Below are 230,686 nucleotides of genomic sequence, written 5' to 3' on the forward strand. Positions count from 1 at the left end.
AAGGATTACACCCTCATGATCAAGCCAGTGATTGCCCTGTCCGCCAGTTTTCTGTTTGCTTTTGCCGCTCAGGCAGCGCCGGTGACCTATCAGGTTGAACCCAGCCACACCTTCGTGCACTTCAGCTACAAGCACTTGGGCCTGAGCACGCAAAGCCAGCGCTTTGACAAGGCACAAGGCACCGTTACCCTGGACCAGGAAGCCAAGACCGGCAGCATCGACATGAAAGTCGACACCCGTTCGGTCAGCACCGGCTTTCCCCTGTTCAACGAACACATCCAGGGCAAGGATCACTTCGACACCGAGCAGTTCCCCGAAGCAACTTTTGTGTCCAAGGACATTCAGTTCGACGGTGACAAGCCTGTGTCCGCCAAGGGCGATCTGACCATCAAGGGCATTACCAAGCCCGTGACCATGACCATTGAGTCCTTCCTGACCATGCCCAAGCACCCCATGATGAACAAACCCGCCCTGGGCGCGGACGGCAAGATCGAGATCAAGCGTAGCGAGTTTGGCATGGCCGCCAACGTGCCTTACGTCGGTGATGAAGTCACTATCCGTATTGCGCTGGAAGCCATTGCCCAGTAATAGCGAAGCACTCGCTACTCAGGAAGTCTGTTTAAAGGATTTCCTGAACCACTTCCAGGGGACGCGCCAGACGCGTCCCTTTTTCTGTCACCACGATAGGACGGTTCAACAAAACAGGATTAGCTTCAATCGCTGCCAGCAAGTCCTCATCGCTCAGATCGGGATTACCCAGGTTCAGCTCGCTGTAAACAGCCTCTTTGCTGCGCATGGCCTCGCGTACCGTCAAGCCCGTTGCCGCAATCAGAGTTTTGAGTTCGCTGCGCGACAAGGGTGTTTTCAGGTACTCGATGATCTCGGGTTCCAGACCTTTTTCACGCATCATGGCCAGGGCATTACGCGAAGTGCTGCAGCGCGGATTATGATAGATTTTGCTCATGACAGTCTTTGACTTCCTATAAACCGTATTCAGGCGAACAATAGTAGCCCAGCGCCGCCGGATACGTCATCTGGGTAGCTTGCTGCAGACAGGCCAGCGTCTTCACTTAGCCAGGAGAACACATGATCGACCTGTATTACTGGACCACTCCCAACGGACATAAAGTCACGATGTTTCTGGAAGAGTCCGGTCTGCCTTACACCATCCACCCCATCAATATTGGCCAAGGCGATCAATTCAAACCTGAATTCCTGCGTATCGCCCCCAATAATCGCATTCCCGCCATTGTGGACCAGGCTCCGCAAGACGGTGGCGAACCTATCTCCCTGTTCGAGTCCGGCGCCATTCTGCAATATCTGGCAGAAAAAACCGGCCAGTTCCTGTCGACCGATTTGCGAGTGCGTACCGAAACCTTGCAGTGGCTGTACTGGCAAATGGGTGGCCTGGGCCCCATGGCAGGCCAGAACCACCATTTCAATGTCTATGCCCCCGTCAAAATCGAGTACGCCATCGACCGCTATGTGCGTGAGACTGGCCGTCTCTACGGCGTGCTGAACAAACATCTGGAGCAGCGCGACTTTATTGCTGGGGACTACTCCATTGCCGATATGGCCAGCTACCCCTGGATTGTCTCCCACCAGCGCCAAAGCCAGAACCTGGACGACTTCCCGCATCTGAAGCGTTGGTTTGAGCGTATTAGTGCGCGTCCCGCAACTGAGCGTGCCTATGCCTTGGTCGAACAGATCAACCCCGGCTCGCCCGTCCATGACGACAAGGCCCGTCAAATCCTCTTTGGCCAAGATTCCAAAACCATCCGATAGGACTACGATCCCATGACCTTACAGCGCCCCTATCAGCTGCTGCTTATTGGCCTGACAGCCATGGCTCTGTCTGCGTGTTCCAGCACGCCCAGCAATATTTCCCTGATTCCAACGCAAACCCAGGATCAGACTGAAAAAGATGGCGTTTTTACCCAGCCCTTGGACTACAAGCACGTCAAGCCAGGCTGTACCGGTGAATGCCCGCGCCTGGAAGTGAAATCTCTGATTTTCCCCGGCAATGCCGAGCTGACCAAGCTGGTCGATGAAAGCCTGGCTCATATGACGGTTATCTCTGACCGCCATCCTGGCTATCGCGGTTTGAAGGAATTCGAGAACTACTACTGGGCTACCGCCAATAATCGTGACGAAGTGCATTTATCCGCCCGTACGCGCTACCGAAACCGGGACCTGACGGTCGTCGAGCTAAGCTCGGGCATCTACATGACGGGTGCGGCTCACGGCATTACAGCAACCCAGTTCATCAACTGGGACAATCGCCTGAAGACCGCTTTGCCTCTGGACCGCATTATTGCCCCCGGCAAGATCAAGCCTTTCCAGGAACTGGTACGCCAAGCGCACAACAACTGGGTTTCCAGCCTGAGTGAGGCACGTGAAGACCGAGCCGGTTGGGACAGAATGTGGCCCTTCCAGCCCGCCCAGAACATTGCTCTGACCGATCAGGGCTTGCTGGTGAAGTACAACCCGTACGAGGTCGCCCCGTATTCCTTCGGTCAGCCAGAGCTATTGCTGCCCTATTCGGAACTGCGTGGCATTCTGCGTCCTGACTACCTGCCCGCCAATTAGGCGTTTGGGTCACCGTAAATAGACAGGCAGCCTATATCAGGCTGCCTGTTAATAAAAACAGTATTTTTTTGTGCGCTACTCAAAGCCCGGCACCTTTAGCCATACATGCTGGAGCCGCGCCCGCCCTTAGCGTCCGATCATCCCCTCTTCCAAGCTCCCCTACCACCATGTCTGATAACTTGTTCCGCTTTCACGACCTGTTTGCTCAACTGGGTCTGCCCAACACCCCCGAGGCGATTGCCAGCTTTCTGGAAAAACACCGCCCTTTGCCTAATGACGTACTGCTGGCTGACGCTCCCTTCTGGAACGAGTCTCAAGCCGAGTTCATTCGGGAAAAACGACTCCAGGATTCCCCGGAATGGATCCAGATCATTGACCAGTTAAGCGAGGCCCTGCGTCAAACGACTGGCGTGGTGAATCTGTCCGGCCCTTGCCGCGTTCTGGCTTTATCAGGCAGCCTGCGCCAAAGCTCCTTCAACACCGCTTTGGCACACGCCGCTCAAGCCCTGGCTCCCCAAGGCATGGCGATTGAAGTCGCCACCCTACACGGCATCCCCCTGTATGACGGCGATCTCGAAAGCAAGGACGGCATTCCAGAAGCCGTACTGGCCTTGAAAGAAAAGATCCTGAACGCCGATGCTCTCTTGCTGGTTACCCCGGAATACAACAATGGCGTACCCGGCGTATTCAAGAACGGAATCGACTGGCTGTCTCGCACAGACATGAAAGCCATCTTCTCGGGCCGTATCACCGGGCTGATTGGCGCTTCCATGGGGGGCTTTGGCACGATCTCCTCCCAGGCAGCCTGGTTACCTACGCTGAAAATGCTGGGTGTGTCCCTGTACAGCGGCGGCTCGTTGCTGGTATCTCGTGCGCAGAATTCCTTTGATGCGGAAGGCAAACTGCAAGATGAGAATATCCAGAAAATGCTCAGCAACTACCTGCAAGGTTTCCAGACCTTTGTGCATGCCTCCCATATGGCCAAGGCGCAAGAAAAGGGCAATTAAGCGGCAATAGATAACAAGGGTTTTGGTTTCCTGCCTGTAGAAATACTGAGTCACCACAGCTGCGAACGCAGTGCAGGACGTCAGTATCACTACAACCATTCCCGATTATTGCCGTAACAAAAAAGGAGCCCTCAAGGCTCCTTTTTACATCCTGCCCCCAGACTTAAGGCTGTACAGGCTTGTCGAAACGATCCAGGTCAAAATAGCGACTGGTACTGCTGGACGAAGCAGGTTTCGAACTGGAGCTGTCTGCTGCAGGAGCTGGCTCGGGCTCTACCGTCACCGTGTGCACCCGATTCAGATCAGGCTGCTCTACCCGCTCTGGCACTCCATAAGTCTGTACCGCTCCACCGGAGTAAGTCCCCGCTGCGGCTGGTGCAGCGGCCGCTTTACGAGCGACAGCTTGATCCAGATAACTGGCCAATTGTTCATGATTGGCTGAACGCGCCCAGTCTGCCGGACTCAAACCTTGGGCATTTTGCATACTCGGATCCGCTCCGGCAGCCAATAGCACATCCACCACCGCCCGTTTACCCGACAAAGCCGCCATCATCAAGGGGCTGGTTCCGTCTGGTGCAGGTGCATTCACAATCGCTTTCTGAGACAGCAGATAGCGCACCGTCTCTTCATGTCCTTTGGAAGCGGCATAGTGCAAAGGTGACCAGCCCACCCGATTCACCTGCCCCCCTCGTGCTTGCAGATCACGCAAACGAGCGGTCTCCCCCATCAGGGCCAGATACATCATGGGAGTTTCGCGGGCCTCGTTCTCGATGTTCACATTGGTTTGACGGTTAGCCAGCAAAGTGTCCACCACTTTCCAGGACTTGTTGCGGATCGCCAGCATCAAGGAAGGATTGCCCTTGGAATCGACTGCGTTGGGGCTCGCCCCCTTGATGAACTCCTGCTCGATGATGTTGGGTCGGTCATTTTCCAGCGCCAAATACCAATTTCGGCTTTCAAGCTCCGGTTCCTGCGCCGACACAGGGGCTGACAGCAGAAAAGCCAAAGGAAGCACCACGGAAAGGATGGTTTTATTGGGTATTTTTCTTTTAAAAATCATGCTATTAAATCCTTTTCATAAAGTGCTTTATCAGGTTATGAAAGTACAGGTAGATGCCGCTTCAGAAATTGCTTCTCTCTATCCAAGCAGGAAGCATTTAACTATAAACAGGTTTAAGAATAATCAATAAATCTTTGATTACTAACAAAAATTGAATATTTTAAGTGAATCCCAACCATGCCCGAAAGACGGAGAAAATACCATAAAATTCTATTTTTATGCTTAAAATCAAATAGTTAAATCATCTTCTTAAAGTTTTAAATCACCTTTAAGCCGCCCTTGCGCAAGATCCTGAGTCTTGGCCCAAACAGTCACAAAAGCCTCATCAAAACCTCTAAACCAGATTAACTTAAATCTGTACCTTGCTGAATAATTTGAAAAAATTCTCTGCACTAGCCTCTTCCACTTCCTTCACCGAGATCCCACGAAGCTCCGCAATCTTCTCAGCCACATGAATGACCAGGGAAGGATTATTGGTTTTGCCTCGATACGGCACAGGAGCCAAAAACGGCGAGTCCGTTTCGATCAACAAACGATCCAGCGGCACGCGTTGCGCCACATCCTGCAGCTGGGTAGCGTTCTTGAAGGTCACAATCCCGGAGAAGGAAATGTAGAAATTCAGATCCAAGGCCGCTTGTGCCACTTCCCAGGTTTCAGTGAAACAGTGCATCACGCCCCCGGCAATCTGCGCCTGCTCTTCACGCATGATGGCAATGGTGTCCTCACTGGCCGAGCGAGTATGGATGATCAAAGGCAGGCCCGACTCGCGACTGGCGCGGATGTGGGTGCGGAAACGCTCACGCTGCCAATCCAGGGGCTCTTGCAAACGGTAATAGTCCAGACCCGTTTCGCCAATAGCCACCACTTTGGGATCTTGAGCATGTTTGATCAGCTCCTGGACGGTAGGCTCGGTGACTTTCTCATAATCCGGATGCACGCCAACCGAGGCAAACAAATGGCCGTGGGGACGCACCAGCTCCATCAAACCGGGCCAGTCGTCCATATCCACGCTGACCACCAGCGCACAGCCCACCTGGTTCTGGCGCATCTTGTCCAGGATGTCGTCCAGATTTTCAGCAAGTTCAGGGAAATTAAGATGGCAATGCGAATCAACAAACATGATTAGACGGTACTTTTTTAAACACGACGACATGCCTGGTGCAAACGGTCCAGGGCATGATGAATAAACAATTTAGCATTGAGCGGATGATTCCCCAGCCGCTTTTGCTGCACCAGCCACTTCAGAGCTTCCGTCACCGCTGTGGTGTTGGATTGGGCTGCCAAGGCATCAATGCGCTTTTGCAGGGAAGGATAGTAACGCGCCGGTTGGGCAAAACCACCCAGCTGAATATCGACAAACAAGCGTTGCCAATGGTCAATCCACTCTTGAGCAGGCAGTTTTTCCAGCGTATCGGCCAAGGACAAATCCGCCTCACGGCCTGCTTTCAATACCCCATCCATCCAGACGCTTAACCAATCGGGGCACGGCGCATTCATATCCTGGCTGGCGCTTAACGCTTTTAGTGGGGCACCACCCCAGGCAGCCAACCAGTCCGAGGCTTGATCCACCCCTTGTTGCTCCAGCCATTGCACCGATTGCTGAGCATCAGGTGCGGGCAAAGGCAAACGGCGGCAACGCGATACCAGTGTAGGCAACAGCCGATCTGGCGCATCGGCTACCAGCAGAAAAACCGTGCGGTCCGCAGGTTCTTCCAGCACCTTCAGCAAGGCATTGGCCGATACCAGATTCAGAGCCTGAGCCGGATAGAGCACCGCCACTCGCCACCCGCCTCTATGAGTGGCCGTATTGAACCAGTGCTGCAACTGCCGTAATTGCTCCACCCGGATTTCCCGGGAAGGATTTTTGCGGGCAGCCGACTCTTTGGCCAAGTCCCCTTCCTGGGTGTCTGGCCCCTGCTCTTCCAGCGCAACCGCATCCGGGCGCAGCAGGCGCAAGTCCGGGTGATTTCCCCCCCGCACCCACTGACAGGCCTGACAGTGGCCACAAGCCAGACCCTGCACCGGCTGGTCGCACAATAAACTGGCGGCGGCCGCGCGGGCGAATTGCGTCTTGCCGATGCCCGGCAGACCGTGGATCAGCCAGGCATGGGCAAAACGCTCCTGATTGCCCAGCCAATTTTTGGCGGTCGCGATTTGCCAAGGTAGAAAAGTCAAACTATCAGACACCGTATTGCCTCAAGGTTGCACATCAAAAGGCCTGATTCACGCAGGAAAGACCAGGCAATCGCCCCCGCTTGAACAGCTCAGCGCACATTGTAATATGAACCGGTAAAATGCCTGCTCCACTACCAAGGATGATGAAGTGAGCTTATTGATCGGGCTGGCCGCCAAAGCGCGTTCAGGCAAAGATACCGTCGCCAATCTACTACTGGCACAAAACCCTTTATTGGCCGCCTATGCCTTGGCCGACCCCGTGAAAATGGGCTGTGAAGTGCTGTTTGGTCTAAGTCCGGCTCAAGCTTGGACAGACGACAGCCTGAAAGAAGTGCCTATTGCCCTGTGGCAGCGCTCCCCCAGACAGTGTTTCCAGCTACTGGGAACAGACTGGATGCGCCAGCGCGATCCCGATCATTGGCTACGCCGCGCCCAACATGTGCTGGAGTTTGGACCGGGCTCCCCCCTTGCCAGGAGCATTCAGGACTACTCGGTCTGGGCGCTGGCTCTGGCCGCGATTTACGGCATGGTGCCTGAGCACCTGGATGATGAGCGGGCGGATCATGTGGATGCCTTTTGGGGTTTGAGTCCGCGTCAGGCGGCCGAACATCTACGCAATCAGGTTCTGGCCGAATACCCGGATTACGAGCAGCGTCGCCAAACCTTGCCCCTGTTCCTGCCCAGCCACCAGCTTCCTGATATGAGTCAGGCCCGTTGTCTGCTGATTAAAGACATTCGTTACGAAAACGAGGCCAATTTCATCCGTGAACATGGTGGAGAGATCTGGCATATCGAACGCCCTGGCAATCCAGTGATCAGCCAGCACTCTTCCGAATGGGGTGTAGAACGCGCCCCCCAGGACTATCTGATTCGCAATGACGCAGGCTTGGAAGAACTGGCCAGCAAGGTCCATGATTTGTGGACGGGCTTCACGCAACGGCACGGCTTGAAGCTTTGACTCCCTGGCCTTGGATAGCGCTCAGCCATACAAGTGTCACCAAACCGCCCCCAAAAAACATTCAGGCCCCTGATAGGGCCTGAATGGTTTAGCGTTTCAGAATATATTTGGCGACGGCTCGGTTATGTGCAGCCAGATTCGTCGAGAACTCGCTGGTTCCATCGCCACGCGATACAAAATAATAGAAATTATGCTTTTCGGGATGCAAAGTCGCCATCAAGGAAGCCTTGCCAGGACTGGCTATCGGCGTGGGAGGCAATCCATTGCGCGTGTAAGTGTTCCAAGGGGTATCCGTCGTCAAATCGCGCTTGCGAATACGGCCGTCATAGGCTGAACCCATGCCATAAATAACCGTTGGGTCTGTCTGCAATGGCATGCCTACGCGCAAACGGTTCATGAACACCCCGGCTACACGCGCTCGATCCTGACTGTGGCCCGTCTCACGCTCCACGATGGAAGCCATGATCAAGGCCTCATATGGCGTCTTCAAGGGCAAATCCGCATCCCGGTCCGCCCATAGCTGTTCCAGCAGTTCCTGCTGAGCCTGAAACCCGCGCCGCAGGATATCCACATCTGCCGTACCCGGTACAAAAACGTAGGTATCGGGATAGAACAGACCTTCAGGATGTACAGCGTCCAAGCCAAAACGCTGCAGCAAGTCTGCATCACTGATATCACTCAAGGTTTGGCGAACCTGGGGATTGCTCGCCAACGTCTCGCGAATGCGTTGATAGGTCCAGCCTTCAGGAATGGTCAGGCGGGTTTGCAGCATATTGCCGCTGGACATGCGCTCCATCACCATCCATGGCGTATCACCACGCACGGCCTCGTAAGCCCCCGCTTGCAAGGAGGTATCCAGGCCAGAGAGACGCGCCATCCAGACAAAAGCATCTTCCTGGATATCGATCCCGGCCTGCTGCATGCTGCGTGCAATCGCACGGGGGCCTGAGCCTGCAGGCACCACATAGTCGATGCGTTCGGCACTCATCGTCACGGGCTGTTTCTTGGCCCAATACCAGGCGCCACCCGCTATCACACAGGCAACGACCACCAGAAGGCCCAACAGGGCAGAGAAGATCTTGACAGTTTTTTTCATGCGAGCGCTATTGTAATCAGAATAAGGCGGCATATTCCTGAATATGTGTCACAGTCAAACACAGAAACCGGGACAGGCCCGCGCTACCGGATTGCGCTATCCAGCTCATGCCCTGATCCCAGCGGGGATATGCCCCTGAAACCGGCCTCACACACGGTATCATTGATGTTTAAATTTATTTTTTCGCTCAGCCATGACCGGAATGCCAGCCCCCTCCTCTTTCGCCCTGCCTGATTTGTGCGTCCTCCAGTTTCAGGGAGCCGATGCCGTGTCCTTTCTCCATGCTCAAGTCAGCAATGATTTGGAGCATCTGGCAGCCGACCGCGCCTGCATCGCGGCCTATTGCACCGCCAAAGGTCGCAGTTTGGCGACCATGGTCTTGTGGCGCGAACAGGACGAGACCGTCTATGCCCTGGTGCGCCGTGACCTGAGCGAGGCCCTGATCAAGCGCCTGCGCATGTTCGTGCTGCGCAGCAAAGTGACGATCAGTCTGGCCGAGTTGCAGGTTTACGGTGTGGCAGATCAATCCGCTGCCCAAGCGGTCTGGAATTTGCAGCGCGATGGTGACGACACCTTAATCCAAGCCCCCGGCGAGCTGGATGGCTTGAATCGCTACTGGCGGATTTCTCCCCAGCAGGACACGAACGCTCAGGCTTCTGAGGGCCGTTGGGAAACGGCGGATATTTTGGCGGGCTTGCCCTGGATCAGCGCCGACACGCAGGATCTGTTCATTCCCCAGACTCTGAACCTGGACCTGATCGACGGCATCAACTTCAAGAAAGGCTGCTATCCCGGCCAGGAAGTGGTGGCGCGCAGCCACTATCGAGGCACGATCAAGCGCCGCATGATGGCCGCCCGCAGCGCCATTCTGGACACGGCACCACAGGTGCAAGAAGCCGCCGATGTGCTCCTGGTCTCGCAAGGCGCAGAGCCGGTTGCGGCTGCGCGCATTATCAACCGCGCCTGGCAAGCCGAGCAGCAGCGTCTGTATGTCTTGATGGAAGTGGTACTGGCGGACCTGGAACAAGGCCAGTTTCAACTGGAGCAAGGACAGGCGCTGGAATTGCAGCCCCTGCCCTATGCTCTGCCAGAACTTAGCTCTTCTGACGGTACAAATTAAGAATGCTGGAGAAATCCAGCCCGGCATTCTGACCCTGTGCGGCATGCAAGGCGAACAGGTTACGGGCCAGTTCGCCTAACGGTGTCGCACTGTTTTGGCTCACGGCCGCATCGGCCGCCAAACCCAGATCTTTCAGCATCAGACCTGTTGCAAACCCACCCTGATAATCACGCGAAGCCGGTACATCCGGCATCACGCCAGGCCAGGGGTTGTACAGCTCGGTCGCCCAGTTACGGCCGGAGCTGCGCGCCATGATGGACGATAGCACTGCCGGGTCCAGACCGTGAGCAACGCCCAGAGCCAGGGCCTCGGCGGTACCCGCCATCAAAATCCCCAAGAGCATATTGTTGCAAATCTTGGCAACCTGGCCCGCACCGGCTTTACCAGCATGAAAAATGTTCTTGCCCATGGCTTCCAGGTAAGGACGCGCCTTTTCCAGCGCCGGATCCTCGCCCCCCACCATAAAGGTCAAGGTGCCGGCCATTGCGCCACCAGTACCACCGGAAACAGGCGCATCCAGCATCAACAGACCCAGCTTGGCCGCCTTGGCCGCCAGATCCTGGCTGGTTTGAGCATCAATCGTGCTGCAATCGACCAGCACTGTGCCGGGGGCCACGGCCTGCAACAAGCCGTTCTCGCCCTCGTAAACCTGACGAACGTGGCGGCCAGCAGGCAGCATGGTAAAGACCATCTGCGCGTCTTTGGCGATCTGCACCGCCGACTCGCCCACTTGCGCCCCCGCTGCCTGCAGCTCCTTCATGGCATCTGCATTCAGGTCAAAGACCTTCAGGCTATGGCCGGCTTTGAGCAGATTCAGCGCCATGGGTTTGCCCATATGGCCCAGCCCGATAAATGCAATCGTGTTACTCATTTTGTCTCCTCGTCATTATGAAAACGGCGCCGTCAGGCGCCGCAGCGGTCTGCCTGGATCACAGGTCAGCCAAGGGATGAGTCGTTTCTGCGGGCCAGGCGGGAACAAAAAAGCGTTCCACCCAGCGGGCATCAGCCTGTTCCAGCGAGGCCGGATTCCAGCGTGGCTGTTTGTCTTTATCAATCAGCAGTGCGCGTATGCCTTCCTGGAAGTCACCCTGTACGCCACATTGCAGCGACACAATGTATTCCAGGCGGAAGACATCAGCCAAAGACAGGTGGTGGACACGCTCCAGCAGTTCAAAGGACAAACGAGCCGAACCTGGAGCACCTTTGGCGAAGGTCTGTGCGGCACGGGACAGCCAGGGGTCGGCACTGTCCTGCCACTGCTGCAAAGCCTGTGTAATGCGTTCAAACTCGCGACTGGCGCAGACATCACGCAGCATGGCGTAGTTTTGCTCCAACGGGCCGGTATCGGGGCGAGCGCCCTCTGCCAGACCACGCAGGACCTGATGCACGCTGCTATCACGAGCGTCACGTTCATCAGACCAGTTCGTGGCTTGCAAGGCCTTGAGCAAGGCATCGAAATGCACCCGTGGCAAGTAGGCATCGGCCAAGCCCAGGAACAAGCAATCCGAGGCGTTGATTTGCGCGCCGCTCAGTGCCAGGAAATGGCCGATACCCGCAGGCAGATGTGACAGCATCCAGGTGCCACCCACATCGGGGAACAGGCCAATGGAGATCTCGGGCATGGCAAAACGCGTGGTATCAGTCACCACACGATGGCTGGCGCCGTTGAACAAGCCCACGCCCCCACCCATTACAATCCCGTCACCCCAGCACAGGATAGGTTTTGGGAAGGTGTGGATCAGATAATCCAGGCGGTATTCCACATCGAAGAATTCGCGGGCGTACTCGTTATCCCAGGCCGAACCACCCTGGTTCTTTTGCATGGAGGCATACAGCGAATGCAGATCGCCCCCGGCACACAGGGCCTTTTCGCCGGCACCATGCAACACGATCATGGCAATACTGGAATCCTGCGCCCATTCCTGAAACTGCTTGAACAGCAGCTGGCACATCTCCAAATTAAGCCCATTCAGGGCTTGCGGGCGGTTCAGCGTAGCAACACCAATCGCCTTTCCGTTCTGGCCGGGCAGGCGATCAAACAAAACAGAATCCGTCATCGAATATCAGCTCCAAGATCTATGATTTGTCGTGCAATGATGACACGCATGATCTCGTTTGTGCCTTCCAGAATCTGGTGCACCCGAGTATCGCGCACCAGTCGCTCAACAGGATAATCCTTCAGGTAACCATAACCGCCAAAGAGCTGTTGTGCATCCACGCAGGCCTGAAAACCCAGATCCGTGGCCATACGCTTTGCCATGGCGCAGTAGGTGCTGGCCTGACTGCTACCGGCGTCCAGGTGCGAAGCGGCCAGGCGCACCATTTGGCGGGCGGCAACCACGCTGGTCAGAATGTCGGACAACTTGAATTGCAGAGCCTGGAACTGGTCCAGATGCTTGCCGAACTGGCGGCGCTCCTGCATATATTGACGGGCAGCATCATAAGCACCCTGGGCGGCTCCTACCGAGCAGCAGGCAATATTGATGCGCCCACCGTCCAGGCCCTTCATGGCCAGTTTGAAGCCCTCGCCCTCCTGGCCCAGCATGGCCGAGGCAGGAACGCGTACGCGCTCAAAGGTAATGCCCCGTGTGGACTGACTATTCCAGCCCATCTTCAATTCTTTACGACCGTAAGTGATACCAGCGGCATCGGCAGGTACGGCAAAAGCGGAAATCCCCTTTGCGCCATCCCCTCCGGTACGAGCCATAACCACCAACAAGTCCGTGTCCCCGGCACCGGAAATAAAGGCTTTGCTGCCGCTGATCAGGTAGTCGTCACCATCACGCTCGGCACGTGTCCGCAGCGAGGCGGCATCCGAGCCCGCGCCCGGTTCGGTCAAACAGTAAGAGCCTAGTTTCTGGCCGCTGCTCAGCAGCTCGCCCCATTGGGATTTGACTTCGTCCGTACCCCAGGTGCCGACCATCCAGGTAACCATATTGTGGATAGTCAGAAATGCGGTGGTCGAGGGATCAACTGCCGCCATTTCTTCGAACACCAGGCTGGACTCCAGACGCCCCAGGCCCAGGCCGCCGATGGATTCCGGGGCATACAAGCCGCAAAAACCCAACTCGCCGGCTTTACGGAACGCCTCGATCGGGAAAATCTGTTCCTCATCCCAACGTGCCGCATGCGGTGCCAGTTCCCCTTGTGCAAACTCGCGAGCCGCTTGCGCAAAAGCGTTCTGATCGTCTGTCAGTATCATGTCTGTCTCCTTATTTTTACCCACCATAATGCGTGCCGCCCCCTTTAGTTGTCGTGCTGATGACAATCAGCCGTTTCATAGGGGGCAGTGCAAGGCAGGAGGCGACAGTCTAGCTGAAAGTAGCGGCCTGATGATCAGGCGCAGACGAACTAGGCGCGGACGGGTTTGCGCCGGGGTCTGGCGGCAGCGCGGGCGGCCAGCTTGTGTGCATAACGGCGACGGCGGGAATCCATGGGGTCAAAGACCAGCTCGCGATAGACTTCTACCCGATCCTGATCCTGCAAGAGTTGGTCCAGCTGGCAGCGCTGGCCATAGACACCAACGTGCAGCCCGTCCAGGCCCTGTGCATCGTCCAGCGGCGGCAAGCCGCATTCACGCAGGCCTTCGGCAATGCCAGCTTTTAACAGGGCATCACGTACACAACTGCCCGCAGGCAAACGCAGGGCGGCTTTCCAGACCTGCGCTTGGGTAGCGACAATCACGCTGACGGATAATTCAGTCACCGTAGACCTCTTGGGCACGGCGGGTGAAGGAGTCGATAAAGCTGTTGGCAACGCGGTTAAAGATGGGACCGACCACCATTTCCAGCGCGCGGCTGGAGAACTCGTACTCCATGGTGAACACGATCTTGCAACCGTCTTCGCCCAAAGGAGTAAACTGCCAATCCCCCGTCAAGGCCGAGAATGGCCCTTTGACCAGGCGCAAGACAATACGATTGGGATAATCGTGTTCGTTACGTGTGGTGAAGGTTTGACGAATACCCGCAATGCTGATGGTAACCGAGGCTTCCATCCCCTTTTCGTCGCGCTGGTTGACACTGGCGCCACCACACCACGGCATGAATTCAGGGTATTTTTCCACCTCTGCAACCAGGTCAAACATCTGTTCGCAGCTATAAGGAAGGAGGACGGAGCGTTTTACTGTATGCATCAGGTCTGGTTAATAGATAGAATGTTCTGATTTTACAATCTATGGTTGGCAATTAATTCATGAGTATTGTTGATAATCGCAAGGCTACCCACGAATATTTTATCGAAGAGCGCTTTGAGGCCGGTCTGGTCTTGGAGGGTTGGGAGGTCAAGGCGATCCGAGCTGGGCATGTTCAGCTCAAAGAAAGCTATGTCATCGTACGCGAGGGCGAGCTGTTTATTTTAGGGATGCACGTCAGCGCTTTGCCGACAGCGTCCACTCATATCCGGCCCGATGCCACTCGTACACGTAAACTGCTGCTCAAAGCCGAAGAAATCAGTAAGCTGATCGGCAAGGTTGAACAACGTGGTTACGCCCTGGTTCCCCTGAACCTCCACTACAAGAAAGGTCGTATCAAGCTGGACTTCGGTCTGGGACGCGGTAAAAAACTGCACGATAAACGTGATGTTTCCCGCGACAAAGACTGGAAGCGCGAACAAGAACGCTTGATGAAACACGACACCCGCCGTAAGACGAATGAATAAAACGGGCTAAAAAGCCCGTTTTGTTCCAAATCTCAATGTAATTTAACACGAGGGGCGGCCCGTTTGCTGAGCAAGCGGCCCAAAGCCAAGGTTGCCGTTCGCGCAACCCCTAAAATCGCCATGTGGTGCATCAGGTGCAGACTCATGTACATGATGCGAGCCAGCAAACCTTCCACAAACCAGCTCTTGCCGGACAAGACCCCCATCAGGCTCCCTACCCCACGGCTGTGGCCCACGGAAACCAGCGAGCCGTAATCCTTATAGACAAAGGGTGCTTCATCCACAGGCTTGCCCTGGATGCGAGCGGCCAGACGTTTGCGCAAGTAACTGGCTTGCTGGTGCGCGACCTGGGCACGTGCAGGCAGGAACTGACCTTCCTTGTCCCAGGGCACTTGTGCGCAGTCGCCCAAGGCCCAGATATAAGGGTCGGGCGTGGACAGACAGGAATCCAGCACCAGCTGATTGATGCGGTTGACGGGCAAACCCAACTGCCCCAAAAAGGCAGGGGCTTCAATCCCCGCCGCCCAAACGCACAAATCGTTGGGATATTGGCCGCCGTTCGCGTCCTCGATATGATCCGCCGCCAGACGGCTGACCCGCACCGAGGTCCGTACCGCTACGCCACGCTGCTCCAGCAGACTTTGAGCGGTAGCGGACAGCTTGGGCGGCAGAGCAGACAGAATGCGATCGGCGCCTTCCAGCAAGGTAATGCGCACTTCGCGGTCCGAACTGCTGCCCGGAATGCTGTAAATGCTTAAATCGGCACGGGCTTCCAGCAACTCGGCAGCCAGTTCCACCCCCGTTGCCCCGCCCCCGACAATATTGATGTACAGCGGTGCCCCCGGTTCACGCTGCGCGCGGCGTGTCACACTGATCAGTTCATTGAGCAATTTCAAACGGAAACGCTCTGCCTGATGGGTCGAGTCCAAGGCCAGTGCGTGTTCATGGGTACCAGGCGTATTGAAAAAATTGGATTTGCTGCCCACGGCCATCACCAGGGTGCCATAGGACAGGCTGCGTTCCGGAAAGACTTCTTCATGATCGGGCCCCAGGACAGGAGCCAGCGTAATGCTGCGCTGCTCGCGATCTATACCGGTCATTTCACCTTGAATAAAAGTGAAACCACAGTCTCGTGCCAGCATGAAATACGACAGCCCTTCGCGGTGAATATCCAAGGTGCCGGCGGCAACCTCGTGCAAGGACGGTTTCCAGATATGGTCACTGTCTTTGTCGACCAGAAAGATATGCTGACGCCCGAACTGACGTCCTAACTTGGCAGCCAGCTCCAGGCCACCTGCCCCGCCCCCCACGATCACCACTTGATACGACTGCGTAGTAGACATCCAGAACTCCTTGGGACTTGTCTTGAGCAAAGAGAGTATCAGAACCGCCACCTTATACTTTAAATCAAAACAGATAAGGACTATAGCGATCTGTAGACGCCGCCAGGCGCGCCCAGAAGCGCCGGCCTGTGCTACCACCCGAATATGTGGCTCTTTTGCGCTTTAATAGGCCTTAGATCAAAGACCGGCGCAAACAAATAGGTCCAGCAGCAGTGCATGTCGTAAAATCAAGGGGTTTGGTCTTGCTTCCCCTTAACGATCGAAATAGAGCAGCAGCACAGCAGCTATTGATACGGTATGATGCTGACTTTGTCCTATTCACTTATTTTTTGCCTGCCATTATGCACGACGATGTTCCCCGAAAATCCCAACGCGCGACTCGAAAAGGGCGCGAACGCCGCGACAAAATCCTGGAAGTGGCTTCCGAGGTTTTTCGCGAGAATGGTTTTGAGGCCACATCCATGTCCCAAATCGCTGCATTGGCAGGCGGCTCCAAGGGCACACTCTACAACTACTTCCCCTCCAAAGAAGACCTCTTGCTGGCTGTCCTGCTGACAGGCGCCCAGGAATTTACCGAACAGGTCTTGACCAAGCTGGACTGCGAAGGCGATATTCGCGAAGAACTGAAGCGCTTCTTGCTGCCCATGCTGCGCAATCTTTACTCCAAGCAAACCGCCCAATTGTTGCGTATCGTCGTCTCTGTAGGTGGCCACAGCGATATCGGCAAGCGTTTCATGGAGATGCTGGATGACCAGATCTGGGACGGCGTAAAGTGCTTTTTTGCCCGCCACATCGAACGCGGGACCTTGCGCAAGCTGGACCCGGCATTGATGGTGGAACACTTCCGCTGCCTGAGCGAAGGCGAAATTATTCTCCTGCTGATGGGTGCCATGGAACCCTGGAGCGAAGAACACATTCAAAGCGAAACCGAACATATTCTGGATATGTTCTTGCACGTTTATCAAAACGACACAGCAAACTAAGGCTGTATCAATCGGCGGCAAGCGCTGATTGCCATCTCCCTACGGTTCCCGGCTTTTATGCTCTACAGCTGACAGCGAACCCTTCAAGACAATCTGAATCCATGCCGCCCGATCCAGGGCGGTGACGACGATTCCCTTTTCCCCATCACTACCTTTCACCAGCGCCCTGCCCCTGATCGGCGCCGGTCGTCAGGATCAAACCTGTACGTCTCCCTGCCCTACACCACAAGCACTCGGCGATACCTGTACAAGCTCGCACACCGACTCCAGCCTGCCAATACGGCAACATAGACGCACTATCAGGCTAAAAGAACCACAAAACGAAATCGCCTGAGCACGGGCAAGAACAAGAACAGAAGCGCAGGCAAAAGATGCGCCCGAAAACGACAACACCCCGACATGGAAGCTCCATGTCGGGGTGTTGAGTTTTGACTGGCTTGACCAGCGTACTGCCAGAGACGTTTCCCTGACAGTGGCTTAGGTCTTGGTCTTAGGCCTTGGCCAGACGCTGCCAGGTGTCCACAACCGTGTCAGGGTTCAGCGACAGCGAAATAATGCCTTCTTCGCTCAGCCACTTGGCCAGATCGGGGTGGTCGCTAGGGCCTTGGCCACAAATACCGACGTATTTGTTTTGTGCCAGACATGCCTTGATGGCACGGCTCAACATGAACTTCACGGCTTCGTCGCGCTCGTCGAAGTCAGCAGCCAACAGTTCCATACCGGAGTCACGATCCAGACCCAGGGTCAGCTGAGTCATGTCGTTGGAACCGATGGAGAAGCCGTCAAAGTACTGCAGGAACTTCTCGGCCAAAATAGCGTTGGAAGGCACTTCGCACATCATGATCAGGCGCAGGCCGTTTTCGCCACGAGCCAGACCGTGGGAAGCCAGCAGCTCAACCACACGCTCTGCCTGACCCAGGGTACGCACGAATGGCACCATGATTTCGACGTTGGTCAGACCCATTTCGTCGCGCACTTTCTTCAGGGCTTCGCATTCCATCTTGAAGCATTCTGCGAAGTCTTCGGACAGGTAGCGAGCCACACCGCGGAAGCCCAGCATTGGGTTCTCTTCCTCGGGCTCGTAACGCGAACCACCCACCAGTTTGCGGTATTCGTTGGACTTGAAGTCCGACAGACGCACAATGACGGGCTTGGGGTAGAAGGAAGCGGCCAGAGTCGCAATACCTTCAGCCAATTTTTCCACGAAGAAAGCACGTGGGCTGGCGTAGCCACGAGCAGCCGATTCCACCGCCTTTTTCAGGTCGCTATCCACATTGGGGTAGTCCAGAACGGCTTTGGGGTGAATCGCGATGTTGTTGTTGATGATGAATTCCAGACGAGCCAGACCCACACCATCGTTCGGGATTTGCGAGAAGTCGAAAGCCAGTTGTGGGTTACCCACGTTCATCATGACTTTCAGGCCGATCTCGGGCATTTGGCCCCAGCTGACTTCTTCGATCTCGGTTTCCAGCAGACCGTCGTAAATACGGCCTTCGTCGCCCTCAGCACACGATACCGTCACTTCCTGGCCTTCTTTCAGCACGTCTGTGGCGTTGTTGCAACCGACCACGGCAGGGATGCCCAGTTCGCGAGCAATAATCGCCGCGTGGCAAGTACGGCCGCCACGGTTGGTGACAATAGCCGAAGCCAGCTTCATGATGGGTTCCCAGTTAGGGTCCGTCATGTCGGTCACCAGCACGTCGCCGGGCTTGACCAGATCCATCTCGGAGGCATCCGCCACAATACGGACTTTGCCCGAACCGATCTTCTGGCCAATGGCACGGCCTGTGACCAGCACGTCGCCGGTGGCTTTCAGGCGGTAACGCTCTTGCACATCGTTGCTGCCTTGCTGGGACTTAACCGTCTCAGGACGGGCTTGCAGAATGTAGATCTTGCCGTCGATACCATCACGACCCCACTCAATGTCCATGGGACGCTGGTAGTGTTTTTCAATAATGGTGGCGTAGCGAGCCAGTTCGATCACTTCTTCGTCGCTCAGGGAGTAACGATTGCGCTCGGACACAGGCACGTCCACGGTACGTACAGCGTGATCGGTGGTACGACCTTCGTCAAATTCCATCTTGATCAGCTTGGAGCCGATACGGCGGCTGATGATGGGGTAGTGACCGGAAGCCAGCGTTGGCTTGTAAACGTAGAACTCGTCCGGATTGACCGAACCTTGCACCACGGTTTCGCCCAGGCCGTAGGAGGAGGTCAGAAAAACCACGTCCTTGAAGCCCGATTCGGTGTCCAGGGTGAACATCACGCCGGCGCTGCCCTTGTCGGAGCGCACCATACGCTGGATACCAGCGGACAGAGCCACTTCAGCGTGGGCGTAGCCCTTGTGCACGCGGTAGGAAATAGCGCGGTCGTTGTACAGGGAAGCAAATACGTGGTGAATCTTGCTCAGCACCTCGTCAATGCCCACCACGTTCAGGTAGGTTTCTTGCTGACCGGCAAAGGAAGCGTCAGGCAAGTCTTCCGCGGTTGCGGAAGAACGCACGGCAAAGGAACCTTTGCCATCGGCGTCCAGCTCAGCAAACGCGTCACGTACGGCTTGTTCAAACTCGGCTGGGAACGGAGTGTCGATGATCCACTGACGGATTTCGGCACCGGCAGCAGCCAGTTCACGCACGTCGTCGGCGTCCAGCGCGTCCAGACGCTGCTGAATGCGCTTGTCCAGATCCTTGTTTTTCAGGAAAACGCGGAATGCTTCGGCTGTTGTGGCAAAACCACCTGGCACGCGCACACCGGCATCAGCCAGCTGGCTGATCATTTCACCCAGCGAAGCGTTTTTACCGCCCACTGTGTCGACGTCCGTCATGCGGAGCTTGTCGAAACCAATTACGTAAGACATAAGTCACCTTGAATAGAAAAAAAAGCGTGTTTGCTTAAGGCAGTGATCCCAGCAGCGCTGTCTGTGTGATCTGTCCTAAGCAAACCTGCCTTTCCATCCCCCGATTCGAGCGGTAAATGGTAATCTTGCAAATTGTACCGTTTCCCGAGCATTGTGCACGACTTATTCCATGTCTTCTTCTCCTATTGAGCGTACCGTCTTTGTCGTTTCCGACAGCACGGGCATTACCGCCGAAACTTTCAGCAACTCCGTCCTGTCGCAATTCGCTCAATTCGAATTTCAGGCCATCCGGATCCCCTTCATCGATACCATCGAGAAAGCCCAGTCTGTCGCTGATCGCATCAACCAATGCGCGCAGGAACAGGGCCAGCAGCCTCTGGTCTTCAGCACCCTGGTTGACCCCAAGATGGCGCACATCATTGGCGCAGCCAATTGCACCTTCCTGGACTTGTTTGGTGCCTTTGTACGACACATTGAACGCGCCCTGGGGGTGAAATCCAGCCGTTCCGTGGGCCGTTCGCACTCCGGTGGCATGTCCAAGCGCTACAACAGCCGCATCGAGGCCATCAACTTCAGTCTGGCGCACGACGATGGTCAGTACGTGAATGGTCTGGAACAAGCCGACGTGATTCTGGTGGGTGTGTCCCGCTGCGGAAAAACGCCTACCAGCTTGTACTTGGCAATGCAGTATGCCGTCAAGGCCGCCAACTACCCCATCATTCCCGAAGACTTCCAGCGCGGTACCCTGCCCGCCACGCTGGCTCCTTACCGGAAAAAGATTTTTGGCCTGTCCATTCATCCAGACCGTCTGTCCGAAGTGCGTAATGAACGCCGTCCGGGTAGCAAATACGCCACCATCGAACAGTGCCGCATGGAAGTGGCCGAAGCCGAGCGTCTGATGCGTATGGAAGGGATTCCTTGGCTGTCCACCACCACCAAATCCATCGAGGAAATCTCCACCAAGATTCTGGATGATGTCGGTTTGGACCGCCGCTCCTACTAAGGATTGAACCCCTACCCCTTCGGGCGTATTCGGACAGCCTCAACATCAAGGCCTGAACCCGGTGTGATACCTGGCGCAGGCCTTCTTGTTTGCTGCGGGTACGGTATCAGGTCTGCTACGCATCCGCTTGCGCCTCTACGGGTGTCGGTTTGCCTATACCGGCTTGCATCCACTATTGTTGCCCCCTCTTAGTCCAGCTTGCCCACCCAAACCTGCGGGTGCTGATCGGCCCAAGGCAAGGCTTGCTCCAATTGCCCAGCCAGCCCGAACAATAGGCATTCCTGGCCATAGCCGGCTGTAAACATCATCCCTATGGGTAAAGAGGTGGCCACATCCTGCCCAGCAGGCACGGACATGGAGGGCGAACCGCTGATATTGGCCAAAGCAGCAAAAGGCGCTTGCCGGAAGACGTGGGCAATCCAGCCCAGGCCATCCACCTGATCCTGTACCTTGTTGTACTCGCCCACCTTCATGGGCAGCGTAGGCACGGTGGGTGTCATCAGCACATCGTACTTCTGGAAATACACCCCTAAATTCCGTGAGACTGTATTGCGCACGGCAATCGCCCCCAGAATATCAATCCCGCTAATCTTCTTGCCGTAGACGTAGGCCGCCAGCGTGGCCTGTTCCAGATACTCCTCGTTCACCGGGCGTCCTGTCGCCGCGGCAATGCTGTCTATCCATGCAGCCGTATTCACGTTCCAGAACTGAGCATTGGCGTGCACAAAAGCCTCCCAACTGACGCCGGAGTCAAACACCAGGGGCTCCACCTGATGGCCCAAGGACTCCAACACCGAGGCCATATCAATCGCCTTGGCCGCTATGGCAGATTGGGTTTTATCGCCGCTGGGCGGGTCCATCATCAAGCCGATACGCAAGGAACCCGGATTCTTCTTGACGGCCGATAAAAAGCTCTGCGGGGGCGCCGCGGTGTAATAGGGCTCGCCGATACCGGGACGACTAATCGCATCCAGCAAGGCCGCACTGTCTCGCACACTGCGGCTGACACCCAGGTGGGCCAGCAGACCACTCCACACTTCATCTTGCTGAGGACCGCTGGAGACGCGCCCCCGAGTGGGCTTCAAACCAAACAGGCCGTTCACTGCTGCAGGAACACGAATAGAACCGCCGCCGTCGGTTGCATGCGCCACCGGCACCATCCCTGCCGCCACTGCAGCGGCCGAACCGCCTGTAGAGCCGCCAGCATTAAAAGCCGGGTTCCAGGGATTCAGCGTAGGGCCTACGCAGCGCGCCTCCGTCGTGGTACTGATAGCGAACTCCGAGGTGGTCGTTCGCCCCAGCGTAACCAGTCCCGCCTCCTTGTAGAGGCTCATCAAGGTGCTGTCTGCATCCATCACCATATCTTGCGCCAGCTTGCTGCCCAGCTCGTAGCGCTTGCCCTTCATGGTGATCGCCAAATCTTTAATCAAAAACGGGACGCCGTAGAGTACGGAGTCCCGGTCGGCATGGGGATCAACTTCCCCGTCCCAGCTCTCTACAACCGCATTAATTTTACTGTTCAGGGTGTCGACAGCTTTTTTGCCAACTTGGCTTAATTCTTGAACACTGATTTGTTTCTTGGCGACCAGCTCAGCCAGAGCCAGGGCATCATAGGTCGCGTATTCGCTAAGTTTCATTGTTGACCTCATCTGAAAAAGATTAGGAATCCAGCCGGATACAACGATGCAGCGATAAAGGGAGGGAAAGACGACTCTGCACGAGCCGCTAGCAGACAAGCGCCTACTGCGCCAGGCACTCCGTACTAGCGTACCGATAAGCAGGCGCCTTACTAGATGATTTACTTGATTTTACAAGTGGAGACAAGTGCTAGATCAAGACAAAATTAGCGCATACAGGCTAACTCTGCGTGATGCTGTGCAATAAAGCCGCTGGAACTAGCGGCTATGCTGACGACGTTGCTCGTACAGGCACAGTGCGGTGGCAATGGCCACGTTCAAGGACTCAACACCGGGCGCCTGGGGAATGAACAAGCGTTGATTCGCCTTGGCCAGCAAGGCCGGGCTGACACCTTGGCCCTCATTACCAAAAACCCAAATCCCTTGGTCTGGCAGGCTGGACTCGTACAGATCCTGGGTATTCGGGCCCAGAGAGGTCACCAGCACCGGCAAGGCCGCTTGTTCAAGCAATGCTACTCCATCGACCTGCTCATGGATTTGAATGGAGAAATGAGCGCCCTGCGCACTACGCAGCACTTTCTGCGACCAGACGCTGGCACAGCCCGGTGTCAGATACACCGCTTCCAGGCCCACCGCTACGGCAGTGCGCAGTACCGTGCCTACATTGCCCGGATCTTGCACCTGATCCAGCAAGATGGCGCGTTTCGTGGGAGCCGTCCAAGTCTGTCCACGAGGCACGCGGACAATAAAGCCTATGCCCTGCCCCTGACCTACTTGGGACACCGCATTCATCAAGGTGGCATTGAACGTCACGCTGCTATGGCCTGGCAAGAAACGCGCCAGTTCCAGCAACTCGTCGGAGTGACGGTCCATCTCGAAAACAGCCAGTTCCGGCAAACCACGGCGTTCCAGCCACATTTGGCACAGATGAATGCCTTCCAACCAAATCAGCTGATCACCCCCGTCCAGCTCGCGTTTATCGTGAGCCAAGCGCTGTACTCGTTTGAACAGCGCATTATCTTTGGATTCAATCAGCCTCATTGTCTTCAACTTACCTAACTAAAGATGCGCGTACCGGCGCGAAACTTCGACGATGTTCGGGACAAGGCCCGTGCTGGGACAAACGATCCAAATGCAAGGCCGTCCCGTAGCCTTTATGCTGGTCGAAACCGTATTCGGGATAGTCTCGGTGCAATTCCAGGCAGACCGCATCCCGCGCTGTTTTGGCCAAAATCGATGCGGCCGCAATGGCGGCATGGCTGGCGTCACCCTTGATGATGGCTTCTGCGGGGCAACACAGGCCGCCTGGAATGCGATTGCCATCCACCAAGGCTTGTTCGGGTTTGACGCTCAGGCCATTACAGGCTCGTTGCATCGCCAACATGGCCGCGTGCAAGATATTGATGTCATCAATTTCTGCCACACTAGCGCTGGCAATTTCCCAGGCTAAGGCTCTTTCCTTGATCAACACAGCCAGGGCTTCACGTCGCTTGGCGGTCAGCTTCTTGGAGTCGTTCAGGCCTTCAATGGGATTGTTCGGGTCCAGAATAACGGCAGCGGCAAAAACGGGACCGGCCAAGGGACCACGCCCTGCTTCATCCAGCCCCGCCACCAAACCTGCCGAGACATCACTGATTAATAAATCCAGCTGCTTCATGCACGCGCCATATTCAAAATGACCTCGGCCGCCAAGGCGGGGGTATCCCGACGCAAGGTTAAATGCATCTCGGTAAAGACCTGCTCGATATGAGCCACATACTCCTGATCGCTCAAGGCTTTCCAGCACTCCTGCGCCAGCTTCTGAGGTTCGGCATCTTCTTGCAGCAGCTCGGGCACGACAAAATCGCGAGCCAGCACATTAGGCAAGCCCACCCAAGGCACATACGGCCTGTCCTGGCCGGACTTCCAACGTATGATGCGCTCCATCATGGGGCTAAGCACATACGAAATAACCATAGGGCGCTTGTACAAGGCCGTTTCCAGGCTGGCGGTACCGCTGGCCACCAGCACCGCGTCGCTGGCCTCCATCACCGTCCAGGCGGGTGGACGGACCACTCCTTCCGAATCCGGCTGACGAATACCCGCTGTGTTGGCATCAATAATGTGCAAGTTACGGATAGGATGCTGAACCAGAGCCTCTTCAAATTCCTGACGGCGCTTGGGATTGACCATGGGCACCAGAATCATCAGATCCGGGTCCTGGTCCTGCAAAATCTGTACGGCCTGCAAGAAGCGCGGCGACAGCATCTTGACCTCGGAGGAGCGGCTGCCAGGCAACACGCCCAGAATACGACCCGTCTCGGGCAAACCCAGGCGACGACGAGCGTCGGCCTTGTCCGGCTGCAATGGGATATTCGCTGCCAAAGGATGGCCCACATAGGTCACCGGAATGCCTTCCTTTTCATAGATCTCCGTCTCGAAAGGAAACAGCACCAGCATATGGGAAACCGCTTCGCGGATTTTGTGGATACGCTCGTAGCGCCAGGCCCAGATCGAGGGCCCCACAAAGTGCACCGTAGGCACACCAGCCTGACGCAAACGATGCTCCAGGCGCAGATTGAAGTCCGGGGCGTCAATGCCCACAAACACATCGGGACGTTGCCGCAACCATTGATTGCGCATGCCCAAATAGGTGGAGACCAGACCCGGAATACGTTTGAGCGCCTCGACGTAACCAAATACCGTCAAGGCGTCCATGGGATAGTATTGGTGGAATTGCTGGGCGGCCATCTCGGGGCCACCTATGCCTTCTACCTGCACGCCAGGATTGCCCTGGCGCAGCCCTTGAATGATGCGAGCCGCCAGTAAATCGCCAGACGGCTCCCCGGCCACCATTCCTATACGCAGATCCCGCTTGGCCCCTGTTTGCCCCGACCCGTCTGAACGTGCCGCTAATGGGCTGGAGGCGCTGCTCATGGTCGGCAAATACCCCGGCTGGAGTCATTCAAGAAGTCGATCATGACCTGAACCGCGGCACGGCAGTCAGGCTGCGTTTCCTGCAAGGCTTGCATTTGCTCTACCGCCTGCTCCACCGTCAGCTTGCGACGATACAGCAGCTTGTAGCTTTCCTTCACCGCCGAAATCGCTTCAGCCGAAAAGTTACGACGGCCCAAGCCTTCACTGTTGACACCGACAGGACGGAAAGGATCGCCTGCACCGATGACATAAGGAGGAATATCCTGACGCACCGAACTGGTACCACCAATCATGCTGTGCGCACCGATACGACCGAACTGGTGCACGGCAGTCAAACCGCCCAGAATGGCCCAATCGCCAATATGTACGTGGCCGCCCAACTGGACGCTATTGGCAATAATGGTGTGATTGCCAATCTGGCAATCGTGAGCAATGTGGGTGTAAGCCATGATCCAGTTGTCATTGCCAACACGGGTCACGCCCACATCCTGCACCGTGCCGGTGTTGATGGTGACGTATTCACGAACCATATTGCCATCGCCGATTTCCAGGCGAGTCGGTTCTCCAGCGTACTTCTTGTCCTGCGGCATGCCCCCGATGGAGCAGAAACGGTAGAAATGGTTGTTGCGACCAATCGTGGTCACGCCATCTATCACGCAGTGAGGGCCCACTTTGGTGCCCGCCCCTATCGTGACATTGGGCCCGATAATGCTGTAAGGCCCGACCTCGACATCATCTGCAAGCTGAGCGCCTGCTTCGATGATGGCCGTTTCATGAATACGCATAAACTATTCTTCCAATTGACGGATAGCACACATAATTTTGGCTTCGGCAACCACTTGGCCATCGACCAGGGCGCGGCCTGTGTACTTGCACAAAGCGCGGCTGATGCGGTCAGCCGTCACTTCCAGACGCAACTGATCGCCCGGCATCACGGGCTTGCGGAAACGCGCGCCATCCACACCGACCAGGTAATAGGCCAGTTTGTTGTCCACTTTGGCGTACGGATCCTCGGGATCGGTAAAAGAGAACAGTGCGGCTGCCTGAGCCATGGCTTCAATGATCAAGACCCCAGGCATCACCGGCATATGCGGAAAGTGACCTGTAAAAAAGGGTTCATTCATCGACACGTTTTTAATGGCGACGATGCTCTTGCCGGGCACCAGTTCCAAGACGCGATCGACCAGCAGCATCGGGTAACGATGAGGGAGGCGATCCATAATTTGTCGAATGTCGAGTTCCATGTCCTGTCCTGCTTATTTTTGTTTATTGATATGTTCAGATGATTCATTCGCTCCATCCGCCTGCTGACGTTCCAAAGAACGCAGGCGACGGCGCAAACCGCTCAATTGTCCCAACACGGCAGCATTTTTCTGCCAGTCCTGGTGTCCTGCAAAGGGATAAACCCCGGTATAACGTCCGGGCTGGCTGATGTTGGAGGTAACAGCCGTACCGCCAGAGACGTGCACGTCATCCCCCAGAACCAGGTGTCCCGAGAGCATCGCTGCCCCGGCTATCGTACAACGTGCCCCGATCTGGGTAGAGCCGGCCACCCCCACACACGCCGCCATGGCGGTATGTTCACCGACCTGCACGTTATGACCGATCATGATCTGGTTATCCAGCTTGACGCCGTTGGCCAGCACCGTGTCGTCCAGTGCGCCACGGTCCACCGTCGTATTGGCACCGATTTCAACATCGTCACCAATACGTACATGACCGATCTGCGCGATCTTGGCCCACGCCCCCTTCCCTTTCACGGGATCCGGTGCGAAACCAAAACCGTCCGCACCCAGCACCACACCCGAATGCAGAATGGCGCGTGCGCCAATATGCACCTGATGGTAAAGAGTGACGCGTGCGTGCAGCAAGCAGTCCTGACCCAAGGTGGAGCCTGCGCCAATTACGCAATGCGCGCCCAAACGGGTGCCCCGTCCGATCTTGACACCGGCCTCGATCACACAGAATGGCCCGACCGACACACCTTCGCCCAACTCAGCGCTGGCATCAATCACCGCACTGGGATGAATGCCCTGGGGCAAATCCGCCATGCGTACCTGATCAAAACGTTGTGCCAGCAGCGCGTACATCAGATAAGGTTGCGAGCACAAAACCGGGATAAAAGACGGTGCAAAGCCCAGACCTTCATAGACTTGTGGCGTCAGAATCACCACCGCAGCAGAGGTCTGCTCCAGCAGATCCTGCATCTTGGGATTGGACAGAAAGCTGATTTCCTCCGGGCCCGCAGAAAGCAAAGAGCCTAGGCCCCGAATCCGGGGCATAGGCTCTTTAATGCCTTCTGGCAGCTTGCAATCCAGTCCGGTCTTGTTGATGGCGTCTATGAGTTCAGACAGCTGTACAGCCTGATCAACGTTCAGCAATACCGGCATAGTGCATCAACCGCCCAGTGCTTTCAGAACTTCCTCGGTGATGTCCACACGTGGGCTAACCGTAACGGCGTCCTGAATGATCAGGTCGTAGCCTTGGGAGTCAGCAATACGCTTGATGGCGGCATCAGCCTGCTCAACAATGGCCGAGAACTCTTCGTTGCGGCGACGGTTGAAGTCTTCCTGGAATTCGCGACGCTTGCGCTGCAAATCGGAATCCAGATCAGCCAGCTGACGCTGACGCTTCACACGGTCGGACTCGGACAGCACAGGAGCGTCCTTGTCGAACTTCTGAGCTTGCGAACGCAGGTTGTTGGCCATGCGCTCCAGCTCTTCGTCGCGACGCTTGAATTCTGCTTCGATTTTGGTCTGGGCAGCTTTGGCGGGCTTGGAATCACGCAAGATACGCTCTGTGCTGACAAAACCGATTTTGGTCTGTGCCTGAACAACAGGTGCAGCGGTCATGGCGCCGACACCCAGCGCGGCAGCCAGAACGAGCGCTTTATTGCCACGCGACAAGCTGCGGGCGATGTTTGTAAGTTTTAATGCGATGTTTGACTTCATGAAAAATCTACCTTGCTAATTAGGCTGCAGAATAGTGCAATTGTGCCACTAAACACGAACATCAGAAAGCGGTACCAATCTGGAACTGGAAGGCTTGTTTGTCGTCACCTTCCTTGGCGCGCAAGGCGCGACCGTAGGACAACTGCAGAGGACCGAGTGGGGATTCCCACGACAAGCCCAGACCAGCAGCGTACTTCCAACCGCATGGGTCTTCCGACTGACGATCAGGGCGACCCATTGCACAACCACCGCTAGTGTTGTCGACCTTACCGGCATCGGCAAAGACGAACCAACGTAACGTGCGGTCACGTGACGCGCCCGGGAAAGGCAGGTACAACTGAGCGTTGGCGATCATTCGACGCGAACCACCCAGGTAGTCACCCGTCAAGGTATCGCGACCACCCAAGGATGCGCCTTCATAGCCACGTACCGAACCGATACCACCGGCGTATACGTTCTTGATGACCGGAAAGGTCTTGCCACCAATGCTGCGACCATAGTCAATGGCACCATTCAAAGCCAGCGTGTAAGCACGGCCCAAGGGAATGTAATGCTGGTGGCTGGCGCGCAGCATGTAGTAGCGCAGGTCCATCGTACCCATATCCGCCGACAGGCTGGTCAAGCTGCCCTTGTTGGGAGCAATTGCGCTGTCACGGGTATCCTTAGACCAACCCAGGTTGAAAATAAAGGTGTTTGTGTTTTCACCGTACTCATTCACGTAATCCTGGTAGGCACGCGGCGTGTACTGGGGGCTGAGGCGAGAGAGCTTGTTGTGCTCGAAGTTCAGGCCCATGAACACACGGTCGTACTCGGAGATTGGCACACCGAAGTTCAAGCCGGCACCGATGGCGGTGTTCTGGTAATCACCCCAACCATCATTGGACTGGTAAGGCGTGGTACGACGGTAGTAAATCGAGGTGGTTTTGCTGATACCGTCGCCAGTCCAGAAAGGATTGGTGTGGCTGATCACCGCCGCACGATTCACTTTACTGGTATTGACCTGCAAGGACAGACTATTTCCGCTACCGAAGATGTTGTCCTGGCTGATACCTGCAGACAACATCAACTTGTCAGTGGAGCCATAACCAATACCCAGGTTAACCAAGCCGGTGGGCTTTTCTTTCACGTCCACGTTTACGTCGACCTGGTCAGGCGAACCGGGCACAGGCTTGGTGTTCACGTCCACTTCATTGAAGTAGCCCAGACGGTCAATACGGTCACGCGAGAACTTGATGGCGTCCGAGTCATACCAGGCCGCTTCTTGCTGACGCATTTCACGGCGTACCACTTCATCACGAGTACGGACGTTTCCGCCTACCTCGATACGACGCACATACACGCGACGACCGGGATCGACGTAGAAGGTCAAGTCAGCTGTGTGATTTTCGCGATCCAGAACCGGATTCGGATTGGCATTGGCAAACGCATAACCCAGGCCGCCCAAGTACTCGGTAATCGATTTCACAGTGGCGCTGGTTTTGTCCGAGGAGAAGACCTCGCCTTCTTTCTGCTGGACCAGAGGCTGGATCTTGTCCTCCAGACCCAGCAGATCACCCGCCAGCTTGACACTGCTCAGCTTGTAAGGCTGGCCTTCGTGGATGGTCAAGGTGATGAAAATATCTTTGCGGTCCGGGGAAATCGAAACCTGAGGTGCCTCGGCGGAGTACTCCAGAAAGCCGCGGTTCAGGTAGTAGGAGCGGATGCGCTCCATATCGCCTTCCAGCTTCTCGCGGGAGTATTTATCGGTACCGGTGTACCAGGTCATCATGCCCGAAGTCGTCAACTCCATCTGATCGAGCAAGTCACCTTGCGAGACGGCTTCCGTACCGACGATGCGGATTTCCTTGATCTTGGCCAGACCGCCTTCAAAAATGTCAAAGCTGACACCGACGCGGTTACGTGGCAAAGGCGTGATGATAGGTGTGATTTCCACACCGTACTTGCCCTTGGACAAGTATTGTTGTTTCAGCTCGAATTCGGCCCGTTCCAGCATGGAACGGTCAAAAACCCGGCCTTCTCCAAAGCCTACCTGAGCCAGGGAGTTGGTAATATTCTTCGCATCGAACTCGCGCATGCCATTAAAGGACACCGACGCGATGGTTGGACGCTCTTTGACGTTGACGATCAGCACGTTGGTGCTGGTGTCAATTTGCACGTCGCTGAAAAAGCCCGTGGCGTACAAACGCTGAATCGCGTCTGCGGCCTGCTCTTCCGAGAAGGACTCACCGACCTTGACAGGCAGGGACGAGAACACGGCGCCGGGGTCGACCCGCTGGATGCCGTTGACTTGAATATCGCGCACGACAAACGGTGCAAATGCATTCGCCAAGGCGGGAGCAAGCAGACTTGCCACCAATACGGGCAGAACACGCAACGCAAAAGTAGGTTTCCGGCTAAACGACATCCTGGACAATCCTTGGTCGGTCAAATGGTTGGAAATTGTATGCCACCCGCCCTCAACTGAAAAGGCGGGTGATGTCATTAAAAAAAGCAATACTCATCAGCAGGGCCAACAAGGCCAGGCCCAGGCGCTGACCGATAAGCATCATACGCTCCGAAGCGGGCTTGCCGCGCACAGCTTCGATGGCATAGTACAGTAGATGCCCCCCGTCCAACATAGGTACGGGTAACAAATTCAGTAAACCGATGCTAATACTGATCAGGGCCAGGAAATTCAGGTAGGCGATCAAGCCAATACGTGCTGTCTGGCCCGCATAATCCGCAATAGTAACCGGCCCGCTGACATTACGTACAGAGACTTCCCCCGTAATCATGCGCCCGATCATCTTCAAAGAGAACCAGAAGGTCTGCCCGGTACGGGTAAATCCGCGTTCCACGCTCTCGATCGGCCCATAACGCACCAGTGTCATGGGCATATCCATAGCCACTTTTGCACCGATACGCCCCTGCGCATTGGCATCACCTTCAGGAGTGAGGAGCAGGCGTTGAATTTCGCCGTCCCGCAGCACGTCAAGCTCCAGTGTCTTGCCTGCGGATTGTTGCACCTTTTGAACGAAAGCCGTGATATCGGGCTCGATCAAATCATCCAGCCGGACAATAAGGTCATCCTCCCGCAGGCCTGCCTGTTCGGCTGCCGTATCTTTAAACACCTCTTGGACGATGGATCGCGCCGGACGCAGTACCAATCCTGCCTGGGCCATCAAGTCCTGCCCGTCTGGCAAAATCTCGCCCGCCGGTAATCTCAAGTAACGATTTTGTTCCTGTCCAAGCGTGTCCTTGACGCCCACTTCCAGCTCACCGCCCGAGGACAAGGCGTCCATAAAGGCCCAACGCGCCTGCAACCAGGAGTCCACCGGCTTGCCATCGACAGAGATCAGGCGATCTCCAGCCTCGAAACCAGCTTGTGCGGCGGGTGTCCCTTCTGGAACGGGGCCAATTTGCGCAATAGGTTCTTGAGTACCCAACAAACCCACAAAGGCATAGATCACCACGGCCAGAATCAGGTTGGCCATCGGGCCGGCCAGCACAATCGCGGCGCGTTGTCGCAGGGGTTTGTGGTTGAAAGATTCGTCGATCTGGGCCTGCGTGGCATGAGCAGGCGGATCATTCTGCATGGCGACATAGCCGCCCAAGGGCAAGGCCGAGACGGCCCATTCGGTACCATTCTTGTCAAAACGGCGGTACAGCACCTTGCCAAAACCAATCGAAAACCGCTCTACCCGCACCCCGCAACGACGGGCCACCCAGTAGTGGCCCAGCTCGTGAAAGGTCACCAGCACGCCCAACGCTACCAAGAAAGCCAGCACGGTAAAGAGCATGTTAAGTCCTGTTAAATACGCGCAGAGCTTCGGCAGTAATCCAGCGCCAGCGAACGGGTTTCGCTATCAAGCTCCAAGACCCCGTCCAGAGCATCCAAGGCCTGGCTGGCACGGCCATTGAGCTTGTCCAGGCAATGCTCGATCACAGCCGGAATCTGAGTATAGCCAATCTGCCGTTCCAGGAAGCGGTCTACGGCGATTTCATTGGCGGCGTTCAAGGTCACGCAGGCGGCCTGACTGCTGCGCAAGGCATCATAGGCCAGTCGCAGACAGGGGAAACGCAGAAAATCAGGCTGCTCAAAATCCAGACGTCCCATTGTGGCCAGATCCAGCAAGCCTACGCCGCTATACAAACGCTCCGGAAAGCCCAGACCGTAGGCAATCGCCGTACGCATGTCAGGCTGACCCAATTGCGCCATGACGGAACCGTCTATGTACTCGACCATGGAGTGAATCACGCTTTGCGGATGCACCACCACATCAATCTGGTCAACAGGCACTGAAAACAGCCAATGCGCCTCGATGACTTCCAGACCTTTATTCAGCATGGTGGCCGAGTCCACCGAAATTTTGCGGCCCATGCTCCAGTTAGGATGCGCGCAGGCCTGCTCGGGGGTGACTCCCTCCAGCTCGGACAGGTGGCGCGAGCGGAAAGGTCCGCCGGAAGCGGTTACCAAAAGACGGCGCAGAGCCGCAACTGGCTGACCAGGTTCCGGCGGCAGCTCACCCGCCAGGCATTGGTAGATGGCGCTGTGCTCAGAGTCAATGGGCATCAACTGCGCCCCGCCCTCTTGCACGGCTTGCATGAAGATACGACCCGCAGCAACCAGCGCTTCTTTATTAGCCAGCAGCACACGCTTGCCGGCACGTGCAGCGGCCAGGGCCGAGGGCAAACCTGCGGCGCCGATAATCGCGGCCATGACGGTAGTGACTTGCGGATCGGCAGCCGTGTCGGCCAGCGCCTGAGCACCTACCCGAATCTCCGGCAAGGCACCGCCCTGCCACGCGGCCAGAAAGCGGCTACGCGCGGCTTCATCCGGCACGAGGACAACACGGGCTGCGCTGTCACGAGCTTGCTCGGCCAACAGCTCCATACGAGTGTGGCCGCTCACGGCATAAACCGCCATCCGATCGGGATGACGAGCAATCACATCCAGTGTGCTGATACCAATAGAGCCAGTGGCTCCTAACACACAAACATGCTGGAAACTCATGAGTTCTTCCTTGACGCAAACACTTTGAATCCACGCAGGACTAAAAGAGCCACGCCCCACTTAGCAACAAGGCCACGGGAGCAACCGGCAGCAAGGCGTCGATACGGTCGTACACCCCACCATGGCCGGGCAATAATTGACTGGAATCTTTAACAGCGGCACGGCGCTTGAGCAGGGACTCAAACAAATCACCCACGATAGAGAGGGCCGCCAGAGCAACACCCAAAGCAGCCGTGGCCACCCAGCCCCAGCGCTGCAGCACGTCGGCGCCGAAACTGCCGGCCCAATTTGCGCTGATCAACATCCATGCAGCAGCGGCAACCATACCACCGAGCGCTCCAGCCCAGGTCTTGCCCGGACTGACACGCGGGGCCAGCTTGGCTTTACCGAAGGCACGTCCAGCGAAGTAAGCTGCGATGTCTGCCACCCAGATCAGGACCAGCAAGGAGAGCACGTAAACAATGCCCTGTGTATGCAGAAACAGATACAGGCTGGCCCAGGCGACCAAAGGGGCGAGCACACCCATCACGCTGAGCAAGACGCCTTGTGCACGCTGTGTGGCCTGACCTTGCAGTACCAGCCCGGTAGCGCCTACGACCCACAAGGCCGCCATCAGGGGCACCAGACCACGGTAGACCAAATCAGCCGCCTGCCCTTGCGGGCCGGTGTGATACCAGTGCACGCTTAGCCACAGCATCAAGGCACCGTTGAGCAAGGCCAGGGGCCAGGCCCAACGCTGCTGCTCCTGGGACAGGCTCAGGCGCTCCCATTCCCAGCAAGCCAGCGTACTCATCAGAACAAAAATAGCCAGCAATGGCCAGCGCACGGGGGCAAGCATGGCCGCGCCCAGAATGACCAGCAGGATCAGGGCGGTGATGACTCGTTGTTTCAACATAGATAAGGCTCCGTCAAGGCGCGGGGCTACCCTGCACCTGGGCACTGGTGCGCCCAAAGCGCCGCTCGCGCCCACGATACCACTCGAAGGCCTGCTCCAGCTGCGCCCGGTCAAAATCCGGCCAGTACGCGTCTGTAAAGTACAGTTCGGTATAGGCCATCTGCCAGATCAGAAAATTGGAAATGCGGCGCTCTCCGCCCGTGCGGATGAACAGATCCGGTTCGGGGGCGTAAGACATCGCCAAATAGGGACTGAACATGGCCTCATCCAGTTGTTCGGGATGATCGACCAAATGGGGATTGGCAGCCAAGGCCTTTCGGGTTGCCTGCAAAATATCCCAACGACCACCGTAATTGGCGGCAATCGTCAAATGCAAGGTGTCGTTATCACGCGTTTGTTCTTCTGCGTCGGCAATCAGCCCGCGCAATTCTTCGCTAAATGCGGATAGCTCACCAATAATATGAAGTCGGACGCCGTTTTTTTTCAGTGTTGCCACTTCTTTTTGCAGCATCTTGACGAACAGCCCCATCAACAGAGACACCTCTTCAGGAGGGCGTCGCCAGTTCTCGGAGCTGAACGCAAACAGGGTCAAATAACGCACGCCGAGCTCGCCACAGGCCTCGACAATACGCCGGACGGTTTGCACACCACGCAAGTGCCCTGCCGTGCGTGGCAAAAGACGACGGGTTGCCCATCGTCCATTGCCGTCCATGACAATCGCCAGGTGGCCAGGAACCTGACCGTGTTCCGGAATAGTTTGGGTAGAACTGAAAGAAATCACCTAGCCACCTGTGCAAAAGCCGTTAGACCGTCATGATCTCGGCTTCTTTCTGGGCGATCAGCTTGTCGACTTCAGCCACATACTTGTCGGTCAGCTTCTGGATTTCGTCCTGGGCGCGACGCTCGTCGTCCTCGGAGATTTCCTTGTCCTTGACTTGCTTTTTGAGCGTGTCATTGGCGTCACGACGCAGGTTGCGAATGGCGACCTTGGCATCTTCGCCTTCGCCACGCACCACTTTGGCCAGATCGCGACGGCGCTCTTCGGTCAGCGCAGGCATGGGCACACGAATGCTCTCGCCCATCGAGATGGGGTTCAGACCCAGCTCGTTATCACGAATGGCTTTTTCAATCGGGCCAGCCATATGCTTTTCCCACACTTGCACGTTCAGCGTGCGAGCATCCACCACCGTGATGTTGCCCACCTGGCTGACCGGCACCATGGAGCCGTAGTACTCAACCTGAATGTGATCGAGCAAGCCTGCAGTAGCACGGCCAGTGCGAATTTTGGCCAGGCCTGTCTTGAGAGACTCGAGGGACTTACCCATCCGGCTGTCGGTCGATGCTTTAATCTCGGAAAGACTCATGGACTAAATTCCTATAACTTTAAACGTGAACCAGGGTGCCTTCATCTTCACCAGAGACCGCGCGCGTCAAGGCGCCGGGCTTGTTGATGGAGAACACTTTGATCGGCAGTTTCTGATCGCGACACAAGGCAAAGGCGGTCGCGTCCATCACTTCCAGACGGCGTACGATAGCCTCATCAAAGCTGATACGCGAGTAACGCGTCGCACCTGGATCTTTATTGGGATCGGCACTGTAGATGCCGTCGACTTTGGTCGCTTTCAGTACGATTTCCGCACCCACTTCGGCGCCGCGCAAGGCTGCTGCCGTATCGGTAGTAAAGAACGGGTTGCCCGTACCGGCTGCAAAAATAACAACTTTGTTTTCTTCCAGGTAACGCAGTGCCTTGGGACGAATGTAAGGCTCTACGACCTGCTCAATATTCAGGGCAGATTGCACACGGGCATCCAGGCCGCGGTGCTTCAAGGCATCTTGCAAGGCCAGCGCATTCATGACGGTAGCCATCATGCCCATGTAGTCGGCTGTCGCACGATCCATGCCCTGGGCACCTGGAGCGATGCCGCGAAAGATATTGCCCCCGCCAATCACGATAGCCAGCTGTACCCCCAACTGGGCAACCTGGGCGATCTCCTCCGTCATGCGAATGATTGTGCTGCGATTAATACCGAACGAGTCCTCGCCCATCAGCGCTTCGCCGGAGAGCTTCAACAGAACACGTTTGTAATGAGGGGTAGTCATGGGTGGGATTCCAAGTGACGAAGACAGAAGAGAGTGTAAAGCAGCAGGGCAGGCACCGCCACTACGGTGCCTGCCCTGAAAAAACAAGCTAGATTAGGCTTGGCCGGCAGCAGCAGCTACCTCAGCGGCGAAATCTTCAACACGCTTCTCAATGCCTTCACCCACAACGTACAGGGTAAAGCCAGCGATCGATGCTTTTTTCTCGTCCAGCATTTGCTGCACGCTTTGCTTGTCGTTCTTGACGAAAGGCTGGCTCAGCAGAGTCACTTCTTTCAGGAACTTGGCAACAGCGCCGTCAACCATTTTGGTGACGATGTCAGCAGGTTTGCCGGATTCAGCGGCTTTCTGAGCAGCCACGGAGCGCTCGGCTTCGATCTCGGCAGCGTCAACACCCGAAGCGTCCATTGCTTTAGGACGAGTCGCGGCGATGTGCATGGCCAGGTCTTTACCCACTTCTTCGTCGCCACCGGCGAAATCAACCAATACGCCGATCTTGCCACCGTGAACGTAGCTGGCCAGTTGGCCGGCTGTTTCGTAGCGCTGGAAGCGACGGATCGAGATATTTTCACCAATTTTGCCAACCAGAGCAGCGCGCACGGTCTCGACATTGCTGTCGGCCAGTGGCAGTTCAGCCAAAGCGGCCAGATCTGCCGGGTTGTTCTTGGCGACCAGTTGGGCGACGTCGTTGATAAAGCCGATGAAGTCATCGTTCTTGGCAACAAAGTCGGTTTCGCAGTTAACTTCAACTACGGAGCCGGTCTTGGCATCGTCAGCGATGTAAACAGAAACCAGGCCTTCAGCGGTAACGCGGGTAGCTGCTTTGCTAGCCTTGCTGCCCAGCTTCACGCGCAAGATTTCTTCAGCACGTGCCATATCGCCGTCGGCTTCGGTCAGTGCTTTTTTGCATTCCATCATGGGCGCGTCGGTTTTCTCGCGCAATTCTTTAACCATCGATGCGGTGATTTGAGCCACGGTTTTCTCCAATTCTGTAGAACATGCCCCGGCAAGCCGGGGCGATACGAAGGGTCACTGTAGCTGTCTGCCATGACAACTGATGGTGTCTGGCAGACAGCGGTGAGCCTGTTACTCCTGGGTGTCAGCCTGAACTTCGACGAACTCTTCGTCAGCGGCGATTTCTTCAACCAGACCATTCAGGTTCTGTTCGCGGCCAGCCAGCACGGCGTCAGCCATGCCACGGGCGTACAGAGCGATAGCCTTGGCCGAGTCATCGTTACCAGGGATCACGTAATCCAGACCTTCTGGCGAGTGGTTGGTATCAACCACGGCCACCACGGGGATACCCAGAGTGCGGGCTTCAGCCACGGCAATCTTGTGGTAGCCAACGTCGATCACGAACAGGGCGTCAGGCAGGTTGTTCATGTCCTTGATACCGCCGATGGCCTTGTTCAGCTTTTCCAGTTCGCGTTCGAACATCAAGGCTTCTTTCTTGCTCATGGTTTCCAGACGGCCTTCAGCCATCTGAGCTTCCATTTCCTTCAGACGCTTGATGGAAGTCTTGACCGTTTTGAAGTTGGTCATCATGCCACCCAACCAGCGGCTGTCGACGTAAGGCATGCCGCAACGTTCGGCCTCAGCAGCCACCAGTTCGCGAGCAGCGCGCTTGGTGCCTACAAACAGCACGTTGCCACCACGGGCAGCCAGTTGACGCACGAATTTGGTTGCTTCTTCGTACTGAACAACCGTTTTTTCCAGGTTGATGATGTGGATGTTGTTACGCTGGCCGAAGATGAACGGAGCCATCTTGGGGTTCCAGTAACGGGTTTGGTGGCCAAAGTGCACACCAGCTTCCAGCATTTCACGCATTAAAGACATAAAGTTCTCCAAGGGTTTGGTCTTGTAACTGCCCGGTATCCGGTAAGGGCCGCAGCCTGTGCTGCATTCCAGACACCCCGAGACGGACAGTCACGCGATTTACAACTTAAAACATAAAAACGTTGCCCAACATGAGCGAACGCCTGCACTGCAACGGACTCACGCCTGCAGGCAGACAAGATATCTGCCATCCGGGCCCGAGCCTGAAACTTTTCTGGCTACCGCCTGCATACAGGGTACTGTTCGCAGGTGTATCCTAGAGGATTGCTTGGTCAGCATCACCTGAACAAGAACCGGGCTGCTGCCCTGTTGCTTTCGCAACGCTTGTCATCGTGCTGACCCTGTATGTGTTGTGAATTCTGCTTGTTTTTGCTGGCTGGCCATGGCCCGAGGCTTCTTCCAATCTTGGGACACGATTTCCTGATACCTGGCTTGGCTCGTCCAGCCTGAAAATTCAAGCGGCCCAAGAAAAGCCGGTCAAATCAGGAAAGCCCAGATTTGGCGCGGTGTTCCGCGACACGTGATCGCCCCAAACGGGACGGCACGTAACTGCAAAATTCACAAAAGCCTATAATTCTACTATTTTTCAATAGACCTGTTCAAGTTGCTATGAGTATTCTCGTCACAGACCCCACTGATCTCGAAAAAATGCGCGCTGCTTGCCAGACCGCGGCATCCATCCTTGATTACCTGACTCCCTTTGTCAAAGCAGGTGTCACGACCGGCGAACTGGATCGCCTGTGCATGGAGCGCATCAATGAACTGGGGGTCAAATCTGCCACCGTAGGCTACGCGCCTCCTGGCTACCCACCCTTTCCAGGCTCTATTTGTACCTCCGTCAACCACGTTATCTGTCACGGCATCCCCGGCGATAAAGTGTTGAAAAATGGCGACATTCTGAATATGGACGTCACCATTATTCAAGACGGCTGGTTTGGCGACACCAGCCGTATGTACTACGTGGGCGAGCCCAGCATCCTGGCCCGCCGCCTGACTGAAACCACCTACGAATGCATGTGGCTGGGTATTGATCAAGTCAAACCCGGCGCCACCCTGGGTGATGTCGGCCACGCCATTCAGCAACACGCTGAAAAACAAGGTTTTTCCGTTGTGCGCGAATACTGCGGCCATGGTGTGGGCCAGAAGTTTCACCAGGATCCGCAAGTGCTGCACTACGGCAAACCCGGCACCGGCGTAAAACTGGAACCCGGCATGATTTTCACCATCGAGCCCATGATCAACGCCGGTCGTCGCGAACTGCGCACGCTGGCTGACCAATGGACCGTGGTGACCCGCGACCACAGCCTGTCGGCCCAATGGGAGCACGCGGTGCTGGTAACCGATACCGGCTACGAAGTGCTGACCGTCTCGCCCGGCATGCCTGCCCCTCCAGCCATCATCAACAAGGCCTGAACCATGTCTTTCCTGGCCCAGCTTCGCGACAGAATTGCTTGCCGCCGGGCTAGGGCCTACGAGCGCTTCAGGCAAGACCTGCATTGCGATCGCCTGCTCAAAAGCCTGTGCCAGATTTGCGACCAAGGTCTGCGTGAACTTCTGGTCCGTTACCCCCTGCCCCGCCAAGCCAGCCTGGCGGCCTTGGGGGGGTATGGTCGCGGGGAGCTGTATCCGCATTCGGATGTGGACTTGCTGATCCTGTTGCAGCGCGAGCCCAATGCAGAGGATATAGACCGGATTCAGGCACTGGTCGCCGCCTTGTGGGATATAGGTCTGGCTCCCAGCCATAATGTGGCCACGCCCGCCCAATGCCTGGAACAAGCCAGCCAGGACATCACCACCGAAACCGCCTTGCTGGAAAGCCGCTGGCTGGCGGGTTCCCGATTGCTGCTACGCCACGCCCAACAGCAACTGCAAAGCCAGATGGACCCGCAGGCTTTCTTCCTGGCCAAACAGGCCGAACAGCAGCAGCGTCATGCGCATCTGCAAGACACCCCCTACTCCCTGGAACCCAATTGCAAAGAGTCTCCTGGCGCCTTGCGCGACCTGCAGGTGCTGCTCTGGATGGCACGGGCAGCCGGTTTGGGACGCAGCTGGGTGGATGTCGCGCAATCCGAACTACTGACGGAATCCGAGCTGAAAGCTCTGCAACGCGTGGAAGAAGCCTTCAAGCGTCTGCGTATTGAGCTTCATCTACTGACCGGCCGCGCCGAAGACAGACTGCTGTTTGACCTGCAACCACGTCTGGCTGACATTTACGGTTTTCAACCCACGGCCACCCGACGCGCCAGTGAACTGCTGATGCAGCGTTACTACTGGGCCGCCAAGATTGTCAGCCAGCTCAATCTGATCCTGATGCGCAGCATCGAGGAGCACCTGTTCCCGCAAACCGATCAGGAACCGCTGATTCTGGACAGCCACTTCCAGATTCATCATGGACAGCTGGAACTGCGTCAGCCTGATGGCTTCGAGCAAGACCCCTCTTTGATTTTTGTGGCCATGCTGCATTTGCAGCAACAGCCCAATCTGCGTGGTCTGAAAGCCGATACCTTGCGAGCCCTCTGGCACGCCCGCCGCCTGATCGATGCCAAGTTCCGGGCCGAGCCCCGGAATCGACGTCTGTTTCTGGAAATCCTGCAGCAGAACAAAGGCATCGTGCATACCTTGCGGCTGATGAATCTGCTGAACCTGCTGCCGCGCTATTTGCCGGTATTTCGACGCGTCGTCGGACAAATGCAGCACGACCTGTTCCACGCCTACACCGTGGACGAGCACACGCTAAAGGTTATACGCAACCTACGCCGCTTCACCATGGCCGAACACAGCGAAGAGCTGTCCATGGCCAATCAGCTGATGAGCGGTTTTGATCGCCACTGGCTGCTGTATATCGCCGCCCTCTTTCACGACATTGCCAAAGGACGTGGCGGCAATCACTCCGAGCTGGGTGCGCAGGACGCCTTGGCATTTTGCCAGGATCACGGCTTGATGCCGGTGGACGCAGAGCTGGTGGTGTTTTTGGTGCGCGAGCACCTGACCATGTCGCAAGTGGCTCAGAAACGCGATTTGAGCGACCCGAATGTCATTTTCCAGTTCCTGCAAACCGTAGGTACGGAACGCCGCCTGACTGCCCTGTACCTGCTGACTGTCGCCGACATTCGGGCCACCAGCCCAACGGTATGGAACTCCTGGAAAGGCAAGCTGCTGGAAGACCTGTACAAGCTGTCACTGGCAGCTTTAGGACGGCAGGCCAAGGATGGCGTGTCCGTACTGGATCAACGCAAGCGTGACGCCGCTGGCGAAATTCGTCTGGCTGGTCTACTGGATGAAGCCCGCGAGGACTTCTGGCAATGGCTGGACAAGCCCTATTTCCTGCGCCACGACGCTAGCGAAATCGCCTGGCATACCATCCAGCTCTACCACCAGTCCCACAGCCTGACACCCATCGTACGCATACGCCCTGCCGGCCAAACCGACGCCCTGCAGGTGCTGGTCTACACCCAGGACGCCAGCGGCCTGTTCTTACGTATCTGCCGCTACTTTGATAGCCAGGCCGTCAGCATTCAGGACGCTCGCATTTACACGACTCGCCACGGCTGGGCGCTGGACAGTTTCATCGTCATGCTGCCCGCCTACGACCACGCCCTGCGGCGCGACCCTTTGCTGATCGAAACCGAGTTATGCCAGGCACTCCAGCAAGACCTGCTCCCTAGCGAGCCTCCGCACGACCACTACCGCGACATCCGCTCCCGCCGGGCTCGAGTCTTTCCCATTCAGCCCACCGTGGATCTGCGTCAGGAAGAGCAAGGGCAGGACTGGATTTTGACACTAAGTGCTACAGACCGGCGCGGTTTGTTGTACAGTCTCGCCCAAGTATTCGAGCACCACGACGTGCGACTGCGCTCGGCCAAAGTCATGACCCTGGGCGATCGCGTGGAAGACGTCTTCATCCTGAGCGGTGCCGCACTGGAACAGAACCGTAATCAATTGCGCCTGGAGCGCGATGTACGTTTAGCCCTCTCTCAACAAGCCACCCCGTCTTAATGGAACTCTCCTCTGTCTTTGCTGATGTCAGCCGCAGCTTCCTGTTTGCGTTGGCAACACTCTTGCCCATGCTGAACCCGCCTGCGGCCGCTCCCATCTTTCTGACCCTCACCGAAGGCGCCAGCGTGCCTGATCGCGCTCGGCTGGCCAAGAAAGTTGCCATCAATATTTTCATCATGCTGGCCATTGCCATGGTCGCGGGCAATATCGTGCTGAATTTCTTTGGCATTTCCCTGCCCATCATCCGAATTGGCGGGGGCCTGCTGGTGATTGCCACAGCCTGGCGCCTGATCAACGCCTCGGACTTTGACGCTGCCCATGCGCAGAACATGGCCGAGTCCTACTCCTGGGAACAGATCCGCTCCAAAGCCTTCTACCCCCTGACCTTTCCCATGCTCTGCGGCCCCGGCTCCTTGTCTGCGGCACTGACGGTAGGGGCGACCTTGCATGACAACTCGGTCACCGGCACCATGAGCAAGCTGGCTGGCGCGCTGCCTGCTATTGCTGCGGCCAGTTTTATCGTGTTTCTGGCCTTACGTTTTGCATCGCAATTCCTGTACAAACTGGGTAAAAATGGCACGGCTGTCGTGATGCGCCTGTCCGCCTTTATTCTCTTATGCCTGGGCGTGCAGATTACCTGGGCCGGTTTCCATGAACTTTTCCTGGGTTTGCTGCACGAAGCATCTACCTTTCATTCTTTAAGTTCCTCTTGATACCATGGCCGCATCCTCCCGCCAGTCCGCTGCACCCTACTATCTGATCGCCCTGCTCGCCTTTTCCGGCGTAGGCATTGCACTGCTTTCCCAGCATGTATTCAGCATCCCGCCTTGCGCCTGGTGCGTCCTGCAACGCCTGATTTTCATTGTGTTGGGCGTGTTCAGCCTGGTTGCTGGTGTCTTGCGCCAACTGGGGCATCAGCGCAGTTCTACTGTCGCCAGCTTGCTGGGTCTGGCTACCTCTGTAGGTGGCATTCTGGCTGCCTGGTACCAGGTATCGGTCGCGCAGCACCTGTTCAGCTGCGACCAGACCTTCGCTGATCGCTTCATTACCCAGTCCGGCCTGGAAAGCGGCTTGCCTTGGCTATTTGGTATTTATGCCTCCTGCATGGATGCACGCCAACCTTTGCTGGGGATTGAATACGCTTACTGGAGCCTGGCGCTATTTGTGATCCTGGGCCTGGGTTTGTTGCTGACGCTGTTCAAGCGACGAGGGGCCTAAGCGCCTGGACAGCCACTACAGCCATAAAGCCCTGCCTTCCAGCAGGGCTTTTTTGTTCCACCCTGCTCAATCAGGCATCAAACCCAAATCGGTATAAACAGCGTCACGAACGTGATCCGGAAATGCACCAAACAGGCCCTCTGGAGCGGTATTGGTCATGCTGACAATGATGAGGTCCTGCTGTCGATCAAACATCCACTTCTGCCCGAATGCACCGACCCATTGCAAGCTTCCAGCAGACATCGGCATGGTCCGCTCAGGCAGCTGTCGTGAAATGGCGGCCCCGTAGGTATAGCCCCAATTTGGCCACATGCATTTGGCAGAATATGGCACATGATCGGTAAACAGCGCTTCGCAATACGGCTTGGAAAGCAAACTTCCATTTCGCAAAGCCAGAAGTATGCGCATCAAATCTGCCCCGGACCCAAGCATGGATGCCCCCGCATAGATCGGCCTGGAGCGCTGTGACAGGCTCTGCTCATCAAACCGCAGCACGCCGATACCCAGATCCAACGCACCATCCACCCGCGTCAAGCAAGCCTCATGATTTCGATATGGCACAGCCATCTGAAAATCATCGCGCTTGTAAAAGGAACAATGTCTCAAGCCCAAGGGACGACTAATGCTGTCCTCCAGTAACTCCGACAAGCCCCGTCCCGAAGCAATTTGCAAAGCCTGCCCCACTACATCCACTCCCAAGGAGTAACGCCAGCCTGTACCCGGTGCAAAACGTAGTGGTACGGAGCAAATACGTCGAAAATTCTCTTGCCAGCTCAGTTCTGGATCATCCAGCCCATCACTGACCTGAGCCTGAGCGTAGGCACTCTCCTCACCATCAATAAAACGATAACTAAGCCCCGATGTGTGAGTCAGCAATTGATGAATGGAAATAGGCGGGCAAATAGAATTAAAACTGGGGCCGAAATGGGGAAGATAGCGCGTGATTCTATCTTTCAAAGAAAGCAGTCCCCGCTCAATCAAACGCAAGGCCAGCCAGGAACTGATTGTCTTGCTCAAGGACCCCAAACTGAAGACCGTATCTTCATGCATGGCTTGGGCCCGCTCCTTATTCGCCCAGCCACCACTAAAACGAAATATCAGTTCACCTTGGTAAGCGACCAGTACTACGGCACCCATCACCCGGTTTTGCTCCAGGGCCTGCTCCAGCAAATGATGCAAGGCAGGAAAGTCGATACCAGATTGAATACTGACAGGAATCTGCTCTGTGGGATCAGGATCAGTTAATACCTGATCAGATTCCATATCTTTGCTTGGGTTTTTCATCTTTGATTCCAGATAGAATGCGCACCAAGGCGCATGATTTATCGAAAGAAACAAAGAAAAATATAAGCTGATTATTAAATAATATGAAATTAATCCGTAGATTATAAAATCATCAAAAATTAAAAAATAATAGGTTTAATTTATATAAGAGACTAATAATTAAAGCCTGAAAATAAAATATCCAAAACCACCCTGCAATCATAAATTCAAAAAAAACCCGCTATAAAAGCGGGTTTTTCCAATCGGGCACAAGATCAAGCTATCAGTCCGTTACGTCAGGCACTTCACGACCATTCTTGCGGCCTTCTGCCAACAGATTCAGATAAGCCTCGTCCACATCCCCCGTAACGTACTCGCCGCTAAAGCAGGAGGACTCAAAGCCGGCAAAGCGTGGGTTCAAGTCACGCAGGGATTGTTCCAGATCGTGCAGGTCCTGATAAACCAGACCGTCCACACCAATTTCCTTGGCAACCTGATCCACATCACGACCTGTGGCGATCAGCTCGGAAACCGTAGGCATGTCGATGCCGTACACGTTCGGAAAGCGGACCGGTGGTGCTGCCGAAGCAAAGAACACCTTGTTTGCACCCGCGGCACGGGCCATATCCACAATCTGGCGGCTCGTTGTGCCACGCACGATAGAGTCATCCACCAGCAGCACGTTCTTGCCACGGAATTCCATGGGAATAGCACTCAGTTTCTGACGCACCGACTTCTTGCGCACTTCCTGACCGGGCATGATAAAGGTGCGGCCCACGTAGCGGTTCTTGATGAAGCCTTCGCGGTAGTTCAGGTTCAAGTGTGCTGCCAACTGCATGGCCGAAGGACGGGCCGAGTCAGGGATAGGCATGACCACATCGATATCGGCCAGACGCAGGTTCTTGGCGACGTTCTCGGCCAAGTACTCACCCATTAGCAAACGGGCGTCGTAAACCGACACACCATCAACGGTGGAATCGGGGCGGGCGAAGTACACGTACTCAAAGACACAGGGATTCAGGCGCGGGTTCTCGGCGCACTGGCGGCTGCTGAGATTACCGTCCAGATCCACAATGATGGCCTCGCCGGGCTCAACGTCGCGGACCAGCTCGAAGCCGCAACCGGTCAAGGCAACGGACTCGGAAGCAATCATCCATTCTTCACCCTTGGGCGTCACATTACGACCCAGGCACAAAGGACGAATCCCGTTCGGATCACGGAAAGCTACCAGACCAAAATTGGCGATTTGCGAGACTACCGCATAAGCCCCACGCGCACGGCGGTGCACAGCAGCGACGGCTTCAAACACTTCGTCCTGAGTCAACTCAGGACCCGTGGCAGCGCGTTGCAGCTCGTGGGCATACACATTCAGCAGAACCTCGGAATCCGAGTTGGTGTTGATGTGGCGACGATCAATGGTGAACAGTTCTTCACGCAGCTCACGCCAATTGGTCAGATTGCCGTTGTGCACAAAGCTCAGACCAAAGGGGGCGTTGACGTAAAACGGCTGCGCCTCCTCCACGCTCTGGCTGGAGCCTGCCGTGGGGTAACGCACGTGGCCAATACCGCTATTGCCCGGCAAGGAGCGCATGTTACGGGTACGGAATACGTCCCGCACCAGGCCAAATGCCTTGTGCATGCTGAAGAACTGGTCGTGCCAGGTCGCCAGCCCCGCAGCATCCTGCCCGCGGTGCTGCAGCAAGAGCAAACTGTCATAGATCAACTGATTTACAGGGCTGCGCGCAACAACCCCTACAACTCCACACATGATTGGTTCCCGTTAGTGTGTTCTCAATAAGGCAGCCATTCTGCCAGAGACGGCGGCAGCATGGCCTTAATCGACTGCACCGCGCGGATCGCAGGCTCGGCCAGCTTGGCCTGCTCCCACCACGGTTCCTTAGGTAAATCGGTATGCCCGGCCAGGATGACCAGAATCAGCACCAGCAGCACCCCGCGAGCCAGCCCGAACAGGCCGCCCAAGCCATGATCGGCGGGCGTCAAACCCGTTTGCTCGATCAAGCTGGCCAACAGCATGTTCAACAGGCCCACCAGTAGCAAGACCATAAAAAAAACGGCTCCGTAGGCCAAAGCCGTACGTAATAAGCCGTTTTCTACCCAGACTTGTATCCAGCCTGATGTGCGTGGCCCCCACCAGATTGCGGCCATGAAGGCCAGCAAATAGGCGCTGAGCGAAAGAACTTCCTTGATCAATCCGCGTATCAGGCCCAGAAGGCCTGACACACCCACAATTCCAAGGACGATATAGTCGAAGCTGCTCACTTAGCCGAGATAAAACTGTTCTCGTAACCGAGCGAGCGCAAGCGGGCCTGGGCTGCCTGTGCCGCTTCACGAGTGGGGAATGGGCCCACACGCAAACGATAGGTTGGCTTGCCACCGCTTTGTGCCGTCTCTACATAGGCATTGGTCACACCGGCCGATACCAGCTGATCACGACGCGACTGGGCATCGTTCTGGTTGGAATAGGCGACAATCTGCAAAATGAAGTTGCCTTGTTGCGTAGCCGGTTTAGCGGCAGCAGCAGGGGCTGGTTTACTCGGGACACGGCCTTCCAGCAGGGCCAGCGCGTAGGAGCCGTCATCGGTACGGCCATTTTGTGCAGGCGCTGGGCTTGGCTTGGGTTTTTCGACTGGCTTGGGCTTCTCAACCGGCTTGGGCGTCTCTGGACGTGTGGTCACAGGCGGCGGCGCAGCGGGAGTGCTAGGTGTCGTGACAGGAGCAGGATCGGTTTCCAGACCGGGATTGACCACGGCCAGACCACCGTCAGTACTGGTGGAAGGATCAGTGACCAGCGGCTCGTCAGGTTGTTCGATGACAGGAGCAGGCGTGCCTTCTTGCACCACCAGCTCGCCGGGACGAGTCTGCACTGTGCCCTGCCCCGTTGTCTGACCGATGGGACCCAGGGCCAAAGACTGCTCGGGCTCAGGTGGGGTCTTGTCGGCGGTCAGCATGGGCACCAGCACGACGACGGCCAGAACCAGAGCCAGCGCACCGATCAGACGGCGGCGAGCCCGTCCACGCAGTTCCGATAATTGTGAATCGCTGGAAGCACTGCCGCGGCGACCCGACGATGAGGAAGTATCGTTACGTGAAAATAAACCCATGAGCCCTAGACCTATGAAATAAGCAGTCTTACTGATATTCAGGAAGATGAACGGTCGTTTGCGGCTTCAAGTATTGGTCCTACTGTCGCAAACGAGCCAAACACGACAATTCTATCATTGTCACTGGCCTCTTTTAACGCCGCCTCGTAAGCGAGCTGAGGACTGTTGTAACTGGATACGACCGCTGACGCTTTACTGACCGAAGCGCGGGCAACCGGCCGAACACCTGGGCGATGCGAGCCGGATTCGGCCTCGGGCGCCAACACATCATCAGGCGTCTGACCACTGGCCAGAACCGCGCGTACATGATTGGCCAATTCTTCACCCGACATGCTGCGTGGACCTTCCAGACTGGCACACATCCAGTGGTCGATACGGGTAGCCATACGGGCGATCACGCCGTCCACATCCTTGTCCTTGTACATACCCACGACGGCAATCGTCTTGGGGTAAGGCGGCATATTGTCCAGGTTCTGCGCCAAGGCAGCCGCCGCATGGGGATTGTGGGCCACGTCAAAAATCACACAAGGCTGGCCAGGTTGAATCTGGAAGCGGCCCGGCATGTGAGCACGCAGCAAGCCGGCACGTACAGCTTGCGCAGGCACAGCCAAACGTGGGTGCAGCGACTCCAGCGCAGCTAATGCCGCAGAAGCATTCAGCAGCTGATTCGCTCCACGCAAGGCCGGGTAAGCCAGGGCAGCGCGGCGCTGATTGCGGCCACCGTAAGCCCATTGCTGACGGTCGCCGGAATAGTTGAAATCTTTGCCAAACAGCCACAATTGGGCACCAATTTCCTGGGCGTAATCCAGCATGGTCTGTGGCGGCACGGGATCGGCACAGATCGCAGGACGATCGGCACGGAAAATATGGGCTTTCTCCCAGGCCACCTGTTCACGGGTATTGCCCAGGTACTCAGCATGGTCGATATCAATGCTGGTAATGATGGAACAGTCCGCATCAATGATGTTGACGGCATCGAGGCGACCACCCAGGCCCACTTCCAGCACCGCGACATCAACACGCTGCTCCTGGAACAGCAACAAGGCAGCCAGCGTGGAAAATTCAAAATAAGTCAGCGTCAGATCGCCACGAGCTTCGTTGATACGGGCAAATTGCGCCGTGATCTGCGCATCTTCGGCCATCTCGCCATTCAAGCGAATGCGTTCGTTATAGCGCACCAGATGCGGAGAGGCGTACACGCCTACCTTGTACGCGGCGGCCAGCAAAATCGCTTCCAGCATGGCGCAGGTCGAGCCTTTGCCGTTGGTGCCCCCCACCGTAATGACGACAGAATCCAGTTTGATGTTCAGACGTTGGGCAACCTCGCGAATCCGGCCCAGGCCCAGATCAATGGCCGAAGGATGCAAAGTTTCCAGATAGGACAGCCAGTCACTCAGCGAGGAGTCGGCTTTCAGAACAGGATGAGTCATGGACAACACCAATTACAAAATAAAAACGGCAGGCGCTGATGATAGCACCTGCCGTGATCCAATACGCCTTAACTATCAAGCGAATACTGGTATTACTTGCGACGCGTTGGAGGCAAGTCCGTGCACGTCCCTTCTGCGACGGCAGCAGCCTTGCTGACCGACTCGCACAAGGTGGGGTGTGGGTGGATGGATTTAGCCAGATCGACCGGGTCCACACCCATTTCGATAGCCAGAACCAGTTCACCAATCAGCTCGCCCGCATTGGTACCGACGATACCGCCACCCACGATACGGTGGGTTTCAGCATCGAACAGAACCTTGGTAAAGCCTTCATCACGGTTGTTCGCAATCGCGCGACCAGATGCAGCCCAGGGGAACACGCCCTTCTCGACCTTGATACCGTCTTTCTTGGCCTGATCTTCTGTCAGACCCACCCAGGCGATTTCCGGATCGGTGTAAGCCACCGAAGGAATCACGCGGGCATCAAAGAAAGACTTCTCGCCAGCGATGACTTCAGCAGCCACGTGCGCTTCGTGCTCGGCCTTATGTGCCAGCATGGGCTGACCCACGATGTCGCCAATCGCATAGATGTGCGGCACGTTGGTACGCTGCTGCTTGTCAACCGGGATGAAGCCACGATCTGTCACCTGCACACCGGCCTTCTCGGCACCGATCTTCTTGCCATTGGGCGAACGGCCCACGGCTTGCAGAACCAGGTCGTAACGCTGCGGCTCGGCCGGAGCATTCTTGCCTTCGAAAGTCACCCAGATGCCATCTTCGCGCGCTTCGGCGGCCACAGTGCTGGTTTCCAGCATCATGTAATCAAAGCGGTGCTTGTTCATCTTCTCCCACACCTTGACCACGTCGCGATCTGCGCCCGGCATCAGGCCGGTCTGCATTTCCACCACGTCCAGGCGTGCACCCAGAGCCGAGTACACCGTACCCATTTCCAGACCGATGATGCCACCACCCACGATCAGCATGCGCTTGGGCACAGACTTCAGTTCCAGCGCGCCGGTGGAGTCCACCACGCGTGGATCGTCAGGCAGGAATGGCAGTTTTACCGACTGGCTACCGGCCGCAATAATGGCCGAGCCGAACTTGATCACTTTCTTGGTGCCGTCGTTGGCGGTCACTTCGATGTGGTTGGGGTCCAGGAATTGGCCGTTACCGACCACAACCTGCACCTTGCGGCCCTTGGCCATACCAGCCAGGCCACCGGTCAACTTGCCGATCACCTTGTTCTTGTAATCGCGCAGCGCGTCGATATCGATTTGCGCTTCACCGAACTTGATGCCGTGTGTTGCCAGGGACTTGGCTTCCTCGTAGACCGCTACGGTATGCAGCAAGGCCTTGGACGGAATACAACCCACGTTCAAACACACGCCACCCAAGGTGCTGTAGCGCTCGACCAGAGCCACTTTCAGGCCCAGGTCAGCCGCACGGAAGGCCGCGTTGTAACCGCCTGGGCCCGCGCCCAGAACGACCACATCCACGGAATCATCCGCGCCGCCCTGATGGCTGGCCGCCTGCGGAGCAGGTGCCGCAGCCGGAGCGGCAGCGGCCGGAGCCGCCGCTGCTTTAGGCGCTTCTTCTTGTTTAGCGGGTGCTGCAGCGGGAGCGGCTTGGCTCTCCGACGCTTCAATCTTGGCAATGGCCGAACCCTGGGAGACTTTGTCACCCACTTTGACCAGCAACTCCTTGATCACCCCTGCCTGAGCGGCAGGGATTTCCATGGAGGCCTTGTCGGACTCCACGGTGATCAGGCTTTGCTCGACCTCGACCGTATCGCCGACTTGCACCAGCACTTCGATGACATCTACTTCACCGGAGTCGCCGATATCCGGGACCGTCAGATCAATCAGACTCATGACAACTCCTTACAGTGCGATGCGACGGAAGTCGGCCAGCATCGTTGCCAGGAAGGCATTGAAACGGGCGGCGGCGGCACCATCGATAACGCGGTGGTCGTAGGACAGGGACAGAGGCAGCATCAGACGTGGCTCGAATTCCTTGCCATTCCAGACTGGCTGCATGGAGGAACGCGACAGACCCAGAATGGCCACTTCTGGCGCATTGATAATGGGTGTGAAGTCCGTACCGCCAATACCGCCCAGCGAGGAAATGGTGAAGCAACCGCCTTGCATCTGAGCGGCACTCAGCTTGCCATCACGGGCAGCGGCAGCCAGTTCGCCCGTTTCGCGAGCGATGTCCAGAATGCCTTTCTTGTCGGCATCACGGATAACCGGCACAACCAGACCGTTAGGCGTGTCAGCTGCAAAACCAATGTGGTAGTACTGCTTGAGCACCAGATTGTCGCCGTCCAGCGAAGCGTTGAACTCGGGGAATTTCTTCAGGGCAGCCACGGCAGCCTTGATGACGAAAGCCAGCATGGTGACGCGAGCGCCGGACTTCTTGTATTCCTCGTTCAGCTCTTTACGCAGGGCTTCCAGAGAGGTGATGTCAGCCACATCGTTATTGGTGACATGAGGAATCATGACCCAGTTGCGATGCAGGTTGGCACCCGAAATCTTCTTGATGCGCGACAGAGCCTGAGTTTCGACTGGGCCAAACTTGGCAAAATCGACCTTGGGCCAGGCCAACACATCCAGACCACCCACTTGAGCAGCGGTACCGGCAGCAATAACCGGAGCAGCGCCGCCCGCCATGACCTGCTTCACAAAGCCACGCACGTCGTCAGCCGTAATACGGCCTTTATCGCCCGAGCCATGAACCTTGGTCAGATCCACACCCAGCTCGCGAGCGAACTTGCGTACGCTAGGCGAGGCATGCGGCAGATTGCGCAAGGAGCCTTCGGTTTCCGCAAAAGCGGCAGTGGGCGAAACACGCTCTGGAGCCGGCGCACCAGCACCGACCACCACCGAGGAGCTGGCAGCAGGAGCGGCCGCTGCTGCAGGAGCAGGTTCGGCTTTAGGGGCGGGAGCGGCCTCGGCCTTGGCGGGTGCAGGGGCTGCAGCAGCTCCTTGCACTGTCAGTTCCAGAATGTCACTACCCTGGCTGACCTTGTCACCCAGTTTCACTTTGATGGCCGTCACCACACCGGCGTGGGAAGACGGCACTTCCATGGAAGCCTTGTCCGATTCCACGGTGATCAGGCTTTGGTCCACTTCGATGGTGTCACCCACTTGCACCATGATTTCGATAACGTCCACATCGCGGGCGTCGCCAATGTCAGGCACTTGGACGGTAACTTGCTGTTCACCACCGGCCGGGGCTGCCGCGGCGGCGGCAGGAGCCGCTGCGGGCGCAGCTTCAGCTTTAGGAGCGGGAGCAGCTTCGGCCTTGGCAGGCTCAGCGGCAGGCGCGGCCTGCGCGCCTTCGGCGGCTTCCAGTTCCAGAACCAGACTGCCTTCCTTAACCTTGTCGCCCAGCTTGACCTTGATCGACTTGACCACGCCAGCATCGGACGAGGGGATTTCCATGGAGGCCTTGTCGGACTCCACAGTAATCAGACTTTGCTCGACCTCAATGGTCTCGCCTTCCTTGACCAGGATTTCGATCACTTCGACAGCGTCGTCAGCACCGATATCCGGGATTTTGACTTGAATGATATTGCTCATGGTTCAGTCCCTTATGCGTGCTGCGGGTTGGCCTTGGAAGGATTGATGCCGTATTTGGCAATCGCCTCGGACGCTTTGCTGAACGGAATCTTGCCGTCTTCAGCCAGCGCGCGCAGAGCAGCCAGCACCACGAAGTGACGATCAACCTCAAAGTGCTCGCGCAGCTTGAAGCGGTAGTCGGAGCGGCCAAAACCATCGGTGCCCAGCACTTTGAAGGTGCGGCCCTTAGGCACGAACGGACGAATCTGGTCGCCAAAGGCCTTGACGTAGTCGGTGGAGACCACGATAGGACCGTCCGTTTTAGCCAGTTGAGTCGTCACGTAAGGCACGGGCAGATCCTTGCCTTCAGGATTCAACAGCGCAGCGCGTTCGCAATCCAGACCATCACGACGCAGTTCGGTAAAGCTGGTCACGCTCCAAACGTCGGAGCCAATGCCCCAGTCTTTTTCCAGCAATTCTTGTGCTGCGATCACTTCGCGCAAAATCGTGCCCGAACCCATCAACTGAACGCGCAGCTTGCTGTCCTTGGCCACGGATTTGAACTTGTACATACCGCGCAGGATGCCGTCTTCGTCGCCTTCGACCAGACCGGGCTGAGCGTAGTTCTCGTTCATCAGGGTGACGTAGTAGTACACGTCTTCCTGGTCCTGAACCATGCGCTTCAAACCATGCTGCATGATGACAGCCACTTCGTGAGCGAAGGTGGGGTCGTAGGATACGCAGTTAGGAATCAGCGAGGACTGAATATGGCTGTGGCCATCTTCGTGCTGCAAACCCTCACCGTTCAAGGTGGTGCGACCGGCTGTGCCGCCCAGCACGAAACCGCGTGCTTTCATGTCACCCGCTGCCCAGGCCAGATCGCCAAAGCGCTGGAAGCCGAACATGGAGTAGTAAATGAAGAACGGAATCATGATGCGGTTGCTGTTGGAGTACGACGTGGCCGCCGCAATCCAGGAGCTGAAAGCACCCTGTTCGTTAATACCTTCCTGCAACAACTGACCATTGGCCGTTTCGCGGTAGTACATGACCTGGTCTTTATCAACCGGGGTGTACTTCTGGCCTTCCGGTGCGTAAATACCGATCTGACGGAACAGACCTTCCATACCAAAGGTACGGGATTCGTCTGCCAGGATAGGTACGGCACGAGGACCGACTTGTTTGTCACGCAGCAAGGTGTTGAAAAAGCGCACAAACGCTTGCGTCGTGGAAATCTCACGGCCTTCGGCAGTGGCTTCCAGCATGGGCTTGAATGCGTCCAGAGTCGGCACGGTCAGCTGTTCATCGGCCTTGGTGCGACGCTTGGGCAAGTAGCCGCCCAATGCCTGACGGCGGGCGTGCAGGTATTGCATTTCTGGAGAGTCATCAGCTGGCTTGAAGTAAGGCAGCTCTTCCAGTTTGTCATCAGGAACCGGGATGTTGAAACGGTCGCGGAATTCGCGCACGGCGTCCAGATCCAGGCTCTTTTGTTGGTGCGATGGGTTCTTGGCCTGGCCCACGTGGCCCATGCCGTAGCCCTTGATGGTCTTGGCCAGAATAACGGTAGGCTGACCTTCGTGCTTGGTGGCAGCGTCAAACGCAGCGTACACCTTGTGAGGATCGTGACCGCCACGGTTCAGACGCCAGATGTCCTCGTCGCTCATGCGGCTGACCATTTCCAGCAGCTTGGGGTGCTTGCCAAAGAAGTGCTCGCGAACGTAGGCACCGTCGTTGGCCTTGTAGGCCTGGTATTCGCCGTCCACGGTTTCTTCCATGACCTTGCGCAGGATGCCTTCCTTGTCACGGGCCAACAATGGATCCCAGTAACCGCCCCAGATCAGTTTCAGCACGTTCCAGCCTGCACCACGGAAGGTACCTTCCAGTTCCTGGATGATTTTGCCGTTACCGCGCACAGGACCGTCCAGACGCTGCAAGTTACAGTTCACGATGAAAATCAGGTTGTCCAGTTTTTCACGTGCAGCCAGACCGATGGCGCCCAGGGATTCGGGTTCGTCCATCTCGCCGTCGCCCAGGAATACCCAGACTTTACGGCCGCTGGTATCAGCAATGCCACGGGCATGCAGGTACTTCAGGAAACGAGCCTGGTAGATCGCCATCAATGGGCCCAGACCCATGGATACGGTGGGGAACTGCCAGAATTCGGGCATCAACTTGGGATGCGGGTAGGATGGCAGGCCTTTGCCATCAACTTCCTGACGGAAGTTATTCAGTTGATCTTCGGAGATACGGCCTTCCATAAAGGCGCGGGCGTAAATACCGGGCGAGGAGTGACCTTGGAAAAACACCATGTCGCCGCCGTGATCTTCGGTTTCAGCGTGCCAGAAGTGGTTCTGACCGCAGCCAATCATGGTGGCCAGCGAAGCAAAGGAGGCAATGTGACCGCCCAGACCACCGCCATCAGGAGGGGTTTCGCGGTTGGCGCGCACCACCATGGCCATGGCGTTCCAGCGAATGTAGGAACGGATACGCTCTTCGAGCATCAGATTGCCAGGGTGGGCAGGTTCCAGACCGGGAGGAATCGTGTTCTCGTAAGCCGTGTTGGGCGAGAACGGGATGTGAGCACCGGAGCGACGGGCCAGATCGATCAGCTTTTCGATCAGATCATGAGCACGGGCCGGGCCTTCACGGTCCACCACCGCTTCCAGGGCGTCAAGCCACTCTTTTGTTTCTAGGGCTTGGTCTTGACTGACCTGAGCCGAACTATTGTCTTGGGTTGAGGACATATAGTGTCTCCATATATGTGGTAGTAGTCCGGTCTTGCTCGACGCTGAGCCGCCCATCTAATAAGAAGTAAAGCGATCCTGACCGAAGCGGGTTTTGCGGACTGTGAGCGTTCAAGGCGGGGTACGCCTGCACCAAACCATTCTAGGAAAGAACACAGAAACGCTCAAGCAAAATTTCATTTTATGGTATGTGTTTTCATAATACGAAATATCACTAAAAAAAATAGCCCTACATTACAATCCAGCCATACTTCTTTTCTTGCTGTTATGGCTACTCATCCCAAAAAGTCTCTGATCCCTTCAACCTTCTATGATCAGGCCAAGCAGAATCGGCGTGGATTCTATTGGCTGACACCGGTTGTCGTGCTGTTTCTCTACCTGTGTGTCATGGGGGTATTCCTGTGGCTGCAGCGTTTGCAAAACGATAGCGTCATGTTTGTGACCATCGACCAGGAAACGCGCCAGCAACGCCTGATGATGGTAATTCTGGCCCTGTCCCTGGTGATTGTGGTCAGTTTGCTGGCCCTGTGGCGCTATACCCGCTTCCGCACCCATGCCGAGGCAGCACAAACCGCCGAGACGGGTTTCCGGCGTGCCATGGAAAACTCCATGTCCACGGGGATGCGCGTTTTTGACATGCAGGGCCGCATCGCTTATGTGAATCCGGCTTTTTGCAGAATGATTGGCTGGAATGAGGCCGATCTGGTCGGTCGCACCGCCCCCTTCCCTTACTGGTTACCCGGTCGTCATCAACAGCATCAGGAAACCCTGGATCTTTTGCTGTCCGGCCGCACGCCCAGCAGTGGTCTGGAAGTGGAGGCTCAGCGCCGCGATGGCTCGCGCTTTACGGCCCGTATGTATGTCTCGCCCTTGCGTGCCCCCAATGGAGAGCAGATCGGCTGGATGACTTCCATGACGGACATTACCGAACCCAAGCGTATTCGCGAAGCCCTGACCGCCGCGCATGAACGCTTCATGACGGTGCTGGAAGGTCTGGATGATGCCATTTCCGTGGTGGCCGATACATCGGACGGTCTAGAACTGCTGTTTGCCAACCGCACCTATCGTCGCTTCTTTGGCGCCCAATCCAATGGCCACGCTGAACTGCTGGGTGGCCGTCTGGGTCGCTTTACGGATGAAACCGTAGAGATTTACTCCGAATCGGCGGCCCGCTGGTTTGAAGTCCATCACCGCATGCTGGCCTGGACGGATGGCCGTCGTGTGCGTCTGCAAGTGGCGCGCGATATTACCGACCGCCGCAAGCACGAAGAAGCCTCGCGCATTCAGCAGGAAAAGGTGCAGTTGACCAGCCGCCTGACCACCATGGGCGAAATGGCTTCCTCGCTGGCGCACGAATTGAACCAGCCGCTGACGGCCATCAATAACTACAGCATGGGCGCAGTTGCCATGCTGAAATCTGGTCGCTACCAGCCTGAAACCCTGCTGGCCGCGCTGGAAAAAGCGGCCCAGCAAGCCGAGCGCGCGGGCAAGATCATCAGCCGTATTCGTGAATTCGTGAAACGTAGCGAACCGCGCCGCGTCCGCGTCAAGGTCATGCGTATTGTGGAAAATGCCGTCGGCTTTGCCGAAATCGACGCCCGCAAGCGCCAGATCGAGATTGAATTGAGCATTCCGGACCCCGTTCCTGACGTCATTGCCGACCCCATTCTCATAGAACAGGTATTATTGAATCTGCTCAAAAATGGGATCGAAGCCATGGAACACAGCGAGCATCATGTGCTTCAATTGGTGATTACCCAACAAGAATCGCTTTTGGAGATGGCCGTCATCGATCGCGGTCATGGCTTGAAAGACCCCGAGCGCCTCTTTGAACCGTTTTACAGCACCAAGTCCGAAGGCCTTGGGATGGGCCTGAATATCTGTCGCACAATTATTGAATCGCATCACGGCCGCCTGTGGGCTGTCGGCAATCCAGAGGGTGGAACGATTTTCCGTTTCAGTCTACCTTGTGCGGCACCGGATGTAACGGACACCCTTGATAACAAACTGGAGATACCCGAATGACCAGCCCGCAAATGCCATGCACCATTTACGTAGTCGATGACGACGAAGCCGTACGGGACTCCTTGCGCTGGCTCCTGGAAGCTAACGGCTATCGGGTCCGCTGCTTTGCATCGGGCGAAGAGTTTCTGGGCGCCTATGACCCGGCCCAGGTGGCCGTCCTGATTGTGGACGTGCGCATGCCCGGCATGAGCGGCCTGGAGCTGCAAGAAGCCCTGATCGCTCGCAAGTCGAACATCCCGATTGTGTTCATTACCGGCCACGGTGACGTGCCCATGGCCGTGAGCACCATGAAGAAAGGCGCTATCGACTTTCTGGAAAAACCCTTTAACGAAGCCGATCTGCGCACTATTGTCAGCCGCATGATCGAACAGGCTACGGCTCGTGCCTCGCAAGCGCAGGCGCAAAAAGATCAACAAGAAGTCCTGGGCCGCCTGACAGCGCGCGAACAGCAAGTGCTGGAACGCATTGTTGCCGGTCGCCTGAACAAGCAGATTGCTGGGGACTTGAACATCAGCATTAAAACTGTCGAAGCGCATCGCGCCAATATCATGGAAAAACTGGAAGTCACTACGGTTGCCGACCTCATGAAAATCGCCCTCACCAAGTCCGAGGATGCGTAAATGAGTGCTCGCATTATTGATGGAAAAAAGCTGTCCACCGCCATCAAGGCGGACGTTGCAGAACGCGTTGCCAAGCTGAAACAAACCCACGGCATTCAAGCCGGTTTGACCGTGGTACTGGTCGGTGAAGATCCGGCCTCCCAGGTTTATGTACGCAACAAGGGCCTGGCATGCGAAGCCGCCGGCCTGAAATCCGAAATCATCCGTCTGCCTGCCGACACCACCGAAACCAAGCTGCTAGCCCTGATCACTCGCTTGAATCAGGACAGCTCGGTGCACGGCATTCTGGTTCAGTTGCCCCTGCCCGCCCATCTGGACGAGCACAAGGTGATTGAAACCATTGCACCGCACAAGGACGTGGATGGTTTCCACGTCAGCAATGCCGGCATGCTCATGACGGGCAAGCCACTATTTGCCCCCTGCACGCCCTACGGCGTCATGAAAATGCTGGAATCCGAAAACGTGGCACTGCGCGGCGCAGAAGCCGTAGTCGTGGGCGCCAGCAATATCGTGGGCAAACCCATGGCCATGCTCTTGCTGGCTGCGGGCGCCACCGTCACCCTCTGTAACTCCAAAACGCGCGATCTGGCCGCCCAGACACGCCGTGCCGATGTGCTGGTCGCTGCCGTAGGCCGACCTGGCATCATTACCGGCGATATGGTCAAGCCCGGTGCCGTCGTGATCGACGTGGGTATCAACCGCGGTGCAGACGGCAAGCTGTGCGGCGACGTGGACTTTGCCAGCGCCAGCGAAGTGGCCTCGGCCATTACGCCCGTACCCGGCGGCGTCGGCCCCATGACCATTGCCATGCTGCTGGTCAACACCTTGGAAGCGGCCGAACGTTCGGCCAACATCAGTCTTTAATTTAATCAACGGTTTATGACGACAAATCCCTTACTGGTTCCTATCGACAGCCTTATTGACTATCCCGCCATCCAGCCCGAGCACATCGAGCAGGCGGTGGACCAACTGCTGGCCTTGGCCCGCCAAGCCGTAGACACAGTCTCCAACGACGATAGCGAACCCAGTTGGGACAACATCGTCGAGCCCATCACCGACGCCACCGAAACCTTGTATCGCGCCTGGTCGGTGGCCGGTCACCTGAACTCGGTCATCAATACGCCCGAACTGCGCACGGTGTACAACCAATGCCTGCCGCGCATGAGCGAGTTCTCGACCTGGGTGGGCTTGAACCGTCCTTTGTTCCTGCGTTATCAGGCGCTGGCCGACAGCCCGGCCTTTGCCACCCTGACGCCCCAGCGCCAACGCATCATTACCCTGGCCCTGCGCGATTTCCGCCTGAGCGGCGTGCAACTGGAAGGTCAGGCGCGTGAAGACTACGCCCGTATTTCCGAAGAGTTGGCGCAAACCTCGCAGCAGTTCTCCGAGCATGTACTGGATGCGATTGATCAGTGGCATTACCTGGTCACCGACCAGGCCGAACTGGACGGCATCCCGGACGACGTGTTGGCCGCCGCCCAACGCGCTGCTCAGGAAAACGATCAGCAAGGCTGGCGTCTGACATTGAAAATGCCTTGCTACCTGCCTGTCATGCAATACGCACGCAACCAGACCTTGCGTGAGTTGATGTACCGGGCCTACACCACCATTGCCTCCGATCAAGGCGATGCCCAGTTTGATAATTCCCAGGCGATTGAAACGCTGCTGGATCTGCGTGCCCAGGAAGCCAGCCTGCTCGGTTTTGCCAGCTACGCCCATATGCGTCTGGAAACCCGCATGGCCGACACCCCGGAACAGGTGATGAGCTTCTTGCGCGATCTGGCTGCCAAGGCTCGCCCTTACGCCCGCCAGGACCTGGACGAGCTGCAAGCCTTCGCCAAAAAGGAGCTGGGCCTGGACACCCTGCAAGCCTGGGATGTGCCGTTCAGCGCTGAACGCCTGCGTGAACAGCGCTACGCCTACTCGGAAGACGAGGTCAAACAGTACTTCACGGAACCCGCCGTTCTGAACGGCCTGTTCAAAGTCATTCAGCGCCTGTTTGACGTGACACTGCGCGCCGCTGACGTGCCTGCCTGGCATCCTGCCGTACGCCCCTTTGAAGTCATGGCTTCCGACGGCAAAGTTCTGGGTTATCTGTACATGGACCTGCACGCCCGCCAAGGCAAGCAAGGCGGTGCCTGGGTCGATAGCGAACGCAGCCGTCGCCGTCTGGGTGAAGAACTGTGCCTGCCTATTGCCTACCTGGTATGCAACTTTGCCGAACCCCAGCCCGGTCGCCCCGCCCTGCTCACGCATGACGATGTGATCACCCTGTTCCACGAGTCCGGCCACGCCCTGCACACTCTGCTCTCGCGTGTGGATGATCCAGCCGCCTCGGCCTTCTCCGCCGTGGAATGGGACGCCATCGAATTGCCTTCGCAGTTCATGGAAAATTTCTGCTGGGAATGGCCTGTGGTGCAAATGCTGACGGCCCACGTGGAAACCGGCGAGCATCTGCCCCGTGCGCTCTACAACAAGCTCAATCTGGCCCGCAACTTCCAGAGCGGCATGCAAATGGTGCGCCAGCTGGAGTTCTCCCTGTTTGACATGCTGATCCACTCGCGTGATAGCGGCCTGAGCATTGAAGCCGTCATGGAGATTCTGGATCAGGTTCGCCAGGAAGTCGCCGTGCTGTTCCCGCCTGAGTGGCACCGTTTCCCGCATCAGTTCTCGCACTTGTTTGCGGGTGGCTACGGCGCGGGTTACTACAGCTACAAATGGGCTGAAGTCCTGTCCGCCGACGCCTACTCGGCCTTTGAGGAAAAAGCCTATACCCACTCGGATGGGGCACGTGATACCCTCGACAGCAATACGGGCCATCGCTTCTGGCGCGAGATTCTGTCCGTAGGGGGCGAACGCCCGGCTGCCGACTCCTTCCGTGCATTCCGTGGCCGCGATCCTTCCATTACCGCCCTGCTCCGTCACAGCGGGCTCACTCCAGAGCCTGCTTAAACCCAGAGGACGTCCATGACACCCAGCCCAGTAAAGTCCATTCTTGTCTTGTTTAAACAGTTTGGCCTGACACTGGCGCTGGGCTTGTTCCTGCTAGGCAACGCTGCCGCTGCCAATCTGCATCCCGTACGTGGCTTCCTGCCCGATCTGCGCTTTTCCCTTCAAGCCGCTGGCCCCAAAACCGTCACCCAGGATGACTTCAAGGATAAAGTCGTCATCATGTTTTTTGGCTATGCCAGTTGCCCGGATATTTGCCCTACCACCTTGGCCCAGCTGGGCGTGGTCATGGAAGATCTGGGGAACGATGCCGAGCAGGTGCGCATCCTCTTTGTCAGTGTGGACCCCCACCGCGATACGCCCGACTCCCTGGCCCGTTATGTGGCCGCCTTTGATGGCAAGCACACCACCGGCCTGACAGGCTCTGAAAAGCAGATTGCCGATCTGGCCCGTCGTTACCGAGTGGCCTTCCAGATTGAAAAACCCGATCCCAAAGCACCCGAAAACTACGAGGTCTCGCACAGCCGTGGCGTGTATATCTTCGATCAGCAAGGCAGAGCGCGATATCTGGCACCGGACACCGAGTCAGTGCAGGTTCTGGCGGATGGAGTACGCAGTCTGCTGAACTAAACGAGCTTGGCCCTGAATCAAACCTCAGATCAGACTGGCCAACAGCGCCCTCAGCACAACAACAACAACAACAACAACAACAACAACAACAACAACAACAACAACAACAACAACAACAACAACAACAACAACAACAACAACAACAGGCAAAGCATCGGGGCGGGCGTTCCCGTGCCTGGTTAGACACAGGAATACCCGCCCCCTTTAGTATCAGCCTCCGTGTCGTGCGCTCTGACGTTCAGCCACCAGATCCTGCACCATGGACTTGGGCACTTCCGCGTAGCGTTTGAACTCCATGGAGTACGTTGCACGGCCCTGGGACATGGAACGCAGCGTAGTGGCATAGCCAAACATCTCGGACAAAGGCACTTCCGCCTTGATCAGCTTGCCCGCCCCCACCATGTCATCCATACCTTGCACCATGCCCCGACGGCTGGACAGATCGCCCATCACATTGCCGGCATAGTCTTCAGGCGTTTCCACTTCCACCGCCATCATGGGCTCCAGGATCACGGGTGATGCCTGTTTGGCCGCTTCCTTGAAACCAAAGATCGCCGCCATCTTGAAGGCTTGCTCGGACGAGTCCACGTCATGATAGGAACCGAAGGTCAAGGTGACTTTCACATCCACCACGGGATAGCCCGCCAGCACACCACTGTTCAGGGCCTCCAGCACGCCTTTTTCCACCGCCGGGATGTATTCACGCGGAACCACCCCGCCCTTGATGGCGTCGACAAACTCAAAGCCCTTGCCCGCCTCTTGCGGCTCCAGAGTGAAGACCACATGGCCGTACTGTCCTTTACCGCCAGATTGACGCACAAACTTGCCTTCGACATCGCGCACGGTCTTGCTGATGGTTTCGCGGTAGGCCACTTGCGGTTTGCCCACATTCGCTTCCACACCGAACTCGCGCTTCATGCGATCCACAATGATCTCCAGATGCAGCTCGCCCATACCGCCAATAATCGTCTGGCCCGATTCCTCGTCCGTGCTGACACGGAAGGACGGATCTTCAGAAGCCAGACGCGAGAGCGCAATCCCCATCTTTTCCTGATCAGACTTGGTCTTGGGCTCTACAGCCTGACGAATCACCGGCTCAGGAAACTCCATGCGCTCCAGGGTGAGGATGGCCGATGGATCACACAGGGTTTCACCTGTACTGACCTCTTTCAGGCCAACGCAGGCCGCAATATCACCCGCATGCAGTTCATCCACCTCATGCCTGTCATTGGCATGCATCTGCACAATCCGGCCAATGCGCTCTTTCTTGCCACGGCCGGGAATATAGACGCTATCGCCCTTGGCCAGCACACCGGAATACACACGCACAAAGGTTAACTGGCCGACATACGGGTCCGTCATCAGCTTGAAGGCCAATGCCGAGAACTTCTCATTGTCGTCAGACTGGCGAGTGACGATTTCGCCAGCCTCGTCCACGCCTTGCACTGCAGGCACATCTACGGGAGAAGGTAGCAGCTCCACCACCGCATCCAGCATGCGTTGCACACCCTTGTTCTTGAAGGCCGAGCCACACAGCATGGGCTGAATCTCTCCGGCAATGGTGCGCAAGCGCAGGCCCAGCGTGATCTGGGCCACGCTCAGCTCACCCGTTTCCAGGTACTGATTCATCAGCTCTTCATTGGCTTCTGCCGCTGCTTCCAGCATGCGCTCACGCCATTGCTTGGCCGGGGCGACCAAATCCGCAGGGATGTCCTCAAAACTGAACTTCATGCCCTGAGAGGCCTCGTCCCACACAATCGCTTTCATCAAACGCAGGTCGATCACACCCTTGAAACCCTCTTCAGCCCCCATGGGAATCACAACAGGCACAGGATTGGCCTTGAGGCGGTCCACCATCATCTGACGTACACGAAAGAAATCCGCCCCGACACGGTCCATCTTGTTGACGAAAGCCAGGCGCGGAACCTTGTACTTGTTGGCCTGACGCCAAACCGTTTCAGATTGGGGCTGTACCCCACCGACCGCGTCATACACCATGACCGCGCCGTCCAGCACGCGCATGGAGCGTTCAACCTCGATGGTGAAATCCACGTGGCCGGGGGTGTCGATGATATTGATGCGGTGCTCGGGCAGCGAGCCATCCATGCCTCGCCAAAAGCAGGTGGTGGCCGCCGAGGTAATGGTGATGCCACGCTCCTGCTCCTGGCTCATCCAGTCCATAGTGGCCGCCCCGTCATGCACTTCCCCCAGCTTGTGACTGACGCCGGTGTAGAAAAGAATGCGCTCGGTCGTGGTGGTTTTGCCAGCGTCAATATGCGCCGAGATACCAATGTTCCGATAGCGAGTGATGGGTGTATGGCGAGCCATGATGATTGTCCTTGGAGTCGTCCTGCCTTGCGGTGCAAGGCACCTGGGCTCCTGTTGTTTCAGTGGTTGATAACAATCAGATAGTACGCCTACAATCGTACTATTAACAAGATTTTTTCCACGCGCCGTGCATCCACACCACAGCGCGAAAACGGTACGTGGACACGGGTACAATCACCGCGACGAATAATGACAGGACCCGATATGCTTCCCAATCATCCCGAGCGCGCACAGATTCGCTTGGAAAATGTACTGACTGCCCTGGGCAATCCCTTGCGTCTGGCCGTTGTGCGTGCTTTGGCCTCTGAAGGCGAACGCGCCTGTGGCTCGCTACTGCAAGGCCAAACCAAATCCACCATGACGCATCACTGGCGTGTCTTGCGCGATAGCGGCGTAATCTGGCAACGCCCCTCTGGACGAGAGAACCTGCTGTCGCTGCGCAAGGACGATCTGGAGGACCGCTTTCCCGGCCTGCTGCATTCCTTGCTGGGCGCATTGGAAAATGACCCGGTAACCGAGGCGACCACCGCGCAGCATCTACAAAACGCCGCCAAATAATAAAAGCACCCTGAAAATCAAACTGCCCGCCAAAGGTCGGATCAATGTCCAACTTTTGGCGGGCAACTCACATACAGGGTCAAGACTCTCGGGGCCAGAGCCCGAAAACGGGATCAAACCCGTGCAGGCTGACTTATTTGCCTCGCAAAGCAGATTGCGCACCGCGCAAGGCCGTACGCAAGCCCTCTTCCAATACGGGATGGTAGAACGGCATGGCCAGCATCTGATCCAGCGTCAGTCCCATCTGCAAGGACCAGGCCAGCAAGTGAGCAATATGTTCAGCTTGAGGCCCCACCATCTCGGCCCCCAGAAACTTGCCCGCCTTGTCCGCATAAACGTGCAACAAGCCACGGTTGACCAGCATCACGCGAGCACGGCCCTGATTGCCGAAGTTCACACTCCCTGTCACCGCGCCTTCTGGCAGGGATTTAAAGGGCGTGCCAACCACGGCCACCTGTGGATCCGTGAACATCACTGCCATGCGCGCACGACGCGCCATGGGCTCGTCCTGTCCATTGCTGACGGCCTGCAAAGCGGCCAGACGACCATCATCCGCTGCCTCGTGCAAGATAGGCGCACGCTGGTTCACATCACCGGCCAGATAAATAGAAGTGCCTTTCAGCTGCAGGCTGGCAGGGTCATACACTACTCGTCCTTTGCTATCCCACTGTGCAGGGGTATTGTCCAGCCCCAAATTATCCAACTGTGGTCTGCGGCCTGCGGCGCCGAGAACGTAGTCGTAATCCTCGATCAGTTCCTTGCCATCCACCTGCAAGCGCACGCGCGCCTTGCCATTGACGACTTCGCTGCCCAACACGGTTACGTCAGCGCGAATGTTCAGTTCCTGATTGAAAATCGCCCGTCCGGCTTCACGCACTTCGGGATCCGAAAGCCCAGCCAGGCTCTGGCTGCGGTTGATAATGGACACCTTCACGCCCACACGCGCCAGCGCCTGACCCAACTCCAGACCAATCACGCCCGTACCGACAACCAGCACGCTTTCCGGCAAATCCGTCCAGTCAAAAACATCCTCGTTATTGATCAGCAAAGCCCCCAGCGGCTCCAGCTCCTTGGGGCGCACGGGTGTAGAGCCAGTGGCGATAATCACGTGCCCTGCGGTGATACGGGTATGGTCATCCACTTCCAGCACATGCTCGGACACAAAGCGGGCATGACCACGCACTTTGTCTTCGGCATCAAAGCCTTCCACATCGTCCACCACAAATTGCACAAAGCGATCCCGCTCGCGACGCACGCGATCCATGACCTCTTTGCCTTCAATGCGGATATTGCCGTCTACGTGAACACCGAAAGGAGCGGTATGGCGGGCATGATGGGCAGCGTCCGCTGCTGCGATCAACAATTTGGATGGCATGCAGCCAACACGTGCGCACATGGTGCCATAGGGGCCTGATTCAATCATCAGCGTTCGTTTACCGGCACGTTTGGCCGTACGATACGCTGTCATGCCTGCTGTCCCCGCTCCAATCACGGCAACATCACACTGAATTTCTTTCATAACCGCTCCTTGAGTCCATACTAAGGCAATCAGGGGCCTGATGACCTGCCCGACCACCCGTTCTACAATGTGCAGAATTGACTCTTTCAATCATAACGCAGTCCCCTTGCACTGCCCGAGGAAAGCCCATGCTGATTAGTGAAGCGGCCCGCGTAACCGGCCTGACACCCAAAATGATCCGGCACTATGAAGATCTGGGACTCTTGAATAGTGACCGTGCCCCCAATGGCTACCGCGTCTACCAGGATCAGGACCTGGATACCTTGCACTTTATTGTTCGCGCCAAGGACCTGGGTTTCAATCTGGCGGACATTCAGCAACTGACCAGCCTGTGGCGCGACCAGCAACGTCCCAGCAGCGAGGTCAAGCAACTGGCTCAGGCACATATCAAAGCACTGGAAAGCCGCGCTGCCCTCTTACTGGACATGGCGGCCAAGCTGCGGGTGCTGGCTGAACAATGCCAGGGGGACCAGCATCCTGATTGCCCCATCCTGGATGGTTTGGAAGGCGGCCATTGCTCCGGGTCGGTAAAAACCACAGCCTGAGCGCGGGCTCCTCCAGACACGTGCCCCGCTCGTCGGCATACTCCCCCGAATCTCTTAAACAAAGCGGTTAAAAAAAATGCCTCTCAAACCTTCCACAAGGCTTGAGAGGCAGCGGCATCGTGCCAAATCTCCAAATAGGCTAGGAACCAGCCACCACATTAGGCAGCCACACCGACACTTGCGGGAACAGGGTCAAGATAATGAGTACCAGCAAGGCCGTGAACAGGAAGGGAGCAATCCCCACCACACCCCGCTCCAACGAGATGCGAGCCAGCAAGGACGAAATATTCAGGCACAAACCGGCTGGTGGTGTAATCAGACCAATACACAGGTTCACGACGGCAACCACGGTAAAGTGAGTCGGATCAATCCCCAGCTTCATCGCAATGGGATAGAGCACAGGAATCAACATCACCAGGGCGGCGTTGGTTTCCAGGAACATACCCACGATCAGCAACAGCACATTGACGAACAGCAGGAACACAAGCGGGTTGCTGATGTTTTCCAAAACGAAAGCTGAAATGGCTTCGGGAATACTGACGTACGCCAACAGCCAGCTAAAGACACGCGCTGCTGCAACGATGATCATGATCACAGCGGTGGTATGAGCGGCGCCAACCAGGCTATCTACAAAGATTTTCCAGGTGATCTGACGGTATACCAGCGTCCCGACGACCAAGGCATAAATCACCGCCATGATGGCCGCTTCGGTAATGTTGAAAATACCGCTGCGAATGCCGCCCAGAATAAAGACTGGCAGCAACAAGGCAAAGGCCGAGTTCTTAAAGGTAATCCAGATTTCCCGGCCTGAGGCTTTGCCTTGCGTTGGGAAATTATTACGCTTGCTGATCCACCAGCTCATCACCAGCATGGACAGCATATACAGAATGCCTGGTACCACACCGGCCAAGAACAAGGTCGTGATGGACTGGCCTGTCAGTACGGCCACCACAATAAATGGGATGGAAGGCGGGATGATGGGAGCCACCACGTTCGCGGCTGCAATAACGCCGCCCGCAAAACCGGGTGGATAGCCAGAGCGGATCATGGCAGGAATCATGATACGGCCCAGAGCACTGGTATCTGCCACGGCCGAGCCGGAGATCCCGGCAAACATGCCCGAGGCCAGCACGCCGCTCATGGCCAGGCCACCTTTGAAACGGCCCAACAAGGCATTGGCAAAATCCAGCAGTCGACTGGTCAGGCCACCGGAGGTCATCAGGCTACCGGCCAGAACAAAGAACGGAATGGCCAGCAAGGAAAAACTGTCCAGTCCGCTGAACAATTGCTGAGGAACCGCCATCAAGCTGATATCACCCAGTGCCACCAAAGCAGCCAGAACGCCCGCCGTGATGGCAAAGCCGATCGGCATGCCAATCAGCATGAGAATGAGCGTCAGAAGGGTAATTAAGGTTACGGTGATCATAAAAAGTGTTTTCCGTACTTAGGGGTGCTCGTCGATGCTGCCAGATGTCCAATCAGGCTGACTGCCCAAGCGGATTAACAGCAAAATCACCACGCACAAGCCCATTCCCAGCCACAGGGACGCATAGACCCAGGACATGGGGATATCCATCGCTGCCGAGAGCTGAACCGCGTTGATTTGCGCAAACTCCCAACCGTAGTAGGTGATGCTGAGCAAGGTCGCCAGCATCAGCAGGTCGCGAATAATCAAGACGCGTCGTTTGAGCTTGCTTGAGATGTGGTCCAGAAAGATCGTGACTGTCACGTGACCACTGCGGCGCAATACCGCTGCACTGCCCAGCAAGGAAATCCAGACCATCAAGAAGCGAGCAACTTCCTCACTCCAGGAGGACATATCTTTCAGGACGTAGCGAGAGAAGATCTGCCATGCAATAACCGCACACATCACAAACATCATGCTGCCGATAATCCAATCCAGCGCCTTTTCAATAACAGACGCGCTTTTATCGGCCCAATTTTCTGTTTTGGTCGGTACGTTGTTAGTTGTCATAACTTTTACCTGTGGGGTCGGGACATGAGGGTGACGCATGTCCCGATCTTTTCATTATTGAACGGCGCGGATTTTATCCAGCCAAACCTGCAGCTCGGGGAACTCTGCATCCATGGCTTTAATCTTGGTCGCAAAGGCTTCGCGGTCGACCGCGTTAAATGCCATGCCTTTTCCGATCAGAAACTGCTTCATGTTTTCTTCTTCCACGATCATGCGATCCGTGGCTTCCTTCATGACACGCTCGCCCTCTTCCTGCAGAATCTGACGTGTTTCCTCGGGCAATTTCTTGAAGTAGGCGTCCGAGTAGATCAAGGTCATGGCGCCGATGGTGTGCTGGGTTTCAGCCACGTTCTTTTGAACCTCGAACAGATTGACGTTCTTGATCACTTCCAGGGGGTTTTCCTGACCATCAATCATGCCGTGCTGCAGGGAAGTGAACAGCTCAGCCATGCCCATAGGCACCGGGCTGGCACCCAGCGTGGTCCAGGTGCTGCGATACATGCGCAGTGGTGGGACACGCATTTTCAGGCCATGCAAATCGTCCGGGTTTTGAATCACCCGGTTCGAGGTCAGGTAGCGAGCGCCACGATAGGCCGCCCCCACCAGCTTGAACCCGCTTTCCTTGGCGATCTGGTCATACAGTTCCTGGCCGACTGGGCCGGTATAAACCGCACGGTAGTGATCCATATCGCGAATCAGGTAGGGGTAAGCTTCGACACCAGCCGATTTTGCATAGCGGTCCAGTGCTCCTACACTTTGCAGCACAATGTGGTTGGTACCCATGCGCAAACCTTCGATGGACTGGGGCCAGTCACCGGTCAAGCCATTGGCGTCGATATTGATCTTGATTTTCCCGCCCGAACGCTCTTCAACAGCAGCCTTGAAGCGCTCTGCTGTTTGCCCCCAGTGGTCCTGGGCAGCATAAATATGCGCAAACTTCAGCGTAACGGGTTTAATTTCTGCCTGAGCGGCAACACTGCTGAACAAGCCAACAGCGGCAAAAACGGTAGCGAGTAGAGAAAACTTTTTCATGTCTTCCTCCGTATTAATCGTTATATGAAAAGAGGTGGACTACTGACCTGAAGGACGGCCCAGGAAGCTCTGATCATCCAGAGCCAGGGTCATGGCGGTCAGGGCAGCCAGATAGCTGTAATGACGCATGCCCATGCAAATGCCAGTAGCGGTATGGGTGAAGCTGGACTGAATGCTGCCACCGCCCAAACCACGGGCCGCGCCTGCACTTGCAGCGATATTCGAGAAGTGAACTTCCATCACGGGCAACTCAGTGTCTTCCAGGGCATGACGCACACCTTCCCCAATCGTGGTCAGGCCAGCGGGATTGATCAGGTAGCCATCTACCCGATGAGCGGACTCGTGGATGTATTCCAAAATATCGCCCATATGGTTGGATGAAAAACTTTCTACCTCTACACCCAACTGCTCACCAAAGTTGCGCACACACTCCTTGAGCTCGTCCAGGGACTGAATGTTTCCATAGACTTTTTTGCTGCGCTTACCCAGGCTCGACATGTTCGGGCCATCAATCACAGCGATAAGGTGTTTGCGGTTGGAAGAACGGGTGATGGTGAAGTTATGTGCACTCATGTTTGGAAGCCTCTTGCCAAGTGGGATTAGTTAAAACGCAGACCAGCATCCACATTCAGTGTCTGACCAGTGATGTATTTGCTTTCATCGGAAGCCAGGAACATGGTGGCGCCGATCATGTCGCTGACATCCCCTTTGCGCTTCAGGGTTTGGGCAGCGATGATGGCGTCCCATTGCTCTGGACGAATGGTGTCGCGTGGCACTTCGGTCACAATGCCGTGCGGGCTGATGGCATTGACGTTGATGCAGTATTCACCCAGCTCGGTAGCCAGGGCGCGGGTCAAGGCGACAACCGCCCCTTTGGAGGCCACGTAGTGCGCGTAATTCGCACGGCCCGTAACCACAACGCTGGAAGAAATATTGATGATCTTGCCGCTTTGCTGTTGCTTCATGAAGGGCGATACCGCCTTGATGCAGTTAAAGACACCACGGGCATTGACGCCCATCACAAAGTCCCACTCGTCTGCGTCGATTTCTTCAAATGGCTTCATTTTCAGAGTCGAGAAAACGGCCGCATTGTTAATCAGCACGTCTACTGTGCCGAAGGCTTTGACTGCCTGCGCAACCATCTCGGCCGTACTCTTGTCGTCCGACACATCAACTTTGACAGCCAGGGCCTGACCATTTTCTGCCTGAATTTCTGCTGCAACAGCCTGTGCTTTTTCGATGTTCAAATCAGCAACCACCACCGCAGCACCTGCCTTGGCAAATTCTTGCGCGTAGGCACGACCAATCCCTTGGCCTGCTCCGGTGATAATCACTGTTTTATTTTCAAATCTCACGATAGTTCCTTATTGGTATGGGTATGAATGTGTTCAGGCAGGCATACGCAAGGTAGCCATACCACCATCAATATTGATGATGGTGCCGGTGTAAGACAGCGCGCCCGGATGGGCAACGTGGGCAACCAGGCGAGCCACCTCCTCGGGCTGAACCATTTGCCCGGTGGGTTGGCGACGGTGAAACTCATTGCGCTTGGCCACCGGATCGCTAGTGCGATTGGCCAGCTCGGTCATGAAGGGGGTGTCTACGGTGGCGGGGGCAATGCCCACTACGCGAATCTGCTCGGCAATCAAATCGGCGGACATGGCCAGCGTCATGGACTGGATCGCCCCTTTGCTGGCTGAATACAGCGCACGCTCGGGCAAACCATTGATCGCGGTGCAAGAAGACATATTGACGATCACGGCATTTTTCGACTGACGCAAATACGGCAAACACGCACGCGTACTACGCATATAGCCCAGCACGTTGATGTTAAAAATCCGCAGCCAGTCTTCGTCACTGCCATCTTCTATCGTGCCCACAAAGCTCACACCGGCGTTGTTGACCAAGACATCAATACGACCCTGTTCCTGGGCGAATCCGGCCAGCGCTCGATTCAAGGACTCCTGATCGGTCACATCGGCAGTCAAAGCCGTAACCCCTTCCGGAATGCCCTCAGGCTGACGGTCAATACCGCCAACAATGGCACCCAGCTCCAGCAGGTGCTGGCATACAGCCTGGCCTATGCCTGCTGCGGCACCTGTGACAACAACAATTCGGCCTGTAAAGTCTGACATAAGCGTTCCTAGCGAAAATGTGTGGTGCCAGATGCCTTGAAATGCGCCAATAACAAGGCCATCAAGGTATCGGGCGGGGTCAGTGGCAACATGTGCCCTCCCCCATCAAGAATGTGCAAGGCTGTCTGTGTCCTGCCCGCCTTGTGCAAGGCATTCAGGATGATCTGCATGGCACTGGCGGGCGTAGACAGATCGTGACTGCCCGTCAGCAGCAAAGTGGCCGGCAAGTGCGCCGCCAGCTCACCGTACCCGGAAAACTGGGCAAAACTTTGCCAACTGCTCAGCAATGTCTGCACCGGAACCAGGCTGAGCTGTTGCTCTGCGTACTGCATGGCCTGGGCTAGCTCAGGGCTGGTCTCCAGGCCACCAAACCAGCGCTGCATGGTGGTCTCTACAATGGTTTGACGACTTTCATGCTGCATGGCCTGGGCCCGCTCACCAAAGACCGCCAAGCCCATTGGCGGGCTGGCGACAATGCTCAGGCTTTGCACCTTTTTAGAGGGAAGATCGGCCAGCCTGGCCGCTGCCAACGCCGCAATCACCCCACCAATCGAATGCCCCAGCAAATGAACCTTGTCAAAACGGCAGGACTCCACCACCTTGACGGCATCATCCACCAAGGTATCCAGGTCGAACTGCGACAACGCAGCGGCCGAGCCATGGCCTCGCAGGTCGTAACTCAGACACGGATAATCGGCAGCCAAGTGGCTGAACAGTGCGTCAAAGGAATGCGCATCGACCCCGATGGAGTGCAAGGCAATGACACATTCATCGCCGCTCGTGCCCTTCTGCGCAACGAGCAAGGACCCGGGGTAAGGAAGCCTGGCCAATGGGGTCGTCATGCTTGGCTACACGTGCTGTTCAACAACACGCCTTTACTTTGTAAAGACGACACGGCCTCAGCAGACAGGCTTAACCACTCACCCAACACGCGTGCATCATCCTCGCCCTTCCTGGGAGGGAAACGAGATGGAGTGGCTTCGGCGCCCACAAATTTGATGGGGTTTCCAACGACCTCAATACTGTGATCTTCATTTTGAAGGGCCAGAATCATGCTGCGTTCTGAATCGCGTGCATGTGCCAATGCCTCTGGCACGGACTGGATCAGCGCAACCGGGACACTGTGCTCTTCCAATAATGGAATCCAATAAGCAGCCGCCTGTGTCGCGAAAGCGCTTTCAAGCTGCTCCCACAAGGCATGTTTGTTTTTCAGGCGACTGGCACCAGTCTGGAAGCGTTCATCATCAAGGAGCGACTCCAGGCCCAGTACACGACACAAGCCTTGCCACATTCTCTCGGTATTGGCCGTCACCACAAACTCGCGGCCATCACCACCCCGGAAAGAGCGGTAGGTAGGAATAGAGTCATGCTTGGCCCCCTGGGGAGCGGGCGTCACTCCCGCAATCAAGGCATAGGCACTTTGATAAGACAGCATGGCCAACTGGCAATCCAGCATCGCCACATCCACAATCCGGCCTTTACCGGTACGTTCCCTGTCGGCCAGGGCGGCATTGATGGCGATAGTCGCGTACAAGCCAGCGACCGTATCACCGGCTGGAATGCCCAAACGTACGGCTGGTCTGCCTTCTTCGCCGGTCAGGCTCATGACGCCTGACAAGGCTTGCACAATCATGTCGTAAGCAGGTTTGTCACGGTCCGGGCCGGTTTGCCCAAAACCACTAATGGACGCCCAGACCAGACCGGGGTGTTCTTCACACAAGGCTTGTGGGTCCAGGCCCAGACGGGCCGCCACGCCCGGGCGGTAATTTTCCACAACCACATCCGCTTTCAGGATCAGTTGTCGAACCAGGTCCAGCCCTTCAGCGGTTTTCAGATTCACCGCCAAACTGCTTTTATTGCGATTAATACTCAGATAGTAAGCACTATCCTCACCCACAAAATGGGGGGGAATACTGCGACTGGAGTCACCTTCCGGTGCCTCGATCTTGACCACTTCAGCCCCCAGGTCCCCCAGCACTTGTGTGCAGAAGGGGCCGGACAAAAAGGTAGTGAGGTCGATGACCTTATAGCCTGCCAGGGGCTGAGCGGTAGCGGTATGACTCATAATTTGGTTTTTCTATGTCGGTATCCGAACATCTCGGACAGTTTTTCGGCATGATGAATAACGGCAGCGGTAATGGCACTCAAACCTGCACTGGGCACACGGGTGGTGGGCATGGTCAAACAAATACAGCCCACAATGCCGTGGTTATCAAAAACAGGTGCAGCAACCCCGCGTGCATCAGGCAACTTCTCGCTCATGCTGTGGGCATAGCCGTTCTGGCGCACTTCGCTCAGCTCTGCCAGGAGCGACTCCAAAGCAGGCAAAGGTGCATCTTGCGCCGGAGAGGTCTCGGCCTTGGCATACACACGCTCTATCGTGTCCTGATCCAGATACGCCAAAATAGCCTTGCCGGAAGCCCCCCAGACCAGGGACATGGGCTTGTGCAAATCAATCTGATATTGCAGCTTGTGCTCGCCTCGTGCGATGGCGGCAAAACTCATGGCAGACTCGCTGACGGCATACGTGCCAAACAGGACCGTCTCGTTGAACTCGGAAGCAATCTCGTCCAGCGATTTTTGTGCCAATGCAGGCTTGGATTCAGCGCTCATCACTTGCGCCGCTACTCGATAAAATTCAGGCCCGATGCTGTACAAACCACTTCCACCACTGACCACCGCAACAAAATCATCTTTACGCAGCAGATTCAGCAAGCGGTGAGCTGTTGAAGGGGCCAGGCCCATTTGCTCGGACACTTGCTTGACGGTTACCGGGCCGTTGGACTCTGCCAAGACAGCCAATAGCTGAAGCGCACGGCTTACGGTTCCGGTTGAACTAGTAGAGGTGGACGTGTTTTGTGTGGTCATATCTGGGCTTCAAAAATATGGATTGCACAAGCACCATGATCAAGGCCCGCAATACCGCCACCCGTGACGTGAGTCATGGCGTAGCGAGCATCAGGAACCTGACGTTCTCCGGCTTGGTGTGTCAGTTGCCAGTACATTTCCACGGCTTGGGCCACACCGCTTGCTCCCACTGGGTGACCCTTGGCCAGCAAACCGCCACTGGGGTTCACCACCACATCACCGCCGTAGGTACTACGGCCATCCAGCAGAAACTGAGCAGACTGCCCGACCTCACACAAACCTAGTGCTTCGTAATAAATAAGTTCGGCGATTGTAAACGCGTCATGCAGCTCAACCGCATCCAGATCCTTGGCTGTAATCCCCGCCATCTTGTAGGCGTCGCGGGCGGATTCCGCCGAAATCTCGGGACGAGTCATGTCGCGAAAACCGCTGGTCGCCTGACCGGAATGCAGCACCGACGCAGCGACCCGCATGGCAGGTTTCTGCAAACGTTTCAGGGCGCGCTCGGACACCATGATCAAGGCCGCCGCGCCGTCACCCGTAGGGCAACATTGCAGCAAGGTCAGCGGGTCACAAATAGGACGAGATGCCAGCACCTGTTCCACCGTCAGCGGATCACGATACTGTGCATAGGGATTATGTTGACTGTGTGTGCGAGCCTTGATGGAGACTTGCGCCAGAACTTCTGGCCCCAGATTGCGTTCATGCAGGTAACGACGAGCACGCATGCCATACACTGCAGGCATCACCAAGCCCTGCTGGACCTCGGGATCCTCCTGCACCAAAGGCAAGGTGCCTCCGCCAAACTGCGTCAGCTTGTCCACACCGATCACCAGCACGATATCGTGTCGACCAGCCTGGATATCTTTCCAGGCCAAGTGAATGGCCGTGGCCCCACCCGAGCAGGCGTTATCGCAATTGACGACAGGCACTGTACCAATACCGATTTCCTTGACCAGACGCTGTCCCGTCAACATGCCACCAAAGGCGTGGCCGCAAACAACAGCATCAATATCCTGAGCCTGTACACCGGCACTGGCCATCGCGTTAAGGATTGCGGGCAAGGCCAAACCGGTATAGCTGGATTCTTTATGACGAGCCATGGGAATCATGGCCGCGCCGACTACATATGCTTCACTCACCTTACTTCTCCGCCGACATAGGAGTTACAAACCAGTCATTGCCATCGGTGGCAGTACTGACAGGCATATCGCAATACAAGGCGCTCAGGTCTTCACAACGTACGTGTGCCAAAACACGAACTCCGTTAGGAAAATCTACATATCCCAAGGTGTAAGGCGTGGGACGCGACGCGGAAACATAAATGGTGGAAAAACTGTAGAGCTTTCCAAATGGGCCAAAAAACATGTCTTGCATGTCTCGAGCACCCGTTTCCATACACACTTCACGGACAGGAAAAGCCTTGCTGCCGCTGGAACGGCTCTGGCTGCCACGCAACAAGACCGCTCCATCTTCAATAACAAACTGGCTAGCCTGGTCTGACGCAATATCTCGTATCGGCTGTGCATTTGCACCGAAAGCCATCGCCGTCGGCAGCTCAGTAGATTCAGTAACTGGCATGAATTAATCCTTGCAGCATTAATTAACTTGATTCCAAAAATTCTCAATTTGCAGTGCGAAGGCTTCGGGCACTTCAACCGGCGCCGTGTGACCGGACTGCTCAAATACCGTATGTGTGCTGTGTGGAAGCAAGCTGTGCATATGCTCCATATCAGCGGGCTTTTTAGCTCTGTCCAAAGCACCGCTGATCAACAAATGAGGGGTGCTATTGCCTGCCAAAAGAGACTGATAGTCAGGACGGGCAAACACGCCATTGACTGAGTTGGCAATGCTGGGAGGCAAATGTGTGAAGTAGTCGCGCCACTGCTCCTGCTGAGCCTGAGCAGCAAGGTCTGTGCTTGCCAGAAAGGCGTCTCCAAACATGGTTTGCAGCAAGGCCGAGACATAGGGTGCACCGCCATCCCGACGCAGTTGCGCTTCCAGTTGGTCAAAGCGCTCTTTCTGCTGTTCTGCCATCGAGGTGCAGCAAGACAGGACAGCAGAACGGACCAACTGAGGTGCACGCTGCATCAGCTCCTGAGCCACGTAACCTCCCATCGAGCTACCCACTACATGCAAGGAAGAAATCCGCAGTGCTTGGGCCAGGAACGCGTAGTCCTGTGCCAACTGATGCATGGTGGCGGGCTTCTGGCCTGCGGTGCTCAAGCCCTGATTACGATGATCCGGGCAAATAATGTGCCATTCGTTTTGCAACGCCTGAATCACGGGCAGGAACATGCCTCCATTGAAAAACAGGGAGTGCAGCATGAGCACGGATGGACGAGATGCGCTGGGCTGCCCAATTTCTGCGTAATGCAGTTCGGCCCCATCGGGAAGCATCAAGTGCTGTGTGCTGACTTGTTTCATCATTTTCCTGTTTATATTCCGTTTAACGGAATGTCATTCTAATGTATGGAATAATGATAAAAGCGTGGTTAGCTTCATGCCTATCAGTACAAACCCTAGGGCACAAAAAAAGCCCGAATCCAGAAAGGATTCAGGCTATTTAAAACGTTCCAAAGCAATCACCACTCCGGGTGATGCCATGGAAACAGCGCTATTTTAGAACCGGTTCATCATCAGCTGGACTCAAGCAGCTTGCCACTCCGTCACAAACTTTTGTGGCTCGGGACGCTGGGCAGGACCCAGATTGTGAATAGGCGTACCCACCGACACAAAGCCCAGGAACTGGTAATCCAGGGAATCAAAACCCAAGGCTTCAGGAACTTCTTCACCATAGGTGCCCAGGCCGGTGCTCCAGAAAGCGCCAAAGCCCAGTTGATGAGCCGCATGCAGCATATTGCTGACAGCTGCGCCCGTTGCCAGAACACGCTCCAGTTCAGGGATTTTTTCTTCACCATGATCGATGTGGCTGGCTACAGCAATCAGCATGGGCACTTTGGCCAGCCAGGCGCGGACGCTGGCAGCTTTCTGCTCGGTCAATGGATTACCGGCGCGCTCATTGGCGGCAATGGCCAGTTCGCCCAGAGCCTGCACGTTTTCACCGCGGATCAGGCAAAAGCGCCAAGGCTGCAAACGACCATGGTCAGGAGCGACCATGGCAGCGCGCAAAATCAGGTCCAGCTCTTGCTCGTTCGGCCCGGGGCCTTGCACCAGCTTGATGGAGCGGCGGGACAATAGGGAATCAATGGTACTCATAGTGCTTCCAGAATCAGTTAAGAGTGCCCTGCCCAGATGGCAGGGCTCAGTCAGGCTTGAGCAGGAGCGCCCGCTTGCACCAGCAGGGCTTTCATGTCGCGCACGGCTTTTTCCCAACCGTCAAAGACAGCCTGGGCAACAATGGCGTGACCAATATTAAGCTCCGTCAGCCCCGGCAAGGCGGCAATCGCTTGTACGTTGCCGTAGTGCAGGCCATGACCCGCATTCACACGCAGACCTTGCGACACACCTTGAGCAATACCGGCACGGATACGTTCCAGTTCGCTGGCGGCCTGCTCGGGCGTTTGAGCATCCGCATAGGTGCCGGTGTGCAGTTCGATCACGGTGGCACCCACGTCGCTGGCGGCTCGGATTTGCGCCGGGTCGGCATCAATGAACAGCGAAACGCGAATACCGGCAGCCTGCAATTGCTGCACAGCAGCCTTGACCTGGTCCAGATGACCGACCACATCCAGACCACCTTCGGTCGTCAGTTCAGCACGGTGTTCGGGAACCAGGCAGACATCGTCCGGTTTGATACGGCAGGCAATGTCCAGCATTTCGGTGGTGATGGCGCATTCCAGATTCATCCGGGTACGCAGTACGGGGCGCAGGGCCTCGACGTCGGCATCCTGAATATGACGCCGGTCTTCACGCAGATGTAAGGTGATCAGGTCCGCTCCGGCTTCTTCTGCTCGCAAAGCGGCCTGAATTGGATCAGGGTATGTGGTCAGACGCTGCTGGCGCAGCGTCGCCACATGATCGATATTGACGCCCAGTTCTAACATTCCCCAAGGACCTCCGTAGTTTCAGGGATGAATGACCAGACGTATTATCGCCTGTTTACTCCGGTGCTGTCCCAGTGGCCTGGGTCTTTGTTTCAGGCTTGACGGTTTCAGCTGTCCAGCCGCCACCCAAAGCCTTGTACAACTCGACCCGGTTCATCAGGGATGCCAAGCCAGTCTGAATATAGGCTTGACGCGTACCGTACAGGCTGACTTCCGCCGTTTGCACCTGCAGGAAGCTGTCTATACCCACTTCGTAACGCAGCTTGGCCAGACGCAAGCTTTCGCTGGCAGCCTGATCAACCTCTTGCAAGGCGTCGATCTGCTGACCGTAGGTGGCTTCGCCCGCCAAAGCATCAGCCACTTCGCGGAAGGCTTCCTGAATGGTTTTTTCATACTGGCTGATCGCAATGTCACGACGAGCCTCGGCCAGATCCAAATTGGCCCAGGTACTGCCCGAGAGCAGCGGCATGGTAATTTGCGGCTGGAACTGCCAGTAACGGTTACCCGAACTGAACAGACCACCCAGCTCGGGGCTCATGAAGCCCAGCAGACCGGTCAGGCTCAGACGCGGGAAAAAAGCAGCGCGTGCTGCACCGATGCTGTAGTTGGAACCACGCAAGACGTGCTCGGCGGCCAGGATGTCAGGACGACGCTCCAGCAACTCGGCCGACAACCCTACAGGCAAGCTAGGCATCAGCTGAGCACGGGTAAAGGGCAAGCCTGCTGGCAAGTCAGCCGGTATTTCACCGCCCAACAAGACCTGCAAGGCATTGAGTGCACGCTGACGATCACGCTCGACAGCCTGCATATCGGAACGCACGGTGTTGTATTGCACCTTGGCCTGGTTCAGGTCCAGCGCCGACACCGTACCGGCATCGTAAGAAGACTGCACCAGGCGCAATGTCTCTTGACGGCTGCGCAAGGTATTGCTCATCAAAGCATGCAGTTCTTCGGCAGTACGTACCTTGAAGTAGGCTTCGGCGGTGCCCGCCACCAGGGCGATATGGGCGGTACGTTGAGCCTGCTCGGTGGCAAAGTACTGTTCTTGAGCAGCACGGGCCAGATCACGCACTCGACCAAAGAAGTCCAGCTCGAAAGCAGTGATACCGACACCGGCCTGGAACGTACGGGTTACGGGGGCCGAATTTGGGCCACCAGGACGCAGTTCAGCCGGTGTGTGGGTGGCCTGCTCGGCCGCCTGCACACCAATGCTGGGCAACTGGTCACTGCGTGCCACGCCGTATTGCGCGCGAGCTTCCTCGATGCGCTGGGTGGCAATACGCAGATCGCGGTTATTCTCCAGAGCCTGCTCGATCAGGGCATGCAGACGCGGATCCGTAAAGAATTCACGCCAGCCCAGATCAGCAGCCTGTGCCGCATCCGCCTGGCCCTGCTGGGCCAGAGGGAATTGTGCGGGCACGGGAGAATCAGGACGCTCGTACTTCGGTGCCAAGGAGCAAGCCGACAAGGCAAACGCCACGGCCAGCACCAAGGGGCTACGTAAAAACATGCTAGACATCAGTGCTGTCCTCCTTGCGAACCGGCCGGCTGTGCAGCTTGTTTGGCCTGTTCTTCCTCGTGCAATTTAGCGGCTTCGCCAAACAGACGGGGTTTAGTTTTAAAGAGCTTGAGGATCACGACAAAGAAGGTCGGCACCATCAAGACAGCCAAAGGCGTTGCGGCCAACATACCACCCAGCACACCCAGACCCACGGCGTTCTGGCTGGCAGCACCCGCACCAGTGGAGGTAGCCAGAGGCACCACACCCAGCACAAAGGCGAAAGAGGTCATCAAGATAGGACGGAAACGCAAGCGAGCGGCTTCCAGAGTGGCGTCGATCAAGGTAGCACCACGTGCGTAGGCATCCTTGGCAAACTCCACAATCAGAATCGCGTTCTTCGCTGACAGACCGATCACCGTCACGATACCCACCTGGAAGTACACGTCGTTAGGCATACCCAGACCGGAGACCAGCAAGACCGAACCCAGCATACCCAGCGGTACGGCCAGCATCACCGACAGCGGAATCGCCCAGCTTTCGTACAAGGCAGCCAGCAGCATGAACACCACCAGAACCGCCAAGCCCATCAAGATAGCGGACTGGCCTGCGGCCTGACGCTCTTGATAAGACAGACCTGTCCAGTCCACACCAAAGCCGCTAGGCAACTGCTTCATCAGGTTTTCCATCTCGATCATGGCTTCACCCGAGGTATAGCCTGGAGCGGGGCCACCACCGATACGGACAGACTCGTAGCTGTTGTAGCGCACGATCTGTACCGGACCCTGTTCGGTCGTCTGGCTGACAAAGGCCGACAGCGGAACCATCTTGCCTTCGCTGTTGCGAGCGTTGAGCTTGAGCACATCGTCGATGGTCATGCGATATGGCGCATCAGCTTGCACCCAGACACTTTGCACACGTCCCTGGTTGGTGAATTTACCCACAAAAGACGAGCCCAGGGCGCCACTGATCAAGGCAGAGGCTTCGCTGAAGTTCACACCCAAGGCAGCCGCCTTGTCACGGTCAATTTCCAGACGGATCTGTTTGCCAGGTCCCAAGCCCGTGATACGTACACTCTGTGGATCGAACACAGGGCTTGCCTTGGCCAGGGCCAGCAACTGATCCGCTGCTGCCATCAGGGCATCGTGCCCCATGCCACCGCGGTCTTCCAGACGCATATCAATACCCGAGGAGTTACCCAGAGCAGAAATAGCGGGGGGCACAATCGCGATCACCATGGAGTCGGGCAAACCGAACAGCAATTGGCCCATGGCCTTGCCGGAAATGGCTTGAGCCGAGTTTTCCTTGCCTTTACGTTCGTTGAAGTCTTTCAAGGGCACAAAGGCAATCGCCGAGTTCAAACCACTACCGTTAAAGCTGAAGCCTTGCACAGCAATGATGTTTTCAACCTGAGGCTGCTCTTTGAAGTAGTCCTCTACCTTGGAGATGGTTTCAATCGTACGGTTGGCCGTCGAACCGGCAGGCAGTTCGATGTTGGCAATCACGTAGCCCTGATCTTCCTCGGGCAAGAACGCGGTTGGCATACGCATGTACAGGAAGCCCAGCACCAGCACCATGATCAGGTAGATGAACATCATCCGACCGCCACGACGCAAGGTCTTGCCAATAAAGCTTTCGTAACCATTGGTGGTACGCGTAAAGACACGGTTGAACCAGCCAAAGAAGCCACGCTTGGTTTCGTGATGGCCCTTGGGGATAGGTTTCAACAAAGTCGCGCACAAGGCAGGTGTAAAGGTCAGTGCCAAAAAGCCGGAGAAGGCAATCGACACGGCCATGGCCACCGAGAACTGACGGTAAATCACCCCCACCGAACCGGCCATGAATGCCAGGGGCAAGAACACGGCCGACAGCACCAGCGTAATACCCACAATAGCGCCACTAATTTGCGGCATGGCTTTCTTGGTCGCTTCCTTAGGCGAGAGCCCGTCTTCCACCATGATACGTTCGACGTTCTCCACCACCACGATCGCGTCGTCCACCAAAATACCAATGGCCAGCACCATCGCGAACATGGTCAGCACGTTCACTGACATACCCAGCACCTGCATCACCGCGAAAGCCCCCAAGATAGCCACCGGCACCACCAGTGCGGGGATCAGGGTGTAGCGCACGTTTTGCAGGAACACGTACATCACGATGAACACCAAGACCATGGCTTCCAGCAAGGTGTAAACCACCTGGGTGATGGACTTGTCCACGTAGGGCGAGGTGTCGTAAGGAATGTCGTAGCGGATGTTTTCCGGGAAGAACTCGGCCAACTTCTCCATTTCGACTTTAATTGCCGCGGCAGTATCCAGCGCGTTCGCCTCAGGCAACAAGGAGATAGCAAAAGCCGCTGTCGGCTTGCTGTTCAGACGGGCACCAAACTGGTAGTTGTCCGCCCCCACTTCCACACGAGCGACGTCTTTAATACGCACGGTCGAGCCATCAGGCTGCGAGCGCAGAATGATGTTTTCAAACTCTTCCACGGTTGCCAACTGACCGTTCACCGTAATGGGTGCGGCCACACGCTGACTGTCCTGATTGGGTGGGCCACCCAGAATACCGGCAGACACCAGCATGTTTTGCTGACGAATGGCGTTGGTCACGTCCGCTGGGCTCATCTGGTAACCGACCAGCTTGGCAGGGTCCAGCCACACACGCATGGCGCGACCGGCTGCAAACAGCTGGAAGCGAGCCACACCAGGAACACGAGAAATCGTGTTCTTGATATTGCGTTCGATGTAGTCAGCCAGAGCTGTCTGATCCAGACTGCCGTCCGTGGAGGACAAGGTCACCACTTGCAGAAAGCCGGTACTGGACTGCTCCACGTGCAGGCCCTGCTCCATCACCGCTGTCGGCAAGGACGCGGTAATGTTGCTGACCCGGTTCTGGACGTCCACCTGAGCCATGTCAGGATTGGTACCAGGACGGAACGTGGCGGTGATTTCGGTCGAGCCGTAGGAGTCACTGACGGACTCGTAGTACAGCAGGCCTTTGGCACCGTTCAGCTGATCTTCGATCACACTGGCTACCGTACTGGCAACGTCTTCCGCCGTTGCACCTGGGTAGGTCGCCCGGATGGTGACCGAAGGTGGTGCCACATCGGGATACTGCGCTACAGGCATATTGGGCAAAGCCAATAAGCCAAATAGCGTGATCGCCAAGGCAACGACCCATGCAAAAATGGGCCTTTCAATAAAAAACTGAGGCATGTCGCTTACTCGCTAGACTTGGCTTCGTTTGGCTCAGCAGCGGCGGCCGGTTCCTGTGCGGGGGCCGCATCAGGAGCAGGTGCAGCGGCTGACTTGTTGCCCTTCCAAGGCATCGTCTGGACAGGGGCACCGGGACGAATCTTCTGGAAGCCTTCGACAATGATCTGGTCGCCGGCTTGCAGGCCTTTGTCCACTACATACTGACCATCGCTTTCGGGTCCCAACACGACAGGTACGGACTGGGCTTTCTCTTCACGAACCACGTAAATATTAGAAGCGCCATCCGAGGTGTACTGAACAGCCTGCGCGGGCACCAGCAAGGCATCCGGAATCACACCTTGTTCCAGACGAACGCGTACGTACATACCGGGCAAGAGAATTTCATCAGGGTTCGGGAACACGGCACGCAAGGTTACTTGCGAAGTGGAAGGATCCACGCTGACACCGCTAAACAGCAAAACGCCATCTTGATCGTAAAGGGAGCCATCTTCCAGCACGGCCTTGGCTTTGGCCTGGCCTTCACCAGCCGACTTCAACGTACCAGCAGCCATGGCACGACGCAGTTGCGTCAGCTCAGCGGTGGAACGCGTCACATCAATATAGACACGGTCCAGTTGCTGCACGGTGGCCATATGGGTGGCGTTGGCGGCAGAAACCAGAGCACCTTCGGTAACCAGGGACTTGCCGATACGGCCCGACACGGGCGACACAATCTTGGTGTAGCCCAGATCAATATTGGCGCTGTCCAGGGTCGCCTGTGCAGCGGCAATGGCGGCATCGGCCTGCATGGCGCGGGCCTTGGCGTTGTCGTAATCCTGGCGGGAAACCGCATTTTCCTTGATCAGACGCTCGTAACGCTGCGCCAATTGCTTGGCACTTTGTGCGTCAGCCTGGGCGTTTTTCAGCTGGGCTGCAGCCTGATTACGAACTGCACGGTACGGAGCCGGGTCAATGGTAAACAAGAGCTGGTCTTGTTTGACATCAGCGCCCTGCTCAAAGTTGATCTCTTCCACAATCCCGGAAACACGGGCGCGGATTTGTGCATCTTTAATTGCTTCGACTCGTCCAGGCAGCTCGGAGAACAACTCGGTAGAAGTCGGTTGGACGGTAATCACACTGACCGGGACCTTCATCCCGCCGGCCGGAGCTTGAGGCTCTTTGTTGCCGCAAGCGGCGAGCAGAACCAAGGAAGAGAAGGCAGCAATACGAAAAGTCTGCCGACCCAACAAGCTTTGAAATGACATGAAGAACTCCTGAGCTAAGCGTTGCATGGGAGTTTAACGCTTAAACTGACTGGATTGTATGGTTTGGACAAGCAGCAAGTATATGTCGAAAAAGCGCAAATCAAACAGGAAAATTTGCGATGAGACTCATTTCGATCCTGCCATTATTTGGCGACTACGATTAGCCAGCTACCCCCTTGCACCCGCTCCGTTGTCTGCCTATGCCAAAAGAACACGTATTATCATATACCTAGGGTTTTTTGAATATAAAAAAACCGCGTTTAACCCCTAGAGTTCACGCGGTTTTCCAAATCCGGGATAGTGCTTTCTAACCTAGCAATAAACTATCGTCGGCTAAAGTCTCACCCCGAACCCGCTCGAACATCTCCAGCAGATCTCGCACATCCAGGCCTTGACGCTGTTCACCACTGACATCCAGCACCACCTTGCCCTGGTGCAACATGACCGTGCGATCACCCACATCCAGAGCCTGACGCATACTGTGCGTGACCATCATGGTGGTCAGGCCACCTTCACGCACAATACGATTGGTCAGTTGCAAAACAAAGTCAGCCGTACGCGGGTCCAGCGCAGCCGTATGCTCGTCCAGCAGCAAGATCTTGGAAGGACGCAAGGCCGCCATCAACAGGCTGACGGCCTGACGTTGGCCACCGGACAACAAACCGATGCGGTCTGTCAGACGGTTTTCCAGACCCAGACCCAAGGTTTCCAGACGCTCTGCAAATTCAGCGCGCATGGAGTGACGCACGGCACGGCTCAGCCCACGGCGGCTGCCACGGCAGGTGGCCAGCGCCATATTTTCTTCAATGGTCAGATCTTCACAGGTACCGGCCATCGGATCCTGAAACACACGTGCTACCCAATTGGCTCGCTCCCAGACCGGGCGGCGAGTCACGTCTACCTTGTCGATCATGATTTGGCCATCATCAACAGACTGGTCGCCCGAGATCGCATTCAGAAAAGTAGACTTGCCCGCACCGTTGGAACCGATCACGGTCACGAACTGCCCTTCCGGAATGGTCAGGGACAAACCGCGCAAGGCACGGGTTTCAATGGGCGTACCCGGATTAAATGTCAGGGACAGATCTTTTGCTTCTAACATTACTGGGCCCCCTTCTGTTTACGAGCACGCTTTTTCTTGAGCAATGGAATCACCAGTGCCACGGTAACCAGCAAAGCGGTGACCAGGTTCAAGTCCTGCGCTTTCAGGCCGATCACATCGGCATTCAGAGCCAAAGCAATAAAGAAGCGGTACAGAATCGCACCCAGCACCACGGCCAAGGTGGCGTAGAACAGTTTGCGTGCGGGCAAGATGCTTTCACCCACAATCACGGCAGCCAGACCAATCACGATGGTCCCGATGCCCATGGAGATATCCGCCCCACCCTGCGATTGTGCAAACAAGGCACCGGCCAAGGCGACCAGGGCATTGGAAATAGCCATTCCCAGCAAAAGCATATTGCCAGTTGCCACGCCTTGAGCACGGGCCATACGGGCATTGGCGCCGGTAGCGCGCATGGCCAGGCCAGTTTGCGTACCGAAAAACCAATCCAGCGCCAGTTTGGCAATGATTACCAACCCAATCAGCATCAAGGGACGAGCAATATAGTCAGCGATGGATTCGGGCTGCAGAATCGTGAAGACCGTCGGCTCCATGATCAGGGGCACATTGGGACGACCCATGATGCGCAGGTTGATGGAATACAAGGCGATCATCATCAGGATACTGGCCAGCAGATCCATGATTTTCAGGCGTACGTTCAACCAGCCAGTAATCGTGCCGGCAATGGCACCAGCAAAAGTGGCCACTACAGTCGCCAGGAAAGGATCATTGCCCTGGCTGATCAGGATGGCGGCAACCGCCCCACCCAAAGGAAAACTACCATCGACCGTCAGGTCAGGAAATCGCAGGATGCGAAAAGAAATCAGAACACCCAGAGCAACCAGTCCGAAAATCAGACCAATCTCCAGGGCCCCCCACATTGAATAAATAGACATATTGTTGGACGTCTAGGATACAAAAGAAACAGGCGGGCAGCTTGTGGCAACCCACCTGCAAGAAGCAGTCAAATCAGGCTTATTCGACGATTTTTGTTGCGGACTTCACGAAGTCCTCGTTAAGCGAAACGCCTTGGCGCTTGGCAGCGCCCGGATTGACATACAGTTCCAGATTGCTGCTGGTTTCAGAAGCCATATCACCGGGTTTTTCACCCTTCAGAATACGGATGACCTGTTGACCGGTCTGCAGACCCAGGTTGTAGTAGTTCACGCCCAGAGCTGCGATAGCACCACGGGCCACACTGTCGGTGTCCGAAGCGATCAAAGGCACTTTGGCGTCCACGCCTACTTTTACCAGGGACTCGTAGGCCGACACCACGTTATTGTCGGTATTGGTGTAGATCACATCGACCTTGCCCACCAGGCTACGAGCAGCCGCCCCCACGTCCACGGTACGAGGCGCGGTGGCTTCCACCAGCGTCATGCCGTGCTTGGGCAGCAATTCTTTCATTTCTTTAACGACCACGGCGGAGTTGGCTTCGCCAGGGTTGTAAACCATACCCACGCGCTTGGCATCAGGCACGACTTTCTTGATCAGATCAACCTGGGCTTCCAGTGCCAGCGCATCGGACACGCCTGTCACGTTGGTGCCCGACGGTGCCATGCTGGGCACCAGGTGTGCCACCACAGGATCGGTCACGGCCGAATACACCACAGGGATAGTCTTGGTTGCCGACACCACGGCCTGCGCCGAAGGAGTGGAAATGGCCACAATCACGTCAGCCTTGTCACCGACGAACTTACGAGCGATCTGAGCGGCAATCGCCGGATTGCCCTGGGCGGTCTGAAACTGCCATTTGAAGCCGGAGGCTTCGTTATAACCAGCATCGGTCAGCGCTTTGTGTACTCCATCCTTAATGGCGTCCAGAGCCGGATGTTCCACAATCGACGATACCGATACAGATTGCGCATGAACTGCAGCGCCCGACATCAATCCTACACAAGCCAAAGCGGCCGCCACCTGATGCACCGATCTGATCAGTTTCATCCAATACTCCTTAGATGCAAAAAAACGAAAATTTTAGATGTTTAGTCTAACGCGAACGACAGGACTTTGACCCTTCAGGTAATCCCTGCCCCGCTCTCCTACTGGTCCTGCATCTGGCGACGGAACGAGAGCAGTTCCCTGGCCCAACGTGTAGCCGGCAAACCATAATCGGCCTGCACTTGTTCGGCCCGACTCAGCAGCTCTCCGGCTGTCATCTCCAGCGTGCTGCCTTTGAAGGCCAGAACCACCTGATTGCCCTCGTCCATTTCAGGCAAGAGCAATACTTTGCCATTAAAGGCTTCACGAATGTTGTCAATATTATGTTTGAAGCTGGGGTGGGCACCAAAAAGATTGACGGTCATGATGCCCTCATCATCCAGCACCGCACGACAATCCTGATAGAACTCCAGACTGTCACGTACCGGGCCTTCGGCGTGAGCGTCGTACAAATCCACCATCAAGGCACGATACTGACTGTGCTGATCGCTGTCTTGTACCCAGACACCGGCATCGGCCTGATCAATCAGGGACCGCGGGCTGCGCGGCAGCCGGAAAAAGGCATTGCACATGCCGATCACCGACGGATTCCATTCCACCGTCTGCACCTGACTGCTGGTCTGCTTCAGGCAGAAACGCAGCAGGGAACCCGCCCCCAGCCCCAGAATAGCCAGCTTGTGCTCGGGTTTGGGGTCTTCCATAAATAGCAGCCAGGCCATCATTTGTTGTGTGTAGGCCAAGACCAATTCAGCGGGCTTGCGAATACGCATTGCACCTTGAATCCACTCCGTTCCAAAGTGCAGATAACGGATCCCTTCGCTTTCCGACAACGTAGGACTATCGTCCCCCTGCTCACCAGCCATGAAACTCTTCCTTGCAAAGCAGTCAGGCGGCCCGGCTCACACGGGAGCAACGTGGCACCCCACATAATCCTGAACCTGGATATGGCCTGACGACAGAGAAAACAGCGCCGGAAGGCGGCATTGCGCCACTTCCGGCGTTTTTAGCAAGGCGCCATCATAACAGCGATCACTTGATGGGGAACGGCTCACTGACGTTCGATAATCATGGCTACTCCCTCGCTACCGCCATGACACATGGTGACCAGAGCATACCGCCCCTGGATGCGCTGCAACTCATGCAAGGCCTTGACTACCAGTGCCGCTCCTGTCGCCCCCAAAGGATGCCCCATGCTAATGCTGCCGCCATTTGGATTGACTCGCTCCGGATCAAAATCCAATTCTTTGGCAACGGCGCACACCTGTGCTGCAAACGCCTCATTGGACTCGATCACATCAATATCGGCTACCGTCAGTCCCGCCCGCTTGAGCGCCAAGCGAGTCGATGGCACCGGCCCCATTCCCGCAAATTGAGGGTCCACGCCCGCATGCGCCCATGAGCGCAGCTTGCCCAAAGGCTTCAAGCCTTGACGGCGTGCCTGCCCCTCTTCCATCATCAGCACCACCGCCGCCGCATCCGCCAGACCCAAGATATTACCGGCCGTCACCGTCCCCCCGTCGCTCTGGAAAACAGGCTTCAAGGCGGCAAGCTGCTCCAGACTGCCATCATGCCGAACATGCTCATCCTGCTCGAAGATGCTCCCATCGTGGGCCGCCAGCGGGACGATCTGCTCCTTAAAGTACCCATTTTCAATGGCACGAGCCGCTCTACGGTGCGACTCCAGGGCCAACTGATCTTGCTCACAGCGGGACACACCGTATTTTCTGGCGACATTCTCCCCCGTCACCCCCACATGCTCCCGAGTCAAAGGACTGATGAAAATCTCCGACAAGACATCTACCAAGGCCACACTGCCCATGCGACTCCCCCAGCGCTGGCTTGGCGCCAGATAAGGCATTCGACTGGTACTTTCAACACCGCCGGCCAAGGCCACCCGAGCCTCACCCAATACAATCGCTTGCGCTGCCGAAATAATGGCCTGCAAACCGGATGCACATAAGCGGTTCACATTCATGGCAACCGCCTCATGAGCCACTCCTGCTTTCATGGAGGCTGCACGCGCCACATAGACATCCTGGGGCTCGGTCAGCACCACCTGCCCCATCACTACCTGCTCCACCTCCGAGGCAGATACTCCACTTCTGCCCAACACTTCCTGCATGACCGCCGCCCCCATCTCAATGGGGGGCACATTCCGTAACGAGCCACCAAAATTACCAAAAGCGGTTCGACAAGCCTGAACCAGAACGACTTCTTGCATATGAATCTCCTTTTATTCCGTTTTATTCCGATGAGAAAAAACAAGGGCTTCATGCTCAGTCACCCAAGCCATGCATTACTTTTAAAACAATTCAATGCAATTGGCTGGATACGAGGCTCCACTACAAAAACAAATAATCAAGTCGGCGTTTTTATAAGATTTACTTGTATATGCCGAAAAAAAGCCGGAAAGTGACTCGTAGCACTTCCGGCTTTTCTGCGCTTTAAACGAAGCTTAAAGAGAAATAATCAGCAAGGTTCAAGGACGCTCGAAAATCGCCGCAATCCCCTGCCCACCGCCAATACACATGGTGACCAGCGCGTAACGACCTTGGACACGCTGCAGTTCATGCAAGGCCTTGACTGTAATAGCGGCGCCGGTCGCGCCAATAGGGTGGCCCAGGCTGATACCACTACCATTGGGGTTCACCCGTGCCGGATCCAGACCCAGTTCACGCACAACTGCGCACGCTTGGGCGGCAAAAGCTTCGTTGGACTCGATCACATCCAGATCCGACACGCTCAAACCGGCGCGCTCCAGTGCCAGACGGCTGGCTGGCACAGGCCCAATACCCATAATGCTGGGATCCACCCCGGCATGCCCCCAGGACACCAGCTTGGCCAAAGGCTTCAGCCCACGCTGGCGAGCTTCTTCCGCGCACATCAGCAAGACAGCGGCTGCACCGTCATTCAGGCCCGAGGCATTACCTGCCGTAACACTGCCGCCTTCAGGCATGAACACAGGTTTCAGGCCGGTAAAGTTTTCCATCGTGGCGTCCAGACGTACGTGCTCGTCCTGATCAAACACGATCTCGCCCTTACGGCTTTTCTGGATAATGGGCACGATCTGCTCTTTAAAATAGCCCTGCTCGATCGCGCGACGGGCACGCTGGTGCGATTCCAATGCCAGCTCGTCCTGATCGGCTCGGGTCACGCCGTATTGGCGGGCCACATTTTCGGCCGTAATGCCCATATGAACGCGATCAAAAGGATCCGTCAGTGCACCAGTCATCATATCCATCATGACCGAGTCCCCCATGCGAGCGCCCCAGCGATGAGCACTGGACATATAGGGCGCACGGCTCATGCTTTCTGCTCCGCCTGCCAAAGCCACCTTGGCATCACCGACCAGAATGCCCTGCGCGGCCGACACAATGGCTTGCAGACCCGAACCGCACAAACGGTTGACGTTCATGGCCGGTGTTCCGTGGCCCACGCCCGCCTGCACCGAAGCCACACGCGACAAGTACATATCGCGCGGCTCGGTTTGAATAACCTGCCCCATCACTACATGCTGAACGTCTGCCGCCGATACGCCACTTCTGTCCAGTACCGCGCGCAATACCGTGGCTCCCATTTCGATTGGCGACACATTCTTCAGTCCACCACCAAAATCACCAATCGCGGTACGGCATGCCTGGACTACAACCACTTCTTTCATATGAATCTCCCTCAATCCCATTGGGATATGATGACCAGCATAAAAAAGCCAAGCTGACAAAAACGTCCACTCGAATATACACGGCTGCCATGGAAAACCATAAAGCAGACACAAAGACCGTAATTCGCAGTATGGTTTGATACCTTACCCACAAGACACGTTCTTGATAACCCTTTTTATAGGATTCCCCCTCATGTACGAGCGTATCCTGGTATGTACCGACGGCTCAGAACTGTCCGCCCACGCTGTCACCCATGCCCTGAATCTGGCCAAGACCAGCGGCGCCAAATTGCTGGCCCTGCGCGTCATTCCGCGCTATCGCCAAAGCTACCTGGAGGGCGGCCCCATTATCGACCAGAAGCTCGATAGCCGTATCGAAGCCTCCTGGGTAGAGCACGCCCAATCCGAGCTGGCCGCCGTCAAGCAGGCCGGTAAAGACATTGGTGTCTCGGTCAAGGGCCTGGTGGTGAAGTCCGAACTGGTGGCCGATGCCATTATTTCTACCGCTGAAAAGCAGAAAGCTGACCTGATCGTCATGTCCTCGCATGGCCGCAAGGGCTACAAGCGCCTGCTCTTGGGCAGCGAAACCCAGCACGTTCTGACCTACTCGGAAATCCCCGTTCTGGTGATCCGCAAGAAAGCCAAGAAAAAATAAAACGCGGCCAGGCATCAAAACGCAAACTCCGGTTTGCGTTTTTTATTCTCAGGAGTCCCGCATGAACGTCAGCACACAGGAAAAACGACGCCGTTTTCGAGCCTTGCATGAAAGTGGCTTACTGATTTTGCCCAACCCCTGGGACATAGGTGGAGCCAAGCGTCTGGAACGACTGGGTGCACAGGCAATTGCCAGCAGCAGCGCTGCGTTTGCCTGGTCAAAGGGATTGGAAGATTTTGAGGTGGGCCGGGATGCCCTGCTGGCGCATTTGCGAGAACTGGCGGCCAGCACGAATCTGCCACTGAACGCCGACTTTGAAAATGGCTTTGCCGATGAGCCCGAACAGGTCGCCGAAAACGTCCGCCTGGCCATTGAAACCGGCATTGCAGGCTTGTCCATTGAAGATCGCCATGGCGACGAACTGTATGACCTTGAGTTGGCTGTGGCCCGCATACGGGCTGCCAAGCAAGCGATTCTCAACAGTGGCGAGGACGTTCTGTTAATAGGACGCAGCGAAGGCCTGCTGATTGACGCGCTGGATCTGGGACAAACCATAACCCGGCTAAAAGCCTTTGCCCAGGCAGGCGCCGATGTGGTCTACGCCCCCGGATTACGCGATCTGGACGATATTGCCCAAGTGGTCCAGGCACTGGCACCTACGCCCCTCAATGTGCTGCTGATTCATCCGGGACTGAACGTGCCCGATTTGGCCGCCATCGGTGTACGCCGTGTCAGCACAGGGTCACAACTGGCTCTGGCCACCTGGAACCGCTTTGAAGAGGCCAGCCTGCAACTGCTGGAGCAAGGGCATCTGCCGGCCACCCAAGCCCATCGCCGCTGGTCCTGATACAAGACAGGCAGGCATAAAAAAAGCGCAAGCTGCAAGGCTTGCGCTTTTTAACCCTTCAGTCAGAACTTAGCTGTCCTGAGCCTGGTCGCTGGACGCGTCCACTTTGGCTTCCTGATCGGTTTCTACGACTGCTTTCTTGGGAGCCACCCAATTCAGGGGCTCAACCTCAAAGGCCTGTTTACGACGTACTGGTTTCGATTTGCTCACGAATAACTCCTGCTCAATATCGACAGGGGGCGCTGCCCTTAGCGCCCCGATTTCTTTATTATATCAATGATTAGACCACAAATCAATTTTGGCCATAATATGGGCGCATTATGGATGCAAATTAGGCGACGTTAGGACAAAATAAAGGCAATTCAAAACAAGACTTTTTCATAGACAATTCAAGCCAAAATAACTGCCCTGAATATCTTACGGCTCGCCTAGACCCCAGGCACCCTTGAAAACTCATTTTTCACCCATTTGAGTACAACAATAAAGAGACAATGGCATGCACGATTCCCGCCCCACCGATCATCTGGATCGCTCCTTGCGCTGTTTTTTACGCATTGCACAATTAGGCTCGGTCAGCAAAGCGGCTGATGATTTGGGACAAAGCCAATCCAGCCTGAGCAAACAATTAAGCTCGCTGGAACAAAGCCTGGGCCAAACCCTGTTTACCCGTACCGGGCGCGGAGTCAGCCTGAATGATGCGGGCGAGCTGCTGCGCCAAGCAATCGAACCGGCCTATAGCCGTATTGACAGCGCTATCCATGCCGTGCGTCAGGAGCACGGCGTCAATTCAGGTACTGTGCGGCTGGCCACCGTCCATACCCTGAGTTACTACTTCATGTCCGATGTCGCTGCCGCGTTCATGAGTGCCCACCCTGGCGTGAATTTGTCCTTATTGGGACGCAGCTCGCCCGAGGTAGTGGCTTTGGTGGAAAGCGGCAAAGCCGATGTGGGTTTTGTATACGACTCGGCGGTGGACTGTGGCGGCTTGATCTCGCACACCCTGTTTGACGACCAAATGTGCCGCATCTCTGCCAAGCTGGAGCCTTTTCCGAGTGCAGATTTAAGCCACCAGGCCTTGCGCCTGATCGGTTTTCCGCCCCATTACGCCCTGCGCCGCATGATTCACAGCAGCGGCCTGCACCCCGAATTTGTGGCGGAGGTCGAAACCATAGATGCCATGTTGCGACTGGTGGCGTCAGGATTGGGAGACTGTATCTTGCCGAGCCGCATTCCCGACAACCTGCTGCACGAGCACAATCTGCATAAATACCCGATTGAGCAACCTGCCCTGCAACGCCGGGTTGTGGCGATCTTGCGGGCAGACCGTGATCCCCAAGCACTGACTTCACGGCTGCTGGAATGTGCCTTGCGCACAGCGCAAAGTCTGTAACAAGCCTCTGCAACACGAACCTGTCGCAAGGATTCGTGGCAGATAGACAGCCCATAAAAAACGGGCCTGATGACAGACACTTCAAGTCTGGAATTCCTCCAGAACCCTGAACATCCCTCATCAGGCCCGCTTGCTTCACTGCTCTACCCAAAGGCCGATGCTCTGCCCCGGCCCTGGATAGCAAACTGCTTTACTGTGCCACGCAGTCCACGTAGTAACGCTTCTGACCGGAGGCATCCACCTCTTCCACAAAACCGTGGATATCCGTACCAAAGCCCGGACACTGGCGATGCAGTTCACGCGAGAACTTCAGGAAATCCACAATCGTCTTGTTAAAGGCTTCACCAGGAATCAGGAGCGGGATACCGGGGGGATAAGGTGTGATCAAGTTGGTAGTCACGCGACCTTCCAGCTGATCAATCTCGACCCGTTCCGTACGACGCTGCGCAATGCAGGCAAAAGCATCAGCCGGACGCATGACAGGCACCACATCCGACAGGTACATATCGGTCATCAAACGGGCAATGTCGTGCTTGGCGTACAACTGGTGCACATGCTGGCACAAATCGCGCAAGCCCATTTCCTCGTAACAAGGATACTGGCGCGCAAACTGCGGCAGAACACGCCAGACAGGCAAGTTGCGGTCGTAATCGTCCTTGAACTGCTGTAGCGCTGTGACCAGAGAGTTCCAGCGGCCTTTGGTAATGCCGATGGTGAACATGATGAAGAAGCTGTACAGGCCAATCTTCTCCACAATCACGCCACGTTGCGCCAGAAACTTGGTCACGATAGAAGCCGGAATGCCGGTTTCACCAAATGTGCCTGTCAGATCCAGGCCGGGGGTAACAATCGTGGCCTTGATCGGATCCAGCATATTGAAGCCATCAGCCAGCGGGCCGAAACCGTGCCACTCGCTATGCTCCGCATCGTCCGTAATGATCCAGTCCTCAGGCTTGCCCACACCGTCTTCTGCCAGTGTTGGCGGGCCCCAGACCTTGAACCACCAATCGTCTTCGTCAAACTGCGATTCGACCTTGCGCATGGCACGGCGGAAATCCAGAGCTTCAATAATGCTTTCCTCAACCAGCACACGACCACCGGGTGGCTCCATCATGGCAGCGGCCACGTCGCAAGACGCAATAATCGCGTACTGCGGGCTGGTGCTGGTGTGCATCAGATAGGCTTCATTGAACAAATGACGATCCAGGCTACGAGTGACCGAGTCCTGTGCCAGCACGTGGCTGGCCTGGCTCAAACCGGCTAGCAGCTTGTGCGTGGACTGGGTGGAGAACACCATGGTTTCCTGCGGGCGCGGACGGTTCTTGCCCATGGCGTGAAACTGACCATAGAAGGGATGGAAAGCCGCGTGCGGAATCCAGGCTTCATCAAAATGCAGCACTTCCACGTAACCATCCACGGCATTCTTGATCACCTGGGTGTCGTAAATAATGCCGTCGTAGGTGGACTGGGTCAGCGTCAGCACACGGGGTTTGACCGTATCGGCATCCAGATGCGAGAGCAAGGGGTGCTTGCGGATCTTCTCGCGAATGGTCTCGATATCAAATTCGCTGCGCGCAATCGGGCCAATAATCCCGAAGTGGTTACGCGTAGGACGCAGAAACACGGGGATAGCCCCCGTCATCACAATGCTGTGCAGGATGGATTTGTGGCAGTTGCGGTCCACGACCACCACATCACCCGGAGCCACGGCATGGTGCCAGACAATCTTGTTGCTGGTGCTGGTGCCGTTGGTCACGAAAAAGCAGTGATCAGCGTTGAAAATACGCGCAGCATTGCGTTCGCTGGCGCCAATGGCCCCGTTGTGATCCAGCAGTTGGCCCAGTTCTTCAACGGCATTGCAGACGTCGGCACGCAGCATGTTCTCGCCAAAAAACTGGTGAAAAATCTGCCCGACCGGGCTTTTCAGAAAGGCTACGCCGCCGGAATGACCGGGGCAATGCCATGAATACGAGCCATCCTCGGCGTAATCGAGCAAGGCTTTCAGAAATGGAGGCTTGACGCCTTCCACATAACTGCGCGCTTCACGCACGATGTGGCGCGCCACGAACTCGGGCGTATCCTCGAACATGTGAATGACGCCTTGCAGCTCGCGCAAGATATCGTTTGGCATATGACGAGCCGTTTTAGTCTCGCCATACACATAAATAGGCACATCGGTATTGCGACGACGCACAGCCCGAATAAAGGCACGCAGATTCACCAGCGCCGGGGCGCTGTCTCCATCTTGCGTGAACTCCTCATCATCGATGGACAAAATAAACGCGCTGGCACGACTTTGCTGCTGGGCAAATTGACTCAGATCGCCATAACTGGTGGTTCCCAACACCTCGAAGCCTTCGGCCTCGATCGCATCTGCTAATACACGAATGCTCAGACCAGACGCATTTTCAGAACGAAAATCCTCATCGATGATCACAATGGGGAATTGATATTGCATGCCATGTCCTTAATACAAGGGAGTGCCGCAGGGGCGGCAAAAAAAGGGAGGGACGTCAGTCGCTTTTGCGCAGCAGATCGTACCGTGTTTCACGTCCCGTCATGTGACACTTGCTTTTCCCTACGTCCTTGGGCATAATTCTACATGTCCCAGGACAAAACAAAAGGCGTGGTGACAGATTGGCTATGTGACGGACTGCAAATCCGTTCAGGTTGGTTCGATTCCAGCACACGCCTCCATCTTGCTTGCATTCAAGACAGACAAAACTGGCCTTCTTTCCGGTTTTGAGCACACAGAAAAAGTCGCCATTACGGCGATTTTTTTATTCCCTTTTCCTGCATATCAAATCCTTGTACTACGCGCTGCGGCCAAGCCCTTCCATCGGTTTTGGCCCACCGTTCCAACTTGGCCTGCAATTTAACACAAGCAGGCGCGTGATCTGCGCAAAAAACCCTCTTTTTCGTACCCTAAAAACATCAATCTGCCCCAAGCGCGCTTTGGGTCTTGCCGCCTGACTTTATGGCTGTTACATGCAGATAGTTTGAGGGCAAATTTATTGTCTGAAAATGTCTGTTTTTTACTACGACCTAGAACAAAGCCCAGGCTCATCGGCCATTTTCATCCTGTCGGTGGCGCTGGCTTTAAAACCAGTCCCTGGCTAGCGCTGATATGATGGCGGCATTCGCGCACGCTAAACGCCATCCTGCCCGTTTCCAACACGCTGACGGCCGCCTCTGCACTACCTTTATCGACAAAGCCCTGTACAAGCGGCTTTCTCTGATTTACCGAGATTGTCTGACACCATGAAACTCACCACCTGGAACGTGAACTCCCTGAACGTCCGTCTTCCCCAAGTTCTGGACTGGCTCAAGGCCAACCCCGTAGACGTGCTGTGTCTGCAAGAGCTCAAACTGCCCGACGAGCGTTTTCCCTTGGAGGCTTTTCAGGAAATGGGTTATCACGCTCACTGGGCGGGTCAGAAAACCTACAACGGCGTGGCCCTGATTTCGCGTGAGCCTGGCACGGATGTGCAACGCAATCTACCCAACTACGAAGACCCCCAGCAGCGTTTGCTGGCCGCCACGTACCCCTCGCCTGACGGCCCGGTGCGTGTGATCTGTGCCTACTGCCCCAACGGGCAATCGCTGGAAAGCGAAAAGTACACCTACAAGCTGGAATGGTTTGCCGCCTTGCACGACTGGCTGGAAAAAGAATTGCAGCAGTATCCCCGTCTAGCCATTCTGGGCGACTATAATATTGCCCCAGCCGACCAGGACGTTTACGACCCGGTCAAATGGGGAGTCGATGTTCTGGTATCCCCGCCCGAGCGCGCCGCGTTCGAGCGTTTGCTGGCACTGGGCCTGCACGATGCCTACCGTCTGTTTGAGCAAAGCGGCAGCCCCTTTACCTGGTGGGACTATCGTCGTTTTGCCTTCCGCCGCGATGCCGGGCTGCGTATTGATCACGCCCTGCTGTCCGACGCGCTCAAGGCCCGTTGCACGGCCTGCGATATTGACCGCGAGCCGCGCGCCAATGAGCAGCCCTCGGATCACGCTCCCGTTACCGCTACCTTGTCTTTTAGCTGACACACTCTTTTCATTATGCAAATTCAAAGCCAAATCATCGAGCAGACTGACTCGGCCTATGTGCTTGAGATCACCTTGGAAGAGGAGCACAAGGTCTGGGCCTATCTGGCCATCAGCGAGCCTGATCTGGATGCGGTCGCCCATATTGTCCCGCCCGAGCAATTCGAAGCCGGTGGCGATGTGCACGTGATGGCCATTGCCCAGCCCGAAGATGCCCCACAGGAAGTGGAAGACGTTTTGTTCTCCATGAATCCCAATGACACGGTGGTCTTTCTGTGCGCGGACCAGGCCAGCATCCTGGCCGTTTTGAATGAGTTTGGGCAAACCGACCCAAGCAGCAATTAATTCTTTTATAAAAATCTACTTCTAGAGTCTGCTCTCCATGTCCACGAGCTATCCTGGCACCGTCTTTATGGTTGTCGCCCCCAGCGGGGCGGGTAAATCCAGTCTGGTCAACGCCCTTCTGGCCAACGATTCCAACATCATGCTGTCCATCTCGGCCACTACACGTGCCCCCCGTCCCGGCGAGAGCGACGGCCAGCACTACTTCTTTGTGGACAAAGCGCGTTTTGAAAACATGGTCGCAGAAAACGCCATGCTGGAATGGGCCAAGGTGCATGACAACTACTACGGCACGCCCCGCGAACCCATTCAGAAAGCCCTGAATGCAGGCCGCGATGTGTTGCTGGAAATTGACTGGCAAGGCGCCCGCCTGGCGCGTGAACATTTCCCCGAAGCCGTCGGCATTTTCATTCTGCCGCCCTCCTTGCCCACCTTGCAGGCCCGTTTGCGCAAACGTGGACAAGATAGCGAAGAGATCATCGCCCGCCGCCTCGAGGCTGCCGAGCACGAAATCGCCCATGTTCATGACTGTCAATATGCTATTATCAATGAGGATTTTGATACGGCATTACAGCAGCTATTGAGTATTGTGCAGGCCAGTCGTTTGCGCACTGCCACTCAGTCAGTACGGCATCGCCAACTCTTTCAACAATTAGGCGCAGATGCCCTGCTGAATCAGGGCTGATCTCCTTCTTATTACTTTTTGATAACAGGTCTACTATGGCTCGCATCACTATCGAGGACTGCCTGGAGCAAGTCCCCAATCGCTTTAAGCTCACCTTGGCAGCCGCCTACCGTGCGCGCGAACTGGCTCAAGGCCACGAACCACGCCTGGAAAGCAAGAACAAGCCTACGGTTACCGCCCTGCGAGAAATCGCCTCCGGCGCGACCGGTCTGGAAATGCTGCGCAAAGTTCCTACCTGATAAGCACAGGCGGAGCACGGTATGGCATTTTCTGGTTTACGGGGCGCATCGTCTGGGCTGTTGGCCGTCCTTAAAAAAGGTTCACGGCTAGGTCGTCGCAAGCCTAAAGACAAGAACACCCCGGCACTGGCACAAGCTGCCCAGGAAAGTGCCAGTCCTCCTATTGCCTCACTGGCTCCGCTACACAAGATCATCTCGCAGTACCTGGACCCGAAAGATGTAGAACGGGTACGGGAGGCCTATCGTTTCTCCGATCAGGCCCATCTGGGGCAGTTCCGCGCCAGTGGCGAACCCTATATCTCGCACCCCATTGCCGTCACGGAAATCTGTGCGGGCTGGAAGCTGGATACCGATGCCTTGATGTCGGCCCTGCTTCATGACGTGATCGAAGATCAGGACGTCACCAAGCAGGAACTGGCTGAAAAGTTCGGGACCGATGTGGCCGAGATTGTGGACGGCCTGTCCAAGCTGGAACGCCTGGAATTTGCCACCAAGACGCAGCAACAGGCCGACAGCTTCCGCAAGATGCTGCTGGCCATGTCGCGTGACGTGCGCGTGATTCTGATCAAGCTGGCCGACCGCTTGCACAATATGCGCACCCTGGATGCGGTCAAGCCGGAAAAACGCCGCCGCGTCGCCCAGGAAACGCTGGATATTTACGCTCCGATCGCGCATCGCCTGGGCCTGAACGCCCTGTTCCGCGAGCTGCAGGATCGCTGCTTCAAGGCGATCTACCCCAATCGCTACAAGGTGCTGCACAAGGCCTTGCTGGCAGCGCGTGGCAATCGCCGTGAAATGCTGGGCAAGATCACCGAAGCCGTCAAGATCGCCCTGCCTGCTGCCGGGATTGATGCCGAAATTTCCGGCCGTGAGAAGTCGCTCTACAGTATTTTCTGCAAGATGGTCGAGCAGAAGAAGTCCTTTTCGGACGTGCTGGATATTTACGGCTTTCGCGTCATTGTGCATACCCTGCCCGAGTGCTATTTGTCCTTGGGTACGCTACACCAGCTGTATCGCCCCGTACCGGGCAAATTCAAGGACTACATTGCCATCCCCAAAGTGAATGGCTACCAGTCCCTGCACACTACCTTGATTGGCCCCTACGGCACCCCTGTCGAGTTCCAGTTCCGCACCCGCGAAATGGACCACGTGGCAGAAGAAGGCGTGGCCTCTCATTGGCTGTACAAAGAAGACGACGTCACCCTGAACGATCTGCAAAAGCGCACACACCGCTGGCTGCAATCCTTGCTGGATATCCAAAGCCAGACAGGCGACTCCACAGAATTCCTGGAACACGTCAAAGTTGACCTGTTCCCCGATGCCGTTTACGTCCATACGCCCAAAGGCAAGATTATTTCCCTGCCTCGTGGTGCGACTCCGGTGGACTTTGCCTACAGCATCCATACCGATATCGGCAATCACGCTGTTGCTTCCAAAATCAATGGCGAGTTTGCCCCACTGCGCACCGAGCTGAAAAGCGGTGACTCGGTAGAGATCATTACCTCCCCCGCCGCTCGCCCAAGCGCTCAGTGGCTGAACTACGTCCGTTCGGGCCGCGCCCGTTCGGAAATCCGCCATTACCTGCGCACGGTTAAATACGAAGAATCCGTGGCTTTTGGCCGCCGTCTGCTGGATCAAGCCTTTGACCAGCTAAGCCTGCCACATGCCACCGACGACGATCCCAACTGGGACAAACTGGCCAAGGGTTCGGGCGCCGCATCCCGTGAAGAAATTCTGGCCGATATTGGCTTGGGCAAACGTTTGGCCGCCGTCGTGGCGCGCCGCTTTGCTCCAGAAAACCCCTTGCTGGAAACCACTGCGGCCGAGTTTGACGAAATTAACGCCAACACTTCTGCACCGATTCTGATTCACGGTAACGAAGGTCAGGCTGTACAGCTGGCACCGTGCTGTGGCCCCCTGCCTGGTGACGCCATTATTGGCGGCATCCGTCTGGGTCACGGTTTGGTTGTTCATATGGCTGAGTGTGCGGTGGCACAACGCGCCCAGGCCAAAGAGCCCGAACGTTGGGTTCCTGTCATGTGGGACAGCAATACCGCCCGCCACCTGTCCACCCGTCTGGATGTCACTGCAATCAACGAGCGTGGTGTTCTTGGCCGTCTGGCTGCTGAAATTACCGATGCTGACTCCAATATCCTGCATATTTCCATGCCGGACGAATCGGCTGCGACCTCGGTACTGCACCTGACCGTTCAGGTTGATAGCCGTACTCACCTGGCGCGCGTGATTCGCGCCATCCGTCACGTACCGCAGGTTCAGAAGATTGTGCGTGTGAAGGGCTAAACCCGCTTGCAAACCAGCTTTCAGCCGTACAAAAAACGCCTGCTCAATAGCAGGCGTTTTTTATGGTTCAAATACGATCAAAGTCCGCTACTAGGCCAAGGTCTCGCGCACATGTTGTTCCAAGGCCCGAATAAAAATATCCACTGGCTCATGCGCATAGTCGTCCTGCGGCAAGAATAGAGAGACGGACGGCAATGCAATTCCGTCGAAAGGCAAAGGGACTACTCGCACGACGCCCTGTTCGCTGAATTGTCGGGCTGAAATAGAACCCAGCAAAACCAATGCCTGGTTCTCGCGTAGCACCGCCAGGTTCGCCAAGGTCAAGGTCGACTCCAGCAGACAGCGAGGCTCCTGAAAGCCCTGACGGGCCAACCAGAAAGCCAAAGTACGACGCAAAGGAGCACCTTGAGGGGGCAGGACCCATTCATAGCTCAGGGCATCTTCCCAATCCACCGTTGATTTGGAAAAAATAGGGTGCTGCGGCTCGGCCACCATCACAATAGATTCGTTATACAAATGCAGGGTGTCAAAGTCTTCCAGGTCCTGGCTATCCAGCACCCGACCCAAGACACAATCCAGGCGCCCATCCCGCAAACGCTCCAATAAACTGGCGCTGCTACCCTCCTCGATACGCAAAACCACATCCTGAGCAGCCGCCCGCATGGCGGCCAAGGCTCCCGGAATCACCGCCCCGCAGGCCGGCGACACCCCCACTCGAACCCGACCCTTTGCACCTTGCTGGGCGACCTGAACCTCTTCGCCCAAACCATCAACTAGCCCCAGAAAGCGCTGAGCACGCTGCACCAAGGCCGCACCGGCTGCAGTGGGTAGTACCCCACGATTACTGCGTTCATACAAAGTGGCACCAACCAAGGACTCGGCCTCCAGCAAAAGCTTGCTGGCCGCCGGCTGGCTCATGCCCATCATTTCTGCCGCATGCTTCAGGCTGCCATGCTCACCCAATGCTGCCAGCAACTCCAGATGTCGCAAACGAATACGACGCGACAAGGGAGGAAGTTGGGGGGAAATACCTGTATCCACCATATCTTTACTCTCCGTAAGCAGCTTCTCTGCTCCCCAGAAACCGAGCAAATTGAACTAAGGTTTGGTGCAGCGCCGGGTCACCCCGAACATGGGGGCCCGGGAGCAAGAATGCAGGGACATCAATGCCTGAGTCACCTGCTAGTTCAATCGGCCTCACCACTCCAGCCTGCTGCATAAAAGACGCCTGAGCCGCTGGCAAGCAGGCCACGGCATCTGATTGGGCCACTACTGTACTCAGACCGTGCCCGGCGGGGATCTTCCAAATGCGCGCAGGCGCTTCCATGCCGACCTTGGCCGTCCAGTCCTGGAACGCCCGGTGCCAAGAAACCGCTAACGTTGGCAAAATCCAATCCAAAGCCTGTACATCCTTGGGACTCAAAGACTTACCCGCCTTCAACAAGGGATGATGCGTTCTTAAAACAGGCACCACGCGACTGCTGATCCGTAACTGTCCAGTCCATTCATCATTCATAGGCTCGTCCAGCAAAACAGCATCGAGGTCCGCCTGAAGCAAAAGCGGCAACACCTGTTCAAACTCCAGATCCAGCAAACGCAGCTTCAAGGATTGGGACTGACGCCAGCGCACAAAGGCATTGCCAAGCGCCATGCCGTGTAAATCCGATATATAGCCAATCTTGAGAACAGGGGCTTGTTTCTCGTGATGCCCAGCACCCCGATCAAGTACATCCAGCAAATGCCCCACACGTCGTAAAACCAATTTCCCTAGTGCTGTTGGCTCGATGCCTTGCCGACTGCGTGTAAACAGAGCCGCAGCCATCTGCGCCTCGATCTCGGCCAAGGCCTTACTGACTGCAGATTGGGTCAAGGACAAATCGCGCGCAGCACTATGGATACTGTAATTCCGCCCTAAGGCGGCCAAAACCAAGAGCTGACGCGGTTCAAGCCGCTTCATCAGGCACGGAAAAACACAAAGAAAAATTCGTTTCTGGTATTCATCATAGTTATAACAAGACGTGAATTTTTCATTAACTGGGAATGGATGGCCGAGCATACCATGAACTTCATGTTCAACAGTTACCCGGATTTATCTATGTTTTCCCTTAAAACCCTGCTGATCGACCAAGCCCCTGTGGCCTGTTTATCGATAGACGGAAAGGACTACTCCATTACCGCCTTGTGCCAGCGTGTGAACTCCCCGGCCTTGCCTGACAGCGTGCTTGATCTGCTGGCACAGTGGGAGACGAATCTGCCCAAACTAAAGAGCTTGGCTGAGCAAGCGACAGCTCATACGGACCTGATTCTGAGCGAAGCAAACGCCACCCTGCCGCCCGTGCTGTATCCCGGCAAGATTCTGTGTGCCGGTGCCAACTACTACGACCATCTGCAAGAAATGGGTGTGCCCGCAGAGAAAAAAGACCAGCGCCTGTTCTTCTTTTCCAAGCCCGCACGCCAGGCTGCCATTGGCGACGGCCAGTGCGCCGCCATCCCCAAGAACTGCCAAAAATACGATTGGGAAATTGAACTGGCCATGGTGATCGGCAAAACCGCCAAGGACCTGACACTGGAAAATGCGATGGAGCACGTGGCGGGCTACACCATTGCCATTGACCTCTCGGCCCGGGACTTTGCCCGCGCCCCCGAGCAGTTCTACAAATTTGACTGGGTCGCCGCCAAAGCCAATGACGCCAGTTGCCCCATCGGCCCTGCCCTGATACCCGCCTGCTTTGTCAGCGACCCGCAAGATCTGGATCTGAAGCTGGAACTGAACGGCCAGATCAAACAGGAGGCCAACACCTCCGGCATGATTTTTGACCTGCGCGAGCAACTGGTGCGCCTGACAGAAATCATGACGCTGGAACCTGGCGACATCGTCCTGACAGGAACCCCAGCGGGTGTCGGTGCAGCACGAGGCGAGTTCCTGGCCCCCGGCGACCAACTGCACGCTCACATCAGCGGTCTGGGCACCCTGAACACCACGATTGCCTAATCCTTTCTTTTAATCATCAGGAGATCAACATGAGCATTGAACGCTTTCACCAAAACAAGAACATGAGCAAGTACGTCATTCACGACAAAATTGTGTATATGTCGGGGCAAGTCGCCATGGACCCATCCGGCTCGTTCGAAGAACAGCTGCACCAGATTCTGAGTCAGATTGACGAGCAATTTCAGGAAATCGGCATAGACCGCAGTCACATTCTGCGTGCCATGATCTGGATCGACGACTACAAGAAATGGCCCTTATTGAACGAGATCTGGAATGCCTGGATTCCCGCTGACAAAAAACCAGCCCGTTCCTGCGTTGAATCCAAACTCGCCTTTCCACAATACCAAGTCGAAGTTGAAATAACCGCCGCACTCTGATTTCAAGGCAAAGCGCGACATCGGGAGACATTATGAAAAAAATCAAAATAAATGTGGGCGCAGCAATCATTACTTCCTTTCTCTGCGCAGGGGGCATGGGGACGGCTCAGGCTGACTCGGCGGCAAGCGCCAGGATTCTGGTTGGCTTTCCAGCCGGGGGAAATGTGGATCTGGTCGCAAGACTGATTGCCCCTGATCTGTCCAAAGCATTGGGACGACCGGTGATCGTGGACAACCGACCGGGAGCCTCCGGGCGACTGGCAATCAATTTGGCCACCACCTCGGCACCTGATGGCTCAACCTTTATTTTGACTCCCGGAGTGGCGCTCACCCTCTATCCGCATACCTTCACCGAGCTACGCTACGAGCCCTTCAAGGATCTGGCTCCTGTCAGCAATGCGGTGAACTGGAACCTGGGGCTGGCTGTGCCCAGCAGTTCGGGCATCAAGAACTTTGCGGACTATGTGCAAAGCATCAAAGCCGACCCGAATCAAACCTTTTTTGCCAGTTCCTCTACCGGCAGCGGTCAGCATCTGGCCGGACTGTACTTGGGACAGACTCTGGGCGTAGCACTGGAACATGTAGGCTACAAAGGAGCCAGCGAAGCCATCGTGGCTCTGGTTGGCGCACAAGTCCCGGCAGCGGTACTGAATATTGGAGAGCTGATCCATCAATCCGAAGCAGGCAAGATCAAGGTACTGGCGCTATTTGACAGCAAGCGGGACCCCTTGTTGCCGGACACCCCTTCCATTGCCGAGCTGGGTTATCCGCAATTGGAGATCAATGGCTGGCTGGCCTTCTATGCGCCTGCAGGCACCCAGCCTGAGCTTGTACAAGCAGCACAAGCGTCCATTGCCACGACCTTGAACAATGCCGCGGTAAAAGAAAAGTTGCGTTTGGCGGGCATGCAAAGTGCCAGTAGCACCCCCGAGGAGCTGGACGCCAAAGGCAAGAAAGAGTTCGAGCATTGGCAGACAGTCATCCAAAGCCTGCCAAACTTCAGCAAGTTTTAAACAGGAATCAAACCGCCCTCGAAAAGGCCCAGGCAGGCAGCGGCAAGCTCAGCAATCCACTTCCGACCTGCCTTCAGCCTGCAACCTGCTTCAAGGGCAAAATAAGGCCTAGCTAAACGCCAACGTAAGCCACGCACAGGCCGTAGGCCAGCACGCCAGTCAGTGTTGAACCCGCAATGCCACCTGGCCAGCGCCGGCCCAGCAGCACCCCAGCCAGACCTGCCAGCAAAGGCGGCAAGTCCAGGGACATATGTTCAGGGCGCAGCAAGGAGATCAGGGACACAACCAGCAAGGACACCACACCTGCCGGGCCAATGGCCCCAAACAGGCGTGGCCAGATCGAAACGCGGCTGGGGTCCACCTTGCCTTGTCGTCCACCCAGACGCAAGGGCAAGTAACGAATCAAAAATGTGCCCAGACCCGCCAGCACAATCATGAGCAGAAAACTCCAATCCATCTCCACTCCTTAAGCGCGGCGCAGGGCCATCAAACCACCGGCCAGCATGCCGACAATAATCGCCAGATATGATGGCAAGAAAGCCATGGCCAGAACAGCCCCTACAGCGGCAGCCACCAACACCGGCAAAGGTGCAGATCGGCGGATTTCCAGCAACAGGGCAAAGAACAAGGCGGGCAAGACAAAACCCAGCGTCTTTTCCAGCACGGGAGATTGACCCAGCAAATCGCTGGCGAAGAAGGCCCCCACGGCGGTGCCCAGCACCCAGGACAGGTAAGAGCCCAGTTGCAAGCCGCAGTACCAGGACTCCTGCTCCTGGGCCGGTTGGCGGGCTACTCCGGCTGCAGAAGCGGCAAAGACCTCATCGGTCAGGCCAGGCGCCATGAACAGACTGGAGACAGTTCTTGGGCCGGTAAAAAAGCCCATCAAGGTTGGGCCATAGAACACATGGCGCAGGTTCATGAGCAGCACAATACCCAAAATGCTGGGATAGGCGGCGCCTGCCACCAGCAGACTGATCAAAATGAACTGACTGGCCCCCGCGTACACGATCAGGGACACCATCACTGCCAGCCAGGGTGACAAGCCCGCGTGCACAGCGGTCAAACCAAAAGAAATCGCGACGGGGACATAGCCCAGGGCGATAGAGGCGCTGTCTCGCAAGCCCCGTCGATATGCCGAACCGATAATCATGAAAAACCTTGCAGGGCCTGCCTAGGCCTGGAATGCACCAATAAAGATGGCGGGGTCCACCCGTGCGTTATTCAGACTGACATTCCAGTGCAAATGAGGGCCAGTCGCACGGCCCGTTGCGCCGGAACGCGCCACCACATCGCCCCTGCTGACACGATCACCCACGCGCACATCAAAAGCCGACAAGTGACAGAACATGGTGATCAGGCCCTGACCATGATCCACAAATACGGTTTTACCGTTAAAGAAGTAATCCGCCACGATGGTGACAATCCCGTCAGCAGGCACTTTGACCGCCGTGCCGGTAGGTGCGGCGAAATCCAGACCCGAATGCGGGTTACGCTCTTCACCATTGAAAAAACGGCGCAAACCAAACGGACTGGTCAGGCGACCCGGTACCGGCTTTTCAAAGACCACATTGCTGGGGCCTTCTGTGCGGAAGCTGGCATATGCCTGCATCTGCTCCTCGTATTCGCGCTCAAAACGGGCTTGCTGTTGCGGATCCGGATTCACATGCGACTTGTTTTTCAGGGTGATGCGCTGCTCGCGGTAACGCTTGCTGCCAACCTGAAACGCCACGCCCGACTGTCCTTGCACGGATATGCTGTGCTGGCCTGCTTGGGTTTTCAAGTCCAGTCCGACAATCGCTTTCCAACGCTGATCAGCATCCTGAATCACCAGCACACGGTTGCCATTGAAGTGCACCACCGGCGCTGAGCCACCCGCTCCCAGGTCCAGCACAGCCACCCCGCCCGGCACAGGGCGATGCAAGGTGCGTTCGATAAAAGTGCCCTGACCAGGCGCAGCATAGGCCAGGTACGGTGCCGTCAGGCCCCAAACAGTTGCGGCGCCTAAAAGGCGCCGCCGTACCAGGGAAATATCAGTGTGATTCATCAGAATGCTCTTTGAAAAACACCCCTGGAGCCTGCTGGCTCCAGGGTTACAGGCTCTGATTCAAGCCGCTTTATTCATTTTCACCTGTGGAGGTCAACCCTTTTTCTGCTTCTGGCAGAATCTGAACCTTCTCTTCCACACGCATGGCTTGCAGAACGGCCTGGGTCTCCGTGCGGGCCATGGCTTGGGTCAACTGTGCTGTCAGCATGTCCAGCCCAGGGTTGCCGGACTTGCCGGGCTCATGGCTCAGAATCTGCACCACGGTGTAGCCCTGGGGCTGGCGATCACCCACATAGGTAGGCAGCTTGTCCACGGGGTTGGCCAGAACCTTGTTCAGCAAGGCTTCGTCCATCTCGGGGAATTCCGCACGGCTCACGGCAAACTGGGCCGAGAAGTTCTCAGGTTCGGTACCCGCTTGCAACTGCTTCAGGTAGTCCTCACCGGCCTGAACCGCCAAGGCAGCCGCTTTTTCACGGCGCAGGTTTTCCTCAGCAATAGTGCGTACTTTATCCAGTGCAGGCACATGAGCCTCGGTAACGTCGGTTACGCGCAGGGCAATCAAGGTGTCAGGCGATACTTCTACAACGCCTGCATTCTTGCGCGAAGCCAGAGTTTCGGCATTGAACAAGGCTTGGCGAACACGGCTGTCATCCAGCACGGCTGCATCAGGGCTCTTGGCGGCAGCCAGATCACCTTCAACTTGCGAAGCAGGAATCAAACCTTGGCGGCTGATGCCTTCAGCCTGCTTCAGAGTCAGGCCCAAGGCATTGGCGGCGGCTTCCAGATTGTCTTCGTTGTCGTAAACCAGATTAGTCAGCTTGCTGGCCATATCGGCAAAGCGCTCGGAAGCCAGTTGCTTGCGCACTTCGTCCTGCACCTTGCTGCGAGCTTGCTCGAAGGACTCGCCTTGTTCGGGCTGAACTTCGTTACTCTTGAAAATATGGAAACCGTTGGGGCCTTCAATCACGCCCGACACATCACCTTTTTTCAAGGCAAATACAGCGCTTTCCAGCACGGACGGCCAGGAGCCTTTGCTGATCCAGCCCAGTTCGCCACCTTCACGGGCGCTACCCTCGTCCTGGGAGTTGGCACGGGCCAGGTCGGCAAAGCCTTCTTTATTGGCCTGGGCTTTTTCAGCCAGTTCGCGAGCCTTGGTCTGGGCCGCTTCACGTTCGGTATCGGAGGCACCGGCAGGCAATGTCACCAGAATGTGACTGATGTTCACACGGCCAGCCTGCACGTAACGAGCCTTGTTTTGCTCGTAGTATTGCTTGAGCTGATCGTCGGTAGGTGTCGCCAGATCTTTGGAGGCCGCTGCTTCATTCAGCAGCAGGTATTCCACTTTGACTTGCTGGGGCAGTTCCAGCGATTGCTTGTTGGCGTCATACCAGGCTTGCAGATCAGCATCGCTGATCTGAACCTTGGATTCGAAATCACGGGTCAGGAAGCTGCGTGTGCGTACACCACGCTCTTCGGTCAGGGCGATTTCCAGCTTGTTCATCACGCTGGGCAGCATGGAGGAGCTGGCAGCCACGGGACCGAGCACGCGTTGCAGGGCCATCTGACCGCGCTGGCTTTGCTCGAAATCACGGGTATTGATACCTGCCGAAGCCAGAACCTGGCTGTAAAGGGCGGGCGAGAAAGAACCGTTTTCCTGAAATTCCGGCATAGTGGCGATGTAGTCGCGCAGGGCAATGTCGGAGACGTTGAAGCGAGCGGCAGTAGCCACTTCAATTTGCACACGCTGATCAATCAAGGATTCCAGCAATGCACGACGGCTTTCCAGGCTGTCAGCCTGGGCCAGATCAAAACCGGAAGGATTGTTACGCTGCATATCGTCCAGCTGCATGCGGCGCGCACGATCAAATTCCTGGGACGTAATGGCGCTATCGCCAACTTTGACAATATCGCTATCGCCCGAAACGTAGCTGGAGTAGCCGCTGACACCGATCAGTACAAAAGACGGCAAAATCAGCACTAACAGGACCAGCTGCATGACGCGTTGGTTCTTACGGATAATCTCGAACATTAATCATCACCTACTTTCGCTTGCAGCAGGGCGCTGCGGGTGGCGCATCAGGCCGGTAAGCCGGCTCGGCCTGAAAATATACCGTATATGAAAACCGTACAGTGTACAGCCCCGGTTAAAATAGTACATTGGCTTTTTATCACGCCTCTTGCGAGTCCGCCATGTCTTCAATGAATCATCACTGGCCCTACCCCGCTTTGATCGCCCACCGTGGCGCCGGCAAGATTGCCCCGGAGAACACCTTGGCCGCCATTCGGGTCGGTGCCCAGAACGGTTTTCGCATGATGGAGTACGACGTCAAACTAAGCCGTGATGCGGTTCCCGTGCTGCTGCACGATGACGAGCTGGACCGTACTTCCAATGGTCAGGGTATTGCTTCCAGGCTAACCTTGGCCGAGCTGTCCGCCCTGGACTTCGGTGCCTGGCATTCCTCGGCCTACGCCGGGGAGCCCATGCCCACATTAAGTTCGATAGCCGCCTTCACCCTGGCCAATCAGGTTCACAGCAATATCGAAATCAAGCCGACCACCGGGGACGAAGCCGAAACAGGCCGACTGGTCGCCCTGGCCGCCCAAGCCTTGTGGGCGCAGGCCAGCTTGCCGCCGCTGCTGTCGTCCTTTTCTGAAGAGGCTCTGGAAGCAGCCCAACAAGCCGCCCCCACCCTGCCCCGTGCCCTGCTGATTGAAGAGGAGGTTCCGGCCGACTGGCCCGATCGTCTGGAGCGTCTGGGCTGCATGGGTCTGAATTTGAATGACCGCTTTGTCACTCAGGCTTTGGTTCAGGCAATTCGACAAAAAGGCTATACCGTGGCTGTCTGGACCGTGAACGATGCTGAGCGGGTGCGCGAACTGCTCGATTGGGGGTGCAATGGCATTTTCACTGATAAAGTCACCACCATTCGCCCCGACACTCTTTAATTAAACCGCAACACCAGGATTTCTCTTGTTCAGTTACCGTCACGCCTTTCATGCTGGCAATCATGCAGACGTGCTCAAGCACGCCACCTTGCTGCATATCTTTAATTACTACGCTCAAAAAGACAGCGCCTTCAGCATCATCGATACCCACTGTGGTGCCGGTATCTATGATCTGGAGCACGACTGGGCGCAAACCAAGGGCGAGTTCTACGACGGCCTGGACCGGGTCTTGCAGCAGGACGACTACCCGGAGCTGGTGGAACACTATATTGATGCCATTGCCGACCTGAACCCGGACGGTACCGCGCGCTACTATCCCGGTTCGCCTTGGCTGGCGCTGGAGCGTTTGCGCACGCAAGACAGCTTTCACGGCTTTGAACTGCACCCGTCCGAATTTGAAGTTCTGAGCGATAACGTGGCGCAGTTGTTCCCCCAGGGCAACCGTCGGGTGCGTCTGTATCCGGAAAATGGGTTTGAACAGTTGGGCCGCTTGCTACCGCCGCCGTCACGACGTGCCATCGTGGTGATGGACCCCTCTTACGAGGCCAAATCCGACTACCAGCAGGTCTTGAACAGCGTGAAAAACGCCCTCAAGCGCTTTGCTCAAGCCTGTATCGTCGTGTGGTATCCCATTGTGCAGCGGCCCGAAGTGCAGGCCTTGCAACGCAAGCTGGAGCAACTGGATACGCCCTGGCTGCATGTCAGCCTGTCGGTTCGTGCTCCGGCCAAAAATGGGTTGGGTTTGCATGGCAGTGGCCTGTTCATCAGCAATCCTCCCTGGACGCTGCTCAAGGCTCTGGAACAAAGCATGCCGTGGTTAACAAAAACGCTGGCCCAAGATGACAAGGCCAGCTTTCAACTTCGTCATTCGGGGCTGTAAGCCACCCGTTTGCCTTTAGGCCAGGCTCTCGGATTCTTTCATGTAGCGCCACTGGCCCATAGGCAGGTCGCCCAGCACCAGATCGCCAATACGCACGCGCTTCAGACCCACAACCTTCAGGCCGACCAGTTCACACATGCGGCGAATCTGGCGTTTCTTGCCTTCGCGCAGGATAAAACGCAGTTGGTCATCGTTCTGCCAGGACACTTGGGCTGGCAGCAAGGGCTTACCGTCCAGGCTCAAACCAAAGTTCAGCAGTTCCAGACCGCGCTCGCTCAGCTTGCCGGTTACACGCACCAGATATTCCTTGTCGATGACCGAGTCTTCGCCAATAATCTGCCGCGCAATACGACCATCCTGAGTCAGGATCAGCAGGCCGGTGGAATCAATATCCAGACGACCAGCCGGAGCCAGACCGCGCAAATGCGCCGGGTCAAAGCGTTGACCACCGCGGCCACCCTTGTACTGCGTGGCGGCACCGATCAGGGAAACCGCATTGCGATAACCGGCTTCGGCTTGCCCCGACACATAGCCTACGGGCTTGTGCAGCAAGATAGTGGCACGTTGGGTCTGACGCTGACGCGCTTGTTTTTCCAGTGTGATTTTCTGATTGGGGTAGGCTTTGCTCCCCAGTTCAGAGACGATTTGACCGTCCACACGAACCCAGCCGCGCTCGATGAAAGCATCCGCCTCACGGCGTGAACACATGCCGCGCTGGGCCATTAATTTTGAGATACGTTCTTTTTCCATGAGCGCTATTTTATGGCTTTGGCGATAATACAGGACATGAAATTTCCCTCCAGCACAAAAAAACCCTGGCATGAGCACGTTCACCCCTCTGCTACCCCCGCTCAAAAGTACTGGCTACACCGTCCCGGCGCCCTGACTGGCGGTCTGCGCCGCTTGGGCAAGGTCGATCTGGAAGTGGTCAGCGAATACGCTTGCCGCTTGAACCCGCAAGAAGCCGCTTTGATTCAAAAGCCGCCAGGCACGCTGGCCTGGATACGCGAGGTGTCCATGGCGGTGGACGGAATCCGCTGCGTGATTGCCCGCAGTTTCACTCCCCTGCCCGCCTCACACAGCGTCTGGCAAGGCATACGGCGGCTGCGTAGCCGTCCGCTGGCCGACATGCTTTATAACGATGCCCAGATACAACGTTCCGCCTTTTTAAGCTGCCGTTTGAATCGCGGCATGAGCTTTTTTCGCACGATTGAGCGCGCCCTGAATCCCAGTGGCGAGCCGGTTCCGCAGGCTCAGCAGATTCTGTCGCGCTGCTCCGTCTTCTGGCGGCACGGTCAACCCCTCCTGGTGGCCGAATCCTTTATGCCAGCCTTCTGGGCACGCGGTGCTACACTGGTTTAGCTCAAATTCAGCATTAGCTAATAAAACAAAGTTATATACAGAACCAGACCATGTCTACGCAAGCCGATCCAAGCCGACGCAACGCCTTTATTCTTTCCGGGATGCAAGCATTAGGCGGGGCAAACCCGGCCTTGGTGGTCGCACTCAGCAGTCTGGTGGGCCAAAAAATGGCCAGCAGCCCGGACCTGGCGACCTTGCCGGTAGGTATTTTCAACCTGGGTCTGGCTGTGGGCATTTTGCCAGCGGCCTACCTGATGCGCCGCTTGGGGCGCCAGGGTGGCTATATCATCGGTGCCTTGCTGGGCATAGGGGCGGGCCTGCTGGCCGCCGCCGGGATCTACAGCCTGTCCTTTGTCATGTTCTGTGTGGGCACTCTGCTGGCCGGGCTGTATGCCTCTTACGTACAAAGCTATCGTTTTGCCGCGGCCGATGACGCCAGTGATGCCTTCCGCCCCAAGGCCATTTCCTGGGTCATGGCCGGGGGGCTGCTGGGCGCGATTATCGCCACCCAGACCATTATCCATACCCAGGACATTTGGCCGGAGCACCCTTTTGCCGCCGCCTTCCTGGCACAAGCTGCCCTGGCGGCCTTGGTCCTGCCCTTCGCCTTTGGCCTGCGCCTGGCACCGGGCACACGGAATCAGCAAGAGAAAATCCCCTACACCGGACGCCCGTTACGCGAGATTGCCTCCAATAGCTACTTCATCATTGCGCTCCTGGCCGGAGTCGCTTCCTATGTGCTGATGAACTTTCTGATGACGGCTTCGCCCTTGGCCATGGTCATGCACGGCCATAGCCTGAAAGAGTCCACCTTGGGGATTCAGTGGCATATTCTGGCCATGTTCGGCCCCAGCTTCTTTACCGGCAATCTGATCAAGCGCTTTGGCAAGATCCCCGTCACCTTTGCGGGCGTGCTCTTGCTGGGACTGGCCAGCATTGTGGCGCTGCTGGGCATGACGGTGCCGCATTTCTGGGTGAGCCTGATTTTGCTGGGTCTGGGCTGGAACTTCGGGTTTATTGGTGCCACCAATATGGTGGTGGACTGCTACCGCCCGGAAGAGCGTGGCCGTGTGCAAGCTTTGAATGACTTCATCATCTTTACCTGTGTGGCCTTGTCTTCCTTCACCTCGGGCCGCGTGCTGGCCGTGTATGGCTGGTATGGGGTCAATACCTGGACGCTGCCGATCTCGGCCGTAGTCATGCTGGCTTTGGCCTGGTTGTACTTCAAGAATAAGCGTCAGCCCTACTTCGCCAGTTAAGCAAAGCGACAGCTCATGAAAAACGGCCCCCAAGCCTTGGATTTCATCCAGGCTTGGGGGCCGTTCCTCTTGCGTTCAAATCATCGGTAAATAAGCAGGCTTGGGGCCGCGAGGAAACTGAGCGTCCAATGCCTGAATATGCTCGGGCTGCAGCACCAGATCCCCGGCAGCGGCATTTTGCTGGGCATGAACCGCGCGCGAGGCCTTGGGAATCACAAACACATTGGGGTCACGCAGCAAAAAAGCCAAAGCCACTTGCCGCGCAGTAGCCTGATAATGGCTGGCAATCTCGGCCAAAAAGGCCCCGCCTTCTGAATTCGGCTCGGGGAAATCGTCGTGACCAAAGGGACTGTACGCCACCACGCTGACTTGATGCTCCCGACACCAGGGCATAACCGCGTGTTCAATGGCACGCTCGTTCAGGTGATACAAGACCTGATTGCAGGCAATTTCACCCGGCCCCACGATGTCGTACAGCTCTTCCAGATCCGGCACGTCAAAATTGCTGACGCCCCATTGCTTGATCTTGCCTTGCTGAACTAGCCTGTCAAAGGCTGCGCAGGTTTCTTCCAAAGGAACCTGACCGGGCCAGTGCAATAAATACAGATCCAGGTAGTCCGTACCCAGACGCTTCAGGCTGGCCTCGCAAGCGCGGATTACACCCTGACGGCTCGCATTGAAGGGCAAGACCTTGGACACCAGAAACGCCTCGTGCCGACGACCTTGCAGGGCCTGACCGATCAAGGTTTCTGCTTGCCCGTCACCATACATCTCGGCGGTGTCGATATGGTTCATGCCAGCGTCCAGCCCGGCCTGAAACGCGGCCACGCTCTGCGCCCAATCGGCCTGCTCCACATACCAACTGCCTTGGCCTACACGCGAAACACGTGGTGCCGACCCTAGTTTTTCATATCGCATCAGCTTGTCCTTCCATAACTACTGTCCAAACCAGCCCAACTGCGACCCCCTCACAAGGCGTCGCGACCGCTCTCCGAAGTACGGATACGGATAGCCTGCTCGACCGGCGTCACAAAAATCTTGCCATCGCCAATTTTGCCCGTATGGGCGGCTTTGATAATGGCTTCGATGATTGCATCACAGCGATCGGCCGCCACCACGATGTCCACACGAATCTTGGGCAGAAAATCCACCACATATTCGGCACCGCGATACAGCTCGGTGTGGCCCTTTTGACGACCAAAGCCTTTCACTTCAGTCACGGTCAAGCCGTTAACATCCAGCTCTGCCAGGGCTTCGCGAACTTCATCGAGCTTGAAGGGTTTGATGATGGCCGTAATTTGTTTCATGGTTACTCGCACGTCAAATTTAAAGAGGATCTTTGGCAGCGCCCGGCAAGGACGGGCGATGACTTTCTGCTGCCAGACTCAAGCCCAGGCTCAAGTCGCGACCGGTAGGCGACTGGAACAGACGCAAGCCAAGCTCAGGCAGCACCGCCAGAATGTGGTCAAAAATATCGCCCTGGATGCGCTCGTGGTCCACCCAGGCGGTTTTATTGGTAAAGCAATACACCTCGATAGGAATACCGTCCGCCGTGGGCTCCATCATGCGCACCATCTGAATCATGTCCTGATGGATTTCAGGGTGACGCTTGATATAAGCCATGCAGTAAGCACGGAAGGTGCCCAGATTGGTCAGACGACGGTAATTGACCGCATCCAGACCGGCACGGCTCAATTCCTGATTGGAACGCTCCAGATCTTCTTTTTTCTCGTTCAGGTAATCGCGCAGCAAGGCAAAGCGCGACAGGCTATCGACTTCAGTCGGCGTCAAAAAACGAACGCTGGAGGCATCAACGCTCAACGTGCGCTTGATACGGCGGCCGCCTGACTCAAACATCTGACGCCAGTTGCGATAGCTCTCGGAGAACAGCTTGTAGGTGGGAATGGTGGTGACGGTCTTGTCCCAGTTCTGGACCTTGACCGTGTGCAGCGCCATATCAATAACAAAACCATCCGCCCCGGCCTGCTTCATTTCGATCCAGTCGCCGATGCGCAACATGTCATTGGTGCTCATCTGCGTGCTGGCCACCAGCGACAGCAAAGTGTCTTTAAAGACCAGCAAGAGCACCGCCGACAGTGCACCCAAACCGGAGAGCAACAGAACGGGCGATTGATCCAGAATGATGGAGATCATGACAATAATGCCAATCGCCCACACCGCTATCTTGGCCACTTCCACATAGCCCTTGATGGACTTGGTGCGCCCTTTGCTGGAATTGGCGTAGACCTCTTGCCAGGCCCCCAACAGGCTGACAATCGCCATGATGAGAAAGACCAGAAAGCCCAGCAAGGCCACCCGCTCTATGATTTCCAGCAAGGTCTTGGCCAGGGGCAGCAAGGTCAGATTGGAGCTGACCACCAGCAAGGGCACGGCATAGCCCACATTGCGCACAAAGCGCTTCTTGACCAGGGCACGCGCCCAATCGTCCTTGCCCGCCACTTTCAGCAAACGCCGCACCAGGCGCGACAGCACGGAACTGGTCAACCAGCTGACAATCCAGACCAGCACCGTCAGCATGGCCAAACCGGCCAAAATCTGTACCCAGCGATCCTGCGGTAAATACGCTTCGATCCATTGCCATCCCAACAAATCGGCAAAGGTGCGTTCTTGCTCCATGTATTCTTCCTTGTCCAGCCAGCCCCAAAAAGGGCCGGCATGGTTTCCTAGAGTCTGAAAACTATCTAATATACTGCACAGCGTCTGTTTCCTGCGGGACTGGATGACCTGCGTCAGCCCGTCCGATCCACTATAATTGCCCTCTATGTCATCAAACACCCCCTCCTCTTCCCAAGACCAGTTCGCCAATAAGGCCATGGCCTGGTCGGCTCGTTTTTCCGAGCCCGTCTCTGACCTCGTCAAACGCTACACAGCGTCAGTGGACTTTGACAAGCGCATGGCCCGCTTTGATATTCAGGGTTCCCTGGCCCACGCCAGCATGCTGGCCGCCGTCGGTGTGATCACCGAGCAGGACAAGGCCGACATCGAGCGCGGCATGAGCCAGATTCTGGACGAAATCGCCCAAGGCCAGTTCCAGTGGTTGCTGGATCTGGAAGACGTGCACCTGAACATTGAAAAACGTCTGGTCGAGCTGATTGGCGATGCGGGCAAGCGCCTGCACACCGGCCGTTCGCGCAATGACCAGGTCGCCACCGATATCCGCCTGTGGCTGCGCAATGAAATCGACATTGCCCTGGACCTGCTGGCCCAGATGCAGCGCAAGCTGGCTGAGTTGGCACTGGCTCAGGCAGACACTATTTTGCCCGGTTTCACCCACCTGCAAGTGGCACAGCCCGTTACTTTTGGCCACCATTTGCTGGCCTACGCCGAAATGTTCCAGCGCGACGCCGAGCGTCTGCAAGACTGCCGCAAGCGCGTGAACCGCCTGCCATTGGGCGCAGCCGCTCTGGCCGGCACCAGCTACCCGATCGACCGCGAAATGGTTGCCAAGCTGCTGGATTTTGACGATGTGTGCCGCAACTCGCTGGACGCTGTGTCGGATCGCGACTTCGCCATCGAATTCTGCGCCGCTGCGGCCCTGATCATGACGCACATCTCCCGCTTCTCCGAGGAGCTGGTGCTGTGGATGAGCCCACGCGTTGGCTTTATTGATCTGGCTGACCGCTTTTGCACCGGCAGCTCCATCATGCCGCAAAAGAAAAACCCTGACGTTCCCGAGCTGGCCCGTGGCAAGACCGGTCGCGTCAATGGCCACCTGATTGCCCTGCTGACTTTGATGAAAGGCCAACCGCTGGCCTACAACAAGGACAACCAGGAAGACAAGGAAGGTCTGTTCGATTCGGCTGATACCATTCGCGACACCCTGACCATTTTTGTAGACCTGATCTCCGGCATCAAGGTCAAGCCAGAAGCCATGCGAGCTGCTGCGCTGCAAGGTTTTGCGACTGCTACTGATCTGGCCGACTACCTGGTCAAGAAAGGCCTGCCTTTCCGTGATGCCCACGAAACTGTGGCCTTGGCCGTGCGTGAGTGCGAGCAACTGGGTTGCGATCTGGCCGATCTGAAGCTGGAACAGCTGCAGAAGTTCGACAGCCGTATCGAGTCGGATATTTTTGGCGTGCTGACTCTGGAAGGCTCGGTGGCTTCACGCAAACACATCGGTGGCACCGCCCCCGAGCGTGTTCGTATCGAAGCACAACGCATTCTGGATCGTATTCCAGGCTGATAAGAGCTTCGGGTGAAAGCAGAAAAAGCCGCTCCTGTTCTAGGAGCGGCTTTTTTACAGGAATCGACTCAAATTTGATCTGACATGTTTTGTCAGTTGCGTTAGGGTTAAGACTGGAACTGCTGTTTTCGGCCAGGAGCGGCCGGTAGCTGAGAGTAAATGCGGACGCTCAACGTTAGACATAACTGGAGCGCAGCGGAGGAAATTTAATAGCTTTGCTTTTGGCGTCCGATTGATGGAATTGTTAGGATTGCTTGATTGCGTCGTCATCAAGCATATCAACAAGGTCTTGGATTTTTGCGAAAAGTTCGTCATAGGTGATGACTGTAACGCCCACATTTGCTCGGAATAGGTCAAACGATGCCCGTTGTGGCGCCGACAACCTCTCATGCTCCAGGTTTCCAGCGACAACCATACATATAGGGTCAAAGGCTTCAAAGCTCAGAGATTGTTCTGCTCCTCGCAAAGAATGAAAATGCTTGATAAGGTGATTCCTATAAGTGAGCGCCTGAATGATCGCCCCACTTAGTTCGTCGCTGATTGAGAAAATATCTGATCTGTACTCTCTTCCAATTAGCTTCGTTGCAGGAGTTTTGATTTCAACAACCACTGTATTTTTTGTGCTCTTGGTTGCATAGACAAAATCAACAATCTTCCCGCCGGAGTTCGAGATACCTTTTCCGCCGACATAACTCTTATCTGCGATTTGGATTGTGCAATTGGGAATGGATTGAGCAATTATTTTTGGATTGGTCTTGAATAGCTCATGCCAAAACTCTTCACTGCCGTTAGTTGTGTTGATTTGCCAAGTGGCTAAGCAATCGTGGAAATTAGTTAGTTTTCTCCCCAGGGAGGCTAAATCAGGCCTATTGCTCTGTGAACTACTTATGGCGTTTTCGTGCTGTTCTCGGACCGCTTTAAGCCATTCGACGCTGTAATCTTCCGGACGAGCATCAACGAGCCGATGATGCGCAGGGCATAAGACGATAAGATTATCAAGCTCTGCCATCTCCCTCCCGTTTGCCGTGGCAGAGTCCAGACTCACGTGACTGGGGCTATATCTCGGGCCGCCCGGTGAAATCGCCTCGATATGACAAACTTCGGCTATAGGCACTCCAGTCGAATCAATTAACTCTATGTTGCACCCAGGAAACGAGCATTTATTTCCTGCCTTGGTTAGCAGAAGGCGTTTGGCGGCGGCGCTATTTCTACGGTAGTTCGACATATGATGGAAAGAAGTCCTAACGGAATGTAGACCGCATCAATCCGCAGGCCATATCTGGAGCTTACGGTCTAAATTGGCACAAAAAGAGCTTGGAAAGGAGCTTGCAACCTAGCTTTTTGGGGAGGTTACTGTATGAAAACTCAATCCCAAACTCAACCATGCCTCCTTCTGGGTGTTGCGCGCCACACGGTTGCCAGATCAGGTCCACGTGTGAGTTTATTCCAAGCACTATAACCTGCCCACCGAACAGGTTCGTGTACAACTAGAGCGCATATTGGTGAAATGGCATGGTTTGCAGCATCTGCGAGACATGGGGCGGAAGGAGATCGAGCGTTTTCTGAGCATGTTGACTAACGAGAGGCCGGTGAGCTTGCAGCTTGGGTGAAGGACGGCTTTGGGGCTTGTATCTGGATGGCGGCTCAGGGGCGTTTTCTGCCCGATAGATCTGCCAGCCCCTGTCAGATCAACCTGAGTCAATACATTTGCCGCTTCGACCTACTTCCACTCCTGCCTGCCCGGATTTGCAGCTTAGACTTCGTACTCAGCTTAGCTGCTGATACTGGCAAGCTATCTTTACTAACGACATCTCCTGACCTGCTAACCCCCCTAGCAACGATCGAAAAAGCGGCACCGCCCCCAAAGTGCAGGTGCCGCACTCGACGTTAAGGCTGAGGCTGAATCAACAGCATCGTGCTGCTTTGCGCATTACGACGAATGTCCGTATGCGTCACATCCATAGTCTTGCACTCGAAGTTCTCGTACAACTTCAGCTGATCCTCATAATGCGGGCTGCGCACGCCATTGCGATCCGTGAATCCGCTCTGACCGGGTGGCATGGCATCACAAAACTCCACACCTTGAGCATTGAACACCACACGATTATTTTCCGTTCCACGGTTCTGATAGCCTGTGAATGCAAAGGTATTGCCCGACGTTGTTTGCGGGGTTCCCGTGAAGTTCTTGTCACTGAAGCGATGCACTGACGTAGGCAAGGTCCAACGTGCCATCTCAGCGCCCTGCTCCTGGCTCAAGCGCACCTGAGCGTCTATCAGAGCCTGATGCATGATCTCTTGAGAAGATCGATCTCCAAAGACATTCACACGCTTGGGATCAGGATTGGCTTCCAGCGCCAAAGCACGCAACAGGACCTTGGTCCCCATGCTCAAGTTGATCGAACCTGGATTGGGGCCTTTCTGTGTAGCAAACCCTGTCTGGCTGTACATGGCACGATGCGATTCAGGCACCACCGGCATCAAGACCTGCTTGTACAGCTCCTCCAGCCAGGTCTTGAACAACACGCGTGCTGGCCCGGCATTGTGCCCATCCTGATCTCGTTCCATACCATCCCAGGCCAACAGGACGTCCAGTGCCGCCTTGCCGGAATCCTCGGCCGACAACTGCTGCGCCAGCTTTTCCAGATGTGGACGGAAATAGCGCCAGTTCACATCGCTATAGGACGCTTTTTTATTGAACTCCCAAATCTCCTGCACGCTATGGACGTCCTTGTCCTGATACTGGCTGGTCAACTCGTTCATGCGGTCGCCATAGGTCCAGTAGTAAGTATCCGTATTAGTTTTATCCGGCGCGGGCTTGTTATTCCAGTTGACCAGATAGCCTTGTGGCGGATTGTAGGCTTTAGGAATCGCGTCAAAACTCTTGATGCCCTGCCACTCCATGCTGCCGTCCCCTTTGGCTGGCACGCGGATATCCTGATCGGCAGGACGCTGAGGCAAGAAAGCAGGAGAGACATAGCCGATATTGCCATGCTTGTCGGCGTAGTACCAGTTAATGGAAATCGCCATCTTGCTGGCCTGATCCAGAAACTCCGTCCAGTTGCGCGCCTTGGCTACATTCAGCCAAGCCAGCAAGGACTGCACCTCATAACCATCCCAGCTGCGTTTCTTGCTGTAAGCCGTGCCCTGTTCGTAATCAAACTGCATCACGGGGCCGTGTACGGTGCGCCAGATCGTCATTTCACGATCAGCCTGACCGCGTACCTGGATACGCTCCTTGCGTTGCTCCATCGTGCGCCAGGCATTGTTGAACCAGTACTGATCAGCACGCGCCGGATTCAGTTTCTCCTGGTACATATCCACCACGTCCTGAGGGCCAGCAGTTGCCCCCCAGGCAATCTCGCTATTGGTACCGAACAGAACAATCGGATAAGCAAAAGGCGTATTGCCCACCACATCAAAGCCCGCGCCGTGCAGGCCAATACCGTAGGTATAAGCCGGGTTGTACCAGCCAAACTGCGGGCCGTTGATCAGAACCGTAGAACCATCCTGAACGCGCTCGGGGCGGGTGCTCCACAGATTACTGGCTTTAGGTGCAAAGTCCGGGCCACGGCCACCCCAATGCTTGTCCTGACGCTCCAGCTCGGCAGCCAGCACTTGTGAAGAAACATGAGCCAGACTCTGCGTCCCTGCTTGCGCCTGTGGCTTGCGCTCGGCAGCGGGTGCCGGAACGGTGGTGGGGGCTGTTGTGTCATTGATCCACAGCAGTTCATCAAACAAGGCGCGGCCACGTTCCGGGCCGTGCTGTTTTTCCAGAGACTGACGCATGGCCAGCGCGGTGACCTCCAGGTTTGTGTCCGAGAAGCGATTAGCCATGGAGCCGACCCAGATCATGACCACATCAAAGTCGGTCAACGGCTCGGGCTGGAAATCAAAGTCTATGTATTCTTTAGGCAGCAGTTCTGGACGACGGCGCACCTGCTCCAGATAGGCGTTATAGCCATCGGCATAGCCACGGAAAATATCGCGCTCATCCTTGGACAAGGCTGCTATCTGCCGCTGAATGGAAGCCGGGGTGAAGTTCTGACGCACCTGCATGTCGTACTTGACGTAGACATCCTGCTCGCCAGGACCCAGAACGGCGGCTGTTGTGCCTACAAAGGAGCGGCGCGCCATATCCATCTGGAACAGACGGTCTTGGGCGACCGCATAACCATAGCCGTAATACAAGCCATAGTGGCTGTCAGCAAAGACGTGCGGCACACCATAGCTGTCACGCATCACCTCTACCGACTGCACCTGCGCATGGGCCGGTGCCCCCGCAAAACCCAAGATCAAACCAGCGGCCGTAACCCCTGTACGAACAAGCCCTTTCTGCATATCTGTCCCTTGTTTTTATGATACTGAAAATTATTATGAACCTAAAATATTGAAGCCAATACGAATAGGAAATCACAATGTAAAACAATCAGGATCGAAAACAAGTAAGGGCTTGCCCTAGTCAGCGCTGCTAAGCAAAGGCTTGAAAACGTATTTAGAAAGACACCAGACGACCGGGATTCACCGCACTCATCATGCCAATGGCTGCCTTGACCACAGGGATCGCCAGGCCGGACAACTGATGGCCCAGAGGAATGCTGCGATGGGTAATATCCGTCAGCATGGCAAAGTCCTCGTTGCGACCCATGACGTCGTCACTAATGGCTTTACCAATACGCACGGTTTGCGCTACGCCGTGACCACTCCAGCCATGCACCATGTACACGGGTACCGCATCCTCGGTTTTACGCGAGTCAGTTGCCCCGTTCAGAGTAAAGTCACTGATCCCGCTCCAGGAAAAGTCCAGCTGTACCTGTTCCAGCTGCGGGAAAACGGTCTGAATACGATCCAGCAGGTAGTCATTGATACGTTCGGGGGACCAACTGGTGCCTGTACCCTGCCCGCCAAACAACAGGCGGTTTTGACGCACGGCGCGGTAATAGTCGATCTGGAATTGCGTGTCATACACCGCACGGTCTGTTGGCAGCAACTCGCTGACTGGACACTCCAAAGGTTCAGTCACACCCACATAGGTATAGAACGGGACAGTGGTATTGGATTGCGTCGGCAAGAACTGCGAAGTCGTATCATGCACGGCCAGCACCAAGGCCTGACGGGCCAGAATCGTGCCACCGGGGGTGATAGCCAAAGCGCCCTTTTCCGTCTGCTCGATTTCCTCGACCGGACTGCCTTCATAAACTCGACCGCCATGTTGAACCAGGCCGTAAACCAGTCCGCGCAGTAGCGCCAGGGGATGCAGTTGACCACCCAAGGTATCCACCACCGCACCATGATATAAGGGCGAGCGGATTTCCTGCTCCAATTCGTAGCTACCCACAACTTCCACGCTGGTATCACCCAGATAGCGGCGGGCATCCGCCCCCTCTACCAATGCACCCATATGACCTGCGTGCACAGCAGCCGTCAAATGGCCACGACGACGATCAAAATCCAGCTCGTAATCCTGAGCAATCTGATCGAGCAGATCCATAGCTTCATGCGAGGCAAAACGCCACAAGCGGCGAGCTTCATCCAAAGGCAGATGCGCAATCATATCTGCGGCTTCCCAACGGGCCAGACCGGGAGTCAGCTGACCACCGTTTCGACCTGAAGCGGCAGAGCCAATACTGTCTTTTTCTACCAGCACCACGTCCAGGCCGGAGCGGGCCAGGTGCAAGGCGGTAGAGGCCCCCAGCAAGCCACCACCCACTACCAGCACATCACATTGCGTGTCGGCTTGCAGAGGATCAAAGCGGGTCCAGGGGGCTAGCGATGCTTCGTAATACGTCGCGGGCGCGACGGCTTCGTTCAGATGGCCTTGTCGCCAATTCCACAATCGGGGATTACTGACCAACAAGCTCTCTGCGCTGGAAACATCGTTTAAAAGAGTCGGTTTGGAAATAAGCATAAATGTCCTGTGTCTGTTACGGCCTTTTGGCCGCCTGGATCACAGAGCGGAATGCTCCGGTGACGCCCCGTCAACGCGGCGTTCCGTTCTGTCTCGTTATCAACACCCCGTTGTAAAAACGGGGTGGAACGATCTTCTTCTACGCTGTAGAATTAATTTATTCTACTCTGTAGAGTTAAACTTGGCAAATCTGCCCTTTCCCTATCAAAGGAACTCTATTGGTCCAAGCACCCGCCACGCGCACACGCAAACTGAATAAGGACGAGCTGGTCATCGCCGCCGTCACCTTGATGGAGGAAGCCGGAGACAGCGGCTTTTCTTTACGCAAACTGGGGGAACGAGTCGGTTGCGATCCCATGGCCGTGCTCTATCACTTCAAGTCCAAGGACGGCTTGCTGCGCGCAATGGCGGATTATTTGACAGGCCGCATTCAGGCTGTGGATACGGGTCTGTCGTGGACAGAGCGGTTGTATGAATTGGCCCGACAGTACCGTGAGCTGGCCTTGGGCCACCCACAGACTTTTCAGCAAATGCAGCGTTTTCTGAATACCGGCAAGGCCGACTATCTGGTTCTTGAGCAGGTATACAGGGCCTTGCGCGATGGCGGTTTGAGCGATGCCGAAATCCCCGCCGCCTGTGTGGGCTGGTATGCCGCTTTATATGGATTGATTCAGGGCGAGTTGGGTGGACTTATCCGCCAGGTCACTGAGGAAGAGCTAAACGAACTGGAACAATGGCCCGCCGAGGATGTGCCTATACTGCGCCAGATTCTGCCGCGCTTTGTGCATCTGCAATCCGAGCAGGTATTCAAGATGATGATGGAGCTGATACACGATGGCTTGATTGCCCATGCTGGTAAAGCGGCGACACCTGCCACCAAGCAGTAAAACCAGCAACGGACCGAATCAAACACACAAAACCGATCAGCCAGCCTAGCCTTCAAACGTGGTGATAAAAAATATATAGCTGCCGGCCACCTTGGCAAGGACACGGGCTGGTTCATGCCCACATCTCGAGAAAAGCACCTGAACGCGACTGATCTTTCCGCCAGCCTTCAAAACGCGATACCACCCAACTGGTCGGGATTGACGGCAACAGCACCTTGGGCGAACGAGCTGACAAAGCCCCCAAGAAAAAACAAATGCCCCGCAAACTGGAACTCTGTCCAATTTGCAGGGCGTTTTAGTTCAAGCCTGCTTAGGTGTACTTAGCGTGTAAAGACGGCAATTGATTCCACGTGTGCCGTATGCGGGAACATATTCACCACACCGGCCGATTCCAGCGTGTAACCACCCTGGTGAACCAATACACCGGCGTCCCGAGCCAGAGTACCTGGGCTACAAGACACATAAACCAGACGCTCGGGGCGCTCGTGCTTTTCCAGCTGCGCCAAAGCAGTGGCGACCGCAAAGGCACCATCACGCGGCGGGTCAATCAACATGCGATCAAAATGACCCAGGTCACGCAGCCACTGCACGTCCACCTCAAACAGATTCAGCGTTGTGAATTTTGCCTTGTCCTGCAGGTCGTGGGCCAAGGCTGCTTCACCGGCACGCTCGGTCAAGGTGCTGCTGCCTTCAATGCCAACCACCTCGGCGGCACGGCGTGCCAGCGGCAGGCTGAAGTTACCCAGACCACAGAACAAGTCCGCCACACGATGCTCGGGCTTGACGTCCAGCAGGGTCAAGGCACGCGAGATCAGGCTGCGGTTAATGTCGTGGTTCACCTGCGTAAAGTCCGTCGGGCGATACGGCATACGCAAATCAAATTCGGGCAGTGCGTAGGCCAGCTTGTCCGCATCTTTGCGCAGCAAAGGATGGGCCGTTTCCGGACCCTTGGGCTGCAGCCACCAGCTGATGTCGTGCTCCTGACCGAAGCTCTGCAAACGCTGGATATCTTCGCTAGTCAGCGGCTCCATGTGACGCAGGGTCAAGGTGGTAATCTTGTCGCCCATGGCCAGCTCGATCTGAGGCAAACGATCCGGGCGAGACAAACCAGCCAAACAGGAACGCAAGGGCTCCAGCAAGGCAGAAACTTTGGCGGGCAGGACACGACATTCCGTCATGTCCACCACGTAGCGACCATTCTTTTCACGAAAGCCGACCAGCACCCCACCCTTTTTAGGCACGTAGCGCATGGAGAAACGGGCGCGGTAACGGTACCCCCAATAAGGGCCGTGCAAGGGTGCCAGCACGCGACCTGGCTTTACCTTGCCAATATGACCCAGGGAATCTTCCAGCACACGTTGCTTGACGGCAACCTGGGCCGAAGGCTCCAGGTGCTGCATGGCACAGCCGCCACAGACACCAAAGTTGGGACAGGGAGGTTCAGCACGCTGCGACGAGGCTTTCAACAAGGCCGTCATGCGGGCTTTATCGTAGGAGTCCTTGGAGCGCACCGTCTCGGCCAGCACTTCCTCGCCGGGCAAGGCACCTTCCACAAACACCACTTTGCCCTCTTTGTGGGCGACGCCGCGTCCTTCCAGATCCAGCGATTCAATTAACAATACGTCAGACATTCGATAAAAACCTAAATAAGCGTCCTGCCAAGCAGAATGGCGCAGTTGCATTGCTGCAAACGATGGCGAATCGCTGATTTTACAATGAGCATTCGGCACAACGGGTAAAAACAAGCAGAACGCGGCACTAGCGGTTCCGCAACGCTACTAAATTCTGAATGCCCCGCCCGTCCGACAGGCATAGCCTTCAAGTTGGAAGAGCAATCTGCACTCAAAAAGTCATTCAATTGAGCCCCCTCGAACAGGGCGCACAAAAAAAGCGGCCAGAAGCCGCTTTTTTCAGTCCAGATACCGAGCTTATCGCGTAGGCAGGTACGAGATCGGGTTGACCGGCGTACCGGAGCGACGAATCTCGAAGTGCAGTCGTGGCGAGGTGGTGTCAGACTGACCCAGATCGGCAATACGCTGCCCCTTCTTCACCTGTTGACCCGTTTTAACGTGCAAGACACTGTTATGTGCGTAAGCAGTGATAAAGCCATTGCTGTGACCGACCAGCACCATGGAGCCTAAACCGCGCACACCGTTACCGGCGTACATGATCTTGCCATCCGCTGCGGCAACCACGGGGTCGCCCACCTTGCCTTCGATATCAATACCCTTGGTCGAGGCATTGAAACCCTGGATGATCTTGCCACTGGCAGGCCAGCCCCAGGCGATCAGAGCCGCGTCGCTGGCGCGAGGCGCAGACACGGGCGTTTCAGTCTTGACCGGGGTGGCCGGGCTGACTGGCGAGGTCTGTGTGCTACCGCTACCGGCTGGGCGAGTCGTCACTGCCGCCATCGAGGTATTGCCGTCCAGACGCAAGGTTTGACCCACGCGCAACATGGAAGGATCCGTAATCTGGTTCAACTGGATCAGCGAATTCACGTCCATGCCGTGCGCTTGTGCAATCTTGTAGAGCGTATCGCCGGGGCGTACCACATAGGTACCCGAGGCACTGCTGACGCTGCCTGCCGCCGAAGAGGAACTCAGGTCAGTGACTGGAGCGCGCTCATTACGGCTTGCACAACCAGCCAGCAGGGTACTGGTGACCACAGCCGCCACCAGGCACTGACGGGGCGTCAAGAACCACTGTGTACCGGTGGAAGCAGCGGTTAACGGTAACCTGACTGCATGCTGCATATAAATCTCCTGAGAATATCTGACTAAATCTGGGTTCCGGCTCGCATCGGCACGAAGCGAACCGCATCAAGTTCTTCACGACGCCAAGTAGCCTGTCCGGTGCGTTCCACCAAAACCAGGCGCTGTTGTGTCGTACCTTCAGGGGCGATCAGTCTCCCCCCCAATGTTAATTGTTCCAATAAGGTTCTGGGAATGACCGGACCGGCTGCCGCCACAACAATAGCATCATATGGTGCCGCGGCAGGGTAACCTTGCATTCCGTCACCAAACATTATTCGAGCCCGTTGCGACAGCCCTAATTGGCGCATGTGATCGCGAGCCATATCACACAAGCCTTTGATACGTTCTACCGCATACACTTCTTTGACCAATTGTGCCAAAACAGCAGCCTGATAACCACATCCGGCCCCCACTTCCAGCACCTTGGTCGGTATTTTCTGGTCACACACCAGGCTGATCATATGGGCTACAACCCAAGGCTGGGAGATGGTCTGCGCAAAGCCGATAGGCAAGGCATCATCTTCATAGGCCCGACTGGCCAGACCCTGATCAACAAACTGATGGCGCGGTACTGCCTGCATGGCCGCCAGCACTCGTTCGTCGGTAATTCCTTGACGGCGCAAGCGCTCGATCATCATGCCACGCGAGCGTTCCGAGTTCAAACCCAGGTTGACACTTGTTGACACTTGCGGTGACAAAATGGCCGAGGGTGTCGGTTGTAACTGGCCCCGTTGCACAATACGGGTATTGCTGTTGCTGGCAGACAGGCCACTGCCCAGGCTGGACTTGCCGAACCGGTTCCGAGTGCCGTCTGCAAAAGGATAGCGCTTGCCTGGTTTACTTGTCATTGCATCCAGTCCCGCAATCCGGCCAGTTGCTCGTGGTGAGTCAGGTCCGCGCGCAAGGGCGTAATGGATACTGCACCTTGTTCCACGGCACCGAAATCTGTGCCCTTCTCGCTATCGGACACACCACCGACACGGCCAATCCAGTACACGGGTTCGCCATAAGGCGTCTGGCTTTTTACGACCGGCTCCGAGGGATGACGCTTGCCCAGGCGGGTGACTTGCGTGCCCTTCAAGGCTTCGTAGGGCAAACACGGAATATTCACGTTCAGCAAGGTATTGGCCGCCAACGGCTTCTTCTGACAGCGCTGCACCAGATCCCGTGCCACGCGCGCTGCGCTGTCCAGGTTCTTCCAGCCGCGTTCAATCAGGGAAAACGCAATTGCGGGAATACCAAACAAATGGCCTTCCATCGCGGCCGCTACCGTGCCCGAATACAAGGTGTCGTCGCCCATATTGGCGCCATTATTAATACCGGACACAATCAGATCGGGACGAAAATCCAGCAGGCCTGTCAGGGCCACGTGCACACAATCGGACGGTGTACCATTAACAAAATAAAAACCATTGCTGGCCTGGCGCAGCGACAGGGGACGATTCAAGGTCAGGGAATTGCTGGCACCGCTGCAATTGGTCTCGGGTGCAATGACAGTCAGCTCACCCAGTCCTTGCAAGGCTTCATACAAAGCCTCGATACCGGCTGCTGTATAGCCATCATCGTTGGAGACCAGAATACGCATGCTTTACTTTTCCGTTAAAAATCTAACAGGGGCAGCAAATTGTACCCGCTGCCTTTGGTATTTTGCTGCAAGGCCGGTAGAATCCGCGCAACAATAATTGTGGAGCTCAATCCTCATGAACGCCGTTTCTTTTGCTGTGGCCGCCCCGCTTGTCGCCCTCTTGTCCTATTTGCTGGGATCCTTGCCGTTTGCCGTAATCGTCAGCAAGATCATGGGCTTGCAAGACCCTCGCACCTTTGGTTCGAAAAATCCGGGAGCCACTAATGTACTACGTAGCGGCAATAAAAAAGCAGCTGTCCTGACCTTGTTGGGCGATGCCTTCAAAGGCTGGCTGGCTGTCTTTCTGACCCAACAGGCCATCAGCAACTGGGGCTGGGCACCGACTTTACTGGGTGTCAGCGCCTTTTTTGCCTTTTTGGGTCACTTGTACCCGGTCTTTCTGGGCTTTAAAGGCGGTAAAGGCGTGGCAACCGCGCTGGGTGTCATCCTGGCCCTGCTGCCCTGGCTGGCTCTGGCTACCGCGGCCACCTGGCTGATTATCGCTTATGTCAGCCGTTACTCCTCGCTGGCAGCCATCATCAGTGCCGTGTTTGCCCCCTTGTTTTACCTGCTCGGTGCCAAGGTGGTCTGGCCCATGAATGCCTCTATTGCCACGGCCCTGGTCCTGATCAGTGCCTTCTTGCTCTGGCGTCACCAGGAAAACATTCGTCGTCTGATGACGGGCAAAGAAAGCAAGATCGGTTCCAAGAAAAAATAAGCACTAACGCTCTTGCTGGGAGACAGGCTGGTTCACACAAGCCAGATCCCAGCGAGGCCGGATGGCAAAGCCATGCTGGCTATCATCCAAAGTCACCAAACCATGCTTGACCCGCATGGCCGCCGCAAAAGCAATCATGGCACCGTTATCGGTACAGAATTCCAGCGGCGGAAAGAACACCTCGCCCTTCAAACGCGCCACGGCTTTCTGTAAATAAGCCCGCAAGTGGCGGTTGGCGCCCACACCACCGGCAACCACCAGACGTTTCAAGCCCGTTTGCTTCAAGGCCTTGATCGCCTTGGCGGCCAGCACGTCCACAATGGCGGCCTCGGTCGCAGCAGCCAGATCAGCGCGTTGCTGTTCGGTAATCCCGCCCTCTTCCGCTTCCAGCTTGCGCAAGCGCGTCAGCACGGCAGTTTTCAAACCACTAAAGCTGAAATCCAGATCCTTGCTGTGCATCATGGGACGCGGCAGCTCGTAGACGCTGGGGTCACCCTGTTCAGCCAGACGCGACAAGGCCGGGCCGCCGGGATAACCCAGGCCCATCAGCTTGGCGCTTTTATCAAAGGCTTCGCCTGCTGCATCGTCCAGCGTTTCACCCAGCAATTCATACTGACCCACACCATCTACACGCATCAGCTGAGTGTGGCCACCCGAGACCAGCAAGGCCACAAAGGGAAAGTCGGGACGCGGCTCGGCCAATAAGGGCGAGAGCAAATGACCTTCCAGGTGATGGATAGCAATCGTCGGTTTTTTCAGCGACCAGGCAATCGACTGCGCCACACTGGCTCCCACCAGCAAGGCACCGGCCAGACCGGGGCCGGCGGTATAGGCAATGGCATCGACCTGATCGAGCTGCATATGGCAAGAAGCCAACACCTGCCGTGTCAAAGGCAGGACGCGACGGATATGATCGCGAGAGGCCAGTTCAGGCACCACCCCACCATATTCACGGTGCATGGCGATCTGGCTGTGCAAGGCATGGGCCAGCAGGCCCTGTTCCGTGCTGACCAGCGCCACGCCAGTTTCATCGCAGGAACTTTCAAATCCAAGAATATTCATGGCGCCTATTTTAGCCTGCTGTATTGGGGAAAATAGGAATTTATCCCCTCAAGACAATCAGCGGATAGTGTCTGGGTTGTGCCGATACATCGCGACAAAGGGGGGCGACGCAGTGGCACACTCGTGGTTAAAATCCCGCATCGATAATTTCACGCTCCAATCGCCTAATAATCACAAGGAGGCTGCCCATGTTTGAACGTCTCTTCAAACTCACTGAGCATGGCACCAACGTCCGTACCGAGGTCCTGGCAGGTATCACTACCTTCCTGACCATGTCCTACATTATTTTTGTGAATCCAGACATCCTGTCGTCCACAGGGATGGATCGCAATGCCATTTTTGTAGCCACCTGCCTGGCTGCTGCTCTGGGCACGTTCATCATGGCCTTTGTGGCCAACTGGCCTATCGGCATGGCACCGGGCATGGGCCTGAACGCCTTTTTTGCCTTCACCGTGGTCGCCACCCTGGGCTATACCTGGCAACAGGCACTGGGCGCGGTCTTTATTTCCGGCGTCATCTTCCTGATTCTGACGGTGACTGGCATCCGGTCCTGGCTGATTCGGGGCATTCCCAAATCCCTGCAAAGCGCCATTGCCGCCGGTATCGGCATGTTCCTGGGCCTGATCGCCCTGATGAACTCGGGTATTGTGGTGGCCCACCCTGCCACCAAGATTGGTCTGGGTGACCTGACCCAGCCCGCAGCCCTGTACGCAATTCTGGGTTTCTTTATTATTGCCGCCCTGGACGCGCTGAAGGTGCGCGGTGCAATCCTGATCGGCATTCTGGCCGTGACCATTCTGTCCATGCTGACCGGTCACAGCGAATTTGGTGGTGTGGTCTCCACTCCCCCCTCACTGATGCCTACCTTCATGCAACTGGACATCATGGGTGCCCTGCACACCGGCTTTGTGCACGTGATTCTGGTTCTGGTACTGGTTGAGGTGTTTGATGCCACGGGCACCATGATCGGGGTTGCCAAGCGCGCTCGCCTGATTGAAGAAGGCAAGCCCAATCGCCTGGGCCGCGCCCTTCTGGCTGACAGCACCGCCATTGTGGCCGGTTCCATGTTGGGTACCAGCAGCACCACTGCCTATGTGGAAAGCGCCTCGGGTGTGCAAGCCGGTGGCCGTACCGGTCTGACAGCGCTGACCATTGGTGTCCTGTTCCTGCTAGCCCTGTTTTTCTCGCCACTGGCCGCGACCGTTCCCGGTTACGCCACCGCCCCCGCCTTGCTGTATGTGGCGTGCTTGATGATGCGCGAAATCACTGAAGTGAAATGGGACGACATGACCGAGGCTGTGCCTGCTGCCCTGGCTGCCTTCACCATGCCCTTCACCTACTCGATTGCCAACGGTCTGGCCTTTGGTTTTATCAGCTACGTGATCCTGAAGCTGACAACCGGCCGCTGGCGCAGTATCCACCTGGCCACACTGATTGTCGCCATCTTGTTTGTGATCAAGTACGCAATCGCTACGGAATGAAAAACCCTTTAGCAAACTCGTTTGGCGCTTTAGGGCTGCCTGGAAAACGAGTACACTGATTGCATGTTTAACGAAGCGGCTGAACACCATCAGCCGCTTTTTTATTGCGGAGGCTCCCCCATGAGCATCGTCGAACTGAACGAAGAAACATTCCAGGCTGCAGTAGAAGACGGCAAACCCCTGATCATCGACTTCTGGGCTCCTTGGTGCGGTCCATGTCGCCAATTCGCCCCTGTCTTTGACGCAGCAGCGGCCAAGCACCCCGGCGTGACGTTTGGCAAGGTGAACACGGAAGAAGAGCAGGAACTGGCCGCTGGCCTGCGTATTCGCTCCATCCCTACCCTGATGGTTTTCCGTGAAAACGTCTTGCTGTTCTCGCAAGCCGGTGCCCTTTCCGCTGCCCAGCTGGACGATCTGATCGAACAGGTCCAGGCTGTGGACATGGAAAAAGTCCATGCTGAAATTGCTGCCCAGCAAAACCAGCAGCCTGACCAGGCCTGATTTGCCCGGCCCCAGAAAAAACGCCAGACGATTTGTCTGGCGTTTTTTTTGCATGAATGCGATTTAGTCGCAGTTTTCCAACTCGATAATCGCGAAGCCACTGCGTTTGATTTCATTTTCGACCGGCGCAGAAGCCATTTCCGTATGGCAGAAGCGGCACTCGCGCGAGGTGAAGTTTTCCACATTCACCCCTTTGGCCGCCAGATAGCGCTGACCATAACTCAAGACCTTGTCCATATCCTTGGCATCGTCGCTGACCAAGATATCAAAGTGCATACGACGCCCGTCAGGACGCACAACGTAGGTATCAAACACCGCAATCTTCATGACAAACCCTTTTCAGCAAAAAACCTAGTAGGTACAGATCGGCCCGCAAGAGGAAGAATCCTGCTTGTCCGCCACCCCCTCTTTCTTGTCTGCTTGCGCCGGGCGGCGAGCAATCAGCTGGCCGACAAACGCACCCAGACGCAGATCGTCCAGATGGCCCAATTCCTTCAGAGCCAGATTGCCATCACGGTCAAAAATAATGGTAGATGGTGTCCCGCCCAGGCCCCACTCCTTCATGGTGCGCGGCAAGGGGCCGCTGTCTGAAGGCTGATCAATGGCGATGGGGAAATTCAAGCGGTACTCATGGGCAAACGCCTGCAAAGCTGCAGGGCCCATCACGTCGTGATGCTCGAACACGCTATGCAGGCCTATGATGCGCAGATCATCGCGCGAGAACAGCGTATCCAGTTTCTTGGCTTGCGGCAGGCTGTTGATGACACAACCAGGGCAAAGCATCTGAAAGGCCGTGACCACCACCACGCGGCCACGCAAGGACGCCAAGCTTAATGGAGCGGTCGTATTGAGCCACTGGCTGGCATGGATCTCGTAGGACATGGCTTACACTCACAATGCTGACTAAACCCGATCATACCCGCAGGCTGGATACAGACTTAGAAGGAATCAGAGGTATTTAGTATGGCCACTGCCTGGACGGTGCAGAGGGATAATCGTCTGGAAAAGATACCTTTTCGTCCAGAAAACTCCATCAAGGAAGATGGCGACCAGAGGTCCATTGCAGACCTTGGGCAGAACCGAGGGTGACTTAGGCTTGCTCCAGGGGTTCACATTCCCCCTGGCCACGCGTCATATTGATAAAGGACTGTTGAAAATCAGCTTTATGCTCGAGCGGCAGATTCAACAGCCACTGCACACCTTCAGCATCGAATTGCTCGTCCTGAACCTGAACGCCAAAGCTGTCGAAACGGGATTGAACCAAAGCCAGATCGGCAAAGGAGCAACGGCAGCGCAAAGCTGCCATGGGAATCAGCTCCTGCTTGTCAGCAAGACGCAAACATTGAGCGGCCACGCCGCCATAGGCGCGCACCAGGCCACCCGTACCCAGCTTGACGCCCCCAAACCAACGTATCACCAGTACCGCAACACGGTCGCAATCCTGGCCTTCTATGGCTTGCAAAATGGGACGCCCGGCCGTGCCGCCGGGTTCGCCATCATCGTTAAAGCGGTATTCCGACCCGATCTTGTAGGCCCAGCAATTATGCGTGGCATCGGGCACACCCTTGGTCTGGAAAAAAGCCAAAGCCTGGCTGGCACTGTCTACAGGCGCAGCCAGTGCCAGAAAGCGGCTTTTTTTGATGTCCTGCTCGAAGCTGGTGGGCTCACGCAGGGTAAAGACCGCCACCCCTAGCCTCAGTCCTGCTCGCGGCTGGCCAGGTAATCTTCGTAGCCACCGCGGTAATCCACCAGACGGCCTTCTGGCATCACTTCGATAATGCGGGTTGCCACGCCGGAGACGAACTCGCGGTCATGGGACACGAAGATCAGAGTGCCTTCAAACTTTTCCATGGCCATCTGCAAGGACTCGATCGATTCCATATCCAGGTGGTTGGTCGGTTCGTCCAGGAGCATGACGTTGTGACGACCCAGCATCAGACGCGAGAAAGTCATGCGGTTTTTCTCGCCACCCGACAGCACTTTCACGGGCTTGATGATGTCATCGGCCGAGAACAACATGCGGCCCAGCACCGAGCGCAAAGACTGATCGTCGTCGCCGGCCTGACGGAACTGGCTGATCCAGTCAAACACATTGTCTTCGGTATCGAACTCGTCCGAGACGTCCTGAGCCATATAGCCGATATCAGCGTTCTCGGACCAGACCACCGAGCCGCTGTCAGGAGTCAGATCACCGGCCAGCAAACGCAGCAAAGTCGTCTTACCCACACCGTTCGCACCCACAATCGCAATTTTCTCGCCCGCTTCAATCATGGCCGAGAAGTTCTTGATGATGGGATGATCGTAGGACTTGCTCAAGCCCTCGACCGTCACGGCCAGGCGGTGCAGAACTTTTTTCTGTTCAAAACGAATAAACGGGTTCTGACGCGAAGAAGGCTTCACTTCGATGGTCTCTGCCTTCAAGCGACCAATCTGTTTCAGTCGCGAGGTAGCCTGGCGGGACTTGGACTTGTTGGCGGCAAAACGGCGCACAAAGTCCTGCAGCTCGCCAATACGCTCTTTGGCCTTGGAGTTGGCCGCCAGCACACGTTCGCGCGACTGCACCGACGCCAGCATGTAATCGTCGTAGTTGCCGGGGTAGACACGCAGCTCGCCGTAATCCAGGTCAGCCATGTGAGTGCAGACCTGATTCAGGAAGTGACGATCGTGACTGATGATGATCATGGTGCTCTGGTAGCTGTTGAGCACATCTTCCAGCCAGCGAATCGTGTTGATATCCAGGTTGTTGGTCGGCTCGTCCAGCAGCAGAACATCGGGGTTGGAGAACAGGGCCTGTGCCAGCAGCACACGCAGTTTCCAGCCCGGAGCAATTTCGCTCATGGGCAACTGATGCTGTTCGACCGGAATTTCCAGACCCATCAGCAATTCACCGGCACGGCTCTCGGCGGTATAACCGTCGTACTCGGCAAAACGGGCCTCCAGTTCGGCGGCCTTCATATAGTCTTCTTCGGTGGCCTCTGGATTGTCGTAGATGGCATCACGCTCTTGCATGGTGCTCCACATCTCTGTGTGGCCCATCAGCACCACGTCCAGCACACGTTTGTCTTCGTAGGCAAACTGGTCCTGACGCAGCTTGCCCAGGCGCACGCCCGGATCCAGCGATACATTACCCCCGCTTGGCTCCAGGTCGCCGCCAATGATTTTCATGAAGGTAGACTTGCCCGACCCGTTGGCACCAATCAGGCCATAGCGGTTGCCTCCGCCCAGTTTGACACTGACGTTTTCAAATAAAGGCTTGGCACCAAACTGGATCGTTAAATTAGCGGTGGAGATCACGTAAACGTACTTTGAAAAAGGTTGAGTTCAACCCAGTAGTGTATCAAGCAGGCGCGAAATCCGTTAGTGTTCGTGCTCATCCAGAACCAGATAAGCCATGCCGTCCTCGGTAGCCAGGCCCACTTCCTTGCCAATAGGCAGGCTGACCTTGACGTCCACATGGCCATAAGGCAGGCCCGTTACGACCGGGACTTTGACGGTTTCACGCAACCAGCGCACCACCGAATCCATATCAAAGCCGTTATCCGAAGCGCCTGTCTTGTAAGCCGTAAAACGGCCCAATACCACCGCCATCTGACGATTGAGCACGCCGGCATGCCAGAGCTGCGTCAACATGCGCTCGACTCGGTACGGTGCTTCACCCACGTCTTCCAGGAACAGGATACCGCCGTTGATATTGGGGAAGTACGGCGTGCCCAGCAAGGAGCAAACCAGGGCCAGATTGCCGCCCCACAGAACACCGTGACCATCGACGGCATCCGAACCCTCGGACTCAAAGCTGAACAGCTCCAGCTCGCCACGCATCAATTCGCCAAACAGTTCGGTCGTCAATTCATCGGTTTCATCGCCACCAAAGTCCGCAATGGCGGTGGGGCCGGTGTAGCTGATGGCACCAGTTTGCGCCAGCAAGGCCAGATTGAAGGCCGTGAAATCCGACATGCCGACAAAACGCTTGCCACTGTCGGCTACCGCGCGCCAGTCGATCTGGCCCAGAATGCGGCTTAAACCGTAGCCACCGCGTGTCGCCATCACAATGGGCTGAGGCTGTTGCAAGGAACGCTGTACCGCAGCCAGACGCTGAGCGTCCGTGCCGGCAAAGCGTTCATCCACCGCCAGGGCATCCGCGTCTATGTCCACGGCAAAGCCCAGTTGGTTCAGGCGCTGGCTTGCCAGCTCCAGGCGTTTGGGTTCAAGGATCTGGCCAGAGGGCGAAAACAGGTAAATGCCCGAACTGTCCTGCTGCCCACAATGGCACTGGCCATGTTCGTGGTGATGGTGATGATGGTCGTGCTCGGGGCTGCTCATGATTAACCTTGAAAATAAAGTGCTGACATTTTAGCGAGACTACTGGGCGCCATCCAGCGGCGATTGGACTGTTTGAGCCTGCTTTTGCAACTTCTTCTGTTCGCGTCGTTCGCGGAAAAAATCCCGCAAGGCCTGGGCCGCCTCTTCGGACATCAAACCACCCGAGACACGGGTGTGGTGATTCAGAGTGGGATGCAAATGCAAGGACTCCACACTGCCACACACTCCGGTCTTCGGATCGGCTGCGGCCCACACCACCCGCGACAGACGCGCATGCAACAAGGCCCCCAAGCACATCATGCAAGGCTCAAGAGTCACAAACAGACTGGCTCCGGGCAAACGGTAATTGCCAACTTTACGCGTCGCGGCGCGCAAGGCCACGATCTCGGCATGCTGGGTGGGATCGTGATCACAAACCGTGCGATTGGAGCCCACAGACAGCAGCCTGCCGTCCGCATCCAATAGTACGGCACCTACGGGCACCTCACCGATGCTGGCCGCCTGTTGAGCCTGCTCCAAGGCTAAAGCCATAGCCTGAGCATCACTCAAAACGTCACTCTCTGTTGGCGGTGGTAAGCTAGTTGGCATCGTCAAATCCATTGCGTTATTCAAACCCTGTCGGCACAGCAAAAGGGTCATTTTACTGTCTATGCAGAACACTCCTGATTCTCACGCTATTTTGCGTGTTCGAGGCCTGAGCAAACAATACGCAAACGGGCATCAAGCCCTGCACGCTTTGGACCTGGATATTTGGCGGGGCGAGATTTTTGCCCTGCTCGGCTCCAACGGCGCAGGCAAAACCACCTTGATCAGTATTATCTGCGGGCTGGTCAATCGCAGCAGCGGCACCGTTCTGGTAGATGGCGCAGACAATGTCGCCGACTACAAGCGCGCCCGCCAGAAAATTGGCCTGGTGCCGCAAGAGCTAAGCGCCGATTCCTTCGAGACAGTCTGGAATACTGTCAGCTTCAGCCGTGGCCTGTTTGGCAAAGCCCCCAATCCGGCCCTGATCGAGCAGATTCTGAAGGACTTGTCGCTATGGGACAAGAAAGACAGTCCCTTGATTACGCTCTCGGGCGGCATGAAACGCCGCGTCCTGATCGCCAAGGCGCTTTCCCATGAACCGGAAATCCTGTTTCTGGATGAACCCACCGCCGGTGTGGACGTGGCCTTGCGCCAAGGCATGTGGGCCTTGGTGAAACGGCTGCGCAGCCAGGGGGTCACCATTATTCTGACCACCCACTACATCGAAGAAGCCCAGGAGATGGCCGACCGCATCGGCTTCATCAATAAAGGTTCACTGCAGCTGGTGGAAACCAAAGACAATCTGATGCGCCGCCTGGGCGGTAAAACCCTGAGCCTGAATCTGGCCGAGCCGATCAGCGCCCTGCCCGCTGCGCTGGAAACGCTGGGACTGCAAAGCACTGCCGACGGCATGAGCCTGCTCTACCCCTTGACCAACCGCGAACAAGGTCATGACCTGAGCAATTTGCTGGCGGCAGTTGGGCAAGCGGGGCTGACCATTACCGACATCCATACCCGCGAGCGCAGTCTGGAAGATATTTACGTTGAGTTTGTAGGGGCACAGTCATGAACTGGTACGCCATCCTGGCCATTTATCGCTACGAAATGTCACGCACCCGACGCACCCTGCTGCAAAGCATCGTAGCCCCCGTGATTTCCACCGCCTTGTATTTTGTGGTGTTTGGCGCTGCCATTGGCCATCGCATCAATGAAATCGGCGGCGTGCCCTATGGCGCGTTTATCGTGCCTGGGCTGACCATGTTGTCGGTGTTGACCCATAGCGTCTCCAACGCCGCCTTCGGAATTTACTTTCCGCGCTTTACGCGCAATATCTACGAGATTCTTTCTGCCCCCATTTCACACTTCGAGGTGACCTTGGCTTTTGTGGGCGCAGCAGCCACCAAGTCACTGTTTCTGGCGGCTATCATCCTGATCACGGCGCGGCTATTTGTGCCTTACGAAATTGCCCACCCTATCTGGATGCTGTGCTTTCTGGCCTTAACCGCCCTGACCTTCAGTCTATTGGGTTTCATTATCGGTATCTGGGCCGACAACTTTGAAAAGCTGCAATTCGTGCCCATGCTGATTCTGACGCCACTGACCTTTTTGGGCGGCACCTTCTATTCCATCGACATGCTGCCCGAGTTCTGGCAAAAACTGACCTTGCTGAACCCGGTGCTGTACCTGATCAGCGGCTTTCGCTGGAGTTTCTTTGATCTGGCCGATGTGAATGTGTGGCTGAGCCTGGGCATGACACTGCTGTTTTTAAGTGTGTTTCTTGCCGTGGCGGGCTGGATTTTCAAAACGGGCTATCGATTGCGCCCGTAAATAAAAAAGGCCGGGAATATTTCCCGGCCTTTTTTTGAGAACTCGAACAGGGCACGCAGCCGCTAGATACTGAACGTCTCCTCAGAACAGTTCAATCGGGATGCACAGCGCAATCCATAAAACTGGCTTGCTCTCCATACTGACGCAGCTTTGCTTCCAGCACGGGTGCAGGCACCCCTTCAATCGGCTTGTAGCCCAGACGCTGCCAATAGCCCACGGCCGGTCCCAAAGACACCAGACTGCAACGACGCAAGCCACGCTGCCAGGCATAGCGGCGACCGGCTTGCAACAAAGCTCCGGCCACCCCACGGCCTTGCGCGCGACGCATCACGGCGCAGTCGTGAATAAACCATTGGTCTGCGGGCGAAGGCAGGCTATTCAACGCATCGCCCAGGGACGGCGGCAAAAGGCCCGCCCAAGGGTAGGACACCAAATAACCCTGCAGTTGATTGTCGGTATCACGTGCCACCCAGCAGCTATCCGGAGCCAGATCCAGACGGTTCTGATAGAAGCTGCGGTCTTCCAGAATATCCGCGTCGTACACATCCGCCTGGACTTCCAGCACCTGGCTCAGATCGTGCACACGCATTAATTCAATTCGTACATTCATAGCTGATACACGGCGGCATCACGTCACCACCGTGCCGTTTCACTCGGTTTAGTCGCGGAAATTATCGTACTGCAAAGGCAATTCCACATCGGTCTGTTTCAACAGAGCGATGGCAGCCTGCAAGTCGTCCCGTTTCTTGCCGGTTACACGCAGTTTTTCACCTTGAATCTGCGTCTCCACTTTCAGCTTGGCGTTCTTGATGGCAGCGATCAGTTTCTTGGACGTAGGCTGGTCCAGACCCTGACGCACTTTCACTTTCTGACGCGCGCCGGCCACGTTTTCCAGAACCTTCTCGGTCTCCAGGCAGCGCACATCAATACCGCGGGCAGCAATACGGCCACGCAGAATCTGCATCATTTGCTCGAGCTGAAACACGCTGGGAGCCGATTGCAAAATGGTGTTCTCGTCTTCGAGTTCAAATTTGGCATCCGTACCTTTGAAGTCAAAACGGGTAGCCAGTTCGCGGCTGGCTTGTTCCACTGCATTACGCAGTTCGTGGGTGTTGACCTCGGATACAACGTCAAAAGATGGCATTCCTAACCGTCCTGTTCCTTAAGTGCAGACAGGCCGCATGAAGCGACCTGTGTGCTTTTTAGAAAACGCTGGTCTTAGTCCGAAGCGGCTTGCTTGGCCTGCTGACGCAGCGCGAATTTCTGTATTTTACCTGTTGCCGTTTTGGGCAACTCCATAAAACTGAAATGTCGCGGTATTTTAAAGCCAGCCAAGTACTGACGGCAATGCGCGCGCAGTTCTTCCACCGTCACTTCCGCACCGGGGCGCAGCTCCACATAAACGTGAGGCGCTTCACCCCAACGCTCGTCCGGCTGGGCTACAACGGCCGCCGCCTGCACGGCTGGATGGCGATACATGACGTCTTCAATCTCAATGGAAGAAATGTTCTCGCCCCCGGAAATGATGATGTCCTTGCTGCGATCCTTGATACGTACGTAGCCGTCCGGCTCGCACACGGCCAGGTCGCCGGTATGGAACCAGCCACCGCCCAGGGATTCCTGGGTGGCCTGCGCGTTCTTCAAATACCCCTTCATGGTGATATTGCCGCGGAACATGATCTCGCCCATAGTCTCGCCATCGGCAGGAACGGGCTCCATGGTTTGCGGATTCAAAACCTGTACGCCCCCTTGCAGGTGATAACGCACACCTTGACGGGCATTGCGCTGCGCACGTTCCTGGATATCCAGCTCGCTCCAGGGAGCATGCTGCGCACAGACCGAAGCGGGACCATAGGTTTCGGTCAGGCCATAAACGTGGGTCAGCGCAAAGCCCATGCGCTCCATCCCTTCAATCATGGTGGCCGGAGGTGCAGCGCCTGCCACCATGGCCGACACGCCCTTGGGCAGGCGGGACTTCAGCGCTTCGTCGGAGTTGACCAGCAGGGAGTGCACAATCGGTGCACCACAGTAGTGGGTGACGCCGTAATCGACCATATTGTCGACCATGGCCTGGGCTTCCACCTTGCGCAAACAGACGTTCACACCAGCACGGGCTGCAATCACCCAGGGGAAAGTCCAACCATTGCAATGGAACATGGGCAGGGTCCACAGATAGACCGCATGCTTGGGCATGTCCCATTCCAAGACGTTGGACAAGGCCCCCAGATACGCGCCACGGTGATGGTAGACCACGCCTTTGGGCTTGCCGGTGGTACCGCTGGTGTAGTTCAGGGCAATCGCATCCCACTCGTTGGCGGGCAATTGCCAGTCGTAATCCGGGTCGCCTTCGTCCACGAACTCTTCGTAGGTTTGCGAGCCGATACGTTCTGCGCCAGTGTCAAAATAATTGTCCACGACGTCGATGACCAGAATGGGCTCTTTGCTTTCGCGCAGGCTCAAGGCTTCTTTCATGACGGCGGCAAATTCGCTGTCCACCAGCACCGCACGCGCTTCGCCGTGATCCAGCATATAAGCGATGGTGCTGGCATCCAGACGGGTATTCAAGGTATTCAGTACGGCACCACACATGGGCACACCAAAGTGTGCCTGAACCATGGGCGGAGTATTGGGCAACATCACGGCCACGGTATCGCCTTTGCCAACCCCAGCCTTGGACAGCGCACTGCCCAGCTGACGAGTACGGGCATACAGCTGAGACCAGCTCATCTTGATGCCGTTTTGGGCGGGCCCGTAAACCAGAGCCGGGTAGTCAGGGTAGACAAAAGCACTGCGCTCGATGAAATCCAGCGGCGACAAAACACGATAATTGGCGTCTGTCTGGGGCAAATCCTGATCGTAAATACTCACCACAAAGTCTCCAAAAAAGGGCGGGCTAACCGAAATTCACGGCGGTCCGTCTGATAATTGCGCTCTTACATTAGCTGGCTACGCGCCTTTGGGCAAGGTCGCCTTTTCAGTCATAGAGGCGCATAATGACACGCTATTCTAGGTATATATCGCGACCGGCTGACTGCTCGCTGACAGTTTGCCCCCTACCTGAAGGCCCTTCATGCCCGTAGCCATGCTGTATATTGCCGCCGGTGGTGCCCTGGGCGCATTGGCGCGTTGGTTCTTGAGTCAGGCTTTGAATGCCCTGTTCCCCACCCTGCCCCCCGGTACTTTGCTGGCTAACTTGATTGGCGGCTATTTGATGGGTATCGCAATGGCCTATTTCAGCGGCTTGGGCCTGGGTCACGAAGGCTGGCGCATGTTCGTCATGACGGGCTTTCTGGGTGGCCTGACCACTTTTTCCACCTTTTCCGCCGAGATCATGACCTTGATGATGCAGCAGCGTTATCTGTGGGCCATGGGCGGCATTGCCATCCACGTTGCCGGTTCCCTGCTCATGCTGGGTCTGGGCATGGCCACGTGGAGCTTGTTTCGGGGGCAAGCATGATAGACGTCCATTTTCTTCAGGCCGGCTCCCCTCCTCCTGATGTCGAGCAACGTTTTGGCAACCAGAATGCCTGGTTCAAACGCGCTTTGCAGCCCCTGGATGTCAATGTCCACACCTGGCGAGTCCATCAGGATGATGCCCTGCCTGCGCCGGACTGCCCCGACCCGGTGGTGATCAGCGGTTCCTGGAGCATGGTCACCGACAAGCTGGACTGGAGCGAAAACCTGGCCGCCTGGATTCGGGAACGCTATCAGACACACATGCCTTTGCTGGGTATTTGCTATGGCCATCAATTAATGGCCCACGCCTTGGGCGGGCGCGTGGATTACCACCCCAAGGGGGCCGAGGTCGGCTACCTGCCCATTCACTTGTCCGAGCAGGCCCACGAGCATGAACTGCTGGCCAATCTGCCCATGCAATTTCCTGCCCTGCTGACGCACCAACAAAGCGTATTGAGCTTGCCCGAGCATGTGGAAATACTGGGCAGCTCTGCGCATGATCCGCATCAAATACTGCGTTATGGCCCCGCGCAGTGGTCGATTCAGTTTCACCCTGAATTTTTTGCCGGCCTGCTACGTTACTGCGTGCTGCGCAAGGCCGAATCCTGGCGAGCCCAAGGCATAGATCCCCAAACACTGGCAGACCCTATTCAGGACACGCCCGACGCCCATCGTCTGCTGTGCAATTTTGTACAGGCTTACTCGTCCAGCGGCCCTAATGGCCGACGGAAAAACTCGCCGGGCGTTTGACCCATCAAATCCCGAAAAGCTGCCACAAAGGCCGACATGCTTTCATAGCCACAAGCTAACGCGACATCAGTGACACGCTCGTGCCGCTCCAGCAAAGGCAAGGCACTCATGACGCGCAGTCGCTGACGCCAGACCCGGAACGTCAGCCCGGTCTGCTGACGAAACAGACGGCTCAGGGTTTTTTCTGACAAACCCTGTTGCTCTGCCAAGTCCTGCAAACTCCAATCGCCCGAAGGCTGGGCCTGCAATTGCTCGCAGACCTGCAAAAGACGCGGGTCCGAAGGCCAAGGCAGAATCAGGCCACTTTCAGGCGCCGCCAGCAAACGATCCAGCAGGACCTGCACCAGACGCCCCTGCGCCCCCTCGCGCTCGTACAGCACAGGCAAAAGGCTGAACTCGCGTATCAGCTCGCGCAGCAAGCGGTCTACCACGACCACTCGACACACCGTAGGGGCCTCTGGCAAGGCGCTGACATCAATATAAAGACTACGAATCTGCGCATCAGGCGAGCTACGCACCCCATGTTCCACACCCGCAGGCACCCATACCGCCTGCTGAGGCGGCGCCATGAAGCGCCCGCTGGCAGTACGCACTTCGATCACCCCCGTCAGCGCATAGGAAAACTGCACCCAGGGATGCCGATGTGGGCGGGCAATGGCCTGATTGGGCAAGGTACGCTCCTGACCATATAAAGGCCTGGGTAGATAGCGCAACTGCTGCAAACTCTCCGGAATTCGCTCCGCAGGCATCAGAATGTCCGTTTGTCGATAATCCATATCCGTTTAGCGATAAACCCCCAAAAAGGTCTACGGTAAAGTGAGGCCTTTCATAACGCAAGCCTTTCAAGCCTCTAACAAACCCATGTTCTCTCAACTGCGACTGCTTTTTGACAACTTCACCCTGATCCTGATCGGCGTAGTGGCACTGGCAAGTTTCTTTCCCGCCTACGGCCAAGGTGCGGTGTTCTTTGACGTGATCACTGGTCTGGCGATTGCCCTGCTGTTTTTCATGCACGGGGCCAAGCTATCCCGCGAAGCCATCATTGCTGGGGCCACCCACTGGCGTTTGCACCTGCTGGTCTTTGGCTGCACCTTTGTCATGTTCCCCCTGCTAGGCCTGCTGTCCAAGCCCATCTTGCTGCCATTGCTGGGCATGCCCTTGTTTGTGGGCATTCTGTACATGTGCGCCCTGCCCGGCACCGTGCAATCGGCCATTGCCTTTACCTCGATTGCTCGCGGTAACGTGCCTGCCGCGATTTGCAGCGCCTCGGCCTCCAGCCTGATCGGTATTGTGCTCACCCCCGTCTTGTTGAAGTTGCTGCTTGATGCCGACGGTGGTTCGGCCACTTCGACCCTGGACGCCATCAAGAAGATCAGTCTGCAATTGTTGTTGCCTTTTGTGGTCGGCCACTTGATGCGCCCCCTGATTGGCAAATGGATGGATCGCAACCGTAAATGGCTGCGCAGCGTGGACCAGTCCTCCATCTTGCTGGTGGTCTACACCGCTTTCAGCGCCTCGGTGATTGGTGGCCTGTGGCAAGCCGTACCGCCCAAGTCCCTGGCTATCCTGGCCGTAGTCTGCCTGGTCTTGCTGGCCATCATCCTGTTCCTGACCACCTGGCTGGCCCGCAAGCTGGGCTTCAATAAAGAAGACGAAATCACGATTGTCTTCGGTGGCTCCAAGAAAAGTCTGGCCACTGGCGTACCTATGGCCCAAGTGCTGTTTACTGGCGCCGCCATTGGCCCGGCCCTGCTGCCCATCATGATCTTCCACCAGATCCAGTTGATGGCTTGTGCATTCATTGCGAATAAGTATGCGCAACGGCCTGAGACTCCTGAGGAAGCGATCAGCTTGCAAAAGGCCTGATAGCACTCCATCGTCAGCAGCCCCCCGACACGTGGAGCTTGCTTTGGAGACAGCGGCACAAAAAGAAACCGGCTTGATGCCGGTTTCTTTATTTATAGATTCGAAATGTAGACAAAGATATCGGTGCCGTCGTACTTGAAGGAACCATCGGGATTCTTTTGAGTGAGCACCTTGCACAAATCGACCGGATGTAGCCAGCCTGCTCCCAGCAAACCGCCATTGATCGCCCGAATTTCGGTCCCTCCAACCGCGACGGCAGCATGGAAGAACTCCATGCCCTTGACTCGACAAAAGCCAATGGCCTTGCCGCCAGGCAAGGAATTCCGACCATCCCACATTCTGCCTTCAGCAAACTTGAATACCGGCAGCCAGTTCTGCGCCGAAATGGAAGTCAGCTGATCAAAACTGATTTTCGCATTATATAAATAACGCATATAAGCAGCGGCGTCATAACACACCCCTTTCATATAAGCCGTAATATCATCTGGCCCATGGATCAGGTGATTATCTGCATAGATAATTCTATCGGACGCCGAAAGCTTCGCCGTCTTCGTTCCTTTCTCTGTCAAATTCATGGCTAAACCCTTGTAAACAGATAAAAAACAAGGGCCTATAGTAGCAGTCGGATTCTGTTAAAAACCTGAAACCAGGCTTGATTATCGATTGAATTAACCAATCGAAAATAAGGCGACAGCCTAATTAGTATCTTTATATTATTTGAATAAAACTTGTTTATTAAAATAAATAAACCAGTTAAAAAACAAAAATAAAAACCGGAATCAATCTCAGAAAAATATTTCTATTTCAGCTTATTGATCTTGTCGTTCAAGGTTGCAGCAGACAACTCCCCGGCTCGGACATCCACCAAACGTCCCTGCTCGTCCAAAAACAAGGTTGTAGGCAAGCCACGGCTGCGCACGGCCTGGCCCAGCTGCATTTGCGGGTCGCGCCACATATTATCCAGCTCCAGATTCTCGTCCATCAGGTACTTCTGGATCTCGGCCAGTTCCTCGCCCTGGTTCGCAAACACGATATTCACATCGGAACGGGTGGATTGCACTTGCTTGAAGGCAGGCATTTCGCGGCGGCATGGAGGACACCAACTGGCCCACAAGTTAACGACCGTGACCTTGCCTTTATACAAATCCAGATTTTCCGAAGCACTGACATCAAGCTGCATAGGGATCAAGTCTATCTCGGGCAATGGCATGGCGGTTTCCACTCCCCCTCGCCCTGTCGCGACCATGATTAGCGAAAATGCCGCCACACCAACGGCCAACCCTCCCGATACAGCAGGCAAAACGGCCTTGTCACGCAGCACGCGCCACAGCACATAGAACCAGCCTGCCGTCACGGCTGCCGGGATCATCAGACCGCCGTCGCGCAAATTCAGCCAGCTCAAGGGTTCGCTTTGATAAAACGGCCATTGCTGGATCAGAAAACCCAAACGACCGACCAGCACACCCAGAATCATCGCGCGCCACAGCACCGATTCAGCTCGGGTCTGCTTGCGTCTATCCAGCCAGGCGGCCAGAAACAGCCCCAGCAATGCCGCGACCATAAAAGCAAATAGAGACGTGGCAAAGGTAAAGGGACCGAGCTGTATGCTTTGCATAAACATAAATCCTGACAAGACCAAATAAAAATCGACCCGCCATAAGCGGGTCGGGGCAATAAGTACAGACAGCGTCGCTGCTAAAAGATTCCCTCAATCAGGAGGCGCTACTCAAAACCTGCATGAATTGGCCCATTTTCGTTTTGCATTTGATGCCGGGTTCCAGCTCGACTCCACTGCTGACATCAATCGCATAGGGACGATGCAAGGCGACTCGTTCGGCCACATTGTCAATACGCATGCCTCCGGCAAGAACCAGCGGCGGCAGTCCGTCCTGGCCGTCCAGACGCGCCTGCAGCCCCTGAATCAGCTCCGGATCAAAAGCCGTACCGGTGCCGCCATAGGCATCGTGATAACCATCCATCAGCCAGGCTCGGGCATCCTGATACTTCAAGCACTGTTCCAGCAGGCCATCCACCGTATCCAGACCAGGCGCACCGACTCGGAAAGCCTTGATATACGGATGCGCGTAGCGACGGCATTCTTCCGGGCTTTCTTCACCGTGAAATTGCAGCAAGTCCGGTTGCACCTGTTCCAGAATTTCCCGAACAAAGCTCTCGGACGCATTCACAAACAGGCTGACTGCCTGCACAAACGCCGGCACACGGGCGCGCAGAGCAGCAGCCTGCTCCGTACTCAGCATACGGGCACTTTTCGGGTAAAAGACAAACCCCACCGCATCCGCGCCCAACTGCACGGCAGCATCAATATCCTGCGCTCGGGTAAAGCCACAAATCTTGACTCGGGTACGGCTGAACATCACACATCCTTGAATAAAAAACGGGGGCCAGATGCCCCCGTGTGAATCATGAAATAAGCTTATTGGAAACTGCTGGCCGCGTCATCCGTTCCAAATCCGTAGCTGTCAGAACCGTAAGTCGATTCCGTACCAAACTGGATTTGCGAATCCTCCAGCAGAACTTCGCCGTGCTTATAGTGCGTAACCAGTCCGGGGAAGACCAGTACCGTTGCCACCATCAACAACTGAATGATAATAAACGGTACCGATCCCCAGTAAATATCCGTTGTGGCCACACGCTTGATGCGCTCGCCCGTGACCTTGTCGGTGTAGTCCTCTTTGGGGGCGACGGAACGCAGGAAGAACAGCGCAAAACCAAAGGGCGGGTGCATGAAGGAGGTCTGCATATTGACCGCCAGCAAGACACCGAACCAGATCAGGTCAATGCCCATCTTGTCGGCAATCGGCCCGAGCAGCGGCACAATAATAAAGGCCAGCTCAAAAAAGTCCAGGAAGAAAGCCAGCAGGAAGGTCAGGATACTGACGATAATCAGGAAGCCCCACTCACCGCCAGGCATGTCGATCAAGAGGTGTTCCACCCACAAATCGCCATTGATGCCACGGAAGCTCAGGCTAAAGACGGTAGAGCCCACCAGAATGAAGACCACGAAGCAGGACAGACGAGTCGTCGATTCCATGGCCTGACGCAGCAGCTTCCAGGACAGACGGCCACGAGATACCGCCATGATGATGGCGCCGACCGCCCCCATCGCCCCACCCTCTGTGGGCGTTGCCACCCCAATAAAGATCGTACCCAGCACCAGGAAGATCAGGAACAGCGGGGGCACCATCACAAAGACCACACGCTCGGCGATCTTGGACAGCATTTTCAGCTTGAGCAGCTTGTTGATCAGCGCGATCACCCAGGCCGTAATACCCCACAACAGCAGCACCACAACCACGTGCTCGTCCATCGGGATATTAGGGTGCGTGGCAAAGTAGTGCTGCGAACCGAAGTACGCCACCGCGGTTGCAACCAGCGTCAGCACAATCAGGGATGTCAGGCCGCGGCTACCATTATCTTCAACATAGATACGCGCTTCGGGCGGCAAGGCCGGGGCCGATTTAGGCTTGATGTAGGACATCACCACGATGTAGAGGATGTAGACTGCCGTCAGCAGCAAACCGGGGAGCATGGCGCCACGGTACATATCACCAATAGAGCGGCCCAGTTGGTCAGCCAGAATGATCAGTACGATGGAGGGCGGAATGATCTGCGACAAGGTCCCGGAGGCGGCAATCACCCCCGTTGCCAGCCTGCGGTCATATCCGTAACGCAGCATGATGGGCAAGGAGATCAGGCCCATGGAAATCACGGAAGCCGACACCACACCCGTTGTGGCGGCCAGCATGGCCCCCACCAGCACCACGGCAATTGCCAGACCACCACGCAGGGGGCCAAACAACTGGCCAATGGTCTCCAGCAAGTCCTCCGCCATTCCTGATCGCTCAAGAATAAGCCCCATCAGAGTAAAGAACGGAACGGCCAGCAAGGTATCGTTTTCAACAATGCCAAAGACCCGTTGCGGCAAGGCCTGGAACAAGGCCGGCTGCATCATGCCCAGCTCGATGGCGACCAGACCGTACAGGACACCAATCGCAGATAGCGTGAAGGTAACCGGGAAGCCCAACAGCAAAAACACGATCAAGTTGATGAACATGATCGGGGCCAGATTATCAGTCAAGAATTCCATTGTTACTGGCCCTTGGAAACAGAGATTGTTGCTTCATTTGCCTGGGCAATCTCGCGGATTTCCTGGGCAAGTTCTTCTTCGGCACTCAGCCCCCCATTTCTTAACAAGGGGTTGGGACAAGCACCACGCAAAAAGCCTATGCATTTGATCAGATGCGATACACCGGCCAGGGCTAACAAAAAGAAGCCAACGGGAATCAATAGCTTGACCGGCCAACGTATCATCCCCCCGGTATTGGAGGAGAGTTCGTTCAGCACATAGGATTGCTGGAAAAAGGGAATCGAGAGCCAGAAAATAAGCAGTGTGGCGGGCAAAAGGAAAAAGATCACGCCGATAACATCGATCCAGACCTGAACCCGGGGCGGGAATCGTTCCGCCAGAGCATCCACCCGTACATGCTCGTTGACAAAGAAGGTGTAACCGGCTGCCAGCAAGAAAATTGCACCAAACAAATACCACTGCAATTCAAGCCAGTAGTTCGAACTGACGCCGAACACTTTACGCACGATGGCGTTAATCGCACTGACCAACACCACGATCAGGGTCAGCCAAGTCACGGACTTACCAACGACCGTATTCAGACGGTCGATCAAACTAGACAATCGTAAGAAGAATTTCATGGCCTTGCTCAGGATATGGTCGCCTTCAGGATTCGCTTGTGGCTAATGCTCGAAGGTGGTCGGCCTTATACAGATAAGAATGTAAGAGAAGAAAATGGCTTCACATTTTATACGATTGAAGCATGTGAAGCCGGTTCGAATACCGGGGATAAACCCTTTAGAAACGGACTGAATCATGATTTTTTCAGGCCGTTTCACCAAAACGCAATCCACTTAACTCATAGAGCAAATCGTAGGGATTGCTGGCGGGAATATCGAACTGCTTGGGGTAATCCACCCCGGCCAGATACAGGCCACTGGCATCGAAAGTCGGGGCTGACAAGCGGCGATCGCGCTGTGCCAATAAATGCAGCACCCAATCAGGCGGCTGACGGCCTTGGCCGATATAAATCAGCATGCCCATCAGATTGCGGATCATGTGATGTAAAAAGGCATTGGCGCTGAAACGGAACAGGAAAAAGTCGCCCTGCTGTTCAATCCGAATCTGCGACATGGTGCGCACCGGACTGGCCGCCTGGCATTGCGAGGAACGAAACGCGCTGAAATCATGTTCGCCCACCAGGTGCTGGGCGGCCTCTTGCATCAGAGCCAGGTCCAAAGGACGAAACACCCAGGCCACGCGACCATGCAACAAGGGGGAACGCACCCGGTGCTGGCGCAGCAGATAAACGTAATGACGGCCTTGGGCCGAGAAGCGGGCATGAAAATCATCCGGCACTTCGCGTGCCCATTGCACGGATACAGAGTCCGGCAGCAAGGCATTCAAGCCGCGTACCCACGACTCCAGGCTGCGCTCGGCAGCCGTATCCAGATGAACCACTTGATTGAGGGCATGAACGCCAGTGTCGGTGCGACCGGCGCAGATCGTAGAAACAGGCTGGGCCGTAAAACGGCCCAGTGCCTGCTCCAGAACATCTTGAACGGTGTTGCCACCGGCCTGACTTTGCCAACCCAGCCAGGGCGTCCCTTCATAGCAGACACCCAATGCAATACGTCTCATGGTGGGTTTGCCTTACTGACGAACGGGAGGCTCGTCCGAAGGCGGCTGATCCAAGTCCAGATTAATTTTTTCCAGCTTTTCCCGAACCATCGCTTCACTGACAGGCGCAGGGGAATCATCGCCATGGCGATTTTCAGTATTGGCACGACGCAAAACCCAGGTCACCAGGACCACAATCAACGCCAGTACCACGGCCATCACGGCCAACATATTTTCTTGAATCCAGGACACGGTCTTTTTTGCCTTGTTAACTGCACCGGCCATCTTGCCCTGTTCGGGCTCGGACGGCACGGAAATCGCTCCTGCCACGGCGGCAGAAGAAGCGGCGCCTGAGGCGCCAGAAGAAGTACTACCAGTAGCAGCATCGCTGCCGGAGTCACCCAGACCCAGCTCCTGCGCTGAATCCAGAATCAGATCTTTAGCGGCCTCGCCTTGAGACTGCAAGGCACGGCCCAGGGTGGAGACATTCTCTTCCAGCTGCGAGACACGATCGCCGGTCTCGCGCAGCTCGTGCTGCAATTGCTGTTTGGCGTCACGGGCCTCTGCCCCTGCCGACAACAGCAAACGATCCTGGCCTTGTGCCTGAGCACCTGACTGGCTGGAACCTGTTTGTGCCACTCCTTGGGAAGCATCAGCCTGATCCTGCCCTGCTTGCGCAGCGGAGCGCAAGGCCTGAGCCTGGTCAACATAGAAGCGGCGAGCTTGGGCATCGTCAATGGACAACATGGCCGCCGCATCAGGAATCTGTAGCGTTTGGCCCGCCTTCAGGCGATGCATATTCTGGTCGATGAAGGCATTCGGGTTCTGCTTTTGAACCGCCATCATCCACTGATAAGAGCTGATACCATCCACCGCATGGCGGCGCGCCAGGGCATGCAAGGTGTCACCCGATTTCACGCGTACCGCACTTTGGGTCTGCACACTGGATGCAGAGCTCGAAGCAGAAGCCTGCACGGATACCGGTGCCCGATACGCTGCCTGTGGCTGAGCCACTGCCTTCACGGCCACCGGGGCCGGAGCCAGTACGCTGACCTGATGCAGGAACTGCCCGCTATCACTTTGAATCTGCAAGAGCACATCGGCCACCGAGCCCGAGAACATCTGCTCGGAGGACAACCGAATGCGTCGTACTTGCCCCTGCCCATCCCGCTCGATCACGGCCTTCAAGGAGTCCAGATCAACCGGAGGGGTCAAGCCCGCCTGTTGCCAGGCGGACAAGGGGGCGGGCGTCACCTTCAAGGACAGGCTTTCTTCAGGGCTGATCTGTCGAATGCCCACATCCAGCTTGAAAACCTGATTAGGAGCCGACACAAAACGACTATGACCGATTTCCAGGGCGGAAACCGGCGCAGCCGCCAGCATCCCGGCCAATAGCAGGGCCGAACCCAGCGTACGTACAGGATGCAGACGGCCAGCCATGATTAGAGCTCGCCCAAAGCGATGCGCAACATGCGGCGCAGCGGTTCAGCCGCACCCCACAGCAACTGGTCGCCAACCGTGAAGGCGCTCAGGTACTCGGGGCCCATGTTCAGCTTGCGCAGACGGCCCACAGGGATATCCAGCGTGCCGGTGACGGCAACCGGAGTCAGCGCTTCGACCGTGGCTTGACGCTCGTTAGGCACAACCTTGGCCCACTTGGAACCTTCAGCCAGGATGTCGGTAATCTCGTCCAGCGGAACATCGCGGGTCAGCTTGATGGTCAGTGCCTGGCTGTGGCAGCGCATGGCACCGATACGCACGCACAGACCGTCGATAGGAATGTGCTTGTCCTGTGCACCACGGCCCAGGATTTTGTTGGTTTCCACACCGCCTTTCCACTCTTCACGCGTCATGCCATTGCCCAGATCGGAGTCGATCCAGGGGATCAGGCTACCGCCCAGGGGTACGCCAAAGTTTTTCTGAGGCAGATTGGGGTCGCGTTGTGTCTGCAAGACACCGCGGTCAATATCCAGAATGGCCGATGCGGGATCGTCCAGCAGGCTGGAGACGGACTGGTTGATCAGACCGAACTGAGTCAGCAGTTCGCGCATATGCTGTGCGCCACCACCGGAAGCAGCCTGGTAAGTCATGCTGGTCATCCACTCAACCAGATTCTGGTTGAACAGACCGCCCAGACCCATCAGCATGCAGCTAACCGTACAGTTGCCACCGATGAACTGCTTGCCACCTTTGGCCAGTGCAGCATCGATAACAGGACGGTTGATCGGGTCCAGCACGATCACGGAGTTTTCGTCCATGCGCAGCGTGCTGGCCGCGTCGATCCACAAACCATTCCAGCCAGCGGCACGCAGCTTGGGGTAGATCTGGCTTGTGTAATCTCCACCCTGGGCGGTCACAATAATTGGCAACTTTTTCAAGGCGTCAATATCGTGGGCGTCCTGCAATGGGCCAGCACCGTCAGCCCACGAAGGAGCTGCGCCGCCAGCATTGCTAGTCGAGAAAAACACCGGCTGAAAAAGGGAAAAATCGCCTTCGTCGCGCATGCGCTGCATGAGCACGGAGCCCACCATCCCACGCCAGCCGACCAAACCTACCGCTTGAGTCATGGTAATACCACCTGGATATATAAAAAAATAAAACGATAAAAGATACTATCGCAAAGCCTTGAGCACTGCATCCCCCATAGCACTGGTGCTCAGCAATTGGCAACCGTCCTCGTAGATGTCACCGGTGCGCAGACCTTGTTCGAGCACGCTGGCAACCGCCGCTTCGATACGCTTGGCCTGGTCTTCTGCATTGAGCGAGTAGCGCAGCAACATGGCAGCGGACAAAATGGTGGCCAAAGGATTGGCCTTGTCCTGACCGGCGATATCGGGTGCCGAGCCGTGGCTGGGTTCGTACAAACCTTGCTGGGATGCGTTCAGAGATGCCGAAGGCAACATGCCAATGGAGCCTGTCAACATGGCCGCTTCATCCGATAGGATATCGCCAAACAGGTTGCCTGTGACGATCACGTCAAATTCTTTTGGTGCGCGCACCAACTGCATGGCGGCGTTGTCCACATACATGTGGCTCAATTCCACGTCCGGATATTCGCGGGCCACATCAATCATGATGTCACGCCAGAACTGGGATGTTTCCAGCACATTGGATTTATCCACGCTGCACAAGCGCTTCTGACGTTTTTGTGCGGCCTGGAAACCCACGTGAGCGATACGGCGCACTTCGCTTTCAGCATAGTGCATGGTGTCAAAGCCCTGACGCTCGCCCGCGAAGTTGCCCTCTTCCACCGTACGCACGCCACGAGGCTGACCGAAGTAAATATCACCTGTCAGTTCGCGCACGATCAGGATATCCAGACCGGACACAACTTCTGGTTTCAAGGTAGAAGCGTTAGCCAGTTGCGGGTACAGGATGGCGGGACGCAGGTTGGCGAACAGGCCCATGGCACGACGCAAACCCAAAATGGCTTGCTCGGGACGCAGGTGACGCTCCAGCGAGTCGTATTTCCAGTCACCCACGGCGCCGAACAGCACAGCGTCGGAGTTTTGAGCCAGGCTCAGCGTTTCAGGTGGCAGGGGGTGGCCGTGCAAATCGTAAGCGGCGCCGCCCACGGGAGCCACGGTCATTTCCAGATCCATGCCCAGAGCACCCAGTACGCGCTGCGCCTGTTCGGTAATCTCGGGACCGATGCCATCACCGGGCAATACTGCAATTTTATGAGTCATGATGAGTAGGACGTAAAAATTAGGGAATAAGTGTGAAGAACTCCGGCCTGATGGCCGGAGCATCTTGGCTGCCCCGGAAAGGCAGCAACAGCTAAGCTTCTACAAAACCTGCGCCCAGGCTCAAGGCTGACCAACCAGCCAGGGGTGACGGGCCAGACGCTCGGCTTCGTACTGACGGATCATGTCCGCTTTCTGCAAGGTCAGGCCAATTTCATCCAGACCATTCAAGAGGCTGTGCTTGCGCGACGCATCGATAGTGAACGGCAATTCACGGCCTTCAGGCGTGATCACGCGCTGTTCGGCCAGATCAATACGCAGCTTGTAGCCGGGGAAAGCTTTGACTTCATCGAACAGGCGGGCAATATCCAGCTCGTTCAGGACGATGGGCAGCAAGCCGTTCTTGAAGCTGTTGTTGAAGAAAATATCGGCAAAAGACGGCGCGATAATGGCGCGAAAACCATATTGCATCAAGGCCCAGGGAGCGTGCTCACGGCTGGAGCCACAACCAAAGTTCTTGCGCGCCAGCAGCACGGAAGCGCCCTGGTAGCGGTCCTGGTTCAGCACAAAGTCCGGGTTCAGCGGGCGGCGGGAATTGTCCATGCCGGGCTCGCCGTGATCCAGATAACGCAACTCATCAAACAAGTTGGGGCCAAAGCCGGTGCGCTTGATGGATTTGAGGAACTGCTTGGGGATGATCAAGTCCGTATCCACGTTCTCCCGATCCAAGGGAGCGACCAGACCTTCATGAGTAGTAAATGCTTGCATGGTGTGGATTTCCTCAGTTGAACGAACGCACGTCGACAAAATGGCCGGCAATGGCAGCGGCAGCCGCCATGGCTGGGCTGACCAGGTGGGTACGACCACCCTGCCCCTGACGTCCTTCAAAGTTACGGTTGGAGGTCGAAGCGCAACGCTCGCCCGGTTCCAGACGGTCAGCGTTCATGGCCAGACACATGGAGCAACCAGGCTCACGCCATTCAAAACCGGCGTTCAGGAAAATCTTGTCCAGACCTTCTTGTTCGGCCTGACGTTTCACCAGACCGGAGCCGGGAACAATCATGGCCTGCTTGACGTTGGAAGCGACTTTGCGACCCTTGGCCACGCTGGCAGCCGCACGCAAGTCCTCGATACGGGCATTGGTACAGGAGCCGATGAACACGCGGTCGATACGGATGTCGGTCAAGGGCATATTGGGCGTCAGGCCCATGTATTCCAATGCACGCTCCATGCCATTGCGGGTGACTTCGTCTTTTTCTTTCTCTGGATCGGGTACACGGCTGTCGATAGGCAACACCATTTCAGGCGAGGTGCCCCAAGTCAACTGAGGGGTGATCTGACTGGCATCGATGCGAATCACGCGATCAAACTCGGCACCTTCGTCAGTGTGCAAGGTGTTCCAGTAAGCCACAGCCTGATCCCACAACACGCCTTTGGGCGAGTAAGGACGGCCACGCAGATACTGAATGGTTTGCTCGTCCACAGCCACCATGCCTGAACGTGCACCGGCTTCAATCGCCATATTGCACACGGTCATGCGGCCTTCCATAGACAAGGCGCGAATTGCCGAGCCGCCGAACTCAATGGCGTAGCCGGTACCACCAGCAGTACCGATCTGACCGATCACGTACAGGATCAGGTCCTTGGCAGTACAGCCAAAAGGCAGCTTGCCGTCCACCTGGATCAGCATGCTTTTGCTTTTCTTCATCAGCAAGGTCTGAGTGGCCAGCGTGTGCTCGACCTCCGAGGTACCAATACCAAAGGCCAAAGCGCCCACGGCACCGTGCGTGCTGGTGTGGGAGTCACCACAAACCACGGTCATGCCAGGCAAGGTCGCGCCCTGCTCAGGGCCGACAATGTGCACAATGCCCTGACGCACGTCGTTCATGCGGAATTCGGTAATGCCGAATTCTTCGCAGTTGGCGTCCAGGGTATCGACCTGCAGGCGCGAGATCGGGTCTTCAATGCCGTTCTGGCGGGAGGTGGTGGGGACGTTGTGGTCCGCCACAGCCAGGTTGGCACTGATGCGCCAAGGCTTGCGGCCGGCCAGAGTCAAGCCTTCAAAGGCCTGGGGGCTGGTCACTTCATGCAGCAAGTGGCGATCAATGTAGATCAAACAGGTGCCATCCGTGTCCTGATGCACGACGTGTTCGTCGAACAACTTATCGTATAAGGTTTTTGCCATTGCGCTCTCGCGATTCAGTTGAAATTACAGTCCGCACAAAGCGGGCTGCACATTAATTTTTTCTTATTATGACAGGCGCAGTAACTGGGACAAGACCAGTTTCCATACTAGTATTGGGACTACCACCCTAAATAGAAACATGCCCCTGAAAAAGGTCTCCCGGAGCCTTGTCAAAGAAGGCTCCGGGAGACCAACGTCGTCAGCCATGGCGATTGCTGCAGGCCGGACTCTTGTTCAAGAAGGTTCAGCAATGGCCAAGCTCAAACGTTCTACCCATTCATCGGCCATGCCCTGATCGCTGATATTGGCAAAGCCCATCAACAGCCCCTTATGCACAGCAGGCGATATTTGCCAATCGCTCAAGGCCTGAACGGCCAGGCCATGTTCCTGGGCAGCCTTGGCCAAAGGCCGGTCATCTTCTGCCCTCCTCAAATTGGCAAGCACATGAATCCCCCCTGCCTGGCTTTGCACCTGCAAGCGCTCCCCCAGTATCTGTTGCAGAGCCTGCACCAAATAAGCCCGACGTTTTGCATACAAAGCCCGCATCTTGCGCAAGTGCCGCGCAAAGTAGCCCTGCTCCATGAAGTCCGCCACGGTAGCCTGCGTCAGGATGGAACCCGGCCCGCCTGAATAGTGAGCCGCCTGCTGGAAACGCTCCACCTGGGACAGGGGTGCGACCAAGTACGCCAGCCGCAAACCGGGATTCAGAACCTTGCTGAAGGTGCCGGTATAGATCACCCTGTCGTCCCTATCCAGACTTTTCAGGGCAGGCAAAGGACGTCCGTGATAGCGAAACTCGCTGTCGTAATCGTCCTCCACAATCCAGGCCTGCTGCTGTCTGGCCCACTCCAGCAATTGCAAACGCCTGGGTAGGGACATGGCCATGCCCATAGGGCTTTGATGAGTGGGGGTCACGATGGCAAAGCGTGCCTGTGGGCAATGCTGCTGTCCGGCTATAAGGTTCAGGCCGTCTTCATCCAGCGGCACCGCATGCACGTGCATGCCGGCCTGCTTCAAGAACTGGCGGGCAAAAATATAGCCAGGATTTTCGTACCAGCCCGCGTCACCCGGATTCAGAACGCTACGACACACGAGCTCCAGCGCCCCCCAATACCCGGCCGTCACAAAGATCTGCTCCGGCAGACAAGCTATGCCGCGCGATACGCCCAAATAAGCCGCAATAGCCCGCCGCAACGGCGCATAGCCCACCGGATCGGGGTAACGCATTGCCACGCCCCCCAAAGAGCGCTGATTCTGGTTGGCCAGTCGTGCCCAGGTCTTGCGCGGAAAGGCATCCAAAGCCGGCAGGCCCAGCTGAAATGGCAAAGGGGGTGAGTCTTCTGCTGGTACATATGGCGAGGCACGCAGGGATGAGGCAGGGACACTGGCATATCTTTTCGCAGCCAGACTGGCCAACTGCGGTGACACCACCGTTCCTGCCGGCCCTCGTGCCAGAAAGTAGCCTTCACCCAGCAAGATTTGATAGGCCTGCTCCACCGTACCCTTGGCCACATTCAGCTCACTGGCCAGACTGCGTATGGATGGCACCCGGTCGCCGGGGCGCAATTGGCCTGCAGCAATCGCATCCCGAAAGCGCTCGTACAACTGCTGATAAACAGGAATGCCTGGTTCCCGGCTGGGTTTCCAGTGGCGTAGATCCATACCCATGTCCTAGTCAATTATTGTTTTCTTGTCACTGATGACCAGGACATTACTCATGGATAATCAACAAGTAAAGCGGATAGCCCAGCTTGATACTCAGACTGACGCAAACAGTGAATCCCGCCCCATACAGCTATGGCCTGCTCCGCCCCCTGTCTTACTTTCGATTGGATACGCCATGAGTGCACTTCGCCTTCCCTACGACACCCTGTCTCCCAAAGCCTATCAAGGCCTGTTGCAAACGAAGCTGGCTTTGGACAAAAGCAGCCTGGGCAAAGAATTGATTGAACTGGTTAATTTGCGCATTTCGCAAATCAACGGCTGCTCCTTTTGCCTGGAGATGCACGCTGCCTCCTTGCGCAGCTCGGGCGTGCTCAATGCCAAGATAGACAGTCTGGCAGGCTGGCGTGTCAGCGCGCACTTTGACGAACGCGAACGTGCGGCTCTGGAATGGGCAGAATCCGTGGTGGATGTTGCTCACACTCATGCACCCGACGAGCACTTCGAGCCTTTGAAAGCCCATTTCAGCGATACGGAAATTTCGGATCTGAGTTTTGCGATTGCCTTGATGAGCGCATTCAATCGCTTGGCCATCAGCATGCGCACGTGAACGCGAGGGATGATTCTGCAGCGGCAAGAATCATCCCTCGCCAGAAGTCAATCGTCAGACGGAATACGACCGTTCAGCAGCAACACTGAACGGTCAGCTTATTTGCCAACAATCCCGCCTTTACCGGAGGCCTTACCGCAATCACATCAAGCGATCCCTGAACTAGCCATGCAGCACCCCCCGAAGCTTGGAGTGATATCCAAGTTCCGGGGGGCAGTTCAGAGGCGGCTCCCCGATCAGCTGGAATGCGATTACTTCAGATCGGCCTTCAGGGTTTCCAGAGCCGCTACGGCGCACGCTTCATCCAGGTGGCCACCAGGCGCACCACCTACGCCGATGGCGCCTATCGTGTCATTACCGACCTTGACCGGCACGCCGCCGCCCAGCAGCAGAAAGCCCTGGATATCGCCCAGATTGGCGGCACCGGCATTTTTCTGCGAACCCTCCAGCATGGCGCTGGTCAGGCTGCGGGCCGAAGCGGACGTATAGGCCTTGTCGATGCTGGCATTGACCGTATGCGGACCGGCCTGGTCGGCACGTTGGAGCGCACGCAGTACGCCAGCGCGGTCAACCACAGCCGCCGACACGTTGTAACCTTTGGTCGAGCATTGCTTGACGGTTTCGCTAGCCAAACGATTAGCCAGATCCAGGGAGATGTTTTTTTCGGTCAGCACACCCTGGGCCTGGGCGGCACCAGCGGCAAACAACAACGCCATCAAAAGGGAAGAGCGCAACATAGCAGTAATCTCCATTTATCAGTTCCGACAACACTGTCGGCATGGAAAAACTATACTTGCGCCGCCCGAACGGGACTATTCGGACGCTTACCCTGGCATCTACGTAGTTTTACGGAGAGACACTCACCAGGCTGGCGTAATGCCGAATCAGGTGGGCCAGGTTATCGACCTGCAGTTTGGCAAACAGGTTGGCGCGATGCGTTTCAACTGTACGGGGCGACAGCGACAGCGCACGACCTATCTCCTTGTTGGTCAAGCCCTCGACAATCAGCGCCAGCACCTCGCGCTCGCGCTCGGACAAACTTGTGTAACGTTCACGCACCCACTGGTCGGCCGCAAGACGCTCACGACGGCGCACGTGCTGACGCACGGCCTGCTGAACCGTGTCCAGCAACACATCGTCACTGACCGGCTTTTCCAGGAACTCGACAGCACCCGCTTTGAAGGCGCGCCGGCACATATCCACCGTGCCGTGCCCGGTCAACAGAATGATAGGCTGATCCACGCCTTGTTCAATCAGGGTATCGAGCAAGGTCAATCCACTGATGCCGGGCATGCGCACATCCAGAATCAATGCCCCGATAGACTGCCGATCAAAAGACTCCAGAAACTGCTGCGGATCCGCCCAAGTCTGCACCCGTAACCCGACTGTGCTGATCAGCAAGGACAAGCTTTGACGCACGGCGGCATCATCGTCCAACAGGTGGATCAAGGGCGACAGGCTAGAGCCATTTTCAGTAGGTTTCATGATGCTTCCTCATCCACGAGTTGCAGTTCCAGCGCAAACACGGCTCCCCCCATGGGATCGTTGAACGCCTTCAAGCCGCCGCCCATGGCCTGAGCCAGCGACTCGCTCAGGCTCAGGCCCAGCCCCAGGCCGTCGGAGCGCGTCGTAAAGAAAGGCTCGAACACACGATCCAGATGCTGCGGGACTATTCCCGGGCCATTGTCACGCACGGTCAATTCCACGCGCCCTTGTCGCTGCAACACCTCGAGCCAGATGCGCGGATTGCTGATCTGGGCTACGCCCAAAGCGGATACGGCATTATTGAGCAGATTGTGGATGATTTGTCCGAGCGCCACGGGTTCACCAACAACAACGACATCGTGTGAAGGAAGGCGTTTTTCCAGGGTAATGCCATGCCGCTCCAACTCCGGCATCAGCAAATGCACAGCCTCGCCCAACACCCGCGTCAAGGACACCGGGCAGCACTGCTCAGCCAGACCGCTTTCACGCAAGCTGTGCCGCAGGCGTGTCAACACGCTGGCCGCACGCTTGATCTGCTCTACCGAATGCGCCATTGCTTCACGTGCCGGCTCCAGGTCGGGGGGATCATCCTGCAAGAGCCGCAGGCTGGCTTGTGTATTGGCCAGCACGGAGGTCAAAGGTTGGTTCAATTCATGCGCCAGGCCCGCGGCCATTTCGCCGAGCGCATTCAAACGGCCCACCTGACCGATACGCAGCAACTCCTGAGCGCGCAAGGTCTGTTCACGTTGTTTGCGCACATAGATGACCAGCGCCACCAGCAAGGCGCCGGCCAGGGCGAACAGTGCTGCCTGTCCCCAAGGCAGGTCGGCAAAGCCCACGACGCGACGCGTGTGCAATTGAAAGGGTTGGCTGGTGGAAGTCATTGTCTTGCCTGACTGGAATACCACAGGCCCGGCATGGTCCAATCCAGGACTGATCACCCATTGCTGGTCCTGCCACTCCAGCACCACGCGCACGGGACTGCCGTTACGCCGAAAAGGCCATTCATCCCAGGCAATGGCGGCATTCAAATCCAGCATCACGGCAAAGCTGGCCGGATGCGCCGCTACCAGCAGACCATAGCGCCCTTGTGCCAGTTGCACATCCGTCAGTACGGCGCGCTCGGCCTTTAGAGACTGCAACTGCGCCTGCTGCCATTGCGGATTGGCCCACGCGACGTCGCTCTCTTCGCGATAGATCGCCATGATCTGGGGAAACATGGCTTTCAGCGTTCCCAGACGTTCAATGCGCTGCACGGGCGGCTGCAACAGGGCCAGCATTTGTAAAATGGCGTCATGCTGGGCCAGACGCTGGCCCAGCAGCCGGTAGGCTATATTGCTTTGCACCGTGAATGCCTCCTGCTGCCGCGCCAGTTCAGCGCGCGTCAACACGATGGCGCCGGCCAAAGACAGGCCGAGCCAAATCAACAAACCATACAGAAAAGTGCGATGGCGCGATTTCATGGGTGCATTGTGAGGATGGGAAGCAGTCAGATAAATAGGCCAGCGGCACCTTCTGCGAGCACAGACTTCAAGGACCGTCGGCCAAGGGCAGGCCTGCACTGCAAAAATCCTATGGTCAGCCCAATTCTTGCAAGATAATCGATACGGAATAAAGTAAGCCTGCTTAAATCTATCCGGAGTCTATATGGGAACATCTGTTCCCACTCCATGATGAGAGCGACGCTTGGCGATCCTCAACAAAGCTTCATCAAGGGCATTCTTCGTTTCAAATGCGATTTCAAAAAAAACAGCCTTTTCACGGCTTGGCCGCCTGCTGATACAAAGGCATGACCCGTTCCGAGATCGCCTGCAAATCCGCAATACGGGTTGAGGAAGCCGGGTGAGTAGACAGGAACTCCGGCTGACTTCTACCCTGCTCCAGGGCCCCCATCTTCTGCCACAAGGTGACCGCAGCACGCGGGTCGTAGCCTGCACGCGCAGCCAGCTCAACCCCGATCAGATCGGCCTCGGATTCGTGAGTGCGGCTATTAGGCAGTTCAAACATGACTTCGCTGAGCGTACCGCCCAAATCGTTCACAGCCTGCACACCAGTCAGGGCGGAGAGCACCGTCAAACCGAAAGAAGTCGCCATTTTCTGGGAAACCTGCTCACGCGAATGCTCGCGCAAGGCGTGAGCAATCTCATGCCCAATGACAGCAGCCAGTTCCGCGTCCGTTGGCTGAATCCGTTTGATCAAGCCGCTGTAAACCGCCATCTTGCCGCCCGGCATGCACCAGGCATTAACTTCGTCCTCATTGATGACGTGGACTTCCCAATTCCAGGAACGGGCGTCCGCCCGGAAAACACCGACTTGATCGATCAGGCGTTGAGCAATGGACTTGACCCGACGAGTCTGGGCCGCATCGGTATCCAGCGCCTTTTGCTGCCGAGCCTGGGACAAGACCTGAGCATAATTCTGGGCCGCCGCCTGATTGAGCTCGGCCTCGGACACCAGATTGGAGATGAATTGTTTGCGCTCGACACCTACCGTCCCGCTTTCCGTCGTCTGCACCGTGGCACAGCCCGTCATGGCCAGTATCAAACCCGCCGCCAAAAGGCGTTTTCCTTTCGCAATACCTTTCATGCTCAGCTCCAAAAAACAAACCTGACAAGAAAATGAAGTGCTAGGGTCCTGCGCAAACCCTCAGTTTCAGACGCCGCACTGCGAACGATGACGCAGACAATGATCCATCAACACAATGGCCAGCAAGGCTTCGGCAATCGGCGTGGCACGAATACCCACACAAGGATCGTGACGGCCCAGTGTCTGCACTTCAACCGCTTCACCGGCTCGATTCACGGAAGGACGCATGGTACGGATGCTGGCAGTAGGCTTGATCGCCAGGGAAACCGTCACGGCCTGCCCGGAGGAAATACCACCCAATACGCCACCGGCCTGGTTGGTCTTGAAACCATCGGGGTACAGCGCATCACCGTGCTCCGAGCCTTTTTGCGTAATGCAATCAAAGCCAGCGCCAATGGACACGCCTTTTACCGCGTTCAAACCCATCATGGCATGGGCGATATCGGCATCCAGACGGTCGTAAATAGGTTCACCCCAGCCAGCGGGCACGCCTTCGGCCACAACTTCAATGCGTGCGCCAATCGATTCGCCTTCTTTGCGCAGCTCGTCCATATAGGCTTCCAGCTGTGGCACCACGTCCAGGTCTGGCGCGTAAAAAGGATTCTGCTCGACCACATCCCAGCTTTTAAAAGGAATGGCGATGGGGCCCAGTTGGCTCATATAGCCGCGAATCTTCACGCCGAAGTGCTCGGCCAGCCATTTCTTGGCAATCGCACCGGCTGCCACGGTAGGCGCAGTCAGGCGAGCTGAAGAGCGACCACCACCACGCGGGTCGCGGTTCTCGAACTTCTTCCAGTAGGTGTAATCCGCATGGCCGGGACGGAAAGTATCCAGCAGATTGCCGTAATCCTTGCTGCGCGCATCGGAGTTGCGAATCAGCAGGCTAATGGGCGTGCCAGTTGTACGACCTTCGTAAATACCGGACAGAATTTCCACCTGATCCGGCTCACGGCGCTGAGTCACGTGGCGCGAGGTGCCAGGACGGCGGCGATCCAGTTCAAACTGAATATCCTGTTCAGACAGCTCCAGGCCCGGAGGGCAGCCGTCGATCACTGCGCCGATCGCTGGACCATGAGATTCGCCGTAATTCGTGACGCGGAAGCTTTTACCTAGAGTATTGCCGGACATAGAGAAAGTGAACGCAAAGAAATGAGGGAAAATGAAAGACAGGCACGATTATGGCATTGTTCCCGAATCCGGACATGCACCGCGCCCGGTCTTTCAGGAAGAGCAGCTGACGGCCAACTCCGCACTGCCTTCTGGCGGCGGCATGGCATAGGCCTCAAAACCGGCCCGCTCGGTGTATGGGTCGCGCAGCAGCTTCAGCAAGGTGTCAATTTCGCTGGCGTCATCCTTGGCAGCAGCCTGGATGGCCTGCTCAGCCAAATGGTTACGCAGCACATACAAAGGATTGACGCGGTTCATGGACTCGCGCTGCTCTGGCGTGTCGGAACCGTCCAGCGTCAGGCGCTGGCTATAGGCCTGCCACCAGGCCTGGGCCTGATCTTCAGAACCTTCAAACAGGCTCAAGAAAGCCTCGGGCGCCCTGCTGGCCTGGGCCAGAGCACGGAAAGACAAGGTGAAGTCTGCCCCGCTGTTGTGCAGCAAGCGCCACCAGTCATCGACCAGTTGCGCATCATCCGCTTGCCAGGTACGCAGGCCGAACTTGGCCTGCAAATTGGCGTGATAGCGCTTCAGAAAACTGGCTTCAAAGGTCTGCAAATGCTCTTTTACCGCATCCACATCCGGATCCAGCACCATCAAGGCACTGGCCAGGCGATACAAGTTCCAATGCACAATCGCAGGCTGTGCATTCCAGGCGTAACGACCTTGATTGTCGCTGTGATTGCAGACGTGATTCACACGGAATCGGTCCATGAAGCCGTACGGACCGTAGTCAATGGTCAGGCCCAGAATGGACATATTGTCAGTATTCATGACGCCGTGGCAAAAGCCGACAGTCTGCCAGTCGGCCACCATTTCTGCGCTGCGATGCGTCACTTCCTGCAAGAAGCGGCAGACGCGCTCCTGCTCCGAATCGCCTTCGACCAGCAGTTCCGGATAGAACTCGCGCAGCACATAGTCCAACAATTCACGCACACGGCTTGCGTCGTTGGCCCAATGTTCAAACGAGCCAAAACGCACAAAACTGGGGGCAACACGTGTCACAATCGCGCCCGTTTCCACGGTTTCCCGGTACACAGGCGTATCCGAAGTGACCAGGGCCAGGGCCCGGCTGGTGGCAATGCCCAAACCGGCCATGGCCTCACTGGCCAGATATTCGCGCACACTGGATCTCAGCACGGCACGGCCATCGCCCATACGGGAATACGGGGTTTTACCGGCGCCCTTCAACTGCAATTCCTGCGGGCCCGTGGGGGTGTCGATTTGCCCCAGCAAATGCGCGCGGCCATCGCCCAACTGTCCTGCCCAGACACCAAACTGGTGACCGCTATAGACAGCCGACACCGTCAGGCCACCCGGCAAGGGGGCTTGGCCGCTGACTACATCCAGAAATTCCTGTTCCCCCAAACGGGAGACATCCAGACCCAGTTGCGCCGCCAATTCCTTATTGACGTGCAGCAGGCGGGAATTGGCCAGGGGTTGCGGCGGAACCGCCGTATGGAAAGCCGAGGGCAAATCCGCAAAATGATGACTGATGGCCAGGCCATCGAACAAGCTGGACATACAGACCCCCTTAGGCCGATTTGGCGGCTTTGGCAGCCTCGGCTTTTTCGGCCTTGCTGCGCTGCTTGGCTGCTTTCTTGGCAGGCCAGAGATAAAAAATGGCGCAGAAATAATAAATCAGGGACAGAACAATCTCTGCAATCGCCCAGGGCATGACTTCAGCCACCGGGTCCGACCAGGCACGCATGACCCCTTCCGCGAAGTACAGCAGAATCATCATGGACGTCCATTGCAGGGTATATAAATTGCCCTTGAGCACGCTGCGCAGCGGCAGCACCAAAGGAATCACTTTCAGCACCAGCCAGGAGCCGCCGGGTTTCAGGGGCGCAAAATGAAGCTCCCAGGCCAGGCACAAAGCAATCAAGGCGACCAAAGCCAGGGCCGCCACTCGATGAAGTATGGGGTTTAAAGGTTCATGCATGCTGTTATTATCACCTGAACCCTGTCGAAAAGCAGCGTCCGCCGCATCAAACCGCTATGAAAAACGACGAGAACTTCCCTATGCCCTCTGAGCAAGCTGAACAAACAGACTTGAACCCAGATAACACCGATCCTGTATCCCGGCAGGAGCCCTCGCCCGCCCCCACTGCCAAACATCACTTTTTAAGTGTGGCGCGCTTTGCCATCAAGCGGGTGGCCGAAAAAGATCTGATGAAGGTAGCCTCCAGCCTGACCTACACCACGATCCTGGCCATTGTCCCCATGCTGACGGTGGTACTGGCGCTGTTCACGGCCTTTCCACTGTTTCAGGAATTTGAAAGTGCCCTGGAAGGGTTTTTGACCCGTAACCTGATGCCCGAAGTGGTGTCAGAAAACATCATGTTGTATCTGAACCAGTTTGCCTCCAAAGCGTCAGGCCTGACGGCGGTAGGCAGCTTGTTCCTGATTGTCACGTCCATCATGCTGATCATGACCATTGACGAGACCTTCAACAATATTTTCCAGGTACACGTGCAACGTCCACTGGGACAACGCCTGCTGGTGTACTGGGCCATTATTTCGCTGGGCCCGATTCTGACCGGCGCCAGCCTGTGGGCCACGACCATTCTGGCCAGGGAGTCCTTGGGTTATATCGGCGACTTGTCCGGCATAGTGACCTTTGCCCTGTCTTACGTCCCCTTCCTGTTTACGGCCCTGGGGCTGACGGCGCTGTTCATGTACGTGCCCAACCGCCGCGTATGGTGGCGCGACGCCCTGATTGGCGGGGTAGTCACCGCCGCCTTGCTGGAGCTGATGAAAGCCGGTTTCGCCTTTTACCTGACCCGCTTTCCCACCTACACGATTATCTACGGCGCCTTTGCCATCCTGCCGATCTTCCTGCTGTGGATCTACATTTCCTGGCTGATCGTCCTGCTGGGCGCTTCCATGGTGGCCATTTTGCCCGATTGGCGTGGCCGCAACTGGGTCAAGACCAATGTGCCCGGCATCGCCTTTACCGATGCCGTGAACCTGCTCTACCAGCTGTGGCTGAACCGTCAGAGCCAGCAGGGACTTAGCGTACGTGAACTCAGCCACAAGCTGGAACGCGACCCGGACGAGCTCTACGGCATTTTATGCAAGCTCAAGTCCATGGGACTGATTGCTGATACCCAGCAAGACAATGACGAACAGTGGGTACTGAGTTGCGATCTGCGTCAGGTCAGCCTGAAACAACTTACCAAGGCATTTCTGCTGGACCGCGCCCATACCCACGAGGGTCCGCTAGAATATGTATTCAATTATCTTTCTCAGTTTTTCGATCAGCGACTATCCAATCTGGAAGAACTGTTTGAGTCGCCGCAAGGCATTCTGACAGGACAACCAGCCATACTAAACGCCGATCCCGGTCAGGAGACCCAGTATGCTAAAAGTCAGTGAAATCCTGCGTGTCAAGGGAGACACGCTTTATACAGGCACCCCCGAAATGACCGTTGAAAAAGCGGTACAGAGCATGAGCGAGCTGGATATTGGTTCGCTGGTGATCATGGAGCATGGTCAGTTGGTGGGTATGTTGACCTTTCGCGAGATCATTCGCCACTGGCACGCTCAGGGCGACAAGGCCCAGGGCTTTACGGTGCGCAGCATCATGGATGACGCCCCTGTCAGCGTCACCCCCAACACCAGCGCCGACGAGGTGCAGCGCCTGATGCTGAACAACCACGCACGCTACATGCCCGTGATGGACGGTCCGGTGCTGATGGGAGTTATTTCCTTCTTTGATATGGCCCGCGCCATTGTTCACGCCCAGCAGTTCGAGAACAATATGCTCAAAGCCTACATCCGCGACTGGCCTACCGATTCCGAGCAAGCCAGCGCATCCTGATCCCCTGGATCTGGCCGCCTTTACTGACGGCGTTGCAATTCTTCCCAGGCCTGCGCAAGCAGGCCTGGATCGTTTTTGGCCAAGCAATGGTGATCTGACAAGGTACGACGCCACTGACGTGCGCCCTTCTTGCCGTGCGGCCAGCCCAACATGCTCTTGATCACAATGCGTAACGGCACACCTGCCTGAACATGGTGCCGGGCATAAGCAATCATCTGCTCCACCACAGCGTCCTCGTCCATCAAGGGATGCTCGGGCCAGAGGCGACGATGAATCTCGCTTAATACCGCTGGCGTATGCCAGGCTGCCCGGCCCAGCATCACGCCATCGAACTGTTCTTCCAGCTCTACCGCCTGATCCGGCTCCTGAATGCCGCCATTCAAGATGAACAGCGCTTCAGGAAAGTCCTTTTTCAACTGCATGGCCATGTCATAGCGCAAAGGCGGAATCTCCCGATTGTCCTTGGGCGACAAGCCTTTCAAGACCGCATTGCGGGCATGAACCGTAAAGACTCGACACCCGGACTCGAACAAAATCCCCACAAAGTCCCGCACAAAGTCGTAGGACTCGTTGTAATCCAGCCCCAGCCTGTGCTTGACCGTCACGGGCACAGAGACCGCGTCCTGCATGGCTTTGACGCAGTCTGCCACCAATTGCGGCTCGTTCATCAAACAGGCACCGAAAGCGCCTTTTTGAACCCGCTCCGAGGGGCAGCCACAGTTCAGATTAATTTCGTCGTAGCCCCACTTTTCACCTGCCAGAGCGCTGGTCACCAAGGCGTCCCGGTCGCTGCCACCCAGTTGCAAGGCCACCGGATGCTCTGCCTGATCAAAATCCAGATGACGTGCCTGATCGCCGTGCGTCAGTGCACCCGTGGTGATCATTTCAGTAAACAGCAAAGCGCGCGGCGCCAGCAGACGATGAAAAAAGCGGCTGTGGCGGTCAGTCACATCAATCATGGGCGCCACACTCAAACGCCACATCTGGCTGTCCGGCTTCACAAAATTAGTCATAAACAGGGAGCAAATAGCCTGATTGCAGGCTTGGTGAAAAAGGGAAAACACCCATTTTAATGGTTTCAGCCGACCACAGGATGAAGATAAAGCGCGGTAAATCGCCGCAAGGCTCCAAAAAGCGGGCGCACTGGTCTAAAATCGGCCGTTTGACATACTTGCGCGCCTGATAGTGCGCCAACAACCGGACCCTCACTGAAAGCATGGCTGTTTTTACTTCTGTCAGCGAACTTGACGCCCGCGAACTGCTGGAACAATACACAATTGGCGAATTTGTTTCCTTACGTGGCATTACCGCCGGCATTGAAAACACCAATTACTTTCTGAGCACCACCCAGGGCGAGTACGTTCTGACTTTGTTTGAAGTCCTGACGCTGGAACAACTGCCTTTCTATATCGAGCTGATGCACCACCTGGCCGCCAAAGGTGTCCCAGTGCCCGAGCCCATGACTCGCCGCGATGGCAAACGCATCTGTGTCATGCACGGCAAGCCTTGCTCGATTGTGACGCGCCTGCGTGGTGGTTACGAGCCCGAGCCCACGGTTGAACACTGCCGCCAGATCGCCCGTACACAAGCTCAGGCCCACCTGGCTGCCCAGGACTTCCCTCTGGAACAACCCAATCTGCGCGGCCTGAGCTGGTGGCAAGCCACCGTTCCCCAGGTTCTGCCCTTTCTGGACGAGAGCCAGTCCGAGCTGATCCAGACCGTCTTGCAAGAACAAAGCCGTTTTGCCGACAGCGACACCTATCGCGCCTTGCCACAAGGCCCGGCTCACTGCGACCTGTTCCGCGACAACGTGCTGTTTGCCGGCACCTCGGAAGCGCCCCAGATGGGCGGCATTATCGACTTTTACTTTGCCGGTTGCGACACCTGGCTGTTTGATGTGGCCGTTGCCGTAAACGACTGGTGTATCGACCGCCTGAGCGGTGCCCTGAATCTGGAAAAAGCCCAGGCCTGGCTGGAGTCCTACGCCCAGGTGCGGCCCTTTACCGAAGCCGAGCACAGCGCCTGGCCTATACTGATCCAGGCCGCCGCGCTGCGCTTCTGGATCTCGCGCCTGTACGACTTTTATCTGCCCCGCCCCGCTCAAACCCTCAAGCCGCATGACCCGCGGCACTTTGAGCGTGTGCTGCGCCAGCGTCGCGACCATGCTGTACCGGCGCTCCCTCGATAAATACGGATACTGATATGCAAGCTGCCAAGCTCCCCTTTCTTTACGGGTGGTACTGGATTCAGGAAGGATTGCGCTTGTTCAAGCTGCAACCAGCTGCTCTGTTCTTCTGGAGCTTGATCACCTCCATCCTGATCAATCTGAGCAATATTTTCCCCATCATCGGCCAGATGGTACTAATCGTACTGGTCCCGACCATGACCTTTATCATTCAGAATGCCTGTCGCCGCATTCATGAGGGCGAGGTCATTCGCCTGGGCATGTGGACCGAGCCCTTGAAGCCCGCCCCGGTACGCAACCGCCTGATCAAACTAGGCATCATTTACTTGTTGGCCTGCCTGGTCGTCGGCTTTGTGGCGACTTTCCCTTTTGTGAATGAGCTGTCCCAGTTGATGGACAACAGCAATGCCACTCCACAGGAAGTCATGGCGGCCTTTCGCAAGCCCATCATTTTGTTCTTTGTGCTGTATCTGGGCCTGTCCGCCCTATTCTGGCACGCTCCCGCCCTGGTAGGCTGGCATGCCATCCCGGTCAAGCAAGCCCTGTTCTTTTCCATGGTGGCTTGCTGGCGCAACAAGGCCGCCTTCCTGCTGTACGGCCTATGCTGGGCGGCTGCCTTCTTCGCCATCCAGACTCTGGGCGAATTGCTGCTGGGAGCGGGTTTAAGTCCAGGCACGGCCACCATGGTGCTGACACCTATCAATCTGGCGATGGCTGCCATCCTGTACGCCAGCTTCTACCCGGCTTACCGCAGCGTGTTTGGTGATCCGATGCGCGACGCCGCACAAGGCTAAGCCCGGTCCAGCCATACCCCGCCCCCTGTTTGACGTATTTCCTGCAGAGCGGCGGCCCAGGGCGAAAACTGCTCCGGCCCCGACAGAGAAGTGACCGGCGCCTCCAGTACCGATCTGGCTTTTCTGTGCCAACGTATCGCTCCCGCAGGTACAGCCGGACAAAACCTCAAGGGCTGATCATCCTCATCCAGAAAGCAGATATCCAGAGCCTGCCGCATTCCCCATAGGTGCACCGCCCTACAAGGCCGCAGCCACACCGCAACTGCGAAACTCTTGTTCTGTGGCAATGCCTTCCAGCCACGCCAACGGGCCCAGAAAGTATTGGCGTCGAACAGATACAAGGGCTGCTGTGGCACCTGTTGCAGCGGCTGTTTGATCAGTACTGAGATAGACATCTCCCTAGCCTCCCCCTGCCAGCCAAGGGCCTAACAGGCTCATCGCAATCACCAAAAACGTGCAGGGGAAAATGCACACGACCAAAGGGGCCAGCAAATAAACAGGCAGCTTGAGGGCTCTTTGCTCGGCTTCCAAGTGCAAATGACTACGCAATTTTTCTGCTTGAGCGCGTAGCAACAAAGCCAAGGACAAACCCGTGTCCTGTGCCAGTTCCAAAGACAAAGCCAATTCCTCCAGCTCTGCCTGCCTGAAACTCAAAGCGACATTGCGCATGGCTTGCGGCAAACGTCGTCCCGCCCGAACCTCGCCCTGTACCTTGTTCAAGCTGATCAGCAGACTGCCTTGCGGTAGGGCCTGCGTTGCACGCGCCCAGGCTTGCTGCAAGCCCAGTCCGGATTCGACAGCCAGCACCAGCAGATCCAAAAAGAACGGTAAATCCTGGCGACAGCGGGAATGATGTTGGCGCTGCAGTTTTCTTCCCCGTGAGATAGCCTGCAATATGCTCAAGAGGAGACCTGTCACCGCCAAGCCTAGAAGCTCCATCAAGGAAGCTCCCTGCGTCAACAAAAAGGCGCTGACAAGACTTGTAAGCAATCCGGTCAAAGCCACGCGTTTACTTAGAAAGCCCCGTACTTCGTTGGTATAAGAACCCCACAATCGCTCCGGCCACTCATGGATGAAAGGCAGGGACAGGCATAGATGCAAAACTCTGGAGAACGGTGCTTCCCAAGCCTGCCAGGCCGCCTGCCCCAAACTGCTGCCTCCTTGCAGCAAAAGCAGATAACGACCGCGCCAAGCCCACAGGAATGCCATCAGGAACAAGGCTGCACTCAAGGCAGAGAGCATCCAGATCAGTGTGATCATGATCACCCCTCCCCTCGCAGGATCACTTGCATCCACCACAGCCCCATCAGCAGCATGGCCACTAGCGCCCCCGCCACCCAAACACCCAATGTGTTGAACCAGGCCTGCTCAAATGCCGTGGCATCCAGAAGGTACAAAGCTCCCGCCACAAAACCCGGCAAGCAGAACATGATGCGCGCCTGCAAACGCGCCTGCGCGGTCAAGGCAACAATCTTGTCCTCGATGGTCAGTCGCGCCCGAATGGTTTGCGCCAGTATCTTCAAGCGTTCCCCTAGCCCCGCCCCCGTGCTCTGGCCCATCTGCAAGGCACTGAACAACATGGCCAGTTCTGACACCGGCACTCGATCCAGAAGGTCTTGATACGAGTCCTTGGCACTCACCCCCAAGCGCTGCTGACGCAATAGCAAACGCAGCTCTTGCCCCAAGGGCGCAGGCAAAGATTGAGACAGCTGCTGCAAAGCCGCTTGCAAGGCCACACCTGCTTGCAGGCTCAAGGCCAAAGACAGAACAAAGTCAGGCAACTGTCGTCGTAAGCTTGCCAAGCGCCGCTGTCCCATCCAGCGCAGAACCAGTAAAGGCGTGACTGCAGCCAGCAGAGCTACCATCGCTGCCAGCCAGAACGACTGCATCAGCCACCAGGCCGTCAAAAAGATCAGGGGCAATAAAGCCCAGGCCCCAAAAGCCAAATACTGACTGCGCACAAATACAAAATGCGATTGCAAACTCTGCTCGGACTGCCTGAGCAGTTGCTGCCTATAACGCTTGGCAAGACGCTGTCCTGAACGTAGCAATACATAGGCCAACGCCGTGGTACCCAAGACAATCAGCAAAATACTGAGAAATCTCATGATTGCCTCTCTGCAGACGAAACATGCTCGGAACGCAAGCCACTGGCGGCAAAACCGAACTCCGGGCGATAGCTGTACAAGGTTTGCAGTTGAATACGCTGCGCCTCGATGCCGGTCACCTCCACAATCTCGTGCACCAAACGCTTGCCATCAGGTAAGCGGCTCAGTTGCACAATAATGTGCAAGGCCCGCGCGATATGCTCTCGCACAACCAGCAAAGGCAAATCCAGGCCTGCCATCAACACCATCCCTTCCAGGCGGGACAAAGCATCGCGAGGCGTATTCGCATGCAAGGTCCCCATCGAGCCTTCGTGGCCGGTGTTCATGGCCGACAACATATCGAAAGCTTCTGCGCCCCGGCACTCCCCCACCACAATCCGGTCTGGCCTCATTCGCAAGGCTTGTCGCAACAGGCTCCGTATATCCACTTGCCCCTGACCTTCTGCATTCGCGGGTCGGGACTCCAAAGCCACCCAATTACTGTGCTGCAACTGCAGCTCAGCCGCGTCTTCCAGGGTCACGATTCGTTCACCTGAATCAATACAGGTGCTGAGCACGTTCAGCAAAGTCGTTTTGCCTGTCCCGGTTCCACCCGAAACCAGAATATTGCAGCGTCGCTGCACCGCCTGTTGCAGGAATGCGGCCATCTCCGGCGACAAACTGCCCGTCTGCAACAGATCCTCCAGCCCCAGGCGTCGTTTGGGAAACTTGCGTATGGTCACGCAGGTTCCCTTGACCGCAATGGGCGACAGTACGGCATGAAAACGCGAGCCATCGGCCAAGCGCCCATCCACTGCGGGCGAGCTGATATCCAGCCGTCTACCCAAGGGAGCCAGGATGCGGTCAATAATCGCCCGCAAGGCCGACTCGCTGCTGAACACCAGGGGATGGGCCTGAAGCCGCCCCGCCTGCTCAACAAATACCCGATCATAATGATTGACCATAATTTCCGAGACCGAGGCATCAGCCAGTAAAGGCTCCAGAGGCCCCAAACCCACCGCTTCGGCACAAACACTGGCTTGCAGTCTGGCTTGCTCATGCTTGGGGACAGCACATTGGGCCTGGATCAAACGACCCAAGCAATCAAAGGCTTCCTGCTCCAACTGTTTGTCTGTGACGCGGGAGAGGTCTCGACGCTCCAATTCCAACGCACTCAACAAGGCTTGATGCAGGCGTTGCTGTTCCTGTCTGAACAGATCACTATCGGATACCGGAAGATCAGCTTGCCCAGGAGGGAAAAAACCTTGCTCACCTTGTGGTGTCTGACGCGGTTCTTCCATCGTAAAGGACTGCGGTATTGAGGTTTCCGGTGGGTTTCCCAAGTCCGAAACGGCCATATCAACTCTGGGCTGAACCTTCTGCCCAAAACCGGCAATCCGCAACTTGAACCCTCCCAGCACCAGCACATCACCCAAGCGCAAAGGCCCATCGTCATAAACCCGTTTGCCGTTAAGCTGTACGCCCGTCAAAGAGCCGTGATCCTGGATGTACACCGCCCCCGCCCGCTTCAGAAAACTGGCATGCTGGCGCGCGATACGCCAGGACGGCAGAACCACATCACAGGCCGGGTCACGCCCTATCAAGGCCGGCAAACTGACCGTGCAGGGGCGCGTCGTCCCCAGCTCCGACTCAAGCTCAAGGTTCAACACGAAATACCTCACTATCAGGTTCTACCCATTGCGACCAGGTACCTCGCCCTGCTCCCTTGGGGATGGCACGCACAGGTGTATTCAAGCGTGGAGCATCAGGAAAGCTTTGATCCAACCACTGGGTAGCATTGGCCTGCCGAGCCAGCAAATCAGGATGTTCCGCAGCCACCAAAGTCGGGGTCACAAATACCGCCAACTCCGTTTCCTGTCGGGCAAAGCGTTCGGAACGAAACAAGGCGCCCAGCACTGGCAAACTGGCCAATCCCGGTAGACGATCCACATGCCGAGATTCTTCACGCGAGATAAACCCTGCCAGCACCAGCGTTTGTCCTGAACGGACATTGAACTCGGTCGAAGCTCGTCGGGTTTTCAAAGACGGCCCGGCGGGTTGGGACAGGCTGGCATCAACGGAGCTAACCTCCACCTCGATCTGCGAACGCACCAGCCCGCCACGCTCGACTCGCGGCACAATGCGCAGCGACACACCGTAAGGCTTGAAGCTGGTCTTGCTGTTTCCCTTGTCGTCCGTGGTGGTGTAAGGCAGCTCGCCCCCGGCCAGAAACTCGGCTTGAGAACCACTGCGTGCCAATAGCTGCGGTTGCGCCAGTACAACCGCATGTCCTTCCTGTGCCATGGCCTGAACGCGAGCAGACATCAAGGCGCCAACACCAAAGAACGCTGCCCCCTGCTTGGCAGGAAACGCCAAAGGCAAAACAGCTTCACCTGGCCTGTCCAAAAACTGATGAGTAGACGCATCCCAGGCACCGCCCATACTCAAACCACCCTGAGAGCTCCCATCCCAACGCACTCCCAGCTCTCGCAGACTGTTGCGCGGCACCTCCACTACCTGCACATCCAGCAAGACCATCGGTTCCCAACCGTCCTGCTGCGTGAAATCCAGCAATTGAGGATGCTCCTGACTTAATGCCTGAATGCGTTGCTTGTCCTGATCACTTAAACCTTCTCCTTCCAACACCAGCTTGCCACCCAGTTCGCTGATGCGTAACTCGGGAATGCGTTCCAGCAAACTTCGTAGCTCCGCCAAGGTTTGCCTATGATTTTCTGGCGACACCTCAATTTGGTAGGACTGGCTTTGCCCGGAATGGGACCAGACTTGTACCACCGTGCTGCCCGTCTTGCGTGCAAACAGAATCAACTCGCCCGATTCCGTGGTGACAGCGTGAACAATATCACCGTCGCCGACCGCCACCCGCTCCACCTGCGTGTCAGGCAGAACCATCAACTCACCGACTTGTAGCCCCAAGCCCTGGGCCTGGCTTTGCAAAGTTGCACTACACAGGGCACCAGACAGCAAACTCACAGCGGCCCGCCTACACCAATCGCGATTTTTGCTCATGGCTGCTGCCCCACAGAAAAGCCGTCCGGCATATCCAGCCAACCCAGACGCTCCACTTCTGTCTGGCCAAGTTGCCCTGCCGGTCTGTTGCCGTACAAAACTTGTACAGGCTGTTTGGGCCTTGCACCCGGCCCCAGACCCAGAATGTCAGCCAGTTCACCTCGCACGGCAGCCTGATGGGGTGTATGGTCATCCGGATTGCGCAGCAAAGCACTGATGCGTCCATGTTGCCTGGCTGCCAGCAACTTCAAGGCATCGTCCGGGCCTACATCCAGGGTCAAGGTGTTGTAGAAGTCCTGATCCAATCTGGCCGTGGTCGAGCCTTCACCCGATCTTTGTCCGGTCGCCAGAACCAGAACAGACTGCAGCAAGGGGGCCGTTACCCGCCGCTGCCGATCATCAAAACTGACATAGATATCGATCAGATCTCCTGGCCGGATCAACCCCGACACCGAACTGATCGCATCCACCGGCACAGTCAGGGCACGCCTGCCAGAGAGCAATTGCTGTGAAAATGGACTGCTGACTTCCTGCACATGCGCCTTGCTGATCAAATCCCCTGCCCGCAACGGCTGGCTGAGCACTTGCCCCAGCAGACTCTCAAACTGCGCCACATCCCAACTGTCACTAGGCACCAGTTCAGCAGGAAAGGCGCGGGCGGCCAAATGCTCCGCCTGCAACACCGTCCCCGCTGTCAGACTGGAGGCGGCTACCACCCTATCCAATTGCACACGATGCGCCGCTTGCCGCAGAGCCTCCTCCTGCCGGTCCAAGTAACGACTGCTGGTCCCGGCTGCCATCAAACCAGCCACCAAGGCCAGCAGGCCAAACCCTGCGCTGGGATGACGGCATAGCCAAAAGAATTTCGCCCGAATCATGAGGCCCCCTTTCCACAGGCACGGCAGATCAAGAGCAAGTAGCGCTGCTGCTCATGCTCCAGCTCCATGACATCCAGCTCGGCCGGGCCTTTGCGCCAATAACGCTCGCCCGCCTCGCCTCCCCAGTCCTTGCGACGCAAATCGGCTTGCCATCCAGGCTCGGCCTTCAACAGCCAACTTTGCACTTGCCCTGGCTGTTCGTGTTGCCACAGGACGGCACCAGCAACGGGTGGCGCTGACCAAACCGATGAGGGGGAAACAGGCTGACTGTGTTCGGAAACACTTAACAAACCCGACAAGGTCGAGGCCTGTATATCCTCCAACCACAAAACGCAATTCCTGCCATCTTTGGCACGCAGAAATACCCATTGCCTTTCCAATCTGATTGCGCCGTAATGAGCTCCACAGAATGGCTCCAAACGAGAAGCCAAGGTCTGCGCATCCAGGTCTGTGCTCAGTCCCCAGCTATACACAGGTCCAACATCGGTCTGTGCCATTTGCCCTTGATCCCACTGAACTTGGGAGTCCTGCAAAGGTAGGAGCAAGGGCTGCGTTCTAGCCGGCACAGGGCTGAACATCAAGAAAAACAGCAAGAGCAAGGCAAACAGCTGTCTCATGGTCGCTCCTTGGGGCCATGATCCGGCACGTAATCCTGCCACCGGCTCAGCCAATCCAAATCGGCTCGTGTCCGCCCCCAGGCCGCGTCCATAGGCCCTGCCCGCCGTATCGTTTCTCTGGCAGCGGGCCGGCTTGAGGCCATGGCCTCCCCCCAAGCAGTCGTACTGTTTTCCAAACGCTGACGAGTTTGTTGTGTACTGTTAGCCTGCCCCGCAGCCGCCCACAGCCGGGATTGGCGCTGCAACTGTGTTTTGATGGACAGAGTTGCCAGCCAACGCGGCCACGGAATGGAAACACGCGACTGTGCCGTCCAGAATCCACTGCGCAAGCTCAAAAGCTCCCATTGCAAGGGCTGGGTTGTCGCTATCGGCGACTCCGAAAAACAGGTCGGTACTGCTTCTTGAACGGGGCTGCTCGCTGCTGGAACTGGCTTGCCATGGGCATCGTGCGTGAACAGGCTCAAGTGTGTACTCTGCTGCATCTGCTGCAAGCGATACTGCTGCTGCATCAGCCAACGTCCCGCCATCACCATCAGGCCCAACACCACACCCAGCAAACAGGCCTCGACCAGTGCAATCCCTTTTTGTCGCGTGTTCATAATTGGCGGCCTCCTGCATCCATCAGCCGTGCCTGCCAAAAGGGCAAAAACAGGCTGGGCTTGGCATCCACACCAGAATCTGCCCTATCCGGTGGCAGGGAGAAAAATGATTGCGCCGCCGCCCGTGTATGAACGGTTTGTCCCAAATGGCCTTGGGCCTGTAATGTCAGCACAAGATCGGGGCCTGCGCTCTTTTCAGAATCAGCCAAGGCATACCCGTCTACCCATGACCTTTGACTCCAGGGTCTGGCATCTCGCCGCGCCCAGGATTGCGCCACTGTATTGCCTTGAGCCGATAGCAAAGAGCTATTGCCCTGCTCCAGCGCCCACTTCCAGAAGCTCTGCCCTGAAAAGTCGTCTGGCGCATCAATTCCGGACGCATGAGTTGGCGTTTGCAAGGCCCACGCCATGGCATACTCACGGAAATAACAGCCTATCCAACGGTTGGAGCGAACCATATGCATGGACTGCGTATCGTTGGAATGCCAGCGGCCCGAACGGTCAAACTCGGTACGACCAGCACGACGCAAACGATGCTGCCACAAAGGGCAACGCCGATCGACACCGGGATAAGAGCGAGCCTCGTAATCCCGTGGGGCCAGAAACCCGTATAAAGACACCAGATGCGCCAAGCCCGACTGCCATTGGGCTTGTCCGGACTGTAGCAACAGAAACTGCGGCCAGTCGTCCTGCTCAAACTGCCAGCGAATGGCTTGAGCCGGCCAATCCGGCAAACTGCCATCCAAGGTCGCCTGAATAATGGTTTGTCGCCGTTGCGGTAACCCCTCTACCAATTGCTCTTGGGCCTGCGCCAGCACGTCATGAATCAAACGCTGATGGGCCTGGAAAGCCTGTTCTAAGGCCTGCTGGTTGTCTCCAGCAGAGCGCGCCTGGGTATACGCCAGCCCATGTGCGGGACCAAACATCATGGCGACCAAGTGCGCAGGCGGATTCGCCCTACGCGCTTGCCCGGACTGGGTTTGCGCTGCCCTGTCCCATGTTGCCAAGGTCAATAAATGACCCAAAGCCAGTTGATGCCCCAACTGCGCCCGATTGATATAAGCCAGCAGGTTCAAGGTACGTGCCTGCTCGGTGGCCGCACCATAGGCAGCCGCATCCAGCACCAGGGACAAACGCCCTTGCTGCTCGGCAATCTGGTTCACATGAAAGTAGCCGCCCCACGCGACAGACAGAAGTGCCAGCGCGATCAGGCCCCAGGCTAATGCCGCCCCCTCTTGTGGTTGGTTGGGCGGCCTCATTGCGCATTGCCTGTAAAGGATTTCAGGCTCTTGGCACTGCCTTGAGCCGCAGCAGCAGAAGCGGCAGATTGCGCTTGCTGAGTCTGCTCGGAGCCATCCTCCCCCGCCAGTTCCTTGGCCATGGCCGCGGTCTGATTGCGAATCACCTGACCAAAGGACTGGTACACCGCAATGGCCGCCACCGCGACCAAAGCCACAATAATTAAATACTCGACCATGCCCTGGCCGCGCTGCCGCCTGATGAACTGTCTCATTGGAATCTCCCAAAAGTCAGTTCACAGTCTGCCCCTTGGCAGCGGGCCAGAATATTCGCAAAAGCCGAGCTGGATGGGCTTGTCCGGCTGCCGGCTCTGTTGCCTTACATTCGATATTGCACAGTCAGATAAACAGTGCGTGGGGTGCCATAGTAATTATGGTCATAACTGATCGACTGGAAATAATGGCGGTCAAACAAGTTATTGATATTGACGGCAGCACTGAGCTGATCGCTAAACTGATAGGCGACGCGGGCATCCGCAACGGCATAGCCACCTTGCTTGCGTCCGTAGTAGCCGAAGCTGGAAGAAGCACTTTGCAGATTCAATCCCGCGCCCATGCTCCATTTATGCCATTGCCCTGGCAAACGGTAATTGGCCCAGACTCGTGCCATATGACGTGGCACACCCGTATTGGCGGAAATATCGTAACCCACAGACGGGACATCATTGCCCCGGTTACGCGTCTGGGTGTAGGTATACGAGGCAGCCACCTGCAAGCCACGCAAGATTTCACCGTTGATTTCCGCCTCAAAACCCTGACTACGAACCTGCGCAGAGGGCCGGTAGCACGTACCGCCGCAATTCAAGTTGGCCACGCTCTCAGGCACCGTACCATCCTCGAAAGCCACGCCCTTTTGATCAGTGCGGAAAACCGCCAACAAGGTATTGACGCGTCCATCCATCAACTCGCCTTTCAAGCCCAACTCGTAATTACGACCTGTGACAGGACTCAGAAAAGCACCGGAGCGGTCGCGCTGGCTTTGTGGCCGAAAAATATCGGCGTAACTGGCATAGACGGACCATTGATTATCCAGATCCACCACCAACCCCATAAAGGGGGTGAACTTGCTGTTTTCCTTGGCATTGGTTTCGGATTTCCCCCAAACACCGTCAGACAGGTAGGTCTGCTCATACCAGGAGAGACGGCCACCTACTAACACGGAAAAGGGCTCGGCGAGCTGATAGCGTGCCGTGGCATACACGCCTTTCTTGTCCGAACGATAGCCGTCATCCATACGATTGGCAGCAATAATATCTTCACTGGCCAATTCGGGAGCGGTGACACGCTGCTGGTACGACGCATTCAGGTTCTCTACATTTCGCATCCAGCCCCACAAGTCATGGCTGCGCAAACGAGAAAAATTAGCGCCCAGGGTGACATCCAGCTGCCGGTCAAACAAACGAGTACGTCCGTTCAAATAGGCATCGCCACCCCATTGGCGCGACACCATATCAAAGGCGTAGGCGTCTCCCCGAAAGGTATTAGGAGGGCCCAAACGCCCTGTCCGGAGCAGATACTTCACATCGTTGGACTCACGCACACGCACTAAGCTGGCCTTGAATTTCCAGTCCTCGTTAAAGCGATGCGCAAAATCTGCAAACCAGGTGTCCTGAGTCTTGGACGTATGGTTCCAGGGTGCGCTCAAGTTCGTATGCCGCGGGTAGTCTGGCATAGAGCCATCACCATAATTGGGCAAAGCCGACCAATCGATGACACCATAGGGTTTCTCGCGGCTATAACCCAAACCTACTGTGGTGGCCGGCCCCAGATCAAAGTCGAGAGCCCCGTAAAACGTGCGATCCACCGAACCCACATAATCGCGGAAGGAGTCTTGCTTGTCATAATTCAACACCACCCGTCCGCGGACAGTGGCCGAGTCGTTCAGTGCGCCGGACAAATCCGCCTGAGCACCGTAGCGGTCCCACGATCCAGTTGTGCCAGTAAATACAAACTGTCGCTCGTTGGTGGGACGTTTACGCACCATATTCACCGACCCTGAAGGATCCCCCGCGCCTTCAAATAGACCTTGCGGACCACGCATGATTTCAACGCGATCATAAATCGAAGTATCTGAATTAAAGGCAGAGCCACGCGCATACAACTGGCGCTCCAAAGGCACACCGTCAAACTGATAGCTCTGGATAAAGAAGCCACGCGAATAGAACTGACCACCGGGATCATTGGCCACCATAGTGACACCCGGCGCCTTGTTCAAGGCATCCCGAATATCGGTCACACCCTGATCATCCAGCTGCTGACGGGTGATGACCGAGACGGCCTGGGGAATCTCCCGCAAGGACTGCTCACCCTTGCTGATACTGACTCTGGGGGTAACATAGGATCCACTCCCTTCCGTCGCCAGGCTCGTATTGGCCATAACCGTGATCGGAGCCAATTGCGTAGTGTCATCACGGCTTGCTAGGGTTAAAGAAACCGTTCGCCCTTTCCATCTGGCTTGCACGCCCGTCCCCCTCAACAAGCTTTGCATAGCCTGCTGCGGCGTCATGCGCCCCCTGACTGGCGCTGCCTGAAAGCCACTGACGGTATCGGGCAAATAATAGATTTGAATGTCTGCCTGCTGCCCCAACTCAAGTAAAGCCCGGTTCAGGGATTGAGCCGGAATAGAGATTGACAGCGCAGGCGCGTCCTGCGCAATCGCCTGCCCCAAGGGACTGAACGACAAGGCCAGTGCCAATACGCTGAGCCCTACACCCTGCACCGGGCGTAAGGCAAAAAGAGGCCATCGTTTATTTGTGTTCTGTGGATACACCGTAGTACTCGTTATAAGGAAAGCGACGCACAAAGCGACAAGCCCTTTGGCCAAAGGCAATCAGGGACGCAAAACTGTCCCTTCCCTCATAAGAGTCAATCAGGAGCAAACTCCGTAACGATTCTCGTTCCCAAATTGAAAGCAATTGTATCTTTCAAGGAATATGTGGTCTAACGAGCCGCAATACCCAACCGGCCATCGGGTCCTTGGACAATCACCACGGGTGCCAATGAGGGCAGGACGCCCAGAAAAGCGTGGGGATCATTCACATCGAAAACACCGGTCACTCGCAGCCCGCGCAAGGATGGGCTATGCAGCACAATGCCTGGCTCCTTGTAGCGATTGAGCTCGGCTACGATGTGCTCCAGTGGCTCAGCATCGAAAATGGCTCGACCCTGACGCCAGGCCAAAGCCTGCACCATATTTCGTGACTGCACGGAGGCCTGTTGACCGCTGCCCAGACGCACACCCTGCTCCCCTACGAGGTTGTAATTGGTGCTGTTCCACCAGGGTCCGCTCTCTACACGTACCGAACCGGAATCAACCGCCACATCAACCGTGTCCGTCTCGCGTCGCACATTAAAACGAGTGCCCGTCACCCGTATCACGGCCTGGCCGGCATCGACATTAAAAGGCCGATCTGGCTCGGAGCGCACCTGGAAAAAAGCCTCCCCTTTTTCCAACACGACGCGGCGCTCAGACTGATAAAAGGACACGTGCACCACGCTATCGGTATTCAGACTGATCAGCGATCCGTCCGGCAAGGTCTGCTCAAGCCGTTCGCCCTTGCGGCTGACATAGCGCTGGGTATATTGCTCACTTTCCAGCCAACGCTGCGGCCCCAGAACAGCGACACCCGCTATCGCCGCACAGGCACTTCCCAACCCTGCGATAAACGCTCTACGTCCCCATTGCGGTGCCCGAGGGCGAGTGTTTTGTGCCAAGCGTGCCTTGAAAGCGGCATCCGGTGTTGCCTGCGCAATCGACCACATGGCTTCCATGTCCTGATAAGCCTGCGCATGACGCGGGTCCTGTTCACGCCATTGCTTGAGCAGCGTCTGATCCCCCTCCTGCATCAGGCCACCTCGCACGCGCGCAAACCAGAACGCGGCAGCGTCGTGTGGATCATCAGGAATGGGAAGTGAATGGGATAAGCTCATAGTCGCTACGATAGCTCGCCGGTTAATCCCTGTACCAATACGGGTGAAGACAGAAAAGTGCTCATGGCGTGCATCGTTATATTAAGAGGAAAACTGCTGCAACTTAAGCTGCAAATGACGCATGCTGCGGGTCAGGTACTTTTCTACCGAACTGACAGACAAACCCAGATGACTGGCGATTTCAGGCACGGTCCAGCCTTCCAGCCTGTGGCAGGAAAAAACCTGCTGACAGACGGGTGGCAGCTCATCCAGGGCCGCCAGCAAGGCTTCCGACAACTGCCCGCAATAGGCTGCCTCCTCGGCGCCCGACACCACGGGATGATCCTGTTCGCTCAGATCCTGCAAGGGAATCGTTAAAGCAGGCTGCTCCCGCTTTTGTCGCTGTATCAGACTGTTGGCCGCACTGCGATGCAAATAGGCTCTGGGATTGCTGATTCGGGCTACGTCTTGCTCCAGCATTCCGGCAATAGCATCGTGGGCCACATCTTCCCCATCACAGCTGTTTGATGAACGTCGCGTCCACGTCTTAACCAGCTCGTGGTAATGCACGAGCCAAGTTTTACGTGAGGACGAAAAACGCGACATAGAACGGCATGGGGTAAATAGATCAAGGGGACATAATAATAACAACGATTCTCATTATTGTTATTGTGTTTTGATCCGAACAGGAAAAAGCCTTGAAACAAAAGGATCATCTCCTGAGATCTTTGTCTCCTTTATCAGGCAAACGAACAAAAAAAAAACCGCCAACTGATCTGCCCCCAAAGCTTGGATGGTTGTCCAATATTTGGGATGCAGTTCAAATGGCGGGCGTTCTTGAAACAAGCTTAACGAGGCGCTAACCGGGCCACGCCTTCCCTTGCTGTTCTGCTCTCTTCCTTGATGGACACGTAGACATTTCCCGAAGCTGCATCCAGGGTCAGACTATTAGGGTGCGGCGCCAAAGGCACCGTCGCCAAAAGCGTGTAGTCCTCTGCATCCAGCACGCTGACCGTGCCGCTATCCCGGTTGGAAACATAAACACGGTCCCGGCCTTCATCCAGCATCGGTGCAATGGGAGCCTTGCCCGTCGGTACGCTGGCCAACAGGGCACCGTTTCTGGCATCAATCGCCACCACCCTATGTCCGGGTCCGCGCTTTTCATACTCCGTCAGCCCGGCTTTCTCCTTGCGCAAGGTATCCATACGCTCCGAGCCCAGATCACTTGCCAGCAGACGATGGCGTTTGTGGTCATAGGCCAGATTCAGCAATTGATCCGCCTTGACCTCCCATTGGGTTTTGATGGTCAAGGTCTTTGTATCAATGCCAAATACCTGTCCCTGCAAGTTGGACACATAGAGCCTGTTGCCCTCTTTATCCAGAGCAATGCCCGCTGCGCCTGCTCCCAGGCCAGAGACAACCCGATCCAGTTTCAGATTGGCCGTATCGACGACATACAGCACACTGCCTTGGGCACTCAGACCCGGAGCATAGAGGCGTTGCCTCTTCTGATCCACGACCAGCTCGCGCAGCAGATGCGGATAGATCGCTTTATCGCCGTCGTAACGGATGGGCTCGGCCAATTGCACGACGCCAAGAACGCGATTTTGCGCCGTATCGACGACCGTCACCGAGGCCGTCAGCGCATTGCCCACATACAGACGGTTGGCGGCATCATCCAGTGCAACTCCGAACCCACCCCGCTCCAGCGGAATTTCTACTGTCACCGACAAATCAGCTGGATTCAGACGCAAGATTCTGGAAGGTTCACTGACAGGATCCGCGCCCCCGGCTGATGCCACAAAAACCGCCTGCTGACGCGCCGAATAAGCGAGTTCATACAAGCGCGGCGCAATCATTTTGCGCGTCACCTGTATCGTTTCCTGCGCTTTTTGCTCCTGGGTCGCGGGACTTACCGCTGCCCGTTTGTCCGCACCCAATTGTGCGCAAGCAGCCGTCACGCTGACGCAGGCCAGCAATCCATATCGCTGCCATTTATTCATAGTCCACCTCGTGCTCGGTAATAAGTGAAATTCGTCTGGATTAGAAATCCATGCTGGCGGACAACATGAATGTTCGAGGAGCGCCCTGCCAGAGCTTGCCGCTACCGCCAGCCGACCAATAGGCTTTGTTGGCGATATTCAGTACATCGGCACGCAAGGTCAGTGCATGACCGCTTATGGAAGTTTGATAACGCAAGCCGGCATCAAAGATAGTTCTACCCGCCGCACGCATCGAGTTATCGCTGCTGTAATACTGTCCCTGGATCGCCTGCATATTTCCTGTCGCCGTCAGACCTGTCACACCAGGCACATCCCACTCCACACCCAACTTGCCTTGCCACTTGGGTCTGGCCATGACGAAACGCCCTTGATTGACACCACCGGCTGTCTTGCTCAACTCGGCATCCAAATAGGCAATGCCCCCCATCAGACGCAAGCCCTCTACGGGCTCTCCAAAGAAGTTCAGTTCCAGGCCACGATTACGCTGCTCACCATCGAAGGAGAAGATATTGCTTGTGGGGTCGATATAGCTGTTGGGCAGGCGGATTTGATAGGCACTCAATGTCGCGGCAAAATCACCCAGATCCAGCTTCACACCCACTTCATGTTGTCTGGTTTTATGCGGTGCGAAAATTTCACCGGCGTTATTGGTGCCCACTGGAGCAATCGCCCCCTCGCGCAAGCCTTCGATGTAGTTGCCATAGACGGAAACCTCATCGCTGAGCTTGACCAGCAAGGCCGCCGATGGAGAGGTGGCCGACTCCTTGTAGCGCGCCGTACTGACACCACTGACAGGGTGGAAGGACTCGCTCAGGACGTTCTGATGCCGGATTCCCAGTGTCAACATGATGCTATCGTCCGCAAAGGACAGGGTGTCAGCGATGCCTACGCTGCTCAGGCGAGACAAGGCGGTTTTGGGCACGTCCGATTTGCCGATGACTGTTGCGGGAGCTGGCCCCCAAGTAGGAGCATAGATGTTCGTGTACCAGTCCGTGGGCAATAGTCCGACAACCGTTTTGGAACGCACTTCTTGCTCATAGTATGAAGCGCTCAGGGCCAGTTCATGCCGCACGCTGCCCGTGCTCAGGCGGGCCATGATGCCTACATCACCTGCCTTGCGGTCCAGCACTTGGCGCTGCTGTCCAAAATTGTTTCGATAGCGGCCCTGCGGATCGGTGACCGCAAACACCACCCCGAGCAAGCCGTCATAATCCGTGCTGCCTTGGCCGTAGTTACCGTAAACCGTCACGTCCTTGCTCAGATCAGCTTCGCCACGCAGCACAAACGCGGTGTCCTCGGCACGGGAATATGTCCAGTCTGGTGCCAAAGCCTGCCCTGGCTTGGGTACATCGGGCGTATCCAATCCGCGACCCACCGTAATGCCACGCGTGACACCTTTCACATTGTCTTTACTAACGTAAAAGTCAGCCGCCAGCCGTACGGTATCCGTACGCCAATCCAGCCCCAATGCAGCCAGGGTTGCCCGTTTCGACTGCTTATCGGTAGCCGTACTTCCGTCCTGATACAAGCCGTTGAAACGAATACCAAACTGCTGCTTGTCACCAAAGCGGCGCCCTACATCGACATGGCTACCATATTGGCCATCGGAGACGAACATGCCGGTCAAACGCGCTAACGGCGTTTCAGTCGCACGTTTGGGGACCAGGTTCACACTCCCGCCCACTGAACCGCCGGGCGGCATGCCATTGAGCATGGCAGACGGACCTTTCAGTACCTCAACCCGTTCCACTAACTCCAAAGGGACACGGTTATAAGGCAGCAAGCCGTACAAGCCACCAAAGGCAATATCGCCCGAACCCACGTCAAAACCGCGAATCACAAAAGCTTCGCGCACAGTGCCACGCATGCCCAGGTCGTACACCGCAGCGTCAGTAGAGCCAATTACCCGCGCCAAATCCTGCGCCTGCCGTACCGCTTCTTCCGTATAGCTGATGGTGCTGAACGGCGTCTCCATGAAATCCTTGTAGCCCAACAACCCTACCCGACTGCCCGTGGCCACCTTGCCGCCTGCATACACCGGCGTCAAATCCCCACGATACAAACCGGTGACAATCACAGGACTGAGCTGCGTGACGCCACCCGCCTGGATATCGACAGAGGACGACATGGTCGTTTCAGGCAAGGGACGCAGCACATAGCGGCCGCCGCTTGTAGCGACCGCTTCATAAGTCGTGTCGGCAAGCAAACGAGCGAAGCCGTCCTGAACACTGTACTGCCCTTGCAGGGGGCGGCTTTGCAAGCCCGCCAATTGCTGCGGCTCAAACACCAGCTGTACACCAGAAAGCGCGGCAAACTCGGCCAGAGCGTCACTGAGCTTGCCCGCCGGCAGAGCGTAAGTTCGTTTGGCGCTGGTGTCCATTACGTCAGCAGCCAGGGCGGGAGAGCTGGCCATCAAGGAGGTTGCCGTCAACGCGCAAAGCGTGGAACTGAGAAACAGAGCGAGAACATCTGCTCTAAGCCGGAACACAGTGCGATGGGGGTGTGAAGTCTGCGCGTCAGCCGTTTTGCGGGCCAGTCTGGACAGACATACGTGAGAAACCATGCTAGGAACCTTTCGTCAATGGAGGTGAAAACCTGCGACGTCATGCGTCATAAGAGGCACACCGGACGAGACGAAAAAAGTGCTCACTTTATGGGAGAATTTTTTCAAACCTTGAGCCAGCACGCTGCGTGTCGGCACTTCAAGGTTGCGGAACCAGCTCCACCCAGTACGAAGAGTAAGTCACGATACGCAATGGCAAAGACTCCGCCAGGCTGGCCAAGGCGGCATCGGTATCCTTCAAGGACAAGGCCCCCGATACGCGCAACTGCGACAAAGTCGGATCACAACGCAGCACACCCGAGCGATACCGCCCCAGCTCGGCCAGAACATCCTCCAGCCGCATGTCTTTGGCCAACAGGATGCCCTGCTCCCAAAACACATCCGCGTCTTGCAGTGGACGAGGCGTGCTGATACCCCTGATATCAAAGTCCGCCTGCTCACCCGCTTGTACGCGACGAGACGACCCCGCCAAAGGCCGAACCTCGACGGCATGCTCCAGCACAGCCACGCGGAACGTATCACCATCCAGCTGGCGCACACTGAAACGTGTTCCCAAGGCACGCACCAGTCCGGCGGAGGTATCGACCAGAAAAGGTCTGGGAACGGCAAAAGAGTCCGGCTGGGTCGTAATCAGAATCTCGCCAGCCAGCAAATGGAGTCGGCGCTCGGTCTGGCTTTGTGCAATATTCACGGCGCTGCGCGTATTGAGCACCAGCTGGGAACCATCAGGCAGAACCAGAGGTTTACGCTCCCCCGTTCCTGTGGCCACATCAGCGGTCCAGCGACGCCAGGGAGCCTGACTGACGGCCAGCATCCCCAAGGGCGCAGCAAACAGCAACGTCCCCAGCATGCGCAAGGTGTGACGACGTTTGTGGCGACGATCCAGCTTCTCCACCGCCTCTTTGCCTATCTCCGCAGGCAACTGATCGAAAACATGGAATACAGCCTGTGTTCGCGTCCAGGCCTCTTCATGAGCCGGGCTTTTTCTGCGCCATTGTTCGAAAGCCTGACGCTCGCTGTCTGAAGGCGTGTCGTACTGGAAGGTCATGGCCCAGTTGGCCGCCTCTTTCAGCAGATCGTGCTGGATGGTGCCCGTGGATGAAGACATGCTAGCCCTATGCAACCGCCGCGCAGGCAACCAGCGCTTTCTGGATGTAGCGACGCACCGTAATCAAGGGCATCTTCATATGCTCGGCAATCTGAGCCAGCGTCATGCCATGCAGTTGCGCCAGCAAAAACACCTCCCGAGTGCGCGGCGTCAAGCTGGCCAGCATGGCGTCTATCCGCATCAAGGCCTCGATGATGATCAGTCTGGTTTCCGGGGATGGCATATGCACAGCGGGAAAATGGGCAATGGCTTCCAGATAAGCCTCTTCCACCGACTTTCTGCGCCAGTGATCGACCAGCAAGCCTTTCGCGACATGCGTCAGCAAGGCACGCGGTTCACTGCCAAGACCTGGGGAAAATGTGCGTGCTGTCAGAATGCGCACAAAGGTGTCCTGCGCAATATCAGCGGCATCATTGCTATTGCCCAGCTTACGGCGCAGCCAGCCCTGCAGCCAGCCATGATGAAGGCAATAGAGCGTTTCAACCGTCATCACGGATAGCTTGTCAGACATGGGTGTATTCATTGAAAGCCTGGAGTCAGGCAGGGAGACAAATAAGAATAAGTCTCAATTATCAATAAATTACTTCTGACAGGCAAGATATACCGTCATCTACACACGCCTGACCGTCAGACGGCAGACATGCAAATGACGACACGCCCCCGCCTTGCATCAGAAGACCCAATGAATAAACCCGTCTGGAGACTGCTCTCCAGACGGGTTCATGACCAGCTATTCAGACCTGGATCAGACCAGACGCACCTCTATGCTACCCAGACCATCGATCGCCCCTTGCATCACATCGCCACGTTCCACCGAGCCGACACCGGCTGGGGTTCCCGTGAAAATGATGTCACCTGGGAACAACTCGAACAGGCCCGACAGGTAAGCGATGGATTCAGCCACATTCCAGATCAACTGATTCAAATCGCCAGTCTGGCGACGCTCGCCGTTGACGTCCAGGGTAATAGCACCTTGGGACAGCTCGCCAATACGGCTGCGTGGGACCAGAGGGCCGGTCGGCGCGGAGTGGTCAAAGGCTTTGCCCACTTCCCAGGGACGACCAGCTTTTTTAGCTTGCGTCTGCAAATCCCGGCGGGTCATGTCCAGACCCACCGCGTATCCCCACACACATTCAGCAGCCTGCTCCACAGTCAGATCACGCCCGCCCTTGGACAAAGCCACGACGAGTTCGATCTCGTGATGCAGATCCTGGGTGCGGGAGGGATAAGGCATGTCGCAGACCTGGCCGGGCAGCACGTTCAAGATGGAGTCCGCCGGTTTGCAGAAGAAAAAAGGATCTTCGCGACCGGTAAAGCCCATTTCCTGTGCATGCTCGACGTAATTGCGGCCGACGCAGTAAATGCGGCGTACAGGAAAAACCTGCTCACTGCCCTGTACGTTCAGGGCCGCAACGGCGGGTGCGGGAATGACGGTACTCATTTTGCCTGGCCGTCAGCAAAGCGCTTGGCACCGTCTACCAGCTCTTTCTTGGCAGCTTCGATACCGTCCCAGCCCTTGACCTTGACCCATTTACCTTTTTCGATGTCTTTGTAGTGCTCGAAAAAGTGCTTGATGCGCTCCAGCTCTTCAGGCTGCAGATCTTCAGGCGACTTCACGTTGCGGTACAGGGGGTACAGCTTGTCGGTAGGCACGGCCAGCAGTTTGGCATCGCCACCGCCTTCGTCGTCCATATGCAGCACGCCGATAGGACGGCAAGGAATCACGGCACCGATCTGGATTGGGAAAGGAGCAATCACCAGCACGTCAACCGGGTCGCCATCGTCCGAAATGGTTTGTGGAACGTAGCCGTAGTTGCAAGGGTAGTGCATGGCGGTCAGCATGAAACGGTCCACAAAAACCACGCCGTTCTCGTCAACTTCGTATTTGACGGGGTCCGAGTTCATGGGGATTTCGATGACTACGTTGATCTCGTCGGGCAGTTTTTTGCCAGCAGGTACTTGGGCGAGGCTCATTCGTGCAAACCTTTAAAAATAAAAGAAATTAATCGTTGGAGCGTCGAGGACGATCCGAAGTTTGAGAGAGATCGACCCCAGGGATGGGAGCCGTATCAAAGTAATCATCCAGATCCGAAGAGGAGCTCAAGCTGTCTTGCGAAGGCGTGGCAGCAGGAGGCACTGGCTCGGCCACCACAGGCAATGGACGGCCCTGATCCGGCAGGTCCTCGGCCACGACGCTGGCGGCATAAGTGTAATGCGGCAGATCGTCGTCATCCTGCGATGGCAGGCTGTCTGCATCGGTATGGCTAGGGTCATGACGAGTATCGGCTGCTGGCAAAGCCGTGCTGACCGCCAGAATCGGTAAGGTGCCGGCCATGGAGGCGGCCTTGCGCCAGTAAGAGACGGCTTCGTCGTGGCGACCCAGGCTGTCGTACAGATTACCCAACAAAGCATGATTACGCAGATCGCCCTGGATTTTCAGGCTACGCAACAGGTAATGCTCGCCCTGCCCCCACAATTGGCTGGTCAGGCACAGATGGCCCAAAGTGGACAGCAAGACCGGATTGTTGGGCTGACTGCGCAGCCACTCTTCGGCCTTGGCCAAACGGCGGCCCACATATTCAGGTGGGCACTGGGCGTAGGCTTCCAGCAAGCGGCTGTCGAAACTGGCTGCAATCGCAGGCTCCAGGATACGACCGGCTTCTTCATAATTGCCTTCATGTTCTTGAATCAGGGCAGCTTCCAGCGCGACGCCGGGCAGGATCTTTTCTTCGGACTTCAGATCCGACCATAAGGCCTTGAACTGTTCAGCACCACCCACACGCAAACGAGCAGCAGCGGCAAATTCGATGTGGTTCAGTGCCTCTTGACGTTCGATGCCACTGCGGCGCACCAGCAAACGAGTCAACTCGTAAACACGCTCGGCATTACCTTGCTGGCGATAGGCGCGCAACAACAAACGAGTGGCGTGCAAGTGGCGCGAACTGGCATCCTGCAAATCCTGCAGCAGCTCGATGGCTTCTTCGGTACGATTCTGATCCAGGTACAGCTCGGCCGAAGCCACGGCACTAGCCTCTTTCAAACGGGCATCATCGCCAGCGGCAGCACGAGCGGCGGCCAAGGCTTCGTCACGTTGAGCAATCTGACCTTGGTAATGCGCAGCACGCGCTGCTGCCAAGCCTGCCACGACTTTGCTGGACTGCGAGCGGGTTTTGCTCATCAGCTTCATCAAGTCTTTTTCAGCTTGCTCGTAACGACCTTCCAGAATGCTGATCCAGCCAGTTTCCAGCAAAGCCTGGTCACGGCGTTGAGCGCGACGACCACGCCACAGGCGGAAACGCTCCGGACCATCGCTGAACCAGGCCAACAGGCGCAGCAGTACGTACAGCACGATGAACAGCCCCAGCGTACACAGGACCACGTAAGTCAGCGAAGCACGTGCCAGATAATGCGGCGTGACCAAATAGACATTACCGGCGTGTTCACGCAAGACCAGAGCCAGCGCGACCGCAGCGATAAATAAGATGAGAGTCCAAAACCAAGTACGCATACCTTACCCCTGCGCCTGAGCCGGCTGTTCCGTCTCGGATTGAGCGGGAGTCGCAGACTCAGTCTGTTCGGCAGCAGGAGCAGCGGGCTCCTCCTGGCTGGCAGGTTCTGTGGATTGAGGAGGGTCGGACAAAATAGGGTCCGTATCGCCCTGCTCGGTCGTGGTGTCGTCGGCATTGTCCTGACTGCGGCCGGCCTGAGCCTGACGCAGGCTCTCAATGGCCGCCAGGGTGTTATTCACGGTAGGCAAACGAGCACCGATGCGGGTGTCCTGCAATTGACGGGTCAGACGCAAGGCCTGCTGAACCTGACCGGATTGCGTATCAAAGCGTTTTTCCAGCGCCGTCGCGACTGCGTTCAGCTCGGTCTGCCAGACGGCGGACTGATTCATCATCATGGCCAGTTGGGCGGCCATAATGCGCAGACGCAGGTTCTCTCGCAGACGGGCAGCCTGATCCGGCGACATCAGCAAGGCGGCGGCATCGTCGACACGACGGATGGAGACAAACTGCCCCAGATCGTGGCTGACCGAGCGCCAGGCGCTGCTACCCCACTGTTCCACCGTATTCCAGCTGCGCTCCCACCAAGGGGCATCAGCGGCCAGTTCCGTAGGTTCCTGAACGTCGGACTGCAAGTCCAGCGCTTCAGTATTCGCACCACCGGCAACGTCATCCGGCACCAGCAAAGGCGCTTCCGAGACGTAGCGCGACAAGGTATCCAGCTGACGCGACAAGGAGGCCACATCCACCGTGGCAGCGGCGCGCAGGCGTTCCAGATCGCCATTCAGTGTTTGTTGCAAGGAAGCCAGACCGACGCGATTGGCACGAGCCAATTGCGCCTGAGCAGCTTCCAGAGAAACGATGGCATTGGCCACATTGCCACCCAGCATCAGCTGTTGCTGCGCAATCGTGGCCAAGTGATCAATATCATTCAGCAAAACCAGTTCCGACCCGCTGTCTGTCATGGTCTGGAAGGCTTGGCTCAGATCATGAAACTGTTCGGTGGAATCGTTAAAGGATTTTTCCAACTGGGCAAGCTTGTCGGACTGACGCTGCGCCAGGGCCAGGGCCTGCTGCGCGGTTTGGCGCGCCTGCTCTGTCGTGTTGATATTGGTCGCCAGCTGGGCTTGCAGCTCGGCCTTATGCTTTTCCAGCAATGAATTCTGGTACCAAAGACCGGCAGCGGCCAGCACCACCACAACAGCCGTCAAAGCGTAAGCCGGACCCGCGCCACTTTTACGCTTTTGCGGCGTAGTGGTATTGTCTTTGGGTTCGGAATACGGACGAGGAGCCGCTGTATTGGCTGGGCTGGAAATGGGAGTCTCCGGTTCGCTTGCGGATGCGTTCTCTGTTTTATCGTTCATGGCAAGATTGTAATCCGTGTGAGGCTAATCGCGCGAGAGCACCGCCATCAAGGCAGCGACAATGTCATCATCGTCTGGCGTACACCTTTTTACCATTGGTGGCGCTGCGATTCCAGCCTGCAACAATAAGGACTGTAAATGTTCTTCAATACGCGGATGTATGACCACATAGGCACATTGCGCCCAAACATCCAGTAAACCCAGGCTTTGTACATTGGCGAAAACCGCATCGGCGCTTTGAGAACTGCTAAGCAACACGGCCAGACGGCCCGCCTGCAAACTGTCACGAATTTGGCGGCCTTGCTCTGTACTCCACTGGGCGGGGCTACGCTGGTAAATGGCCAGGCGCTGGACCTGAATACCGTGATTTTCCAGTTGCTGGCCCAACCACTCACGACCAGTATGGCCGCGCACAATCAGAACCCGTTCAAATTGCGCCAGTCGGGGCTCCAGCACCGCCCACAGAGCCTCTGAGTCCTGCAAGGAATCCGTATTTTCAGGGTGAAGTACGGCATCTGGGGAAACGCCCGGCTGGGCGCGCAAACAGGCGGCGGTAGCAAAACCAACAGCAGCCAGCAATACCTTGTCAGGCCAGCGTTGGCCGCGCGCTTGCAAAGCCGCAAAGTAAAAATTGACCGCACTGCTGCTTACAAAGAGCACCAGGTCAAAATCCTTGGGATCTTGCCATTGTTCTTCGGACAGGTTTTGCGCTTCCAGGCTCAAGGCGGGCATAAGCAAGGAAGAAAAACCCTGCGCGGCCAAGGCAGCCGACAGGGTTTCGTTCCGTCCCGCGGGGCGGGTCAGTAATACACAGGGCAGGTTCATGCCGCTTTACTCGCCTTCTGCGGGCTGTTCCGTAAGCAAGCGATCCAGAATGGCTTGAGCACCTTGCTGCTTCAGATCTTCCGCCAGCGACAGACCCAAGGCTTCCGCATCTTTGGCCGCACCCGTGATCTGAGCGCGGTACACCGTGGAGCCATCAGGTTCGGCAACCAGGCCGCTCAGGCTCAGCTCCTCGCCATTCAGGGTGGCATAAGCCGCCAATGGCACCTGACAGGAACCACCCAAGGCACGCGATACGGCACGCTCGGCCAAGGCACATACGTGGCTGGTGGAATGCGCCAAAGGCGCCAACCATTGAGCCACATCGGTACGAGTTTTCAGGATCTCGATACCCAAGGCCCCCTGCCCGGCGGCAGGCAAGCTGTCTTCGATCGAGATGTAATCGCGAATACGCTCGGCCAATTCCAGACGACGCAAACCAGCCGAAGCCAGAATAATGGCGTCGTAATCGCCACGATCCAGCTTGGACAAACGGGTCTGGACATTGCCACGCAGGGGACGGATGTCCAGATGCGGGTAGCGCTCTCGAATCTGGGACTCGCGGCGCAAACTGGAAGTGCCTACGATGGCACCAGCAGGTAAAGCCGCAAGATTGGGATAAGTATTGGAAACAAAAGCATCGCGTGGGTCGTCCCGCTCCATGATGATGGGCAGGTCAAAGGACTCGGGCAACACCACCGGCACGTCTTTCAGGGAATGCACCGCCAGATGGGCGCGGCCATCCAGCAAGGCGGTTTCCAGCTCTTTGACAAACAGGCCCTTGCCACCCACTTTGGACAGCGTACGATCCAGAATCTGGTCACCACGGGTTGTCATTTCCAGCAAGGATACCTTGCACTGCGGGTATAGCTGCTGCAAAAGGTCGCGAACATGCTTGGCTTGCCACAAGGCCAGTTGACTGGCACGAGTGGCAATAACCAATTCCTGAGGAGTAGAAGCCACAGCGGTCATGCAGCAAAATAGCGCACGATGGCGGCAGCAACAATACCGATAATGGCCAGGATCCCTAAGCCTTGCAGCAGGGACAAACCGCTTTCCTGACCTTTGGCGTCGGAGGATTTAAAAATTGCCATAGAACTAAGCTTCCTTGGTAGAACCTTTACGGTGCGCCAGCCATTTGCCCAGCGCCACCACTAATAAGGCACAAACAATCTCGACCCCGAGTTTAACAGGCTGGGGCTGCACGCCAAATTGATTTTCCACAATCTTGTCCGTGACCAGCATGCCGCCTGCAATCCAGCCCAGCAAGGCACCGCCCAGGGTGACGACAATAGGGAAACGGTCGATCAGTTTCAAAACCAGGGTGCTGCCCCAGACAATAATGGGGACACTTAGCAATAAACCAAAGATCACGTAGCCCAGTTGATGATCCAGGTGCGCGTTTTGTGCTGCACCGGCAATGGCAATCACGTTATCCAGGCTCATCACGAAATCCGCGATGATAATGGTTTTGACGGCAGCCCAGATGGTTCCGCCCCCTTGAATATTGCCGTGTGCGTCGTCGTCCGGCATCAGCAGCTTGATACCGATCCACATGAGCAAAAGACCACCCACCACTTTCAAAAATGGCAGATCCAATAAGGTCAGAGCAAAGAAAATCAGGACTACACGCAGGATAATTGCGCCTGCGGTCCCCCACAAAATGCCTTGCATGCGCTGCTGCTTGGGCAAGTTGCGACAGGCAAGTGCGATCACGACGGCATTGTCGCCACCGAGCAAAATATCAATCAGTACAATTTGAAACAGTGAACCCCAATGCAGGGTTTGGAGGAATTCAATCATTTCGTTCCCGTATAGCTAAACGTGAGTTCTCTTCCCAGCCGCGGGACAAACGTTCTTTTTCTGTCGCCAGGCTGTCCCAAGACAACAATGCCCCTTAAAGCAGCAAACTAATCCTAGCCTGCGCAACATCGGGGCTTCTTTTTCTTACTTGATTCGTTTGAGCATGATCAGGCTGGCCAGATTCGGGAAGGAATGCGCCGGGTTGTGGTGTTTTTCTTGACGAAACCGGCTGGCCAATTTTGCCCGGCTGCACAGGGCAGCCAGACAAAGAGCCCGCCAAAGCGGGCCCCGGTACTACTATTTACAGCACTTCTTTGAGCAGCTTGCCCATTTCGGACGGGTTGCGAGTGGTACGAATACCGCAAGCTTCCATCACTTCCAGCTTGGCGTCGGCCGTGTCGGCACCACCGGAGATCAGGGCACCGGCGTGACCCATGCGTTTTCCGGGAGGCGCTGTCACACCAGCGATAAAGCCAACAACAGGCTTGGTCATATTGTCTTTAGCCCACAAAGCCGCGTTGACTTCGTCTGGACCGCCGATCTCGCCAATCATGATAACGGCATCGGTATCAGGATCGTCGTTGAACATCTTGAGCACGTCGATGTGCTTCAGACCGTTGATTGGGTCGCCACCGATACCGACAGCCGAGGATTGACCCAGACCCAGTTCGGTTACTTGAGCAACGGCTTCGTATGTCAGCGTGCCGGAGCGGCTGACCACACCGATGCGGCCCTTGCGGTGAATGTGGCCGGGCATGATACCGATCTTCAGCTCGTCAGGAGTGATCAGACCGGGGCAGTTCGGGCCCAACAACAGGGTTTTGCGGTTTTCTGCGCGCATGCGGTTGCGAACTTCCAGCATGTCGCGAACAGGGATGCCTTCGGTAATGCAGATAACCAGGTCCAGGTCAGCTTCAACAGCTTCCCAGATGGCAGCCGCAGCACCTGCGGGGGGGACGTAGATAACCGACACAGTTGCGCCAGTTTCAGCCTTGGCGTCGGACACGGAGGCGTAAATAGGTACACCTTCGAAATCCTCACCAGCACGCTTGGGGTTCACGCCAGCCACAAAGGCTTCCATGCCGTTACCGTATTCACGGCACATGCGGGTGTGGAACTGGCCGGTCTTGCCGGTGATCCCTTGCGTGATGACTTTGGTGTCTTTATTGATCAGAATCGACATTTGCTAATCCTCAACCTTTTCTTACTTGGCGGCAGCGACAACAGCAGTCGCCGCTTCGGCCATGGTGTCAGCACTGATGATGGGCAGACCGGAATCGGCCAGCATTTTCTTGCCCAGCTCTTCGTTGGTACCCTTCATGCGTACCACCAGAGGCACGTTCAGGTTGACGGCCTTGCACGCAGCGATCACGCCTTCAGCGATCACATCGCAGCGCATGATGCCGCCGAAGATGTTAACCAGAATGGCTTTGACGCCCTTGTTGGCCAACATGATCTTGAAGGCTTCAGTAACTTTTTCGGCCGTAGCGCCACCGCCCACGTCCAGGAAGTTGGCAGGCTCGCCGCCAAACAGCTTGATGGTGTCCATGGTCGCCATGGCCAGACCTGCACCGTTCACCAGGCAGCCAATGTTGCCGTCCAGCTGGATGTAGGCCAGGTCGTACTTGCTGGCTTCAACTTCAGCAGGATCTTCTTCAGCCAGGTCACGGAAAGCCACGATATCGGGGTGACGGAACAAAGCGTTGCCGTCGAAGTTGAACTTGGCGTCCAGAGCGATGATGTCGCCCGAGCCGGTCAGGATCAGAGGGTTGATCTCGGCCAGTTCAGCGTCGGTTTCGGTGTAGCACTTGTACAGCTTCTGGAATTCAGCAACGGCTTTTTCGATAGAAGCGTCAGGAACGCCGATACCGCGAGCCAGCTTGGTGGCTTGCTCGTTGGTCAGGCCAACAGCAGGGTCCACGAATTCTTTCAGAATGGCGTCGGGGTCGCGCTCGGCCACTTCTTCAATTTCCATGCCGCCTTCGCTGGAAGCCATCACGGCCACGCGCTGGGTAGCACGGTCGGTAACGATACCGACGTAGTATTCCTTCTTGATGTCCGCGCCTTCCTCGATCAGCAGGCGACCCACTTTCTGGCCTTCAGGGCCAGTTTGGTGAGTGATCAGCTGCATGCCCAGGATTTCCGAGGCCAGTTGACGCACTTCGTCCATCGAGCGAGCCAGCTTGACGCCACCGCCCTTGCCACGGCCACCGGCGTGAATCTGGGCTTTGACAACCCACACAGAGCCACCCAGCTCCTGCGCAGCTGCAACCGCTTCATCGACGGAGAAGGCAGGAATTCCGCGTGGCACGGCAACGCCAAACTGCTTAAGCAGTGCTTTGCCCTGATATTCGTGAATTTTCATGTGATACCTGTCAGTCTAAAAACACAATAAAAAAAGAAGGCAGGAACTCCAGGCCTGAGCCCGAGACCTGACTAAAACAAAAAACTAATCCACCCCGTCTGTGACTTTGGGTCGATACCAGACGGGATAAAACTCCTCAACCACGGGACCGCTCAAACGCAAGGCATGACAGCCATCCAGATGGAAAGGCTGCTTGTCGGTGCGATAAATCTCTGATTCCCCGCTGCTGCGACGTCGCCCGGCCATGGTTTGTACGGCGGCGGTTGGCAACACTTGTGCCAGCTCGCTCATGTGCGTACAGCCAGCCGAACGCCCAAAGCGCTCTTTGACACCCTGACGAAACTGCTTGAGCAAATTCAGGCCCACCAACTTCTGGTAGGCGTCCGCAATGGACGAACAGTTGTCCTGGTAAGGGGCTGCATCGTAAACCGCCACGGCATCCACAATGGCAAAGCTGCTATCGATAGTGATACGCAGATGCATCAGGTGGACAGGATCACCTGCCTTATGGGTTTGGCCGTTGCGTATGGGAAAGTCGTAGGACTTCACATCCAGCAGCGAGGCCTCCAGGTCCCAGAGGCCATCTTCCCGTGCAAACGACTCTACCGTGATGGTACGCGTATGCAATGGTTCACGGGCGACGGACGGCGGGGGCAAAGGCATTGATATGAACGGGGCGGCAAGATTGAAACTGATCAAGTATAACGCACCTCGTATGTTCCGTATCAGCCACTTACATAATCTGTAAGCGCATCCCAAGCGGGCCAAACACAGGATCTACGCGGTGTCGATCCTACGGTATACCAAATTTGCATGAAAAAAACGACCACCTGACGGGCGGTCGTTTTCATCCGGCCTGGGAAATCGGGAGGCAGGACGAAAAGCGCCCTGCCCTGTCAATCTATTCAAGCGGCTTATTTTAAGCCTGCACCAAATCAGGCTGCCGCCCGCAATGCTTTGGCCGCATCCACCATAGCCAGCAAGGCAGCCTCAGTTTCAGACCAAGCCCGCGTTTTCAAACCACAGTCGGGATTCACCCACAAACGGTCGGCGGGCAAGCGCTTGGCCGCCTCCCCCATCAAGCGCACCATCCAATCCTTATCAGGCACATTGGGCGAGTGAATGTCATAAACGCCAGGGCCAATATGATTGGGATACTCAAAACTCTCGAAAGCATCCAGCAAGAGCATATTGGAGCGCGAGGTTTCAATCGTGATCACATCCGCGTCCATATCGGCAATGGACTGCATGATGTCGTTGAACTCCGAGTAGCACATATGCGTGTGAATCTGGGTTTCATCGGACACCGCACTGGTGGACAGGCGAAAGCAATCCACCGCCCAATCCAGGTAGGCCTGCCAATCACCCTGCCGGAGCGGCAAGCCTTCGCGGAAAGCGGGTTCATCCAGCTGGATGACACGAATGCCGGCCTGTTCCAGATCAGAAACTTCATCCCGCAAGGCCAAAGCCAGCTGGCGGCAAGTATCGGCACGGGGCTGGTCGTCACGAACAAAAGACCACTGCAACATCGTCACTGGCCCCGTCAACATACCTTTGACGGGCCGATCAGTCAGTGATTGGGCGTAGGAGGACCAGGCCACACTCATTGGCGTGATGCGCAGCACATCCCCAAAAATAATAGGCGGCTTTACGCAACGCGACCCGTAGCTTTGTACCCAACCGTTTTGCGTAAAGGCAAAACCACCCAGCAGTTCACCAAAGTATTCCACCATATCGTTGCGCTCGGCCTCGCCATGCACCAGCACGTCCAGACCGATCCGCTCCTGAAAACGAATAACTTGCTCGATTTCTACCTGCATGGCTTTTTCATAAGCCGCATCACTCAGGGCTCCCCCACGCCAGTCGCGGCGAGCAGTACGAATTTCCGTGGTCTGAGGAAACGAACCAATCGTGGTGGTGGGATAGGCGGGTAACTTCAGCTTGTTGCGCTGGGCCTGGATACGCTGCGCGAAGGGCGTACGTTGACGCTTGAGCTGGTCAATCTTGGCCATCTGGGCTTGTACAGCAGGATTATGCGTGCGCTTGGACTCACGGCGCGTTTGCAAAGCAGCTTGCTGAGCTTGAACCGCTTGCTGACCCGCTTCGTCCAAAGTGCCATCCAGCAATCCTTGCAACAGTTTCAGCTCATCCAGTTTTTGCACCGCAAAGGACAGCCAGCTCTTTAATTCAGCGTCCAGGCCGGTTTCACTTTGCACATCCACAGGGACATGCAGCAGCGAGCAGGATGGCGCAATCCACAGGCGCTCGCCCAAAGCCGCGTTCAAGGGCTTCAAGGCTTGAACCGTTTTTTGCAGATCGGTGCGCCAAATATCCCGACCCGAAATCACACCGGCAGACAGCACCTGGTCTTGCCCCAATACCGCTTGTACGGCCTGCAAAGCAGCCGGAGCACGCACCGCATCCACATGCACACCCGCCACGGGCAAATCCTTCAATACCGCGACGTTCTCATGCAGATCATCAAAATAAGTCGCCAGCAGCAGCTTCAAGCCGGATTGATTCAGACCTTGATAGACGCGACGGAAGGCGTCTTGCCACGCTTGAGGCAAATCCAGAACCAGAACAGGCTCGTCAATCTGTACCCATTCCACACCCTGAGCTTTGAAACGGGCCAGCACTTGTTCATACACAGGCAGCAACGTATCCAGCAAGGCCAGCTTGCCCGCATCTGCCAAGCCCTCATAGGCATCGCCCTTGCCCAGCCACAACCAGGTCAAGGGTCCGGGAATCACGGGCTTGACCTTGTGCCCCAGAGCCTTGGCCTCTTCAATCTGCTCAAACAAGAATTCACGGGCAATCCGGAAGCTTTGACCTGGTGTGAATTCGGGCACGATGTAGTGGTAGTTTGTATCGAACCACTTGGTCATTTCACAAGCAGCGGCAGGGGTGCCGCTGGGCGCACGGCCACGCGCCATGCGAAACAAGGTATCCAATGACACGGGTGCATTTTCAGCCTGGCCGAAACGGGCGGGAACCGCTCCCAGCAAGGTGCTCCACTCCAGAATCTGGTCATACCAGGCAAAATCGCCCACAGGTACCGTATCCAGCCCAGCCTTGCCTTGCAAACCCCAATGCTGGGCGCGCAAGGCTTTGCCTGTTTCCAAAAGCTCTTGCTGGCTTACCTGACCGGCCCAATAGGCTTCCAAAGAGCGCTTCAATTCGCGCTGCGCGCCCATGCGAGGAAAACCCAGATTATGAATAATAGTCATAGTAAGCCCATAAATTAGAAATAAAAGGCCCGTATCAGGCGCTTGAAATCTATTGTGCCTGTATACTTATTTGAAAAAAAATCAAATACACCATGCTAATCATGAGTTTTCCTCAACATGCTTGAAATCCGCCATCTCGAAACCCTGAGCGCCATCCGCGACAGCGGCAGCTTGCAAGAAGCCGCCGAGCGCCTGCATGTTACGCAGTCCGCCCTCTCGCACCAGCTCCGCGACCTGGAAGTGCGGCTTCAAGTGCAATTGCTGAACCGCCGCACCCGCCCTGCCCGCCTGACCACCGCCGCTCTGCGTATCCTGACGCTGGCCGATGACATCCTTCCGCGTGTACGCGCCACCGAGCGCGATTTGCAAAGACTGGCCGCCGGACGCACGGGACGCCTGCATGTGGCCATTGATTGCCACTCCTGCTTTCAATGGCTGATGCCAGCACTGGACGCATTCAGGCAGCAATGGCCTGACGTCACGCTGGACTTGAGCGCGGCTTTTTCCTTTGCGCCCTTGCCCGCCTTGATGCGTGGGGATCTGGATGTGGTGATCACCTCGGACCCGCAGGACAATCCGGCTGTCCATTACGAACCCCTGTTCCGCTACGAGCTGGTGCTGGCTGTCTCCAACCAGCACCCCTTGTCGCAGTACCGCTATGTGGAACCTTTTCAATTGACCGATCAGGTTCTGATTACCTACCCGGTAGAACGCAATCGTCTGGATATTTTTACGCAGTTCCTGACGCCAGCCGATGTGGAACCCGCTGCGATTCGGCAGGCCGAGCTAACGCCCATGATCGTGCAACTGGTTGCCAGCCAGCGTGGTGTGACGGCGCTGCCAAACTGGGCCTTGACGGAGTTCTTGAACCCGGCCTCGATTCGCACTTGCCGTTTGGGAGAGCACGGTATCTGGCGCACGCTATACGCCACGGTACGTAGTGAGGATTTACAAGCGGACTATGTGCAGGCCTTTTTGGCACAGGCACGAGAGACCTGCTTCAAAAGCCTGCAAGGAATCGTGGCGGCGCAGTCTTGAGCCATTTAGCAATGGCATGGCAAAACTCTGTTGCAAGCACTATGTAGATAGAGGAAAAGTACAGGCGGGCGGGCTCATGCCACCTTGAACGAGAGAGACCACGTTTTTTGATGGCGGCAGCAGACAAGCAAGAAACACAGCAAAACGAAGCATTGCAGATGGCTTATTCAAGCCGGATCGTCTTCCCAATCACCCAGAATCTGCTGCAAGATACGGCCCGAGAAGCCTCGGCTGGCCATGAAGCGATATTGCTTGGCGTAACTGCGGGGGTCATCGGGCGGCGCACTGAATTTCTTGCCCCACACTTGCTTGGCCCGTTCCAGCTCGGTCGCCATCAATTCTTCTTTGATGATTTCGGTCTGTTCCACATCCACGCCATGCTGGCGCAGTTCTTGCAGAATGACTCGGGTGCCCACACGCGAGGCACGGCGATTGACGACACTATGTGCGAAGCGCTCGTTGGACAGCCATTTCTGTTCGACCAGGGCGTCGAGCAAAGCTTCCACTTCTTCAGCGGTTTCTGCATGGGGTGCCAGACGGCGGCCCAACTCCAGGCGAGAGTATTCGCGTCGGGATAAAAAATTCAACGCTCTGGCTTTAAGAGACAGCCCCGGCCGTTTGGACGGAGCTTTCTTTTCCGCAGCCGGAGCATCATCACCCGAGCTTTCTTCTACGTTTCTGCCCGCCCGAGTGGGCCGGGCAGAAAGCGCAGCAACGCGCTCCCTTTGAGCTTGTTTACGTTCCCGGATTTCCTCCGGGTCTGTCTCAAAGGGTTCGTCATCGAACTCTGGGGGAAAAATCAGACTTCTCCCTCGGCCGGATCAACCACAGGAGCAGCGGCTGGACGGCTGACAGCAGCGCTCATCAGGGCAACGCCCAGCTTTTCACGCACTTTGTTTTCGATTTCGCGGGCCAACTCGGGGCGCTCTTTCAGGAATTCGCGCACATTGTCCTTACCCTGACCAATGCGGTTGCCGTCGTAGCTATACCAGGCACCTGCCTTGTCGACCACGCCGGTTTGTACGCCCAGATCGATAATCTCGCCTTCACGGGAAATACCGCTGCCATACATGATGTCGAATTCGGTTTGCTTGAAAGGAGGCGCAACCTTGTTCTTGACCACTTTAACGCGGGTCTCGTTACCCACCATTTCGTCGCCACGCTTGATGGAACCGATACGGCGAATATCCAGACGCACGGAGGAGTAAAACTTCAGCGCGTTACCACCCGTGGTGGTTTCAGGGTTGCCGAACATGACGCCAATCTTCATACGGATCTGGTTAATGAAGATGACCATGCAGTTAGCGCGTTTGATGGTAGCCGTCAATTTACGCAGGGCCTGGCTCATCAGACGGGCCTGCAGACCAGGCAAGGAATCGCCCATATCGCCTTCGATTTCAGCCTTGGGAGTCAAGGCGGCCACCGAGTCGATAACGATCAGGTCTACCGAACCCGAACGCACCAGGGCTTCGGTAATTTCCAGAGCCTGCTCGCCGGTATCAGGCTGGGAGATCAACAGATCGCCCAGGTTCACGCCCAGTTTTTGAGCGTATTGCACGTCCAGCGCGTGTTCGGCGTCAATAAAGGCACATGTGCCTTTGAGCTTTTGCATCTCTGCAATCACTTGCAGGGTCAGCGTGGTTTTACCCGAAGATTCCGGGCCGTAAATTTCAATAACGCGACCACGTGGCAAGCCACCGACGCCCAAAGCAATGTCCAGACCCAAGGAACCCGTGGAGACCACCTGGATGTCATGCTCGACGTTGTCGTCGCCATAACGCATGATCGAGCCCTTGCCGAACTGCTTTTCGATTTGCGACAGAGCGGCAGCCAGCGCTTTGGAACGTTCCGAGGCCACTGCTTTGCTGTTTTTATCGTCCATGAAAAATCCTTGACTGTGGAATGGCGCCCCAACGGACGGGCACGGCAATTAAAAATCAAACCTAATTATTGCATCAAATTATACTGTATATATACACAGATATTCAAATAAATTAACTAGCCGCCATCGTTATCCCCTACTGACCAGCCTTACAGCCTTGTGCAACAATGCCGAACAGCCATTCAATCATCTGTTTGTGTAGGGTCATGCGCATACTCATAGCTGAAGACGACAGTATTCTCGCGGATGGACTTTCTCGCTCCTTACGCTACGAAGGCTATGCGGTTGACGTCGTGCACGATGGCGATAGCGCCGACTCGGCCTTGCAGCTGCAAAGCTTTGACCTTCTGATCCTGGATCTGGACCTGCCCAAAAAGCCCGGCCTGTCGGTGCTGCAGTCTATCCGACAGCGTCAGGACACCCTCCCCGTACTGATTCTGACAGCCAGCGACACCGTAGAACAGCGCGTACGCGGTCTGGACCTGGGCGCGGACGACTATATGTCCAAACCCTTTGCCCTGACCGAGCTGGAAGCCCGTGTACGCGCCCTGACGCGTCGCAGTACCGGCACCAGCAGCGCCTTGCTGCATCACAAGCGCTTGAGCTTCGACCTGAAAGGTCGCATGGCTTATATAGACAATCAGCCCCTGGAGCTGTCGGCGCGTGAAACCAGCTTGCTGGAGATTTTCCTGTCGCGCAGCGGTCGCATGATCAGCAAGAACCAGTTTGTGGATCTGCTCTGTGAGTGGGGTGAGGAAGTCACCCCTAACGCCATCGAGGTCTATATCCACCGCCTGCGCAAAAAACTGGAGCCTAGCGGCGTACGCATCCTGACCGTGCGTGGTCTGGGATACTGTCTGGAACCGGAAAAACTGCGAGAAGACGCTCCAGCCTAAAGGATCGTCCATGCAGCACGCTACGCCCCCATCCCACAACACGGCTGCGCCTGCCAAAAGCAAGCGTGTCGCACCGCGCCCGCTCATCCACAAGATCATGATCTGGATTTTCGGGCCTTTGTTTCTGCTGTGGACGGTAGGCATTGTCATTACCTACTTCATCGCCCAGCACATTGCGAACTCCCCCTACGACCGCACCTTGCGCGATCACCTGGACTTGTTGCGGGTGGAAATCAGCCATCAGGATCTGAGCCAGCCCATCCATTTATCGCACGGGGCACAGACAATTTTGCGTCAGGAAAGCCCGACCCCTACGCTATGGCAAATCCGGGATGCCAATGGCGAGCCACTGGCTGGCAACGCGAATTTGCCGGTTCCCGACAGTTGGGGATATGACACCGACCTACTGCGCTACCGGGACGTTATTCTGGATGATCAAAGCCTGCGGCTGGCCTATGTCTGGGGGGGCAAGGACAAAAACGACACGCCCTTTCTGGCGGTTGCTGCCGAAACCAATGAACATAGAGCGGTGCTACACAGAGAAATTCTGATCGGGATGCTGACACCGCAATTCATTCTGGTACCGTTGGCGGCCATGCTGGCGGGCCTGGGGCTGACACATGGCCTGGAGCCGCTGAACCTGCTGCAAGCGCGCTTGCGTGCTCGTGCGCCCGGTGATTTATCGCCGGTAGATCAAGAGCAGGCACCTGCCGAAATTGTGCCGCTGATTGATGCCATGAATGGACTCCTGGCCCAGCAGGCACAATTTTCAGCCACTCAAAGGCAGTTTGTGGCCAATGCGGCCCACCAGTTGAAAACGCCGCTGGCGGGGATACGCACCCAAGCCGAACTGGCCCTGCGCGAGCGCGACCCCAGGCAGACCGAAGCCAGCTTGCAACAACTGGTACGCGGCACCGACCGGGCCACGCGCCTGGTCACCCAAATGTTGGCCTTGGCCCGTGCCGAAAGCAGCGATGCCCTGTACGCCCCTACCAAGCAAACCCTGGACCTGAATACCCTGACTGAATTGCATGTAGGCCAGCGTGTGCCCGATGCCTTGAAACTGGGGCTGGATCTGGGGCTGGAAAACACGGCCAAGGCCATCCTCTTGCAAGCGGATCCGGTCCTGCTCGATGAGCTGATCAACAATTTGCTGGATAACGCCCTGATTTACACCCCTGCTGGCGGCTGGATCACCATGCGTACCGGCCAGACGCAAGGCAAGGGCTGGTTGGAAATCGAGGACAACGGCCCCGGCATTCCCACGGAACATAAAGCACGAATTTTTGATCGTTTTTATCGCATCATGGGCAACCAGGCAGACGGTAGTGGCCTGGGGCTGGCCATTGTGCGGGAGATTGCCGACATTCACGGCGCCTCCATCGACTTCATGCCACTGACTGGGGGCCAGGAAAGCGGCCTGCGCTTGCGCGTCAGTTTCCCACTGTCTTTGCCTTGGAGAGCCTGAGCACATGCCCCAGACAATCACCAGTGCAACCTTCCCGAAAGCCAAGAACAAGCTGGACACCCAAGGCCGCAAAGTTATTTTTGCCTCCGCCCTGGGCACCATGTTCGAGTGGTACGACTTCTACTTGTACGGCTCCATGGCCGCCATTCTGGCGCAACACTTCTTTTCCGCCGTTAACCCGACAGCCGGCTTTATCTTTGCCTTGTTGGCCTTTGCCGCCGGTTTTGCCGTACGCCCCTTTGGAGCCTTGCTCTTTGGTCGTATTGGCGACCGCGTGGGCCGCAAGTACACCTTCCTGATCACCATCCTGCTGATGGGCCTGTCCACCTTTTTGGTCGGCGTACTACCCAGCTACGAAGCCATCGGGATTGCCGCCCCCATCATGCTGATCGTCCTGCGTCTGCTGCAAGGCCTGGCCATGGGTGGCGAATACGGCGGTGCCGCCACCTATGTGGCTGAGTACGCACCCCAGCACCGTCGCGGTTTTTACACCAGCTGGATTCAGACCACGGCATCCGTAGGTTTGCTGCTGTCCCTGCTGGTCATCATGGGCATACGCAGTCTGGTCGGGGAAGAAGCATTTGTGGTTTGGGGCTGGCGCATTCCCTTTCTGATTTCCGTGCTGCTGCTGGCGATTTCCGTCTGGATACGGATGAACCTGAAAGAGTCACCTGCCTTCCAGCACATCAAGGAAGAAGGCACGCTGTCGACCTCGCCCATTACCGAATCCTTCGGGCGCTGGGCGAATCTGCGCATCGCCTTGCTGGCGCTGTTCGGCCTGACGGCCGGCCAAGGCGTGGTCTGGTACACGGGACAGTTTTACGCCTTGTTCTTCATTACCCAAATGCTGGGTTTGCATGCCACCTTGGCGCAAACCTTGATGGTAATTTCACTGCTACTGGCCACCCCGCTATTTATCTTTTTTGGCTGGCTGTCGGATCAAATCGGGCGCAAGCCCATCATCCTGACGGGCTGTTTGCTGGCCGCCCTGACCTACTACCCGGTCTTCCAGGGCCTGGCCTATTTTGCCAACCCTGCTTTGGTCCAGGCGCAGCGCAACGCGCCCGTCACTGTCATTACCGACCCGGCCAGTTGTTCCTTCCAGTTCAATCCGGTGGGCAGCCACACCTTCACCAGCTCTTGCGATATCGTGAAGTCCTACATGGCCAGCCACGCGGTCAGCTACAACAACGTCAAGGGTTCGCCCGGTCAGGTGGCCCAGGTACGCATTGGCGATCATGTGATCGATGGTTTTGAAGGCGGACATCTGAGCCGCGCCGATTTTGCTCGTCACTCGCAAGAGCTGCGCAATGAGCTGACTCAGACCATGCGCCAGTACGGCTACCCGGACGGCGCAGACCCGGAGCAGATCAATAAAGTGATGCTGGTGGTCCTGCTGACCTATCTGGTGGGGCTGGTAACCGCGGTCTACGGCCCCATTGCGGCCATGCTGGTGGAGATGTTCCCGATCCGCATCCGCTACACCTCCATGAGCCTGCCCTATCACATTGGCAATGGCTGGTTCGGGGGCTTTTTGCCCACCCTGTCCTTTGCCATGATTGCCGTCACTGGCAATATTTACGATGGTTTGTGGTACCCGATTCTGATCTGTCTGGTGACGGTTGCGATTGGTGCACCCTTTGTGCGGGAAACCCGCCATAACGACATCAATCGTTAGCCAGTCCACGCAAAAAACGCGTTGCACCGGCCATTTCCCGCGCTCTGTCAAGCAAATGCAAGGGTCCGTAAATGGCGGGGCGACACAGGAAGATCTGCGCGTACAATCGAACATTGCCTCGGGCTTTACGCCCGCCCTTTTTCTTCTGTTTATTTATCTTCGTATCCATGTGGTTTAAGAATCTACGCATCTATCGCCTCTCCCCCGACTGGGTATGTTCCGCCGAAGAGCTGGAAGAAGCTCTTTCCAAACACAGCTTCACCCCTGGTTCCAGCCAGGAACCGCTAAGCCTGGGCTGGGTCAGCCCACGCGAGAACAGTGCTCTGGTGCACGAAGTTAACGGTCAGTACCTGATCGCTCTGCGCGCCGAAAAGAAGCTGCTACCCACCACAGTGATCAACCAAGTCGCTCGTGAAAAGGCTCGTGATATCGAAGAGCAGCAAGGCTACAAACCTGGCCGCAAGCAAATGAAGGAAATCAAGGAACAAGTCATTGTGGACTTGATGCCTCGTGCCTTCGCCGTCTCGCGCGACACCCGCGTCTGGCTGGATACCCGCAACCACTGGCTGGCTATTGATGCCGCGGCTACCGCCAAGAGCGACGAAGTTCTGGGCCTGCTGGCCAAGAGCGTGGAACCTTTCCCCGTGCAGCCTCTGTATACCGAGCAATCACCCGGTGCCGCCATGACCTCCTGGCTGGTGGACGAAGAGCAACTGGCCAACTTTACTGTGGACCAGGACACGGAACTGCGCTCCACCGGCGATAGCGGTGCTGCCGTACGCTACGTGAAGCAAAGCGCCGACATTGACGAAGTGCGCAAGCACGTTGAAGCCGGCAAGCAATGCACCCGTTTGGCCATGACCTGGGCAGATCGCATCAGCTTTGTGCTGACCGATGCGCTGGACGTCAAACGCGTGGCCCCGCTGGACATCCTGACTGAAAAACAAGATGTGACGGCCGTCAACGATGACGAAATCTTTGACGCTGACATGACCTTGATGACCTCCGAGCTGGCCAAGATGATCAGCGATCTGGTCGAAGTCCTGGGCGGCGAACGCAAGTAAGCCCGGACCACACAGCCTGCTTGGCTGAACCGCCCTTCAGGCCAGTTCCTGCTGGGCGGCGCGATACACACCGGGCGTCATGCCCGTCCAATGGCGGAAAGCCCGGTGAAATGTCGCTGGCGAACTGAACTTCAAGGCGTAAGCAATTTCAGCCAGCGACATATCTTTGCGCAGCAATTTGAAAATCGCCAAATCTCGGCGCAGCTCATCCTTGATCCCCTGAAACGACAGGCCTTCTTCTTGCAGCCTGCGTATCAGCGTGCGCGCCGACATATGCAATTTGCCGGACACATCCTGCAAGGTGTAGCCCAGATCGGTATGCAAGATTTCCCGTACTTTCAGGCGCAAGGCATGCTCGTGATAGGAGGTAAAAATCCAGTCACGCGGCGCACGCTCCAGAAAGGCTCTGGCCTCAACCTGAGTGCGTTGTGGCCGTACCTGCCCCAACTCCACGCCGAACAAGATATGCGAGCACGGCGCATCAAAACTGACTGAAGCGGGAAACAGCACCGAATAGTCCGCCGCAAAAGCCGGTCTGGGAAATGCAAAGGCCACTTGCTGCACCGGCACCTCGCGCCCCATCAGCCAGGACACAATTCCGTGCGTCAGCTTCAGCATCAGTGCATGGCCGAAACGATGCACATAGGCGGTGGGATAGCGCGGCACCAGCTCAATGCCCAACTCTTTATCCGTGCGTATCAGATTCAGGCTGAAATCATCCAGCAGCAGATTCCAGAACTGGGTGAAACGGTACAAGGCCACATTGATGGATGGCGCATCCCGCACGGTGCGCACAATGTATTTCAAGGCCCCGGCCCGAATGGGCCGAGTCCAGAAACCCATCATCTCATCGCCCGTTTTCCTGGCGCTTTCCTGATACAGGCGCACCAGTTGATCTCGCGTCAAACGAGCGCCGGGCCGATCAATAAAGTCTTTCACGATGCCCGACTGCTTCAGGCAGTGATCCAGCACCTCTTCGGAGTAGCTGGTGCGCAGGCTGTGAAACCAGTCCTGAACCAGATCCAGCGCCACGGTGGCGGTATGGGCTGCATCAACGGGCACCGGGAGCGTGCCGGGCAAAGCATTCATTTCCTATGACCTCTCAAAGATTGTCACTTTTTGCATATTCGACGTCAGTATTCGCTATTGGGTAAGGTGCTAAACCATCCTATGCTGACACACATAATACAAGGAGACATCACCATGTTAGGCACTGGAAATATGATGCATATGCCCTTGCTCATCAGTTCAATTCTCACCCACGCCGTAGAGATTAACCCTGAGCAGGAGATTGTTACCGCTTTGGATAACGGCGAGCTTCATCGCTACAGCTATCTTGAATTTGCCCACCGGGTTCAGGATCTGGCCTTGGGACTGCGCCGAGAAGGCCTGCAGCCCGGCGAACGCGTGGCAACTTTGGCATGGAACACCTACCGCCATCTGGAAATTTACTACGCCACCTCGGGCATCGGTCTGATCTGTCACACCGTGAACCCGCGTCTGACGCGCGAGCAAATTGCCTTCATCATCAATGATGCTCAAGACACGGTGATGTTCTACGACGAACATTTTGAAGAAATGGTCAGCTATCTGCGCGGCCAATGCCCCACCGTCAAGCAGTGGGTACGCATGGGCAGCCAGGCTCAGGGCCCCTTGGCCGATGAATACGAAAGCTGGCTGGGCAATGACAGCACGGGCTTTGAGTGGCCTGTGTTTGATGAAAATACCGCCAGCGGCCTGTGCTACACCTCCGGCACCACGGGCGATCCCAAAGGTGCCCTGTACACCCATCGCTCCACCCTCTTGCATGCCTACGCCTCGGCCCACCCGAACGCACTGTGCATTGCCAGCGCTGACGCCGTCATGCCTTTGGTCCCCATGTTTCACGTCAATGCCTGGGGCCTGCCTTACTCCGGCCTGATGTCCGGAGCCAAAATTGTTCTGCCCGGTGCAAATTTGCAGGGAGAGCGCATTTACTCCCTATGCGAACGCGCTGGCGTCACCTTGTCCGCCGGTGTACCCACCATCTGGAAAACCGTGCTGGACTATGCCAAAGCCAATGGCAAGCAGTTCACCACCCTGAGCCGCATCCTGATCGGCGGTTCCGCTTGCCCACCCAATATGATTGCCGCCTGGGCGGGCTACGGCATTACCGTGCGCCACGCCTGGGGCATGACTGAAACCTCGCCGCTGGGCACGGTGTGCCAATTGCTGCCCAAACACAGCGATCTGCCCGAAGCCCAGAAGCAGCACGTGCTGGCCTCGCAAGGCCGTGCCCTGTTCGGCGCACGCCTGAAAACTGTTGACGACGAAGGCAACACCTTGCCACGCGACGGCAAGAGCAGCGGCCACCTGCTGATCCAGGGCAACTGGATCATGGACCGCTATTACGGCAAACCCGATCTGGCCAGTGAAAACGGCTGGTTCCGCACAGGCGACGTGGGCTCCATCGACGCCGATGGCTACGTCTACATTACTGACCGCAGCAAGGATGTGATCAAGTCCGGTGGCGAATGGATCTCCTCGATCGAGATCGAGAACATCGCCATGGAAGAGCCTTTGGTTGAGCTGGCTGCCTGCATCGCCCAGGCCGACGACAAATGGGGCGAACGCCCCGTGCTGTTCGTAGTGCCACGCGAAGGCGCTGAGCTGGATGAGGCCCACATGCTGGAGCGCTATCAGGATCGCGTCACCCGCTGGTCCGTACCCGACAAAGTAATTTTCATCGACCAGATGCCGATGACGGCAACTGGAAAGATTCAAAAAATGGCACTGCGCAAAATGCTGGCGGATCAAACCGACCCCAGCTGATTTGCACCACTGCCCTCGCATTTACGTAACACAAGGAGTTTTTTATGGCCGCCCCTTTCCTGCTCACCACCGAGTTGGACAACATCGGAATTGTCACGCTGAACAAGGCGCACAAGCGCAACGCCCTGGATGAAGATGCCATTGCTGAAATTGATGCGTACTTCTCCAATATTCCCGAGCACATCCGGGTCATTCTGATGAAGGCAGAAGGCGACCATTTCTGCGCGGGCCTGGATCTGAAAGAACACCATGACAAGGAACGCGGCGCCGTGGATTTTCTGCGCGTCTGCCAAAGCTGGCACCGTGCTTTTGACAAGATCGAACACGGCGGCATCCCCGTCATTGCCTGCCTGCAAGGCGCGGTCGTGGGTGGGGGCCTGGAACTGGCCAGCGCAGCGCACATTCGCGTGGCCGACAGCAGCACCTTCTTTGCCCTGCCTGAAGGCACACGCGGCATCTTCACCGGCGGTGGCGCAACCGTTCGCACCGCAAAAATCATTTCTCCCAACCGCATGATCGAACTGATGCTGACAGGCCGCGTGCTCGATGCCGTGGAAGGAGAGCGACTGGGGCTGGCGCACTACGTGTGCAACAACGAAGCCAACCCCAAAACAGCCTATGAGCTGAGCCTGGAACTGGCCCAGCGCATTGCAGGCAATGCCATCTTGTCGAACTACGCCATTGTCAGCTCGATCAGCCGCATTGCCGATATGTCTGCCACCGATGGCCTCTTTGCCGAGGGCTTGATGGCAGCCGTAGTTCAAACCGGGCGGGACGTGCAGGAACGCTTGGGGGAGTTTGTTAATAAGAAAGCTCATAAAGTGAAGCCGACCAAATAATATCGGCCAGGCGGACATGGGCAGTAATCACAACAATACGGAGACAAAACCATGCTGTCGCATCAAGAGTTAAGCCGGCAACTAGCCGGGCTACAGGAATATGAGCAACTCAAGTCGCAGCGTCGGCGTCTGGCATTTGCCTGCGCCGGCATCTGCCTGGGGCTGACCGGCCTGTTTATCGTGACGGCCATTTTTTGGCCCGGCGTTCTAACCCATGACCTGGGCAGTGGAGGAGCTGTCAACAGTGGCATGGTGTACGGGGTAGGACTGATTTTTGTGTCCTGGTTATTAACAGGCGTGTATATCCACGTCGCCAACACGCGCTTTGATCCGCTTTGCGAACGTGTACTGGCAAAGGTGCGCCCATGAATACACAAGCGATTCTGATTTTTGCCGCCTTTGTGGTCGTGACCCTGGGCATTACCTACTGGGCCTCGTCACGCACTCGGTCCAGCTCGGACTTTTACACCGCCGGGGGCGGTATTACCGGCACGCAAAACGGCCTGGCCATTGTAGGTGACTACATGTCCGCCGCCACCTTGCTGGGTATTTCGTCCCTGGCCTTTACCAACGGCTTTGACTCACTGTTGTATGCGGTCTGCGCCTTCATGGGCTGGCCGGTCATCATGTTTCTGATTGCCGAGCGCTTGCGCAATCTGGGTCGCTACACCCTGAGCGACATCGTCTCGTACCGCCTGGATGAACGCAGCACTCGCATCTTTACCGCGATCAGCTCGCTGACCGTGGTGCTGTTCTACCTGATCGTGCAAATGGTCGGCGCAGGACAACTGGTGCAACTGCTGTTTGGCATCGACTACACCTATGCCGTGGTGGCCGTGGGCTTGCTCATGATGGTGTACGTCGTGGTGGGTGGCATGGTGGCAACCACCTGGGTACAAATCATCAAGGCTATCTTGATGATGGGTAATGGCTTCTTGATGGCTGGCCTGGCCCTGTACTACTTCAACTTCGACTTTTCCGCCCTGGTCAGTGCGGCGGCCGAACATCACCAGGCTGGCGCGGCCATGAAGGGTCCCTGGAAGCTGATGGCTGATCCATTCTCGGGCCTGTCTCTGGCAGTGTCGCTGGTGTTTGGTATTGCCGGTCTGCCTCACATCATGATGCGTTTCTTCACGGTGCCTGATGCACGCGCGGCCCGTAAGTCGGTCTTCGTGGCAACGGGTTTGATGGGCGTCTTCTTTGTGGTGATCTGCTTCCTGGGTCTGGCTGCCATGGCCATCCTGCCCAACTACCCCGAGTTCTATGTGGACGGCAAGGTAGGCGGCATGGTGCTGGGCGGCTCGAACATGCCCATCATGCACCTGGCAACGGCTTTGGGTGGCAACCTGCTGTTTGGTTTGCTGGCCGCCGTATCCTTTGCCACGATTCTGGCCGTGGTCAGTGGTTTGACCCTGGCCGGTGCCTCGGCAGTTGCACATGATCTGTACGCCAAAGTCATCCGCCGCGACGATGTCACACCCTCGCAAGCCATGCGCGTCAACCGTCTGGCTTCGATCGGCATTGGCATTGTCGCCATTTTCCTGGGCCTGCTGTTCCGTGACCAGAACGTGGCGTTCCTGGTTGCCCTGGCCTTCAGTATTGCCGCCTCGGCCAACTTCCCGGTCTTGCTGATGTCCATGTACTGGCGCGGCATGACCACTCGTGGTGCCATTTATGGCGGTTTGAGCGGCCTGCTTGTGGCCCTGGGCCTGGTGATTCTGTCGCCAGCCGTCTGGGTCCGCATTCTGGGCTTTTCCGAAGCCGTATTCCCTTACGACTTCCCCACCCTGATTTCCATGCCTTTGGCATTCTTCATGATTTACTTTGTATCGAAACTGGACAGCAGCCGCCGCGCCAGCGAAGACCGGGATGGCTTTGACGCCCAACAAGTCCGCGCTGAAACTGCAGTCGGTATTGCCGCTGTCTCTCACTAGATACTTGGTACTCTGGCGGTAGCCCAGCCCGACCGGGTTACCGCCCCTTGTTTTAATTCATCCCAGCAGGAGCATCACCATGACAGAGTTAAACACCCCCGAAATTGCTCACTACATCGGAGGTGGCCAGCAGGCTGGCGCCGGTACACGTACTCAACCGGTGTACAACCCGGCCACCGGCCAGGTCAGCGCCAAAGTCAAACTGGGTAGCCAGCAAGATATTGACGCCGCTGTGGCCAGCGCCCAGGCCGCTTTCCCCGCCTGGGCCGACACCCCACCGCTACGCCGCGCCCGTGTGCTGTTCAACTTTTTGTCCTTGCTCAACGAGAACAAGGAAAAGCTGGCAGCCATGATTACGGCCGAGCATGGCAAGGTTCTGTCCGATGCAATGGGCGAAGTCACCCGCGGTATTGAAATTGTGGAATTTGCTTGCGGCATTCCTCAACTGCTCAAAGGCGATTTCACCGAACAGGTCAGCACCAATATCGACAACTGGACCATGCGCCAGCCCTTGGGTGTGGTGGCCGGTATCACCCCGTTCAACTTTCCTGTCATGGTGCCCATGTGGATGTTCCCCGTTGCCATCGCCGCGGGTAACACCTTTGTGCTGAAACCCAGCCCTATCGACCCCAGCCCCAGCCTGTTCATTGCCGAACTGCTGAAAAAAGCCGGTCTGCCCGATGGCGTGTTCAACGTGGTGCAAGGTGATAAAGACGCGGTTGAGGCGCTGGTCAATCACCAGGACGTGCAAGCCGTCTCCTTCGTGGGCTCCACCCCGATTGCCAACCGCATTTATGAAATGGGCGCCATCGGCGGCAAACGCGTGCAAGCCCTGGGCGGTGCCAAGAACCATCTGGTCGTCATGCCGGATGCCGACATCGACCTGACCGTGGACGCCCTGATCGGTGCCGCCTACGGCTCGGCTGGCGAGCGTTGCATGGCCATTTCGGTAGCCGTGCTGGTGGGTGACTCTGCCGAGCGCATCCTGCCCAAGCTGGAAGAACGCACTCGCAGCCTGAAAATTCTGAATGGCACCAATGCCGCCGCCGAAATGGGCCCCATCGTGACACAGCAAGCGCGCGAGCGCATCAGCAGCTGCATCGACAAAGGTGTACAGGAAGGCGCCAAACTGTTGGTCGACGGTCGCGAATTTGACGGCGCCAAAGCCGGTGAAGGTTGCGAGAACGGCTTCTGGATGGGTGGCACCCTGTTCGATCACGTCACCCCCGACATGAGCGTGTATCAGGAAGAAATTTTCGGCCCTGTGCTGTGCTGCGTACGCGTACCGGATCTGGCCAGCGCCATTGAACTGATCAACAAGCACCAGTTCGGCAACGGCGTAGCTTGCTTTACCAGCGACGGTAACGTGGCCCGTGAATTTGGCCGCCGCATCCACGTGGGTATGGTTGGCATCAACGTGCCAATTCCAGTGCCAATGGCCTGGCACGGTTTTGGTGGCTGGAAGAAGAGCCTGTTTGGCGATATGCACGCTTACGGTGAAGAAGGCGTTCGCTTTTACACCCGCCAGAAATCCATCATGCAGCGCTGGCCTGAAAGCATCTCCAAGGGTGCGGAATTCGCCATGCCTACGTCCAAGTAAAAGTAGATTTGCCGGGCTGAATCGTCACTTTCAAAAAACGGCTCAGCTTGGTATATCGTTATAAGTCTGCTCACCCAGCAGGCTTATAAAACACGTTTCAAGAACAAAAAAACCGGGGCTCTAATTCAGAGCCCCGGTTTTTTTTAATGCTTGCGTGTACTTAGCGCTGACACCTGCTCAACTTAGTACATGCCGTGGAAAACCGCATCATCAGGACCGATGTGCGAAGGAGGATTCCAGGTCACATCGCGCATGGAATGCTGCACCAGCGTTTCCACACCCAGCAGCACAGCAAAAATCGCCATACGCACGGGAATACCATTGTCAGCCTGACGGAAGATGGCCAGTCGAGGGTCGTGGTTCAGATCCACGCTCAAATCGTGGGCACCTTCACGGCTATCGCGTGGCAGTGGATGCATCACGATTACATCGGGGCCGCAGCAGCGGTCGATAATGGCTTTATTGACCTGGAAGTCCGCCGTGAAGCTGCCGTCCTGCCCTTCTTCGAAACGCTCTTTCTGCACACGCGTGGCGTAAATCACGTCCACACCGGGCAAACCTTTTTCCAGGGAAGTCGTTTGCTCAATGACGTGCTTACCTTGCTTGGCCACCTGCTCCACAATGTGCTCGGGCATTTCCAGGCCGGGGGGCGAAATCAGGGTGAATTTCAGGCCACGGTACATGCCCAGCAACTTGATCAGGGAGTGCACGGTACGGCCATACTTCAAGTCACCCACCAGAGCGATATGTGCACCATCCAGCAATTTGCCCAGACGGGAAAATTCAGTGCTGATGGTGTACAAATCCAGCAGCGCCTGGCTGGGGTGTTCACCCGCACCATCACCACCGTTCACCACAGGAATGTTGGTGGCACGCGCAAATTCCGCGACCGAACCTTGCTCAGGGTGACGAATCACCATGGCATCCACATAGCCGCTCATGACGCGGCTGGTGTCGTAAATGGATTCGCCTTTGGCCATGGAGGAAAAGGTAAAGCCAGTGGTATCGCACACCGAACCACCCAGGCGGCAGAAGGCCGAGCCGAAGCTGACGCGAGTACGGGTGGAGGCTTCGAAAAACAGGTTACCCAGCACCGCCCCTTCCAGCACGCGCGACACTTTTTGACGGCGAGCGATGGGCTGCATGATATCGGCCAGACTGCACAGTTCTTCCACGGTTTCGCGGGTGAACTGGTCTACGGACAAGAGCTGATGCTTGCCGCCGGTAGCGATACGGTCACGCAAAGGACCGGACTGTGCGCTTTGCGCATACTTGCTCAGCAAGGCTTCATTTTCCACGATTTCCGTGACAAAACGCTGCACCACTTCGGGCATGGCCCGCGACTCCAAAGAGCCTTCAGGCAGCAGCCAGGTATCCAGTGCACGACGCTTCACCCCAATACGTGCCGCAAAAACGTCACGAGTCAGGTTCAGGCGACGCATTGCATCACGCAAAAAAACTTGTTGGGAGACGGCCATATCAGCTCTCGCTTATGAAATATACGCAATGCGCACATTTTAAGACTGCGGCTGATAAAAAAGCGAGCAAGAATTGAGACTATTGCAGAAAATACAACGACACTCTACGCAGCAGGCTGGAATCGCTGCTGTCTGAACGTAGCGTTCAAGTAGAAGGCAAGCTAAGGATGCTGCCGATAAGGCGTGGTGTAGGGCTGGGCTTCGTCATTATTGGGAACGACAAAACCGTCATAGTCTTGCTGGCCGGAGGTAAGCCACTCGCTATGCTGGTAGGCAAAATCGGCCAGGCCCAAGGTACCCCATACGCCAATTACAAAAAGAGCCAGACTCAAGGCCAGAAAGAAGGCCGAACAGAAACCGGGTATCCAGGCCCAGCGTCGCCCTACTTTAGAGCTGTGCCACGCCAAGGTCCAGTGACTCCAGCACAAGGCCAGAAACGCCGAAACCAGCCCCATCAGAAAAACGAACAAGGGCAGGCGCAAAAAAGCGGGGACGAAAACGGATCCAATTGCTCCGGTGCCCATCAACATGACGAACAGCAGCGCGGCCCCATGCAGGCCGACCAGAACCCGAAAAGAAAGAATATAAAAAGCGAGACTGCCTGGCGGGGTCACCATACCGACTTTCCTGTTAGTAACAAGAGCGGCGGGTTCGCACCCACCGCGTTTTTCAAAAAGCCGGGCATGGGTGAACCCAGGACCAGGACAGCATTCAGACGAACAAGCAGTGCTTACTTCTTACCGTTGGTCTGGGTAGCCTGTGGACCGGCAATCGCGCGGGCAGCAGCCAAAGCGTTAGCTTCCGTACCGACCATGAAAATCAGACGGCCATCTTTAACGGGCGAACCGTAAGCAGGGGCAGCCAGCATGGTGTCACCCACGACCAAAGCCAGACGCTTTTTGGGGAACTGAGTGGTAACTTGCAGCAGACGCTGAGCAGCCTCTGGAGTCAGATCCAAAGCCAGCAAACCTTCTTTGCTGTCGTTGGTGCCGGCTTGCACGCCAACCAGATCCTCACGCACCACCACGGCACGCGGATTCACAAACAAGACACCATTAGGTTGCACGTCGACACGTGCCCAACCCGCTTGTTCCTGAGTATCAGCCAGGAAGATCTGTACAGGCGCAGCTTGCTGCTCGGCACCAGCTTGAGCCTGAGGCTGCTGAGCACCCGTCGCAGGCGTGGAGGGAGTGGTTTGCGTTGCGGCGCTGGAGGTGCCAGCTTTGTCGCTCGGCTTTTCTTGAACGGTTTGACAAGCGGCCAATGCGACCAGGCCAACAGGAGCCAAAATTCGAGCGAGTGTGCGTAAAGTCATCATAGTGAAGTTCCCCCCTCTCTTTACGAAGAATCAATAAGGATAGCAGTGTATCAGTCATGTAAAAGCGCAAGCGGTTAATCTTTGTTAAAGCTTGTCATTTGCGCACCCCTAATTTGTACGCTGACTTGATCCATTAGGCGACCTTGTTCGGTTTTCAATTCAATGCGCAGCGTTCCGGGTACCAATGGAATTCGCAGCTGCGCCCCCTTCCCTGCTTCTACTCCCTGCACCCACCATACCAAGGGCTCGGTAATCTGCCCTTGGGCCAACAAACGCAATTGCTGGTTTTGCGGTGGAATATCCGGGTCCAACGCAAAAATGGTGCCATTGACCGGCTCGCGGATACGGGCCGGGCCGGCATAGGCCAGATTCACATCACTTAATTCCACACGATCGGTCTGCGTGCCTTCAACAAAAAACTCTTCCCGGCCAGGCTCCATGGCGGGTACAAACTCAATCTGGCGCACCTGCACCTGGGCAGGCATGGCCGTTTGACGACCGGGGCGACGCTGGTTCAAGAGCGAAACCACCTCGTGCCAGATCGGGGCTGCCCCGCTGACACCTGATACATCTTGCATACTTTGGCCAGCACTATTTCCCACCCAAACGCCAACGGTATAGTGCTCTGTCCAACCCAGGGCCCAGTTGTCACGCATGTCTTTACTAGTCCCGGTTTTAACCGCACTCCAAAATGGTGTACTCAAGGCACTGTCCAATCCAAAGGTCAGCACCCGAGCCTGACGGTCCGACAACATATCACCCACAATCCAGCTGGCCCCCTCATCCATCACAGAATGAAAGGGAGCGGATTGCTGATCCATACGTGTTTGCACGGCTTGCGTCTGGCCCAAATTGGCCAGTGCACGGTAAGCATTGGTCAGTTCCAGCAAGGTGACATCGGCGCTGCCCAAAGCCAGGCTATAACCATAGAAATCGCCGTCCTGGCGCAGATTCAGGCCCAGTGCACGCAGGCGATCCACCAAGTTGGCAGGCCCCAGCATGGTCAGCACACGCACAGCAGGAATGTTCAAAGAAGAAGCCAGAGCATTGCGCGCACTGACCCAGCCCACAAACTGCTTATCGTAGTTTTGCGGGATATACAGGCCATTGCCGGTGGACAGATTCAGCGGCGAATCCTCCAGCAAGGATGCGGCGGTCAACAGGCGCTTTTCAATCGCCATCTCATACAAAAAGGGCTTGAGCGTGGAACCGGCTTGCCGCAAGGAACGGGCATGGTCTACCTCGGCCGCCTCGGACAGATCGCCACTGGAACCCACATAGGCGAGGACCTGTCCGCTATGGTTATCCAGCACCACCACCGCAGAATCCTGAACACGTGCGGTGCGCAGATCCAGCAAGTGGCGCCGCATACTGGCTTGCACTTGAGCTTGCAGGCGCGTATCCAAGGTCGTACGAATACTGTCACCGGCCTTGATTTCAGGATTCTGATCCAGAACCCAACGGGCAAAATGAGGGGCCAGTTGGGCTTGCCCCAAGGGGGCCTGTCCGGCCCGGCGCAAAGCCACCGGCACCAGATTACTTAATTCTCGACATAGTTCGGCGCGTCCCATCTCTTGCAGGGTCGTACACGCCCGGCGCTCGACCATCAAGGCCGAGGCATTGGGGCCGCGCAGCAAAACTGCGGCAATGGCAGATTCGCGTGCATCCAGCGCAGCGGCCTGCTTTTGAAACAAGGTACGCGCCATCGCGTCCACCCCAACCAGCTCACCCCGAAAAGCCACCTGATTCAGATACGCTTCCAGAATTTCCGGCTTGGTCCAGGTGTCTTCCAGCGACTGGGCGGCCACCACCTGATCCAACTTTTGCCAGACTGAGCGCCCACCTCGACCACCGATCAGATCCTGATCCATCAGGCCGGCCAGCTGCATGGTAATGGTGGAAGCACCGCGACTACGTCCGGCAAACAAGCCATCCCAGGCGGCGGAGCCGACTGATAACCAGTCCACCCCACCGTGGGATTCAAAACGGCGGTCTTCAGACACCAAGACCGCCATTTGCAAAGCCGGAGAAACTTGCTCCAGCGCGACCCAATCGCCGCGCCGTTGACGAAAGTCCAGACGGACTCGCTGGACAAGCTGGCCCTGACGATCCAGGACCTGCACATCGGACGATCGGTAAGCTTGCCGAACTTCCTTGTAGCTGGGCATGGCCTGCCCGGGACTGGCCCACAGGGCCAGTCCCAACACCAGCAGTCCTGCTTTAATTGGCTGGTGCATCCACAACTTCCAGAACTTGCTCGTTAGGCCAGACAGCAAACACGTCGGGCTCGTACAGGGCTTCAGCACGGCTGGCTGGCAGCACGAACTGACCCACTGTATTCAGACGCACCGTATAGCTGACTTCGGTCGTGCCTTCTTCAAAGCGCTCGTAGTAAGCACGGTAGCCATCAAAGCGGCGTTCGACAAAGCTGGGCCAATGACCGGACTGTTCTTCACCGGCCGTTGCCATGGCAGAGTCGCGACCCAGGCCGCTGCCCAGGATAGTGGCACCGGCAGGAATCGGATCCGACACCACCACCCAGCTTGCCTGACCTTGAGCCTTGACCTTGATCTTCACGCGCATGATGTCGCCACGACTCCATACACCGGGTTTGGCCTGCTCCACGGCTTCGATGTGACGCTCCATGCTCAAACCAGCCGCAATAGGCTTGGTCACGGGCACCGCAGCCAGGGAGCGAACTTCGATCCAGGCCTTACCCTCACCCATTTGCTCAACGCTCAGGTTATCGGCCTGATCGCCGCGCCACGGCACATCAATCTTGGAAGAGCGCACACCCTGACCGTCAGGCTTGAGCATGTCCCAATCCACCACCTGGGCACTTTCCGAGCCCAGAATCACCATGGACTGACCGCTAGGGTTCTGTTCGTGATGACGGCTGAACTGTTCAATAGCCAAACTACCCAAGAGGTTTTCAGTGGTCATGCGCCATGCACCACGTTGCTGCTCCGCCAACAGACCTTGGGCCAGACGAGGCATGTCCTCGGTCCAGTCCGACATTTCATTGGCCAGCAGCATCAGGCGAGCCTGGTTGGTCACGCGGCTGGTCATGGCCCATGGGCTGCCGTTAAGCGCGTCCTCACCAAAGACCAGACGGGTACCACGACTGACCAGACGTGCCTGAATCAGATTCATGGCTTCTTTACGTGTCTGCTCGGCTTTCTTGATGCCCGGCAAACGCTGAGTCAGATCCACCCAGGCCAGCAGGATTTCAGTAGGCCAGCTTTGCAGGTTCAGTTCCACCGAATCCAGCATGTTGACGCGAGCACGGCCGTACTTGGCCAGCACGGCCGTCGCACGAATCACTTCGAGATCCCGCTCTTGGCGAGAGACCGTTTGCATGCTCGGGATACGACCATTCACCACGTTTTCCAGCGCTTGCAGCATCTCGTTGCGGAAGCCGTCCGGGATGGGATAGTTCAAGCCCATGGATTCCGCAATGTAGCTGATATCCAGGATGTAGCTGGTCAACACGCGGCTACCCCACCCATAGCTACTGGGGAAGTAACGCAACAAACCATTCTCGTCCATATAAGACGGCATGCGCTGCATCAGGCCAGCCCACGCCTCTTCGGAACGCAGGCCCATGTAACGTGAGGCTTGCTGTTCAAAGCAACTGTAAGGATAGCGTTCAAACCAGGCACGCACTCCTTCCATACCGCCACCCAAGGAGGAACGGAACAACATTTGCAAACCACCTTGAACCACGCCTTGTTCGTTCTTCAAGGCACCGGCCGGTGCCTGCACCGACATGTTCAATGGCTCATCCATACCCACGGCAACCAGTGTTCCCTGCTGAACCGTAACCGGGGTCGCGGTAAAGACTTCCTGCTTGATTGCAAGGCTGTCTTTGGCAGCCTTGCCCGTGGCGCCGGACTGCTGAACTTCCTGTGCATCCATCGTCCACTCCATCTGGTGCGAATCGGCCGAACCACTGGACAGTGGAACCGACATGGGCCAGGAAACCACTTTAGCCGAGCCCGAAGCCAGCTCAACGGTTTGCTCTGGCAAGGCCGCCGAGGGCAAGCCTTTACCACGGTACTGCGCCTGCACCTTCACGGTCATGGCACGTGGGCTGCTGTTACGCAGCGTCACTTGGGCCTGGTAATCATCACCCTCACGAGCAATGGCTGGCAAACCGGAAATGATTTGCAGGTCTTGCGTTGTGACGATCTGAGCCGAACCACTACCAAAGCGGTCGCCCGCCAGATCGGCGACGGCCACAATCCGGTATTGGGTCAGGGAGTCTTTCAGCGGCACGGTCACCGTTGCGCGACCTTGTGCGTCCAGCTCCACATTGCCTTTCCACAGCAGCAAAGTATCCAGCAATTCACGAGTGGGGCTCTTGCCACCGCCACCACCCGCTGCGACAGCCTTGCGACCATAGTGACGACGACCCACGATTTCAGACTGCGCCGTGGCGGTCTGCACGTTGTAGCCGCGCAAGGCACGCATGGCGTTGAGCAGGTTCCAGCTATTGTTCGGGCTCAGTTCCAGCAAGGCCTGATCCACAGCCGCCAAGGCCACGGACGCACCGGCTGCCGGTGTGCCATCGGACTTGAGGACCTGAATATCAACCTTGGCCTGCTCACGAATCGCGTACTGGCTGCGATCCGTCGTTACCTTCACATCCAGCGCATCTTGCTGGCTGCTGACTTCAATGCTGGCCAGACCAAAACGATAGCTAGGCTTGGACAAGTCCACGGTAGTTGTCGGGGCAACAAATTCACCACCGCCTTCCGAGTAGGCTTTGTACCAAGTCAGAGGCTGACTCCAGCCCCAGCTAAAGAAAGAGTACCAAGGCACTTCACGCAGACGGCCACGCAGAACCAGCACGGACACGTAAACGTTCGGCCCCCATTCGGGCTTGATCTCCACGCTGACGTTAGGGCTGTCGCCTTCCAGCTGAACCACTTGAGCCTGCAAGACACCTTCACGCTCCACCGACACCAGGGCCGTGGCCTCGCGGAACGGCATGCGCACCTGGAACTCGGCTGTCTCGCCAGGAGCCCAAACTTTCTTCGCAGGAATCACGTCGATACGGTCATCGTTCTGACCACCGAACCACAGGTAACCGGAGCCACTGACCCAGACGGTGCTGGCAGCAACGGACTCGCGGCCTTCGCCATCACGTGCAATGGCACTCAGCTCGACCTGACCGCCCTTCTCCAGTTTCACATCACACTGCACCAGACCCTGATCGTCGCTGCGACCTTCGCAGATCGTGCCCAGGTCTTCGCGCTGCTCCTGATTGTCGTAGCTGTAGAAGCCACCCACCATACGCTTGCGGATCGAGAAACGCTGCACATTGGCCGCCTCAATACGCACAGGCACGTTTTTCAGTGGCTTGCCGTCCGGGCTCACCGCGATAGCCGAGAGCTTGGTGGACGAACCGGCTGCCAACCAGCTACCTGCACGCAGACCCACCACTACATCGGCCGGCCATACGGATACGGTTTGGGTCAAGGTTTGAATTTCACCGTTCGGATCGGCAAAAGTGGCTTCTACCAGAAATTCGGAAGGACGATCCACCGCAGGCAACTCATCCAGCGTGGCACGCAAACCACCCTGTGCATCCAGCTGAAAGCGCTTCTTGTTCAGGAAAACACGGGAGTCCGAGACATCAGACTGTTCAACCTTCTCGGGAGGGACAAAGCTGAAATCGTCATAGGCACTGAAGGACGTTCCTGCCGAGCGGACAACCGCCGACAACTGAACCGGCAAGTAATCAGCCGGGCCACCAGACAGATACTGCAACTGCAGGTCGGCCTGCAGTTCTTTGGGTTTGACCAGATAAGGACGATCCTGACCGTCACCCAGCTTGATACTGCCGCCCAACACAGGCAGCTTGAACTGCTCTACGCGGAACTCGCCAAAGTTGAAGTACTGATCCTCGCCTTCGGTTCGCAAGCGATACACACCCAGCTCGGCGTCCTTGGGGATTTTCCAGTCGGTCAGAGCAAATACGCTGCCTGCCGCTGTCTTTTGCCACTTCAAGGGCAGCTCAATTCGCTTGCCGCTGCCATCGTGCTCGACAATCATGGTGTCGGGATAGCGAGCTGGAGCCTTGAAACCGTCACGTACGCGTTCGCGTACATAGTGTTTCATATGGGCCACTTCACCCGCACGGAACAGATTGCGATCCATCACAGTGTGAGCAATGGCCTCATCGCGACCGCCCCAGTTGTAAGGCACATTGAAGCGCCAAGGCTCGATACCCGAATTCCACTCGCTCAAGGCAAAGCTGAAATCATCTTTACCACGAGCCATGGGGTTGTTCTTGTCGATTCGCGCCGTCACGAACAAACCGGACAAGCTGGTTTCCTGGCAGTAATCCGGGCTGGACACCGCCTGCGGGTGATGGAACATCCCATTCTCGTCTGTTTCACCTTGCAGCAGCTCTTCACCACGGCAGTTCATCACGCGAATTTTCGCGCCGGGCACGACTTTGGCATCATCCAGTGTCGTGACCCAGACCAGCAAATCGTCACCACCTTTCTTGATATGCACACCCAGGTTGGTCACCAGCACAGAGCTACGCACGTACATGGTACCGGCCGCCTCCAGCAAGGAAGCTCCCAGACGTGGAGAAGCGACTTCCAGAACATGGAAACCAGGCTCTTTCAGCGGCACGCCAATCAATTCAAAAGGACGCTCGCCTTTTTGATCCATGCCGGGCAAGTCCAGCTTCTTCAGATCCTTGCCTTGCAACAGGGGCTGGGCACGCAGATCCAGGTAGCCGTTCTCATTCAAAGGAGCGGTGACATGGAAGTCACTGCCCATCATGGTCTTCAGATAGTCGGGGGTGACCGACCAGGAATAGTTCAGCTGACGCAGACGGGAGAACCAGGTCAGAACTTCCTTGTCGTCCTTCACGGCAAGAGCCCCCACCTGACCGGCGGACACCAGCATTTGCTGAGTTGTCAGATTGGCTTCGACATTACGCAGGCTCAAGCCAATGGCTGGCGGATCGGAATCGTCCGATCCGTCACGATCCGCATGGCCGAAACGCTCCACAATCCCGAAAGGCTCCACCGCAAACTTCACCAGCGGCGGATAGGTCGTGGTGCTCATGCCGTTGCTCAGCACTTGCGGGTTCTTCAGGCGGCGACCTGCGTCGTCCGTCAGGCTGTCCGGAATCTTGACTGTCAGCTTGGCGTTTTCAGGGAAAGGACCCTCGAAACGCACGTACTGGCCAGGCCCACGATCTTGCCAGGCCTCGTCACTATCAGACTTGGGTTCCCAAACCTGCTTGCCGGCTTCCAAACGAATCTGGCTCAAGTACTCGTAAGCGACGGGCGCAGAGAACTGAACACCGAAGCTGCCAACCGGCGTGCAAGGCGCTTCTGCGCGCTCACGCATGCAAGTGAGCGAGGCGGTAAACTCGGGGCGCACGTTGTAATCGTAGGTATAGCGGTCCGTATTAGGGACGCCCTTGCGATTTTCAATCTGCGTCATGATGCCCGGCTCCAGCACCACCGACACGCTGGCATCCGCTGGCAGGGGACGCGCACACTGGACGGCCTGGTATCGGTCGTCTACCTCGTCCACATAGAACTCGGTGCGAACCATGGCGTCGCGCTCGGCACCCTCAATGGCTTTCAAGCCAATACGCTCGCCAATACCCTCTACCCGGCAATAGCCGTTCTTGACTAAAGAGGCGCTATCAACCGGCGCATTGAAGCTGAATAGAAAGACCTGGTCTTCATCAATAATGTTGTAATACGGGCGGTTGCTTTCCAGAATGGCGCCGCCTGAATTAAAACGATATTGAGCCGGTCCGCTAATCGCTTCATTATTGATGCTGCGAAAACTTTTGGACACGACGGCCGTACAACTCAAGCCTGGTCCTGGACGCTCGTCGAATTCATAAATCCAGCGGCGCGAATCAAGCCAACGGCCCTGACCGACTACCAAAGGATCATCACACTGCACCTGAACGGGTGCAGGCAATTGCGAATCCCCAAAATGAACTGCGGGTGTGGCAAAGGTGACTTTGACATCCCGCAAATCCGATGTCGCCCCTTGGGGCGAGAAACTGCTTATCGTAATGGCTTGGGCGCTACTGACACCCAGCAAGAACATCAAACCCAGCAAAGACTGGCGATGCATCGTTCTTCCCCTATGGAATGTGCTATTTTCGGCGCCAGTTTAATAGAAATCAGACCCTCTGAGCGTGTCTGAATAGCCCCGAAAGCGCATAAAGAATGCCACCAAGTGCAACAGAAAAAGACACCGGGCTTTAATTGTTCACGACACCCGTTTGTAGAAGCATTCATGGCATTTGAAAGAAAAAATTTCAAATGCGACCAATACCCTGCTTTTTTCCCCAAACTGGCGGCATCCACTACGATAAGAAACATAATTGCCCAGGCAGTCACTGGAAAAGCACGGTACTCGCCCCATATGCGTTAAGGCTTGCACGATCAATCCGCTTAGATTTCAGGACAGACACATGAGCACGATGACACTGCAGGAACTGGATAAAACCCGCGAGGAATGTCGCAAACTAATCAGTCGGCGCGCTCTGCTGTCAGCAGCGGCAGCCGTGGTGCCCATCCCTGGTGTGGATGTGGGTACGGATGTGGCGATTCTGATGAAAGTCATCCCCATCATCAATGCGCGCTTCGGCTTGACAGCCAACGATGTGGACGCCCTGAGCCCGGAGCTGAAAAAGCTGGTGGTCGTGGGGGGAACCAGTATGGGCCTGGGCATGGTGGGACGCGTGCTGACTACAGATCGCGTGGTCAATATTCTGGTGCGTCTGGGAGCAAAGAAACTGGCCGGGAAATACGGCGCCAAATATGTGCCTTTGATAGGCAGCGCCATTTCCGCTTCCATCAGCTTTGTAGTGCTGCGCAAAGTCGGCAACCAGCATATTGAAGAATGCTATGAAATTGCCCGTCGCCTGGCACTGGAGACACAAAGGAAGGAAGCCGTCCACACCATTGATGGCGGTGAGGAAGGCTTGATACGCGAAATCA

General features: G+C 56.4%; 211 protein-coding genes and 1 tRNA gene (1 of these 212 only partly in view). 63 read left to right on the plus strand and 149 right to left on the minus strand.

Annotated features, from left to right (window positions below):
• Window positions 1-15: 15 nt before the first annotated feature.
• On the plus strand, window positions 16-588 hold the full coding sequence (locus tag M2Q46_RS03970) for a YceI family protein (RefSeq protein ID WP_009454094.1): 573 nt from the start codon (window positions 16-18) through the stop codon (window positions 586-588).
• Window positions 589-619: 31 nt separating this feature from the next.
• Here M2Q46_RS03970 and arsC read toward each other — a convergent pair whose 3' ends face one another.
• Window positions 620-964 carry an arsenate reductase (glutaredoxin) gene (gene arsC / locus M2Q46_RS03975; protein WP_035271689.1) on the minus strand — a complete coding sequence of 115 codons (345 nt, stop codon included), beginning with the start codon at window positions 962-964 and terminating at the stop codon, window positions 620-622.
• Window positions 965-1,086: 122 nt separating this feature from the next.
• Between arsC and M2Q46_RS03980 the strand changes: the two genes are divergently transcribed.
• The 3 genes from M2Q46_RS03980 to M2Q46_RS03995 all read left to right on the plus strand — a co-directional run bounded on the left by M2Q46_RS03980 (window position 1,087) and on the right by M2Q46_RS03995 (window position 3,596).
• The gene (locus tag M2Q46_RS03980) at window positions 1,087-1,785 is read left to right on the plus strand and encodes a glutathione binding-like protein (protein WP_035271693.1); all 699 of its coding nucleotides are present in this window, start codon (window positions 1,087-1,089) and stop codon (window positions 1,783-1,785) included.
• A 12-nt stretch (window positions 1,786-1,797) separates the two neighbouring features.
• On the plus strand, window positions 1,798-2,589 hold the full coding sequence (locus tag M2Q46_RS03985) for an RsiV family protein (RefSeq protein ID WP_060185095.1): 792 nt from the start codon (window positions 1,798-1,800) through the stop codon (window positions 2,587-2,589).
• Window positions 2,590-2,756: 167 nt separating this feature from the next.
• On the plus strand, window positions 2,757-3,596 hold the full coding sequence (locus M2Q46_RS03995; RefSeq protein ID WP_081055307.1) for a DUF2789 family protein: 840 nt from the start codon (window positions 2,757-2,759) through the stop codon (window positions 3,594-3,596).
• Between the two features lie 163 nt (window positions 3,597-3,759).
• Here the strand turns inward: M2Q46_RS03995 and M2Q46_RS04000 are convergent, their stop codons facing one another.
• The 3 genes from M2Q46_RS04000 to holB form a co-directional block, all read right to left on the minus strand.
• Window positions 3,760-4,656, minus strand: a complete 897-nt coding sequence (locus M2Q46_RS04000; RefSeq protein WP_060185096.1) for an ankyrin repeat domain-containing protein — start codon at window positions 4,654-4,656, stop codon at window positions 3,760-3,762.
• A 349-nt stretch (window positions 4,657-5,005) separates the two neighbouring features.
• Entirely contained in the window at window positions 5,006-5,776 is a 771-nt protein-coding gene (locus tag M2Q46_RS04005) for a TatD family hydrolase (protein ID WP_060185097.1), read from the minus strand.
• Between the two features lie 17 nt (window positions 5,777-5,793).
• Window positions 5,794-6,831: a DNA polymerase III subunit delta' gene (holB, locus tag M2Q46_RS04010; RefSeq protein WP_081055325.1), complete on the minus strand. Its 1,038-nt coding sequence runs from the start codon at window positions 6,829-6,831 to the stop codon at window positions 5,794-5,796.
• A gap of 148 nt (window positions 6,832-6,979) precedes the next feature.
• On the opposite strand from holB, the gene M2Q46_RS04015 reads away from it, so the two are divergent.
• On the plus strand, window positions 6,980-7,789 hold the full coding sequence (locus tag M2Q46_RS04015) for a deoxynucleotide monophosphate kinase (protein WP_035271701.1): 810 nt from the start codon (window positions 6,980-6,982) through the stop codon (window positions 7,787-7,789).
• 88 nt (window positions 7,790-7,877) lie between these two features.
• Here M2Q46_RS04015 and mltG read toward each other — a convergent pair whose 3' ends face one another.
• Window positions 7,878-8,885 carry an endolytic transglycosylase MltG gene (gene mltG, locus M2Q46_RS04020; protein ID WP_060185099.1) on the minus strand — a complete coding sequence of 336 codons (1,008 nt, stop codon included), beginning with the start codon at window positions 8,883-8,885 and terminating at the stop codon, window positions 7,878-7,880.
• Window positions 8,886-9,153: 268 nt separating this feature from the next.
• On the opposite strand from mltG, the gene M2Q46_RS04025 reads away from it, so the two are divergent.
• Complete coding sequence (locus M2Q46_RS04025) at window positions 9,154-10,005, plus strand: folate-binding protein YgfZ (protein WP_230940537.1); 852 nt, start codon at window positions 9,154-9,156, stop codon at window positions 10,003-10,005.
• Here M2Q46_RS04025 and mmsB read toward each other — a convergent pair.
• The 5 genes from mmsB to M2Q46_RS04050 all read right to left on the minus strand — a co-directional run bounded on the left by mmsB (window position 9,980) and on the right by M2Q46_RS04050 (window position 14,137).
• The gene (mmsB, locus tag M2Q46_RS04030) at window positions 9,980-10,876 is read right to left on the minus strand and encodes a 3-hydroxyisobutyrate dehydrogenase (protein ID WP_083053492.1); all 897 of its coding nucleotides are present in this window, start codon (window positions 10,874-10,876) and stop codon (window positions 9,980-9,982) included. The two genes, M2Q46_RS04025 and mmsB, sit on opposite strands and share 26 nt — an antisense overlap.
• A 58-nt stretch (window positions 10,877-10,934) precedes the next feature.
• Window positions 10,935-12,062, minus strand: coding sequence for an enoyl-CoA hydratase/isomerase family protein (locus M2Q46_RS04035; protein ID WP_035271706.1), 1,128 nt, complete (start codon window positions 12,060-12,062; stop codon window positions 10,935-10,937).
• The gene (locus tag M2Q46_RS04040; protein ID WP_021446562.1) at window positions 12,059-13,207 is read right to left on the minus strand and encodes an acyl-CoA dehydrogenase family protein; all 1,149 of its coding nucleotides are present in this window, start codon (window positions 13,205-13,207) and stop codon (window positions 12,059-12,061) included. Before M2Q46_RS04040 ends, M2Q46_RS04035 begins: the two co-directional genes overlap by 4 nt.
• Window positions 13,208-13,356: 149 nt before the next feature.
• Window positions 13,357-13,710 (minus strand): RnfH family protein, encoded by a 354-nt coding sequence (locus M2Q46_RS04045; RefSeq protein ID WP_247966789.1) that lies wholly within the window; start codon window positions 13,708-13,710, stop codon window positions 13,357-13,359.
• A complete protein-coding gene (locus M2Q46_RS04050; RefSeq protein WP_009454121.1) occupies window positions 13,703-14,137 on the minus strand; it encodes a type II toxin-antitoxin system RatA family toxin in 435 nt (144 codons plus the stop codon). Before M2Q46_RS04050 ends, M2Q46_RS04045 begins: the two co-directional genes overlap by 8 nt.
• 59 nt (window positions 14,138-14,196) lie before the next feature.
• Between M2Q46_RS04050 and smpB the strand changes: the two genes are divergently transcribed.
• Window positions 14,197-14,661, plus strand: coding sequence for an SsrA-binding protein SmpB (smpB, locus tag M2Q46_RS04055; RefSeq protein ID WP_003799781.1), 465 nt, complete (start codon window positions 14,197-14,199; stop codon window positions 14,659-14,661).
• A gap of 32 nt (window positions 14,662-14,693) precedes the next feature.
• Here smpB and M2Q46_RS04060 read toward each other — a convergent pair whose 3' ends face one another.
• Window positions 14,694-16,004 (minus strand): NAD(P)/FAD-dependent oxidoreductase, encoded by a 1,311-nt coding sequence (locus M2Q46_RS04060; protein ID WP_009454122.1) that lies wholly within the window; start codon window positions 16,002-16,004, stop codon window positions 14,694-14,696.
• Window positions 16,005-16,345: 341 nt separating this feature from the next.
• On the opposite strand from M2Q46_RS04060, the gene M2Q46_RS04065 reads away from it, so the two are divergent.
• A complete protein-coding gene (locus tag M2Q46_RS04065) occupies window positions 16,346-16,987 on the plus strand; it encodes a TetR/AcrR family transcriptional regulator (protein ID WP_226349376.1) in 642 nt (213 codons plus the stop codon).
• A gap of 490 nt (window positions 16,988-17,477) precedes the next feature.
• Here M2Q46_RS04065 and ppsA read toward each other — a convergent pair whose 3' ends face one another.
• Complete coding sequence (gene ppsA / locus M2Q46_RS04070; protein ID WP_021446560.1) at window positions 17,478-19,844, minus strand: phosphoenolpyruvate synthase; 2,367 nt, start codon at window positions 19,842-19,844, stop codon at window positions 17,478-17,480.
• Window positions 19,845-20,013: 169 nt separating this feature from the next.
• On the opposite strand from ppsA, the gene M2Q46_RS04075 reads away from it, so the two are divergent.
• The gene (locus M2Q46_RS04075) at window positions 20,014-20,847 is read left to right on the plus strand and encodes a pyruvate, water dikinase regulatory protein (RefSeq protein ID WP_035271714.1); all 834 of its coding nucleotides are present in this window, start codon (window positions 20,014-20,016) and stop codon (window positions 20,845-20,847) included.
• Window positions 20,848-21,035: 188 nt separating this feature from the next.
• On the opposite strand, the gene M2Q46_RS04080 is transcribed toward M2Q46_RS04075, so the two are convergent.
• The 17 genes from M2Q46_RS04080 to rpsB form a co-directional block, all read right to left on the minus strand.
• Window positions 21,036-22,484, minus strand: a complete 1,449-nt coding sequence (locus M2Q46_RS04080; RefSeq protein ID WP_115633728.1) for an amidase — start codon at window positions 22,482-22,484, stop codon at window positions 21,036-21,038.
• A gap of 258 nt (window positions 22,485-22,742) precedes the next feature.
• Window positions 22,743-23,525, minus strand: a complete 783-nt coding sequence (locus M2Q46_RS04085) for an RNA methyltransferase (protein ID WP_060185106.1) — start codon at window positions 23,523-23,525, stop codon at window positions 22,743-22,745.
• Window positions 23,526-23,535: 10 nt separating this feature from the next.
• Window positions 23,536-24,141, minus strand: a complete 606-nt coding sequence (gene rnhB / locus M2Q46_RS04090; RefSeq protein ID WP_115633729.1) for a ribonuclease HII — start codon at window positions 24,139-24,141, stop codon at window positions 23,536-23,538.
• Complete coding sequence (gene lpxB, locus M2Q46_RS04095; RefSeq protein WP_060185108.1) at window positions 24,138-25,319, minus strand: lipid-A-disaccharide synthase; 1,182 nt, start codon at window positions 25,317-25,319, stop codon at window positions 24,138-24,140. The genes rnhB and lpxB overlap by 4 nt, the downstream gene beginning before the upstream one ends.
• Window positions 25,320-25,396: 77 nt before the next feature.
• Entirely contained in the window at window positions 25,397-26,185 is a 789-nt protein-coding gene (lpxA, locus tag M2Q46_RS04100) for an acyl-ACP--UDP-N-acetylglucosamine O-acyltransferase (protein WP_021446558.1), read from the minus strand.
• A 3-nt stretch (window positions 26,186-26,188) separates the two neighbouring features.
• Window positions 26,189-26,644 (minus strand): 3-hydroxyacyl-ACP dehydratase FabZ, encoded by a 456-nt coding sequence (fabZ, locus tag M2Q46_RS04105; RefSeq protein WP_003799758.1) that lies wholly within the window; start codon window positions 26,642-26,644, stop codon window positions 26,189-26,191.
• Between the two features lie 12 nt (window positions 26,645-26,656).
• On the minus strand, window positions 26,657-27,790 hold the full coding sequence (gene lpxD / locus M2Q46_RS04110; protein WP_247966787.1) for a UDP-3-O-(3-hydroxymyristoyl)glucosamine N-acyltransferase: 1,134 nt from the start codon (window positions 27,788-27,790) through the stop codon (window positions 26,657-26,659).
• Between the two features lie 6 nt (window positions 27,791-27,796).
• A complete protein-coding gene (locus tag M2Q46_RS04115) occupies window positions 27,797-28,351 on the minus strand; it encodes an OmpH family outer membrane protein (protein ID WP_003799754.1) in 555 nt (184 codons plus the stop codon).
• Window positions 28,352-28,412: 61 nt separating this feature from the next.
• A complete protein-coding gene (gene bamA, locus M2Q46_RS04120) occupies window positions 28,413-30,755 on the minus strand; it encodes an outer membrane protein assembly factor BamA (protein WP_302356826.1) in 2,343 nt (780 codons plus the stop codon).
• Between the two features lie 52 nt (window positions 30,756-30,807).
• The gene (gene rseP, locus M2Q46_RS04125; RefSeq protein WP_115633732.1) at window positions 30,808-32,130 is read right to left on the minus strand and encodes an RIP metalloprotease RseP; all 1,323 of its coding nucleotides are present in this window, start codon (window positions 32,128-32,130) and stop codon (window positions 30,808-30,810) included.
• An 11-nt stretch (window positions 32,131-32,141) separates the two neighbouring features.
• Window positions 32,142-33,344, minus strand: coding sequence for a 1-deoxy-D-xylulose-5-phosphate reductoisomerase (locus M2Q46_RS04130; RefSeq protein ID WP_302356827.1), 1,203 nt, complete (start codon window positions 33,342-33,344; stop codon window positions 32,142-32,144).
• A 40-nt stretch (window positions 33,345-33,384) separates the two neighbouring features.
• The gene (locus tag M2Q46_RS04135; protein ID WP_035271728.1) at window positions 33,385-34,239 is read right to left on the minus strand and encodes a phosphatidate cytidylyltransferase; all 855 of its coding nucleotides are present in this window, start codon (window positions 34,237-34,239) and stop codon (window positions 33,385-33,387) included.
• 13 nt (window positions 34,240-34,252) lie between these two features.
• Complete coding sequence (gene uppS / locus M2Q46_RS04140; RefSeq protein WP_035271876.1) at window positions 34,253-35,017, minus strand: polyprenyl diphosphate synthase; 765 nt, start codon at window positions 35,015-35,017, stop codon at window positions 34,253-34,255.
• A 25-nt stretch (window positions 35,018-35,042) separates the two neighbouring features.
• Complete coding sequence (gene frr / locus M2Q46_RS04145; RefSeq protein ID WP_009457015.1) at window positions 35,043-35,603, minus strand: ribosome recycling factor; 561 nt, start codon at window positions 35,601-35,603, stop codon at window positions 35,043-35,045.
• A 19-nt stretch (window positions 35,604-35,622) separates the two neighbouring features.
• Window positions 35,623-36,339, minus strand: a complete 717-nt coding sequence (gene pyrH, locus M2Q46_RS04150; RefSeq protein WP_003799741.1) for a UMP kinase — start codon at window positions 36,337-36,339, stop codon at window positions 35,623-35,625.
• 93 nt (window positions 36,340-36,432) lie between these two features.
• Window positions 36,433-37,311 carry a translation elongation factor Ts gene (gene tsf / locus M2Q46_RS04155; protein ID WP_009457016.1) on the minus strand — a complete coding sequence of 293 codons (879 nt, stop codon included), beginning with the start codon at window positions 37,309-37,311 and terminating at the stop codon, window positions 36,433-36,435.
• A 111-nt stretch (window positions 37,312-37,422) separates the two neighbouring features.
• On the minus strand, window positions 37,423-38,172 hold the full coding sequence (gene rpsB / locus M2Q46_RS04160; protein WP_021446553.1) for a 30S ribosomal protein S2: 750 nt from the start codon (window positions 38,170-38,172) through the stop codon (window positions 37,423-37,425).
• A 609-nt stretch (window positions 38,173-38,781) separates the two neighbouring features.
• On the opposite strand from rpsB, the gene map reads away from it, so the two are divergent.
• Genes map through M2Q46_RS04180 form a run of 4 tightly spaced genes read left to right on the plus strand, consistent with a single transcriptional unit; the run spans window position 38,782 to window position 43,386 of the window.
• Window positions 38,782-39,585, plus strand: a complete 804-nt coding sequence (gene map, locus M2Q46_RS04165) for a type I methionyl aminopeptidase (RefSeq protein ID WP_009457018.1) — start codon at window positions 38,782-38,784, stop codon at window positions 39,583-39,585.
• Window positions 39,586-39,588: 3 nt separating this feature from the next.
• On the plus strand, window positions 39,589-42,168 hold the full coding sequence (locus M2Q46_RS04170) for a [protein-PII] uridylyltransferase (protein ID WP_251196540.1): 2,580 nt from the start codon (window positions 39,589-39,591) through the stop codon (window positions 42,166-42,168).
• Window positions 42,168-42,881, plus strand: a complete 714-nt coding sequence (locus M2Q46_RS04175; RefSeq protein WP_035271732.1) for a MarC family protein — start codon at window positions 42,168-42,170, stop codon at window positions 42,879-42,881. Before M2Q46_RS04170 ends, M2Q46_RS04175 begins: the two co-directional genes overlap by 1 nt.
• Window positions 42,882-42,885: 4 nt before the next feature.
• Window positions 42,886-43,386, plus strand: a complete 501-nt coding sequence (locus M2Q46_RS04180; protein WP_021446550.1) for a disulfide bond formation protein B — start codon at window positions 42,886-42,888, stop codon at window positions 43,384-43,386.
• 66 nt (window positions 43,387-43,452) lie between these two features.
• Here M2Q46_RS04180 and M2Q46_RS04185 read toward each other — a convergent pair whose 3' ends face one another.
• The 8 genes from M2Q46_RS04185 to aceE all read right to left on the minus strand — a co-directional run bounded on the left by M2Q46_RS04185 (window position 43,453) and on the right by aceE (window position 55,502).
• On the minus strand, window positions 43,453-44,670 hold the full coding sequence (locus M2Q46_RS04185) for a serine hydrolase (protein ID WP_302356828.1): 1,218 nt from the start codon (window positions 44,668-44,670) through the stop codon (window positions 43,453-43,455).
• 262 nt (window positions 44,671-44,932) lie between these two features.
• A complete protein-coding gene (purF, locus tag M2Q46_RS04190) occupies window positions 44,933-46,417 on the minus strand; it encodes an amidophosphoribosyltransferase (protein WP_009457026.1) in 1,485 nt (494 codons plus the stop codon).
• 23 nt (window positions 46,418-46,440) lie between these two features.
• Window positions 46,441-46,929, minus strand: coding sequence for a CvpA family protein (locus M2Q46_RS04195; protein WP_009457028.1), 489 nt, complete (start codon window positions 46,927-46,929; stop codon window positions 46,441-46,443).
• Window positions 46,926-47,771, minus strand: a complete 846-nt coding sequence (locus tag M2Q46_RS04200) for an SPOR domain-containing protein (protein WP_035271734.1) — start codon at window positions 47,769-47,771, stop codon at window positions 46,926-46,928. Before M2Q46_RS04200 ends, M2Q46_RS04195 begins: the two co-directional genes overlap by 4 nt.
• 38 nt (window positions 47,772-47,809) lie before the next feature.
• Window positions 47,810-49,201, minus strand: coding sequence for a bifunctional tetrahydrofolate synthase/dihydrofolate synthase (gene folC, locus M2Q46_RS04205; RefSeq protein ID WP_088450091.1), 1,392 nt, complete (start codon window positions 49,199-49,201; stop codon window positions 47,810-47,812).
• A gap of 92 nt (window positions 49,202-49,293) precedes the next feature.
• Window positions 49,294-51,072, minus strand: coding sequence for a dihydrolipoyl dehydrogenase (lpdA, locus tag M2Q46_RS04210; protein ID WP_251196538.1), 1,779 nt, complete (start codon window positions 51,070-51,072; stop codon window positions 49,294-49,296).
• Window positions 51,073-51,081: 9 nt separating this feature from the next.
• Entirely contained in the window at window positions 51,082-52,782 is a 1,701-nt protein-coding gene (gene aceF / locus M2Q46_RS04215) for a dihydrolipoyllysine-residue acetyltransferase (RefSeq protein WP_115633737.1), read from the minus strand.
• Window positions 52,783-52,793: 11 nt separating this feature from the next.
• Complete coding sequence (aceE, locus tag M2Q46_RS04220; RefSeq protein ID WP_251197194.1) at window positions 52,794-55,502, minus strand: pyruvate dehydrogenase (acetyl-transferring), homodimeric type; 2,709 nt, start codon at window positions 55,500-55,502, stop codon at window positions 52,794-52,796.
• 267 nt (window positions 55,503-55,769) lie between these two features.
• Between aceE and M2Q46_RS04225 the strand changes: the two genes are divergently transcribed.
• From M2Q46_RS04225 to M2Q46_RS04245, 5 genes are read left to right on the plus strand one after another with little or no spacing between them, the layout of a single operon-like run.
• On the plus strand, window positions 55,770-57,527 hold the full coding sequence (locus tag M2Q46_RS04225) for a PAS domain-containing sensor histidine kinase (protein ID WP_035271741.1): 1,758 nt from the start codon (window positions 55,770-55,772) through the stop codon (window positions 57,525-57,527).
• Window positions 57,524-58,147: a response regulator transcription factor gene (locus M2Q46_RS04230; protein WP_042480818.1), complete on the plus strand. Its 624-nt coding sequence runs from the start codon at window positions 57,524-57,526 to the stop codon at window positions 58,145-58,147. The genes M2Q46_RS04225 and M2Q46_RS04230 overlap by 4 nt, the downstream gene beginning before the upstream one ends.
• Window positions 58,148-59,011 carry a bifunctional methylenetetrahydrofolate dehydrogenase/methenyltetrahydrofolate cyclohydrolase FolD gene (folD, locus tag M2Q46_RS04235; RefSeq protein WP_026483301.1) on the plus strand — a complete coding sequence of 288 codons (864 nt, stop codon included), beginning with the start codon at window positions 58,148-58,150 and terminating at the stop codon, window positions 59,009-59,011. It abuts the gene before it with no gap.
• Between the two features lie 15 nt (window positions 59,012-59,026).
• The gene (locus tag M2Q46_RS04240; RefSeq protein ID WP_035271744.1) at window positions 59,027-61,099 is read left to right on the plus strand and encodes a M3 family metallopeptidase; all 2,073 of its coding nucleotides are present in this window, start codon (window positions 59,027-59,029) and stop codon (window positions 61,097-61,099) included.
• A 15-nt stretch (window positions 61,100-61,114) separates the two neighbouring features.
• Window positions 61,115-61,726, plus strand: coding sequence for an SCO family protein (locus M2Q46_RS04245; protein ID WP_302356829.1), 612 nt, complete (start codon window positions 61,115-61,117; stop codon window positions 61,724-61,726).
• Window positions 61,727-61,936: 210 nt separating this feature from the next.
• Here M2Q46_RS04245 and fusA read toward each other — a convergent pair whose 3' ends face one another.
• On the minus strand, window positions 61,937-64,054 hold the full coding sequence (gene fusA, locus M2Q46_RS04250) for an elongation factor G (RefSeq protein ID WP_302356830.1): 2,118 nt from the start codon (window positions 64,052-64,054) through the stop codon (window positions 61,937-61,939).
• A 204-nt stretch (window positions 64,055-64,258) separates the two neighbouring features.
• On the opposite strand from fusA, the gene M2Q46_RS04255 reads away from it, so the two are divergent.
• Complete coding sequence (locus tag M2Q46_RS04255; protein WP_035271750.1) at window positions 64,259-64,612, plus strand: helix-turn-helix transcriptional regulator; 354 nt, start codon at window positions 64,259-64,261, stop codon at window positions 64,610-64,612.
• Between the two features lie 133 nt (window positions 64,613-64,745).
• Here the strand turns inward: M2Q46_RS04255 and M2Q46_RS04260 are convergent, their stop codons facing one another.
• Complete coding sequence (locus M2Q46_RS04260; protein WP_247966780.1) at window positions 64,746-66,131, minus strand: dihydrolipoyl dehydrogenase; 1,386 nt, start codon at window positions 66,129-66,131, stop codon at window positions 64,746-64,748.
• Window positions 66,132-66,259: 128 nt separating this feature from the next.
• On the opposite strand from M2Q46_RS04260, the gene M2Q46_RS04265 reads away from it, so the two are divergent.
• On the plus strand, window positions 66,260-66,676 hold the full coding sequence (locus tag M2Q46_RS04265) for a MerR family transcriptional regulator (protein ID WP_088450105.1): 417 nt from the start codon (window positions 66,260-66,262) through the stop codon (window positions 66,674-66,676).
• 139 nt (window positions 66,677-66,815) lie between these two features.
• Here the strand turns inward: M2Q46_RS04265 and M2Q46_RS04270 are convergent, their stop codons facing one another.
• The 23 genes from M2Q46_RS04270 to M2Q46_RS04380 form a co-directional block, all read right to left on the minus strand.
• Window positions 66,816-68,102, minus strand: coding sequence for a TRAP transporter large permease (locus M2Q46_RS04270; protein WP_088450107.1), 1,287 nt, complete (start codon window positions 68,100-68,102; stop codon window positions 66,816-66,818).
• Window positions 68,103-68,120: 18 nt separating this feature from the next.
• Complete coding sequence (locus M2Q46_RS04275; protein WP_045929918.1) at window positions 68,121-68,651, minus strand: TRAP transporter small permease; 531 nt, start codon at window positions 68,649-68,651, stop codon at window positions 68,121-68,123.
• Window positions 68,652-68,705: 54 nt separating this feature from the next.
• Complete coding sequence (locus M2Q46_RS04280; protein ID WP_045929919.1) at window positions 68,706-69,683, minus strand: TRAP transporter substrate-binding protein; 978 nt, start codon at window positions 69,681-69,683, stop codon at window positions 68,706-68,708.
• Between the two features lie 39 nt (window positions 69,684-69,722).
• Complete coding sequence (locus M2Q46_RS04285) at window positions 69,723-70,256, minus strand: type II 3-dehydroquinate dehydratase (protein WP_060185124.1); 534 nt, start codon at window positions 70,254-70,256, stop codon at window positions 69,723-69,725.
• 26 nt (window positions 70,257-70,282) lie between these two features.
• Window positions 70,283-71,038: an SDR family NAD(P)-dependent oxidoreductase gene (locus M2Q46_RS04290; protein WP_042480846.1), complete on the minus strand. Its 756-nt coding sequence runs from the start codon at window positions 71,036-71,038 to the stop codon at window positions 70,283-70,285.
• Window positions 71,039-71,071: 33 nt separating this feature from the next.
• Window positions 71,072-71,818, minus strand: a complete 747-nt coding sequence (locus M2Q46_RS04295) for an SDR family NAD(P)-dependent oxidoreductase (RefSeq protein ID WP_083053470.1) — start codon at window positions 71,816-71,818, stop codon at window positions 71,072-71,074.
• Window positions 71,819-71,826: 8 nt separating this feature from the next.
• Window positions 71,827-72,660, minus strand: coding sequence for an alpha/beta fold hydrolase (locus M2Q46_RS04300; protein WP_302356831.1), 834 nt, complete (start codon window positions 72,658-72,660; stop codon window positions 71,827-71,829).
• Window positions 72,657-73,883, minus strand: a complete 1,227-nt coding sequence (locus M2Q46_RS04305; protein ID WP_257111904.1) for a CaiB/BaiF CoA-transferase family protein — start codon at window positions 73,881-73,883, stop codon at window positions 72,657-72,659. The genes M2Q46_RS04300 and M2Q46_RS04305 overlap by 4 nt, the downstream gene beginning before the upstream one ends.
• Window positions 73,880-74,686 carry an IclR family transcriptional regulator gene (locus M2Q46_RS04310; RefSeq protein ID WP_080723684.1) on the minus strand — a complete coding sequence of 269 codons (807 nt, stop codon included), beginning with the start codon at window positions 74,684-74,686 and terminating at the stop codon, window positions 73,880-73,882. Before M2Q46_RS04310 ends, M2Q46_RS04305 begins: the two co-directional genes overlap by 4 nt.
• Complete coding sequence (locus M2Q46_RS04315) at window positions 74,683-75,828, minus strand: thiolase family protein (protein ID WP_060185128.1); 1,146 nt, start codon at window positions 75,826-75,828, stop codon at window positions 74,683-74,685. Before M2Q46_RS04315 ends, M2Q46_RS04310 begins: the two co-directional genes overlap by 4 nt.
• Before the next feature lies 1 nt (window position 75,829).
• Window positions 75,830-76,267: a Zn-ribbon domain-containing OB-fold protein gene (locus tag M2Q46_RS04320; RefSeq protein ID WP_060185129.1), complete on the minus strand. Its 438-nt coding sequence runs from the start codon at window positions 76,265-76,267 to the stop codon at window positions 75,830-75,832.
• Window positions 76,268-76,285: 18 nt separating this feature from the next.
• Window positions 76,286-77,116 (minus strand): alpha/beta fold hydrolase, encoded by an 831-nt coding sequence (locus M2Q46_RS04325; RefSeq protein ID WP_137430311.1) that lies wholly within the window; start codon window positions 77,114-77,116, stop codon window positions 76,286-76,288.
• A 219-nt stretch (window positions 77,117-77,335) separates the two neighbouring features.
• Window positions 77,336-77,905, minus strand: coding sequence for a nitroreductase (locus M2Q46_RS04330; protein WP_042480868.1), 570 nt, complete (start codon window positions 77,903-77,905; stop codon window positions 77,336-77,338).
• 50 nt (window positions 77,906-77,955) lie between these two features.
• Window positions 77,956-78,693, minus strand: coding sequence for a pyridoxine 5'-phosphate synthase (pdxJ, locus tag M2Q46_RS04335; protein WP_009457072.1), 738 nt, complete (start codon window positions 78,691-78,693; stop codon window positions 77,956-77,958).
• Between the two features lie 55 nt (window positions 78,694-78,748).
• A complete protein-coding gene (locus tag M2Q46_RS04340) occupies window positions 78,749-80,212 on the minus strand; it encodes an efflux transporter outer membrane subunit (protein ID WP_060185131.1) in 1,464 nt (487 codons plus the stop codon).
• Window positions 80,212-83,406 (minus strand): efflux RND transporter permease subunit, encoded by a 3,195-nt coding sequence (locus M2Q46_RS04345; RefSeq protein ID WP_060185132.1) that lies wholly within the window; start codon window positions 83,404-83,406, stop codon window positions 80,212-80,214. Before M2Q46_RS04345 ends, M2Q46_RS04340 begins: the two co-directional genes overlap by 1 nt.
• 5 nt (window positions 83,407-83,411) lie before the next feature.
• Window positions 83,412-84,650, minus strand: a complete 1,239-nt coding sequence (locus M2Q46_RS04350) for an efflux RND transporter periplasmic adaptor subunit (protein WP_060185133.1) — start codon at window positions 84,648-84,650, stop codon at window positions 83,412-83,414.
• Window positions 84,651-84,957: 307 nt separating this feature from the next.
• On the minus strand, window positions 84,958-85,752 hold the full coding sequence (locus M2Q46_RS04355; protein WP_009457077.1) for an ABC transporter ATP-binding protein: 795 nt from the start codon (window positions 85,750-85,752) through the stop codon (window positions 84,958-84,960).
• Window positions 85,752-86,648 (minus strand): ABC transporter permease, encoded by an 897-nt coding sequence (locus M2Q46_RS04360; protein WP_009457079.1) that lies wholly within the window; start codon window positions 86,646-86,648, stop codon window positions 85,752-85,754. Before M2Q46_RS04360 ends, M2Q46_RS04355 begins: the two co-directional genes overlap by 1 nt.
• A gap of 79 nt (window positions 86,649-86,727) precedes the next feature.
• On the minus strand, window positions 86,728-87,639 hold the full coding sequence (locus M2Q46_RS04365; RefSeq protein ID WP_223254123.1) for an ABC transporter substrate-binding protein: 912 nt from the start codon (window positions 87,637-87,639) through the stop codon (window positions 86,728-86,730).
• A gap of 155 nt (window positions 87,640-87,794) precedes the next feature.
• Window positions 87,795-88,556 (minus strand): spermidine synthase, encoded by a 762-nt coding sequence (locus M2Q46_RS04370; RefSeq protein WP_035271766.1) that lies wholly within the window; start codon window positions 88,554-88,556, stop codon window positions 87,795-87,797.
• Between the two features lie 185 nt (window positions 88,557-88,741).
• Window positions 88,742-89,914, minus strand: coding sequence for a beta-ketothiolase BktB (bktB, locus tag M2Q46_RS04375; protein WP_203145800.1), 1,173 nt, complete (start codon window positions 89,912-89,914; stop codon window positions 88,742-88,744).
• A gap of 258 nt (window positions 89,915-90,172) precedes the next feature.
• Window positions 90,173-91,354, minus strand: a complete 1,182-nt coding sequence (locus M2Q46_RS04380; protein ID WP_060185136.1) for an acetyl-CoA C-acyltransferase family protein — start codon at window positions 91,352-91,354, stop codon at window positions 90,173-90,175.
• A 193-nt stretch (window positions 91,355-91,547) separates the two neighbouring features.
• On the opposite strand from M2Q46_RS04380, the gene M2Q46_RS04385 reads away from it, so the two are divergent.
• Together M2Q46_RS04385 and M2Q46_RS04390 are read left to right on the plus strand one after the other, a co-directional pair.
• On the plus strand, window positions 91,548-92,009 hold the full coding sequence (locus M2Q46_RS04385; protein WP_009457090.1) for a universal stress protein: 462 nt from the start codon (window positions 91,548-91,550) through the stop codon (window positions 92,007-92,009).
• Between the two features lie 61 nt (window positions 92,010-92,070).
• Window positions 92,071-92,856, plus strand: coding sequence for an isocitrate lyase/phosphoenolpyruvate mutase family protein (locus M2Q46_RS04390; protein WP_197314381.1), 786 nt, complete (start codon window positions 92,071-92,073; stop codon window positions 92,854-92,856).
• Between the two features lie 69 nt (window positions 92,857-92,925).
• Here the strand turns inward: M2Q46_RS04390 and M2Q46_RS04395 are convergent, their stop codons facing one another.
• Window positions 92,926-93,066: a hypothetical protein gene (locus M2Q46_RS04395; RefSeq protein ID WP_021446543.1), complete on the minus strand. Its 141-nt coding sequence runs from the start codon at window positions 93,064-93,066 to the stop codon at window positions 92,926-92,928.
• Window positions 93,067-93,352: 286 nt separating this feature from the next.
• Between M2Q46_RS04395 and M2Q46_RS04400 the strand changes: the two genes are divergently transcribed.
• Window positions 93,353-94,246: a LysR family transcriptional regulator gene (locus M2Q46_RS04400; RefSeq protein WP_035271774.1), complete on the plus strand. Its 894-nt coding sequence runs from the start codon at window positions 93,353-93,355 to the stop codon at window positions 94,244-94,246.
• A 190-nt stretch (window positions 94,247-94,436) separates the two neighbouring features.
• Here the strand turns inward: M2Q46_RS04400 and M2Q46_RS04405 are convergent, their stop codons facing one another.
• Window positions 94,437-96,704, minus strand: a complete 2,268-nt coding sequence (locus tag M2Q46_RS04405) for an arginine/lysine/ornithine decarboxylase (RefSeq protein ID WP_021446542.1) — start codon at window positions 96,702-96,704, stop codon at window positions 94,437-94,439.
• Window positions 96,705-96,869: 165 nt separating this feature from the next.
• On the opposite strand from M2Q46_RS04405, the gene M2Q46_RS04410 reads away from it, so the two are divergent.
• The 6 genes from M2Q46_RS04410 (at window position 96,870) to M2Q46_RS04435 (ending at window position 101,857) form a co-directional block, all read left to right on the plus strand.
• Window positions 96,870-96,943, plus strand: a tRNA-Cys gene (locus M2Q46_RS04410).
• A gap of 564 nt (window positions 96,944-97,507) precedes the next feature.
• On the plus strand, window positions 97,508-98,290 hold the full coding sequence (xth, locus tag M2Q46_RS04415) for an exodeoxyribonuclease III (RefSeq protein ID WP_203145797.1): 783 nt from the start codon (window positions 97,508-97,510) through the stop codon (window positions 98,288-98,290).
• 15 nt (window positions 98,291-98,305) lie between these two features.
• Window positions 98,306-98,635 carry a hypothetical protein gene (locus M2Q46_RS04420; protein WP_009457104.1) on the plus strand — a complete coding sequence of 110 codons (330 nt, stop codon included), beginning with the start codon at window positions 98,306-98,308 and terminating at the stop codon, window positions 98,633-98,635.
• Between the two features lie 37 nt (window positions 98,636-98,672).
• Window positions 98,673-99,317 carry a guanylate kinase gene (gene gmk, locus M2Q46_RS04425; protein WP_021446541.1) on the plus strand — a complete coding sequence of 215 codons (645 nt, stop codon included), beginning with the start codon at window positions 98,673-98,675 and terminating at the stop codon, window positions 99,315-99,317.
• 35 nt (window positions 99,318-99,352) lie between these two features.
• Window positions 99,353-99,556 carry a DNA-directed RNA polymerase subunit omega gene (rpoZ, locus tag M2Q46_RS04430; RefSeq protein ID WP_003799665.1) on the plus strand — a complete coding sequence of 68 codons (204 nt, stop codon included), beginning with the start codon at window positions 99,353-99,355 and terminating at the stop codon, window positions 99,554-99,556.
• Between the two features lie 21 nt (window positions 99,557-99,577).
• Window positions 99,578-101,857 carry a bifunctional (p)ppGpp synthetase/guanosine-3',5'-bis(diphosphate) 3'-pyrophosphohydrolase gene (locus M2Q46_RS04435; RefSeq protein ID WP_302356832.1) on the plus strand — a complete coding sequence of 760 codons (2,280 nt, stop codon included), beginning with the start codon at window positions 99,578-99,580 and terminating at the stop codon, window positions 101,855-101,857.
• Between the two features lie 90 nt (window positions 101,858-101,947).
• Here the strand turns inward: M2Q46_RS04435 and M2Q46_RS04440 are convergent, their stop codons facing one another.
• Window positions 101,948-102,901 (minus strand): LysR substrate-binding domain-containing protein, encoded by a 954-nt coding sequence (locus tag M2Q46_RS04440; RefSeq protein WP_302356833.1) that lies wholly within the window; start codon window positions 102,899-102,901, stop codon window positions 101,948-101,950.
• Window positions 102,902-102,905: 4 nt separating this feature from the next.
• The gene (locus M2Q46_RS04445; protein ID WP_302356834.1) at window positions 102,906-103,913 is read right to left on the minus strand and encodes a LysR family transcriptional regulator; all 1,008 of its coding nucleotides are present in this window, start codon (window positions 103,911-103,913) and stop codon (window positions 102,906-102,908) included.
• 39 nt (window positions 103,914-103,952) lie between these two features.
• Here M2Q46_RS04445 and M2Q46_RS04450 point away from each other — a divergent pair, with 39 nt between their 5' ends.
• From M2Q46_RS04450 to M2Q46_RS04460, 3 genes are read left to right on the plus strand one after another with little or no spacing between them, the layout of a single operon-like run.
• Complete coding sequence (locus M2Q46_RS04450; RefSeq protein ID WP_302356835.1) at window positions 103,953-104,849, plus strand: fumarylacetoacetate hydrolase family protein; 897 nt, start codon at window positions 103,953-103,955, stop codon at window positions 104,847-104,849.
• Between the two features lie 29 nt (window positions 104,850-104,878).
• Window positions 104,879-105,226, plus strand: a complete 348-nt coding sequence (locus M2Q46_RS04455) for a RidA family protein (protein ID WP_035271782.1) — start codon at window positions 104,879-104,881, stop codon at window positions 105,224-105,226.
• A 32-nt stretch (window positions 105,227-105,258) separates the two neighbouring features.
• Window positions 105,259-106,239 (plus strand): tripartite tricarboxylate transporter substrate-binding protein, encoded by a 981-nt coding sequence (locus M2Q46_RS04460; protein ID WP_302356836.1) that lies wholly within the window; start codon window positions 105,259-105,261, stop codon window positions 106,237-106,239.
• Window positions 106,240-106,351: 112 nt separating this feature from the next.
• Here the strand turns inward: M2Q46_RS04460 and M2Q46_RS04465 are convergent, their stop codons facing one another.
• The 4 genes from M2Q46_RS04465 to M2Q46_RS04480 all read right to left on the minus strand — a co-directional run bounded on the left by M2Q46_RS04465 (window position 106,352) and on the right by M2Q46_RS04480 (window position 110,312).
• Complete coding sequence (locus tag M2Q46_RS04465; protein ID WP_009457110.1) at window positions 106,352-106,696, minus strand: AzlD domain-containing protein; 345 nt, start codon at window positions 106,694-106,696, stop codon at window positions 106,352-106,354.
• Window positions 106,697-106,705: 9 nt separating this feature from the next.
• The gene (locus M2Q46_RS04470) at window positions 106,706-107,389 is read right to left on the minus strand and encodes an AzlC family ABC transporter permease (protein ID WP_009457111.1); all 684 of its coding nucleotides are present in this window, start codon (window positions 107,387-107,389) and stop codon (window positions 106,706-106,708) included.
• Window positions 107,390-107,410: 21 nt separating this feature from the next.
• Window positions 107,411-108,283: a M23 family metallopeptidase gene (locus M2Q46_RS04475; protein WP_009457113.1), complete on the minus strand. Its 873-nt coding sequence runs from the start codon at window positions 108,281-108,283 to the stop codon at window positions 107,411-107,413.
• Window positions 108,284-108,353: 70 nt separating this feature from the next.
• Window positions 108,354-110,312 carry a SurA N-terminal domain-containing protein gene (locus M2Q46_RS04480; RefSeq protein ID WP_302356837.1) on the minus strand — a complete coding sequence of 653 codons (1,959 nt, stop codon included), beginning with the start codon at window positions 110,310-110,312 and terminating at the stop codon, window positions 108,354-108,356.
• A 170-nt stretch (window positions 110,313-110,482) separates the two neighbouring features.
• Here M2Q46_RS04480 and ugpQ point away from each other — a divergent pair, with 170 nt between their 5' ends.
• Both ugpQ and M2Q46_RS04490 read left to right on the plus strand, forming a co-directional pair.
• Window positions 110,483-111,229: a glycerophosphodiester phosphodiesterase gene (ugpQ, locus tag M2Q46_RS04485; RefSeq protein WP_247966871.1), complete on the plus strand. Its 747-nt coding sequence runs from the start codon at window positions 110,483-110,485 to the stop codon at window positions 111,227-111,229.
• A 25-nt stretch (window positions 111,230-111,254) separates the two neighbouring features.
• Window positions 111,255-112,109, plus strand: coding sequence for a 23S rRNA (adenine(2030)-N(6))-methyltransferase RlmJ (locus M2Q46_RS04490; protein ID WP_009457117.1), 855 nt, complete (start codon window positions 111,255-111,257; stop codon window positions 112,107-112,109).
• A 15-nt stretch (window positions 112,110-112,124) separates the two neighbouring features.
• Here the strand turns inward: M2Q46_RS04490 and M2Q46_RS04495 are convergent, their stop codons facing one another.
• Window positions 112,125-112,859 (minus strand): pseudouridine synthase, encoded by a 735-nt coding sequence (locus M2Q46_RS04495; RefSeq protein WP_042480926.1) that lies wholly within the window; start codon window positions 112,857-112,859, stop codon window positions 112,125-112,127.
• Window positions 112,860-112,895: 36 nt separating this feature from the next.
• Here M2Q46_RS04495 and M2Q46_RS04500 point away from each other — a divergent pair, with 36 nt between their 5' ends.
• Both M2Q46_RS04500 and M2Q46_RS04505 read left to right on the plus strand, forming a co-directional pair.
• Window positions 112,896-113,471 carry a chorismate lyase gene (locus tag M2Q46_RS04500; RefSeq protein WP_250755756.1) on the plus strand — a complete coding sequence of 192 codons (576 nt, stop codon included), beginning with the start codon at window positions 112,896-112,898 and terminating at the stop codon, window positions 113,469-113,471.
• Between the two features lie 50 nt (window positions 113,472-113,521).
• Complete coding sequence (locus M2Q46_RS04505; protein WP_035271794.1) at window positions 113,522-114,730, plus strand: MFS transporter; 1,209 nt, start codon at window positions 113,522-113,524, stop codon at window positions 114,728-114,730.
• A 75-nt stretch (window positions 114,731-114,805) separates the two neighbouring features.
• Here M2Q46_RS04505 and M2Q46_RS04510 read toward each other — a convergent pair whose 3' ends face one another.
• Genes M2Q46_RS04510 through M2Q46_RS04520 form a run of 3 tightly spaced genes read right to left on the minus strand, consistent with a single transcriptional unit; the run spans window position 114,806 to window position 117,367 of the window.
• Window positions 114,806-115,648: an aldo/keto reductase gene (locus tag M2Q46_RS04510; RefSeq protein ID WP_302356838.1), complete on the minus strand. Its 843-nt coding sequence runs from the start codon at window positions 115,646-115,648 to the stop codon at window positions 114,806-114,808.
• 50 nt (window positions 115,649-115,698) lie between these two features.
• The gene (locus M2Q46_RS04515; RefSeq protein WP_003799650.1) at window positions 115,699-116,037 is read right to left on the minus strand and encodes a P-II family nitrogen regulator; all 339 of its coding nucleotides are present in this window, start codon (window positions 116,035-116,037) and stop codon (window positions 115,699-115,701) included.
• A gap of 19 nt (window positions 116,038-116,056) precedes the next feature.
• Window positions 116,057-117,367 (minus strand): mechanosensitive ion channel family protein, encoded by a 1,311-nt coding sequence (locus M2Q46_RS04520; protein ID WP_060185150.1) that lies wholly within the window; start codon window positions 117,365-117,367, stop codon window positions 116,057-116,059.
• Window positions 117,368-117,512: 145 nt separating this feature from the next.
• Between M2Q46_RS04520 and argH the strand changes: the two genes are divergently transcribed.
• The gene (gene argH, locus M2Q46_RS04525; RefSeq protein ID WP_302356839.1) at window positions 117,513-118,934 is read left to right on the plus strand and encodes an argininosuccinate lyase; all 1,422 of its coding nucleotides are present in this window, start codon (window positions 117,513-117,515) and stop codon (window positions 118,932-118,934) included.
• Between the two features lie 244 nt (window positions 118,935-119,178).
• Here argH and M2Q46_RS04530 read toward each other — a convergent pair whose 3' ends face one another.
• Window positions 119,179-119,943: a Shedu immune nuclease family protein gene (locus M2Q46_RS04530; RefSeq protein WP_302356840.1), complete on the minus strand. Its 765-nt coding sequence runs from the start codon at window positions 119,941-119,943 to the stop codon at window positions 119,179-119,181.
• A gap of 451 nt (window positions 119,944-120,394) precedes the next feature.
• Between M2Q46_RS04530 and M2Q46_RS18750 the strand changes: the two genes are divergently transcribed.
• The gene (locus M2Q46_RS18750) at window positions 120,395-120,544 is read left to right on the plus strand and encodes a hypothetical protein (protein WP_367997717.1); all 150 of its coding nucleotides are present in this window, start codon (window positions 120,395-120,397) and stop codon (window positions 120,542-120,544) included.
• 277 nt (window positions 120,545-120,821) lie between these two features.
• On the opposite strand, the gene M2Q46_RS04535 is transcribed toward M2Q46_RS18750, so the two are convergent.
• Together M2Q46_RS04535 and M2Q46_RS04540 are read right to left on the minus strand one after the other, a co-directional pair.
• The gene (locus tag M2Q46_RS04535) at window positions 120,822-123,272 is read right to left on the minus strand and encodes a penicillin G acylase (RefSeq protein WP_302356841.1); all 2,451 of its coding nucleotides are present in this window, start codon (window positions 123,270-123,272) and stop codon (window positions 120,822-120,824) included.
• A 154-nt stretch (window positions 123,273-123,426) separates the two neighbouring features.
• Window positions 123,427-124,839: an FAD-binding oxidoreductase gene (locus tag M2Q46_RS04540; RefSeq protein ID WP_302356842.1), complete on the minus strand. Its 1,413-nt coding sequence runs from the start codon at window positions 124,837-124,839 to the stop codon at window positions 123,427-123,429.
• Between the two features lie 218 nt (window positions 124,840-125,057).
• On the opposite strand from M2Q46_RS04540, the gene M2Q46_RS04545 reads away from it, so the two are divergent.
• Window positions 125,058-125,726 carry a TetR/AcrR family transcriptional regulator gene (locus M2Q46_RS04545; RefSeq protein WP_302356843.1) on the plus strand — a complete coding sequence of 223 codons (669 nt, stop codon included), beginning with the start codon at window positions 125,058-125,060 and terminating at the stop codon, window positions 125,724-125,726.
• Window positions 125,727-126,046: 320 nt separating this feature from the next.
• Here M2Q46_RS04545 and rlmD read toward each other — a convergent pair whose 3' ends face one another.
• From rlmD to surE, 4 genes are all read right to left on the minus strand, one after another.
• Complete coding sequence (gene rlmD / locus M2Q46_RS04550) at window positions 126,047-127,357, minus strand: 23S rRNA (uracil(1939)-C(5))-methyltransferase RlmD (protein ID WP_302356844.1); 1,311 nt, start codon at window positions 127,355-127,357, stop codon at window positions 126,047-126,049.
• A 297-nt stretch (window positions 127,358-127,654) separates the two neighbouring features.
• Window positions 127,655-128,479 (minus strand): peptidoglycan DD-metalloendopeptidase family protein, encoded by an 825-nt coding sequence (locus tag M2Q46_RS04555; protein WP_009462088.1) that lies wholly within the window; start codon window positions 128,477-128,479, stop codon window positions 127,655-127,657.
• Window positions 128,480-128,502: 23 nt separating this feature from the next.
• Complete coding sequence (locus M2Q46_RS04560) at window positions 128,503-129,327, minus strand: protein-L-isoaspartate(D-aspartate) O-methyltransferase (RefSeq protein WP_009462090.1); 825 nt, start codon at window positions 129,325-129,327, stop codon at window positions 128,503-128,505.
• Window positions 129,324-130,064, minus strand: coding sequence for a 5'/3'-nucleotidase SurE (gene surE, locus M2Q46_RS04565; protein ID WP_226349772.1), 741 nt, complete (start codon window positions 130,062-130,064; stop codon window positions 129,324-129,326). The genes M2Q46_RS04560 and surE overlap by 4 nt, the downstream gene beginning before the upstream one ends.
• Window positions 130,065-130,179: 115 nt before the next feature.
• Between surE and plsY the strand changes: the two genes are divergently transcribed.
• Window positions 130,180-130,821 (plus strand): glycerol-3-phosphate 1-O-acyltransferase PlsY, encoded by a 642-nt coding sequence (gene plsY, locus M2Q46_RS04570; protein ID WP_026483344.1) that lies wholly within the window; start codon window positions 130,180-130,182, stop codon window positions 130,819-130,821.
• A 3-nt stretch (window positions 130,822-130,824) separates the two neighbouring features.
• Here the strand turns inward: plsY and tsaD are convergent, their stop codons facing one another.
• Window positions 130,825-131,883: a tRNA (adenosine(37)-N6)-threonylcarbamoyltransferase complex transferase subunit TsaD gene (gene tsaD, locus M2Q46_RS04575; protein ID WP_009462097.1), complete on the minus strand. Its 1,059-nt coding sequence runs from the start codon at window positions 131,881-131,883 to the stop codon at window positions 130,825-130,827.
• Between the two features lie 188 nt (window positions 131,884-132,071).
• Between tsaD and M2Q46_RS04580 the strand changes: the two genes are divergently transcribed.
• Window positions 132,072-133,364 carry an NCS2 family permease gene (locus M2Q46_RS04580; RefSeq protein WP_021446536.1) on the plus strand — a complete coding sequence of 431 codons (1,293 nt, stop codon included), beginning with the start codon at window positions 132,072-132,074 and terminating at the stop codon, window positions 133,362-133,364.
• A 120-nt stretch (window positions 133,365-133,484) separates the two neighbouring features.
• Window positions 133,485-133,865: a thioredoxin gene (gene trxA, locus M2Q46_RS04585; protein WP_009462103.1), complete on the plus strand. Its 381-nt coding sequence runs from the start codon at window positions 133,485-133,487 to the stop codon at window positions 133,863-133,865.
• 63 nt (window positions 133,866-133,928) lie between these two features.
• Here the strand turns inward: trxA and M2Q46_RS04590 are convergent, their stop codons facing one another.
• The 6 genes from M2Q46_RS04590 to tadA all read right to left on the minus strand — a co-directional run bounded on the left by M2Q46_RS04590 (window position 133,929) and on the right by tadA (window position 138,773).
• Window positions 133,929-134,192 (minus strand): DUF2024 family protein, encoded by a 264-nt coding sequence (locus M2Q46_RS04590; RefSeq protein ID WP_009462104.1) that lies wholly within the window; start codon window positions 134,190-134,192, stop codon window positions 133,929-133,931.
• Window positions 134,193-134,216: 24 nt separating this feature from the next.
• Window positions 134,217-134,747, minus strand: a complete 531-nt coding sequence (locus M2Q46_RS04595; RefSeq protein WP_302356845.1) for a peroxiredoxin — start codon at window positions 134,745-134,747, stop codon at window positions 134,217-134,219.
• Window positions 134,748-134,955: 208 nt separating this feature from the next.
• Window positions 134,956-135,552 (minus strand): YigZ family protein, encoded by a 597-nt coding sequence (locus M2Q46_RS04600; protein ID WP_302356846.1) that lies wholly within the window; start codon window positions 135,550-135,552, stop codon window positions 134,956-134,958.
• 8 nt (window positions 135,553-135,560) lie between these two features.
• On the minus strand, window positions 135,561-137,159 hold the full coding sequence (locus M2Q46_RS04605) for an ABC-F family ATPase (RefSeq protein ID WP_203145785.1): 1,599 nt from the start codon (window positions 137,157-137,159) through the stop codon (window positions 135,561-135,563).
• A gap of 63 nt (window positions 137,160-137,222) precedes the next feature.
• Window positions 137,223-138,185, minus strand: coding sequence for an LD-carboxypeptidase (locus tag M2Q46_RS04610; protein ID WP_060185160.1), 963 nt, complete (start codon window positions 138,183-138,185; stop codon window positions 137,223-137,225).
• Between the two features lie 39 nt (window positions 138,186-138,224).
• Window positions 138,225-138,773, minus strand: coding sequence for a tRNA adenosine(34) deaminase TadA (gene tadA / locus M2Q46_RS04615; protein WP_083053928.1), 549 nt, complete (start codon window positions 138,771-138,773; stop codon window positions 138,225-138,227).
• A gap of 61 nt (window positions 138,774-138,834) precedes the next feature.
• Here tadA and M2Q46_RS04620 point away from each other — a divergent pair, with 61 nt between their 5' ends.
• Complete coding sequence (locus tag M2Q46_RS04620; RefSeq protein ID WP_009462116.1) at window positions 138,835-139,779, plus strand: ABC transporter ATP-binding protein; 945 nt, start codon at window positions 138,835-138,837, stop codon at window positions 139,777-139,779.
• Complete coding sequence (locus M2Q46_RS04625; RefSeq protein ID WP_009462119.1) at window positions 139,776-140,537, plus strand: ABC transporter permease; 762 nt, start codon at window positions 139,776-139,778, stop codon at window positions 140,535-140,537. Before M2Q46_RS04620 ends, M2Q46_RS04625 begins: the two co-directional genes overlap by 4 nt.
• Before the next feature lie 91 nt (window positions 140,538-140,628).
• On the opposite strand, the gene M2Q46_RS04630 is transcribed toward M2Q46_RS04625, so the two are convergent.
• The 3 genes from M2Q46_RS04630 to M2Q46_RS04640 form a co-directional block, all read right to left on the minus strand.
• The gene (locus M2Q46_RS04630) at window positions 140,629-141,126 is read right to left on the minus strand and encodes a GNAT family N-acetyltransferase (RefSeq protein WP_035271822.1); all 498 of its coding nucleotides are present in this window, start codon (window positions 141,124-141,126) and stop codon (window positions 140,629-140,631) included.
• 69 nt (window positions 141,127-141,195) lie between these two features.
• Window positions 141,196-141,681, minus strand: a complete 486-nt coding sequence (locus tag M2Q46_RS04635) for a YajQ family cyclic di-GMP-binding protein (RefSeq protein WP_009462123.1) — start codon at window positions 141,679-141,681, stop codon at window positions 141,196-141,198.
• Window positions 141,682-141,755: 74 nt separating this feature from the next.
• Window positions 141,756-143,408 (minus strand): acyl-CoA synthetase, encoded by a 1,653-nt coding sequence (locus M2Q46_RS04640; RefSeq protein WP_268379901.1) that lies wholly within the window; start codon window positions 143,406-143,408, stop codon window positions 141,756-141,758.
• 199 nt (window positions 143,409-143,607) lie between these two features.
• Here M2Q46_RS04640 and crcB point away from each other — a divergent pair, with 199 nt between their 5' ends.
• The gene (gene crcB / locus M2Q46_RS04645; protein WP_009462127.1) at window positions 143,608-143,994 is read left to right on the plus strand and encodes a fluoride efflux transporter CrcB; all 387 of its coding nucleotides are present in this window, start codon (window positions 143,608-143,610) and stop codon (window positions 143,992-143,994) included.
• Complete coding sequence (locus M2Q46_RS04650; protein ID WP_060185162.1) at window positions 143,991-144,743, plus strand: glutamine amidotransferase; 753 nt, start codon at window positions 143,991-143,993, stop codon at window positions 144,741-144,743. The genes crcB and M2Q46_RS04650 overlap by 4 nt, the downstream gene beginning before the upstream one ends.
• Here M2Q46_RS04650 and M2Q46_RS04655 read toward each other — a convergent pair.
• Complete coding sequence (locus M2Q46_RS04655) at window positions 144,692-145,519, minus strand: helix-turn-helix domain-containing protein (protein WP_115633768.1); 828 nt, start codon at window positions 145,517-145,519, stop codon at window positions 144,692-144,694. The two genes, M2Q46_RS04650 and M2Q46_RS04655, sit on opposite strands and share 52 nt — an antisense overlap.
• An 85-nt stretch (window positions 145,520-145,604) precedes the next feature.
• On the opposite strand from M2Q46_RS04655, the gene M2Q46_RS04660 reads away from it, so the two are divergent.
• On the plus strand, window positions 145,605-146,609 hold the full coding sequence (locus tag M2Q46_RS04660) for a bile acid:sodium symporter family protein (RefSeq protein ID WP_060185163.1): 1,005 nt from the start codon (window positions 145,605-145,607) through the stop codon (window positions 146,607-146,609).
• Window positions 146,610-146,701: 92 nt separating this feature from the next.
• Here M2Q46_RS04660 and M2Q46_RS04665 read toward each other — a convergent pair whose 3' ends face one another.
• The 12 genes from M2Q46_RS04665 to M2Q46_RS04720 form a co-directional block, all read right to left on the minus strand.
• Entirely contained in the window at window positions 146,702-147,184 is a 483-nt protein-coding gene (locus tag M2Q46_RS04665) for an urea amidohydrolase (protein ID WP_302356847.1), read from the minus strand.
• A 224-nt stretch (window positions 147,185-147,408) separates the two neighbouring features.
• Window positions 147,409-148,224 carry a TlpA disulfide reductase family protein gene (locus M2Q46_RS04670; protein ID WP_302356848.1) on the minus strand — a complete coding sequence of 272 codons (816 nt, stop codon included), beginning with the start codon at window positions 148,222-148,224 and terminating at the stop codon, window positions 147,409-147,411.
• 97 nt (window positions 148,225-148,321) lie between these two features.
• A complete protein-coding gene (locus tag M2Q46_RS04675) occupies window positions 148,322-148,984 on the minus strand; it encodes a phosphoribosylanthranilate isomerase (RefSeq protein ID WP_088450152.1) in 663 nt (220 codons plus the stop codon).
• A 59-nt stretch (window positions 148,985-149,043) separates the two neighbouring features.
• A complete protein-coding gene (locus M2Q46_RS04680; protein ID WP_083053440.1) occupies window positions 149,044-150,717 on the minus strand; it encodes a TRAP transporter large permease subunit in 1,674 nt (557 codons plus the stop codon).
• 2 nt (window positions 150,718-150,719) lie between these two features.
• On the minus strand, window positions 150,720-151,337 hold the full coding sequence (locus tag M2Q46_RS04685; protein ID WP_035272797.1) for a TRAP transporter small permease subunit: 618 nt from the start codon (window positions 151,335-151,337) through the stop codon (window positions 150,720-150,722).
• Window positions 151,338-151,521: 184 nt separating this feature from the next.
• A complete protein-coding gene (truA, locus tag M2Q46_RS04690) occupies window positions 151,522-152,337 on the minus strand; it encodes a tRNA pseudouridine(38-40) synthase TruA (protein WP_009462143.1) in 816 nt (271 codons plus the stop codon).
• A gap of 12 nt (window positions 152,338-152,349) precedes the next feature.
• Window positions 152,350-153,756, minus strand: a complete 1,407-nt coding sequence (locus M2Q46_RS04695; protein ID WP_302356849.1) for a FimV family protein — start codon at window positions 153,754-153,756, stop codon at window positions 152,350-152,352.
• 2 nt (window positions 153,757-153,758) lie between these two features.
• Window positions 153,759-154,883, minus strand: a complete 1,125-nt coding sequence (gene asd / locus M2Q46_RS04700; protein WP_026483365.1) for an aspartate-semialdehyde dehydrogenase — start codon at window positions 154,881-154,883, stop codon at window positions 153,759-153,761.
• A gap of 45 nt (window positions 154,884-154,928) precedes the next feature.
• Window positions 154,929-156,005, minus strand: coding sequence for a 3-isopropylmalate dehydrogenase (gene leuB / locus M2Q46_RS04705; RefSeq protein WP_009462147.1), 1,077 nt, complete (start codon window positions 156,003-156,005; stop codon window positions 154,929-154,931).
• Between the two features lie 120 nt (window positions 156,006-156,125).
• The gene (gene leuD / locus M2Q46_RS04710; RefSeq protein ID WP_009462149.1) at window positions 156,126-156,770 is read right to left on the minus strand and encodes a 3-isopropylmalate dehydratase small subunit; all 645 of its coding nucleotides are present in this window, start codon (window positions 156,768-156,770) and stop codon (window positions 156,126-156,128) included.
• Between the two features lie 13 nt (window positions 156,771-156,783).
• The gene (gene leuC, locus M2Q46_RS04715; RefSeq protein WP_009462151.1) at window positions 156,784-158,187 is read right to left on the minus strand and encodes a 3-isopropylmalate dehydratase large subunit; all 1,404 of its coding nucleotides are present in this window, start codon (window positions 158,185-158,187) and stop codon (window positions 156,784-156,786) included.
• Between the two features lie 234 nt (window positions 158,188-158,421).
• A complete protein-coding gene (locus M2Q46_RS04720) occupies window positions 158,422-159,849 on the minus strand; it encodes a PLP-dependent aminotransferase family protein (RefSeq protein WP_302356850.1) in 1,428 nt (475 codons plus the stop codon).
• A 178-nt stretch (window positions 159,850-160,027) separates the two neighbouring features.
• On the opposite strand from M2Q46_RS04720, the gene M2Q46_RS04725 reads away from it, so the two are divergent.
• Window positions 160,028-160,459, plus strand: a complete 432-nt coding sequence (locus M2Q46_RS04725) for a carboxymuconolactone decarboxylase family protein (RefSeq protein WP_302356851.1) — start codon at window positions 160,028-160,030, stop codon at window positions 160,457-160,459.
• Between the two features lie 251 nt (window positions 160,460-160,710).
• Here M2Q46_RS04725 and M2Q46_RS04730 read toward each other — a convergent pair whose 3' ends face one another.
• The 7 genes from M2Q46_RS04730 to M2Q46_RS04760 all read right to left on the minus strand — a co-directional run bounded on the left by M2Q46_RS04730 (window position 160,711) and on the right by M2Q46_RS04760 (window position 167,639).
• The gene (locus tag M2Q46_RS04730; RefSeq protein WP_196784024.1) at window positions 160,711-161,211 is read right to left on the minus strand and encodes a heme-binding protein; all 501 of its coding nucleotides are present in this window, start codon (window positions 161,209-161,211) and stop codon (window positions 160,711-160,713) included.
• A gap of 94 nt (window positions 161,212-161,305) precedes the next feature.
• Window positions 161,306-161,944 carry a response regulator transcription factor gene (locus tag M2Q46_RS04735; RefSeq protein ID WP_302356852.1) on the minus strand — a complete coding sequence of 213 codons (639 nt, stop codon included), beginning with the start codon at window positions 161,942-161,944 and terminating at the stop codon, window positions 161,306-161,308.
• The gene (locus tag M2Q46_RS04740; protein ID WP_302356853.1) at window positions 161,941-163,407 is read right to left on the minus strand and encodes a sensor histidine kinase; all 1,467 of its coding nucleotides are present in this window, start codon (window positions 163,405-163,407) and stop codon (window positions 161,941-161,943) included. The genes M2Q46_RS04735 and M2Q46_RS04740 overlap by 4 nt, the downstream gene beginning before the upstream one ends.
• Before the next feature lie 295 nt (window positions 163,408-163,702).
• Complete coding sequence (locus M2Q46_RS04745; protein WP_083053437.1) at window positions 163,703-164,530, minus strand: M48 family metallopeptidase; 828 nt, start codon at window positions 164,528-164,530, stop codon at window positions 163,703-163,705.
• Between the two features lie 66 nt (window positions 164,531-164,596).
• A complete protein-coding gene (gene aroC / locus M2Q46_RS04750; RefSeq protein ID WP_045929988.1) occupies window positions 164,597-165,658 on the minus strand; it encodes a chorismate synthase in 1,062 nt (353 codons plus the stop codon).
• Window positions 165,659-165,751: 93 nt separating this feature from the next.
• Window positions 165,752-167,218 carry a YdiU family protein gene (locus M2Q46_RS04755; protein ID WP_302356854.1) on the minus strand — a complete coding sequence of 489 codons (1,467 nt, stop codon included), beginning with the start codon at window positions 167,216-167,218 and terminating at the stop codon, window positions 165,752-165,754.
• 10 nt (window positions 167,219-167,228) lie between these two features.
• Window positions 167,229-167,639, minus strand: coding sequence for a DUF2069 domain-containing protein (locus M2Q46_RS04760; protein WP_009462169.1), 411 nt, complete (start codon window positions 167,637-167,639; stop codon window positions 167,229-167,231).
• Between the two features lie 56 nt (window positions 167,640-167,695).
• Here M2Q46_RS04760 and M2Q46_RS04765 point away from each other — a divergent pair, with 56 nt between their 5' ends.
• Both M2Q46_RS04765 and M2Q46_RS04770 read left to right on the plus strand, forming a co-directional pair.
• Complete coding sequence (locus tag M2Q46_RS04765; RefSeq protein ID WP_137430285.1) at window positions 167,696-169,075, plus strand: YihY family inner membrane protein; 1,380 nt, start codon at window positions 167,696-167,698, stop codon at window positions 169,073-169,075.
• Window positions 169,059-169,520: a CBS domain-containing protein gene (locus M2Q46_RS04770; protein ID WP_009462173.1), complete on the plus strand. Its 462-nt coding sequence runs from the start codon at window positions 169,059-169,061 to the stop codon at window positions 169,518-169,520. Before M2Q46_RS04765 ends, M2Q46_RS04770 begins: the two co-directional genes overlap by 17 nt.
• 20 nt (window positions 169,521-169,540) lie before the next feature.
• Here M2Q46_RS04770 and dusA read toward each other — a convergent pair whose 3' ends face one another.
• Window positions 169,541-170,533, minus strand: coding sequence for a tRNA dihydrouridine(20/20a) synthase DusA (gene dusA, locus M2Q46_RS04775; RefSeq protein ID WP_230940543.1), 993 nt, complete (start codon window positions 170,531-170,533; stop codon window positions 169,541-169,543).
• 203 nt (window positions 170,534-170,736) lie between these two features.
• On the opposite strand from dusA, the gene M2Q46_RS04780 reads away from it, so the two are divergent.
• Together M2Q46_RS04780 and M2Q46_RS04785 are read left to right on the plus strand one after the other, a co-directional pair.
• Window positions 170,737-171,708 (plus strand): homoserine kinase, encoded by a 972-nt coding sequence (locus tag M2Q46_RS04780; RefSeq protein WP_021446523.1) that lies wholly within the window; start codon window positions 170,737-170,739, stop codon window positions 171,706-171,708.
• Between the two features lie 14 nt (window positions 171,709-171,722).
• Window positions 171,723-172,499, plus strand: coding sequence for a BPSS1780 family membrane protein (locus M2Q46_RS04785; RefSeq protein WP_026483380.1), 777 nt, complete (start codon window positions 171,723-171,725; stop codon window positions 172,497-172,499).
• Here the strand turns inward: M2Q46_RS04785 and M2Q46_RS04790 are convergent.
• The 29 genes from M2Q46_RS04790 to metE all read right to left on the minus strand — a co-directional run bounded on the left by M2Q46_RS04790 (window position 172,496) and on the right by metE (window position 203,678).
• The gene (locus M2Q46_RS04790) at window positions 172,496-172,894 is read right to left on the minus strand and encodes a hypothetical protein (protein ID WP_060185173.1); all 399 of its coding nucleotides are present in this window, start codon (window positions 172,892-172,894) and stop codon (window positions 172,496-172,498) included. The genes M2Q46_RS04785 and M2Q46_RS04790 overlap by 4 nt on opposite strands.
• A 4-nt stretch (window positions 172,895-172,898) precedes the next feature.
• Entirely contained in the window at window positions 172,899-173,759 is an 861-nt protein-coding gene (locus M2Q46_RS04795; RefSeq protein ID WP_230940544.1) for a type II secretion system F family protein, read from the minus strand.
• A 2-nt stretch (window positions 173,760-173,761) separates the two neighbouring features.
• A complete protein-coding gene (locus M2Q46_RS04800; protein WP_060185175.1) occupies window positions 173,762-174,607 on the minus strand; it encodes a type II secretion system F family protein in 846 nt (281 codons plus the stop codon).
• On the minus strand, window positions 174,604-176,256 hold the full coding sequence (locus M2Q46_RS04805; protein WP_052159465.1) for an ATPase, T2SS/T4P/T4SS family: 1,653 nt from the start codon (window positions 176,254-176,256) through the stop codon (window positions 174,604-174,606). The genes M2Q46_RS04800 and M2Q46_RS04805 overlap by 4 nt, the downstream gene beginning before the upstream one ends.
• The gene (locus M2Q46_RS04810; protein WP_230940545.1) at window positions 176,243-177,577 is read right to left on the minus strand and encodes a type II and III secretion system protein family protein; all 1,335 of its coding nucleotides are present in this window, start codon (window positions 177,575-177,577) and stop codon (window positions 176,243-176,245) included. The genes M2Q46_RS04805 and M2Q46_RS04810 overlap by 14 nt, the downstream gene beginning before the upstream one ends.
• Before the next feature lie 32 nt (window positions 177,578-177,609).
• Complete coding sequence (cpaB, locus tag M2Q46_RS04815; RefSeq protein WP_060185176.1) at window positions 177,610-178,491, minus strand: Flp pilus assembly protein CpaB; 882 nt, start codon at window positions 178,489-178,491, stop codon at window positions 177,610-177,612.
• Window positions 178,488-179,108, minus strand: coding sequence for a hypothetical protein (locus M2Q46_RS04820; protein WP_060185177.1), 621 nt, complete (start codon window positions 179,106-179,108; stop codon window positions 178,488-178,490). The genes cpaB and M2Q46_RS04820 overlap by 4 nt, the downstream gene beginning before the upstream one ends.
• Window positions 179,105-179,707: a pilus assembly protein TadE gene (locus M2Q46_RS04825; RefSeq protein WP_302356855.1), complete on the minus strand. Its 603-nt coding sequence runs from the start codon at window positions 179,705-179,707 to the stop codon at window positions 179,105-179,107. The genes M2Q46_RS04820 and M2Q46_RS04825 overlap by 4 nt, the downstream gene beginning before the upstream one ends.
• Window positions 179,704-180,966, minus strand: a complete 1,263-nt coding sequence (locus M2Q46_RS04830) for a hypothetical protein (RefSeq protein ID WP_302356856.1) — start codon at window positions 180,964-180,966, stop codon at window positions 179,704-179,706. Before M2Q46_RS04830 ends, M2Q46_RS04825 begins: the two co-directional genes overlap by 4 nt.
• A complete protein-coding gene (locus M2Q46_RS04835) occupies window positions 180,963-181,220 on the minus strand; it encodes a hypothetical protein (protein ID WP_009462197.1) in 258 nt (85 codons plus the stop codon). Before M2Q46_RS04835 ends, M2Q46_RS04830 begins: the two co-directional genes overlap by 4 nt.
• A gap of 104 nt (window positions 181,221-181,324) precedes the next feature.
• Complete coding sequence (locus M2Q46_RS04840) at window positions 181,325-183,688, minus strand: TonB-dependent siderophore receptor (RefSeq protein WP_302356857.1); 2,364 nt, start codon at window positions 183,686-183,688, stop codon at window positions 181,325-181,327.
• A 257-nt stretch (window positions 183,689-183,945) separates the two neighbouring features.
• Entirely contained in the window at window positions 183,946-184,935 is a 990-nt protein-coding gene (locus M2Q46_RS04845) for a FecR family protein (protein ID WP_302356858.1), read from the minus strand.
• 81 nt (window positions 184,936-185,016) lie between these two features.
• The gene (locus M2Q46_RS04850) at window positions 185,017-185,520 is read right to left on the minus strand and encodes a sigma-70 family RNA polymerase sigma factor (RefSeq protein WP_035272834.1); all 504 of its coding nucleotides are present in this window, start codon (window positions 185,518-185,520) and stop codon (window positions 185,017-185,019) included.
• A gap of 242 nt (window positions 185,521-185,762) precedes the next feature.
• The gene (locus M2Q46_RS04855) at window positions 185,763-186,917 is read right to left on the minus strand and encodes a YncE family protein (protein WP_302356859.1); all 1,155 of its coding nucleotides are present in this window, start codon (window positions 186,915-186,917) and stop codon (window positions 185,763-185,765) included.
• Window positions 186,918-186,957: 40 nt separating this feature from the next.
• Complete coding sequence (locus tag M2Q46_RS04860) at window positions 186,958-189,330, minus strand: TonB-dependent receptor (protein WP_254001932.1); 2,373 nt, start codon at window positions 189,328-189,330, stop codon at window positions 186,958-186,960.
• A gap of 289 nt (window positions 189,331-189,619) precedes the next feature.
• Window positions 189,620-190,588 carry a FecR domain-containing protein gene (locus tag M2Q46_RS04865; RefSeq protein ID WP_239054333.1) on the minus strand — a complete coding sequence of 323 codons (969 nt, stop codon included), beginning with the start codon at window positions 190,586-190,588 and terminating at the stop codon, window positions 189,620-189,622.
• A 7-nt stretch (window positions 190,589-190,595) separates the two neighbouring features.
• Window positions 190,596-191,099, minus strand: coding sequence for a sigma-70 family RNA polymerase sigma factor (locus M2Q46_RS04870; protein ID WP_239054334.1), 504 nt, complete (start codon window positions 191,097-191,099; stop codon window positions 190,596-190,598).
• A gap of 234 nt (window positions 191,100-191,333) precedes the next feature.
• Complete coding sequence (locus tag M2Q46_RS04875; protein WP_239054335.1) at window positions 191,334-192,029, minus strand: fumarylacetoacetate hydrolase family protein; 696 nt, start codon at window positions 192,027-192,029, stop codon at window positions 191,334-191,336.
• Window positions 192,026-192,562, minus strand: a complete 537-nt coding sequence (gene ppa, locus M2Q46_RS04880; protein ID WP_009462201.1) for an inorganic diphosphatase — start codon at window positions 192,560-192,562, stop codon at window positions 192,026-192,028. The genes M2Q46_RS04875 and ppa overlap by 4 nt, the downstream gene beginning before the upstream one ends.
• Window positions 192,563-192,590: 28 nt before the next feature.
• A complete protein-coding gene (locus tag M2Q46_RS04885; RefSeq protein WP_035272839.1) occupies window positions 192,591-194,096 on the minus strand; it encodes a heme biosynthesis HemY N-terminal domain-containing protein in 1,506 nt (501 codons plus the stop codon).
• Window positions 194,097-194,099: 3 nt separating this feature from the next.
• Window positions 194,100-195,458 carry a uroporphyrinogen-III C-methyltransferase gene (locus M2Q46_RS04890; protein ID WP_302356860.1) on the minus strand — a complete coding sequence of 453 codons (1,359 nt, stop codon included), beginning with the start codon at window positions 195,456-195,458 and terminating at the stop codon, window positions 194,100-194,102.
• A gap of 24 nt (window positions 195,459-195,482) precedes the next feature.
• The gene (locus tag M2Q46_RS04895) at window positions 195,483-196,283 is read right to left on the minus strand and encodes a uroporphyrinogen-III synthase (protein ID WP_302356861.1); all 801 of its coding nucleotides are present in this window, start codon (window positions 196,281-196,283) and stop codon (window positions 195,483-195,485) included.
• A gap of 6 nt (window positions 196,284-196,289) precedes the next feature.
• Window positions 196,290-197,252 (minus strand): hydroxymethylbilane synthase, encoded by a 963-nt coding sequence (gene hemC / locus M2Q46_RS04900; RefSeq protein ID WP_026483395.1) that lies wholly within the window; start codon window positions 197,250-197,252, stop codon window positions 196,290-196,292.
• On the minus strand, window positions 197,249-197,374 hold the full coding sequence (locus M2Q46_RS04905) for a hypothetical protein (RefSeq protein WP_003799533.1): 126 nt from the start codon (window positions 197,372-197,374) through the stop codon (window positions 197,249-197,251). The genes hemC and M2Q46_RS04905 overlap by 4 nt, the downstream gene beginning before the upstream one ends.
• A 4-nt stretch (window positions 197,375-197,378) precedes the next feature.
• Window positions 197,379-198,083 carry a TerC family protein gene (locus tag M2Q46_RS04910; RefSeq protein WP_035272842.1) on the minus strand — a complete coding sequence of 235 codons (705 nt, stop codon included), beginning with the start codon at window positions 198,081-198,083 and terminating at the stop codon, window positions 197,379-197,381.
• A 301-nt stretch (window positions 198,084-198,384) separates the two neighbouring features.
• On the minus strand, window positions 198,385-199,266 hold the full coding sequence (gene sucD / locus M2Q46_RS04915) for a succinate--CoA ligase subunit alpha (protein WP_009461784.1): 882 nt from the start codon (window positions 199,264-199,266) through the stop codon (window positions 198,385-198,387).
• A 21-nt stretch (window positions 199,267-199,287) separates the two neighbouring features.
• Window positions 199,288-200,448: an ADP-forming succinate--CoA ligase subunit beta gene (sucC, locus tag M2Q46_RS04920; protein WP_009461782.1), complete on the minus strand. Its 1,161-nt coding sequence runs from the start codon at window positions 200,446-200,448 to the stop codon at window positions 199,288-199,290.
• 84 nt (window positions 200,449-200,532) lie between these two features.
• Window positions 200,533-201,111, minus strand: a complete 579-nt coding sequence (locus tag M2Q46_RS04925) for a DUF2889 domain-containing protein (RefSeq protein WP_035272843.1) — start codon at window positions 201,109-201,111, stop codon at window positions 200,533-200,535.
• Window positions 201,112-201,383: 272 nt separating this feature from the next.
• Window positions 201,384-203,678, minus strand: a complete 2,295-nt coding sequence (metE, locus tag M2Q46_RS04930; RefSeq protein WP_115633799.1) for a 5-methyltetrahydropteroyltriglutamate--homocysteine S-methyltransferase — start codon at window positions 203,676-203,678, stop codon at window positions 201,384-201,386.
• 117 nt (window positions 203,679-203,795) lie between these two features.
• Between metE and M2Q46_RS04935 the strand changes: the two genes are divergently transcribed.
• Window positions 203,796-204,716 (plus strand): LysR family transcriptional regulator, encoded by a 921-nt coding sequence (locus M2Q46_RS04935; RefSeq protein WP_026483398.1) that lies wholly within the window; start codon window positions 203,796-203,798, stop codon window positions 204,714-204,716.
• A 167-nt stretch (window positions 204,717-204,883) separates the two neighbouring features.
• Here M2Q46_RS04935 and recX read toward each other — a convergent pair whose 3' ends face one another.
• Together recX and recA are read right to left on the minus strand one after the other, a co-directional pair.
• Entirely contained in the window at window positions 204,884-205,519 is a 636-nt protein-coding gene (gene recX, locus M2Q46_RS04940; RefSeq protein ID WP_367997718.1) for a recombination regulator RecX, read from the minus strand.
• Window positions 205,516-206,598, minus strand: coding sequence for a recombinase RecA (recA, locus tag M2Q46_RS04945; RefSeq protein WP_021446515.1), 1,083 nt, complete (start codon window positions 206,596-206,598; stop codon window positions 205,516-205,518). The genes recX and recA overlap by 4 nt, the downstream gene beginning before the upstream one ends.
• A 206-nt stretch (window positions 206,599-206,804) precedes the next feature.
• Between recA and M2Q46_RS04950 the strand changes: the two genes are divergently transcribed.
• The 4 genes from M2Q46_RS04950 (at window position 206,805) to M2Q46_RS04965 (ending at window position 211,704) form a co-directional block, all read left to right on the plus strand.
• Window positions 206,805-207,494 carry a response regulator transcription factor gene (locus tag M2Q46_RS04950; protein ID WP_003799515.1) on the plus strand — a complete coding sequence of 230 codons (690 nt, stop codon included), beginning with the start codon at window positions 206,805-206,807 and terminating at the stop codon, window positions 207,492-207,494.
• Between the two features lie 10 nt (window positions 207,495-207,504).
• Complete coding sequence (locus tag M2Q46_RS04955) at window positions 207,505-208,962, plus strand: sensor histidine kinase (RefSeq protein WP_035272846.1); 1,458 nt, start codon at window positions 207,505-207,507, stop codon at window positions 208,960-208,962.
• 100 nt (window positions 208,963-209,062) lie between these two features.
• Window positions 209,063-210,640: an MFS transporter gene (locus M2Q46_RS04960; RefSeq protein WP_230940555.1), complete on the plus strand. Its 1,578-nt coding sequence runs from the start codon at window positions 209,063-209,065 to the stop codon at window positions 210,638-210,640.
• 167 nt (window positions 210,641-210,807) lie between these two features.
• Window positions 210,808-211,704 (plus strand): recombination-associated protein RdgC, encoded by an 897-nt coding sequence (locus tag M2Q46_RS04965; protein ID WP_009461768.1) that lies wholly within the window; start codon window positions 210,808-210,810, stop codon window positions 211,702-211,704.
• Window positions 211,705-211,740: 36 nt separating this feature from the next.
• On the opposite strand, the gene M2Q46_RS04970 is transcribed toward M2Q46_RS04965, so the two are convergent.
• Window positions 211,741-212,793 carry an AraC family transcriptional regulator gene (locus tag M2Q46_RS04970; protein WP_080748095.1) on the minus strand — a complete coding sequence of 351 codons (1,053 nt, stop codon included), beginning with the start codon at window positions 212,791-212,793 and terminating at the stop codon, window positions 211,741-211,743.
• A 114-nt stretch (window positions 212,794-212,907) separates the two neighbouring features.
• Between M2Q46_RS04970 and M2Q46_RS04975 the strand changes: the two genes are divergently transcribed.
• The 5 genes from M2Q46_RS04975 to M2Q46_RS04995 all read left to right on the plus strand — a co-directional run bounded on the left by M2Q46_RS04975 (window position 212,908) and on the right by M2Q46_RS04995 (window position 218,888).
• The gene (locus M2Q46_RS04975) at window positions 212,908-214,515 is read left to right on the plus strand and encodes a long-chain-fatty-acid--CoA ligase (protein WP_302356862.1); all 1,608 of its coding nucleotides are present in this window, start codon (window positions 212,908-212,910) and stop codon (window positions 214,513-214,515) included.
• A 44-nt stretch (window positions 214,516-214,559) separates the two neighbouring features.
• Window positions 214,560-215,354: a crotonase/enoyl-CoA hydratase family protein gene (locus M2Q46_RS04980; protein ID WP_009461766.1), complete on the plus strand. Its 795-nt coding sequence runs from the start codon at window positions 214,560-214,562 to the stop codon at window positions 215,352-215,354.
• 51 nt (window positions 215,355-215,405) lie between these two features.
• Window positions 215,406-215,723 carry a DUF485 domain-containing protein gene (locus M2Q46_RS04985; RefSeq protein ID WP_026483405.1) on the plus strand — a complete coding sequence of 106 codons (318 nt, stop codon included), beginning with the start codon at window positions 215,406-215,408 and terminating at the stop codon, window positions 215,721-215,723.
• On the plus strand, window positions 215,720-217,288 hold the full coding sequence (actP, locus tag M2Q46_RS04990; RefSeq protein ID WP_009461764.1) for a cation/acetate symporter ActP: 1,569 nt from the start codon (window positions 215,720-215,722) through the stop codon (window positions 217,286-217,288). The genes M2Q46_RS04985 and actP overlap by 4 nt, the downstream gene beginning before the upstream one ends.
• A 79-nt stretch (window positions 217,289-217,367) precedes the next feature.
• The gene (locus tag M2Q46_RS04995) at window positions 217,368-218,888 is read left to right on the plus strand and encodes a CoA-acylating methylmalonate-semialdehyde dehydrogenase (RefSeq protein ID WP_060185191.1); all 1,521 of its coding nucleotides are present in this window, start codon (window positions 217,368-217,370) and stop codon (window positions 218,886-218,888) included.
• A gap of 182 nt (window positions 218,889-219,070) precedes the next feature.
• Here M2Q46_RS04995 and M2Q46_RS05000 read toward each other — a convergent pair whose 3' ends face one another.
• The 5 genes from M2Q46_RS05000 to M2Q46_RS05020 all read right to left on the minus strand — a co-directional run bounded on the left by M2Q46_RS05000 (window position 219,071) and on the right by M2Q46_RS05020 (window position 229,814).
• Window positions 219,071-220,366 (minus strand): aspartate carbamoyltransferase, encoded by a 1,296-nt coding sequence (locus M2Q46_RS05000; protein ID WP_026483408.1) that lies wholly within the window; start codon window positions 220,364-220,366, stop codon window positions 219,071-219,073.
• Between the two features lie 161 nt (window positions 220,367-220,527).
• Window positions 220,528-220,983: a hypothetical protein gene (locus M2Q46_RS05005; protein ID WP_181900162.1), complete on the minus strand. Its 456-nt coding sequence runs from the start codon at window positions 220,981-220,983 to the stop codon at window positions 220,528-220,530.
• A 113-nt stretch (window positions 220,984-221,096) separates the two neighbouring features.
• On the minus strand, window positions 221,097-221,684 hold the full coding sequence (locus M2Q46_RS05010; RefSeq protein ID WP_009461761.1) for a hypothetical protein: 588 nt from the start codon (window positions 221,682-221,684) through the stop codon (window positions 221,097-221,099).
• A 74-nt stretch (window positions 221,685-221,758) separates the two neighbouring features.
• Complete coding sequence (gene pbpC / locus M2Q46_RS05015; protein ID WP_302356863.1) at window positions 221,759-223,921, minus strand: penicillin-binding protein 1C; 2,163 nt, start codon at window positions 223,919-223,921, stop codon at window positions 221,759-221,761.
• Window positions 223,905-229,814, minus strand: coding sequence for an alpha-2-macroglobulin (locus tag M2Q46_RS05020; protein WP_302356864.1), 5,910 nt, complete (start codon window positions 229,812-229,814; stop codon window positions 223,905-223,907). The genes pbpC and M2Q46_RS05020 overlap by 17 nt, the downstream gene beginning before the upstream one ends.
• Window positions 229,815-230,157: 343 nt before the next feature.
• Here M2Q46_RS05020 and M2Q46_RS05025 point away from each other — a divergent pair, with 343 nt between their 5' ends.
• A protein-coding gene (locus M2Q46_RS05025) for a hypothetical protein (protein WP_009461759.1) crosses the window boundary here: on the plus strand, window positions 230,158-230,686 show its 5' portion. Its footprint extends 8 nt past the window's final position; only the first 529 of its 537 coding nucleotides appear in the window; it begins with the start codon at window positions 230,158-230,160; its stop codon lies beyond the right edge, outside the window.

It is taken from the genome of Alcaligenes sp. YSL9 (assembly GCF_030515105.1).
GTDB lineage: Bacteria > Pseudomonadota > Gammaproteobacteria > Burkholderiales > Burkholderiaceae_B > Alcaligenes > Alcaligenes phenolicus.

Bases quoted from the DNA above. Each gene is read 5' to 3' on its own strand.
- ppa (WP_009462201.1), bottom strand. From the start codon at position 192,562: ATGAGCCTCGCCCAAGTACCTGCTGGCAAAAAACTGCCCGACGAGATC.
- M2Q46_RS04225 (WP_035271741.1), top strand. From the start codon at position 55,770: ATGGCTACTCATCCCAAAAAGTCTCTGATCCCTTCAACCTTCTATGAT.
- M2Q46_RS04845 (WP_302356858.1), bottom strand. From the start codon at position 184,935: ATGAGCTTATCCCATTCACTTCCCATTCCTGATGATCCACACGACGCT.
- M2Q46_RS04305 (WP_257111904.1), bottom strand. From the start codon at position 73,883: ATGAGTCATACCGCTACCGCTCAGCCCCTGGCAGGCTATAAGGTCATC.
- frr (WP_009457015.1), bottom strand. From the start codon at position 35,603: ATGAGTCTTTCCGAGATTAAAGCATCGACCGACAGCCGGATGGGTAAG.
- M2Q46_RS04275 (WP_045929918.1), bottom strand. From the start codon at position 68,651: ATGACAACTAACAACGTACCGACCAAAACAGAAAATTGGGCCGATAAA.
- M2Q46_RS04050 (WP_009454121.1), bottom strand. From the start codon at position 14,137: ATGCATACAGTAAAACGCTCCGTCCTCCTTCCTTATAGCTGCGAACAG.
- lpdA (WP_251196538.1), bottom strand. From the start codon at position 51,072: ATGAGTCTGATTGATCTGACGGTCCCGGATATCGGCGACTCCGGTGAA.
- tsaD (WP_009462097.1), bottom strand. From the start codon at position 131,883: ATGAATATTCTTGGATTTGAAAGTTCCTGCGATGAAACTGGCGTGGCG.
- M2Q46_RS05010 (WP_009461761.1), bottom strand. From the start codon at position 221,684: ATGATGACTTTACGCACACTCGCTCGAATTTTGGCTCCTGTTGGCCTG.
- actP (WP_009461764.1), top strand. From the start codon at position 215,720: ATGAATACACAAGCGATTCTGATTTTTGCCGCCTTTGTGGTCGTGACC.
- M2Q46_RS04885 (WP_035272839.1), bottom strand. From the start codon at position 194,096: ATGCGTACTTGGTTTTGGACTCTCATCTTATTTATCGCTGCGGTCGCG.
- M2Q46_RS04735 (WP_302356852.1), bottom strand. From the start codon at position 161,944: ATGAAACCTACTGAAAATGGCTCTAGCCTGTCGCCCTTGATCCACCTG.
- M2Q46_RS04590 (WP_009462104.1), bottom strand. From the start codon at position 134,192: ATGAAGATTGCGGTGTTTGATACCTACGTTGTGCGTCCTGACGGGCGT.
- M2Q46_RS04480 (WP_302356837.1), bottom strand. From the start codon at position 110,312: ATGTTCGAGATTATCCGTAAGAACCAACGCGTCATGCAGCTGGTCCTG.
- M2Q46_RS04825 (WP_302356855.1), bottom strand. From the start codon at position 179,707: ATGAACACGCGACAAAAAGGGATTGCACTGGTCGAGGCCTGTTTGCTG.
- M2Q46_RS04435 (WP_302356832.1), top strand. From the start codon at position 99,578: ATGGCATTTTCTGGTTTACGGGGCGCATCGTCTGGGCTGTTGGCCGTC.
- M2Q46_RS04500 (WP_250755756.1), top strand. From the start codon at position 112,896: ATGAAATTTCCCTCCAGCACAAAAAAACCCTGGCATGAGCACGTTCAC.
- M2Q46_RS04365 (WP_223254123.1), bottom strand. From the start codon at position 87,639: ATGTCGGGCGCTGCAGTTCATGCGCAATCTGTATCGGTATCGTCGATT.
- M2Q46_RS04255 (WP_035271750.1), top strand. From the start codon at position 64,259: ATGCTTCCCAATCATCCCGAGCGCGCACAGATTCGCTTGGAAAATGTA.
- gmk (WP_021446541.1), top strand. From the start codon at position 98,673: ATGTCCACGAGCTATCCTGGCACCGTCTTTATGGTTGTCGCCCCCAGC.
- M2Q46_RS04000 (WP_060185096.1), bottom strand. From the start codon at position 4,656: ATGATTTTTAAAAGAAAAATACCCAATAAAACCATCCTTTCCGTGGTG.
- aceF (WP_115633737.1), bottom strand. From the start codon at position 52,782: ATGAGCAATATCATTCAAGTCAAAATCCCGGATATCGGTGCTGACGAC.
- M2Q46_RS04240 (WP_035271744.1), top strand. From the start codon at position 59,027: ATGACGACAAATCCCTTACTGGTTCCTATCGACAGCCTTATTGACTAT.
- M2Q46_RS04345 (WP_060185132.1), bottom strand. From the start codon at position 83,406: ATGCCTCAGTTTTTTATTGAAAGGCCCATTTTTGCATGGGTCGTTGCC.
- folD (WP_026483301.1), top strand. From the start codon at position 58,148: ATGAGTGCTCGCATTATTGATGGAAAAAAGCTGTCCACCGCCATCAAG.
- M2Q46_RS04780 (WP_021446523.1), top strand. From the start codon at position 170,737: ATGGCTGTTTTTACTTCTGTCAGCGAACTTGACGCCCGCGAACTGCTG.
- M2Q46_RS04005 (WP_060185097.1), bottom strand. From the start codon at position 5,776: ATGTTTGTTGATTCGCATTGCCATCTTAATTTCCCTGAACTTGCTGAA.
- plsY (WP_026483344.1), top strand. From the start codon at position 130,180: ATGAACGCCGTTTCTTTTGCTGTGGCCGCCCCGCTTGTCGCCCTCTTG.
- M2Q46_RS04170 (WP_251196540.1), top strand. From the start codon at position 39,589: ATGTCTTTCCTGGCCCAGCTTCGCGACAGAATTGCTTGCCGCCGGGCT.
- M2Q46_RS04890 (WP_302356860.1), bottom strand. From the start codon at position 195,458: ATGAACGATAAAACAGAGAACGCATCCGCAAGCGAACCGGAGACTCCC.
- M2Q46_RS04295 (WP_083053470.1), bottom strand. From the start codon at position 71,818: ATGTCAGACTTTACAGGCCGAATTGTTGTTGTCACAGGTGCCGCAGCA.
- M2Q46_RS04935 (WP_026483398.1), top strand. From the start codon at position 203,796: ATGCTTGAAATCCGCCATCTCGAAACCCTGAGCGCCATCCGCGACAGC.
- M2Q46_RS04505 (WP_035271794.1), top strand. From the start codon at position 113,522: ATGTCTACGCAAGCCGATCCAAGCCGACGCAACGCCTTTATTCTTTCC.
- M2Q46_RS04355 (WP_009457077.1), bottom strand. From the start codon at position 85,752: ATGTTAGAAGCAAAAGATCTGTCCCTGACATTTAATCCGGGTACGCCC.
- M2Q46_RS04955 (WP_035272846.1), top strand. From the start codon at position 207,505: ATGCAGCACGCTACGCCCCCATCCCACAACACGGCTGCGCCTGCCAAA.
- lpxA (WP_021446558.1), bottom strand. From the start codon at position 26,185: ATGCGTATTCATGAAACGGCCATCATCGAAGCAGGCGCTCAGCTTGCA.
- M2Q46_RS04085 (WP_060185106.1), bottom strand. From the start codon at position 23,525: ATGAGGCTGATTGAATCCAAAGATAATGCGCTGTTCAAACGAGTACAG.
- M2Q46_RS04040 (WP_021446562.1), bottom strand. From the start codon at position 13,207: ATGATACTGACAGACGATCAGAACGCTTTTGCGCAAGCGGCTCGCGAG.
- M2Q46_RS04475 (WP_009457113.1), bottom strand. From the start codon at position 108,283: ATGAATCACACTGATATTTCCCTGGTACGGCGGCGCCTTTTAGGCGCC.
- metE (WP_115633799.1), bottom strand. From the start codon at position 203,678: ATGACTATTATTCATAATCTGGGTTTTCCTCGCATGGGCGCGCAGCGC.
- M2Q46_RS04725 (WP_302356851.1), top strand. From the start codon at position 160,028: ATGAGTGCACTTCGCCTTCCCTACGACACCCTGTCTCCCAAAGCCTAT.
- M2Q46_RS04655 (WP_115633768.1), bottom strand. From the start codon at position 145,519: ATGGATTATCGACAAACGGACATTCTGATGCCTGCGGAGCGAATTCCG.
- M2Q46_RS04720 (WP_302356850.1), bottom strand. From the start codon at position 159,849: ATGGATCTACGCCACTGGAAACCCAGCCGGGAACCAGGCATTCCTGTT.
- M2Q46_RS04860 (WP_254001932.1), bottom strand. From the start codon at position 189,330: ATGGCCAGCTCTCCCGCCCTGGCTGCTGACGTAATGGACACCAGCGCC.
- M2Q46_RS04440 (WP_302356833.1), bottom strand. From the start codon at position 102,901: ATGGTGGATACAGGTATTTCCCCCCAACTTCCTCCCTTGTCGCGTCGT.
- M2Q46_RS04595 (WP_302356845.1), bottom strand. From the start codon at position 134,747: ATGTCCTACGAGATCCATGCCAGCCAGTGGCTCAATACGACCGCTCCA.
- M2Q46_RS04820 (WP_060185177.1), bottom strand. From the start codon at position 179,108: ATGAGACAGCTGTTTGCCTTGCTCTTGCTGTTTTTCTTGATGTTCAGC.
- M2Q46_RS04795 (WP_230940544.1), bottom strand. From the start codon at position 173,759: ATGATCACACTGATCTGGATGCTCTCTGCCTTGAGTGCAGCCTTGTTC.
- M2Q46_RS04765 (WP_137430285.1), top strand. From the start codon at position 167,696: ATGAAAAACGACGAGAACTTCCCTATGCCCTCTGAGCAAGCTGAACAA.
- M2Q46_RS04910 (WP_035272842.1), bottom strand. From the start codon at position 198,083: ATGATTGAATTCCTCCAAACCCTGCATTGGGGTTCACTGTTTCAAATT.
- ugpQ (WP_247966871.1), top strand. From the start codon at position 110,483: ATGAATCATCACTGGCCCTACCCCGCTTTGATCGCCCACCGTGGCGCC.
- M2Q46_RS05020 (WP_302356864.1), bottom strand. From the start codon at position 229,814: ATGCATCGCCAGTCTTTGCTGGGTTTGATGTTCTTGCTGGGTGTCAGT.
- M2Q46_RS04895 (WP_302356861.1), bottom strand. From the start codon at position 196,283: ATGAACCTGCCCTGTGTATTACTGACCCGCCCCGCGGGACGGAACGAA.
- M2Q46_RS04460 (WP_302356836.1), top strand. From the start codon at position 105,259: ATGAAAAAAATCAAAATAAATGTGGGCGCAGCAATCATTACTTCCTTT.
- map (WP_009457018.1), top strand. From the start codon at position 38,782: ATGAGTATTCTCGTCACAGACCCCACTGATCTCGAAAAAATGCGCGCT.
- aceE (WP_251197194.1), bottom strand. From the start codon at position 55,502: ATGTCCTCAACCCAAGACAATAGTTCGGCTCAGGTCAGTCAAGACCAA.
- M2Q46_RS04330 (WP_042480868.1), bottom strand. From the start codon at position 77,905: ATGAGTACCATTGATTCCCTATTGTCCCGCCGCTCCATCAAGCTGGTG.
- mltG (WP_060185099.1), bottom strand. From the start codon at position 8,885: ATGAAAAAAACTGTCAAGATCTTCTCTGCCCTGTTGGGCCTTCTGGTG.
- M2Q46_RS04555 (WP_009462088.1), bottom strand. From the start codon at position 128,479: ATGCAGCATGCAGTCAGGTTACCGTTAACCGCTGCTTCCACCGGTACA.
- M2Q46_RS04985 (WP_026483405.1), top strand. From the start codon at position 215,406: ATGCTGTCGCATCAAGAGTTAAGCCGGCAACTAGCCGGGCTACAGGAA.
- M2Q46_RS04065 (WP_226349376.1), top strand. From the start codon at position 16,346: ATGCACGACGATGTTCCCCGAAAATCCCAACGCGCGACTCGAAAAGGG.
- M2Q46_RS04850 (WP_035272834.1), bottom strand. From the start codon at position 185,520: ATGTCGCGTTTTTCGTCCTCACGTAAAACTTGGCTCGTGCATTACCAC.
- M2Q46_RS04270 (WP_088450107.1), bottom strand. From the start codon at position 68,102: ATGATCACCGTAACCTTAATTACCCTTCTGACGCTCATTCTCATGCTG.
- M2Q46_RS04755 (WP_302356854.1), bottom strand. From the start codon at position 167,218: ATGTCCAGCTTGTTCGATGGCCTGGCCATCAGTCATCATTTTGCGGAT.
- M2Q46_RS04530 (WP_302356840.1), bottom strand. From the start codon at position 119,943: ATGGCAGAGCTTGATAATCTTATCGTCTTATGCCCTGCGCATCATCGG.
- M2Q46_RS04470 (WP_009457111.1), bottom strand. From the start codon at position 107,389: ATGATTATCGGTTCGGCATATCGACGGGGCTTGCGAGACAGCGCCTCT.
- M2Q46_RS04635 (WP_009462123.1), bottom strand. From the start codon at position 141,681: ATGCCATCTTTTGACGTTGTATCCGAGGTCAACACCCACGAACTGCGT.
- M2Q46_RS04310 (WP_080723684.1), bottom strand. From the start codon at position 74,686: ATGACCACACAAAACACGTCCACCTCTACTAGTTCAACCGGAACCGTA.
- M2Q46_RS04620 (WP_009462116.1), top strand. From the start codon at position 138,835: ATGCAGAACACTCCTGATTCTCACGCTATTTTGCGTGTTCGAGGCCTG.
- M2Q46_RS04975 (WP_302356862.1), top strand. From the start codon at position 212,908: ATGTTAGGCACTGGAAATATGATGCATATGCCCTTGCTCATCAGTTCA.
- M2Q46_RS04660 (WP_060185163.1), top strand. From the start codon at position 145,605: ATGTTCTCTCAACTGCGACTGCTTTTTGACAACTTCACCCTGATCCTG.
- M2Q46_RS04450 (WP_302356835.1), top strand. From the start codon at position 103,953: ATGTTTTCCCTTAAAACCCTGCTGATCGACCAAGCCCCTGTGGCCTGT.
- M2Q46_RS04730 (WP_196784024.1), bottom strand. From the start codon at position 161,211: ATGGAGATTACTGCTATGTTGCGCTCTTCCCTTTTGATGGCGTTGTTG.
- purF (WP_009457026.1), bottom strand. From the start codon at position 46,417: ATGTGTGGAGTTGTAGGGGTTGTTGCGCGCAGCCCTGTAAATCAGTTG.
- M2Q46_RS04185 (WP_302356828.1), bottom strand. From the start codon at position 44,670: ATGAAAAACCCAAGCAAAGATATGGAATCTGATCAGGTATTAACTGAT.
- smpB (WP_003799781.1), top strand. From the start codon at position 14,197: ATGAGTATTGTTGATAATCGCAAGGCTACCCACGAATATTTTATCGAA.
- M2Q46_RS04455 (WP_035271782.1), top strand. From the start codon at position 104,879: ATGAGCATTGAACGCTTTCACCAAAACAAGAACATGAGCAAGTACGTC.
- trxA (WP_009462103.1), top strand. From the start codon at position 133,485: ATGAGCATCGTCGAACTGAACGAAGAAACATTCCAGGCTGCAGTAGAA.
- bamA (WP_302356826.1), bottom strand. From the start codon at position 30,755: ATGTCGTTTAGCCGGAAACCTACTTTTGCGTTGCGTGTTCTGCCCGTA.
- M2Q46_RS04175 (WP_035271732.1), top strand. From the start codon at position 42,168: ATGGAACTCTCCTCTGTCTTTGCTGATGTCAGCCGCAGCTTCCTGTTT.
- M2Q46_RS04245 (WP_302356829.1), top strand. From the start codon at position 61,115: ATGACACCCAGCCCAGTAAAGTCCATTCTTGTCTTGTTTAAACAGTTT.
- M2Q46_RS04800 (WP_060185175.1), bottom strand. From the start codon at position 174,607: ATGAGATTTCTCAGTATTTTGCTGATTGTCTTGGGTACCACGGCGTTG.
- M2Q46_RS04340 (WP_060185131.1), bottom strand. From the start codon at position 80,212: ATGTCTAGCATGTTTTTACGTAGCCCCTTGGTGCTGGCCGTGGCGTTT.
- sucD (WP_009461784.1), bottom strand. From the start codon at position 199,266: ATGTCGATTCTGATCAATAAAGACACCAAAGTCATCACGCAAGGGATC.
- M2Q46_RS05005 (WP_181900162.1), bottom strand. From the start codon at position 220,983: ATGGTGACCCCGCCAGGCAGTCTCGCTTTTTATATTCTTTCTTTTCGG.
- M2Q46_RS03980 (WP_035271693.1), top strand. From the start codon at position 1,087: ATGATCGACCTGTATTACTGGACCACTCCCAACGGACATAAAGTCACG.
- M2Q46_RS04875 (WP_239054335.1), bottom strand. From the start codon at position 192,029: ATGAGTACCGTCATTCCCGCACCCGCCGTTGCGGCCCTGAACGTACAG.
- M2Q46_RS04265 (WP_088450105.1), top strand. From the start codon at position 66,260: ATGCTGATTAGTGAAGCGGCCCGCGTAACCGGCCTGACACCCAAAATG.
- truA (WP_009462143.1), bottom strand. From the start codon at position 152,337: ATGAGACGTATTGCATTGGGTGTCTGCTATGAAGGGACGCCCTGGCTG.
- M2Q46_RS04670 (WP_302356848.1), bottom strand. From the start codon at position 148,224: ATGCAAAGCATACAGCTCGGTCCCTTTACCTTTGCCACGTCTCTATTT.
- surE (WP_226349772.1), bottom strand. From the start codon at position 130,064: ATGCGTATTCTGGTCTCCAACGATGATGGCTATACAGCAGCCGGTATC.
- M2Q46_RS04695 (WP_302356849.1), bottom strand. From the start codon at position 153,756: ATGGCTGGCCGTCTGCATCCTGTACGTACGCTGGGTTCGGCCCTGCTA.
- M2Q46_RS04280 (WP_045929919.1), bottom strand. From the start codon at position 69,683: ATGAAAAAGTTTTCTCTACTCGCTACCGTTTTTGCCGCTGTTGGCTTG.
- M2Q46_RS04465 (WP_009457110.1), bottom strand. From the start codon at position 106,696: ATGGATTGGAGTTTTCTGCTCATGATTGTGCTGGCGGGTCTGGGCACA.
- M2Q46_RS04835 (WP_009462197.1), bottom strand. From the start codon at position 181,220: ATGAGACAGTTCATCAGGCGGCAGCGCGGCCAGGGCATGGTCGAGTAT.
- M2Q46_RS04510 (WP_302356838.1), bottom strand. From the start codon at position 115,648: ATGCGATATGAAAAACTAGGGTCGGCACCACGTGTTTCGCGTGTAGGC.
- cpaB (WP_060185176.1), bottom strand. From the start codon at position 178,491: ATGATTCGGGCGAAATTCTTTTGGCTATGCCGTCATCCCAGCGCAGGG.
- M2Q46_RS04370 (WP_035271766.1), bottom strand. From the start codon at position 88,556: ATGGCTGGTGAGCAGGGGGACGATAGTCCTACGTTGTCGGAAAGCGAA.
- M2Q46_RS04650 (WP_060185162.1), top strand. From the start codon at position 143,991: ATGATAGACGTCCATTTTCTTCAGGCCGGCTCCCCTCCTCCTGATGTC.
- aroC (WP_045929988.1), bottom strand. From the start codon at position 165,658: ATGTCCGGCAATACTCTAGGTAAAAGCTTCCGCGTCACGAATTACGGC.
- M2Q46_RS03985 (WP_060185095.1), top strand. From the start codon at position 1,798: ATGACCTTACAGCGCCCCTATCAGCTGCTGCTTATTGGCCTGACAGCC.
- M2Q46_RS04115 (WP_003799754.1), bottom strand. From the start codon at position 28,351: ATGAAGTCAAACATCGCATTAAAACTTACAAACATCGCCCGCAGCTTG.
- pbpC (WP_302356863.1), bottom strand. From the start codon at position 223,921: ATGCACCAGCCAATTAAAGCAGGACTGCTGGTGTTGGGACTGGCCCTG.
- M2Q46_RS04080 (WP_115633728.1), bottom strand. From the start codon at position 22,484: ATGAAACTTAGCGAATACGCGACCTATGATGCCCTGGCTCTGGCTGAG.
- fabZ (WP_003799758.1), bottom strand. From the start codon at position 26,644: ATGGAACTCGACATTCGACAAATTATGGATCGCCTCCCTCATCGTTAC.
- M2Q46_RS04035 (WP_035271706.1), bottom strand. From the start codon at position 12,062: ATGACGGATTCTGTTTTGTTTGATCGCCTGCCCGGCCAGAACGGAAAG.
- M2Q46_RS04285 (WP_060185124.1), bottom strand. From the start codon at position 70,256: ATGAGTGCACATAACTTCACCATCACCCGTTCTTCCAACCGCAAACAC.
- recA (WP_021446515.1), bottom strand. From the start codon at position 206,598: ATGGACGATAAAAACAGCAAAGCAGTGGCCTCGGAACGTTCCAAAGCG.
- M2Q46_RS04870 (WP_239054334.1), bottom strand. From the start codon at position 191,099: ATGTCTGACAAGCTATCCGTGATGACGGTTGAAACGCTCTATTGCCTT.
- ppsA (WP_021446560.1), bottom strand. From the start codon at position 19,844: ATGTCTTACGTAATTGGTTTCGACAAGCTCCGCATGACGGACGTCGAC.
- bktB (WP_203145800.1), bottom strand. From the start codon at position 89,914: ATGCAAGAAGTCGTTCTGGTTCAGGCTTGTCGAACCGCTTTTGGTAAT.
- argH (WP_302356839.1), top strand. From the start codon at position 117,513: ATGTCATCAAACACCCCCTCCTCTTCCCAAGACCAGTTCGCCAATAAG.
- pyrH (WP_003799741.1), bottom strand. From the start codon at position 36,339: ATGACTACCCCTCATTACAAACGTGTTCTGTTGAAGCTCTCCGGCGAA.
- M2Q46_RS04130 (WP_302356827.1), bottom strand. From the start codon at position 33,344: ATGAGTTTCCAGCATGTTTGTGTGTTAGGAGCCACTGGCTCTATTGGT.
- M2Q46_RS04580 (WP_021446536.1), top strand. From the start codon at position 132,072: ATGTTTGAACGTCTCTTCAAACTCACTGAGCATGGCACCAACGTCCGT.
- lpxB (WP_060185108.1), bottom strand. From the start codon at position 25,319: ATGGTGGCCGGGGAGCCGTCTGGCGATTTACTGGCGGCTCGCATCATT.
- M2Q46_RS04360 (WP_009457079.1), bottom strand. From the start codon at position 86,648: ATGTCTATTTATTCAATGTGGGGGGCCCTGGAGATTGGTCTGATTTTC.
- rnhB (WP_115633729.1), bottom strand. From the start codon at position 24,141: ATGAAGCAGCTGGATTTATTAATCAGTGATGTCTCGGCAGGTTTGGTG.
- M2Q46_RS03995 (WP_081055307.1), top strand. From the start codon at position 2,757: ATGTCTGATAACTTGTTCCGCTTTCACGACCTGTTTGCTCAACTGGGT.
- asd (WP_026483365.1), bottom strand. From the start codon at position 154,883: ATGACTCAAGCGGTAGGTTTGGTCGGCTGGCGTGGGATGGTGGGCTCC.
- arsC (WP_035271689.1), bottom strand. From the start codon at position 964: ATGAGCAAAATCTATCATAATCCGCGCTGCAGCACTTCGCGTAATGCC.
- M2Q46_RS04925 (WP_035272843.1), bottom strand. From the start codon at position 201,111: ATGCCTTTGCCCCCGCCGTCCGTCGCCCGTGAACCATTGCATACGCGT.
- rlmD (WP_302356844.1), bottom strand. From the start codon at position 127,357: ATGTCTGACGTATTGTTAATTGAATCGCTGGATCTGGAAGGACGCGGC.
- folC (WP_088450091.1), bottom strand. From the start codon at position 49,201: ATGACTCATCCTGTTCTGAAAGCCGACTCCTCGCTGAGTGACTGGCTG.
- M2Q46_RS04560 (WP_009462090.1), bottom strand. From the start codon at position 129,327: ATGACAAGTAAACCAGGCAAGCGCTATCCTTTTGCAGACGGCACTCGG.
- M2Q46_RS04405 (WP_021446542.1), bottom strand. From the start codon at position 96,704: ATGCAATATCAATTCCCCATTGTGATCATCGATGAGGATTTTCGTTCT.
- M2Q46_RS04980 (WP_009461766.1), top strand. From the start codon at position 214,560: ATGGCCGCCCCTTTCCTGCTCACCACCGAGTTGGACAACATCGGAATT.
- M2Q46_RS04300 (WP_302356831.1), bottom strand. From the start codon at position 72,660: ATGACGACCCCATTGGCCAGGCTTCCTTACCCCGGGTCCTTGCTCGTT.
- mmsB (WP_083053492.1), bottom strand. From the start codon at position 10,876: ATGAGTAACACGATTGCATTTATCGGGCTGGGCCATATGGGCAAACCC.
- M2Q46_RS04180 (WP_021446550.1), top strand. From the start codon at position 42,886: ATGGCCGCATCCTCCCGCCAGTCCGCTGCACCCTACTATCTGATCGCC.
- M2Q46_RS04685 (WP_035272797.1), bottom strand. From the start codon at position 151,337: ATGAAATTCTTCTTACGATTGTCTAGTTTGATCGACCGTCTGAATACG.
- lpxD (WP_247966787.1), bottom strand. From the start codon at position 27,790: ATGCCGGTATTGCTGAACGTTGATCAGGCTGTACAGCTGTCTGAACTC.
- M2Q46_RS04495 (WP_042480926.1), bottom strand. From the start codon at position 112,859: ATGGAAAAAGAACGTATCTCAAAATTAATGGCCCAGCGCGGCATGTGT.
- M2Q46_RS04675 (WP_088450152.1), bottom strand. From the start codon at position 148,984: ATGTTCAGCCGTACCCGAGTCAAGATTTGTGGCTTTACCCGAGCGCAG.
- M2Q46_RS04760 (WP_009462169.1), bottom strand. From the start codon at position 167,639: ATGCATGAACCTTTAAACCCCATACTTCATCGAGTGGCGGCCCTGGCT.
- fusA (WP_302356830.1), bottom strand. From the start codon at position 64,054: ATGGCTCGCCATACACCCATCACTCGCTATCGGAACATTGGTATCTCG.
- M2Q46_RS04785 (WP_026483380.1), top strand. From the start codon at position 171,723: ATGCAAGCTGCCAAGCTCCCCTTTCTTTACGGGTGGTACTGGATTCAG.
- M2Q46_RS04790 (WP_060185173.1), bottom strand. From the start codon at position 172,894: ATGTCTATCTCAGTACTGATCAAACAGCCGCTGCAACAGGTGCCACAG.
- M2Q46_RS04610 (WP_060185160.1), bottom strand. From the start codon at position 138,185: ATGAGCAGCCCCGAGCACGACCATCATCACCATCACCACGAACATGGC.
- M2Q46_RS04680 (WP_083053440.1), bottom strand. From the start codon at position 150,717: ATGGAATTCTTGACTGATAATCTGGCCCCGATCATGTTCATCAACTTG.
- M2Q46_RS03970 (WP_009454094.1), top strand. From the start codon at position 16: ATGATCAAGCCAGTGATTGCCCTGTCCGCCAGTTTTCTGTTTGCTTTT.
- M2Q46_RS04200 (WP_035271734.1), bottom strand. From the start codon at position 47,771: ATGGGTTTATTTTCACGTAACGATACTTCCTCATCGTCGGGTCGCCGC.
- M2Q46_RS04075 (WP_035271714.1), top strand. From the start codon at position 20,014: ATGTCTTCTTCTCCTATTGAGCGTACCGTCTTTGTCGTTTCCGACAGC.
- M2Q46_RS04320 (WP_060185129.1), bottom strand. From the start codon at position 76,267: ATGCCAGTTACTGAATCTACTGAGCTGCCGACGGCGATGGCTTTCGGT.
- M2Q46_RS04325 (WP_137430311.1), bottom strand. From the start codon at position 77,116: ATGATGAAACAAGTCAGCACACAGCACTTGATGCTTCCCGATGGGGCC.
- M2Q46_RS05000 (WP_026483408.1), bottom strand. From the start codon at position 220,366: ATGGCCGTCTCCCAACAAGTTTTTTTGCGTGATGCAATGCGTCGCCTG.
- M2Q46_RS04445 (WP_302356834.1), bottom strand. From the start codon at position 103,913: ATGCTCGGCCATCCATTCCCAGTTAATGAAAAATTCACGTCTTGTTAT.
- hemC (WP_026483395.1), bottom strand. From the start codon at position 197,252: ATGACCGCTGTGGCTTCTACTCCTCAGGAATTGGTTATTGCCACTCGT.
- M2Q46_RS04630 (WP_035271822.1), bottom strand. From the start codon at position 141,126: ATGCGTGTGCACGATCTGAGCCAGGTGCTGGAAGTCCAGGCGGATGTG.
- M2Q46_RS04420 (WP_009457104.1), top strand. From the start codon at position 98,306: ATGCAAATTCAAAGCCAAATCATCGAGCAGACTGACTCGGCCTATGTG.
- M2Q46_RS04950 (WP_003799515.1), top strand. From the start codon at position 206,805: ATGCGCATACTCATAGCTGAAGACGACAGTATTCTCGCGGATGGACTT.
- tadA (WP_083053928.1), bottom strand. From the start codon at position 138,773: ATGCCAACTAGCTTACCACCGCCAACAGAGAGTGACGTTTTGAGTGAT.
- leuB (WP_009462147.1), bottom strand. From the start codon at position 156,005: ATGACTCATAAAATTGCAGTATTGCCCGGTGATGGCATCGGTCCCGAG.
- M2Q46_RS04830 (WP_302356856.1), bottom strand. From the start codon at position 180,966: ATGAGGCCGCCCAACCAACCACAAGAGGGGGCGGCATTAGCCTGGGGC.
- M2Q46_RS04400 (WP_035271774.1), top strand. From the start codon at position 93,353: ATGCACGATTCCCGCCCCACCGATCATCTGGATCGCTCCTTGCGCTGT.
- M2Q46_RS04380 (WP_060185136.1), bottom strand. From the start codon at position 91,354: ATGAAAGAAGTGGTTGTAGTCCAGGCATGCCGTACCGCGATTGGTGAT.
- rseP (WP_115633732.1), bottom strand. From the start codon at position 32,130: ATGCTCTTTACCGTGCTGGCTTTCTTGGTAGCGTTGGGCGTGCTGGTG.
- M2Q46_RS04350 (WP_060185133.1), bottom strand. From the start codon at position 84,650: ATGTCATTTCAAAGCTTGTTGGGTCGGCAGACTTTTCGTATTGCTGCC.
- M2Q46_RS04855 (WP_302356859.1), bottom strand. From the start codon at position 186,917: ATGAATAAATGGCAGCGATATGGATTGCTGGCCTGCGTCAGCGTGACG.
- M2Q46_RS04230 (WP_042480818.1), top strand. From the start codon at position 57,524: ATGACCAGCCCGCAAATGCCATGCACCATTTACGTAGTCGATGACGAC.
- M2Q46_RS04965 (WP_009461768.1), top strand. From the start codon at position 210,808: ATGTGGTTTAAGAATCTACGCATCTATCGCCTCTCCCCCGACTGGGTA.
- M2Q46_RS04865 (WP_239054333.1), bottom strand. From the start codon at position 190,588: ATGTCTTCATCCACGGGCACCATCCAGCACGATCTGCTGAAAGAGGCG.
- M2Q46_RS04135 (WP_035271728.1), bottom strand. From the start codon at position 34,239: ATGTTGAAACAACGAGTCATCACCGCCCTGATCCTGCTGGTCATTCTG.
- leuC (WP_009462151.1), bottom strand. From the start codon at position 158,187: ATGGCAAAAACCTTATACGATAAGTTGTTCGACGAACACGTCGTGCAT.
- xth (WP_203145797.1), top strand. From the start codon at position 97,508: ATGAAACTCACCACCTGGAACGTGAACTCCCTGAACGTCCGTCTTCCC.
- leuD (WP_009462149.1), bottom strand. From the start codon at position 156,770: ATGCAAGCATTTACTACTCATGAAGGTCTGGTCGCTCCCTTGGATCGG.
- M2Q46_RS04515 (WP_003799650.1), bottom strand. From the start codon at position 116,037: ATGAAACAAATTACGGCCATCATCAAACCCTTCAAGCTCGATGAAGTT.
- M2Q46_RS04995 (WP_060185191.1), top strand. From the start codon at position 217,368: ATGACAGAGTTAAACACCCCCGAAATTGCTCACTACATCGGAGGTGGC.
- M2Q46_RS04385 (WP_009457090.1), top strand. From the start codon at position 91,548: ATGTACGAGCGTATCCTGGTATGTACCGACGGCTCAGAACTGTCCGCC.
- M2Q46_RS04520 (WP_060185150.1), bottom strand. From the start codon at position 117,367: ATGGAGCAAGAACGCACCTTTGCCGATTTGTTGGGATGGCAATGGATC.
- M2Q46_RS04970 (WP_080748095.1), bottom strand. From the start codon at position 212,793: ATGAATGCTTTGCCCGGCACGCTCCCGGTGCCCGTTGATGCAGCCCAT.
- M2Q46_RS04960 (WP_230940555.1), top strand. From the start codon at position 209,063: ATGTTCGAGTGGTACGACTTCTACTTGTACGGCTCCATGGCCGCCATT.
- M2Q46_RS04060 (WP_009454122.1), bottom strand. From the start codon at position 16,004: ATGTCTACTACGCAGTCGTATCAAGTGGTGATCGTGGGGGGCGGGGCA.
- dusA (WP_230940543.1), bottom strand. From the start codon at position 170,533: ATGACTAATTTTGTGAAGCCGGACAGCCAGATGTGGCGTTTGAGTGTG.
- M2Q46_RS04745 (WP_083053437.1), bottom strand. From the start codon at position 164,530: ATGAAAGGTATTGCGAAAGGAAAACGCCTTTTGGCGGCGGGTTTGATA.
- sucC (WP_009461782.1), bottom strand. From the start codon at position 200,448: ATGAAAATTCACGAATATCAGGGCAAAGCACTGCTTAAGCAGTTTGGC.
- pdxJ (WP_009457072.1), bottom strand. From the start codon at position 78,693: ATGTTAGAACTGGGCGTCAATATCGATCATGTGGCGACGCTGCGCCAG.
- rpsB (WP_021446553.1), bottom strand. From the start codon at position 38,172: ATGTCTTTAATGCGTGAAATGCTGGAAGCTGGTGTGCACTTTGGCCAC.
- M2Q46_RS04625 (WP_009462119.1), top strand. From the start codon at position 139,776: ATGAACTGGTACGCCATCCTGGCCATTTATCGCTACGAAATGTCACGC.
- M2Q46_RS04535 (WP_302356841.1), bottom strand. From the start codon at position 123,272: ATGCAGAAAGGGCTTGTTCGTACAGGGGTTACGGCCGCTGGTTTGATC.
- M2Q46_RS04260 (WP_247966780.1), bottom strand. From the start codon at position 66,131: ATGAAAGAAATTCAGTGTGATGTTGCCGTGATTGGAGCGGGGACAGCA.
- M2Q46_RS04905 (WP_003799533.1), bottom strand. From the start codon at position 197,374: ATGGCAATTTTTAAATCCTCCGACGCCAAAGGTCAGGAAAGCGGTTTG.
- M2Q46_RS04740 (WP_302356853.1), bottom strand. From the start codon at position 163,407: ATGAAATCGCGCCATCGCACTTTTCTGTATGGTTTGTTGATTTGGCTC.
- M2Q46_RS04540 (WP_302356842.1), bottom strand. From the start codon at position 124,839: ATGCTTATTTCCAAACCGACTCTTTTAAACGATGTTTCCAGCGCAGAG.
- crcB (WP_009462127.1), top strand. From the start codon at position 143,608: ATGCCCGTAGCCATGCTGTATATTGCCGCCGGTGGTGCCCTGGGCGCA.
- M2Q46_RS04390 (WP_197314381.1), top strand. From the start codon at position 92,071: ATGAACGTCAGCACACAGGAAAAACGACGCCGTTTTCGAGCCTTGCAT.
- M2Q46_RS04665 (WP_302356847.1), bottom strand. From the start codon at position 147,184: ATGAATTTGACAGAGAAAGGAACGAAGACGGCGAAGCTTTCGGCGTCC.
- M2Q46_RS04770 (WP_009462173.1), top strand. From the start codon at position 169,059: ATGCTAAAAGTCAGTGAAATCCTGCGTGTCAAGGGAGACACGCTTTAT.
- rpoZ (WP_003799665.1), top strand. From the start codon at position 99,353: ATGGCTCGCATCACTATCGAGGACTGCCTGGAGCAAGTCCCCAATCGC.